At 74.5% G+C, this 226,301-nt stretch carries 215 protein-coding genes, 1 other RNA gene and 1 pseudogene (2 of these 217 cut by a window edge); 130 read left to right on the forward strand and 87 right to left on the reverse strand.

The annotated features are described in order from the left end of the window. From ACVJO7_RS09480 to ACVJO7_RS09570, 19 genes are all read left to right on the forward strand, one after another. Nucleotides 1–1,196 carry the 3' portion of a UDP-N-acetylmuramoyl-tripeptide--D-alanyl-D-alanine ligase gene (locus tag ACVJO7_RS09480; RefSeq protein ID WP_491672539.1) on the forward strand. 253 nt of this gene lie to the left of the window's left edge, so 1,196 of the gene's 1,449 nt are visible here — the last part of the coding sequence; its start codon lies off the left edge, out of view; it ends in the stop codon at nt 1,194–1,196. Further along, nucleotides 1,193–2,263 (forward strand): phospho-N-acetylmuramoyl-pentapeptide-transferase, encoded by a 1,071-nt coding sequence (mraY, locus tag ACVJO7_RS09485; protein WP_344018828.1) that lies wholly within the window; start codon nt 1,193–1,195, stop codon nt 2,261–2,263. Before ACVJO7_RS09480 ends, mraY begins: the two co-directional genes overlap by 4 nt. Continuing rightward, nucleotides 2,260–3,669, forward strand: coding sequence for a UDP-N-acetylmuramoyl-L-alanine--D-glutamate ligase (gene murD / locus ACVJO7_RS09490; RefSeq protein ID WP_491672540.1), 1,410 nt, complete (start codon nt 2,260–2,262; stop codon nt 3,667–3,669). Before mraY ends, murD begins: the two co-directional genes overlap by 4 nt. Beyond that, nucleotides 3,666–4,964 (forward strand): putative lipid II flippase FtsW, encoded by a 1,299-nt coding sequence (ftsW, locus tag ACVJO7_RS09495; protein WP_491672541.1) that lies wholly within the window; start codon nt 3,666–3,668, stop codon nt 4,962–4,964. The genes murD and ftsW overlap by 4 nt, the downstream gene beginning before the upstream one ends. Before the next feature lie 2,580 nt (nt 4,965–7,544). Continuing rightward, on the forward strand, nt 7,545–8,609 hold the full coding sequence (locus ACVJO7_RS09500; RefSeq protein ID WP_344019341.1) for a UDP-N-acetylglucosamine--N-acetylmuramyl-(pentapeptide) pyrophosphoryl-undecaprenol N-acetylglucosamine transferase: 1,065 nt from the start codon (nt 7,545–7,547) through the stop codon (nt 8,607–8,609). A 56-nt stretch (nt 8,610–8,665) separates the two neighbouring features. Then, nucleotides 8,666–10,036 (forward strand): UDP-N-acetylmuramate--L-alanine ligase, encoded by a 1,371-nt coding sequence (murC, locus tag ACVJO7_RS09505; protein WP_425563585.1) that lies wholly within the window; start codon nt 8,666–8,668, stop codon nt 10,034–10,036. A 46-nt stretch (nt 10,037–10,082) separates the two neighbouring features. Beyond that, nucleotides 10,083–11,165 carry a cell division protein FtsQ/DivIB gene (locus tag ACVJO7_RS09510; protein ID WP_491672542.1) on the forward strand — a complete coding sequence of 361 codons (1,083 nt, stop codon included), beginning with the start codon at nt 10,083–10,085 and terminating at the stop codon, nt 11,163–11,165. 317 nt (nt 11,166–11,482) lie between these two features. Further along, a complete protein-coding gene (gene ftsZ, locus ACVJO7_RS09515; RefSeq protein WP_491672543.1) occupies nt 11,483–12,856 on the forward strand; it encodes a cell division protein FtsZ in 1,374 nt (457 codons plus the stop codon). A 3-nt stretch (nt 12,857–12,859) separates the two neighbouring features. After that, complete coding sequence (gene pgeF / locus ACVJO7_RS09520; RefSeq protein ID WP_491672544.1) at nt 12,860–13,654, forward strand: peptidoglycan editing factor PgeF; 795 nt, start codon at nt 12,860–12,862, stop codon at nt 13,652–13,654. Continuing rightward, nucleotides 13,651–14,403, forward strand: coding sequence for a YggS family pyridoxal phosphate-dependent enzyme (locus ACVJO7_RS09525; protein ID WP_491672545.1), 753 nt, complete (start codon nt 13,651–13,653; stop codon nt 14,401–14,403). Before pgeF ends, ACVJO7_RS09525 begins: the two co-directional genes overlap by 4 nt. Nucleotides 14,404–14,512: 109 nt before the next feature. Continuing rightward, on the forward strand, nt 14,513–15,271 hold the full coding sequence (locus ACVJO7_RS09530) for a cell division protein SepF (protein WP_344018846.1): 759 nt from the start codon (nt 14,513–14,515) through the stop codon (nt 15,269–15,271). A 3-nt stretch (nt 15,272–15,274) separates the two neighbouring features. After that, nucleotides 15,275–15,571 (forward strand): YggT family protein, encoded by a 297-nt coding sequence (locus ACVJO7_RS09535; protein WP_085914995.1) that lies wholly within the window; start codon nt 15,275–15,277, stop codon nt 15,569–15,571. A gap of 47 nt (nt 15,572–15,618) precedes the next feature. Then, on the forward strand, nt 15,619–16,479 hold the full coding sequence (gene wag31 / locus ACVJO7_RS09540; protein ID WP_344018852.1) for a DivIVA-like cell division protein Wag31: 861 nt from the start codon (nt 15,619–15,621) through the stop codon (nt 16,477–16,479). An 87-nt stretch (nt 16,480–16,566) separates the two neighbouring features. Then, complete coding sequence (locus ACVJO7_RS09545; RefSeq protein ID WP_491672546.1) at nt 16,567–18,195, forward strand: hypothetical protein; 1,629 nt, start codon at nt 16,567–16,569, stop codon at nt 18,193–18,195. A 298-nt stretch (nt 18,196–18,493) separates the two neighbouring features. Further along, complete coding sequence (gene ileS, locus ACVJO7_RS09550; RefSeq protein WP_491672547.1) at nt 18,494–21,715, forward strand: isoleucine--tRNA ligase; 3,222 nt, start codon at nt 18,494–18,496, stop codon at nt 21,713–21,715. A 54-nt stretch (nt 21,716–21,769) separates the two neighbouring features. Then, the gene (locus tag ACVJO7_RS09555; protein ID WP_491672548.1) at nt 21,770–22,573 is read left to right on the forward strand and encodes a class I SAM-dependent methyltransferase; all 804 of its coding nucleotides are present in this window, start codon (nt 21,770–21,772) and stop codon (nt 22,571–22,573) included. A gap of 62 nt (nt 22,574–22,635) precedes the next feature. After that, nucleotides 22,636–23,181 (forward strand): signal peptidase II, encoded by a 546-nt coding sequence (gene lspA / locus ACVJO7_RS09560; protein WP_344018861.1) that lies wholly within the window; start codon nt 22,636–22,638, stop codon nt 23,179–23,181. 21 nt (nt 23,182–23,202) lie between these two features. Continuing rightward, nucleotides 23,203–24,120, forward strand: coding sequence for an RluA family pseudouridine synthase (locus tag ACVJO7_RS09565; RefSeq protein ID WP_491672549.1), 918 nt, complete (start codon nt 23,203–23,205; stop codon nt 24,118–24,120). Then, nucleotides 24,117–24,845 (forward strand): hypothetical protein, encoded by a 729-nt coding sequence (locus ACVJO7_RS09570; protein WP_491672550.1) that lies wholly within the window; start codon nt 24,117–24,119, stop codon nt 24,843–24,845. Before ACVJO7_RS09565 ends, ACVJO7_RS09570 begins: the two co-directional genes overlap by 4 nt. A 7-nt stretch (nt 24,846–24,852) precedes the next feature. On the opposite strand, the gene ACVJO7_RS09575 is transcribed toward ACVJO7_RS09570, so the two are convergent. After that, the gene (locus ACVJO7_RS09575; protein ID WP_491672551.1) at nt 24,853–25,527 is read right to left on the reverse strand and encodes an HAD-IA family hydrolase; all 675 of its coding nucleotides are present in this window, start codon (nt 25,525–25,527) and stop codon (nt 24,853–24,855) included. A 728-nt stretch (nt 25,528–26,255) separates the two neighbouring features. Between ACVJO7_RS09575 and dnaE the strand changes: the two genes are divergently transcribed. Then, complete coding sequence (gene dnaE / locus ACVJO7_RS09580; protein WP_344018872.1) at nt 26,256–29,816, forward strand: DNA polymerase III subunit alpha; 3,561 nt, start codon at nt 26,256–26,258, stop codon at nt 29,814–29,816. A gap of 154 nt (nt 29,817–29,970) precedes the next feature. On the opposite strand, the gene ACVJO7_RS09585 is transcribed toward dnaE, so the two are convergent. The 8 genes from ACVJO7_RS09585 to ACVJO7_RS09620 all read right to left on the reverse strand — a co-directional run bounded on the left by ACVJO7_RS09585 (nt 29,971) and on the right by ACVJO7_RS09620 (nt 39,872). Beyond that, complete coding sequence (locus ACVJO7_RS09585) at nt 29,971–30,867, reverse strand: PaaX family transcriptional regulator (protein ID WP_491672552.1); 897 nt, start codon at nt 30,865–30,867, stop codon at nt 29,971–29,973. 102 nt (nt 30,868–30,969) lie between these two features. Then, on the reverse strand, nt 30,970–32,595 hold the full coding sequence (locus ACVJO7_RS09590) for a flavin-containing monooxygenase (RefSeq protein WP_491672553.1): 1,626 nt from the start codon (nt 32,593–32,595) through the stop codon (nt 30,970–30,972). A 336-nt stretch (nt 32,596–32,931) separates the two neighbouring features. Then, on the reverse strand, nt 32,932–34,134 hold the full coding sequence (locus tag ACVJO7_RS09595; RefSeq protein WP_344018881.1) for a TetR/AcrR family transcriptional regulator: 1,203 nt from the start codon (nt 34,132–34,134) through the stop codon (nt 32,932–32,934). A 105-nt stretch (nt 34,135–34,239) separates the two neighbouring features. Then, nucleotides 34,240–35,115, reverse strand: coding sequence for an SMP-30/gluconolactonase/LRE family protein (locus ACVJO7_RS09600; protein ID WP_491672554.1), 876 nt, complete (start codon nt 35,113–35,115; stop codon nt 34,240–34,242). 40 nt (nt 35,116–35,155) lie between these two features. Then, complete coding sequence (locus ACVJO7_RS09605; protein WP_491672555.1) at nt 35,156–36,769, reverse strand: AMP-binding protein; 1,614 nt, start codon at nt 36,767–36,769, stop codon at nt 35,156–35,158. Next, nucleotides 36,766–37,923: an acyl-CoA dehydrogenase family protein gene (locus ACVJO7_RS09610; protein ID WP_491672556.1), complete on the reverse strand. Its 1,158-nt coding sequence runs from the start codon at nt 37,921–37,923 to the stop codon at nt 36,766–36,768. Before ACVJO7_RS09610 ends, ACVJO7_RS09605 begins: the two co-directional genes overlap by 4 nt. Beyond that, nucleotides 37,916–39,097, reverse strand: coding sequence for an acyl-CoA dehydrogenase family protein (locus ACVJO7_RS09615; RefSeq protein WP_491672557.1), 1,182 nt, complete (start codon nt 39,095–39,097; stop codon nt 37,916–37,918). The genes ACVJO7_RS09610 and ACVJO7_RS09615 overlap by 8 nt, the downstream gene beginning before the upstream one ends. A 1-nt stretch (nt 39,098) precedes the next feature. After that, a complete protein-coding gene (locus ACVJO7_RS09620) occupies nt 39,099–39,872 on the reverse strand; it encodes an enoyl-CoA hydratase-related protein (RefSeq protein ID WP_344018891.1) in 774 nt (257 codons plus the stop codon). A gap of 201 nt (nt 39,873–40,073) precedes the next feature. Here ACVJO7_RS09620 and ACVJO7_RS09625 point away from each other — a divergent pair, with 201 nt between their 5' ends. The 7 genes from ACVJO7_RS09625 to bsaP all read left to right on the forward strand — a co-directional run bounded on the left by ACVJO7_RS09625 (nt 40,074) and on the right by bsaP (nt 47,634). Next, a complete protein-coding gene (locus ACVJO7_RS09625) occupies nt 40,074–41,399 on the forward strand; it encodes an adenosylmethionine--8-amino-7-oxononanoate transaminase (RefSeq protein WP_491672558.1) in 1,326 nt (441 codons plus the stop codon). Between the two features lie 249 nt (nt 41,400–41,648). Next, on the forward strand, nt 41,649–43,994 hold the full coding sequence (locus ACVJO7_RS09630) for a SulP family inorganic anion transporter (RefSeq protein ID WP_491672559.1): 2,346 nt from the start codon (nt 41,649–41,651) through the stop codon (nt 43,992–43,994). A gap of 79 nt (nt 43,995–44,073) precedes the next feature. Beyond that, nucleotides 44,074–44,466: a thioredoxin gene (trxA, locus tag ACVJO7_RS09635; RefSeq protein ID WP_344018897.1), complete on the forward strand. Its 393-nt coding sequence runs from the start codon at nt 44,074–44,076 to the stop codon at nt 44,464–44,466. An 84-nt stretch (nt 44,467–44,550) separates the two neighbouring features. Further along, nucleotides 44,551–45,714, forward strand: a complete 1,164-nt coding sequence (locus ACVJO7_RS09640) for an 8-amino-7-oxononanoate synthase (RefSeq protein ID WP_425563579.1) — start codon at nt 44,551–44,553, stop codon at nt 45,712–45,714. Continuing rightward, a complete protein-coding gene (gene bioD, locus ACVJO7_RS09645; RefSeq protein ID WP_491672560.1) occupies nt 45,711–46,412 on the forward strand; it encodes a dethiobiotin synthase in 702 nt (233 codons plus the stop codon). Before ACVJO7_RS09640 ends, bioD begins: the two co-directional genes overlap by 4 nt. Next, nucleotides 46,409–47,416 (forward strand): biotin synthase BioB, encoded by a 1,008-nt coding sequence (bioB, locus tag ACVJO7_RS09650; RefSeq protein ID WP_344018901.1) that lies wholly within the window; start codon nt 46,409–46,411, stop codon nt 47,414–47,416. Before bioD ends, bioB begins: the two co-directional genes overlap by 4 nt. Beyond that, the gene (bsaP, locus tag ACVJO7_RS09655; RefSeq protein WP_491672561.1) at nt 47,413–47,634 is read left to right on the forward strand and encodes a biotin synthase auxiliary protein BsaP; all 222 of its coding nucleotides are present in this window, start codon (nt 47,413–47,415) and stop codon (nt 47,632–47,634) included. Before bioB ends, bsaP begins: the two co-directional genes overlap by 4 nt. Here bsaP and ACVJO7_RS09660 read toward each other — a convergent pair. Then, the gene (locus tag ACVJO7_RS09660; protein WP_491672562.1) at nt 47,621–48,655 is read right to left on the reverse strand and encodes a zinc-dependent alcohol dehydrogenase family protein; all 1,035 of its coding nucleotides are present in this window, start codon (nt 48,653–48,655) and stop codon (nt 47,621–47,623) included. The two genes, bsaP and ACVJO7_RS09660, sit on opposite strands and share 14 nt — an antisense overlap. Nucleotides 48,656–48,766: 111 nt before the next feature. On the opposite strand from ACVJO7_RS09660, the gene ACVJO7_RS09665 reads away from it, so the two are divergent. After that, nucleotides 48,767–49,303 carry a type II toxin-antitoxin system PemK/MazF family toxin gene (locus ACVJO7_RS09665; RefSeq protein WP_491672563.1) on the forward strand — a complete coding sequence of 179 codons (537 nt, stop codon included), beginning with the start codon at nt 48,767–48,769 and terminating at the stop codon, nt 49,301–49,303. 103 nt (nt 49,304–49,406) lie between these two features. After that, complete coding sequence (locus tag ACVJO7_RS09670) at nt 49,407–51,047, forward strand: ABC-F family ATP-binding cassette domain-containing protein (protein ID WP_491672564.1); 1,641 nt, start codon at nt 49,407–49,409, stop codon at nt 51,045–51,047. Here the strand turns inward: ACVJO7_RS09670 and ACVJO7_RS09675 are convergent. Together ACVJO7_RS09675 and ACVJO7_RS09680 are read right to left on the reverse strand one after the other, a co-directional pair. Then, nucleotides 51,040–51,723: an LON peptidase substrate-binding domain-containing protein gene (locus ACVJO7_RS09675; protein ID WP_344018910.1), complete on the reverse strand. Its 684-nt coding sequence runs from the start codon at nt 51,721–51,723 to the stop codon at nt 51,040–51,042. The genes ACVJO7_RS09670 and ACVJO7_RS09675 overlap by 8 nt on opposite strands. Before the next feature lie 4 nt (nt 51,724–51,727). Then, a complete protein-coding gene (locus ACVJO7_RS09680; protein ID WP_344018912.1) occupies nt 51,728–52,456 on the reverse strand; it encodes an NUDIX hydrolase in 729 nt (242 codons plus the stop codon). A 165-nt stretch (nt 52,457–52,621) separates the two neighbouring features. Here ACVJO7_RS09680 and nadA point away from each other — a divergent pair, with 165 nt between their 5' ends. The 3 genes from nadA to nadC are packed head-to-tail and all read left to right on the forward strand — an operon-like array spanning nt 52,622 to nt 56,150. Then, nucleotides 52,622–53,620, forward strand: a complete 999-nt coding sequence (gene nadA / locus ACVJO7_RS09685; RefSeq protein ID WP_491672565.1) for a quinolinate synthase NadA — start codon at nt 52,622–52,624, stop codon at nt 53,618–53,620. Next, entirely contained in the window at nt 53,617–55,203 is a 1,587-nt protein-coding gene (locus ACVJO7_RS09690; protein WP_491672566.1) for an L-aspartate oxidase, read from the forward strand. The genes nadA and ACVJO7_RS09690 overlap by 4 nt, the downstream gene beginning before the upstream one ends. Next, a complete protein-coding gene (nadC, locus tag ACVJO7_RS09695) occupies nt 55,200–56,150 on the forward strand; it encodes a carboxylating nicotinate-nucleotide diphosphorylase (RefSeq protein WP_491672567.1) in 951 nt (316 codons plus the stop codon). Before ACVJO7_RS09690 ends, nadC begins: the two co-directional genes overlap by 4 nt. A gap of 69 nt (nt 56,151–56,219) precedes the next feature. On the opposite strand, the gene ACVJO7_RS09700 is transcribed toward nadC, so the two are convergent. Beyond that, the gene (locus tag ACVJO7_RS09700; protein WP_491672568.1) at nt 56,220–57,416 is read right to left on the reverse strand and encodes a winged helix DNA-binding domain-containing protein; all 1,197 of its coding nucleotides are present in this window, start codon (nt 57,414–57,416) and stop codon (nt 56,220–56,222) included. A 108-nt stretch (nt 57,417–57,524) separates the two neighbouring features. Beyond that, the gene (locus ACVJO7_RS09705) at nt 57,525–58,115 is read right to left on the reverse strand and encodes a Uma2 family endonuclease (protein ID WP_491672569.1); all 591 of its coding nucleotides are present in this window, start codon (nt 58,113–58,115) and stop codon (nt 57,525–57,527) included. Nucleotides 58,116–58,247: 132 nt separating this feature from the next. Here ACVJO7_RS09705 and hisD point away from each other — a divergent pair, with 132 nt between their 5' ends. From hisD to hisB, 3 genes are read left to right on the forward strand one after another with little or no spacing between them, the layout of a single operon-like run. After that, on the forward strand, nt 58,248–59,573 hold the full coding sequence (hisD, locus tag ACVJO7_RS09710; RefSeq protein ID WP_491672570.1) for a histidinol dehydrogenase: 1,326 nt from the start codon (nt 58,248–58,250) through the stop codon (nt 59,571–59,573). Next, a complete protein-coding gene (locus ACVJO7_RS09715; RefSeq protein ID WP_491672571.1) occupies nt 59,570–60,694 on the forward strand; it encodes a histidinol-phosphate transaminase in 1,125 nt (374 codons plus the stop codon). Before hisD ends, ACVJO7_RS09715 begins: the two co-directional genes overlap by 4 nt. Next, entirely contained in the window at nt 60,691–61,290 is a 600-nt protein-coding gene (gene hisB, locus ACVJO7_RS09720; protein ID WP_491672572.1) for an imidazoleglycerol-phosphate dehydratase HisB, read from the forward strand. The genes ACVJO7_RS09715 and hisB overlap by 4 nt, the downstream gene beginning before the upstream one ends. Before the next feature lie 18 nt (nt 61,291–61,308). Here the strand turns inward: hisB and ACVJO7_RS09725 are convergent, their stop codons facing one another. Then, nucleotides 61,309–61,962: a response regulator transcription factor gene (locus tag ACVJO7_RS09725; RefSeq protein WP_491672573.1), complete on the reverse strand. Its 654-nt coding sequence runs from the start codon at nt 61,960–61,962 to the stop codon at nt 61,309–61,311. Further along, entirely contained in the window at nt 61,953–63,155 is a 1,203-nt protein-coding gene (locus ACVJO7_RS09730; protein WP_491672574.1) for a sensor histidine kinase, read from the reverse strand. The genes ACVJO7_RS09725 and ACVJO7_RS09730 overlap by 10 nt, the downstream gene beginning before the upstream one ends. Before the next feature lie 109 nt (nt 63,156–63,264). On the opposite strand from ACVJO7_RS09730, the gene ACVJO7_RS09735 reads away from it, so the two are divergent. Together ACVJO7_RS09735 and ACVJO7_RS09740 are read left to right on the forward strand one after the other, a co-directional pair. Continuing rightward, a complete protein-coding gene (locus ACVJO7_RS09735) occupies nt 63,265–64,032 on the forward strand; it encodes an ABC transporter ATP-binding protein (RefSeq protein ID WP_491672575.1) in 768 nt (255 codons plus the stop codon). Further along, nucleotides 64,029–66,389, forward strand: coding sequence for an FtsX-like permease family protein (locus tag ACVJO7_RS09740; protein WP_491672576.1), 2,361 nt, complete (start codon nt 64,029–64,031; stop codon nt 66,387–66,389). Before ACVJO7_RS09735 ends, ACVJO7_RS09740 begins: the two co-directional genes overlap by 4 nt. A 20-nt stretch (nt 66,390–66,409) precedes the next feature. Here ACVJO7_RS09740 and ACVJO7_RS09745 read toward each other — a convergent pair whose 3' ends face one another. Next, nucleotides 66,410–66,769, reverse strand: a complete 360-nt coding sequence (locus tag ACVJO7_RS09745) for a hypothetical protein (protein ID WP_491672577.1) — start codon at nt 66,767–66,769, stop codon at nt 66,410–66,412. Between the two features lie 71 nt (nt 66,770–66,840). Next, entirely contained in the window at nt 66,841–67,716 is an 876-nt protein-coding gene (locus ACVJO7_RS09750) for a sulfurtransferase (RefSeq protein WP_491672578.1), read from the reverse strand. A gap of 77 nt (nt 67,717–67,793) precedes the next feature. On the opposite strand from ACVJO7_RS09750, the gene hisH reads away from it, so the two are divergent. Next, entirely contained in the window at nt 67,794–68,426 is a 633-nt protein-coding gene (gene hisH / locus ACVJO7_RS09755) for an imidazole glycerol phosphate synthase subunit HisH (protein ID WP_491672579.1), read from the forward strand. 12 nt (nt 68,427–68,438) lie between these two features. Here hisH and ACVJO7_RS09760 read toward each other — a convergent pair whose 3' ends face one another. Beyond that, entirely contained in the window at nt 68,439–68,954 is a 516-nt protein-coding gene (locus ACVJO7_RS09760) for an OsmC family protein (protein ID WP_491672580.1), read from the reverse strand. A 60-nt stretch (nt 68,955–69,014) separates the two neighbouring features. Here ACVJO7_RS09760 and ACVJO7_RS09765 point away from each other — a divergent pair, with 60 nt between their 5' ends. From ACVJO7_RS09765 to hisI, 4 genes are read left to right on the forward strand one after another with little or no spacing between them, the layout of a single operon-like run. Beyond that, nucleotides 69,015–69,758, forward strand: a complete 744-nt coding sequence (locus tag ACVJO7_RS09765) for a GntR family transcriptional regulator (protein ID WP_491672581.1) — start codon at nt 69,015–69,017, stop codon at nt 69,756–69,758. 53 nt (nt 69,759–69,811) lie between these two features. Beyond that, nucleotides 69,812–70,558 carry a bifunctional 1-(5-phosphoribosyl)-5-((5-phosphoribosylamino)methylideneamino)imidazole-4-carboxamide isomerase/phosphoribosylanthranilate isomerase PriA gene (gene priA / locus ACVJO7_RS09770; protein ID WP_491672582.1) on the forward strand — a complete coding sequence of 249 codons (747 nt, stop codon included), beginning with the start codon at nt 69,812–69,814 and terminating at the stop codon, nt 70,556–70,558. Then, on the forward strand, nt 70,558–71,331 hold the full coding sequence (hisF, locus tag ACVJO7_RS09775; protein WP_491672583.1) for an imidazole glycerol phosphate synthase subunit HisF: 774 nt from the start codon (nt 70,558–70,560) through the stop codon (nt 71,329–71,331). The genes priA and hisF overlap by 1 nt, the downstream gene beginning before the upstream one ends. Before the next feature lie 8 nt (nt 71,332–71,339). Next, nucleotides 71,340–71,696, forward strand: a complete 357-nt coding sequence (gene hisI, locus ACVJO7_RS09780) for a phosphoribosyl-AMP cyclohydrolase (RefSeq protein WP_491672584.1) — start codon at nt 71,340–71,342, stop codon at nt 71,694–71,696. Nucleotides 71,697–71,805: 109 nt separating this feature from the next. Here hisI and ACVJO7_RS09785 read toward each other — a convergent pair whose 3' ends face one another. The 5 genes from ACVJO7_RS09785 to ACVJO7_RS09805 all read right to left on the reverse strand — a co-directional run bounded on the left by ACVJO7_RS09785 (nt 71,806) and on the right by ACVJO7_RS09805 (nt 76,293). Beyond that, a complete protein-coding gene (locus ACVJO7_RS09785; protein WP_491672585.1) occupies nt 71,806–72,687 on the reverse strand; it encodes an oxygenase MpaB family protein in 882 nt (293 codons plus the stop codon). A gap of 40 nt (nt 72,688–72,727) precedes the next feature. After that, nucleotides 72,728–74,206 carry a sodium:solute symporter family protein gene (locus ACVJO7_RS09790; RefSeq protein WP_491672586.1) on the reverse strand — a complete coding sequence of 493 codons (1,479 nt, stop codon included), beginning with the start codon at nt 74,204–74,206 and terminating at the stop codon, nt 72,728–72,730. Beyond that, nucleotides 74,203–74,487 (reverse strand): hypothetical protein, encoded by a 285-nt coding sequence (locus tag ACVJO7_RS09795; protein WP_491672587.1) that lies wholly within the window; start codon nt 74,485–74,487, stop codon nt 74,203–74,205. The genes ACVJO7_RS09790 and ACVJO7_RS09795 overlap by 4 nt, the downstream gene beginning before the upstream one ends. Nucleotides 74,488–74,634: 147 nt before the next feature. Further along, a complete protein-coding gene (locus ACVJO7_RS09800; RefSeq protein WP_491672588.1) occupies nt 74,635–75,336 on the reverse strand; it encodes a GntR family transcriptional regulator in 702 nt (233 codons plus the stop codon). A gap of 51 nt (nt 75,337–75,387) precedes the next feature. After that, on the reverse strand, nt 75,388–76,293 hold the full coding sequence (locus ACVJO7_RS09805; protein ID WP_491672589.1) for a hypothetical protein: 906 nt from the start codon (nt 76,291–76,293) through the stop codon (nt 75,388–75,390). Between the two features lie 107 nt (nt 76,294–76,400). On the opposite strand from ACVJO7_RS09805, the gene ACVJO7_RS09810 reads away from it, so the two are divergent. The 9 genes from ACVJO7_RS09810 to ACVJO7_RS09850 all read left to right on the forward strand — a co-directional run bounded on the left by ACVJO7_RS09810 (nt 76,401) and on the right by ACVJO7_RS09850 (nt 83,686). Next, nucleotides 76,401–77,639, forward strand: coding sequence for a sensor histidine kinase (locus ACVJO7_RS09810; protein WP_491672590.1), 1,239 nt, complete (start codon nt 76,401–76,403; stop codon nt 77,637–77,639). Beyond that, entirely contained in the window at nt 77,636–78,292 is a 657-nt protein-coding gene (locus ACVJO7_RS09815) for a response regulator (RefSeq protein ID WP_491672591.1), read from the forward strand. The genes ACVJO7_RS09810 and ACVJO7_RS09815 overlap by 4 nt, the downstream gene beginning before the upstream one ends. A 55-nt stretch (nt 78,293–78,347) precedes the next feature. Next, a complete protein-coding gene (locus tag ACVJO7_RS09820) occupies nt 78,348–79,922 on the forward strand; it encodes an anthranilate synthase component I (RefSeq protein WP_491672592.1) in 1,575 nt (524 codons plus the stop codon). Beyond that, complete coding sequence (locus ACVJO7_RS09825; RefSeq protein ID WP_344018964.1) at nt 79,919–80,539, forward strand: Trp biosynthesis-associated membrane protein; 621 nt, start codon at nt 79,919–79,921, stop codon at nt 80,537–80,539. The genes ACVJO7_RS09820 and ACVJO7_RS09825 overlap by 4 nt, the downstream gene beginning before the upstream one ends. A 76-nt stretch (nt 80,540–80,615) precedes the next feature. Next, the gene (gene trpC / locus ACVJO7_RS09830; protein WP_491672706.1) at nt 80,616–81,428 is read left to right on the forward strand and encodes an indole-3-glycerol phosphate synthase TrpC; all 813 of its coding nucleotides are present in this window, start codon (nt 80,616–80,618) and stop codon (nt 81,426–81,428) included. Between the two features lies 1 nt (nt 81,429). After that, nucleotides 81,430–82,326, forward strand: a complete 897-nt coding sequence (gene lgt, locus ACVJO7_RS09835; RefSeq protein WP_344018966.1) for a prolipoprotein diacylglyceryl transferase — start codon at nt 81,430–81,432, stop codon at nt 82,324–82,326. Beyond that, nucleotides 82,323–82,673, forward strand: coding sequence for a hypothetical protein (locus tag ACVJO7_RS09840; protein WP_491672593.1), 351 nt, complete (start codon nt 82,323–82,325; stop codon nt 82,671–82,673). Before lgt ends, ACVJO7_RS09840 begins: the two co-directional genes overlap by 4 nt. Nucleotides 82,674–82,682: 9 nt before the next feature. After that, nucleotides 82,683–83,180: a hypothetical protein gene (locus ACVJO7_RS09845; protein WP_491672594.1), complete on the forward strand. Its 498-nt coding sequence runs from the start codon at nt 82,683–82,685 to the stop codon at nt 83,178–83,180. Then, the gene (locus ACVJO7_RS09850; RefSeq protein WP_491672595.1) at nt 83,129–83,686 is read left to right on the forward strand and encodes an NsdA family TPR-like regulatory protein; all 558 of its coding nucleotides are present in this window, start codon (nt 83,129–83,131) and stop codon (nt 83,684–83,686) included. The genes ACVJO7_RS09845 and ACVJO7_RS09850 overlap by 52 nt, the downstream gene beginning before the upstream one ends. Here the strand turns inward: ACVJO7_RS09850 and ACVJO7_RS09855 are convergent. Next, nucleotides 83,680–84,564 carry a phosphotransferase gene (locus tag ACVJO7_RS09855; protein ID WP_491672596.1) on the reverse strand — a complete coding sequence of 295 codons (885 nt, stop codon included), beginning with the start codon at nt 84,562–84,564 and terminating at the stop codon, nt 83,680–83,682. The genes ACVJO7_RS09850 and ACVJO7_RS09855 overlap by 7 nt on opposite strands. A 562-nt stretch (nt 84,565–85,126) precedes the next feature. On the opposite strand from ACVJO7_RS09855, the gene ACVJO7_RS09860 reads away from it, so the two are divergent. Continuing rightward, nucleotides 85,127–85,774, forward strand: coding sequence for a DUF2461 domain-containing protein (locus tag ACVJO7_RS09860; protein ID WP_491672597.1), 648 nt, complete (start codon nt 85,127–85,129; stop codon nt 85,772–85,774). A 146-nt stretch (nt 85,775–85,920) separates the two neighbouring features. Further along, a complete protein-coding gene (locus ACVJO7_RS09865; protein WP_491672598.1) occupies nt 85,921–86,949 on the forward strand; it encodes a M28 family peptidase in 1,029 nt (342 codons plus the stop codon). Nucleotides 86,950–86,953: 4 nt separating this feature from the next. Here ACVJO7_RS09865 and ACVJO7_RS09870 read toward each other — a convergent pair whose 3' ends face one another. Continuing rightward, nucleotides 86,954–87,289 carry a VanZ family protein gene (locus ACVJO7_RS09870; protein ID WP_491672599.1) on the reverse strand — a complete coding sequence of 112 codons (336 nt, stop codon included), beginning with the start codon at nt 87,287–87,289 and terminating at the stop codon, nt 86,954–86,956. A gap of 156 nt (nt 87,290–87,445) precedes the next feature. On the opposite strand from ACVJO7_RS09870, the gene pyk reads away from it, so the two are divergent. The 5 genes from pyk to ACVJO7_RS09895 are packed head-to-tail and all read left to right on the forward strand — an operon-like array spanning nt 87,446 to nt 92,370. Continuing rightward, nucleotides 87,446–88,870 carry a pyruvate kinase gene (gene pyk, locus ACVJO7_RS09875; RefSeq protein WP_344018973.1) on the forward strand — a complete coding sequence of 475 codons (1,425 nt, stop codon included), beginning with the start codon at nt 87,446–87,448 and terminating at the stop codon, nt 88,868–88,870. A 22-nt stretch (nt 88,871–88,892) separates the two neighbouring features. Beyond that, nucleotides 88,893–89,807: an acyl-CoA thioesterase gene (locus tag ACVJO7_RS09880; RefSeq protein ID WP_344018975.1), complete on the forward strand. Its 915-nt coding sequence runs from the start codon at nt 88,893–88,895 to the stop codon at nt 89,805–89,807. After that, a complete protein-coding gene (locus ACVJO7_RS09885; RefSeq protein WP_491672600.1) occupies nt 89,804–90,517 on the forward strand; it encodes a dienelactone hydrolase family protein in 714 nt (237 codons plus the stop codon). Before ACVJO7_RS09880 ends, ACVJO7_RS09885 begins: the two co-directional genes overlap by 4 nt. Nucleotides 90,518–90,541: 24 nt before the next feature. Next, nucleotides 90,542–91,882: an O-acetylhomoserine aminocarboxypropyltransferase/cysteine synthase family protein gene (locus tag ACVJO7_RS09890; RefSeq protein WP_491672601.1), complete on the forward strand. Its 1,341-nt coding sequence runs from the start codon at nt 90,542–90,544 to the stop codon at nt 91,880–91,882. After that, nucleotides 91,879–92,370, forward strand: a complete 492-nt coding sequence (locus tag ACVJO7_RS09895; RefSeq protein WP_491672602.1) for a CoA-binding protein — start codon at nt 91,879–91,881, stop codon at nt 92,368–92,370. Before ACVJO7_RS09890 ends, ACVJO7_RS09895 begins: the two co-directional genes overlap by 4 nt. Here ACVJO7_RS09895 and ACVJO7_RS09900 read toward each other — a convergent pair. Genes ACVJO7_RS09900 through ACVJO7_RS09910 form a run of 3 tightly spaced genes read right to left on the reverse strand, consistent with a single transcriptional unit; the run spans nt 92,348 to nt 96,526 of the window. Beyond that, nucleotides 92,348–94,462 carry an acetate--CoA ligase family protein gene (locus tag ACVJO7_RS09900; protein ID WP_491672603.1) on the reverse strand — a complete coding sequence of 705 codons (2,115 nt, stop codon included), beginning with the start codon at nt 94,460–94,462 and terminating at the stop codon, nt 92,348–92,350. The genes ACVJO7_RS09895 and ACVJO7_RS09900 overlap by 23 nt on opposite strands. Next, nucleotides 94,455–95,291 (reverse strand): p-hydroxycinnamoyl CoA hydratase/lyase, encoded by an 837-nt coding sequence (locus ACVJO7_RS09905; RefSeq protein ID WP_491672604.1) that lies wholly within the window; start codon nt 95,289–95,291, stop codon nt 94,455–94,457. The genes ACVJO7_RS09900 and ACVJO7_RS09905 overlap by 8 nt, the downstream gene beginning before the upstream one ends. Next, a complete protein-coding gene (locus tag ACVJO7_RS09910; protein ID WP_491672605.1) occupies nt 95,288–96,526 on the reverse strand; it encodes a cytochrome P450 in 1,239 nt (412 codons plus the stop codon). The genes ACVJO7_RS09905 and ACVJO7_RS09910 overlap by 4 nt, the downstream gene beginning before the upstream one ends. A gap of 413 nt (nt 96,527–96,939) precedes the next feature. On the opposite strand from ACVJO7_RS09910, the gene ACVJO7_RS09915 reads away from it, so the two are divergent. The 10 genes from ACVJO7_RS09915 to ACVJO7_RS09960 all read left to right on the forward strand — a co-directional run bounded on the left by ACVJO7_RS09915 (nt 96,940) and on the right by ACVJO7_RS09960 (nt 108,016). Then, complete coding sequence (locus tag ACVJO7_RS09915) at nt 96,940–98,727, forward strand: ABC transporter permease (protein ID WP_491672606.1); 1,788 nt, start codon at nt 96,940–96,942, stop codon at nt 98,725–98,727. Continuing rightward, nucleotides 98,724–99,878 carry an ABC transporter substrate-binding protein gene (locus ACVJO7_RS09920; protein WP_491672607.1) on the forward strand — a complete coding sequence of 385 codons (1,155 nt, stop codon included), beginning with the start codon at nt 98,724–98,726 and terminating at the stop codon, nt 99,876–99,878. Before ACVJO7_RS09915 ends, ACVJO7_RS09920 begins: the two co-directional genes overlap by 4 nt. A gap of 46 nt (nt 99,879–99,924) precedes the next feature. After that, complete coding sequence (locus ACVJO7_RS09925) at nt 99,925–100,923, forward strand: amidohydrolase family protein (protein ID WP_491672608.1); 999 nt, start codon at nt 99,925–99,927, stop codon at nt 100,921–100,923. Between the two features lie 40 nt (nt 100,924–100,963). Then, the gene (locus ACVJO7_RS09930) at nt 100,964–101,986 is read left to right on the forward strand and encodes a DODA-type extradiol aromatic ring-opening family dioxygenase (RefSeq protein ID WP_491672609.1); all 1,023 of its coding nucleotides are present in this window, start codon (nt 100,964–100,966) and stop codon (nt 101,984–101,986) included. Then, nucleotides 101,983–103,140 (forward strand): ABC transporter ATP-binding protein, encoded by a 1,158-nt coding sequence (locus ACVJO7_RS09935; protein WP_491672610.1) that lies wholly within the window; start codon nt 101,983–101,985, stop codon nt 103,138–103,140. Before ACVJO7_RS09930 ends, ACVJO7_RS09935 begins: the two co-directional genes overlap by 4 nt. Further along, complete coding sequence (locus ACVJO7_RS09940) at nt 103,137–103,811, forward strand: RraA family protein (RefSeq protein ID WP_491672611.1); 675 nt, start codon at nt 103,137–103,139, stop codon at nt 103,809–103,811. The genes ACVJO7_RS09935 and ACVJO7_RS09940 overlap by 4 nt, the downstream gene beginning before the upstream one ends. After that, nucleotides 103,808–104,455, forward strand: coding sequence for an RraA family protein (locus tag ACVJO7_RS09945; protein ID WP_491672612.1), 648 nt, complete (start codon nt 103,808–103,810; stop codon nt 104,453–104,455). Before ACVJO7_RS09940 ends, ACVJO7_RS09945 begins: the two co-directional genes overlap by 4 nt. Next, on the forward strand, nt 104,452–105,081 hold the full coding sequence (locus ACVJO7_RS09950; RefSeq protein ID WP_491672613.1) for a 4-carboxy-4-hydroxy-2-oxoadipate aldolase/oxaloacetate decarboxylase: 630 nt from the start codon (nt 104,452–104,454) through the stop codon (nt 105,079–105,081). Before ACVJO7_RS09945 ends, ACVJO7_RS09950 begins: the two co-directional genes overlap by 4 nt. A gap of 2 nt (nt 105,082–105,083) precedes the next feature. After that, on the forward strand, nt 105,084–106,517 hold the full coding sequence (locus ACVJO7_RS09955) for an NAD-dependent succinate-semialdehyde dehydrogenase (RefSeq protein ID WP_491672614.1): 1,434 nt from the start codon (nt 105,084–105,086) through the stop codon (nt 106,515–106,517). A 95-nt stretch (nt 106,518–106,612) separates the two neighbouring features. Then, entirely contained in the window at nt 106,613–108,016 is a 1,404-nt protein-coding gene (locus ACVJO7_RS09960) for an FAD-binding oxidoreductase (RefSeq protein ID WP_491672615.1), read from the forward strand. Between the two features lie 13 nt (nt 108,017–108,029). Here ACVJO7_RS09960 and ACVJO7_RS09965 read toward each other — a convergent pair whose 3' ends face one another. After that, nucleotides 108,030–108,431 carry a hypothetical protein gene (locus tag ACVJO7_RS09965; RefSeq protein ID WP_491672616.1) on the reverse strand — a complete coding sequence of 134 codons (402 nt, stop codon included), beginning with the start codon at nt 108,429–108,431 and terminating at the stop codon, nt 108,030–108,032. Between the two features lie 81 nt (nt 108,432–108,512). Then, on the reverse strand, nt 108,513–109,682 hold the full coding sequence (locus ACVJO7_RS09970) for a DUF418 domain-containing protein (protein ID WP_491672617.1): 1,170 nt from the start codon (nt 109,680–109,682) through the stop codon (nt 108,513–108,515). Nucleotides 109,683–109,778: 96 nt separating this feature from the next. Here ACVJO7_RS09970 and ACVJO7_RS09975 point away from each other — a divergent pair, with 96 nt between their 5' ends. Then, a complete protein-coding gene (locus ACVJO7_RS09975) occupies nt 109,779–110,765 on the forward strand; it encodes a malate dehydrogenase (RefSeq protein WP_491672618.1) in 987 nt (328 codons plus the stop codon). A 129-nt stretch (nt 110,766–110,894) separates the two neighbouring features. Here the strand turns inward: ACVJO7_RS09975 and ACVJO7_RS09980 are convergent, their stop codons facing one another. From ACVJO7_RS09980 to treZ, 7 genes are all read right to left on the reverse strand, one after another. Further along, entirely contained in the window at nt 110,895–111,734 is an 840-nt protein-coding gene (locus tag ACVJO7_RS09980) for a helix-turn-helix domain-containing protein (RefSeq protein WP_491672619.1), read from the reverse strand. 9 nt (nt 111,735–111,743) lie between these two features. After that, the gene (locus tag ACVJO7_RS09985; protein ID WP_491672620.1) at nt 111,744–112,364 is read right to left on the reverse strand and encodes a DUF6879 family protein; all 621 of its coding nucleotides are present in this window, start codon (nt 112,362–112,364) and stop codon (nt 111,744–111,746) included. Between the two features lie 439 nt (nt 112,365–112,803). Next, a complete protein-coding gene (locus ACVJO7_RS09990; protein WP_491672621.1) occupies nt 112,804–113,970 on the reverse strand; it encodes an ABC transporter ATP-binding protein in 1,167 nt (388 codons plus the stop codon). After that, complete coding sequence (locus ACVJO7_RS09995) at nt 113,970–115,304, reverse strand: ABC transporter substrate-binding protein (protein WP_491672622.1); 1,335 nt, start codon at nt 115,302–115,304, stop codon at nt 113,970–113,972. The genes ACVJO7_RS09990 and ACVJO7_RS09995 overlap by 1 nt, the downstream gene beginning before the upstream one ends. Nucleotides 115,305–115,355: 51 nt before the next feature. Beyond that, nucleotides 115,356–116,222 (reverse strand): carbohydrate ABC transporter permease, encoded by an 867-nt coding sequence (locus ACVJO7_RS10000; protein ID WP_491672623.1) that lies wholly within the window; start codon nt 116,220–116,222, stop codon nt 115,356–115,358. Beyond that, nucleotides 116,219–117,163, reverse strand: coding sequence for a carbohydrate ABC transporter permease (locus tag ACVJO7_RS10005; protein ID WP_491672624.1), 945 nt, complete (start codon nt 117,161–117,163; stop codon nt 116,219–116,221). The genes ACVJO7_RS10000 and ACVJO7_RS10005 overlap by 4 nt, the downstream gene beginning before the upstream one ends. A gap of 138 nt (nt 117,164–117,301) precedes the next feature. Continuing rightward, nucleotides 117,302–119,047 carry a malto-oligosyltrehalose trehalohydrolase gene (gene treZ / locus ACVJO7_RS10010; RefSeq protein WP_491672625.1) on the reverse strand — a complete coding sequence of 582 codons (1,746 nt, stop codon included), beginning with the start codon at nt 119,045–119,047 and terminating at the stop codon, nt 117,302–117,304. 95 nt (nt 119,048–119,142) lie between these two features. On the opposite strand from treZ, the gene ACVJO7_RS10015 reads away from it, so the two are divergent. Further along, entirely contained in the window at nt 119,143–119,475 is a 333-nt protein-coding gene (locus tag ACVJO7_RS10015) for a hypothetical protein (RefSeq protein WP_491672713.1), read from the forward strand. Next, a complete protein-coding gene (locus ACVJO7_RS10020; protein WP_491672707.1) occupies nt 119,472–119,609 on the forward strand; it encodes a DUF5709 domain-containing protein in 138 nt (45 codons plus the stop codon). Before ACVJO7_RS10015 ends, ACVJO7_RS10020 begins: the two co-directional genes overlap by 4 nt. A 43-nt stretch (nt 119,610–119,652) precedes the next feature. Here the strand turns inward: ACVJO7_RS10020 and treY are convergent, their stop codons facing one another. The 3 genes from treY to ACVJO7_RS10035 all read right to left on the reverse strand — a co-directional run bounded on the left by treY (nt 119,653) and on the right by ACVJO7_RS10035 (nt 124,850). Then, nucleotides 119,653–122,019 carry a malto-oligosyltrehalose synthase gene (treY, locus tag ACVJO7_RS10025; RefSeq protein ID WP_491672626.1) on the reverse strand — a complete coding sequence of 789 codons (2,367 nt, stop codon included), beginning with the start codon at nt 122,017–122,019 and terminating at the stop codon, nt 119,653–119,655. 10 nt (nt 122,020–122,029) lie between these two features. Continuing rightward, on the reverse strand, nt 122,030–124,198 hold the full coding sequence (glgX, locus tag ACVJO7_RS10030) for a glycogen debranching protein GlgX (RefSeq protein ID WP_344019009.1): 2,169 nt from the start codon (nt 124,196–124,198) through the stop codon (nt 122,030–122,032). 184 nt (nt 124,199–124,382) lie between these two features. Next, nucleotides 124,383–124,850 (reverse strand): PPOX class F420-dependent oxidoreductase, encoded by a 468-nt coding sequence (locus ACVJO7_RS10035; RefSeq protein WP_491672627.1) that lies wholly within the window; start codon nt 124,848–124,850, stop codon nt 124,383–124,385. Between the two features lie 57 nt (nt 124,851–124,907). Between ACVJO7_RS10035 and ACVJO7_RS10040 the strand changes: the two genes are divergently transcribed. From ACVJO7_RS10040 to ACVJO7_RS10055, 4 genes are all read left to right on the forward strand, one after another. After that, nucleotides 124,908–125,333, forward strand: coding sequence for an HIT family protein (locus ACVJO7_RS10040; RefSeq protein WP_344019013.1), 426 nt, complete (start codon nt 124,908–124,910; stop codon nt 125,331–125,333). Nucleotides 125,334–125,340: 7 nt separating this feature from the next. After that, nucleotides 125,341–125,937, forward strand: a complete 597-nt coding sequence (locus ACVJO7_RS10045; RefSeq protein ID WP_491672628.1) for a histidine phosphatase family protein — start codon at nt 125,341–125,343, stop codon at nt 125,935–125,937. A gap of 320 nt (nt 125,938–126,257) precedes the next feature. Next, nucleotides 126,258–127,556, forward strand: coding sequence for an MFS transporter (locus ACVJO7_RS10050; protein ID WP_491672629.1), 1,299 nt, complete (start codon nt 126,258–126,260; stop codon nt 127,554–127,556). A gap of 283 nt (nt 127,557–127,839) precedes the next feature. Beyond that, entirely contained in the window at nt 127,840–129,105 is a 1,266-nt protein-coding gene (locus ACVJO7_RS10055) for a GGDEF domain-containing protein (protein WP_491672630.1), read from the forward strand. Nucleotides 129,106–129,118: 13 nt separating this feature from the next. Here the strand turns inward: ACVJO7_RS10055 and ACVJO7_RS10060 are convergent, their stop codons facing one another. Next, complete coding sequence (locus ACVJO7_RS10060; RefSeq protein WP_491672631.1) at nt 129,119–130,510, reverse strand: GGDEF domain-containing protein; 1,392 nt, start codon at nt 130,508–130,510, stop codon at nt 129,119–129,121. 634 nt (nt 130,511–131,144) lie between these two features. Between ACVJO7_RS10060 and dxs the strand changes: the two genes are divergently transcribed. Genes dxs through ACVJO7_RS10075 form a run of 3 tightly spaced genes read left to right on the forward strand, consistent with a single transcriptional unit; the run spans nt 131,145 to nt 134,998 of the window. Further along, nucleotides 131,145–133,088, forward strand: coding sequence for a 1-deoxy-D-xylulose-5-phosphate synthase (gene dxs / locus ACVJO7_RS10065; RefSeq protein ID WP_491672632.1), 1,944 nt, complete (start codon nt 131,145–131,147; stop codon nt 133,086–133,088). Nucleotide 133,089: 1 nt separating this feature from the next. Then, nucleotides 133,090–133,788 carry a response regulator transcription factor gene (locus ACVJO7_RS10070; protein WP_344019026.1) on the forward strand — a complete coding sequence of 233 codons (699 nt, stop codon included), beginning with the start codon at nt 133,090–133,092 and terminating at the stop codon, nt 133,786–133,788. A 4-nt stretch (nt 133,789–133,792) separates the two neighbouring features. Next, a complete protein-coding gene (locus tag ACVJO7_RS10075; RefSeq protein ID WP_491672633.1) occupies nt 133,793–134,998 on the forward strand; it encodes a sensor histidine kinase in 1,206 nt (401 codons plus the stop codon). A 13-nt stretch (nt 134,999–135,011) separates the two neighbouring features. Here ACVJO7_RS10075 and ACVJO7_RS10080 read toward each other — a convergent pair whose 3' ends face one another. The 3 genes from ACVJO7_RS10080 to ACVJO7_RS10090 all read right to left on the reverse strand — a co-directional run bounded on the left by ACVJO7_RS10080 (nt 135,012) and on the right by ACVJO7_RS10090 (nt 137,855). After that, nucleotides 135,012–136,262, reverse strand: coding sequence for an HRDC domain-containing protein (locus tag ACVJO7_RS10080; protein ID WP_491672634.1), 1,251 nt, complete (start codon nt 136,260–136,262; stop codon nt 135,012–135,014). Between the two features lie 8 nt (nt 136,263–136,270). Further along, entirely contained in the window at nt 136,271–136,939 is a 669-nt protein-coding gene (locus ACVJO7_RS10085; protein ID WP_010233729.1) for a LuxR C-terminal-related transcriptional regulator, read from the reverse strand. Between the two features lie 310 nt (nt 136,940–137,249). Further along, the gene (locus tag ACVJO7_RS10090) at nt 137,250–137,855 is read right to left on the reverse strand and encodes a DUF3000 domain-containing protein (protein WP_344019033.1); all 606 of its coding nucleotides are present in this window, start codon (nt 137,853–137,855) and stop codon (nt 137,250–137,252) included. Nucleotides 137,856–137,951: 96 nt separating this feature from the next. Between ACVJO7_RS10090 and hemE the strand changes: the two genes are divergently transcribed. Genes hemE through hemQ form a run of 3 tightly spaced genes read left to right on the forward strand, consistent with a single transcriptional unit; the run spans nt 137,952 to nt 141,188 of the window. After that, nucleotides 137,952–139,037, forward strand: coding sequence for a uroporphyrinogen decarboxylase (hemE, locus tag ACVJO7_RS10095; protein WP_491672635.1), 1,086 nt, complete (start codon nt 137,952–137,954; stop codon nt 139,035–139,037). A 4-nt stretch (nt 139,038–139,041) separates the two neighbouring features. Continuing rightward, nucleotides 139,042–140,469, forward strand: a complete 1,428-nt coding sequence (gene hemG, locus ACVJO7_RS10100) for a protoporphyrinogen oxidase (RefSeq protein ID WP_491672636.1) — start codon at nt 139,042–139,044, stop codon at nt 140,467–140,469. Between the two features lie 23 nt (nt 140,470–140,492). Continuing rightward, nucleotides 140,493–141,188 carry a hydrogen peroxide-dependent heme synthase gene (hemQ, locus tag ACVJO7_RS10105; RefSeq protein WP_344019039.1) on the forward strand — a complete coding sequence of 232 codons (696 nt, stop codon included), beginning with the start codon at nt 140,493–140,495 and terminating at the stop codon, nt 141,186–141,188. A 7-nt stretch (nt 141,189–141,195) separates the two neighbouring features. On the opposite strand, the gene msrB is transcribed toward hemQ, so the two are convergent. Together msrB and ACVJO7_RS10115 are read right to left on the reverse strand one after the other, a co-directional pair. Next, on the reverse strand, nt 141,196–141,639 hold the full coding sequence (gene msrB / locus ACVJO7_RS10110) for a peptide-methionine (R)-S-oxide reductase MsrB (RefSeq protein WP_344019040.1): 444 nt from the start codon (nt 141,637–141,639) through the stop codon (nt 141,196–141,198). Nucleotides 141,640–141,673: 34 nt separating this feature from the next. Beyond that, entirely contained in the window at nt 141,674–141,955 is a 282-nt protein-coding gene (locus ACVJO7_RS10115; RefSeq protein WP_344019041.1) for a hypothetical protein, read from the reverse strand. Between the two features lie 35 nt (nt 141,956–141,990). Between ACVJO7_RS10115 and ligD the strand changes: the two genes are divergently transcribed. From ligD to ACVJO7_RS10130, 3 genes are all read left to right on the forward strand, one after another. Beyond that, complete coding sequence (gene ligD / locus ACVJO7_RS10120; protein WP_491672637.1) at nt 141,991–143,037, forward strand: non-homologous end-joining DNA ligase; 1,047 nt, start codon at nt 141,991–141,993, stop codon at nt 143,035–143,037. 308 nt (nt 143,038–143,345) lie between these two features. Then, the gene (locus ACVJO7_RS10125) at nt 143,346–144,185 is read left to right on the forward strand and encodes a YceI family protein (RefSeq protein WP_491672638.1); all 840 of its coding nucleotides are present in this window, start codon (nt 143,346–143,348) and stop codon (nt 144,183–144,185) included. After that, nucleotides 144,148–144,327: a hypothetical protein gene (locus tag ACVJO7_RS10130; RefSeq protein ID WP_491672639.1), complete on the forward strand. Its 180-nt coding sequence runs from the start codon at nt 144,148–144,150 to the stop codon at nt 144,325–144,327. Before ACVJO7_RS10125 ends, ACVJO7_RS10130 begins: the two co-directional genes overlap by 38 nt. Nucleotides 144,328–144,329: 2 nt before the next feature. On the opposite strand, the gene ACVJO7_RS10135 is transcribed toward ACVJO7_RS10130, so the two are convergent. The 16 genes from ACVJO7_RS10135 to ACVJO7_RS10210 form a co-directional block, all read right to left on the reverse strand. After that, nucleotides 144,330–145,289 (reverse strand): DNA polymerase domain-containing protein, encoded by a 960-nt coding sequence (locus ACVJO7_RS10135; RefSeq protein ID WP_491672640.1) that lies wholly within the window; start codon nt 145,287–145,289, stop codon nt 144,330–144,332. A 14-nt stretch (nt 145,290–145,303) separates the two neighbouring features. Continuing rightward, the gene (locus ACVJO7_RS10140; protein WP_491672708.1) at nt 145,304–146,278 is read right to left on the reverse strand and encodes a glycine betaine ABC transporter substrate-binding protein; all 975 of its coding nucleotides are present in this window, start codon (nt 146,276–146,278) and stop codon (nt 145,304–145,306) included. 188 nt (nt 146,279–146,466) lie between these two features. Continuing rightward, nucleotides 146,467–147,399, reverse strand: a complete 933-nt coding sequence (locus tag ACVJO7_RS10145) for a glycine betaine ABC transporter substrate-binding protein (RefSeq protein ID WP_344019081.1) — start codon at nt 147,397–147,399, stop codon at nt 146,467–146,469. Nucleotides 147,400–147,504: 105 nt separating this feature from the next. Then, on the reverse strand, nt 147,505–148,299 hold the full coding sequence (locus tag ACVJO7_RS10150) for an ABC transporter permease (protein WP_344019083.1): 795 nt from the start codon (nt 148,297–148,299) through the stop codon (nt 147,505–147,507). Next, nucleotides 148,296–149,348 (reverse strand): ABC transporter ATP-binding protein, encoded by a 1,053-nt coding sequence (locus ACVJO7_RS10155; protein ID WP_344019085.1) that lies wholly within the window; start codon nt 149,346–149,348, stop codon nt 148,296–148,298. The genes ACVJO7_RS10150 and ACVJO7_RS10155 overlap by 4 nt, the downstream gene beginning before the upstream one ends. A gap of 13 nt (nt 149,349–149,361) precedes the next feature. Further along, nucleotides 149,362–150,045 (reverse strand): ABC transporter permease, encoded by a 684-nt coding sequence (locus ACVJO7_RS10160; RefSeq protein ID WP_491672641.1) that lies wholly within the window; start codon nt 150,043–150,045, stop codon nt 149,362–149,364. A 400-nt stretch (nt 150,046–150,445) separates the two neighbouring features. Then, nucleotides 150,446–152,014 carry an alpha/beta hydrolase gene (locus ACVJO7_RS10165; RefSeq protein ID WP_491672642.1) on the reverse strand — a complete coding sequence of 523 codons (1,569 nt, stop codon included), beginning with the start codon at nt 152,012–152,014 and terminating at the stop codon, nt 150,446–150,448. Between the two features lie 118 nt (nt 152,015–152,132). After that, entirely contained in the window at nt 152,133–152,885 is a 753-nt protein-coding gene (locus ACVJO7_RS10170; RefSeq protein ID WP_491672643.1) for an SDR family NAD(P)-dependent oxidoreductase, read from the reverse strand. A 70-nt stretch (nt 152,886–152,955) separates the two neighbouring features. Beyond that, nucleotides 152,956–153,705, reverse strand: coding sequence for an Asp23/Gls24 family envelope stress response protein (locus ACVJO7_RS10175; protein ID WP_344019093.1), 750 nt, complete (start codon nt 153,703–153,705; stop codon nt 152,956–152,958). Continuing rightward, nucleotides 153,705–154,259 (reverse strand): DUF6286 domain-containing protein, encoded by a 555-nt coding sequence (locus tag ACVJO7_RS10180; RefSeq protein WP_344019095.1) that lies wholly within the window; start codon nt 154,257–154,259, stop codon nt 153,705–153,707. The genes ACVJO7_RS10175 and ACVJO7_RS10180 overlap by 1 nt, the downstream gene beginning before the upstream one ends. A gap of 37 nt (nt 154,260–154,296) precedes the next feature. After that, nucleotides 154,297–154,671, reverse strand: coding sequence for an Asp23/Gls24 family envelope stress response protein (locus ACVJO7_RS10185; RefSeq protein WP_358481725.1), 375 nt, complete (start codon nt 154,669–154,671; stop codon nt 154,297–154,299). A 7-nt stretch (nt 154,672–154,678) separates the two neighbouring features. Next, nucleotides 154,679–154,858: a hypothetical protein gene (locus tag ACVJO7_RS10190; protein WP_344019100.1), complete on the reverse strand. Its 180-nt coding sequence runs from the start codon at nt 154,856–154,858 to the stop codon at nt 154,679–154,681. Between the two features lie 55 nt (nt 154,859–154,913). Next, nucleotides 154,914–155,252, reverse strand: a complete 339-nt coding sequence (locus tag ACVJO7_RS10195) for a hypothetical protein (protein ID WP_491672644.1) — start codon at nt 155,250–155,252, stop codon at nt 154,914–154,916. 20 nt (nt 155,253–155,272) lie between these two features. Then, on the reverse strand, nt 155,273–155,692 hold the full coding sequence (locus tag ACVJO7_RS10200) for a hypothetical protein (RefSeq protein ID WP_491672645.1): 420 nt from the start codon (nt 155,690–155,692) through the stop codon (nt 155,273–155,275). A 5-nt stretch (nt 155,693–155,697) separates the two neighbouring features. Then, on the reverse strand, nt 155,698–156,177 hold the full coding sequence (locus ACVJO7_RS10205; protein WP_344019106.1) for an Asp23/Gls24 family envelope stress response protein: 480 nt from the start codon (nt 156,175–156,177) through the stop codon (nt 155,698–155,700). Nucleotides 156,178–156,278: 101 nt separating this feature from the next. Next, nucleotides 156,279–156,965 (reverse strand): dihydrofolate reductase family protein, encoded by a 687-nt coding sequence (locus ACVJO7_RS10210; protein ID WP_344019109.1) that lies wholly within the window; start codon nt 156,963–156,965, stop codon nt 156,279–156,281. A gap of 201 nt (nt 156,966–157,166) precedes the next feature. Between ACVJO7_RS10210 and ACVJO7_RS10215 the strand changes: the two genes are divergently transcribed. The 5 genes from ACVJO7_RS10215 (at nt 157,167) to ACVJO7_RS10235 (ending at nt 162,853) form a co-directional block, all read left to right on the forward strand. After that, nucleotides 157,167–158,162, forward strand: a complete 996-nt coding sequence (locus ACVJO7_RS10215; RefSeq protein ID WP_491672646.1) for a FecCD family ABC transporter permease — start codon at nt 157,167–157,169, stop codon at nt 158,160–158,162. After that, the gene (locus ACVJO7_RS10220; protein ID WP_491672647.1) at nt 158,159–159,256 is read left to right on the forward strand and encodes a FecCD family ABC transporter permease; all 1,098 of its coding nucleotides are present in this window, start codon (nt 158,159–158,161) and stop codon (nt 159,254–159,256) included. The genes ACVJO7_RS10215 and ACVJO7_RS10220 overlap by 4 nt, the downstream gene beginning before the upstream one ends. Further along, nucleotides 159,253–160,125, forward strand: a complete 873-nt coding sequence (locus tag ACVJO7_RS10225) for an ABC transporter ATP-binding protein (RefSeq protein ID WP_491672648.1) — start codon at nt 159,253–159,255, stop codon at nt 160,123–160,125. The genes ACVJO7_RS10220 and ACVJO7_RS10225 overlap by 4 nt, the downstream gene beginning before the upstream one ends. A gap of 75 nt (nt 160,126–160,200) precedes the next feature. Then, nucleotides 160,201–161,595 carry a GntP family permease gene (locus ACVJO7_RS10230; RefSeq protein ID WP_491672649.1) on the forward strand — a complete coding sequence of 465 codons (1,395 nt, stop codon included), beginning with the start codon at nt 160,201–160,203 and terminating at the stop codon, nt 161,593–161,595. 88 nt (nt 161,596–161,683) lie between these two features. Continuing rightward, entirely contained in the window at nt 161,684–162,853 is a 1,170-nt protein-coding gene (locus tag ACVJO7_RS10235; protein WP_491672650.1) for a trans-sulfuration enzyme family protein, read from the forward strand. Here the strand turns inward: ACVJO7_RS10235 and ACVJO7_RS10240 are convergent. Continuing rightward, on the reverse strand, nt 162,843–163,988 hold the full coding sequence (locus ACVJO7_RS10240; RefSeq protein WP_491672709.1) for an acyl-CoA dehydrogenase family protein: 1,146 nt from the start codon (nt 163,986–163,988) through the stop codon (nt 162,843–162,845). The genes ACVJO7_RS10235 and ACVJO7_RS10240 overlap by 11 nt on opposite strands. An 83-nt stretch (nt 163,989–164,071) precedes the next feature. Between ACVJO7_RS10240 and ACVJO7_RS10245 the strand changes: the two genes are divergently transcribed. The 6 genes from ACVJO7_RS10245 (at nt 164,072) to ACVJO7_RS10270 (ending at nt 170,823) form a co-directional block, all read left to right on the forward strand. Then, entirely contained in the window at nt 164,072–165,175 is a 1,104-nt protein-coding gene (locus ACVJO7_RS10245; protein ID WP_491672651.1) for an alpha/beta hydrolase, read from the forward strand. Between the two features lie 56 nt (nt 165,176–165,231). Further along, on the forward strand, nt 165,232–165,906 hold the full coding sequence (locus ACVJO7_RS10250) for a FadR/GntR family transcriptional regulator (protein ID WP_491672652.1): 675 nt from the start codon (nt 165,232–165,234) through the stop codon (nt 165,904–165,906). A gap of 142 nt (nt 165,907–166,048) precedes the next feature. Further along, nucleotides 166,049–167,002 carry a CE1 family esterase gene (locus ACVJO7_RS10255; RefSeq protein WP_491672653.1) on the forward strand — a complete coding sequence of 318 codons (954 nt, stop codon included), beginning with the start codon at nt 166,049–166,051 and terminating at the stop codon, nt 167,000–167,002. A gap of 71 nt (nt 167,003–167,073) precedes the next feature. Further along, entirely contained in the window at nt 167,074–168,081 is a 1,008-nt protein-coding gene (locus ACVJO7_RS10260; RefSeq protein WP_491672654.1) for an aldo/keto reductase, read from the forward strand. 56 nt (nt 168,082–168,137) lie between these two features. Further along, on the forward strand, nt 168,138–169,505 hold the full coding sequence (locus ACVJO7_RS10265; RefSeq protein ID WP_491672655.1) for an FAD-binding oxidoreductase: 1,368 nt from the start codon (nt 168,138–168,140) through the stop codon (nt 169,503–169,505). 40 nt (nt 169,506–169,545) lie between these two features. Continuing rightward, a complete protein-coding gene (locus ACVJO7_RS10270) occupies nt 169,546–170,823 on the forward strand; it encodes a class I SAM-dependent methyltransferase (protein ID WP_491672656.1) in 1,278 nt (425 codons plus the stop codon). Nucleotides 170,824–171,016: 193 nt separating this feature from the next. Here the strand turns inward: ACVJO7_RS10270 and ACVJO7_RS10275 are convergent, their stop codons facing one another. After that, nucleotides 171,017–171,877: a fructosamine kinase family protein gene (locus ACVJO7_RS10275; protein ID WP_491672657.1), complete on the reverse strand. Its 861-nt coding sequence runs from the start codon at nt 171,875–171,877 to the stop codon at nt 171,017–171,019. Continuing rightward, complete coding sequence (locus ACVJO7_RS10280; RefSeq protein WP_491672658.1) at nt 171,874–172,332, reverse strand: low molecular weight protein-tyrosine-phosphatase; 459 nt, start codon at nt 172,330–172,332, stop codon at nt 171,874–171,876. Before ACVJO7_RS10280 ends, ACVJO7_RS10275 begins: the two co-directional genes overlap by 4 nt. A 154-nt stretch (nt 172,333–172,486) precedes the next feature. On the opposite strand from ACVJO7_RS10280, the gene cobC reads away from it, so the two are divergent. The 5 genes from cobC (at nt 172,487) to ACVJO7_RS10305 (ending at nt 177,062) form a co-directional block, all read left to right on the forward strand. Beyond that, nucleotides 172,487–173,584 carry an Rv2231c family histidinol phosphate aminotransferase CobC gene (gene cobC, locus ACVJO7_RS10285; protein WP_491672659.1) on the forward strand — a complete coding sequence of 366 codons (1,098 nt, stop codon included), beginning with the start codon at nt 172,487–172,489 and terminating at the stop codon, nt 173,582–173,584. Nucleotides 173,585–173,643: 59 nt separating this feature from the next. Further along, nucleotides 173,644–174,795 (forward strand): Nif3-like dinuclear metal center hexameric protein, encoded by a 1,152-nt coding sequence (locus ACVJO7_RS10290; RefSeq protein WP_491672710.1) that lies wholly within the window; start codon nt 173,644–173,646, stop codon nt 174,793–174,795. Beyond that, nucleotides 174,792–175,517 carry a zinc ribbon domain-containing protein gene (locus ACVJO7_RS10295; protein ID WP_358481696.1) on the forward strand — a complete coding sequence of 242 codons (726 nt, stop codon included), beginning with the start codon at nt 174,792–174,794 and terminating at the stop codon, nt 175,515–175,517. Before ACVJO7_RS10290 ends, ACVJO7_RS10295 begins: the two co-directional genes overlap by 4 nt. A 2-nt stretch (nt 175,518–175,519) precedes the next feature. After that, a complete protein-coding gene (locus ACVJO7_RS10300) occupies nt 175,520–176,662 on the forward strand; it encodes a bifunctional RNase H/acid phosphatase (protein ID WP_344019359.1) in 1,143 nt (380 codons plus the stop codon). Between the two features lie 214 nt (nt 176,663–176,876). Next, a complete protein-coding gene (locus tag ACVJO7_RS10305) occupies nt 176,877–177,062 on the forward strand; it encodes a hypothetical protein (RefSeq protein WP_344019145.1) in 186 nt (61 codons plus the stop codon). A gap of 102 nt (nt 177,063–177,164) precedes the next feature. Here the strand turns inward: ACVJO7_RS10305 and ACVJO7_RS10310 are convergent, their stop codons facing one another. Together ACVJO7_RS10310 and ACVJO7_RS10315 are read right to left on the reverse strand one after the other, a co-directional pair. After that, the gene (locus ACVJO7_RS10310; protein WP_491672660.1) at nt 177,165–178,550 is read right to left on the reverse strand and encodes an SLC13 family permease; all 1,386 of its coding nucleotides are present in this window, start codon (nt 178,548–178,550) and stop codon (nt 177,165–177,167) included. Further along, the gene (locus ACVJO7_RS10315; protein ID WP_491672661.1) at nt 178,547–178,741 is read right to left on the reverse strand and encodes a hypothetical protein; all 195 of its coding nucleotides are present in this window, start codon (nt 178,739–178,741) and stop codon (nt 178,547–178,549) included. Before ACVJO7_RS10315 ends, ACVJO7_RS10310 begins: the two co-directional genes overlap by 4 nt. Before the next feature lie 59 nt (nt 178,742–178,800). Between ACVJO7_RS10315 and ACVJO7_RS10320 the strand changes: the two genes are divergently transcribed. After that, complete coding sequence (locus ACVJO7_RS10320; protein WP_491672662.1) at nt 178,801–179,748, forward strand: bile acid:sodium symporter family protein; 948 nt, start codon at nt 178,801–178,803, stop codon at nt 179,746–179,748. A 47-nt stretch (nt 179,749–179,795) separates the two neighbouring features. Here ACVJO7_RS10320 and ACVJO7_RS10325 read toward each other — a convergent pair whose 3' ends face one another. Together ACVJO7_RS10325 and ACVJO7_RS10330 are read right to left on the reverse strand one after the other, a co-directional pair. Next, entirely contained in the window at nt 179,796–180,974 is a 1,179-nt protein-coding gene (locus ACVJO7_RS10325) for an LLM class flavin-dependent oxidoreductase (RefSeq protein ID WP_491672663.1), read from the reverse strand. 34 nt (nt 180,975–181,008) lie between these two features. Further along, a complete protein-coding gene (locus ACVJO7_RS10330; protein WP_491672664.1) occupies nt 181,009–182,493 on the reverse strand; it encodes an aldehyde dehydrogenase in 1,485 nt (494 codons plus the stop codon). 247 nt (nt 182,494–182,740) lie between these two features. On the opposite strand from ACVJO7_RS10330, the gene ACVJO7_RS10335 reads away from it, so the two are divergent. From ACVJO7_RS10335 to rnpB, 6 genes are all read left to right on the forward strand, one after another. After that, on the forward strand, nt 182,741–183,718 hold the full coding sequence (locus ACVJO7_RS10335) for an AraC family transcriptional regulator (RefSeq protein WP_344019158.1): 978 nt from the start codon (nt 182,741–182,743) through the stop codon (nt 183,716–183,718). 57 nt (nt 183,719–183,775) lie between these two features. Further along, complete coding sequence (locus ACVJO7_RS10340) at nt 183,776–185,218, forward strand: protein adenylyltransferase SelO (protein ID WP_491672665.1); 1,443 nt, start codon at nt 183,776–183,778, stop codon at nt 185,216–185,218. A 195-nt stretch (nt 185,219–185,413) separates the two neighbouring features. Beyond that, nucleotides 185,414–186,094 carry a hypothetical protein gene (locus tag ACVJO7_RS10345; RefSeq protein WP_491672666.1) on the forward strand — a complete coding sequence of 227 codons (681 nt, stop codon included), beginning with the start codon at nt 185,414–185,416 and terminating at the stop codon, nt 186,092–186,094. A 27-nt stretch (nt 186,095–186,121) separates the two neighbouring features. Next, nucleotides 186,122–188,092: a sensor histidine kinase gene (locus ACVJO7_RS10350; protein ID WP_491672667.1), complete on the forward strand. Its 1,971-nt coding sequence runs from the start codon at nt 186,122–186,124 to the stop codon at nt 188,090–188,092. Next, nucleotides 188,089–188,790, forward strand: a complete 702-nt coding sequence (locus tag ACVJO7_RS10355; protein ID WP_491672668.1) for a response regulator — start codon at nt 188,089–188,091, stop codon at nt 188,788–188,790. Before ACVJO7_RS10350 ends, ACVJO7_RS10355 begins: the two co-directional genes overlap by 4 nt. Nucleotides 188,791–188,805: 15 nt before the next feature. Continuing rightward, an RNA gene (gene rnpB, locus ACVJO7_RS10360) (RNase P RNA component class A) lies at nt 188,806–189,214 on the forward strand. A gap of 71 nt (nt 189,215–189,285) precedes the next feature. Here rnpB and ACVJO7_RS10365 read toward each other — a convergent pair. Further along, the gene (locus tag ACVJO7_RS10365) at nt 189,286–189,786 is read right to left on the reverse strand and encodes a hypothetical protein (protein WP_491672669.1); all 501 of its coding nucleotides are present in this window, start codon (nt 189,784–189,786) and stop codon (nt 189,286–189,288) included. A gap of 357 nt (nt 189,787–190,143) precedes the next feature. Between ACVJO7_RS10365 and ACVJO7_RS10370 the strand changes: the two genes are divergently transcribed. After that, nucleotides 190,144–190,575, forward strand: a complete 432-nt coding sequence (locus tag ACVJO7_RS10370; RefSeq protein WP_344019189.1) for a VOC family protein — start codon at nt 190,144–190,146, stop codon at nt 190,573–190,575. Between the two features lie 36 nt (nt 190,576–190,611). On the opposite strand, the gene ACVJO7_RS10375 is transcribed toward ACVJO7_RS10370, so the two are convergent. Next, the gene (locus ACVJO7_RS10375) at nt 190,612–191,256 is read right to left on the reverse strand and encodes a TetR/AcrR family transcriptional regulator (RefSeq protein ID WP_491672670.1); all 645 of its coding nucleotides are present in this window, start codon (nt 191,254–191,256) and stop codon (nt 190,612–190,614) included. Nucleotides 191,257–191,305: 49 nt separating this feature from the next. Between ACVJO7_RS10375 and ACVJO7_RS10380 the strand changes: the two genes are divergently transcribed. Both ACVJO7_RS10380 and ACVJO7_RS10385 read left to right on the forward strand, forming a co-directional pair. After that, nucleotides 191,306–192,592 (forward strand): FAD-dependent oxidoreductase, encoded by a 1,287-nt coding sequence (locus ACVJO7_RS10380; protein WP_491672671.1) that lies wholly within the window; start codon nt 191,306–191,308, stop codon nt 192,590–192,592. A 655-nt stretch (nt 192,593–193,247) separates the two neighbouring features. Beyond that, the gene (locus ACVJO7_RS10385) at nt 193,248–193,952 is read left to right on the forward strand and encodes a hypothetical protein (RefSeq protein ID WP_491672672.1); all 705 of its coding nucleotides are present in this window, start codon (nt 193,248–193,250) and stop codon (nt 193,950–193,952) included. Here ACVJO7_RS10385 and ACVJO7_RS10390 read toward each other — a convergent pair whose 3' ends face one another. Then, entirely contained in the window at nt 193,953–194,360 is a 408-nt protein-coding gene (locus ACVJO7_RS10390; RefSeq protein WP_491672673.1) for a VOC family protein, read from the reverse strand. Nucleotides 194,361–194,463: 103 nt separating this feature from the next. On the opposite strand from ACVJO7_RS10390, the gene ACVJO7_RS10395 reads away from it, so the two are divergent. Then, a complete protein-coding gene (locus ACVJO7_RS10395; RefSeq protein ID WP_491672674.1) occupies nt 194,464–194,940 on the forward strand; it encodes a hypothetical protein in 477 nt (158 codons plus the stop codon). 44 nt (nt 194,941–194,984) lie between these two features. Here ACVJO7_RS10395 and secD read toward each other — a convergent pair whose 3' ends face one another. The 3 genes from secD to ACVJO7_RS10410 all read right to left on the reverse strand — a co-directional run bounded on the left by secD (nt 194,985) and on the right by ACVJO7_RS10410 (nt 199,457). Continuing rightward, nucleotides 194,985–197,288, reverse strand: coding sequence for a protein translocase subunit SecD (gene secD, locus ACVJO7_RS10400; RefSeq protein WP_491672675.1), 2,304 nt, complete (start codon nt 197,286–197,288; stop codon nt 194,985–194,987). Between the two features lie 130 nt (nt 197,289–197,418). Then, on the reverse strand, nt 197,419–197,790 hold the full coding sequence (locus ACVJO7_RS10405) for a hypothetical protein (protein ID WP_491672676.1): 372 nt from the start codon (nt 197,788–197,790) through the stop codon (nt 197,419–197,421). 65 nt (nt 197,791–197,855) lie between these two features. Further along, nucleotides 197,856–199,457, reverse strand: a complete 1,602-nt coding sequence (locus ACVJO7_RS10410) for an amidase (RefSeq protein ID WP_491672711.1) — start codon at nt 199,455–199,457, stop codon at nt 197,856–197,858. A gap of 161 nt (nt 199,458–199,618) precedes the next feature. On the opposite strand from ACVJO7_RS10410, the gene htpG reads away from it, so the two are divergent. Together htpG and ACVJO7_RS10420 are read left to right on the forward strand one after the other, a co-directional pair. Then, a complete protein-coding gene (gene htpG / locus ACVJO7_RS10415) occupies nt 199,619–201,493 on the forward strand; it encodes a molecular chaperone HtpG (RefSeq protein ID WP_491672677.1) in 1,875 nt (624 codons plus the stop codon). Between the two features lie 61 nt (nt 201,494–201,554). Further along, nucleotides 201,555–202,613, forward strand: a complete 1,059-nt coding sequence (locus tag ACVJO7_RS10420; protein ID WP_491672678.1) for an ABC transporter substrate-binding protein — start codon at nt 201,555–201,557, stop codon at nt 202,611–202,613. Between the two features lie 124 nt (nt 202,614–202,737). On the opposite strand, the gene ACVJO7_RS10425 is transcribed toward ACVJO7_RS10420, so the two are convergent. Continuing rightward, entirely contained in the window at nt 202,738–203,343 is a 606-nt protein-coding gene (locus tag ACVJO7_RS10425) for a TetR/AcrR family transcriptional regulator (protein ID WP_344019214.1), read from the reverse strand. A gap of 86 nt (nt 203,344–203,429) precedes the next feature. On the opposite strand from ACVJO7_RS10425, the gene ACVJO7_RS10430 reads away from it, so the two are divergent. The 5 genes from ACVJO7_RS10430 (at nt 203,430) to ACVJO7_RS10450 (ending at nt 208,003) form a co-directional block, all read left to right on the forward strand. Next, the gene (locus tag ACVJO7_RS10430; RefSeq protein WP_344019216.1) at nt 203,430–203,963 is read left to right on the forward strand and encodes a GNAT family N-acetyltransferase; all 534 of its coding nucleotides are present in this window, start codon (nt 203,430–203,432) and stop codon (nt 203,961–203,963) included. A 101-nt stretch (nt 203,964–204,064) separates the two neighbouring features. Then, nucleotides 204,065–204,739, forward strand: a complete 675-nt coding sequence (locus tag ACVJO7_RS10435) for an HAD family hydrolase (RefSeq protein ID WP_491672679.1) — start codon at nt 204,065–204,067, stop codon at nt 204,737–204,739. Nucleotides 204,740–204,818: 79 nt separating this feature from the next. Next, a complete protein-coding gene (locus tag ACVJO7_RS10440) occupies nt 204,819–206,165 on the forward strand; it encodes an MFS transporter (protein ID WP_491672680.1) in 1,347 nt (448 codons plus the stop codon). Between the two features lie 70 nt (nt 206,166–206,235). Continuing rightward, complete coding sequence (locus ACVJO7_RS10445; protein WP_491672681.1) at nt 206,236–207,132, forward strand: pseudouridine-5'-phosphate glycosidase; 897 nt, start codon at nt 206,236–206,238, stop codon at nt 207,130–207,132. A gap of 4 nt (nt 207,133–207,136) precedes the next feature. Beyond that, the gene (locus ACVJO7_RS10450; protein ID WP_491672682.1) at nt 207,137–208,003 is read left to right on the forward strand and encodes a carbohydrate kinase family protein; all 867 of its coding nucleotides are present in this window, start codon (nt 207,137–207,139) and stop codon (nt 208,001–208,003) included. Nucleotides 208,004–208,082: 79 nt separating this feature from the next. Here the strand turns inward: ACVJO7_RS10450 and ACVJO7_RS10455 are convergent, their stop codons facing one another. The 5 genes and pseudogenes from ACVJO7_RS10455 to ACVJO7_RS10475 form a co-directional block, all read right to left on the reverse strand. Next, nucleotides 208,083–208,625 carry an NAD(P)H-dependent oxidoreductase gene (locus ACVJO7_RS10455; RefSeq protein ID WP_344019228.1) on the reverse strand — a complete coding sequence of 181 codons (543 nt, stop codon included), beginning with the start codon at nt 208,623–208,625 and terminating at the stop codon, nt 208,083–208,085. Continuing rightward, a complete protein-coding gene (locus ACVJO7_RS10460) occupies nt 208,622–208,792 on the reverse strand; it encodes a flavin reductase family protein (protein WP_491672712.1) in 171 nt (56 codons plus the stop codon). The genes ACVJO7_RS10455 and ACVJO7_RS10460 overlap by 4 nt, the downstream gene beginning before the upstream one ends. 76 nt (nt 208,793–208,868) lie before the next feature. Beyond that, nucleotides 208,869–209,144 (reverse strand): annotated as a pseudogene (locus tag ACVJO7_RS10465) (flavin reductase family protein); the annotation flags it as partial. A gap of 203 nt (nt 209,145–209,347) precedes the next feature. Continuing rightward, nucleotides 209,348–210,508 carry a sigma-70 family RNA polymerase sigma factor gene (locus tag ACVJO7_RS10470; protein ID WP_491672683.1) on the reverse strand — a complete coding sequence of 387 codons (1,161 nt, stop codon included), beginning with the start codon at nt 210,506–210,508 and terminating at the stop codon, nt 209,348–209,350. Nucleotides 210,509–210,693: 185 nt separating this feature from the next. Beyond that, complete coding sequence (locus ACVJO7_RS10475) at nt 210,694–212,052, reverse strand: alpha/beta fold hydrolase (protein ID WP_491672684.1); 1,359 nt, start codon at nt 212,050–212,052, stop codon at nt 210,694–210,696. A 269-nt stretch (nt 212,053–212,321) separates the two neighbouring features. Here ACVJO7_RS10475 and ACVJO7_RS10480 point away from each other — a divergent pair, with 269 nt between their 5' ends. From ACVJO7_RS10480 to ACVJO7_RS10495, 4 genes are all read left to right on the forward strand, one after another. Further along, nucleotides 212,322–214,118 (forward strand): PHA/PHB synthase family protein, encoded by a 1,797-nt coding sequence (locus ACVJO7_RS10480; protein WP_491672685.1) that lies wholly within the window; start codon nt 212,322–212,324, stop codon nt 214,116–214,118. Between the two features lie 140 nt (nt 214,119–214,258). Then, nucleotides 214,259–214,774 carry a helix-turn-helix domain-containing protein gene (locus tag ACVJO7_RS10485; RefSeq protein ID WP_344019239.1) on the forward strand — a complete coding sequence of 172 codons (516 nt, stop codon included), beginning with the start codon at nt 214,259–214,261 and terminating at the stop codon, nt 214,772–214,774. A 105-nt stretch (nt 214,775–214,879) separates the two neighbouring features. Then, entirely contained in the window at nt 214,880–215,248 is a 369-nt protein-coding gene (locus ACVJO7_RS10490; RefSeq protein WP_344019241.1) for a hypothetical protein, read from the forward strand. 130 nt (nt 215,249–215,378) lie between these two features. Then, entirely contained in the window at nt 215,379–216,683 is a 1,305-nt protein-coding gene (locus ACVJO7_RS10495) for a patatin-like phospholipase family protein (protein WP_491672686.1), read from the forward strand. 6 nt (nt 216,684–216,689) lie between these two features. On the opposite strand, the gene ACVJO7_RS10500 is transcribed toward ACVJO7_RS10495, so the two are convergent. The 3 genes from ACVJO7_RS10500 to ACVJO7_RS10510 all read right to left on the reverse strand — a co-directional run bounded on the left by ACVJO7_RS10500 (nt 216,690) and on the right by ACVJO7_RS10510 (nt 219,110). Next, a complete protein-coding gene (locus ACVJO7_RS10500) occupies nt 216,690–216,974 on the reverse strand; it encodes a YggT family protein (protein WP_344019245.1) in 285 nt (94 codons plus the stop codon). A gap of 97 nt (nt 216,975–217,071) precedes the next feature. Then, nucleotides 217,072–217,530 carry a D-aminoacyl-tRNA deacylase gene (gene dtd, locus ACVJO7_RS10505; RefSeq protein WP_491672687.1) on the reverse strand — a complete coding sequence of 153 codons (459 nt, stop codon included), beginning with the start codon at nt 217,528–217,530 and terminating at the stop codon, nt 217,072–217,074. Further along, the gene (locus tag ACVJO7_RS10510; protein WP_491672688.1) at nt 217,527–219,110 is read right to left on the reverse strand and encodes a DUF7782 domain-containing protein; all 1,584 of its coding nucleotides are present in this window, start codon (nt 219,108–219,110) and stop codon (nt 217,527–217,529) included. The genes dtd and ACVJO7_RS10510 overlap by 4 nt, the downstream gene beginning before the upstream one ends. 42 nt (nt 219,111–219,152) lie before the next feature. Between ACVJO7_RS10510 and ACVJO7_RS10515 the strand changes: the two genes are divergently transcribed. From ACVJO7_RS10515 to ACVJO7_RS10535, 5 genes are all read left to right on the forward strand, one after another. Then, complete coding sequence (locus tag ACVJO7_RS10515; RefSeq protein WP_344019273.1) at nt 219,153–219,743, forward strand: HhH-GPD-type base excision DNA repair protein; 591 nt, start codon at nt 219,153–219,155, stop codon at nt 219,741–219,743. A 28-nt stretch (nt 219,744–219,771) separates the two neighbouring features. Then, nucleotides 219,772–220,200, forward strand: coding sequence for an ArsR/SmtB family transcription factor (locus ACVJO7_RS10520; RefSeq protein ID WP_344019275.1), 429 nt, complete (start codon nt 219,772–219,774; stop codon nt 220,198–220,200). Further along, nucleotides 220,197–221,387, forward strand: a complete 1,191-nt coding sequence (locus ACVJO7_RS10525) for an AMP nucleosidase (RefSeq protein ID WP_491672689.1) — start codon at nt 220,197–220,199, stop codon at nt 221,385–221,387. The genes ACVJO7_RS10520 and ACVJO7_RS10525 overlap by 4 nt, the downstream gene beginning before the upstream one ends. A 145-nt stretch (nt 221,388–221,532) precedes the next feature. After that, on the forward strand, nt 221,533–222,030 hold the full coding sequence (locus tag ACVJO7_RS10530) for a DUF3099 domain-containing protein (RefSeq protein WP_491672690.1): 498 nt from the start codon (nt 221,533–221,535) through the stop codon (nt 222,028–222,030). Nucleotides 222,031–222,056: 26 nt separating this feature from the next. Further along, nucleotides 222,057–222,308 carry a DUF3039 domain-containing protein gene (locus ACVJO7_RS10535; RefSeq protein ID WP_085916132.1) on the forward strand — a complete coding sequence of 84 codons (252 nt, stop codon included), beginning with the start codon at nt 222,057–222,059 and terminating at the stop codon, nt 222,306–222,308. Between the two features lie 6 nt (nt 222,309–222,314). Here the strand turns inward: ACVJO7_RS10535 and ACVJO7_RS10540 are convergent, their stop codons facing one another. Together ACVJO7_RS10540 and ACVJO7_RS10545 are read right to left on the reverse strand one after the other, a co-directional pair. Next, nucleotides 222,315–222,830: a GNAT family N-acetyltransferase gene (locus ACVJO7_RS10540; protein ID WP_491672691.1), complete on the reverse strand. Its 516-nt coding sequence runs from the start codon at nt 222,828–222,830 to the stop codon at nt 222,315–222,317. Between the two features lie 67 nt (nt 222,831–222,897). Next, the gene (locus ACVJO7_RS10545; RefSeq protein ID WP_491672692.1) at nt 222,898–223,680 is read right to left on the reverse strand and encodes a hypothetical protein; all 783 of its coding nucleotides are present in this window, start codon (nt 223,678–223,680) and stop codon (nt 222,898–222,900) included. 190 nt (nt 223,681–223,870) lie between these two features. On the opposite strand from ACVJO7_RS10545, the gene argC reads away from it, so the two are divergent. The 3 genes in view from argC to argB are tightly spaced (each overlapping or abutting the next) and all read left to right on the forward strand, a layout consistent with a single transcriptional unit that may run on beyond the window. Beyond that, nucleotides 223,871–224,899: an N-acetyl-gamma-glutamyl-phosphate reductase gene (gene argC / locus ACVJO7_RS10550; RefSeq protein ID WP_491672693.1), complete on the forward strand. Its 1,029-nt coding sequence runs from the start codon at nt 223,871–223,873 to the stop codon at nt 224,897–224,899. After that, nucleotides 224,896–226,080, forward strand: coding sequence for a bifunctional glutamate N-acetyltransferase/amino-acid acetyltransferase ArgJ (gene argJ, locus ACVJO7_RS10555; protein ID WP_491672694.1), 1,185 nt, complete (start codon nt 224,896–224,898; stop codon nt 226,078–226,080). The genes argC and argJ overlap by 4 nt, the downstream gene beginning before the upstream one ends. Further along, nucleotides 226,064–226,301 carry the beginning of an acetylglutamate kinase gene (gene argB / locus ACVJO7_RS10560; protein WP_358481604.1) on the forward strand. 698 nt of this gene lie beyond the right edge of the window, so the window shows 238 of its 936 coding nt (coding positions 1–238); it begins with the start codon at nt 226,064–226,066; its stop codon lies beyond the right edge, outside the window. Before argJ ends, argB begins: the two co-directional genes overlap by 17 nt.

A 226,301-nucleotide genomic window follows, 5' to 3' on the forward strand; every position in this document is an offset into this window, starting at 1 on the left:
CCGCCGCCGCCCGCGACGCGCACACCTACCTGGGCGCGGTCGACCCGGACGGGCACGGCGCGGCGGTGCTCGCCGGGCTCGGAAGGCTCGCCCGGCACGTGCTCGGCGCGCTGCCCGGGCTCGCCGTCGTCGGGGTCACCGGCAGCGCCGGGAAGACCTCCACCAAGGACCTCATCGCGGCGGTGCTGGCGCCGCTGGGCCGCACCGTCGCCCCGCCGGAGTCGTTCAACAACGAGCTCGGCACCCCGTGGACCGCGCTGCGCGCCGACGCCGCGACCCGGCACCTGGTTCTGGAGTTCTCGGCCCGCGGCACCGGGCACATCGCCGCGCTCTGCGCGGTCGCCCCGCCCCGGATCGGGGTGGTGCTCAACGTCGGATCCGCGCACCTGGGCGAGTTCGGCTCGCGGGCCGGGATCGCCCGGGCGAAGGGCGAGCTGGTCGAGGCGCTGCCGCCGGGCGACCTGCCGGGTGACCGCGGCGGCGTCGCCGTGCTGAACGCCGACGACGACGCGGTCGCCGCGATGCGCGACCGCACCTCCGCCCGGGTGGTGCTGTTCGGCCGCTCCGCGGCCGCGGACGTGCGGGCCGAGCAGGTCGTCCTGGACGCCGGGCGGGCGTCGTTCCGGCTGGTCACCCCGGCCGGGTCGGCGCAGGTCCGGCTGCAGCTGGTCGGCGGGCACCAGGTCGCCAACGCGCTGGCCGCGGCGGCCGTCGCGCTGGAGCTTGGCGGTACCCCGGAGCAGGCCGCCGCCGCGCTGTCGGCGGCCACCCCGGCGTCGCGCTGGCGGATGGAGGTCACCGACCGGGCCGACGGCGTCACCGTCGTCAACGACGCCTACAACGCCAACCCGGAGGCGATGGCCGCCGCGATCTCCGCGCTGACCTCGATCGCCGGGACCGACCGCCGGGCCTGGGCGGTGCTCGGCCCGATGGCCGAGATCGGCGACGGCGCGGCCGGGGAGCACGCCGCGGCGGCCCGGCGCGCCCGGGACACCGGCGTGCGCCGGGTGGTCGCGGTCGGCGCCCCCGACTACGGCCCGGACGCCGAGCACGTCGACGACGTCGGGGCCGCGCTGGCCCTGCTGCGCGCCGAGATCGAGCCCGGCGACGTGGTGCTGGTGAAGGCGTCCCGCAGCGCCGGGCTGGAGCGGGTCGCCGCCGGGTTGCTGGCGACCGACGGGCTGGTGCGCCGGTGAGGGGCGTCTTCCTGGCCGCGGGCCTCGCGCTCGCGGTGTCCATCCTGCTGACCCCGTACCTGATCCGGTTCTTCGCCAAGCAGGGCTTCGGCCAGGAGATCCGCGAGGACGGCCCGCAGAGCCACCAGTCCAAGCGCGGCACGCCGACGATGGGCGGCGTCGCGATCCTGATCGCCATCTGGGTCGGCTACCTGGGCTCGCACGCCTTCACCCGGGAACCGATCACCGCGTCCGCGCTGCTGGTGCTGTTCCTGACCACCGCGCTGGGCCTGGTCGGGTTCATCGACGACTTCCTCAAGATCCGCCGCCAGCGCAACCTCGGCCTCAACAAGACGTCGAAGATCGTCGGACAGGTCCTCACCGCGACGATCTTCGGCATCCTGGCCGTCCGGTTCGCCAACGAGCGGAACCTGACCCCGGCCTCGGAGAGCCTGTCGTTCGTCCGGGACATCACCGTGCTGAGCTTCGGCGTGGTCGGGTTCGTGCTGCTGTGCAACCTGATCGTCGCAGCCTGGTCGAACGCGGTGAACCTGACCGACGGGCTGGACGGCCTGGCCGCGGGCACCGCCGCGATGGTGCTCGGCACCTACGTGATCATCGCCTTCTGGCAGTTCCGCAACAGCTGCGCGATCGCCGCGTCCGCAGGCTGCTACGAGGTGCGCGACCCGCTCGACGTCGGCCTGGTCGCCGCGGCCGCGATGGGCGGCTGCATCGGCTTCCTCTGGTGGAACGCCGCACCGGCCCGGATCTTCATGGGCGACACCGGCTCGCTGGCGCTGGGCGGGCTGCTCGCCGGGCTGTCCATCGTGACCCGCACCGAGCTGCTGCTGGTCGTCATCGGTGGGGTGTTCGTGGTCGAGGCGCTGTCTGTGTCGCTGCAGATCCTGGTGTTCCGAACCTCGCGCCGGCGGCTGTTCCGGATGGCGCCGTTCCACCACCACTTCGAGCTGGCCGGCTGGGCCGAGACGACCGTCATCATCCGGTTCTGGCTGCTCGCCGCGATCTGCGCGGCGATGGGGCTGGGGATCTTCTACAGCGAGTGGCTCGCCGCATCGGGTTCGGCGTGAGCGAGCCGGCGGCCGGCGGTCCGGTGCTCGTCGCCGGGGCCGGCGTGTCCGGGCTGGCCGCCGCGGTGGCGCTGCGCGACGCCGGTTCCCCGGTGTTCGTCTCCGACGACCGCCCCGCGGCGCTGGCCGGGCTGCCCGACGGCGTGCGCGCCTGGGCCGGGCCCGGCCTGCCGGACGGCGTGCGCATCGTGGTCACCTCACCCGGCCGGCGCCCGGACCACCCGCTGGTCGCCGAGGCCGCCGCGGCCGGCGCCGAGGTGATCGGCGAGCCGGAGCTGGCCTGGCGGCTCGGCGAGCTGACCGGCAAGCCGCCGGCCTGGCTGGTGGTCACCGGCACCAACGGCAAGACGACCACCACCGAGATGCTCGCCGCCGTCCTGCACACCGCCGGGCTGGACGCGGTCGCCTGCGGCAACATCGGCTATCCCGTGGTGAGCGCGGTCGCCGCGGGCCACGAGGTGCTCGCCGTCGAGCTGTCCAGCTTCCAACTGCACTGGTCGCCGTCGGTCCGCCCGCTGGCCGGGGTGGTGCTGAACGTCGCCGAGGACCATCTCGACTGGCACGGCGGGGCGGCCGGCTACGCCGCGGCGAAGGCCGTCGCGCTGGTCGGGGACGTCGCCGTCGCCGGGGTGGACGATCCGGTGGCCGCCCGGCTGCTGGCCGCCGCACCGGCGGCCCGCCGGATCGGGGTGACCCTCGACGAGCCGGGCCCCGACCAGCTGGGCGTGTCCGGCGGGATGCTGGTCGATCGCGCGTTCGGCGGCGGGGAGCTGGTCGCCGCCGACGCCGTCGTGCCGCCCGGCCCGCCCGGGATCACCGACGCGCTCGCCGCGGCCGCGCTGGCCAGGGCCTACGGGGTCGGCACCGGGCCGATCGGGCGGGCGCTCGCGTCGTTCACCCCGGGCCCGCACCGCAGTGCCCCGGTCGGGACGCACGCCGGGGTCGACTACCTCGACGACTCGAAGGCCACCAACCCGCACGCGGCCGCGGCGGCGCTGGCCGCGATCGCCGCCCGCCGCCCGGGCGCGCGCACGGTCTGGGTGGTCGGCGGGCTGCTCAAGGGGGTCGCACCGGACGCGCTCGGCGAGCTCGCCGCGGCGCGGGCGGCGCAGCTGGCCGGGATCGTCGTGATCGGGACGGACCGGGCGCCGATCGTCGAGACCCTTGCGCGACACACCCCTGATCTCCCGGTCGTGGAGGTCGGACAGCGTCACGATGGGGTCATGGTGCCCTCCGACCAGCCGGATCCGATGCCCGAGGCGGTCCGGCGGGCGGCCGCGATCGCCCGTCCGGGCGACGTCGTGCTGCTCGCTCCGGCAGCAGCCTCGATGGACCAGTTCCGCGACTACGCGCACCGCGGTGCGGCGTTCGCGGCGGCCGTCGCCGCGCTGGACGGTGGCCGGTGAGCCCGGCGGTACCGCGCTCCGGGCCGCGCCGGACCGCGGGCGCGGCCCTGGTCAGCGGGATCCGCGGCGGCTCGCGCCGGTTGCGGCGCTGGCTGCGCCGCCCGCTCACCTCGCTGCACCTGATCCTCGGCGTCTTCGGCCTGCTCACGCTGTTCGGCCTGGTCATGGTGCTGTCGGCGTCCGCGGTGTCGGCCGGCGGCTCGTCGTACTCGGTGTTCACCCGGCAGCTCATGTTCTGCGCGGTCGGCCTGGTGCTGTTCTACGTCGGCCTGCGGGTCCGGCCGGCGACGCTGCGCTCGGCCGCGCCGGTGCTGCTGATCGTCGGCATCCTCGCGCTGGTCGCGGTGCTGATCCCGGGGATCGGCGTGGTCCGCGGCGGCGCCCGCTCCTGGTTCGCGATCGGGCCGGTGTCGCTGCAGCCGTCCGAGGCCATCAAGATCGCGCTGACGCTGTGGGGTGCGCACGTGCTGGTCGCCCGGCGGGCGGTGATGCACCGCTGGAAGCACGCGCTGAACCCGGTCGTCCCGGTCACCCTGCTGGTCTTCACGCTGCTCGTGCTGCAGCCCGACCTGGGCATGACCATCTCGATCGGCATCGTGATGCTGGCGCTGCTCTACTTCGGCGGCGCCCCGGTCAAGCTGCTCGCGCTGATCGCCGGCGGCGGGCTGGCCGGCGCGGTGATCCTCGGGCTGACCGCGGGCTACCGGGCGAGCCGGATCACCGCGTTCCTCTCACCGGCCACCGCCGATCCGCTGGGCCCCGCCTACCAGGCGACGCAGGCGCTCTACGCGCTCGCCGACGGCAGGCTGCTCGGGGTCGGCCTCGGCCAGGGCCGGGCCAAGTGGGACTACCTGCCGAACGCGCACAACGACTTCATCTTCGCGATCATCGGCGAGGAGCTCGGCCTGGTCGGCGCGTTCGCGGTGCTGGCACTGTTCGCGACCCTGGCCTACACCGGGATGCGGATCGCGGCCCGCAACACCGACCCGTGGCTGCGGATCGTCGTGGCCACCTCGACCACCGGCCTGGTGGTCCAGGCCGCCATCAACATCGGATACGTCGTGGGGCTGCTCCCGGTGACCGGGCTGCAGCTGCCGCTGATCTCCTCCGGCGGGACCTCGCTGGTGGTGACCATGTTCCTGTTCGGGCTGCTCACCAACGCCGCCCGGCACGAACCGGAGGCCGTCGCGGCCCTCCGCAAGGACGGGCAGGGCCGGGTGGCGAAGCTGCTGCGGCTGCCGTTGCCGGAGCCCTACCGGGCGCCGGGGCCGTCGTCACGGTGGGCGGCACGATGAGAACGCTCCTGCGGGCCGGGAGCAGATGAAGTCGGACGACGCGAGGGGCACGAGAGCGTGACGGGCACGGATCACACCGGCGGTAACCGCGGCACCGGCGGACCCGGCGCGGGCCGGGACGGCCACGGCGCCGACCCGGCCGCCCCGGGCGCCGCCGACGGCCCGCCCCGGCGGCCGACGATGGGACGCCCGGCGCAGACCGGGCCGGTCGAGCCGGACGGAGTGCTGTTCGGACGGCCGGACGACCCGGGCCGTCCCGGTCCGTCCCGGCCGTCGCCGGGGGAGCGGCGGACCGTCCGGCTGGAGGTGTCCGGCCCCGAGCGGCGGACCGGCGCCGGCGCGCCCGGCCCGGAACCCGCCGGTCCGACGGCGGCGTTCGAGATCGTCCCGGACGCACCGGAGGCGACCGGGTCCCGGCCGGACGGGGGCGCGGGGGAGCCCGGTGGCCCGGCCGCGCCGCCCGCCGGTGGACCCGCCCCGATGGGCCCGGGCGCCCGGGAGGGGTTCGCCGCCCCGGGTACCGGCTCCCCGCAGGCGGAGCCCGGGTCCGCGGACCCGGTGGCGCCCGCAGGTGGGCAGGCGGCCGAGGGTTCCGCATCCGGCGCCGCCGAGGGTCCGGCCCACGATTCCGCCGGGAGTGCCGCGTCCGGGGGCGCTGCAGGCGCGGCGCCCGAGCGTGCCGCGGGCTCGGCGTCCGGCGTCGGTTCGGGCAGTGGGTCGGGCACCGTTGGGGACTCCGTCTCGGGCACTGCCGCGGGCGCTGCGTCCGAACCAGCCACAGGCTCCGCTCCGGGTCCTGCGTCCGGCTCCGCCGCGGGCGCTGATCCGGGCGGTGTCGCTGGTTCTGCTGATGGCACTGCCGCGGGCGCTGCTGATGGCACTGCCGCGGGCGCTGCTTCGGGCACCGCGTCCGATGCTGCGGGCACCGCTTCTGGCTCGGCTCCCGGTTCTGCTCCGGGGACTGCGTCCGGCTCCGCTCACGGGTCTGCTCCGGGTACCGCCGCCGGCTCCGGTTCGGGTGCCGCGTCGGGCGGGCCGGGGACGCAGCCGCCGGACACCGGGGGCGTCCGCGGCCCCAGCCGGCTGCCCTCCACCGGATGGGACCCGCACACCCACGGCGGCCGGCCGCCGTTCAGGCCGGGCCAGGGGGAGGCCCCCGGCCCGGGTGGCCGGGCCAACGGGAGCCCGCGCAACGGCGTCCCGCGCAACGGCGCCGCCCGCGCCGACGAGCCGGAGCGGCCGGACGGCGCGCGCCCGCCGCGCGGCGACGCCGGGCAGCGGCCCGGCCCCCACCGGCCCGGGCCGACCCCGCCCGGTGCGATGCCGCCCGGCGGACTGTTCACGCCGGCCGGACCGCGTGCCCGCGGACCGGAGCGTCCCGGCGCCGGCCGCACCGGAGCGCAGGGACCCGGTGCCCCCGGCGGTCCGGGTGCCGCCGGTGCCCCCGGCCGGGCACCGGGGACACCCGGCAACCGGAACCCGGGACAGCACCCTGCCCAGAATCCCGGGAACGGTCCCGCGTCCCGTACCGACGACCCGGTCGCGACCCCGCCGAGCGGTGCGCCGCAGGACGCCGGCACCCCGCCGGCGGGTAACCCGGTTCCCGGCGGCCGCGACGTCGCCGGGTCGTCCGCGGGCGACCAGCACGGCGCGGGACGCCCCGGCAACGGCACCGGCAACGGGCCGTCCCGCCCGGGCCGGCCGAGCGGCGTCTCCGGGACCGGCCCGCAGAGCGGTGCCGCGCTGTCCGCGTCCGGTCCGCGCGGCGCCGTCCCGTCGGCCGGCCCGGGACCCGGGGCCCGCCCGGGCGGGCAGCAGCCGCCGTCCGGTGGCCCGGTGGGGCACCGTCCGGGCGGCCCGGCGCAGCCCGGCCGGTCGGCCGGGATGCCGCAGTCCTTCGACGGTGCGGCACGGCGTGGCGGCCCGCAGCCCCCCGGCGGCCCGCAGCCGCCCGGTGCCCTGCCGTCGCCGGGCGGCCAGCGGCCCGGCGGCGCGCAGCCGCCGTTCGGCGGGCGGCCGGGCGGTGCTCCGAACCGCCCCGATGCCGGCCAGCCCCAGCAGGGCCCGTCCGGCGCCGGGCAGCCGCCGCAGGGCCCGCCCGGTGCCGGGCGGACCGACCCGGGCCGTGCATCGGAGCCGGGCCGTTTCGTCCAGCACCCGGGCCAGGGCGTCGCGCCCGGTCTCCCGGACCAGCCGGTCCACCCTGCCCAGCTCGGCCAGGCCCCGGCGGACGGTGGCCCGGGCCAGCCGGTGTTCCCGACCCGGCCCGACGCCCGCCCGGCGGCGGGACAGCCCGCGGGCCTCGCCGAGCCCGGCACCCCCGGCGCACCGGGCAGCCCGGCCGGTCCGGGTCATCCCGGCGGTCCGGGGAACCCCGCGGCTCCGGGCAACCCCGGCCCCGCAGCCCCCGGCGGCGGTCACCCCGGCAACCCGGGGCACCCCGGCAACCCCGGAAGTCCGGGCAACCCGGGCAACCCGGGCAACCCGGGCAACGCCGGCGGCCCCGAGGGCACCCGTGCCTTCCCGCCCGCCACCACCCGTCCCGCCGGTGAGCAGCTCCCGCCCCCGGCGCCCGGCGCGCTGTCCGTGGTCGTCGCCGGCGGCGGCTCCGCCGGGCACATCGAGCCGGCGCTGGCCGTCGCCGACGCGATCCGCAGGCTCGTCCCCGGCGCCCGGGTCACCGCGCTCGGCACCGAGAAGGGACTGGACACCCAGCTCATCCCGGCCCGCGGCTACCCGCTCGAGCTGATCCCGCCGGTGCCGCTGCCCCGCAAGCCCACCGCCGACCTGCTGAAGCTGCCCGGCAACGTCCGGGGCGCCGTCCGCCGGGTCCGCGAGGTGCTGGACGCGGTGCAGGCCGACGTCGTCGTCGGCTTCGGCGGGTTCGTCTCGCTGCCCGCCTACCTCGGCGCCCGCGGCCGGGTGCCGATCGTCGTGCACGAGGCGAACGCGCGCGCCGGGCTGGCGAACAAGGTCGGTGCCCGGTTCGCCGCCGCCGTCGCCACCGCCGTACCCGGCACCGGGCTGGCACACGAGCAGGTCGTCGGCATGCCGCTGCGCCGTTCGATCACCACGCTCGACCGCGCCGCGCTGCGGCCCGAGGCACGTACCTACTTCAACGTGCCGCCGCACGCCCCGCTGCTGCTGGTCTTCGGCGGCTCACAGGGCGCCCGCACGCTCAACGACGCCATCGCCGAGTCGCTGCCCGCCTTCACCGAACGCGGGATCTCGGTGCTGCACGCCTACGGGCGCAACGGGACCCCGGCCGATCCGCGGCCCGGCTACTTCCCGACGCCCTACATCGAGCGGATGGACCTGGCCTACGCTGCGGCCGACGTCGTCCTCGGCCGGTCCGGGATGACGACGGTCGCCGAGCTGACCGCGGTCGGGCTGCCCGCCGTGTACGTCCCGCTCCCGCACGGCAACGGGGAACAGGCGCTCAACGCCCGCCCGGTCGTCCAGGCCGGCGGCGGCAAGCTGGTGCCCGACGAGGAGATGAACGGCGCGCGCGCCGTCGACGAGCTGATGCCGATGCTCACCGACCCGGACCTGGCGCTCGCCATGGGCCGCCGGGCCAGGGCGGCCGGCCACGGCGAGGCCGACGAGAAGCTCGCCCGGATCGTGATGGAGGTGGCCCGCCGGTGAACACCCCGAGCCCGCTCGGAACGCACGTGCACCTGATCGGCATCGGGGGTGCCGGGATGAGCGGCATCGCCCGCATCCTGCTGGCCCGCGGGACGGCGGTGTCCGGCTCCGACGCCCGCGAGTCCCGCACCGTCACCGCGCTGCGCGCGCTCGGTGCGCGGGTCGAGGTCGGCCACGACGCCGCCCACCTGCGGCACGACGGCGAGGACGCACCGACGGTCGTCGTCTCCACCGCCATCCGGGAGACCAATCCCGAGCTCGCCGCCGCGCGCGAGCAGGGACTGCCCGTCGTGCACCGGGCGGTCGCGCTCGCGGCGCTCACCGAGGGCCGCAGGCTGATCGCGATCGCCGGGACCCACGGCAAGACGTCGACGACGTCGATGGTCACCGTCGCGCTGCAGCACTCCGGCGCCGATCCGTCCTTCGCGATCGGTGGTGACCTGTCGATCTCCGGCAGCGGCGCGCACCACGGGAGCGGCGAGGTGTTCGTCGTCGAGGCCGACGAGAGCGACGGCTCCTTCACCGCGTTCGCACCGTCGGTCGCGGTCGTCACCAACGTCGAGCCGGACCACCTGGACCACCACGGCGACGCGCAGACCTACTACGCGGTGTTCGAGCGGTTCCTCGACCGGCTGGTGCCCGGCGCCGTGCTGGTCACCTGCGCCGACGACCCCGGCGCCGAGACGGTCGCCGCCGCCGCCGAGCGGGCCGGGATCCGGGTGCTGCGCTACGGCCGGTCCGCACCGGGGGCGCTGGACGCCCGGCTGCTCGACTTCACCCCCGACGGCACCGGCTCGCGGTCGCTGTTCCGGCACGCCGGCGCCGAACGGGAGCTGCGGCTGAGCGTGCCCGGCGAGCACATGGCGCTCAACGCGCTCGGCGCCTACCTGGCCGCGGGGGAGACCGGTGCCGACCCGGAGACCCTGCTCGACGGGCTCGCCGGGTTCGGCGGGGTGCAGCGCCGGTACGAGTTCAAGGGCCGGGTCCGCGGCGTCTCCGTCTACGACGACTACGCCCACCACCCCACCGAGGTCGCGGCGACCCTGCGCGCCGCCCGCGAGTCCGCACCGACCGTGCACGGCAGGCGCGGCCGGGTGCTCGTCGCCTTCCAGCCGCACCTCTACTCCCGGACCCGGCTGTTCGCGCGTGAGTTCGGCGAGTCGCTGTCGCTCGCGGACGAGGTCGTGGTGCTCGACGTCTACGGTGCCCGGGAGGACCCCGAACCCGGGGTCGGTCCGGCACTGATCACCGACGAGGTGCGGCTGCCCGCCGAGCGGGTGCACCGCGCCCCGTCGTGGGAGCAGACGCCGGCGGCCGTCGCCGCGCTCGCCGTCGACGGCGACACCGTGATCACGATGGGGGCCGGGGACGTCACGGCGCTCGGCCCGGAGATCCTGCGCGAGCTCGCCGGGGGCGACCGGGAATGACCGGATGCCGGGCGCACCCGGCACCGACGACCGCCGAGGGGGCGCGATGAGCAGGGGCGACGAGACCGGCGCACGCACCGGGCCCGGCGGCACCGCACGTCGCACCCCGGAGCAGGAACGGCAGGCGGCCGAGCGGGCCCGCCGGATCCGGGAACGCCGCGCGGCCGAGCGGTCCGCAGGCTCGGCGGACACCGGGGAGACCGGGCGGCCGCGCCGGGCCGACCGGGCCGGCGAGCGGGACCCGGCGCGCCCGGCCACCGCCGTGCAGACCGACGACGACGCCGCCACCCCGGACGCCGCCGGGACCCGCGACCCGGGCCGCGCCGGCCGGGGGACGGCTGACCGTGCCGCCCCCCGGGACACCGGCGGGACGGCCCGCGAACGGACCGCGGCACGGACCGCGGCACGGACGACCGCGCGGGAGCGCGCCGCCGACCCGCGGCACCGCCGCCGGCGCCTGGTCGCGCTGGCCGCCACCGTGCTGGTGGTGCTGATCGGGCTCTCCGCCGCGGTCTGGTGGGCGCTCGGCAGCTTCGGGCCGCCGGTGTCCGCGGTCGAGGTGACCGGCACCCGGCAGATCCCGGTGCACGACGTCGAGGCCGCCGCCGACGTCGGCACCGGTGTCCCGCTCGCCGCGGTCGACACCGGCGCCGTCGCCGCGCGGGTGTCGGCGATCCCCGGCGTCGCGAGCGTCGACGTCGGCCGGATCTGGCCGGACACCCTGTCGGTGACCGTGACCGAACGCACCCCGGCCGCGCTCGTCGAGACCCCGGACGGGCTGCAGCTCGTCGACGTGACCGGCTTCGTCTACCGGGAGGCACCGCCGGACCTGCGGCTGCCCCGGCTGCAGCTGCCGTCCGTCGGCCCGGAGGACCCGGCGACCCTGGCCGCCGTCGGCGCCCTGCGCGCCCTCCCGGAACCGGTGCGCGATCAGGTGGAGACGCTGTCCCTCGGGGCCGGCGGGAGCACCTTCGAGCTGGGACTGACCGAGGGCAGGCGGGTGCTGTGGGGACCGTGGTCGGACACCGCCGCCACCGCGCAGCGGGCCGAGGTGCTCGGGCCGCTGCTCGAACGGGAGGGCTCGGTCTACGACGTGTCCAGCCCGGCCCTGGTCACGGTCCGCCGGTGAACCGGCCCGCGCACGAACGTGCCGCGATGCCACCCGAACGGCCCTCGCGCCACGCCCGGCCGGACCCCGGCCGCCGGGCCCGTGCGGGCCAACCTCGGCGCGATCCCTTCCGTACCGAGGGCGGGGTCGGCGTAGGGTCACCGGCCGGCGACTGAGCGCGTTTCACGTGACCGGAACGGTGAACCACCCGGGCGGGGTGTTGTCGGCGCGCGGCGCGCCTGCTGGACCCGGGCCGGGGAAGCGACCTAGCGTTTCGCCCGAAGGCCCGGGGCACCCGGAGCTGGACCGGACCCCCGAGCGACTGGAAGGTGCCGCGCATGACGCCCCCGCACAACTACCTGGCCGTGATCAAGGTCGTCGGCATCGGTGGCGGCGGCGTGAACGCCGTCAACCGCATGATCGAGGTCGGCCTCAAGGGGGTCGAGTTCATCGCGGTGAACACCGACGCCCAGGCCCTCCTGATGTCGGACGCCGACGTGAAGCTCGACATCGGCCGCGAGCTCACCCGCGGGCTCGGCGCCGGCGCGAACCCCGACGTCGGCGGCAAGGCCGCCGAGGACCACGCCGAGGAGATCGAGGAGGTCCTCAAGGGGGCCGACATGGTCTTCGTCACCGCGGGCGAGGGCGGCGGCACCGGCACCGGTGGCGCACCGGTCGTCGCCTCGATCGCCCGGAAGCTCGGAGCCCTGACGATCGGCGTCGTCACCCGCCCGTTCACCTTCGAGGGCCGCCGTCGCGCCGGTCAGGCCGAGGACGGCATCCAGGCGCTCCGCAACGAGTGCGACACCCTGATCGTCATCCCGAACGACCGGCTGCTGCAGCTCGGCGACGTCGGCGTCTCGCTGATGGACGCCTTCCGCTCCGCCGACGAGGTGCTGCTCTCCGGCGTGCAGGGGATCACCAACCTGATCACCACCCCGGGGCTGATCAACCTGGACTTCGCCGACGTCAAGTCGGTGATGTCCGGCGCGGGCTCGGCGCTGATGGGAATAGGGTCCGCGCGCGGTGAGGGCCGGGCGGTGCAGGCCGCCGAGAAGGCCATCAACTCCCCGCTGCTCGAGGCGTCGATGGACGGCGCGCAGGGCGTGCTGCTGTCCATCGCGGGCGGCTCCGACCTGGGTCTGTTCGAGATCCACGAGGCCGCGTCGCTGGTCCAGGAGGCGGCGCACCCCGAGGCCAACATCATCTTCGGCACCGTCATCGACGACTCGCTCGGCGACGAGGTGCGGGTCACCGTGATAGCGGCCGGCTTCGAGGGCGGGACCCCGACCCACAAGAAGCTGGAACCGGCCGTGTTCAGCCGCGGCACCCAGAAGGCGTCCGAGCCGGCGGCCGGCACGGGCCGGTCCCAGACCCAGACCCAGGCCCAGCAGGCTCAGCAGGCCCAGCCCGCGCAGCAGGCACCGCAGCAGAACAACCCGACCGGGTACGGCTCGGGTGCCGGCAGCGCGCAGGCCACCACGCCGGACCTGCCGGCCTCGGTGCCGTCGTCGCCGGAGCGGACCGGCGTGCTGCCGCCCGCGCAGCCCACCGCGCCCGCGCCGCGGCAGCCGGACCTGCGTGCGGAGTCCCCGGCCGGCACCGAGCACCACCCGGCGCCGTCCGCCTCCGGCAACGGTTCCGCCCCGGCGGCCCGCCCGGCCGATCCGGTCGAGGACGAGGTGGACGTCCCGCCGTTCATGCGGCGCTGACCGATGACGCAGGCCGACTCGCCGCCGGTCCGCGTCCGCCGGGTCACCACGACGAGGGCGGGCGGCCGGTCGGCCGGCCCGTTCTCCCGGTTCAATCTCTCGCTCGGCGTCGGCGACGACCCGGCGGCGGTGACCGCCAACCGGGCCCGGATCGTCCGTGAGCTGGGCCTGACCGGGCTGGTCTTCCTGCGTCAGGTGCACGGCCGCGACGTCGCCGTCCTCCGGGAGGCGCCGCGGGCCCGCCCGGGCACTGGCGGGGTCGTGCCGGACGTGCCCGATGTGGACGCCGTCGTCACCGACGTCCCGCTGCTCGGCGTCGCGGTCCTGGCCGCGGACTGCGTCCCGGTGCTGCTCGGCGACCCGGTCGCCGGGGTGGTCGGGGCGGCACACGCCGGCCGGGTGGGTGCCGCGTCCGGCGTGCTCGACGCGGTGATCGACCGGATGACCGGGCTCGGGGCCGCCGTCGAGCGGCTCGAGGTGCTGCTCGGGCCCGCGGTGTGCGGCCGGTGCTACGAGGTGCCGCCCGCGATGCGCGACGAGGTGGAGGCCGCGCTGCCCGGCAGCGCGTCGACCACCCGGACCGGCACCGCCGGGCTGGACCTGCGGGCCGGCCTGGCCCGCAGGCTTGCCGATCTCGGCGTGACCCGGGTCGGCACCGACCCGCGCTGCACCATCGAGGATCCCGACCTGTTCAGCCACCGCCGGGAAGGCCGGTGCGGCCGGCAGGCCGCGATCACCTGGCTCGACCCGCGTGACGTGCGCGACCCTCGCAGCACCACCGCCCGCGCGGCACGATGATCGGCGTGGCCGATCCCGACACCCCCGAACGCACCGCCGAGCTGACCGAACGCCTCGCCGCGGTCCGCGGCCGCCTCGCGGCGGCCTGCCGGTCCGCCGGCCGTGATCCGGCCGAGGTCTCCCTGCTCGCGGTGACCAAGACGGTGCCCCCGGCCGACGTCGCGACCCTGATCGACCTCGGGCTCACCGAGTTCGCCGAGAACCGGGCCCAGGAGCTGGCGGCCAAGGTCGCCGACGTCGCGGCCGCCCGGCCCGGCGTGGAGCCGCGATGGCACTTCGTCGGCGGCCTGCAGCGGAACAAGGTGCGCACGGTGCTCCCGTGGGTGACCTGCATCCAGTCCGTCGACTCGCCCCGGCTGGCCCGGGCGATCGACCGCGAGGTCGGCCGGCTGCGCGGGAGCGGGGAGCGGGACGCCCCGCTGCCGGTGCTCGTCCAGTACAGCGTGGACGGTGATCCGGCCCGCGGCGGCGTGTCCGACGACGGGCTCGACGAGCTGGCCGACCTGGTCGCGGAGCTGCCCGGCCTGGAGCTCGCCGGCCTGATGGCGGTCGCGCCGCTCGGCCGGGAGCCCGGTGCGTCGTTCGCCGCGATCGCCGCCGCCGCCGGCCGGGTCCGGGAGCGGCATCCGGCGGCCCGCACCCTGTCCGCCGGGATGAGCGGGGACCTGGAGATCGCGGTCGATCACGGTTCGACAGTGGTGCGTGTCGGTACGGCCCTTGTGGGGGACCGGCGGATAACCTCGGAGTAATCGCTGGTCGGTGCGGGTACGAGGCCATCGGCGAGACCGTCGCCAGAACGCGGGTGCGCGCGCGAGGTGAGTGCGTACGGAGTCGAGCAGTACTGCGAGGGGACAGCGGATGAGCGCGATGTACCGGCTGAAGGCGTACTTCGGCATGGTCCCGGCCGACGAGATGGACTACGTGGACGAGCCGGCCCACTACCGGGCGGCCCACGAGCACTCCTCGAGCGGTCGCGGCGACCGCTGGGCGACCGGTGCGGGTCGGTTCGCCGACCAGGACGGTTACGACGACGAACGATACGACCCCGCCGCGGGCTACGACGACGGCTGGGGGCCCCGCACGGCGCGGGACACCCCCCGTCCGGCGCGCGGTGTGCGGCCGGATCCGCGCGGTGAGCGGGAGCCCGGTGATCACCTCGGGCGGGTCTCACCGATCGGCGGGGCCGCCGGAGCGGCCGTCCGCGGGTCGCTCGCGATGGATCCGGACGCGTTCCGGAGCCCCTCTCGGGAACACCAGCGCGAGGAGCGGCCGACACCCGTCGCGCCGGCGCCCGCGCCCTCGGCGGTGCCCGAGCAGCGCGACCGGACGGCCGTCGCGCCGGCCTCGATCACGACCCTGCACCCGCGCAGCTACAACGAGGCGCGCACGATCGGCGAGCGCTACCGGGACGGTGTGCCGGTCATCATGAACCTCACCGATCTGGACGGCGCGGCCGCGAAACGCCTGGTGGACTTCGCCGCCGGCCTCGCGTTCGCGCTGCGCGGATCGATCGACAAGGTTACCGACCGGGTGTTCCTTCTCACCCCGGCGGACGTCGAGGTGTCCGCCGACGACGCGCGGAGGCTCGCCGAGCGCGGAGCTTTCCGACAGGATTGATGCGTGTCCACCGCCATCGGCTTCCTGATCTATTACGTCCTGTTCTTCTTCTGGCTGCTGCTCGCGGCCCGGATCGTCGTCGAGATGGTCCGGTCCTTCGCGCGTCAGTGGCGACCGGCCGGAGCCCCCGCGGTGGCGCTCGAGGTCGTCTTCACCGCGACCGACCCTCCGGTCAAGTTGCTGCGGAGAGTGATCCCCGTCGTCCGTATCGGAGGCGTGGGACTGGACCTGTCGATTATGGTGCTGTTGCTGGTGGTGTTCATCTCGATGAGCGCCGTCAGATCACAGCTCCTGGGTTGAGCCCCAGTCACCCGGGAGTGCCGCCGAGGACCGCATGAGGTGATCCGATGCCGCTGACGCCCGCCGACGTTCACAACGTCGCGTTCAGCAAACCCCCGATCGGGAAGCGGGGGTACAACGAGGACGAGGTCGACGCCTTCCTCGATCTGGTCGAGGCCGAACTGGCCCGGCTGATCGGGGAGAACGACGACCTCCGAGACCAGGTCGCACAGCTCGAGCAGCGCCTCGGCGATGCCGAGGCCGACCTGGACGAGGCCCGCAACCAGCAGGCCCCGGCACAGACGCAGGCGCTGCAGGCGTCGCCGTCGCCGATGGGACGTGGTGGCGGAGCCCCCGCGCCCCAGCTCGCCGGAGTGGGGGGATCCGCCGACGCCGACGGCGGGGACCACCACGTGCAGGCGGCCAAGGTCCTGGGCCTGGCCCAGGAGATGGCCGACCGGCTGACGGCCGAGGCGAAGAACGAGGCCGACACGATGCTGTCGGACGCGCGGACCAAGTCCGAGCAGCTCCTCTCCGACGCCCGCACCAAGGCCGACGGCCTGGTCAACGACGCGCGCTCGCGTGCCGAGACCATGCTCAACGACGCCCGTACCCGTTCCGAGACGCTCGAGCGTCAGTCGCGTGACAAGGCGTCCGGCCTGGTCAGCGATGCCGAGCGCAAGCAGAACGAGATCATGGGTGCGATCCAGCGGGACAAGTCCGTGCTGGAGAAGAAGATCGACGAGCTGCGCACCTTCGAGCGCGAGTACCGCACCCGGCTCAAGACCTATCTGGAGTCGCAGCTGCGCGACCTGGAGGGCCGCGGGTCGGCGGCGCCGACGGACAACTCCGGCAACGCGAACCGCTCCGGTTCCAACGGTGGCTACGCCGCCTCCGGATACGGCCAGCGGGCCGACACCGGGAGCTGACGCCCGGCGCGCGAGCAATGCGCGCCGGGATGCCCGACGACGATGGGGTAGCGGCCGGGTGCCACTGCCGACCGACGGAGTTCGCCGATGTTGATGCTGGTGCTGGTGCTGGTAGCGATCGCGCTGGCGCTCTGGCTTGCCGGATGGTTCCTGCAGGTCGTGGCGCTGTTCTGGACGTCGGTCGGGGTCTGCCTGATCGCCGGTCTGGTGCTGCTCTACGACTGGTGGCAGACCCGGTCCGCCGTGCGGGCCGGGGACCGGTCGGAGAGCGCCGATGCCGGACCGGCCCCGGAGCGGCCCGGTCCGCCCCGGAACCAGGGCCCGGACATGGAACCCGCCACCCAGATCCTGCCGGTCGTCCGGCCGGAGACGGGTGGCCCCGGCCGAGCCGGTGCCGGCCTGCCGGGGGCCGCGGGTGGAGTTCCGGACGCGGCCAACGCGTCGGATGCGACCATCCAGATCCCGGTGATCCGGCCGTCCGGCTCTGAGGAGGGACCGCCCGCCGTTTCCCGATCGGGTGGCTCTTCGTCACCCTCGGTGACGAATGGGGCGGCTGCGGACGGTGCCGCGTCGTCCGGCGGACACCCGGCCGGGTCGCCGGACGAGTCCGCGGCCGCGGCGACGACCGCGGCCCGGGTGCCGACGACGCCGGACGCTCCGGCTGCTCCGGATGCTCGGGATGTTTCGAAGGCCCCGAACACCCAGGACGGCTCCGGGCCGGCCGATCGGGACGACACGGGTCGTGGCGGCGACCCGGCACGTCCCGACGGCCCGCCCGGGGACGCCCGGGCCCCGGGCACGACGGGGGCGGCGCAGGCCGATCCCCGGGATGCGGTCCCGCCGCACGGTTCCGACCGGTCGCCGGCCGGCTCCGCTGGGGTGAGCCGGCGCGACACGACGACGGCCGCCGGAACCGGCTCCGCCGCCGGCGGCGGAGCCGACGACCCGGGCTTCGGCTCCGGTTCGGCCCCGGCGGGCGCGCCGGGGCGCGGTGACGCCGGCCGGACCGCGGCCACCGGGGTCACCGGATCGGCTCCCGGCGCCGGCGGACCGGGTTCCGGCGACGGCGGACCGGGTTCCGGCGACGGCGGACCGGGTTCCGGCACTGCCGGATCGGCTCCCGGCACTGCCGGTGGACCGGGCGGCACGCCGGACCGGACTGCCGCCGCAGGATCGGTGGAGTCCGCGACCACCGCGGTGCCGCTCGGCGGCACGGCACCGGCGGGATCCGCCGACCGCACCACCGCGGCGCAGGCCGCGGGCGGCGCGGGCCTGGCCGCAGGTGCTGCCGGTGCAGCCGGCGCGGCTGGTGCCGAGAGCGGAGTCGGCGCGGCCGACTCCCGGGCCGGCGGGGCCGATACCCGCTCCGGCGGGACCGATACCCGCGCCGGCGGCGTCGAGAACGGGGTCGCCGGGGCCGACGCCGGGCGGCCGCCGTCCGACGCGGGCGCCGCGTCGGAGCCGCAGCCGATCGCCGGCGAGGCCCCCGAGGAGCCGCGCGACCCGACCCTGGCGGGCCTGGTGGCCCGGCTGCCGGACGAGGTGCTGGTGATCGACGAGCACCCGCGCTACCACGTGCAGACCTGCCGGGCGCTGCCCGGCAGGCCGGTGATCCCGCTCCCGGTCAGCGAGGCCGTCGAGCTCGGGTTCACCCCGTGCGGCTGGTGCTCGCCGAACCGCTCGCTCGGCGAGCGGCACCCGGCCCAGGTCCGCTAGTCGGCCCCCGCTTCGCCGGGCTGTGTGAATGAGCCCGCTTCGCCGGGCTGTGGAATAACCGGGTGCCCGCCCGCGCTACCCTGGTTCCACAGGCACCGATCCGGCCATCACCGGGGAGCCTCCGGAAGAAACGGCCCGCCCTGCGCGGGCCGGAGTAGAACCGGACGGGTGCGGCCCGTCATCGCCGTCGAACGAGAGGCGCACGCGAGCCAGGGTGCGCAAGCGGGGTGGTACCGCGGCACGGCCTCCACGGGCCGTCGTCGTCCCCGTGCGAACCGACATTCGCACGAGGAGCGCCATGAGCGACACCGGATACCCCGAGGTTCCCGCACATCCCACGTTCCCCGCGCTGGAGCGCGACGTCCTGGCGTCCTGGGAGGCCGACGACACGTTCCGCGCGTCCGTCGAGCAGCGCCCGGCCGGGGAGAACGGCTCGTGCGAGTACGTCTTCTACGACGGCCCGCCGTTCGCCAACGGCCTGCCGCACTACGGCCACCTGCTCACCGGCTACGTCAAGGACGTCGTCCCGCGCTACCGCACCATGCGCGGCAACCGGGTCGAGCGCCGCTTCGGCTGGGACACCCACGGCCTGCCCGCCGAGGTCGAGACCGAGAACCAGCTCGGCATCAAGCACAAGTCCGAGATCGAGGAGATGGGCGTCGCCGCCTTCAACGAGGCGTGCCGCACCTCGGTGCTCCGCTACACCGGCGAATGGCGCGACTACGTCACCCGCCAGGCCCGCTGGGTCGACTTCGACAACGACTACAAGACGCTCGACCTGGACTACATGGAGTCCGTCATGTGGGCGTTCAAGTCGTTGTGGGACAAGGGCCTGGTCTACTCGGGCTTCCGGGTGCTCTGGTACTGCTGGCGCTGCGAGACGCCGCTGAGCGCCACCGAGACCAAGATGGACGACGTCTACCTCGACCGGCAGGACCCGGCCGTCACCGTCGGGCTGCGGCTGTCCGACTCCGGCTGCGCGGACCTCGACGGCGCGCTCGCCCTGGTCTGGACGACCACCCCGTGGACGCTGCCGTCGAACCTGGCCGTCGCGGTGCACCCGGACGTCGACTACGCGGTCGTGCAGGCGAACGGGGAGCGCTGGGTGCTCGCGCGGGCCCGCGTCGCCGCCTACGCCCGCGAGCTGGGCGAGGACCCGCACGTCCTCACCGTGCTGAAGGGCTCCGACATCCTCGGTGCCGCCTACACCCCGCCGTTCGACTTCTTCACCGGCCGGGAGAACGCGCACCGGGTGCTGGCCGCCGACTACGTCACCACCGAGGACGGCACCGGGCTCGTGCACATCGCCCCCGCCTTCGGTGAGGAGGACAAGGAGGTCACCGACGCGGCCGGCATCGAGGTCGTCAACCCGGTCGACTCCCGCGGCGAGTTCACCACCGAGGTCCCGCCGTACGCCGGCATGCAGGTGTTCGACGCGAACCCGCAGATCATCCGGGACCTGAAGGAGCGCACGTCCGAGCACGTCAGCGGCGTGCTGCTGCGGCACGAGACCTACGACCACCCGTACCCGCACTGCTGGCGCTGCGGCAACGCGCTGATCCAGCGCGCCGTCGACTCCTGGTTCGTCCGGGTCACCCGGTTCCGGGACCGGATGGTCGAGCTCAACCAGCAGATCGACTGGACGCCGGCGCACGTGCGCGACGGCCAGTTCGGGAAGTGGCTGGAGGGCGCCCGCGACTGGGGCATCTCCCGCAACCGGTACTGGGGCAGCCCGATCCCGGTGTGGCAGTCCGACGACCCGCGCTACCCGCGGACCGACGTCTACGGCTCGCTCGACGAGCTGGAGCGCGACTTCGGCGTGCGCCCGACCGACCTGCACCGCCCGTACGTCGACGAGCTGACCCGGCCCAACCCGGACGACCCGACGGGCGCGAGCACCATGCGCCGGGTCCCGGAGGTGCTGGACTGCTGGTTCGAGTCCGGCTCGATGCCGTTCGCCCAGGTGCACTACCCGTTCGAGAACGCCGACTGGTTCGAGCACCACTACCCGGGCGACTTCATCGTCGAGTACAACGGCCAGACCCGCGGCTGGTTCTACACGCTGCACGTGCTCGCCACCGCCCTGTTCGACCGGCCCGCGTTCCGCAACTGCTCGGCGCACGGCATCGTGCTGGGCGACGACGGCGCGAAGATGTCCAAGTCGCGCAAGAACTACCCGGACGTCAACGAGGTCTTCGACCGGGACGGCTCGGACGCCATGCGGTGGTTCCTCATGGCGTCGCCGATCCTGCGCGGCGGGAACCTGATCGTCACCGAGCAGGGCATCCGGGAGGGCGTCCGGCAGGCGATCCTGCCGCTGTGGAACAGCTGGTACTTCCTGTCGCTCTACGCCGGCGGGCAGCGCGGGACGTTCCGCACCGACAGCCCGCACGTGCTCGACCGGTACGTGCTGGCCAAGACCGCGGACCTGGTCGACGGCGTCACCGCGGCGATGGACGCCTACGACATCGCGGGCGCCTGCGAGCGGATCCGGGAGCACGCCGAGACGCTGACCAACTGGTACGTCCGGCGCTCCCGGGAGCGGTTCTGGGCGACCGGATCGGCCGACGCCGAGGCCGTCCGGCGGGACGCCGTCGACACCCTGCACACCGTGCTGGAGGTGACCTGCCGGGTCGCGGCGCCGCTGCTGCCGCTGACCGCGGAGGCGATCTGGCGCGGCCTCACCGGCGGCCGCTCGGTGCACCTCGCCGACTGGCCGGGCGGGTCCGACCCGGCGCTGCCCGGGACGGCCGCGGCGGGGGCCGGGCTGCCGCACGACGCCGAGCTGGTCGCCGGGATGGACCGGATCCGGCAGGTCGCGTCGGCGGCGCTGTCGCTGCGCAAGTCGGCGAAGGTCCGGGTGCGCCAGCCGCTGCCCGGGCTCACCGTCGCCGCCGCCGACGCCGCGGACCTGGAGCCGTTCACCGCCCTGCTGCGCGACGAGGTGAACGTCCGCACGGTCGAGCTCACCGAGGACGTCGCGGAGCACGGACGCTTCGAGATCGCGGTGAACGCCCGGGTCGCCGGCCCGCGGCTGGGCGCCGACGTGCAGAAGTGCATCCGCGCGGTGAAGGCGGGGGAGTGGAGCCGGGAGACCGACGGCGGCCAGGACACCGTCGTCGCCGCCGGGATCACCCTGCAGGACGGCGAGTTCACCGAGCGGCTGGTCGCCGCCGACCCGGCGCACACCGTCGCGCTGCCGGGGAACAGCGGGCTGGTCGTGCTCGACACGACCGTCACCCCCGAGCTGGCGGCCGAGGGCACCGCGCGCGACGTCGTCCGGGTCGTGCAGCAGGCTCGCCGGGACGCCGGGCTGGCGGTGGCCGACCGGATCGCGCTGACCCTGGACGGGCCGGACGCGGTGCTGGACGCGGTCCGCACGCACGAGTCGTTCGTCGGCGGGGAGGTGCTGGCGACCGCGGTGTCCTTCGGACCGGTTGCCGACGGGGCCTCGGCCGGTCAGGTGGTCGGTCCGGACGGGACCGCCGTCGAGCTGCGCGCGCGGGTCGAGCGCGCCTGAACCCCGGGGCGCCGGGCCGGTCCCCCGGCCCGGCGCCCCCCGTAGGCTCGCCGGGTGGGCGCGGCAGCGGATCGGTGGCGGGAACTCCAGTCCGGACGGGGGATCCCGGAGCACATCCGGCGCGCCGCCCCCGCCGATCCGTGGACGCACCGCGCGGCCGACTTCGCACCGCCCGCCGAGCCCGCCGACACCCCGTCCCGGGCCGCGGCCCGGGCGCTCGCCGAACGTGCCGCGGCCTGGAGCTGCGCCGGCGCGTCGGTGCTCGACGTCGGCTGCGGCGGCGGTGACGCCGCGTTCGCCGTCGCCCGGCCCGATCCGTCGCCGGTGGCGCGGGTGGTCGGCGTCGACCGGCAGGCCGACATGCTCGCCGTGTTCGCCGCGGCGGCCCACGAGCGCGGGATCCCCTACGGCACCGTGCAGGGCGCCTGGCCGGACGTCGCCGCCGACGCCGCCCGGCACGACGTCGTCGTCTGCCATCACGTGCTGCACAACGTCGTCGATCTCCCGCCGTTCCTCGCCGCCCTGCACGCCGCCGCCCGCGGCCCGGCGGGCGGCGTGGTGGTCGAGATGCTGCCCGAGCACCCGATGGCCTGGCTGGACCCGCTGTGGCGGCACTTCCACGACCTGGACCGCCCGCCGAGCGCCACCGCCGACGACGCCGTCGCGGTGCTGCGCGAGGAGCTCTGCGTCGAGCCGGAGGTGCGGCACTGGACCCGGGACCGGCGGCTCCCGCACGACGCGGGCTGGGTGGCCCGCAGGCTGTGCCTGCCCGCGTCCCGGCTCGCGGAGGTCGAGTCCGCGCTGGCGGCCGTGCCGCCGCGGCGCACCGACGCCGTCACGATCGTCTGGTCGCCCTGAGCCGGCGACCGCCGGACCGGACCGCCGGAACGCGCGCCGCCGGCGCTCGTCATACTCGGGGGGTGAGTTCCGATCCCGCCGCCGGCGAGGCACCCGTCGATCCCGCGCTACGGCGGCGCGGGGTGTTCCTGCTGGCCGGGATCGCCGGCGTGGTGCTCGCCCTCGACCTGGCCACCAAGATCGCCGCCGTCGCGACGCTGGAGGACCGCGACCCGGTCACCGTGATCGACGGCTTCTTCTACCTGACGCTGCTGCGCAACCCGGGCGCCGCCTGGTCGATGGCCACCGGGTACACCTGGGTGCTGACGATCGTCGCCGTCGTCGTCGTCGGGGTGATCATCCGGATCGCCCGCAGGCTGGTCTCCATCGGCTGGGCGATCGGGCTCGGGCTGGTCCTGGGCGGCGCGCTGGGCAACCTGGTCGACCGGTTCTTCCGCTCGCCCGGCCCGATGCGCGGGCACGTCGTCGACATGTTCGCCGTGTTCGCGCCGGACGGCAGCGTCTTCCCGGTGTTCAACATCGCCGACTCCGGCATCGTCTGCGGCGGGATCCTGCTGGTGCTGATGGCGCTGCGCGGGGTGGAGATCGACGGACGGGTGGGTGGCTGAGCCGTGGGTGACCAGCGGAGCATGCCCGTCCCCGACGGCCTCGACGGCATGCGCATCGACTCCGGCCTCTCCCGGCTGCTCGGCCTGTCCCGCACGGTCGTCGCCGGGCTGGCCGAGTCCGGCCGGATCCAGGTCGACGGCAGCGTCGCCGGCAAGTCCGATCGGCTGCTCGGCGGGGCGTGGCTGGAGATCGAGCTGCCCGACGTCGAGACCGCCGAGCCGGTCATCGCCGGCCCGGCCGAGGTCGTCGCCGGGCTGACCGTGCTGCACTCCGACGACGACATCGTCGTCGTCGACAAGCCGGTCGGCGTCGCCGCGCACCCGTCGCCGGGCTGGACCGGGCCGACCGTCACCAGCGGCCTCGCGGCGCTCGGGTTCCGGCTGTCCACCTCCGGCGCCGCCGAGCGACAGGGGATCGTGCACCGGCTCGACGTCGGCACCACCGGCGTCATGGTGGTCGCGACCTCCGAGCACGCGTACACGGCGCTGAAGCGGGCGTTCAAGGAGCGCACCGTCGACAAGCGCTACCACGCCGTCGTCCAGGGACATCCCGATCCGTCGTCGGGCACCATCGACGCGCCGATCGACCGGCACCCGCGGCACGACTACCGGTTCGCCGTCATGCAGAGCGGCAAGCCGAGCATCACCCACTACGACACGATCGAGGCGTTCCGCTCGGCCAGCCTGCTCGACGTGCACCTGGAGACCGGGCGCACGCACCAGATCCGGGTGCACTTCTCCGCGCTCCGCCATCCCTGCGTCGGCGACCTCACCTACGGTGCGGACCCGACGCTGGCCAAGCGGGTCGGGCTGAGCCGGCAGTGGCTGCACGCCAGGACGCTCGGCTTCGAGCATCCGGCGGACGGCCGCCACGTCGAGTTCACCAGCCCCTACCCGGACGACCTGGGGGCGGCGCTCGAGGCACTGCGGGACCCGTGACCGGGCTGAGCACGCGCGGCCTGTGGGTGGTCGTCGCGCTGATGGGCGTGGTGCTGCTCGGCACGCTGTGGGTGGCCGGATCCGGCCCGCCCGTCCCGGCGGGCACCTCGACCGGCTCGATCCGGCTCGGCCCCGAACCCGGCCAGGACGTCGGGGAGTACCTCGCCTCGCTGCCCGGGCAGCTGCCCCCCGAGGGGATGCCGGTGCCGGCGCTGGTCCAGCTCGACCGCCCGCTGGACGTGCCGGCCGCGGCGGCGCTCGCCGGGGCGTCGCCGGTCTCGACCGTCGTGTTCCGGGTGCCGCTGGAGCGGGTGCAGACGGCGCTGCGGTTCGAGCACGTGACCGGGACCGGTGACCCCGCGGCGGCGCTCGGCGTCGCCCGGGAGCAGGCGGCGTTCCGAGCCGAGGCCGACCGCGACCGGGCCGAGCGGGCGCGCGACCCGGCGGCCGACCCGGAGACCGGCGCGCTGCTCACCCGGCGGGCCGCGATCGCCGCCGCCGAGCAGCGGATGCTGGCCGCGCCGGACTGCGCCTGCGTCATCGGGCTCGTGGTCACCGCCGACCGGGACGCGCTGGAGGCGCTCGCCGGCACTGCCGGGGTGCGCGCGGTGCACGCGGCGCCGCAGCGCTCCAGCGCGGCACAGCTGGCGCTGTCCCCGCTGCTGCCCGAGCAGACGACGGCGGCGACCCCGCCGCCCGACGACGGCCCGGTGCCCGCCGGGTGAGCCCGGATCAGCCGAGCACGCCGCGGTCGCGCAGCAGGCGGACCGCCGCGGCGGCGCCGCGCCACAGGTGCGCGTCCCAGCCGTGCGCGACCGCCGCCCGGACGTTGTCCACCCGGTCGTCGAAGAACACGACCTGCTCGGGGACCGTGCGGAACTCGACGTCGGCCCGCCGGTAGACGTCCTGCGACGGCTTGACCAGCCCGACGTCGGCGGAGAACAGCATGCGGTCGAACGGGCCGCTCCAGGCCGCGGCCCGGACCGCGGCGGCCAGCCCGCGGGGGGCGTTGGACAGCACCGCCAGCCGCACCTTCGCCCGCGCGAGATCGGCCAGCAGCATCGACGAGGTCGGCGGCAGCGCCGACCAGAACGTCACGTCGAGCCGTTCCGCGGCGTCCATCCGCTCCGGGGCCGGATCGAGACCGAGATCGGCGAACACCGCGCTCCAGTAGCGGTGCGGCGGATCGCCCAGGTCGTGCCGGAGCCGGTGCGCCCAGTACGCGGTCTGCAGATCCGGCTCGGCGACGCCGAGATCGGCCGACAGCCGCCGCAGCAGCCCCTGCGACGGGACGAGCACCTCGCCGAGGTCGAACACGACCGTGCGGCGCGGTTCGTCGGTGGACCCTCCGTCGGTGAGCTCCCGGGTGGTGGACGGGCGGCGGCCGCGCGAGGTGTGATGATCCATCGTCCGGGGAGCGTAACCCGCCGGAGCGGGTGGGCGGGCCATCGAGCGGGCGGGGCCGGCCGCCTCCGTGTGCCCCGGGTGCTCGGGCGGCTCGGTGGTCTGGTGCTCAGCGGCCCGGGGGCTCGGCTGTCGGATGCTCGGCGGTCGGGGTGCTCGGCGGCCCGGAGGCTCGGCGTGCTCGGGTCGGCCGGTTGCTCGGCGCGGAGGGCGCGGTCGTGCCGCACCGCTGCGTCGTTCTCGCACCTCTGCGTCGCCCCCGCACCTGTTGCAGAGGGTGCGGGGAGGTTCCAGGGGTGCGGCGTGGGGCGGGTGCCGTGATGTCGCACCCCGGCGCGGATCCCGCACCCGTCGGAACGGGTGCGCGGTCGCACCCGGGGTGCGAGGCCGGCGCGACCGCGGCCCGACACGCCGTCGGTGGGACGTCGGTGCCGGTGAGCTGGACCGATGCGCCGGGGGCCGCGGGGGACCCCCGCGGTCGCCGGAACTGTCGGACCCCGCGGCTAGTCTGAAGCCCTCACCGATCCGGTCGGTCCGGCCCCGCGCAGGAGCCCCACCGGCACCCTCGTGGCCCCCGCCAGGCGCCGCGACAGGGCGTCGTCCGGCGCGCCGCCGGCCGTCGGGACCGGTGGGTGAGTGGTCACGGCACGGTGCGCCCCGGCAGGTGCGCAGCGTGCGGCACGGGAAGCACCGCGTCACCCCAGGGCGCGGGAGAGGAGCGCGGAAGACACATGGCCGGCGGCACATCCGGAACGGGCTCCTTCGTCCATCTGCACACCCACACCGAGTTCTCGATGCTCGACGGCGCCGCCCGGCTCGACGACCTGTTCTCCGAGGCCGCCAAGTACGAGATGCCGGCGATCGCGATGACCGACCACGGCAACGTCTACGGCGCCTTCGAGTTCTGGCGCAAGGCCAAGGCGCACGACATCAAGCCGATCATCGGCATGGAGGGCTACCTCGCGCCCGGCTCCCGGCACGAGCGCAAGCGCACGGCGCTGGGCGGGAGCAACCCGGCGGCCGCCGACAACAACCCCGACCTCATGTACACCCACATGACGCTGCTCGCCGAGAACACGGAGGGGATGCACAACCTCTTCCGGCTCTCGTCGCTGGCCAGCCTCGAGGGGTACTACTACAAGCCGCGTATGGACCGTGAGCTCCTCGAGCAGTACGGCAAGGGGCTCATCGCGACCACCGGCTGCCCGTCCGGCGAGGTCGCCCGGCTGCTCCAGCAGAACGACTTCGACGGTGCCTGCCAGGCGGCGAGCGACTACCGGGACATCTTCGGGAAGGACAACTTCTTCCTGGAGCTGATGGACCACGGCATCGAGATCGAGAAGCGGGTCCAGGAGGACCTGTTCCGGCTCAAGGACAAGCTCGACCTGCCCGGCCTGGCCACCAACGACCTGCACTACACCTACCCGGACGACACGAAGGCGCACGAGGTGCTGCTGTGCGTCCAGACCGGGAAGACCCTCGCCGACCCGAACCGCTTCAAGTTCGACGCGCAGGACTTCTACCTCAAGCCCGCGCACGAGATGCGCGCGCTGTGGGACCCGATCCACCCGGAGGCCTGCGACAACACGCTGCTCGTCGCCGAGCGCTGCAACATCGACTTCACCACGGGCCAGGACCTGCAGCCCAAGGCCCCGGTGCCCGAGGGGGAGACCGAGGAGTCCTGGCTGATCAAGGAGGTCGAGCGGGGGCTGCACATGCGGTTCCCGAACGGCGTCACCGAGCGGTACCGGCAGCAGGCCAACTACGAGGTCGGCGTCATCATCAAGATGGGCTACCCCGGCTACTTCCTGGTGACCGCGGACCTCATCCAGCACGCCAAGTCGGTCGGCATCCGCTGCGGCCCCGGCCGCGGCTCGGCCGCCGGGTCGCTGGTCGCCTACGTCCTCGGGATCACCGATCTCGACCCGATCCGGCACAAGCTGATCTTCGAGCGGTTCCTGAACCCGGACCGCGTCTCCATGCCCGACATCGACATGGACTTCGACGAGCGCCGGCGCGGCGAGATGATCCGGTACACCACCGAGAAGTACGGCGAGGACCGGATCGCCCAGATCATCACCTACTCCACGATCAAGGCGAAGGCCGCGATCAAGGACTCGGCGCGGGTGCTGTTCGGCCAGCCCGGCTACTCGGTCGCCGACCGGATCTCCAAGGCGATGCCGCCCGCCGTCATGGGCAAGGACATCCCGCTGTCCGGGATCTTCGACCCGTCGCACAAGCGCTACTCCGAGGCCACCGAGGTCCGTGCGCTGTACGAGGCGGACCCGCAGGTCAAGGAGATCATCGACACCGCGCGGGGCCTGGAGGGCCTGAAGCGCCAGTGGGGCGTGCACGCGGCCGGCGTCATCATGTCGTCGACGCCGCTGATCGACGTCATCCCGATCCAGCGCCGGGAGTCCGACGGCGCCATCATCACCCAGTTCGACATGGGTGTCTGCGAGACCATCGGTCTCCTCAAGATGGACTTCCTGGGGCTGCGCAACCTCACGATCCTCGACGACGCCCTGGAGAACATCGAGCTCAACGGCAAGCCCGCGGTCGATCTCGACCATCTCGAGCTCGACGACCCGAAGACCTACGAGCTGCTCTCCCGCGGCGACACCCTCGGCGTCTTCCAGCTGGACGGCGGCCCCATGCGGGACCTGCTGCGCCGGATGGCGCCCAGCGAGTTCGAGCACATCTCCGCGGTCGGCGCGCTGTACCGCCCCGGCCCGATGGGCGCGAACGCGCACAACGACTACGCCGACCGCAAGAACGGGCGGCAGGAGGTCACGCCGATCCACCCGGAGCTGGCGGAGCCGCTCAAGGAGGTCCTCGGCGAGACGTTCGGCCTGATCGTCTACCAGGAACAGGTCATGTCCATCGCCCAGGTGCTCGCCGGGTACTCGCTGGGTCAGGCGGACCTGCTCCGCCGGGCGATGGGCAAGAAGAAGAAGGAGATCCTGGACAAGGAGTACGTCACCTTCGCCGGCGGGATGAAGGAGAACGGCTACTCCGAGAACGCCGTCAAGACGCTCTGGGACATCCTGCTCCCGTTCTCCGACTACGCGTTCAACCGCGCGCACTCCGCCGCGTACGGCGTGGTCTCGTACTGGACGGCGTACCTCAAGGCGAACTACCCGGCCGAGTACATGGCCGCGGTGCTCACCTCGGTCCGCGACGACAAGGACAAGGCCGCCGTCTACCTGGCCGAGTGCCGGCGGATGGGCATCACCGTCCTCCCGCCGGACGTCAACGACTCGGTGCGCAACTTCGCCCCGGTCGGCAACGACATCCGGTTCGGCCTGGGCGGTATCCGCAACGTCGGGCACAACGTGGTCGACGCGATCGTCGCGGCACGCCGGGAGAAGGGGAACTTCGTCGACTTCTCCGACTTCCTCCGCAAGGTCGACGCGGTCGTCTGCAACAAGAAGGTCGTCGAGTCGCTGATCAAGGCCGGCGCGTTCGACTCGCTCGGGCACTCCCGCAAGGGCCTGCTGCTGGTGCACGCCGACGCGATCGACGCGGTGATGAGCACCAAGAAGGCCGCGTCGATGGGCCAGTTCGATCTGTTCGGGTCGATGGACGGCTCCGGTGGCGACGGCGGTGACGAGCTGGGCGGGATCTTCGACGTGAAGGTCCCCGACGAGGAGTGGGACTCCAAGCACAAGCTGGCCGTCGAGCGCGAGATGCTCGGGCTCTACGTGTCCGGCCACCCGCTGCAGGGCCTGGAGCAGGCGCTCGCCGCGAAGGCCGACACCTCGATCGCCGACATCGTCGAGGGCACCGTGCCCGAGGGCGCGCAGGTCACCGTCGGCGGGATCCTCGCGAACGTGAACCGCCGGGTGAACAAGAACGGCGAGCCGTGGGCGTCCGCGCAGATCGAGGACCTCGCCGGCGGCATCGAGGTGCTGTTCTTCCCGCGGGCCTACCAGGTCGTCGGGGTGGACGTCGCGGAGGACGCGATCGTGCTGGTGAAGGCGCGGGTGAACAAGCGCGACGATCGAGTCTCGCTGATCGCCAACGACCTCGCCGTGCCCGAGCTCGCCGCGGCCGGGGAGGCCGGTCTGCCGATCCGGGTGTCGCTGCGCACCGACCAGTGCACTCCCGAGCGGGTCGCGAAGCTCAAGGAGGTGCTGACGCACCACCCGGGAACCTCCGAGGTGCACCTGTCGCTCGTCTACGGCAAGAAGGTCACCGCCCTCAAGCTGGACGACTCGCTGAAGGTGCTCCACACCTCGGCCCTGATGGGCGACCTGAAAGCCCTGCTCGGCCCGGGCTGCCTCGGCTGACGTCGCACCCCTCGGCGCGCCGAGATGCAGCTCAGCGGGGATTGTCGATCTTCGCGGCCCGCTGAGGTGAGTCTCGGCGAGCGACGGTGCGGTGCGCAGGACGGGGTGCGGCGCGGTGCGCATGCACCGGGGTGCGGGTGCGGCGCGCGCGAGATCAGGGCCCGGTGGCAAGGGCGGCCCATGCCGCTCGGGCCTCGGCGTCCCACCGGGCGTGCAGGGTGCTGAACAGCTCGGCGGCCCGGGCGCCCGCCCACCGGTCGGGGAGCAGCTCGGCGGGCAGCTCCGGGTCGAGGAACGGGAACCGGCGCCAGGCGTGCACGAGCTGCACCTGCCGGGCCAGGGTCGCCGGCCCGGGGGCGGGGTCGGTGGTCCGGTCCGGGCTGAACTCGTCGAGGAACTCCTGGTAGGCCTGCTCGACCCGGTCCAGGTCCCAGGCCTGCTCGACGACGTCGGCGGGGCGCCCGATGCCGCCGTAGTGCCCGATGAACGAGCTGCTCATGCCGCGCAGGTCCAGCTCGTCCAGGACGGCGGCGACCTGTGGTTCCTTGCCCGGGTCGGGGGAGACCCACACCCCGGGCGCCGGTGAGCCGAGCCCGGCCCAGGCGAGCCGGGTGCGGAGCCGGTGGCGCAACCTCCGGCGGGACTCCGGGACGCTGGCGAGCAGCACCAGCCAGCGGCCGTCCCACCCGGTGGCGGGCCGGCCGAAGGCGTAGATCCGTGCGGCGCCGTCGGACAGCAGCCGGTGCCCGGACGCGGTCAGCGACCAGCGGACCCGCCGGCCGTCGCGGTCGGAGCTGAGCAGGCCCTCGCCGGCGGTGCGGGCGAGCGCCTGGCGGGCCGACTTCGACTCCACGCCGAGCCCGCCCAGGACCTCGAGCAGCGCCCGCGTCCACACCGGCTCACCGGAGGGCAGGACGAACTCCCCGAGCACGGTCAGCAGTAACGACCGGGCGGAGGTCTGGCCGAGCTCGCGGCGGCGCAGTGCCGGGTCGGCCGCGTCGTCCGGAGGGTCCGGCTCGGTGGAGGCGGGATCGCGGGATGGGGTGGCCATGGTCGGGTCAGCCTAGAACCCCGGTGCCCGGGCACCAGCGGGCGATGCGGCACGTCGCGGGTGCCGCCCGGACGGGCGGCACCCGCGGTGCGGCGGCCGCGGTCAGGACAGGGCGAAGCCCGCGTAGCCGTTCTCCGCCGACTGCCGGCACTTCTCCAGGTAGGTGGGCAGACCACCGGGGTAGGCGAGCAGCTCCCGCTTCTTGCCGGGCACGTTGGCGTTCATGTACCAGGAGTTGGCGAGCGGGAAGGTGGTCGCGCTCGCGAGGGCCTCGAGGTGGTCGTGCCACTCCTTCTCGGCCTCCGGGGTCGCCTCGATCCGGGTCAGGCCGTTGTCGCGCAGGTGCACCAGGCAGTTGACGACCCACTCGCCCTCCAGCTCGGCGCAGGTGGGCCCGTTGCAGAAAGCGGACGGGCTCTGCGGGCCGTACACGTAGAGCATGTTCGGGAAGCCGGAGGTCGCCCTGCCCAGCGCGGTGCGGGCGCCGTCGCGGAACACCTCGGCGATCGACTCCCCGGACGTGGAGCGGACGTCGATGTCGGTGAGGCCGCCGGTGAAGGAGTCGAAGCCGGTCGCGAGGACGATCACGTCGAACTCGTGCTCGCGGCCGTCGGCGGTGACGATGCCGGTCCGGGTGACCTTCTCGATGGGCGTCTCCCAGACGTCGACGAGCTCGACGTTGTCCCGGTTGAAGGCGTCGTAGTAGGTGTACTCGAGCGGGCAGCGCTTGGTCCCGAACGGGTACGGCGGCGTCTCCGGTGCGAGCTTCTCGGCGAGCGCGGGGTCCTTGATCCGGGCGAGGGTCTTCTTCCGCCAGAACGCGTAGATCCGGTGCCCGACCTCGGCGTTGAAGAACATGTCGGCGTAGCCGCCGAGCCAGATCTGCAGGCCGCCCTTCGCCCAGAGCTCCTCGAGGGTGGCCTCGAACTCCTCGTCGGAGACGTCGGCGGTCGGGGTGTAGATGACGTCGTACTCGAGCCCGCCGAAGGTGGTCTCGCGGTACCGGAACAGCTCCGGGTAGCCGCGGCGCAGCTCGTCGTTGGCGGCCGCGTCGAGCTTGCGGGAGATCATCGGCAGCGCGGTCGCCGGGGTCCGCTGGAACACGGTGAGCTGTGCGACCTCGGGCGCGATGGACTGCACGACCTGGACCCCGCTGGCCCCGGTCCCGATGACGGCCACCCGCTTGCCGGTCATGTCGTAGCCCGCCGGCCAGCGGGAGGTGTGGAAGTGGTCGCCGGCGAAGTCGGCCAGCCCGGGGATCTCCGGGACCAGCGCCTTCGAGCCGGTGCCCAGCAGCGGGAGGACGTAGCGGGCCCTGGTCCGGAACGTCTCGCCGGTCCGCTCGTCGCGGGACTCGACCGTCCAGGTGTCGGTCCGGTCGTCGAACCGGGCCGCGACGACCCGGGTGCTGTAGCGGATGTCGCGGGCGAGATCGAGCCGGTCGGTCACGAACCGGAAGTAGGCCTGCAGCTCCTCCTGGCCGGGGAAGATCTCCGACCAGTTCCACTCCCGCCAGATCCGCTCGTCGGAGAACTGGTAGAGGGTCGCCTCGGTGTCGACCCGGGCCCCGGGGTAGCGGTTCCAGTGCCACACCCCGCCCGCGTCGGCCCCGGCCTCGTAGAGCGAGACCGAGAAGCCCAGCGAACGGAGCCGCTCGAGCTGGTAGATCCCGGAGAAACCGCCTCCGATGACGAGGACGTCGAGCTCCTCGACGACAGACGTCTCCATGCGAGTTCCTTCCTGTGGGTGGTGAGTCCCGGGCGTCGGAGGCTCACCTCGGCGCGGACGAAGTGTCAGTCAGGGCTGCCGAAGGGTGACCCTGGTCACCGCCTCATTGAAGCGCCTCTGTCCAATGTTGTCAATGACGGCTAACTAATTTCTGACCCAAGAGCGGAGGCTCGCCGTGGCCGGAAGTCCGCTTCACATGGCGTTTGCGCAGAGCAGCGGACGACGATGGGGTAACGCTGGCTCATTCCGGTGCCGCGCACGGAGAGTCGAGTGCACGAAAAATGTCCATCAGCGCTCATTCGTCTGGCGGGACGGGAGCGGAGGAGTGGGCCGCGCTCAGGCGGTGCCGGACGGCAGGCCGAGGACGGCCCCCGTCAGCCGGGCCAGCTCCGGTGCGAAGCGCCGGTCGGCCCGCAGGTGTGGGATGCGGACGATCCCGTCGACGGTCGTGCGGGCGGCGTTGACCAGGGTCAGCGCCTCGGTCTCCGGGAGATCGGGGCGGGCCGCGCCGAGCCGGCGCAGCCACTCGCCGACGGTGTCACCGGCCATCCGGTTGAGCCGCTCGTCGACGTCCGGCGGGAGGTAGAGCCGTTCGGTGATCGAGACCGACGCCAGGTCGGTCTCCTCGACGCTGAGCCGGACATAGCCGTCGACCAGGGCTGTGACGACCTCGTCGTCGGGCACCGGCAGCCGCAGCGCCCGGGAGGTCTCCAGCGCCGACCACTCGCCGAACCGGGTGGCCACGGCGACCAGCAGATCGGCCTTGGTGTCGAAGTACCGGTACAGCGCAGGCCCCACCACGCCCGCCGCGCCGCCGATCTCGTCGATCGTGACGCCGCCGTAGCCGCGCCTGCGGAAGGTCCGCGCGGCCGCCCGCAGCAGCAGCTCCCGCCGTGAGGTGGGCAGCCGGTCGACCGGCTCGGGTCCGCCGTCCGGGTCCGGCGCCCGCCCGGCCGGGCAGTGCACCAGCCGGGTGGCCGCCTGCACCAGCAGATCGGTGAGCCGGGTCGTGGACAGGCTCGTGTCGTAGTGACCGGGACTGGTCACCAGCCCGATGACCGCCCAGCTGCGGAGCTCGGTCAGGTACGGGTCCAGGTCCGGCCGGGCCGGCGCGACGCACACCGCGTCGATCCGGTCCGCGATCCAGCGGGTGCGGGCCCGCACCGCGGCGTAGTCGTCGGGGCCGAGGTGGCGGGCCTCGCGCTGCCACAGCAGCGACAGGCGCAGGCTCTGCAGGGCGGTCTCGACCAGCCGCCGGAGCCCGGTGTCGAGATCGGCAGGCGGCGTCGCGTCGAACCCGGTGAGCAGCTCGACGAGCCGCGCCTGGTCCTCGTGCACGACGTGCGACAGCAGGGCCTGCTTGTTCGCGTAGTGCCGGTAGAGCGCCCGCGCCGTGATGCCGCTGGCCTGCGCGATGTCGTCCATCCGGACCGAGTGGAACCCGCGCGCGGCGAACAGCGCACCGGCCGAGAGGCCGATGTCGGCGCGCCGGGTCTTGGGGCGCTTGGCGCCACCGCCCGTCGCGCCTGCGCTGCTCATCGCTCCTCCTCGGCTGCCGCGGCCCGTGCGGAATCCTAGGCAGCGGTGCGCAGCGGCCTGATCGCCGGGTGCAGCGGTGCCGCGCGCGGCGACCCGGCCGCGGGCTCACCCGGTCCGCGCCGGATCGACCCCGCGGCGGCCCACCGACGCGGTGCGGACCTCCCCGGCGGAACGGCCCTCGTGGAACTCCTCCAGCGTGGTCGTGTTGCACATGAGGTGGAGGACGTCGAGCTCGGCGCCGCCGAACGCGCAGGCGATCGACCAGGTGCCCGGGGTGGGGATGTGGTCGGTGATCTCGCCGCCCTCCAGCACCCGGTAGAACCCGGACGCCGGACCGGGGTCGAGCGCGTTGCCGAACCACACGCCGCCGTCGGTGTCCAGCGCGATGCCGTCCGGGTGCACGGTGTCCGGCAGCTGCGCCCAGGTGCGCAGGTTCGCCGGCGAGCCGTCCTCGGTGATGTCGAAGGCGCTGATCCGGTGCGCGAAGGTCTCGGCGAGCAGCAGCGTCCGCCCGTCCGCGGTCAGCGCGGCGCCGTTCGGGAAGAACACGTCGCCGAACACCCGGTGCACCTTCCCCTCCGGATCGACGTGCGCGAGGTTGGTGGTGCGCGGGTCCTCGGAGCCGAGCGCGAACCCGAAGTTCCCCACGTAGGCGTGGCCGGACGGGGAGACCAGCATGTCGTTGCCGAGCCCGGTGGCGATGTGGCTGAAGTCGGCGTACGCGGTGACCGCGCCGTCCGGGGCGATCCGCCGGACGGTGGCGGTGGCCTGGGAGACGACGAGGATCGACCCGTCGGCGAGGAAGCCGAGTCCCGACGGTGCCCCCTCGATCTCGGCCACCGGCTGGTGGCTGCCCTCCGCCTCGATGCGGAGCACGTGGCCGGCGAAGAAGTCGCTGGCCCAGAGCCGGCCGTCGTGCCAGCGCGGAGCCTCCAGGAACTGGTGGCCGCTGGAGAACGGGGTGGTCCGGTGGAGCTTCATTGTTCCTCCTGATCCCTGTCGGTACGTGCGGGTTGCCCCGTCACGGGGCGGACCGGCGGAGCCGGTCGCGCAGCTTGAACTTCTGCACCTTGCCGCTGGCGGTGCGGGGCAGCTCGTCCACCAGCAGCAGCCGCTCGGGCAGCTTCTGGACGGCGAGGCGGTGCCGCTCGCGCAGCCAGGTCGTGAGGGCGGGCAGGGTGACGTCCGCGCCGGGCTCGGGCACGACGACGGCGCAGGCGCGCTCGGTCAGGACCGGATCGGGGACCGCCACCACGGCGACGTCGGCGACCGCGGGATGCTCGAACAGGCGGTCCTCGATCTCCTTGGCGCTGAGGTTCTCGCCGCCGCGGATGATGATGTCCTTCTCCCGGCCGGTGATCTCCAGGTAGCCCGCGTCGTCGACGACGGCGAGATCGCCGGTGCGGAACCAGCCGTCCGGGGTGAAGGCGTCCGCGTCGAGCGTCGGGTCCAGGTAGCCGACGAACCGCTCGGGCCCGCGCACCAGCAGGTGCCCGGCGGTTCCGGGCGGGACCGGGCGGTCCCGGTCGTCGACCACCCGCACCTGCGCCCGGCCGATCGGCCGGCCGTCGGTGTGCGCCCGGGTGCGCACCGGATCGGACAGGTTGGTGCTGGTCGCGGTCGGGAACTCGGTGGACCCGTAGATCCGGACGACCAGGCAGTCCAGCTGCTCGCCGGCCCGCCGCACGAGATCGGGCGGCACGTCCGCGCCGCCGCAGGCGAAGACGCGCAGCGTGCGGGTCGACTCCGGGGTGCGGCCCGGGTGGTGCACCAGCCCGTGCAGGAACGGCGTGGCGGCCACGACGAACGTGCAGCCGTGGCGCTCGATCAGGTCCAGGCCGGCGCCGGGCTCCCAGACGTCGAGCAGCACGACCGGCGCCCCGATCATGAATGGGAGCTGCAGGCCGTACAGCACCCCGGTGACGTGGGTGACCGGCGACGGCATGAACACCACGTCGGAGCCGGTGAGCCCGAAGAACTCGATCATGCTGTGGTTCTCGTGCCCGAGCGTCGCGTGGGTGTGCAGGACGCCCTTCGGGTCCGAGGTGGTGCCGGAGGTGTAGAGCAGCAGGGCGAGCGCGTCCGGGTCGTCCGGTACGGCCGGTTCCGGTGGCGTCGGCTCGGTCGCCGGAGCGGACAGGAAGTCCTCCAGCCCGACGACGCCGTCCCCGGGCGGGGCGGTGCCGACGACGACCACGGTGGCCAGGTCCGGCAGCCCGGCGCGGAGGTCGCCGACCATGGCCGGGAAGTCGAAGCCGCGGAACTCCGCCGGGACGACGACGATCTCCGAGCGGGCCTGGCGGAGGATGAACCCGACCTCGGCGTGCCGGTAGATCGGGACGATCGGGTTGCTGATCGCGCCGATCCGCAGCGTCGCCTGGTGCAGGACGACCGCCTCGGCCCGGTTCGGCAGCTGCCAGGACACCACCGCGCCGGGTCGCACGCCGTGCCGCACCAGGGCGGCGGCCCAGCGGTCGGCCTCGCGGTCGAGCTCGCCGTAGGTCCAGGTGCGCCCGCGGTCGACGAGCGCCGGGCGGTCGGGGTGCCGGGCGGCGGCGGCGCGCAGGTGGGCGTCGATCCGGCCCGGCTCAGGTGCGGCGCCGGGCCGGGCCGCGGGACGTGCCGGGCCGGTCACGGCGCGCCCCCGGCCCCGCCGAGCAGGCCGTCGCCGATCTCGTGGGCGAGCTCCTCCGGATCGCCGAACCAGGCCCGCAGCGCGAGCGCGCGCTTGTAGTAGAGGTGCAGGTCGGTCTCGGTGGTGAAGCCGGTCCCGCCGTGCAGCTGGATCGCGCCCTCGGCGACCCGGACCGCGACGTCCGCCGCGTACGCCTTGGCGACGGCAGCCGACCGGGCCTGCCCGGCGGTGGTGTCGGTGCTCCCGGCGGCGGCGTCGGCCAGGGTCACGTCGCAGAGGTTCCGCAGCGAGCTCGCCAGCGTGTGCAGGTCGGCGAGGAGGTGCTTGACCGCCTGGAAGGACCCGATCGGCCGGCCGAACTGCTTGCGGACCAGCACGAACGCGGTGGTGTCCTCGACCAGCCGGGTGGCCATCCCGGACAGCTCGCAGGCGGCCAGGATCCGGGCCCAGGCCCGCAGCTCGGTCGCGAACCGGTCGGCGGCCGGGCCGGTGAGCACCGGCGCGGGCCCGGGCCGCCCGGTCCGGGTGAGGGTGACCCGGGCGAGCCGGGCGGTCGGATCGGCGCTCCGGACCGGCTGCACGGCGATCCCGGGCGCGTCGGCCGGGAGCAGGTGCACGACGGTGCCGTTGCCGTTGCCGTTGCCGTCCGCCGAGCGGGCGACGGTCAGCAGCAGATCGGCCTCGGCGGCGAACCGGACCGGCAGCATGCCGCCGATCGGCCCGTCCGGTCCGGCGCGCAGCCCGGCGTCGTCCGCGGCCCAGCTGCCCAGCGCGGCCGGATCGACGAGCGCGACGAGTGCGCCCGTGAGGTCCGGGCCCGGGTGGGCGCTGCCGAGGTGGCGCAGCAGCAGCGCCGGGAGCAGCAGCCGTTCGGGCAGCGGGCCGGGTACCAGGTGCCTGCCGACGGAGAGCATCGCCGCGCCGGTGGCGGACAGCGGCAGGCCCAGCCCGCCCTGCTCGTCGGGAACGGCGAGCGCGAACCAGCCGAGCTCGTCGAGCTCGCCGAGGAACGCCGGGTCCCAGCCCTGGCGTCCGATGAGGGCGCGCCTGCGGTCCGCGTCGTAGGACCGGGTCAGGTACGCGTCGACCGTCTTCTCGATCTCGGTCACGGTGGCTGCGGGAGCCCCCGTCGCGGTGCGGGAGGTGTCAGTCACGGGGCAGTCCGAGGAGTCGTTCGGCGATGATGGTGCGCTGGATCTGGGAGGTGCCGCCGTAGATCGACGCGGCCCGCGAGTACAGGTGGTCGTGCGCCCACCGGGCCGGGTCGAGACCCAGCGGCCGGCCGGACGGGGTGGCCCGCAGCGGGCCCAGCAGGTCCCCGATGGACCCGTACACCTGCTGCTCGACGTCGTTGAGCAGGAGCTTGTCGACCGAGTCCTCCGGGACCGGCCCGGTGTCGGCGGCCAGCCGGTCGATCGTGCCGCGGGTCCGTGCCTCGAGCACCCGCAGCGCCACGTGCGACCGGCCGACGGCGCTGCGCACCCGGTGCGCGCGGTGCGGGTCGGCGTCGAGCGTGCCGCAGGCGGACAGCTCGGCGATCGCGTCCCGCAGGGCGACCTCGTACTCGACCCGGCGGCGCAGCGTGTAGGCGGCGCGCTCGGTGCCGAGGGTGTGCCGGGCGATCGGCCAGCCCTGGTGGAGCCCGCCGACGAGGTTCTCCCGGGGGACCCGGACCTCGTCCAGGAAGACCTCGCAGAACTCCTGGTCGCCGGTCATCTGGGTGAGCGGCCGGGTCTCGATGCCGGGGGTGGACATATCGACCAGCAGGTAGCTGATGCCGCGGCTGCCCGGCGCGTCCGGATCGGTGCGCACCAGCATCGCGCACCAGGACGCGAGATGCGCCCAGCTGGTCCACACCTTCTGCCCGGTGACGACGAAGTGGTCCCCGTCGGGCTCGGCGCGGGTGCGCAGCGACGCCAGGTCCGAGCCGGCGTCGGGCTCGGAGAAGCCCTGGCACCAGATGTCGGCACCGGACAGCAGCCGCGGCAGCAGCTCGGTGCGCTGGCGGTGGGTGCCGAACCGGTCGATCGAGGGACCGACGACGTCGAGCCCGATCAGCCCGATCGGCTGCGGGGCCCTGGCCCGGGCCAGCTCCTCGGAGAAGACCAGCTGGTGCCGGTGCGACAGGCCCTGGCCGCCGGCCGCCCGGGACCAGGCGATGCCGGTCCAGCCGCCGTCGTGCAGGGTGCGCTGCCAGCCGCGCAGCACCCGGAACCGCTCGGTGAGGTCCAGCGGCACCTCGGGGATCGGCGTGGCCGCCAGCCAGCTGCGGCAGCGCTCCCGGTACCGCCCGAGGTCGGCGGTGTCCGGATCGGCGGGGGTGACCATCTCAGCGCCCCGTGTAGACCGGCTCGCGCCGCTCGAGGAAGGCGTTGACGGCCTCCTTGGCGTCGTCGTACGCGGCGAGCTCGCCGGTGAGTCCCTGTTCGAGCCGGTAGCCCTCCTTGAGCGGCAGGTACTCGATCGCGTTGAGGCTGCGCTTGGCGAAGCGGAGCACGGTGGGGCTGTGCCGGGCGATCGAGCGGGCGAGCCGGCGGGCGGCGGCGTCGAGCTGGTCGGCCGGGACGATCTCGGTGATCCCGCCGTAGCGCAGGAGCTCCTCGGCGGGGACCGGATCGCCCTGCAGGTGCATCCGCCGGACCACGCCCTGCGGGACGAGCCGGGACAGGTGCTTGGCGCCGCCCATCACCCCGACGTTGACCTCGGGGAGCCCGAACCGCGCGCCCTCGGCGGCCACCACGAGATCGCACGACGCGGCGATGGCCAGCCCGGTGCCCACGGCCACCCCGTGCACCGCGGCGATCACCGGCACCGGGCAGTCGTAGACGGCGAAGAACGCCTCGCGGACCAGCCGCATCCGCTCCGCGGCGTTCTCGGCGGTCATGGTCTGGAACTCGGCGAGGTCGTTGCCGCCGCAGAAGTGCCTGCCGCGGCCGGACAGCACGATCACCCGGGCGTCCGGCAGGTGGGTGGTGACGTCGCCGAAGAAGCGGGTGATCTCGCGGTACATCGCCCCGTTCACCGCGTTCACCGGGGGCCGGTCGAGCTGTACCAGGCCGATCGTGCCGTCGGCCGAGAAGTCGATGAAGTCCCGTTCGCTCATGGTCAAGCCTCACAGCCTCAGCAAGTCAGTCAGAGCTAATAGTGAGTGTCGGCCGCTCCTGCCGAGAGAGCCGCGTTCAAGGGCAAGACTAGCGGCCTGCACGGGCATCTTGTCAACGATGACTAACTCAGTTCGACGGGCGGTCAGGAGCGGTGACCGGTCCGGCCGGGGACACCCGTCCGCCGGTACTACGGTGGGTCCGTGACCGCCCCCGGATCCGACAGCACGCCGGGGGAGACCCCGTACGGCACCTCCGGACTGCTCGCGGCCGACCGGGCACACGTCTGGCACCCCTACGCCCCGATGCCGGCGACGGCGACGCCGCTGGTCGTCGAGTCGGCGTCCGGCGTGCGGCTGCGGCTGCCGGACGGCCGGGAGCTGGTCGACGGCATGTCGTCGTGGTGGTCGGCGATCCACGGCTACCGGCACCCGCGGCTGGACCGGGCGGTGCAGGAGCAGCTCGGCCGGATGAGCCACGTGATGTTCGGCGGGATCACCCACGGGCCCGCGGTCGACCTGGCCCGGCTGCTCGTCGAGATCACCCCCGAGGGCCTCGATCACGTCTTCCTCGCCGACTCCGGCTCGGTGTCGGTGGAGGTCGCGATCAAGATGTGCCTGCAGTACTGGCGGTCCCGCGGCCGCCCGGGCAAGCACCGGCTGATGACCTGGCGGCGCGGCTACCACGGGGACACGTTCGGTGCGATGAGCGTCTGCGACCCGGACGGCGGCATGCACTCGCTGTGGGCCGACGTGCTGCCCCGGCAGGTGTTCGCCGACGCGCCGCCGGAGGACTTCTCGCACGCCTACGTCGCGCACCTGGCCGAGCTGGTCGAGACGCACGCCGACGAGCTGGCCGCCGTCGTCGTCGAACCGGTGGTGCAGGGCGCGGGCGGGATGCGCTTCCACGATCCGCGCTACCTGCACGTGCTGCGCGAGCTGTGCCTGGCGCACGACGTGCTGCTGGTCTTCGACGAGATCGCCACCGGCTTCGGGCGGACCGGCGAGCTGTTCGCGGCCGACCACGCCGGGATCGCCCCGGACGTCATGTGTCTGGGCAAGGCGCTCACCGGCGGGTACCTGACGATGGCCGCGGCGCTGTGCAGCTCCCGGGTGGCGGCCGGGATCAGCGAGGGCGAGGCCGGGGTCCTCATGCACGGGCCGACGTTCATGGGCAATCCGCTCGCCGCGTCGGTGGCGCACGCCTCGGTGAGCCTGCTGCTGGAGCGCGACTGGCGGCGGGAGGTGAAGGACATCGCCGCCGGGCTGCGCGCCGGGCTCGCCCCGGCGCGGTCGCTGCCCGGGGTGCGCGAGGTCCGGATCCTCGGCGCGATCGGCGTGATCGAGCTGGACGGCGAGATCGACCTGCCCGCCGCGACGGCCGCCGCGGTGCTCGCCGGCGCCTGGCTGCGGCCGTTCCGGAACCTGGTCTACGCGATGCCGCCGTTCGTCTGCTCGCGTGAGGAGATCGGCCTGATCACCGCCGCCATGCGCGCTGCAGCCCTTGCCGGACAACAGGATCGACGGTGACCTGAACCACCGGACCGGGTGGAAGTCACTATGATCCGAGTCACGTTACGCTCGGGTGAACGGTCCTGACCGGGCGTTTCGTCGTGAGCGACCGAATCGATGAGAACGGCTCTCATCAAGATCCGTTTGCGTGAGGTGGTGCAACGCCGGACCGGGCCACGAACCCGGTCGGCGTCGCCCAGGCACAGCCGTGCAGTGACCGCATCGTCGCGGTCCGGCGCCCCCAACGGACCGATCTCGGAGGATCCGGTGCATCCGCACAATCACTCCAGCAACATCAGCAACACACGTAACACCAGTTCCACCCGCTCGACCCAGGACGAGCACGCGCCCGCCGAGTCCGGCCGGGGCGAGCACTCCCCGCCCGGCGGCCGGTTCGGCCGGATGTTCCCGCACGCCCGCGCCGACCTGTCGGCGTCGGTCGTCGTGTTCCTGGTCGCGGTGCCGCTCTCGCTCGGCATCGCCGTCGCCTCCGGCGCGCCGATCCTCGCCGGGCTGGTCGCCGCCGTCGTCGGCGCCGTGGTGGCCGGGCTGCTCGGCGGCTCCCCGCTGCAGGTCTCCGGCCCCGCGGCCGGCCTCACCGTGATCGTCGCCGAGCTGGTCAACCGCTTCGGCTGGGAGGTCACCTGCCTGATCACCGCGGGCGCCGGCGTCCTGCAGCTGGTCTTCGGGCTCACCCGGCTGGCCCGGTTCGCGCAGGCCATCCCGCCCGCCGTCGTGCACGGGATGCTCGCCGGGATCGGGGTCACCATCGCCGTCTCCCAGCTGAACGTGGTGTTCGGCGGGGAGTCGCGCACCGGCGCGGTCGAGTCGCTGGCCGCACTGCCCGGCTCGGTCGCCGCGCTGTCGCCGGTCGCGCTGCTGCTCGGCGCCCTGGTCATCGCGCTGATGCTCACCTGGCCGCGGCTGCCGCGGCCGGTCACCGCCGTGCCCGGCGCGCTGGTCGCCGTGCTGGCCGCCAGCGCGCTCTCGCTGGTCGTCCCGGGCGCCGCCGACGTGGTCCGGGTCGAGCTGGGGGGCTCGCTGCTGGACGCGCTGTCGACGCCGGTGCTGCCCGAGTCGGACTGGGCCGGCGTGCTCGGCGGGATGCTGACCGTCGCACTGATCGCCAGCGTGGAGTCGCTGCTCTCGGCGGTCGCCGTCGAGCGGATGCGACCTGGCACCCGCACCGACGCCGACCGGGAGCTGCTCGGCCAGGGCGCGGCCAACACCGTCTCCGGCATGATCGGCGGCCTCCCGGTGACCGGCGTGATCGTCCGGTCCTCGGCGAACGTGCGCGCCGGCGCCCGGACCCGCGCGTCGGGCGTGCTGCACGGCATCTGGATCGCGCTGTTCGCGATCGTGCTGATCGACGTCATCGAGCTCATCCCGATGGCCGCACTGGCCGGGCTGCTGGTCGTCGTCGGCCTGCAGCTGGTCAAGCCGGCCGACATCCGCACCGCCCGCTCGCACGGCGAGCTGGCCATCTACCTGGCGACGCTGGCCGGTGTGGTCACGCTGAACCTGCTGGAAGGCGTGCTGATCGGCCTCGCGCTGGCCGGGCTGATGCTGCTGTGGCGGGCCGTCCGGTCGCGCCCGCACCTGGAGCAGCACGCGGACGGGCACTGCGAGCTCGTCGTCGAGGGATCGCTGTGTTTCCTGTCGGTGCCCCGGCTGTCCCGCGAGCTCAACACCGTCCCGCGCGGGGTCGACACCACCGTCCGGCTGGTCACCGACTACCTCGACCACGCCGCCTACGACCACCTTCTGGCCTGGAAGGCCCGGCACGAGGGGACCGGGGCCACCGTCACGGTGATCGAGCCGGACGCCGCCCGGCCCGCCCCGACGCCGTCCTACGCGACCTGGTCGCAGTGGCAGTCGGTGCAGCCGGTGGACCAGGAGCCGCACGAGCCGATGATGGCCGGCGTCGCGGCGTACCACGAGAACACCCGGGACCGGATCCGCCCGACCATGTCGGAGCTGGCCGGCGGCCAGGCGCCGTCCGCGATGATGATCACCTGCGCGGACTCGCGAGTGCTGCCGCACGTGATCACGCACAGCGGTCCCGGCGACGTGTTCACCGTCCAGAACGTCGGCAACCTCGCCGTGGGCCCGGGCACCGCCGCCGCCGTCGAGTTCGCCACCTCGGCGCTCGACGTGCCGCTGGTCGCCGTCTGCGGGCACTCCGGCTGCGGCGCGATGAACGGGCTCCGGGCCGGCCTGGCCGGGTCCGACGGCGCCCTCGGCCGGTGGCTGCTCGAGGCGCGGCCGGTGCTGCGGGCCTTCGAGCAGGGCCATCCGGTCGGCGTCGCCGCCGCCGCGGACGGCTTCGACGAGACCGACCAGCTGGCCATGGTCAACGTCGCCCTGCAGCTGGAGATGCTGCGCGCCAAGCAGTCCGGCCCGGGCTCGGATCCGGGTCCGGCGGACGGTCCGGCGCTGATGGGCCTGTTCTACGACATCGGGACGGCGGCGGTGCTGGTGCTCGACGAGGAGGCCGGGCGGTTCGTCCCGATCCGGCCGGACGACGCCACCCCCGGCTCCGGCCTGGAGCGGATCGCCGCCGGACACGGACACGGGGTGGCCACGACCGCGGCCCGGCTGCTGCGGGTGTGACGCGAGCGGTCCCGGCGCGGACCCGATCGGGTGGTCCGCGCCGGGAACATCCGGCCGCTGCTGCTCGTTGGAGCCGGGCATGGCCACCGTGGAACTGACCACCGACAACTTCAACGACGTCGTGGGCGCGCCGGGGGCGACCGTCCTGATCGACTTCTGGGCGTCCTGGTGCGGTCCGTGCAAGCAGTTCGCACCCGTCTACGACGCCGCGTCCGACAACCACCAGGACGTCACCTTCGGCAAGGTCGACACCGAGGCGCAGCAGGAGCTGGCCGGGGCGTTCGGGATCTCCTCGATCCCGACCGTGATGGCCGTCCGCGACGGTGTCGTCCTCTACTCGGAGCCCGGTGCGCTGCCCGCCGAGGCCCTGGAGGACCTGATCGGCCAGGTGAAGGCCGTCGACATGGACGAGGTCCGCGCCGCCGTCGCCGAGCAGGAGAAGCAGGCCGGCGGGGGTGCCCCGCAGGCCTGATCCGCCCCGCCGCCGTCCCGGCCCCGCACACCACGGTGTGCGGGGCCGGTCGTCGTCGCGACCCGGTTGCCTAGGCTCCGGGGCGTGATCCGCCCCGACGCGCACCCGCTGGCCTGGCTCGACGAGCGCGCCGCCGCCCGCACCGCGGCCGGGCTGCGCCGCAGGCTGCGGCCCCGCCCGCCGGCCGGCGCCGATCCGCCGATCGATCTCGCCGGCAACGACTACCTCGGCCTCGCGGCCGATCCGCGGGTGGTCGCGGGCGGCATCGAGGCGCTGCGGGTGTGGGGCGCGGGCGCCACCGGCTCGCGGCTGGTCACCGGCAGCACCACGCTGCACCGCGACCTGGAGACCGAGCTGGCCGGGTTCTGCGGGTTCGCCGACGCGCTCGTGTTCTCCTCCGGCTACACCGCGAACCTCGGCGTCGTCACCGCGCTGACCGGCCCCGGCGCGCTGATCGTGTCGGACGCGGCGGCGCACGCGTCGCTGGTGGACGCCTGCCGGCTGTCCCGGGCCCGGGTGGTCGTCGTCCCGCACGCCGATCCGGCCGCCGTCGCCGCCGCGCTCGCCGCCCGCACCGAGGAGCGCGCGCTGGTGGTGACCGACACCGTCGGCTCCGCGGACGGCGATCTCGCGCCGCTGCGGGCGCTGCACCGGGCCTGCCGGGAGCACCACGCCGTGCTGCTCGCCGACGAGGCGCACGGCCTCGGGGTGCGCGGGCCGGGCGGGCGCGGCCTGCTCGCCGAGACCGGCCTGGCCGGCCAGGACGACGTCGTCGCCACGGTGACGCTGTCCAAGGCGCTGGGCAGCCAGGGCGGCGCGGTGCTCGGCCCGCCCGCCGTGATCGCGCACCTGGTCGACGCGGCGCGGTCGTTCATCTTCGACACCGGGCTGGCGCCGGCACCGGCCGGTTCCGCGCTCGCCGCGCTGCGGGTGCTGGCCGCGGAGCCGGAGCGGGCGGGCGAGGTGCTGCGGGTGGCCGGGGTGCTGGCGGCGGCCGCCGGGGCGCCGGTCCCGGTCTCGGCGGTCGTGCCGGTGGTGCTCGGCGAGCCCGGTCCGGCCGTCGCCGCGGCCGCGGCCTGCCTGGCCCGCGGGGTGCACGTCGGGTGCTTCCGGCCGCCGTCGGTGCCGCCGGGGACCTCCCGGCTGCGGCTCACCGCGCGGGCCGGGCTGTCCGCCGCCGAGCTGGATCGGGCCGGGTCGGTGCTGGCCGAGGTGCTCGACGGCGTCCGCGCCGGGAGCCCGCGGTGAGCGCGGCCGTCGTCGTCACCGGCACCGGGACCGGGGTCGGCAAGACGATCGTGACGGCCGCGCTGGCCGCGGTCGCGCTGGCCGCCGGGCTGCGGGTGGCGGTGCTCAAACCCGCCCAGACCGGGATCGGGCCGGACGAGCCGGGCGACGCCGACGTGGTCGCCGCCCTGGTGCCCGGGATCACCGTCCGCGAGCTGGCCCGCTACCCGGACCCGCTGGCCCCGGCGACCGCGGCCCGGCGGGCCGGCCGGGCGCCGGTGACCCCGGAGGCCGCGGCCGGCGCCGCCCGGGCGCTGGCCGGCGAGCACGACCTGGTGCTGGTCGAGGGGGCCGGCGGGCTGCTCGTCCGGTTCGACGACGACGGCGGCACCCTCACCGACGTCGCCCGGTCGCTCGGCGCGCCGGTCGTCGTCGTCGCGGCGGCCGGGCTCGGCACGCTCAACCACAGCTGCCTCACCGTGCAGGCGCTGCACGCGCGCGGACTGGCCTGCGCCGGCGTCGTCGTCGGGGAGTGGCCGGACACGCCCGATCTCGCCGCGGAGTGCAATCTCGCCGATCTCCCGGTGACGACCGGGGTGCCGCTGCTCGGCGCGCTGCCGGCCGGCCTCGGCACCGCCCCGCCGGACCGGTTCCGCACCGTTGCGTGTCACACACTGGGCCCGTCGCCGCTGGGGCGCTGGCAGGATGCCGGATCATGACGACCGCCCGGACCGACGTCCTCACCGCTGCGCGCGCCCAGGTCCTCGAGCAGGGGACCGGCCTCACCCCGGCCCAGGTGCGCGAGGTGCTCGACCTGCCCGACGAGAGCCTCGACGACCTGCTCGAGCTCGCCCACGAGGTGCGGATGCGCTGGTGCGGGCCGGACGTCGAGGTCGAGGGCATCATCTCGCTGAAGACCGGCGGCTGCCCGGAGGACTGCCACTTCTGCTCGCAGTCCGGGCTGTTCGCCTCGCCGGTCCGCTCCGCCTGGCTGGACATCCCGATGCTGGTGGAGGCCGCCAAGCAGACCGCGAAGACCGGGGCGACCGAGTTCTGCATCGTCGCCGCCGTCCGCGGGCCGGACGAGCGGCTGATGTCCCAGGTGGCCGCCGGCGTCCAGGCGATCCGCGACGAGCTCGACATCAACATCGCCTGCTCGCTGGGCATGCTCACCCAGGACCAGGTCGACCGGCTCGCCGAGATGGGCGTGCACCGCTACAACCACAACCTGGAGACCGCCCGCTCGCACTTCCCGAACGTCGTCACCACGCACACCTGGGAGGAGCGCTGGGAGACCCTGCGCATGGTGCGCGCGGCCGGGATGGAGGTCTGCTGCGGCGGCATCGTCGGGATGGGCGAGACCCTGGACCAGCGCGCCGAGTTCGCCGGGCAGCTCGCCGAGCTGGAGCCCGACGAGGTGCCGCTGAACTTCCTCAACCCGCGCCCGGGGACGCCGTTCGGTGACCTGGAGCCGATGTCCGGCCCGGACGCGCTGCGCACCGTCGCCGCGTTCCGGCTCGCGCTGCCCCGCACCATCCTGCGGTTCGCCGGCGGCCGGGAGATCACCCTCGGCGACCTCGGCGCGCGCAAGGGCCTGCTCGGCGGGATCAACGCGGTGATCGTCGGCAACTACCTGACGACGCTCGGCAGGCCCGCCGAGGCGGACATCGACCTGCTCGGCGAGCTGGAGATGCCGATCAAGGCTCTGAACGAGTCGCTGTGAGCGCTGCGGCCGCGGCCCACCCGCGGGAGGCGGGTGGGCCGTACTGCGACCAGTGCGGGGAGCCGGCGGCCGCGCCGGCGCACCCGCGCTGCGCCGCCCGCCGCGAGCTGGAGCCGCCCCGGTTCTGCCCGTCCTGTGCGCGGCGGATGGTGGTGCAGGTCGATCCGGTCGGCTGGAGCGCGCGCTGCGCGCGGCACGGCGAGATCAGGGCGCGATGAGGACCTTCAGCGCCTCGCGCTCGTTCATCGCGCGGTAGCCGTCCGGCACCCCGTCCAGGCCGACGGTCCGGTCGAAGACCCGGCCCGGCCGGACCGTCCCGTCCAGCACGTCGGGCAGCAGCTCCTCGATGTAGGCGCGGGCCGGGGCGACGCCGCCGCGGATGCCGACGTTGCGCATGAACGAGCCGATGCCCAGCGGGACGTCGGTGTACTGGGAGACGCCGACCCGCCCGACCAGGCCGCCGTCGCGGGTGGACTCGATGGCGGTACGCAGCGCCTCGACGTAGCCGACGCACTCCAGGGTCGCGTGCGCGCCGTCCCCGCCGGTGAGCTCGCGGACCCGCTCGACGGCCTCGTCGCCGCGCTCGGCGACCACGTCGGTGGCGCCGAACGTGCGGCCCAGGTCGGTGCGGTCGGTGTGCCTGCCGAGCAGGATGATCCGCTCGGCGCCGAGCCGGTGCGCGGCGAGCACCGCGGACAGCCCGACGGCGCCGTCGCCGACGACCGCGACGGTGTCGCCGCGGCGCACGTTCGCCGACACCGCGGCGTGGTGGCCGGTCGGGAACACGTCGGACAGGGTCAGCATCGAGGCGAGCAGGGCGTCGTCCGGCTCGCCCGGCATCCGGACGAGCGTGCCGTCGGCGAACGGGACCCGGACCGCCTCGCCCTGGCCGCCGTCCGTGCCGTCGGAGCCCCAGCCGCCGCCGTGCCGGCACGAGGTGTGCAGCCCCTGTGTGCAGAAGTCGCAGGTGTTGTCGGCCCACACGAAGGGGGCGACGACCAGCTGACCGGGCCGCAGCGTCCGCACCGCGGAGCCGGTGTCCTCGACGACACCGAGGAACTCGTGGCCGATCCGGTTGCCGCCGGGGGAGTCCTCGGCCGAGTTGTACGGCCACAGGTCGCTGCCGCAGATGCAGGAGCGCAGGACGCGCACGATCGCGTCGGTGTCGTCGCGCAGGACCGGGTCCGGGACGTCGGCGACGCGGATGTCGTGCCTGCCGTGGATGAGGGTGGCCTTCATGGCGCCCGGATTCCCGTATGCGTGCCGGGCCATGCGCGCGCCGCGTTGCGGGGTGAGACCGGTGCCACCCCTGGCGCCGGACGGCGGATGCCGATACGGCAGGCTGGCGGCATGGCGATCTCGTGGGGCCCGCTGCTGCGCAAGGCCGCCGACCTGGCGTTGCGGCTGCTGAAGGACTCCCAGAAGCAGCAGGGGCAGCAGAAGCAGCGACCCCGGTCCGCGCGCCCGTCGGCGCCACCGGCGGCGGCGGGCCGGGTGCGCGCCGCGCCGACCGGTGAGCGCGCCCGGCAGGTCGTCTACGCCCCCGAGCCGGACGGCTCCGCCGACCCGGGCGAGATCGTCTGGACCTGGGTGCCCTACGAGGAGGACCCGAACCAGGGCAAGGACCGCCCGCTGCTGGTCGTCGGCCGGTCCGGCGGGGACCTGCTCGCGCTGATGCTGTCCAGCCAGGAGCGGCGGGCCGGCGACCCGGACTGGGTGGGCATCGGCTCCGGGGCCTGGGACCGGGAGGGCCGGGAGTCCTTCATCCGGCTGGACCGGGTGCTGGAGATCGACGAGCACGGCATCCGCCGGGAGGGCGCGGTGCTCGACCGCAGCCGGTTCGACCGGGTCGCCACCGAGCTGAGAAACCGTTACGGCTGGCGCTGAGCACGGTGTATGGTCCCGATCATCATGAGGCTCTGACGACGTCCCCGACCGCGGCCGTGGCTCTCGCCCCCGCCGGTCGTCCTCCGTGTCCCGGAGCGTCGTCGTGTCATCCGCTGTTGATCTCCAGGCCCTCACCGCGCACGGCCTGACCCACTCCTACGCCGCCCGGGCGGGCCGGCCACCGGTGCTCGACGGCATCGATCTCACCGTGGCGCCCGGCACCCGGCTCGGCCTGATCGGGGAGAACGGCACCGGGAAGTCGACGCTGCTGCGGCTGCTCGCCGGCGTCGAGCGGCCGGACGCCGGGCGGGTCCGCGCACCGGCCGATCTGGTGTACCTGCCGCAGGAACCGGCGCTCGACGCCGACGGCACCGTCGGTGACCTGCTCGACGACGCGCTGCGCCCGCTGCACGACGCGGTCGCCGAGCTGGAACGCCTGGCCGCCGAGCTGGCCGACGACCCGTCCGCCGCCGCCGGTTACGACCGGATGCTCGCCTGGGCGGTGGCGCACGACGCCTGGGACGCCGACCGCCGCGCCGAGGTCACCGCGGGCGCGCTCGGCGTCGCCGATCTGGACCGGGACCGCCCGGTCGGGACGCTGTCCGGCGGGCAGCGCACCCGGCTCGCGATGGCCGCCGCGCTGGTCCGCCGCCCGGCCTGCCTGCTGCTCGACGAACCCACCAACCACCTCGACGACGCTGCACTCGACCTGCTGGAACGCTCGCTGACCGAGCTGCCCGGGGTGGTCGTCGCGGCGAGCCACGACCGGACGTTCCTGGACCGGGTCTGCACCGGTCTGTTCGATCTCGACGCGGGTGCGCTCGGCACCGACGGCGACGGCGGCCGCCGGTTCGGCGGGTCGTTCACCGAGTACCTGGGCGCGCAGGCGGCGAGCCGGCGGCGCTGGGCGGAGACGTTCGCCGCCCAGCAGGAGGAGATCGGGCGGCTCCGCGAGCGGGCCCGGACCGCGACGTCCGCGATCGCCCCGGGCCGCGGCCCGCGGGACAACGACAAGTTCATCCACGCCTTCAAGGGCGCGAACGTCGAGCGCACCCGGGCCCGCCGGGTGCACGACGCGCAGCGCCGCCTGGAGGTCGCCGAGCGGGCGGCGCTGCCGAAGCCGCCGCAGCCGCTGCGCTTCGCCGGCCGGCTGACCGGCGACGGCAGCGCCGGTGGGGGCCTCGCGGTGCGGGTCCGCGACCTGGTCGTCGCGGACCGGCTGCGGCTCGACCGGCTGGACCTGCCCGCCGGATCGGGGCTGCTCGTCACCGGCCCGAACGGGTCCGGGAAGTCGACGCTGCTGGCGGTGCTGAACGCCGATCTCGCGCCGTCGTCGGGCACCGTGGACGTCCGGGCCCGGCGGATCGGGCTGCTCGCCCAGGACCCCGACGTCGGGCCGCCGGAGCGCACCGCGGCCGACGCCTACGCCGCGCTCCTGGGCCCGGCCCTCGCCGAGCGGGTGCCGCTGCGCGAGCTCGGCCTGCTGCACCCGCGCGAGCACGGCACCCGGGTCGGCGAGCTGAGCCTGGGCCAGCGGCGCCGGCTGGCGCTGGCGGTGGCGATCGCCGACGCGCCGGACCTGCTGCTGCTCGACGAGCCGACCAACCACGTCTCGCTGCGGCTGGCCGGTGAGCTGGAGGAGGCGCTCGGGTCGGCGCCGGGGACGGTGCTGGTCACCTCGCACGACCGGTGGTTGCGGCGGAGGTGGGAGGGGCCGGTGCTGGAGCTGCGGGCCGCTAGTTGAGGCTCTGCTCGTCCGGGAAGGTCCCCTGTGGTGCCGGCACCGCACGGAGCCGGTCGAGCAGCCCGCGCTCCCGGGCGAGCAGCCGGCGCACCTCGCGCAGCCGCTGCACCGGGTCGGTCTGTTCGAGCAGGTCCTGCCGGTCGGCCAGCGGGAGCAGGCAGTCCTCGGCGAGCAGGTGGGCGAGCTCGGCGGTGGGGGTGTCGTCGCCCGGCTCGGACCAGTCCCCGGCCCGCCAGGCGGTCCCGCAGTAGCTGCGGTGCGCCGCCCGCGCCGCCCCCTCCAGCATCGTGACCAGGCGCGGATCGGTCCCGCCGGTGGGGGTGCGGTCGGGCAGGAACTCGACGGTCCCGCACATGTAGGACCGGCTCTCCCGGTCGACGTCGAGCAGCCGGAACCGGCGTCCCCCGCGGGTGACGATGTCGTAGCGCCCGTCGGGCAGCCGGCGCGCGTCGAGCAGCACCGCGGTGCAGCCGACCCGGTGCATCCCGGCCGCGCCGGACCGGTCGGGGGAGTGCCCCTCGCGCACCGCGACGACGCCGAACTCCTTGTCCGGCACCGTGCCGGTGATGAGATCGACGGTGAGCTGCCGGTAGCGGGGCTCGAAGATGTGCAACGGGAGCGCCGCGCCGGGCATCAGCACCGTCCCCAGCGGGAACAGCGGAATCGTCGCGGCCACCGGTTCACGGTAATACGACGTCGGTCGGCCCGCCCGACCGCCGGTCGGCCGCGCCGCGTGCGGGCGGGCGGAGCACCGCGAAGGCGTCGGTCACCCGGAGCGTGCGGTCGGTGAACCGGAACAGCGCGGCCGGACGCCCGCCGGCCCGGCCGGGCGGCACCGTGCCGCCGGTGGGCTCGAGCAGATCCCGCCGGGTCAGGACGCGTTGCAGGTTGGTCGCCGACACCGGGTGCCCGAGCGCGGCGACGTAGTGCTCGCGCAGCGCCGAGATGGTGAACGCGGCGGGCGCGAGCGCGAACCCGAGGTTGGTGTAGGACAGCTTGGCGCGGAGACGCTCGCGGGCGGACTCGACGATGCCGGCGTGGTCGAACGCGGTCGGCGGCAGCGCCTCGATCTCGTGCCAGGCGGTGTCCGCGGGCAGCTCCGGATCGGCGTCCGAGGGCACCAGGCCGAGGAAGGCGGTCGCGATCGTGCGGGGTCCGGGGGTGCGGTGCGGGTCGGAGAACACCGACAGCTGCTCGACGTGCGCGATCTCCCGGACGTCGACCTTCTCGGCGAGCTGGCGGCGGACCGAGCTCTCGACGTCCTCGTCGGCGGCCAGCCGCCCGCCGGGCAGCGACCAGCGGCCCGCGTCCGGGGCGAGCGCGCGCTGCCACAGCAGCACCCGCAGCCGGCCGTCCCGGATGCCGAGCACGGCGGCGAGTACCTCGTGCTGGGCCGGCGGGTACGTCACGGGGGGAGCCTAGGGGGCGTTTCGGGAAGCACGGGCGGGTGACGGCCGGGTAGCCACAAGGTGAGGTCCCGGTCACGCCGTGGGTGTCCGGGCCCCGGCCCCGGTGCTACGATCTGCCTAGTTTCCGCTCACTAGGCGAAAACCTGATCGGCCCGGGAGGGCGAGATGACCGGAACGCTGACGGCACCGGGGGCGACAGCGGTCGACCCGGCCTGGGCCGACGAGGTCCGCACCCTGGCGCGCAGGCGGGACGCGGTCCTGCTGGCGCACAACTACCAGCTGCCCGAGATCCAGGACGTCGCCGACCACGTGGGGGACTCGCTCGCGCTGTCCCGGATCGCGGCCGCGTCGGAGGCGTCGACGATCGTCTTCTGCGGCGTGCACTTCATGGCCGAGACGGCGAAGATCCTCGCCCCGGACAAGACCGTGCTGATCCCGGACGCCCGGGCCGGCTGCTCGCTCGCCGACTCCATCACCGCCGAGCAGCTGCGGGAGTGGAAGGCCGAGCACCCGGACGCCGTCGTCGTGTCCTACGTGAACACCACCGCGGCGGTGAAGGCCGAGACCGACGTGTGCTGCACCTCGTCGAACGCGGTCGAGGTCGTCGACTCCATCCCGCGCGACCGTGAGGTGCTGTTCCTGCCCGACCAGTTCCTCGGCGCGCACGTCCGCCGGGTGCTCGACCGGGAGAACATGCACGTGTGGGCCGGGGAGTGCCACGTGCACGCCGGCATCAACGGCCGCCAGCTCGCCGACCAGGCGCGATCGCACCCGGAGGCCGACCTGTTCGTGCACCCGGAGTGCGGCTGCGCGACGTCGGCGCTCTACCTGGCGGGCACCGGTGCCGTCCCGGAGAGTCAGGTCAAGATCCTCTCCACCGGCGGCATGATCGACGCCGCCCGCGCCACCGGCGCGAAGGAGGTGCTGGTGGCGACCGAGGTCGGGATGCTGCACCAGCTCCGCCGGGCCGCACCGGAGATCGAGTTCCGCGCGGTCAACGACCGGGCCTCCTGCACCTACATGAAGATGATCACCCCGGAGGCGCTGCTCCGGTCGGTGCGGCACGGCACCGACGAGGTGCACGTCGATCCCGATCTCGCCGCGCGCGGTCGGGCCGCGGTCCAGCGCATGATCGAGATCGGCAACCCGGGGAGCGCGGAGTGACCTGGGAGGCCGGCGCCGATCTGGTCGTCGTCGGGTCCGGGGTCGCCGGACTGACCGCCGCGCTGGACGCGGCCGCCGCCGGGCTGCGCACCGTCGTCGTCACCAAGGACGGGATCGGCGAGGGCTCCACCCGGTGGGCCCAGGGCGGGGTCGCCGTGGTGCTCGGCGACATCGCCGGGGACAGCCTGGAGGCGCACGTCGCGGACACGCTCGCCGCAGGCGGCGGGCTGTGCGACCCGGTCGCGGTGGACACGATCGTCCGCGGCGGGCCGGCCGCGGTCCGCAGGCTCCGCGAGCGCGGCGCCCTGTTCGATGCCCGCGGCACCCGCCTGGAACGGACCCGCGAGGGCGGCCACTCCGCGCTGCGCGTGGTGCACGCCGGCGGCGACGCGACCGGCGCCGAGATCGAGCGCGCCCTGGTCGAGGCCGCCCGCTCCGAGGGGCTGACCGTGCTGGACGGGCACGTCGCGGTGGACGCGCTGCGCGACGCCACCGGCCGGGTGGTCGGGCTGTCCGTGCTCGACGGCGACGGCCGCGCCGGGACGCTGCGCGCCCCCGCGGTGCTGCTGGCCTCCGGCGGCTACGGCCAGCTCTACGCCTCCACCACCAACCCGGCGACCGCCACCGGGGACGGGATCGCGCTCGCCCTGCGGGCCGGGGCGACCGCGTCCGACCTGGAGTTCGTGCAGTTCCACCCGACGGTGCTGTGGTCCGGCCCCGGTTCGGACACCGCGGGCAGGCGTCCGCTGGTCACCGAGGCCGTCCGCGGTGAGGGCGCCGTGCTGCGCGACCGGACCGGGCACGCCTTCATGGCCGCCGTGCACGAGCGCGCCGACCTGGCCCCGCGCGACGTCGTCGCCGCCGCGATCACCCGGCGGATGATCGAGACCGGCTCGGACTGCGTCTACCTGGACGCGACCGGGCTGGACGGGTTCGCCCGCCGGTTCCCGACCGTGCACGCCTCCTGCGCGGCCGTCGGGATCGATCCCGCGACCGACCCGATCCCGGTCACCCCGGCCGCGCACTACGCCTGCGGCGGGGTGGTCGCCGACACCGACGGCCGCACCGGCGTGCCCGGGCTGTACGCGGCAGGCGAGGTGGCCCGCACCGGCCTGCACGGCGCGAACCGGCTGGCGTCGAACTCGCTGCTGGAGGGCCTGGTGGTGGGGGAGCGCGCGGTCCGTGCGGTGCTGGCCGACCGCGGGCTCGCGGCGCTGTCCGCGCCGGTCGAGCCGGCTCCGGCGCTGCCGGTCGCCGACCGGGCGGTGGTGCAGCGGGCGATGACCACCTGCGCCGGCATCGGCCGGGACGCGACCGGGCTGGCGACCGCGTCGGACGCGATCGAGGCCGCCACCGTCACCGCGGTCCCGGTCGCCCGCGCCGGGGTGGAGGACGCCGCGCTGACCCTGCTCGCGCAGGCGGTGCTCACCGCGGCGGGCACCCGCCGGGAGACCCGCGGCTGCCATGTGCGCACCGACTTCACGGACCGCGACGACGTGCACCAGCGGGCCTCGCTGCCGGTCCGGCTGGACGGCTCCGGCCGCCCGGTGGTCGTCGCCGACGCCCTGGTCGGTGCGGCGTGACCGCCCGGATCGCGGCCGGCGTCGGCGGGAACGCGTCGATCGGCGTGCCCGACCCGGACGACCTCGACCGGGTGGTGCGCACCGCGCTCGCCGAGGACCTGCGTTACGGGCCGGACGCGACGACCCGGGCCACCGTCCGCACCGACGCGATGGCGCACGCCGCGTTCACCCCGCGCGCCGACGGCGTCCTGGCCGGGCTCCCCGCCGTGCACGCGGTGCTGCACGCCGTCCTCGGCGACGGGATCGGCCCGGGCACCGGGCAGGCGCAGTACGAGGTCGGCTACTCGGTCGTCTCGACGGCGGCCGACGGGGACCGGCTGCGGGCCGGGGAGCCCGCGCTGGTCGTGTACGGGCCGGTGCAGGGGCTGCTCACCGCGGAGCGGACCGCGCTGAACCTGCTGTGCCACCTGTCCGGGATCGCGACCGCGACCCGGGCCTGGGTGGACGCGGTCGAGGGCACCGGCGCCCGGATCCGGGACACCCGCAAGACGCTGCCCGGGCTGCGGCTGCTGGAGAAGTACGCGGTGCGCTGCGGTGGCGGGGTCAACCATCGGCTCGGGCTGGGCGACGCCGTCCTGATCAAGGACAATCACGTCGCCGCCGCCGGATCGGTGACGGCGGCGCTCGCCGCGGCCCGGGCCGCCGCCCCGGACCTGCCCTGCGAGGTGGAGGTCGACTCGCTGGCGCAGCTCGACGAGGTGCTCGGCCTGGCACCCGAGCTGGTGCTGCTGGACAACTTCTCGGTCGCCGACACCGCGACCGCCGTCCGCCGCCGGGACGCCGCCGCGGCCGCTTCCGGGCACCGCACGCTGCTGGAGTCCTCCGGCGGGCTGGCCCTGGTGAACGCCCGCGGCTACGCGGAGACCGGGGTCGACTTCCTCGCCGTGGGTGCGTTGACGCACTCGGTGACCGCGCTGGACCTCGGACTGGATCTCGTCGCGGGCTGACCGCGCCGGCCGCACCGGCCGCCCGGCCCGTCCGGGCAGCCGGTCCGGCGGGTTGCGTGGGCTCCGGGATCACCGGCCGAGCAGCTCCGGCTGGACCGGCGCCGGATAGCGGACCGAGAACCGCACGTCGCCGAGCAGCTCGCGGATCCGCTGCGCGGCGGCGTCGATCCCGGCGAGCGCCGCGCTGCCGACGTCGGTCCCGGCGCACATCCGGGTGGCGATCGTGCCGTCCGGGCGCTGCACCCAGCTCCCGGCGATCCGCCCGTCCACCCAGATCGCCGGGCCGCCGTTGCCGTTGCGGTCGAACAGCAGTGGCGCCGCCTCGGGGCCGAGATACCAGTCGCGGGCCTTCCAGCCCATCGTCGTCGGGTCGAGGCCGGGCAGCAGCGCCACCGACGGCCCGGGGTCGCCGACCGGGTCGACGTCGTCGGGCAGCAGATGGCCGGTGCTGCCGCCGTCCAGCGACACGGTGACGGCGCCGACGTCGGCCAGCGCTGCCGTCGTGGTCGCCACCGTCCAGCCCGCCCACCAGCGCAGGTCGTCCCGGGTCGCCGGGCCGAACGCCCGCAGGTAGGCGCCGGCCAGACCGGCCGCCGCGGTGCGCCGGTCGAGCGGCTCGCCGAGCCCGCCGGGCAGCCAGTCCCCGGCGGCGGCCCAGCGGTACTGGCCGTTGATCCAGGTCCCGGTCGGGCGGGCGCGCAGCACCCGGCCCTCGAACCCGAGGACCAGCAGCACCCGGGTGTGCGCGGGGTAGCTGCCCGGACCGATCTGCACAGCCGTCCCGGACAGCTCCGGCAGGGCGGTGCCGATCTCGCGGGCGGTGGTCGGGCCACGCTCGGCGAGCAGGTCGAGCACGGTCCGCGCGGTGTCGTCGAACCAGGCCGGCGGATCGGCGATGCCGGCGGCGCCGAGCTGGATCATCAGGGCACGGCGCTGCACGGCGGCGACGTCGACCGTGGCGGCGTGGTGGGCCAGCGCGGCGTGCCGGTGGCCGAACACCCACAGGGTGCGGCGCATCGCGTGGTGACGGAGCAGGGTGCGGTCGTCGTACAGCGCGGCGGAGACGGCCTCGAGGGTGGGGGAGTGCATCCGGGCGGCCGCCGACAGGTAGACGGTGACCGGGTCGGTGGAGTGCAGGGCGACCAGATCGTCGGCGACGGCGACGACGTCGTCGGTCCGGGTGTGCGGTGCCAGCCGGTGCCGGAGGACCAGCCGGGCCCGGCGCTCGGCATCGGCCACGTGCCGGACGGGCTCAGCGGTGCTCATGACCGGAGGGTGCCACGGGGCGCCGACGGTCACGGCTGCGCGGTCAGGGCGCCGACGGACACGGTCCAGGCACGGCTCCGTCGGTCACGGCTCCGACAGGGACGTCCGTCAGTCGGGCAGCCGGCGGGCAGCCAGCAGGGCGGCCAGGTTCGTGGTGAGCGGCACCGGGGTGTCGAGCACCAGCTGCTCGCCGGGACGGGCCCGGGCCGTCTGCACCCAGCGGCCGTCGCGCAGCGTGTAGCCGGTGGCGTCCGGCCCGGCGGCGGTGAGGTCGATCCGCAGCAGGTGCCCGATCCCGGCGGCCGCGTACAGCGCGGGTTTCACCTGGTCCTCGGTGCGCCGCCGGTTGGCCCCGTCGATCTCGACCACGAGCCGGACGTGCCGGGCCTCCCACACCACCGTGTCCGGGTCGATGCCTGGCCCGGCATCGACCACCGCGAGATCCGGGATGAGGATGCGGTCCGGCCCGAGCCGCACGTTCACCGCCTCGAACACGTCGAGATCGTCCGGGCGGGCCCGTTCGAACAGGTACCAGAGCCGCGACGACAGCTTCTGGTGCGGGCTGCCCGGGCTCGGGCTCACGAGGAGCCCCCCGTCGAGCAGCTCGATCCGGCGCCGGTCGGCGGGCAGCTGGAGGAAGCCGTCCTCGGTCCAGTGTTCGGGCGCGTCCGGCTCGGGGTCGTAGGCGGGTGCGGCCATCGGCTGATCACCTCCGGGGCGTCGGTGTCCATGGTGGCAGCATCGACCGGGGGTACGACAGTTCCGGCGGTCGCGGTGTGATCCCCCCGGCGGGTCGAGTTCCTGTCGGACCCCCGCCGTACCCTGGGGGTCATGCTCCGCCGTTTCGACCTGCGATCCGACGCGCTACCCCGGCCGGCCGTCCTGCGCGGGGTGATGCCGCGCGCCGAGCTGGATGTCGACGGCGCGATCGCCGCCGTCCGCCCGCTCGTCGACGCCGTGCGCGAGCGCGGTGCACAGGCGGCGCTGGAGGCCACCGAGCGGTTCGACCGGGTCCGCCCGGAGACGGTGCGGGTCCCGGCGGCCGAGCTGGCCGGTGCGCTGCGCGATCTCGACCCGGCCGTGCGCGCTGCGCTGGAGACCTCGATCGAGCGGGCCCGCCTGGTGCACCTGGAGCAGCGCAGGGCCGACGTGGTCACCGCCGTGGTGCCGGGCGGCACCGTCACCGAGCGGTTCGTCCCGGTCCGCCGGGTCGGGCTGTACGCGCCGGGCGGATTGGCCGTCTACCCGTCGAGCGTGGTCATGAACGTGGTCCCGGCGCAGGCCGCCGGGGTCGAGTCGCTGGTCGTGGCCTCGCCGGCGCAGGCCGAGTTCGGTGGCCTGCCGCACCCGACGATCCTGGCCGCCGCGGCCCTGCTCGGTGTCGACGAGGTGTGGGCGGTCGGAGGCGCGCAGTGCGTCGCGCTGCTGGCCCACGGCGGCACCGACACCGACGGCGGTGAGCTGGAGCCGGTCGACATGGTCACCGGCCCGGGCAACATCTACGTCACCGCCGCGAAGCGGATGCTGCGCGGCGTCGTCGGGATCGACGCCGAGGCCGGCACCACCGAGATCGCGATCCTGGCCGACGACACGGCCGACGCCGGGCACGTCGCCGCCGACCTGATCTCACAGGCCGAGCACGACCCGAACGCGGCATCGGTGCTGGTCACCGCCTCCGAGGAGCTCCTGGCCCAGGTCGAGATCGAGCTGGAGAAGCGGGTCGCGGCGACCAAGCACAGCGAGCGGGTCCGCACCGCACTGACCGGGCCGCAGTCCGGGGTGGTCCTGGTCCGCTCGCTCGACGACGGGCTCGCCGTGGTCGACGCCTATGCCGCCGAGCACCTGGAGATCCAGACCGCCGACGCGGCCGCGGTCGCCGCCCGGGTCCGCAACGCCGGCGCGATCTTCGTCGGTGCCTACTCGCCGGTGTCGCTGGGCGACTACTGCGCCGGATCGAACCACGTGCTGCCGACCGGTGGCTGCGCCCGGCACTCCGGCGGGCTGTCGACATCGACCTTCCTGCGCGGGGTACACGTCGTCGACTACACCGCCGAGGCGCTGCGCGAGGTCGCCGAGCGCGTGGTCACGCTGGCCGACGCTGAGGATCTCCCCGCGCACGGCGAGGCCGTCACCGCCCGCTTCGAGGGGGACTCATGAGCACGCCGGGGGAGGGGGTCCGGCTCGACGATCTGCCGCTGCGCGCCGACCTGCGCGGGAAGAGCCCCTACGGGGCGCCGCAGCTCGACGTCGCCGTCCGGCTCAACACCAACGAGAACCCGTATCCGCCGCCGCCCGAGCTGGTCGCCGATGTCGGCGCGGCCTGCGAGGAGGCGGCCCGGGAGCTGCACCGCTACCCGGACCGGGATGCGGTGGCCCTGCGCGCCGATCTCGCCGCCTACCTGACCCGGCAGACCGGGGTCGCGCTGAGCGAGCGGAACCTGTGGGCGGCGAACGGGTCGAACGAGATCCTGCAGCAGCTCCTGCAGGCGTTCGGCGGGCCGGGGCGCACGGCACTCGGGTTCGTGCCGAGCTACTCGATGCACCCGATCATCTCCTCGGGCACGCAGACCGAGTTCGTGCCGGTCCCACGCCGGGCGGACTTCTCGATCGACATCGACGCCGCGGTCGCCGTGCTGGCCGAGCAGGCGCCGGACATCACGTTCGTGACCAGCCCGAACAACCCGACCGGGCAGTCGATCGATCCCGCCGGCCTGGCCCGCCTGGTCGACGCCGCACCCGGGCTGGTGATCGTCGACGAGGCCTACGCCGAGTTCGCCGAGGCCACCGGGCGGCCCAGCGCGACCACGCTGCTGGCGAGCCACGGGCACAAGCTGGTCGTCTCCCGCACCATGAGCAAGGCGTTCGCCTTCGCCGGTGGGCGGCTCGGCTATCTCGCCGCGGCACCGGCGGTCGTCGACGCGATCGCGCTGGTCCGGCTGCCCTACCACCTGTCGGTGCTGGCGCAGGCGTCCGCGCGGGCCGCGTTGCGGCACGCCGAGGCGACCCTCGGCTCGGTGGCACTGCTGGCCGCCGAGCGGGACCGCGTCTGCGCGGAGCTCGCCGCCGCCGGATACGACGTGATCCGGTCCGACGCCAACTTCGTGCTGTTCGGCCGGTTCGCCGACGCCGGGCGGGCCTGGAAGGGTTTCCTCGAACAGGGCGTGCTGATCCGTGACGTGGGTATCCCGGAGCGGCTGCGGGTCACGATCGGAACCCCCGAGGAGAACGACGTCTTCCTCCAGGTCGCAGGTGACCTCGCCATCAAGGAGCTGTTGTGAGCAGAGTGGGTCGCGTCGAGCGCGTCACCAAGGAGACCCGGATCGTCGTCGAGATCGACCTCGACGGCACCGGCACGACCGACATCGACACCAAGGTCCCGTTCTACGACCACATGCTGGATGCGTTCGGCAAGCACGGCTCCTTCGACCTGTCGGTGCAGGCCACCGGGGACGTCGAGATCGACTCGCACCACACCGTCGAGGACGTCGCGATCGTGCTCGGTCAGGCGATCCGGCAGGCGCTGGGCGACAAGAAGGGCATCCGCCGCTTCGGCGACGCCTGGATCCCGATGGACGAGGCGTTGGCACACGCGGTCGTCGACGTGTCCGGGCGACCGTACACGGTGTGCACCGGCGAGCCGGAGATGATGCGCGGCTTCGTCGTCGGCGGGCACTACCCGACCGTGCTGAACAAGCACGTGTTCGAGTCGCTGGCCTTCCACGGGCACCTCGCGCTGCACGTGCGGGTGCTCGACGGGCGGGATCCGCACCACATCACCGAGGCGGAGTTCAAGGCCGTCGCCCGCGCGCTGCGCGCGGCGACCGAGCCCGACCCGCGGGTCAGCGGGGTGCCCTCGACCAAGGGCGCGCTGTAGCGGCGGTCAGCAGCGGGATCAGCCCGGCCCGCCCGAGCGCAGCCAGGCCAGCACCGCCAGCACCCGGCGGTGCCCGCCGGCCTCGGCGGGCAGGTCCAGCTTGGTGAACAGTGACCGGACGTGCTTGCTCACCGCGGCGCCGGAGAGCACGAGCAGCTCGGCGATCTCGCCGTTCGACCTGCCCTGGGCCATCAGGTCCAGCACCTCCCGCTCGCGGGCGGACAGCCGCGACACCGGATCCCGGCGCCGCCGGACGAGCTGGTGCACCACCTCCGGATCCAGCACCGTCCCGCCGCCGGCCACCTGCGCCGCGGCCGCCGCGAACCCGGTCACATCGGCCACCCGGTCCTTGAGCAGGTAGCCGACCCCGGTTCCGCCGCCGGTGTCGAGCAGCGCCTCCGCCGCGGCCGGCTGCACGTACTGGGAGAGCACCAGGACCGGCAGCGTCGGATCGGCGGTGCGCAGCGTGACCGCCGCACGCAGTCCGCTGTCGGTGTCCGCGGCGGGCATCCGGACGTCGGTCAGCACCAGGTCCGGGCGTTCGTGACGGACCGCGCCGAGCAGCGCGGGCGCATCCCCGACGGCGGCCAGCACGGTGTGCCCGAACCGCTCCAGCAGCGCGACCAGGCCCGCACGCATGAGCACGGCGTCCTCGGCGATCGTCACCCGCACGGCAGCTCCACCCGCAGCAGCGTCGGACCACCCGCTGGACTGGAGAGCCGGAACCGGCCACCGGCCAGCGCCACCCGCTCGGCGAGCCCGTCCAGTCCTGATCCGGCGGCCGGATCGGCACCACCACGGCCGTCGTCGCGGACCTCGAGGATCACCTGGTCGGCGTGCGCACGACCGGAGATCGAGGCGGCGCCGGCGGCGCTGTGCCGGGCGATGTTGCTGAGCGCCTCGGTGAGCACGAAGTATGCGGTGGTGGCGATCTCCGGGGGGAGCCGCGCGGGCAGCGCCAGGTCCGACTCGACCGGTACCGGGCAGCGGCGCGCCTGCTCGGTGACGGCCGCGGCGAGCCCGTGATCGGCGAGCATCCGCGGGTCCAGCCCCCGCACCAGGTCGCGGAGCTCACCGAGCGCGAGGCCGAGCTGGTCGCGGGCGTCGTCCAGCCGGGCCGCGGCGGCGGAGCCGTCGGCGACGTCGAGCCGGGCCAGCCCGAGCGACACCCCCAGCGCGACCAGCCGCTGCTGGGCGCCGTCGTGCAGATCCCGCTCGATCCGGGCCCGCTCGGCCGCGAACGCACCGACCAGCCGGGCCCGGGTGGTCGCGACGTCGGCGAGCCCCTCGCCGAGCTCGGTGCCGCGGGGCCCCAGCACGGTGCGGGTGAGGGCGGCCCGCGCACCGGCCCATGCGGTCACCGTCCACGGTGCGGCCATCAGCAGCAGCACACCGACGATCACCAGCGGCCAGGCGTTGCGGTCGTCGACGGGTGCACCGAACAGCAGCACCGGCACCCCGAAGGACAGGCCGAGCACACAGGCGTCCAGCCCGGCGAGGCCGGTCACGGCGGCCAGCGCGAAACCGACCTCCCGCCAGGTCGACGGCGCGCGCCACCGGGAGCCCCGGGGACGCGCCGGCGTGGGCAGCGGCTCGTCGTCGACCAGCCGGATCCGGTACCGCTCCAGGGTGGCCAGCAGCGGTCCGGCCGCGATCGTCGCCGCGACGAGCAGCAGCGCCGTGCCGACGGCGAGCGGGACGCCGCCGAGCACCAGCCCCGCCGACGGGACGGCGAACGCCCCCACCACGACGATCCCGAGCGCGCCGCCGGTGAGCAGATAGGCCAGCGACCGCCACGGCCACGCGGTGAGCAGGAACCGCAGCGGTACGTGGTCCATCGCCTGCCAGGCCGTCGCGATCCGCACACCGCAGAACGTAGGAGATCCGCGGCGCCCGCGCGGTAGTGCGCGCGCTACCCCGGTCGTCGCGCCGGGGTGACCGCGCGCCCGCCGGTTCCGCGCTCGACTCGTGACCATGCATCCCACCTCCTTCCCGCACCGACCGCCGGCACTGCAGCTCGTGGGTGTCCGGCGGCTGCACCGATCCACCGGTCCGGCCCCGGTCCGTGCCCTCGACGACGTCTCGCTGAGCCTGCGGACGGGTGTCCTGACCGCGCTGATGGGTCCGTCCGGATCGGGCAAGTCGACCCTGCTGCACTGCGCCGCCGGACTGGAGCGGCCGACGGCGGGCCGGGTCCTGCTGGACGGCGACGACATCGGCGTGCTGTCCGAGCGGCGGCGAACCCTGTTGCGCCGCAGCCGGATCGGAGTCGTGTTCCAGGCGTTCAACCTGGTCGCCTCGCTCACCGCGGCACAGAACGTCGCGCTCCCGGCACGGCTCGCCGGCCGCCGGGTGCCGGCGGGCGCCGTCCGGGAGGCGCTGGCGGCGGTCGGGCTCACCGACCGTGCCGGCCACCGGCCCGCGCAGCTCTCCGGCGGTCAGCAGCAACGGATCGCGATCGCCAGGGCGGTGCTGACCCGTCCTGAGGTGCTGGTCGCCGACGAGCCGACCGGTGCGCTCGACTCGGCGTCGGCATCGGTGGTGCTCGGGCTGCTCCGCCGGTGCACCGAGCAGGGCAGCGCGACACTGCTGGTCACCCACGACCCGGTCGCCGCCGCCCGGGCGGACGAGGTCGTGGTGCTCCGCGACGGCCGGGTGGCCGACCGGTTCGGGGTACCCGGCACGCCGGACGCGGCCGCGGTGATCGCGCAGCGGCTCACCGGGCGGGGGACGTCGCGGTGATCGCCCGGGCGAACCTGCGCGTGCGGTGGCGGGAGCTGCTGGCGACGGTGCTGGCCGTCGGCACCGGCGTGGCCCTGCTCGGCGCGGTGCTGCTCGTGGCCTCCGCCGCCCGGCCCGGGGTGCAGGACCGTCTCGCGGCGACCGCGGCGCTGGTGGTGCCGCCGGCGGTCGTCGCCTCGCACACACCGCGGACCGACGGCCGGATCCCGTGGTCGCCGGCGGAGGCGGCCGGGATCGCGGCCCGGCTGGCCGCCGTCCCGGGGGTGAGCGGGGTGGTGCTCGACCGGTCGTTCCCGGCCGTGCCGATGCCCGGTGGTCGCCCGTCCGGTGATCCGGACGACCGCGCGGGCGGTCACCCGGTAGCGAGCCTCGCGCTGGGCGGCCACCGGATCGAGGGGAGCGCCCCGCGCGGCCCGGACGAGATCGTGGCCGGACGCGAGATCGGTGCCGCACCCGGGACGACGCTGCCGGTGCTGTTCGCCGAGGCGATCCGCCCGATGCAGGTCACCGGGGTGACCGACGGGCCGGGGCTGTATCTCCCGGACGAGCAGGCGGCCCGGCTCGCACCGGGGGTCACGACGATCGGGGTGCTCGGTGCCGTCCCGCCGGCGCCACCGGGTGCGACCGTGCTGACCGGTGACGACCGCGGTGCCGTCGAGCCGGTCCAGGACTCCCGGATACGCCACCGGGGCGACCAGCTGCTCGTCGCGCTCGGGCTGCTCACCGGTGTGACGACCGTCGTCGTGGTGTCGGCGGCGCTGTCCACCGCGGTCTCCGGGCGGCGCCGCGAGCTCGGGCTGCTGCGGGCCGTCGGCGCGACCGCGGGACAGGTCCGGCGGACGGTGCTGGGTGAGGCGGCACTGGCCGGTGCCGCCGGGGCACTGCTGGGGACCCTCGGCGCGATGGGCCTGGCACCGGCGCTGTACCGGCTGCTCGTCGTCGCCGAGGCCGCATGCGAGGTCGAGGTGGTCGCGCCGTCGGTGCCGCCGCTGGCGGCTGCCGCAGCGGCCGGGGTGCTGCTGTCGCTGGGTGGCGGTCTCGCCGCGTCCCACCGGGCTGCCCGGGCCGCACCGCTCGACGTCGTCGCCGACCGGGGGACCGGCGCCCCCACCGGCCGGGCGCGCACCGCCGGCGGATGCGTGGCGCTGCTCGCCGGTGCCGGGCTCGCCGTCGGCACCGCGGGCGCCGCCGGCGACGAACGGGTCGGCCTCGCCCTCGGGACCGGTGCGGTGCTGGTGATCGCGGCGGCGCTGCTGTCGCCGGTCCTGCTCGCGGCGCTGCTGCGCGCCCGGCGGCCCACCCGGGCCGGCGCGCCGCTCGCGGGCGAGGTCACCGCGGCCGTCGTCCGGGCGGAGCTGGCGGCGACACCCGTCCGGGCGGCCGCGGCCGCCGCACCCGTGATCGTCGCCGTCGGGTTCGCCGTGCTCATCGGCGGGCTGACCGACACGATGGCCGCCGCGTACCCGGCGGAGCGGGCGGCCGTGCTGTCCGGGACGGTGACCGTGGAGCAGCAGGGGGCACCGGGCCTGCCCGGCGACGCCGCTCGTGCGCTCGACGTGCCCGGCGCCCGCGTCCCGCTCCCCACGGTGCTCGTCGCGACCGGGCCGGACGGACCGGTCGCCGTGGACGCCGTCGGGACCGACGGCGCGACGGTCCCCGGGACGGTGGTGCTGTCCGAGCCGGTGGCAGCCCGGCTCGGGATGGTGGCGGGCGACCGGCTGCCGGTCCGGTTCGCCGACGGGACCGATGCGGACCTGCGGGTCGCGTCGGTGTCGGCGCCGGACGAACGCCGTGGCGACGTCGCCGTGGCCCGGTCGGACGTCCGCGCGCACGATCCGGCGGCGCTCACCGACACCGCGTTCCTGCCCGAGGACGCGGTGCCGGAGCGGTTGCCGCCCGGGACGGTCGTCCGGGACGCCCATGCCTACGCGCTCGCCGAGTACGCGGTCGACGCCCGCCTCACGACGGTCCTCGCGTTGCTGCTGGTCGGTGTCTCTGCCGGGTACGGCGGGCTCGCCGTCGTGAACGGGGTCGCGGCGTCGGTCCGGACCCGCAGCGGGGATCTCGCGCTGCTCGGGGCGGTGGGCGCGACCCGCAGGCAGCTGATCGCGATCGTCGGAGCCGAGACGGGTACGGCGGCGCTGCTCGGTGCGCTGCTGGGCGTGCTGGTCACGGCGCCGCCGCTGGTCGCGGTCGCCTCCGGGCTCACGGTCGCCACCGGCCGGCCGGTGGCGGTGGTCGTCGCCCCCGGCACGGTGCTCCTCGCGGTCGCCGGGTGCGTGCTGGCGGCGATCGGGGCGGCGGTCCTGTGCACGTGGCGTGCGGTGCGCCGGGGCCGGGCCACCGGTACCCGGTAGCCCGGGGCCGCGGGTACCGGCTACCCGGGCCGGCAGGAGAGCAGCTCGGTGTCGGCACCGGTGGCGAGGTGGGAGTTCACGACGTAGGTCTGCCGGATCCGGCAGACGAGCCGGTCCCCGGCCCGGGCGCCGGGGATCAACTCGACGGTGCTCGACCGCAGGAAACCGCTGGGCAGCGCGTCGGGCGGCCCGGGTGGGGCCAGCCGCACGGACATCGTGTTCCGCGCGGTGTCCACCGACCCGACCCGGGCCGGGAACTCACCCTCCCAGTGCTGGACCCGGAACAGGAGATGGGCGAGCAGCAGCAGTCCGGCGGAGACCAGGACGACCGGAACCAGCAGGACGACGACGGTGCGGCGTCGTGGCACTCGGACGGGCATGTCCGTATCGTCCGCTCCGATCCGGCGTCCCGGCTCCGTGGGCCTACCGATCCCCGCCGGTGGGCACCGGATCAGCCGGTCTCGACCGGGAGCGCGGTGTCGGCCGTCCACTCCGACAGCGACCCGTCGTAGACGGCGACCTCCGCCCCGCTGACGACGTAGGCGGCGAACGCGGGCAGCGTCGCGGCGATCCCGCCGCCGCAGTAGGTGACCGCCCGCCCGGCGTCGAGGACGCCGGCCTGCTGCAGCCTCGCGGCGAGCCCGTCGACGTCGAGGAACCGCCCGGTGGCCGGGTCGAGGAGCTCGAACAGCGGCAGGTTCGTGCTGCCGGGGATGCGTCCGCGGCGGCTGTACGGGCTGATCTCCTGCTCGCCCCGGAAGGTCGCCGGGTCGAGGGCGTTGACGACGACGCCGGGGCCCTCGCCGGTGCTGAGCCGGCGTACCTCGTCGGTGGTGGCGATCAGCTCGGGACGCCGGTGCGGGGTGAAGGTCGCCGGTGCCGGCCGGGGCTCGCCGGACCCGGCCGGGTGCCCGGCAGCGGTCCAGGCGGCGAGGCCGCCGTCGAGCACGGACACCGCGTCGTGGCCGAAGGCACGCAGCAACCACCAGAACCTGGTGGCCCAGGCGTTGCCCGCGGTGTCGTAGGCGACGACGTGCGTGCCGTCGCCGATGCCGAGCGCGCCGGCCGCCGCGGCGAATCCCTCGTCGGTCGGCACGGTCAGCGAGAACCTGCCGGCCGGGTCGGAGAACGCACCGGGGATGTCGGCGAACACCGCACCGGGGATGTGCGCCGTGCGGAAGCCGTCGATGTCCGCTGTGACCTGGTAGGGCTGCCCCTCGGAGGTGGTGGCGAGCAGGGTGCTGGCGTCGACGACGAGGACGTCGGGCCGGCCGGTGGCAGCAGCGAGATCGTCGGCGGAGACGAGCGGGGGCAGGATCGGGGACACGGCGGTGCTCCTTCGGTGAGGTCGGCATGTGGCGTGGGCCCGGGGAGGGTGCCGGACGGCAGACTAGGCTGGCGGGCGTGGCACGGATCGTCGTCCTCGACTACGGATCGGGAAACCTGCGCTCGGCCGAGCGTGCACTGGAACGCGTCGGCGCGGACGTCACCGTCACCTCCGACTTCGACACCGCGGCCGAGGCCGACGGGCTGGTCGTCCCCGGTGTCGGGGCGTTCGCGGCCTGCATGCGCGGCCTGCACGAGGTCCGCGGCCCGCAACTGATCGGCCGCCGTCTCGCCGGTGGCCGCCCGGTGCTCGGCATCTGCGTCGGGATGCAGGTGATGTTCGAGCGCGGTGTCGAGTTCGACGAGGACACCGAGGGCTGCGGGCAGTGGCCGGGCACCGTCGAGCGGATCCGGGCGGACGTGCTGCCGCACATGGGCTGGAACACCGTCCGCGCCCCGCAGGGCAGCACCCTGTTCGCCGGCCTGGACGACACCACCCGCTTCTACTTCGTGCACTCGTTCGGGGTCCGGAGCTGGGAGCTCCAGGAGTCGCACGCGATCGCCCCGCCGATGGTCACCTGGACCCACCACGGCGAGGACGTGGTCGCCGCCGTGGAGAACGGCGCGCTCGCGGCCACCCAGTTCCATCCGGAGAAGTCCGGCGACGCCGGCGCGACGGTGCTGGAGAACTGGCTGAAGTCGATCTCCTGACCGGGGACCGGATCAGGCCCGCTCGATCACGCCGGACACCGGCGTCGCGTTGAGGACGTTGTCGAACATCGGCGAGGTCGCCTCGGTTGCGGCCCGGATCTCGTCCAGGACGGACTGGTCGGCGTCGGTGTCGACGTGCACGGTGTAGCTGATCCCGGAGAAGCCGGGCCGCACCTCGTCGTCCAGCGCCAGGTATCCGCGCAGGTCGAAGTCCCCGCTGACCTCGATCCGCAGGTCGCGGTACTCGATGCCGCGCTGCACCGCCTGGGTCACCCAGCCGATGGTCAGGCAGGTGCCGATCGCCGCGAGCACGAGCTCCATCGGGTCGATCGCCGCGTCGGTCCCGCCGAGCGGGGCGGGCTCGTCGGTCTGCAGCACGAACGAGCGGGCGGTGGTCCGCGCCCGGGCGCCGTCCTCCCAGCTGGTGACGGTGGTGAACGACCCGGAGCCGACGGACGGGTCCGCCGCGACGGCCGCCTTGGTGGTTTCGAGCGTGGCCAGGTCCAGCGTCGAGCAGCTCTTGGTCATGTCGGGCTCTCCCACATTCGTCCGGACTAATTCCGCCCACAGTCTGTAGCATCCCCTGCCGTGCCGTCCAGTGAAGTGCCAGGCCGGGATCCGTTGTGGGCCACCGTGCTCGCCGATCTCCGTGATCGGCTCGCGGCGCGCGAGTTCGACGACCGGTTCCCCACCGACCGCGAGCTGATGGACCGGTACCGGGTCAGCCGGCACACCGTGCGGGAGGCGGTGCGCCGGCTCGGGGTGGTCGAGCGCAGGCCGCGGGTCGGTGGCCGGGTCCGCGCGCCCGCCACCGGGGCACTCCCCGGGCTGGGCCGGACCCTGGCCGCGCTGGGCGTCCGGCTGGAGCTGCTCCCTGACCCGCACGCCGCGGACCCGCACGCCGCGGACCCGCACGCCGCGGACCCGCACGCCGGGGACCCGCGCGAGGGCGGCCCGAACGGCCCGGACACCGCGCACGGCCAAAGCACCGCCACCGGCCAGGACACCGCCGCCCGGCACCTGCTGCGCGCCGACGGTCTCCCGCTGGCCGACTCGCACTGCCGGGTCGAGGGCCCCGGCCCCCCGGCCGCCGAGCTGGCCCCGGGACTGCTCGGGCTCGGCGCCCCACCGGTCGCGCTGCATCCCGGTCCGGAGTCGGTGCTGCCCGACGTCCCGCCCGCCGCGGTCCGGGAGGCCCTCGAACTGGGGGAGGGGATCGCCGTGTACCGGGTCGACACCACGCACACGCTGGACGGCGGCGGCATCGTGACGCACCGCGCCTACGTCCGCGCCGACCGCTACCCGTGCATCCTCCGGTTCACCCCCGGCTGAGCCCCCGGGACGCCGCCGGAGGAGAGCGGGACGCCCGCTCGTAGGCTGGACCGGTGAGCTTCACGTTGCTTCCCGCGGTGGACGTGGCCGACGGCGCAGCCGTCCGGCTGGTACAGGGCGAGGCCGGTACCGAGACCGGCTACGGCGAGCCCCTGGAGGCCGCCCTGACCTGGCAGCGCGACGGCGCCGAGTGGATCCACCTGGTCGACCTGGACGCCGCGTTCGGTCGCGGCTCGAACGCCCCGCTGCTGGCCGAGGTGATCGGCAGGCTGGACGTGAAGGTCGAGCTGTCCGGCGGCATCCGCGACGACGAGTCCCTGGAGCGCGCGCTGTCCACCGGCGCCGCCCGGCTCAACCTGGGCACCGCCGCCCTGGAGCAGCCGCAGTGGTGCGCGAAGGTGCTCGCCGAGCACGGCGAGCGGATCGCGATCGGGCTGGACGTCAAGATGATCGACGGCAGGCGGCGGGTCGCGTCCCGCGGCTGGACGGCCGACGGCGGTGACCTGTGGGAGACCCTCGCCCGCCTCGACGGCGACGGAGCCGCCCGCTACGTCGTCACCGACGTGTCCAAGGACGGCACGCTGACCGGCCCGAACGTCGAGCTGCTCACCGAGGTCGCGAACGCCACGAAGGCGCCGGTCGTCGCGTCGGGCGGGATCTCCGAGGTGGCCGACCTGGTCCGCCTCGCCGAGGTCGCCGCGTCCGGGGTGAACATCGAGGGTTCGATCATCGGCAAGGCGCTCTACGCCGGCCGGTTCACCCTGCCCGAGGCCCTCGACGCCGTCCGGAAGGTGGGCTGATGGGCGTCGCGGTCCGCGTCATTCCGTGCCTGGATGTCGACGCCGGGCGGGTGGTGAAGGGCGTCAACTTCAAGGAGCTGCGCGACGCGGGCGATCCGGTCGAGATGGCCAGGGTCTACGACGCCGAGGGTGCCGACGAGCTGACCTTCCTCGACGTCACCGCGTCGTCGGGGGAGCGCGCGACGATGATCGACGTGGTGCGGCGCACCGCGGAGCAGGTGTTCATCCCGCTGACCGTCGGTGGCGGCATCCGCACCCCCGACGACGTCGACCGGATGCTCCGCGCCGGCGCGGACAAGGTCGGGGTCAACACCGCCGCGATCGCCCGCCCGGAGCTGCTGCACGAGATGTCGCGCCGGTTCGGCTCGCAGTGCATCGTGCTCTCGGTCGACGCCCGCCGGGTCCCCGACGGGGAGCGGCCGCAGCCGTCGGGCTACGAGGTCACCACCCACGGCGGGCGGCGCTCCGCAGGTGTGGACGCGGTGGAGTGGGCGGCCCGTGGCCAGGAGCTGGGCGTGGGCGAGATCCTGCTGAACTCGATGGACGCCGACGGCACCCGGGCCGGGTTCGACCTGGAGATGATCGAGGCCGTCCGGAAGGTGGTGGACGTGCCGGTGATCGCCTCCGGCGGCGCCGGGACGGTGGAGCACTTCACGCCGGCGGTCCGCGCCGGGGCGGACGCCGTGCTCGCGGCCAGCGTCTTCCACTTCGGACAGTTGCGGATCGGTGAGGTGAAGGACGCGATGCGTGCCGGGGGAGTGGAGGTCAGGTGAGCCCGCGTGTGCGTGAGTCAGAACTGGACCCGGCGATCGCGGCCCGGCTGAAGCGGGACGCCGACGGCCTGGTGTGCGCGGTCGTCCAGTCCCGCGCCGGCGAGGTCCTGATGGTCGGCTGGATGGACGACGAGGCGTTGCACCGCACGTTGACCACCGGCCGCGGCACCTACTGGTCGCGGTCCCGGCAGGAGTACTGGGTCAAGGGCGGCACCTCGGGGCACGTCCAGCACGTGCACGAGGTCCGGCTGGACTGCGACGGCGACGCGGTCCTCGTCGTCGTCGACCAGGAGGGGCCCGCCTGCCACACCGGCACCCGCACCTGCTTCGACACCGACGTCCTGCTGGCCGCGGACAGCAGCTGAGCACCGACGTCCTGCCAGTCCGGGACAGCGGTAGCGACGGCGCGACGGGCGGTGGAGGGGGCCGTCGGAACGGTGGCCGAGCCGCGAGGTCCCACCGACCGCGCCGTGATCACCCGGTGGTCGCCCAGCGGATCCCGGCGGTGACCAGCGTCCCGCCGGCCCGGACGGCGGTCGCCTCGGTGACCGGCAGCCACGGCAGCCGCAGCGGCAGCCGGGCCCACCACGGCAGCAGCCCGACCGACGCCGCGGCCAGCATCGCGTAGGGAATCCTCGCCGCCGGCGGCAGCGGCGGTCGGAGCAGCAGGTACCGGGCGGTGTCGCGGGCCTCCGGGGTGCCGTGGAGCTCGGGTCGGTAGGCGTCGATCTGGTCGGCGAGCTCGGCGGCGCTCTCCGGCGGGTCCGGGACACCGAGCGCCCGGGCGACCCGCGCGGTGTCGGCGACGTAGCCGTCCCGGCCGGCGGCGTCCAGCGGTTCCCTGCCGTAGCGGTCGTGCGCGGCGAGGAAGCTGTCGATCTCGGCGACGTGCACCCAGCGGAGCAGGTGTGGATCCGATGCCGAGTAGTGCCGCCCGTCCGACGCCGTCCCGTGCACCGGGGCGTGCGCCCGCCGGATCCGGGCGATCACCCGCTCCGCCTCCTCGGCCGGGCCGAACGTGGTGGCGGCGAGGAAGTAGGAGGTGCGCTGAAGGCGTCCCCACGGGTCACCGCGGAACCCGGAGTGCCCGGTGACCCCGGCCATCGCGAGCGGGTGCAGGGACTGGAGCAGCAGCGCACGCAGGCCGCCGACGAACATCGAGGCGTCCCCGTGCACCCGGCGGACCGGCGCGTCCTCGGCGAACCAGCGGGGCCCCTCGGCGCCGAGGATCCGGGCCCGCCGGCCGGCGCCCTCGTCCCCGGCGACCCGGGTGAACACCGCCGAGCCGACTCGCGACCGCAGGGTCGCGAGCCGGTCGGCGACGACGGCGGGCAGCCGGGGGACGATGTCGGTCACCGGCCCAGTGTGCGGCCACCGCGCGGGCACGGCCACCGGGTCACACGGGGACCGGAGCGCCGGTGTCGGTGTCGCGGCGGGTGACCAGCAGCGACCCGATCACGCAGATCGCGACGTTCGCGGCGAGCCCGACGAGGCCGGCCGGGACCCCGTAGAACGGGCCGAGCCCGACCAGCGTGGCGCCACCGGCGACGACGGTCCCGGTGAGCATCCCCCAGAACGTCGGCCCGGCGGCCATCCGCTTCCAGTAAAGCCCGAGGATGAACACCGGCGCGAGCTGGACGATCAGCTCGAACTTCAGCACGAAGATGCTGTACAGGGTCCCGGGAGGGTTCCAGGCTATCGCGAGCAGCACGAACACCATCACGACACCGACGAGCTTGCCGACGAGGACCTTGCGACGGTCGGAGGCCTCGGGCGCGACGTAGCGCCCGTAGAGGTCGTTGGAGACCACCGAGGCGAACGCCAGGACCGCGGAGTCCGCCGTCGACACGATCGCGCAGACGACACCGCCGAACAGCAGGATCATCAGCAGGTAGAAGACGAGATTCGTGGCGGCCACCTCGTTGGCGATCATGCCGACGAGCTGCTCGGAGGCACCGGTGTCGAGTCCGGGGAACAGCTGCAGCCCGGCGAGGCCGACCACGAACACCACACCGGTGGTGGCCAGCGGCATCCACGCCATGATCGCGAGCGAGCGCTTGAGGGTCCGCTCGCTGCGTGCCGAGTACACCCGCTGGATGGCGTGCGGGTAGACGGCCGCCCCGAAACCGATCATCAGAATCATCGCGATCCAGTTGACGGCGTCCACCTTCTCCGGGGCGCCGACCAGTTCCGGTGCGGTCTCGGACAGGTAGGTCGTGAGGGTTCCGAGCCCGCCGGTGAGGTACACCGCGCCGACCAGCAGCGAGCCGGCGCCGATCAGCAAGGCGATGCCCTGCAGGACGTCGGTCATCGCGACCGCGCGCATGCCGCCCGACCACGAGTACGCCAGCATGACGACGATGAACCCGAGCACGCCGATCTCGTACGGGATCGTCTCGCCGGTGAGCCCGGCGATGCCGTGCCCCATGGCGACGAGCTGCTCGAGGACGTAGTTGCCCAGCCCCCACAGCATCAGGGCGATGCTGAGCAGGGTCAGCGGGGTGCTGCCGAACCGGTCGCGGACGAAATCGGTCGGGGTGACGAAGCCCTTCCGCTTCGCGACCACGTAGAGCCGCGGCGCGAAGAGCAGGTACACCGCGATGATGCTGATCATGAACGGCACCGAGTGCCACCACAGGAAGCCCTCGCGGTAGGCCTGCGGTGGGTACCCGACGACGGAGTTGCCGCTGTACTGGGTGGCGTAGAGGGTGAAGAACAGGGTTACCATGCCCAGGCCGCCGCCCGCGGTGAAGTAGCCGCGCGCCGTCCCCGTGTCGCCGGTACGCCCGGCGAACCAGCCGATCACCAGCATGACGACCGCGAAGGTGCACAGGATCGCGACGCCGCTGGGGCCCGCGAAAATGAGCTCGTTCATCGCTCGCCCTCCCGGCTGGCCGCAGCTTCCTCAGCGGGCTCGGCGATGTTCCAGTGGCGCAGGCAGATCCACGACACGAACGCGGAGAACGCCAGCGTGCTGAGCACAGCGACCGCGAACCAGAGCGGCACACCGAACACCAGGGGCTCGATCATGCCGGTGGGGTACCAGAGCGGCGTCCCGACGAGCAGGATCGCCAGCAGCACGGCGAACAGCCACGGCGAGCGGATGGGTTCGCGTTGCTCTGGAGATGCCGGTTCGTCGGTGCGGTGCTGGTCCACGGGTGTGCTCCTCGTCGTCGTCGGCGGGGCTCGGTGACCCGGGCGGGTCGCTCGGTCCGGGGGGCTTGGTCGTGGGCCGGGTGTGTTCGGTGGCCCGGTCGGCTGGTCGGACGTGCTCGGTCGGGTGGTCCGGGTCGGGTGGCCGGGTCAGGTGGTCCGGGCCAGGTGGTCCGGGTCGGAGGGTCCGGTCGCGGCCGCCGCGTCCCGGACGACCTCGCGGGCGGCCCGGAGGTGCGCGGTCATGACGGCGCGGGCCCAGTCGGCGTCGCCCGCCTCGATCGCCGCGACCAGGTCGCGGTGCTGAGCGAAGCTGCGGTCGAGCCGGGCGGGGGTGTAGCGCCTGATGGTGCTCTGCACGAGTGGTGCCTCGACGACGCGTGCGACGAGTTCGGGCAGCACCCGCCGACCGCCCGCGCGGTGCACCTCCCGGTGGAACTCCAGGTTCAGCCGGGTGATCGCGGGATAGTCCGGCGGCGAGCGCAGCGCCTCCATCCGGTCGCACAGCGCGTGCAGCCGGGCGGGATCGGCCCGCCCGGAGACGGCGGCCCGGGCGGCCGCGTGTCCCTCGAGCACGACCCGCAGGTCGAACAACTCGTCGAGGTCGTCGGCGTCCCACGCGACCACGACGGCGCCGCGCCGCGGTGCGATCTCGGCGAGACCGTCGGCGGCGAGCCTGCGGATCGCCTCCCGGACCGGGGTCCGGCTGGTGCCCTGGGCGGCGGCGATCTCCTCCTCGCGCAACCGGGCCCCCGCGGTCCGGACACCGTCGAGGATCTCGGCGCGCAGCGTGGCGTGTACCCGGTCGGCGGCCTGCTCGCCGGCGCCCGGAACGTCGTCGTCCCAGGTCACGCGACCACCTCCTTCTGATTGTGCACAAAGTAAGGTGATCGATGGCGATTTTCAACCGTTGCCGTCTGGATTGCGACGTGCAGTGGTCTTGATTGTGTACGAGACTGCGGTGTTGCTGACGGCGATCAGTGCGGCCACGGCCAACGCGAACCCACCGAGCAGGCCGGCCAGGTCGGCGAGCCCGCGCAGTGCCGGTGCGCTCCCCGGCCCGGCGATGCCCACCGCCGACACGACGGCCCACAACCCGCCGGCGAACGGCACCGCGCTCCCGGTCCACGCGGCGACCACGGCGACCGGGCCCGGCCGCCCGGCGACGAGCGAGAGGACCCCGGCGACACCGGCGGCGACCAGTGCGGCGTGCACCGTGTCCACCACGACACCGCTGACCGAGCCGGCCCCGGCGGCGGCGACCAGGTACAGCGCCACCGACACGACTGCGGTGACCGCGCCGCCGGCCGCGGTCGCCCGGAGCAGCGGGCGCAGCGGCTCCGGGGCCGGCCCGGACCGCAGCACGGCCGTCCACCAGCGGTCCCGGGCGAACAGCGCGAACGCGGCGAGCAGGAAGAATCCCTGCCAGGCGAACCCGCCGTAGACCATGGGCGTGATCCAGCCGGCCACCCCGCCGCCCGGCGAGGTGGGGGTGAACAGGGCGAGTGGGGCGACGAGCGTGGCCGGCACCAGCAGTCCGGTGCCGACCCAGGCGGGCCACAGGACGACCACGGCAGGCGCCCGTAGCGCCCACCGGGAGCCGAGCACGGCTGCCAGCCCGGCCACGCACAGCGCGAGGAGTGCGGTGACCGCGTTGGCGGCGTTCCAGGCGTCGTCCTGCAGCAGGGCCGGGTCGTCGATCCCGACCGGGTTCCCGGTCAGCCAGGCGATCTTCAGGGACAGATAGGGCAGCGTGCCCGCCGTCGCGGCGATCCCGAGGGCGCGGCGGGCGGTGATCGTGTCGGTCATGCCGTCGAGCCTGCGCGGCCGGGGCTCCCGACGGATCCCGCCCGCGAGGGGACCGGGTCCCCCGCGGGAGGGAGCCCGCGGGGCCCCCGATCTGCCACGATCGTCGGGTGAGTGCTGGGAGGGCCGCGCGCCGTGCACTGCACGTGCTGCTGGGCGCCGTGGTCCTGCTGCCCTACGCCGGCTTGGCCTGGCTGCTGTCGGAGATCGTGCGGTCCGGCGCCGGGCCGGCCGCGGCGACGTTGCTGGCGGTGCCCGCGGTGCTGGTCGGCGCCGGGGTGCTGGTGCTGCCCGGGGTCCGGGAGCTGGCGACGGCCGCCGCCCGCACGTTGCTCGATCCGGTGTCCGAGCTGCCCGAGCCGGCCGCCGCGACGCTGCCCGGGCCGGCTGCCGCACCGGGCGCCGCGGGCCGGCTGCGCGCCGCCTGCTGGCTGCTGTTCTGCGTCGCCTGCGGGACCGTCGCCGCCGCGGCGGTGCTGCTGGTGATCCCGCAGGCGGCCGGCCTGCTGCTCGCGCCGTGGGAGCCGCTGCCCGGGCTGCCGACGGGTGCGGCGGCGTGGTGGACCCCGCTCGCCGGCCTGGCGCTGCTGCCGGTCGCCGCCGCCGTCCCGGTGCTGCTGGGTGGGGTGCAGGCCCGGATCGCGCCGCGGCTGCTGGGGCCCACCGCGGCCGAACGGCTGGCCGCCGAGCTGGAGCGCTCCCGGCGGCGCGCCGACCGGCAGGCCGGCCAGGCCCGGCTGGCCCGCGAGCTGCACGACTCGGTCGGGCACGCGCTGACCGTGACCACCCTGCAGGCCGGCGCGGCGGCGACCGTGCTGGAGAGCGATCCGGCGTTCGTCCGGCGGGCGCTGGAGGCGATCGAGCACACCGGCCGGGCCGCGCTCGACGATCTCGACCATGTGCTGGGCCTGCTGCGGGACGGTGACACCGCAGCCGGGGACCCGGCGGCCGGGGACGCGCCGGCCCCCGGCCCCGCCGCGCTGGACGCCCTGCTGACCGGTGCCCGCACCGCGGGGCTGGAGCTGTCCGCCGAGGTGGACGGCGTGGCCGGGCTGCCCGCGACGGTGTCCCGGGAACTGCACCGGCTGGTCCAGGAGGGGCTGACCAACGCGCTGCGGCACAGCGGCCCCGGGCCGTCGACCCTGCGGCTGGGCCGGACCGGGGACGCGGTGCAGCTGCGGATCGCCAATCCGGCGGGCGTCCGGCGCCGGCGCGGCCGGACCGGCACCGGACTGGCCGGCGCGGCGGAGCGGGTCGCGCTGCTCGGGGGCACGTTCGGCGCGGGCCCCGACGACGACGGGTGGTGGGTGCTGCACGCGCACCTGCCCACGGGCGGGGGAGGGACATGACGACCGGGGTGCTGCTGGTCGACGACGAGGAGCTGGTCCGCACCGGCCTGCGGGCCGTGATCGGGGCCGAGCCCGGTCTGGAGGTCGTCGGCGAGGCCGTCGACGGTGCCGAGGTCCCCGGCTTGGTCGGGCGGCTGCGGCCGGACGTCGTCCTGATGGACGTGCGGATGCCCGCGGTGGACGGGATCACCGCCACCCGGGAGCTGCTGCGCCGGCCGGACCCGCCGCGGGTGCTGGTGCTGACCACCTTCGGCCACGACCGCCACGTCTACGACGCGCTGCGCGCCGGGGCGACCGGCTTCCTGCTGAAGCGGACGCCGCCGCGGGACATCGTGCGTGCCGTGCACACCGTCGCGACGGGGGAGTCGCTGCTGTTCCCGGCCGCGGTCCGGGAGCTGGTCGCCGGGTTCGCGACCGGCGACGGCGACCGGCTCGCCGGCGCCCGGCTCACCGCCCGCGAGGGCGACGTGCTGCGGCTGGTGGCGCGCGGCCTGTCCAACGCCGAGATCGCCGCCGAGCTGCACCTCGGCGTCGAGACGGTCAAGACACACGTCGCCGCCGTGCTGGCGAAGACCGGTTCCCGGGACCGCACCCAGGCCGTCGTCGCCGCCTACGAGTCCGGCTTCGTCGACCCGCGGTTCCCGGCCGGATAGCGGCCCGGCTTCACCCCGCCGTCCGCGCCCGGCGGGCTCGGGGACAATGGGTCGCATGACCGCGAGCCCCACCACCACGTCCGTCCCCGTGGCCGCGTTGGGTGCGGTGAGCCCGAGCCGCGAGGAGTTCCGGGAGCTCGCCCGGGAGCACCGGGTCATCCCGGTGAGCTGCCGGCTGCTCGCCGACGACGAGACCCCGGTCGGGGTCTACCGCAAGCTGGCACAGGGGGCCGCCGGCACGTTCCTGCTGGAGTCCGCCGAGAACGGGCGGTCCTGGTCGCGCTGGTCGTTCGTCGGCGCCCGCAGCGCCGCCGCGCTGACCGTCGTCGACGGCGAGCTGCACTGGACCGGCGAGGTCCCGGACGGGCTGCCGACCACCGGCGACCCGCTGGACGCGCTCCGCTCGGTGGTCACCGAGCTGCACTCCGAGCCGCTGCCCGGGCTGCCGCCGTTGACCGGCGGGATGGTCGGCTACCTGGGCTACGACGTCGTCCGCCGGGTCGAGCGGATCGCCGACCCGGACGATCCGGCCGTCGACGACCTGCACCTCCCCGAGCTGGTGATGCTGCTGGCCACCGACCTGGCCGCGCTCGACCACCACGAGGGCACGATCACCCTGATCGCGAACGCGATCAACTGGGACGCCACCGACGCCCGGGTCGACCAGGCCTACGACGACGCGGTCGCCCGGCTGGACCGGATGACCGGCGAGCTGGGCGCCGCCGCGCCGAGCACCGTGGCGGTCTACCGGCCGGGCGAGCCGGAGTTCACCCGCCGCCGCACCCCGGAGCAGCACCAGGACGCGATCGAGGACGCCAAGGAGCAGATCCGGGCCGGCGAGGCGTTCCAGATCGTGCTGTCCCAGCGGTTCGAGATGCCCTGCGCGGCCGACCCGCTCGAGGTGTACCGGGTGCTGCGGACGACCAACCCCAGCCCGTACATGTACCTGCTTCAGCTGGAGGACGCCGCCGGCGGCGAGCCGTTCTCGATCGTCGGCTCCAGCCCGGAGGCGCTGGTCACCGTGCTCGACGGGCGCGCGACGACGCACCCGATCGCGGGCACCCGGTGGCGCGGCGCCACCGAGGAGGAGGACCTGCAGCTCGAGAAGGACCTGCGCGGCGACGAGAAGGAGCGCGCCGAGCACCTGATGCTGGTCGATCTGGGCCGCAACGACCTCGGCCGGGTCTGCGAGCCGGGCACGGTGACGGTCCGGAACTTCTTCGAGATCGAGCGCTACAGCCACGTCATGCACCTGGTGTCGACGGTGACCGGGCTGCTGCGCCGGGACCGGGCCGCCTTCGACGCCGTCCTCGCCTGCTTCCCGGCCGGGACGCTGTCCGGGGCGCCGAAGGTGCGCGCGATGCAGGTGATCGACCGGCTGGAACCGACCCGGCGCGGGCAGTACGGCGGCATCGTCGGCTACCTCGACTTCGCCGGCAACGCCGACACCGCGATCGCCATCCGGACCGCGCTGATCCGCAACGGCACGGCGTACGTGCAGGCCGGCGGCGGGATCGTCGCCGACTCGGACCCGGCCGCCGAGGACACCGAGTGCCTGAACAAGGCCGGGGCGGTGCTGTCGGCCGTCGCGGCCGCGGGTTCGCTGCGGCCGCCCGAGGTCACCGCATGACGGCCGCGCCCGCCGCCCGCGACGACCGCCGCGGCCTGGGTGTCGTGGTGCTCGGTCTGCTCGTCGGCGCCGCCGCCCTGTGGGGGTCGGGCACCGCGCCGTGGTTCACCGTCGACGTGCCGACCGCGACCCGCGGGACGGTCGCGGCCTCGGCGACCGGCGCGCAGCTGCAGCCCGCGGTGACCGCGGTGGCGGCGCTGCTGGTCGCCGCGGTTGCCGCGCTGGTGGCGCTGTCCGGGATCGCGCGCCGGCTGCTCGGGGTGCTCGTCGCGCTCGGGGCGGGCGCCGCCGTCGTGCTGACGCTGCGGCTGGTCGCGGTGCCGCCGTCCCCGGCCGAGCTCGCCTCGGCCCGCGCCGGGCTGAACACCGGCGGTGCGCCGGAGGGGATCGGCGCGGTGCAGGCGACCCCGTGGCCGTGGCTGGCGGTGGCCGGGGGCGCGGTCGCCGTCGTCGTCGCGGTGCTGCTGGTGATCCGGGAGCACCGGCTGCCTCGGCTCGGCGGCCGGTACGCCGCGCCCGGGGCGAAGCCGCCCGAGACCGACCCGGACCGGGCGGCCTGGGAGCGGCTCGACGCGGGCGGCGACCCGACCGTCGGGCCGCGCGAGAGCGACAACTAGCATGGCGCCGACGACCGGGCGGAGCGCCGGTGGAGGAGGAATCGACGCGGTGGGCCAGAACGAGGACGGCGGGCGCGTGCCGAGCGTGCTGGAGTCCATCGTGGACGGAGTCCGCGCGGACCTCGCCGAACGTGAACGTGCCGTCGACCTGGCGGAGATCAAGCGGCGGGCCGCTGCGGCGGTGCCGCCCCGGGACGCGATGGCCGCCATGCGCGAGCCGGGCGTCGGGGTGATCGCGGAGGTCAAGCGGGCCAGCCCGTCCAAGGGTGCACTCGCCGACATCGCGGATCCCGCGGAGCTGGCCGACGCCTACGCGACGAACGGCGCCCGGATGATCAGCGTGCTGACCGAGCAGCGCCGGTTCGGCGGCTCGCTCGCCGATCTCGCCGCGGTGCGCGCCCGGGTGGACGTCCCGGTGCTGCGCAAGGACTTCATCGTGACGCCGTACCAGGTGCACGAGGCCAGGGCGCACGGCGCGGACGTGGTGCTGCTGATCGTCGCCGCGCTGGAGCAGCCGGTGCTCGACTCGCTGCTCGACCGGGTCGAGTCGCTCGGCATGACCCCGCTGGTCGAGGTGCACACCGAGGAGGAGTGCGACCGCGCGCTGGAGGCCGGGGCGAAGCTGATCGGGGTGAACTCGCGCAACCTGCACACGCTCGAGGTGGACCGCTCGGTGTTCGGCCGGATCGCGCCCGGCCTGCCGTCGAACGTGATCAAGGTGGCCGAGTCCGGCGTCCGCGGCCCGGGTGACCTGCTCACCTACGCCGGCTGGGGCGCCGACGCGGTGCTCGTCGGCGAGGGCCTGGTCACCAGCGGTGACCCGGCGGCCGCGGTCCGCGGGCTCGTCGCGGCGGGCTTCCACCCGTCCTGCAGCCGCACCGGGGCCTGAGATGGTCACGACCGTCCTCGCGTCCATCCCCAGCCCGGACCGCGGGGTCTGGCACCTCGGCCCGATCCCGATCCGGGCGTACGCGCTGTGCATCATCGCCGGCATCGCGATCGCGCTGTGGTGGGGCGAGCGGCGGCTGGTCGCCCGCGGCGGGCTGCCCGGCACGGTGCTCGACGTCGCCGTGTGGGCGGTGCCGTTCGGCCTGGTCGGCGGGCGGCTCTACCACGTCGCCACCGACTGGCACGTCTACTTCGGCCCCGGCGGCGACCCCTGGGGTGCGCTGGCGATCTGGAACGGCGGGCTCGGCATCTGGGGCGCGATCGCGCTCGGCGGTGTCGGCGCCTGGATCGGCTGCCGGCGGCACGGCGTGCCGCTGCCGGTGTTCGCCGACGCGGTCGCCCCCGGCATCGTGGTGGCGCAGGCCGTCGGGCGGCTCGGGAACTGGTTCAACCAGGAGCTCTACGGCGCGGCGACCACGCTGCCCTGGGGCCTGGAGATCTACCGCCGGGTCGATCCGGGGACCGGCCTGGAGGACCCGCTCGGCGGCGTCGCGCTGGACCCGACGCCGATCGCGGTCGTGCACCCCACGTTCCTCTACGAGCTGCTGTGGAACCTCGCCGTCGCGGGGCTCGTGGTGTACGCGGACCGGCGCTTCCGGCTCGGCCACGGCCGCGCCTTCGCCGTCTACGTCGCCGGCTACACCTTCGGCCGGTTCTTCATCGAGCTGATGCGCACCGACCCCGCCACCCGGGTCTTCGGTGACCTGCGGATCAACGTGGTGGTGGCCGCGGTGCTGTTCGCCGGGGCGATCGCCTACCTGGTGCTCGCGCCCAAGGGGCGCGAGGAGTTCTCCCAACCGGATCCGGAGGAGAGTCCCGCGACCCGGGAGGACGCGTGAGCTCCTTCGTGGGCTTCGGCGACGGTGCCGTCGAGTTCTACGACGGCCTGCTGGCCGACAGCCGTCAGTGGGCAGTGCCCGCATCGTCACGCGCTCCCGGCGGCGATGCTTCCCAGCTTGCGGCGGTGTTCACCGGACGGCACGGCTTCGTCCCGGGAACGATCGGCATCGGCTCGAACGGCTCGCTCCCGAACGGTGCTACCGGATTGCGTCGTGGCGATAGGCTCGCTGCTCGACGAACGTTGCTGTGCCAAGGCGTCGAAGGGTGGATCCTCCGGGAGCGCCGCCGACCGGGCGCGGTCGGGGCAGGCTGGAGCAACGCCGGGTGCACCCCGGAGGGCGGGTGAACGCTTCTCGTGCCGACGAACGAGCGGCTTGCCACGCTGATGACCGACGCCGGTTTCCTGGATCGCAGCGGTCGGACCGGCCGTAAGCGGTCCACCCGGGCCGTCAACGAGACGACTGCGGCCCGCGCTGCCGGGCGCAGCTACACGCACACCTACGTCAGCCGGTGGCTCAACGGTGTCACCCCGCGCGACGACACGACCCGCGACGCCATCCGTCAAGCGCTCGGGGCACGGCTCGGCCGCGTCGTCGCAGCGGATGAGCTCGGGTTCCCGGTGTCGCACACGGTCTCGCCCGATGTCGGACTGACCTACCCGGAGAACCCGGACCAGGGCGTCAGCACGGTGGCCGAGTTGCTGGAAACCGACCTGTCCGGCGCTGGGCACCTCGGTGAGGCGACGGCGAACGTCGCGGCGTGGAACGACGCGTCCTCGGCCGATATCGGGAAGCGGCCACCATGGCCCGCGCGGCGCGGCTCGGCACGAAGGGCAGCGCCGTTCCGATCCTGACGGCCCACTTCCACATCATGGAGGCCCGTGCCCTGGCCCGGATCGGCGACGCGAGCGCATGCGACCGTGCGATGGAGGACGCCGCCCGGCGCTTCGCGCAGCACACGCCCGGCGAGGCCCCGGAGTGGATCGGCTACTTCGACGGCGCGGAGCTGGCCGCCGAGATGGGCCATTGTCATCGGGACCTCGGCCGCCCCTGGGCGGCGATCGAGCACGCCTCTCGGGCGCTCGACTCGGCGTCCGGCGACTACGCGCGCAGTGACTTCTTCGTCGCGATGGTGCTCGCTCACGCGCACCTGGACCAGGGCGATGTCGACGAGGGATGCCGCGTCGCGGAGCGGGCGATCACGTTCGGCGAGAGCCTCGACTCGGCCCGGTGTCACAGCTACGTCACCGAGTTCCGGGAACGCCTCGCCCGACACCGGACGAGCACTGCCGCACGGGAGTTCGTGGGCCGGGTCGGGACCTCCCGCCTGTGGGCCCGGGCCGTCAGCGCGGATCAGTAGGCGCCCCAGTTCCGTCGGCTCGCGCCGGTCCGGATGGCAGCGATCCGCTTTCCCGCCTCCTCGGCCGTCGCCGCGGACTCGCCGGCCTTGCGGCCGAGCCAGGTCGTCATGGCGATCTCCCGCATGTCGGCGAGAGCGGGGTATCCCTCCCACATCGTGAGGTCGTATCCGTAGACCTCGACGAACCTCCGGTACTCCTCTTCCGTGTGCCAACCGAGCCGGTCGTAGAACAGCGCTGTCTGGATCAGATCCCACTCACGGGGGCCGACCGCGAAACTGTCCAGGTCGATGAGCACCGCTCGGCCGTCGTCTCCGAGCAGCACGTTGCCGACGTTCGCGTCACCGTGGATCACGCCAGGAGCGAGCGCGAACGGAAGCGAGGGGAACGCTGTGCGTGCCCATTCGATCCGTTCCCGGAGGAAGTCCCGATCGACCGGGGACAGGTCCGGCAGGTCGGGCAACTCGTCGCCGGGGTCGCCGAAGGGGCGGAGCTCCGGGAGGTCGATGCCGGACGGAACGTCGAGCCGATGGAGATCTCTGAGCAGGCCTGCGACGTCATGAACGGGCGCGTAGACCTCGTTCCGGCAGACTGATCTCCACAGTGTCACCACTCGGCCGAACACCTCGATCGGTTGCTCGACGGGCAAAGCGCGTGTTGCCGGAAAGTCGATCTGTTCGAGCCAGCGGGCCACCCGGATCTGGCGTTCGGTGTTCATTCGCGAACTCGGGCCCGAAGCGACCCGGCCAATGGTGTCCGCGTCGATACGGAAAACCGCATTCGAGCCGACCCGGATCAGGTCCACGACAGCGGGGGAGGTGCCGGCGTGCTTGTATGCCTCGAGCAATGCAGTTCGAGCCTCGGCCTCCGGGATCGGCACGCCGCCAGCCTACCCCCGGGATCAGTGCACGGAGTGTCGCGCGATGGGGCTGCCCGGCGGTGCGAGCGATGGGCGGTCGTCCCAGTGTGCCCCTCACTGCGCCCTGTCGGGACGCTCACGCTCCACCGACGCTCGACGAGTGGACCAATCCCTGACCTTGCCGGATCGGCAGGACCGATCCGCGCTGTTGTCGCGCCCGGACCGCTACTACCGTCATCGGCCGAAGAACGTCCTGCCCCCGTGGGGAGTCAGGGGCACCGCCCCTCGCCCGACGTGGTCGGGTCGGCTGCGTCGTCGGTTGCGCAGCTGGGCGCGTGGCGCAGCGTCGGGACGACCGCCCGATGATCCGTCTGTGCGGTGTCCCGCCGAATCTGTTCCAGCTCGGCGACGAACAGATCTGATGTGCAAGAAACTGCACGACGCCTGATGTCGACAGCGATACACCGATGTCCGTTCCGCAATCTCGGATGTAGGACGACTCGAGTCCGGCCCGGTCGGCGCCACAGCGTGATGTGCCTGTCCGCATCTCCTTTCACCGGCATCCGGAAGTACGGTGGCAGGCATGGCCGATGCGCAGAGGTTCCGCGGCTTCGGCGACGGCGCCGTCGAGTTCTACGACGGCCTGCTGGCCGACAACTCGAAGGCGTACTGGACCGACCAGCGGGCGATCTACGACGCCGACGTCCGCGGTCCGATGGACGCGCTGCTCGCCGACCTGGAGCCCGAGTTCGGCGCCGGGAAGGTGTTCCGCCCGTACCGCGACGTCCGGTTCTCGGCCGACAGGACGCCCTACAAGACGCACTGCGGCGGCTACACCGCGCCGTTCTACGTGGAGGTCTCGTCGGAGGGACTGCTCGCCGCCGGCGGCTACTACCGGATGGCCCCCGACCAGCTGGCCCGCTTCCGCACCGCGGTCGACGACGAGCGCCGCGGCGAGGACCTCCGGACCCGGCTGGCCGCGGCCGAGCGCGACGGCCTGACCGTCGACGGAGAGACCCTCGCGACCCGCCCGCGTGGCACCGATCCGGCGCACCCGAGACTGGACTTGTTGCGGCACAAGGGTCTGTTCGTGTCCCGCCGCTGGCCGCCGGACGACGTGCTGCACGGACCGCGGGCCCGCGACCGGGTCCAGAAGGTGTGGCGCGCCGCGCGTCCGGTCACCGAGTGGCTGGACGACCACGTGGGGCCCACCGAGCAGCCCCGCCGCTGAGCGGTCCCGGCCGGAACCCCGGCCCGGCCCCGAACCGCGGCGGGCCACGCCGCGAACGCTCTGTGTCCGTGGGTTCCGGTCCGCAACGATCGGGCCGGCCCGGACGAGACCGCGGTGGGGTGTCACGAGCCGGAGCGGAGGTCCCGATGGGGTCGAGGAGCAGCGCGGGGCGTCCCGCGCACGGCCGGGCCGGGGCGGTGACCGCGCTGCTGCTGGGGTTCGTCGTGGCGGCCGCCGGCTGCGGGGCCGCGGAACCGCCGCCGCCGAGCGGCGCGCTCGCCCAGCGGCTCGCCTCGACCGCGTCCGGCGACGCCGCGTCCGCGCACCTGGAGGCGTTGCAGCGGATCGCGGACAGCAACGGCGGCAACCGCGCCTCCGGCGGCCCCGGCTACGAGCGGAGCGTCGAGTACGTCGCCGGGGTGCTGCGCGACGCCGGGTTCGACGTCGACACCCCGTCCTACGACGCCGGCGGCGGCCGCGAGCTGCGCAACGTGGTGGCCCGCACCCGCGGCAGCGATCCGGACTCGGTCGTCCTCGTCGGTGCGCACCTCGACTCGGTCCCGGAGGGTCCCGGGATCAACGACGACGGCACCGGCGTCGCCGCCCTGCTGGAGACCGCGCTGAGGCTCGGCCCCGAACCGGGCACCCGCAACACCGTCGCGTTCGGCTTCTGGGGCTCCGAGGAGGACGACCTGCAGGGCTCCACCGGCTACGTCGACGCGCTGTCCCCCGACGAGCGCAGCGCGCACCTGCTCTATCTCAACGCCGACATGCTCGGCTCGCCGAACGGCGGCTACTTCGTCCAGGGCGGCACCGGCGACGACGAGGAGGAGACCGGCCCGAGCGGGTCCGCCGCGGTCGCCGGGGTGCTCGCCGAGGAGCTCGCCGCGACCGGTGTCACGGTCGAGCGGATCCCGCTCTACGGCGACGACGACGCCCCGTTCGCGGCGGCCGGGATCCCGGTGGCCGGTGCCGTCACCGGTGACGGCGACAGCAAGACCGACGACCAGGCGCGGCAGTGGGGCGGCACGGCGGGCGAGGTGTACGACCGCTGCTACCACGCCGCCTGCGACACCCTCGGCAACGTCGACCCCGACCGGTTCGACCGCTACACCAGGGCGATCGCCGCGACGGTCGCCCGGTTCGCCGACGCCACCGAGCGGCCGTCGGGATGAGGGCTCACCCGGCGCGGGCCCGGAACCGGTCCAGCGCCGCGTAGAGCCCCAGCCCGAGCAGCGCACCCGCGACGTCGGTCAGCCCGTCGAGCAGGTCCTCGCTGCGGCCCAGCGGCAGCAGCGCCTGCAGCACCTCGGACACCGCGGCGTACACCGTGAGACCCGCCAGCAGCGGCCACGGGCGGATCCCGGCCATCCGCCCGGTGACCGCGAGCAGCGCGAACAACGCCAGGTGGATGACCTTGTCGGTGCCGGGCGGGGCGTCCGGTACCCCGGCCGCTGGGGTGAACAGCACCACCAGGCTCAGCAGCAGCGCGAGGACGAACGGCTGGACACGCACCGGCCCAGTCTGCCGGTCGGCCCGGCGGGCCCGGCCGCCCGGTCGGGCCGCGGGCGGGCCCCGGCGGGCGTCCATCGACGGATCGGCCCGAACCGGACACCGACAGGCCGCGCCGCGGGAACCGGATCGTTCCAGAACGGCGCTAGGGTGGGCGCCGTGACACGTCGAACCAAGATCGTTTGCACCATCGGTCCGGCCACCGCGACGCCGGACCGGATCCGGGACCTCGTCGACGCCGGGATGGACGTGGCCCGGCTCAACTTCAGCCACGGCGACCGCGAGGACCACAAGCGCGTCTACGACATGATCCGCTCCGCGGCCGATGCGACCGGGCGCGCCGTGGGCATCCTCGCCGACCTGCAGGGGCCGAAGATCCGGCTCGGCAGGTTCACCGACGGCCCCACCGAGTGGCGCACCGGCGAGGAGATCCGGATCACCGTCGACGACGTCGCCGGCACCCACGACCGCGTCTCCACCACCTACAAGGGCCTCGCGCAGGACGCCAAGGTCGACGACCGGCTGCTGGTCGACGACGGCAAGGTCGGCCTGCGGGTCGTCGCCATCGACGGCAACGACGTCGTCTGCCGGGTCACCGAGGGCGGCCCGGTCTCGGACAACAAGGGCCTCAACCTGCCGGGCATGAACATCACGGTGCCCGCGCTCTCCGAGAAGGACGTCTCCGATCTCGAGTTCGCGCTGTCGCTGCGGGTCGACGTCGTCGCGCTCTCCTTCGTGCGCAGCCCCGCGGACATCGACCTCGTCCACAAGATCATGGACAACACCGGCCGCGGCCGGGTCCCGGTGATCGCCAAGCTGGAGAAGCCGGAGGCCGTCGACAACCTGGAGGCCATCGTCCTGGCCTTCGACGGGATCATGGTCGCCCGCGGCGACCTCGGCGTCGAGCTGCCCCTGCAGAACGTGCCGCTGGTGCAGAAGCGGGCCATCCAGATCGCCCGGGAGAACGCCAAGCCGGTCATCGTCGCCACCCAGATGCTGGACTCGATGATCTCCAACTCGCGCCCGACCCGGGCCGAGACCTCGGACGTCGCGAACGCGGTGCTCGACGGGACCGACGCCGTCATGCTGTCCGGCGAGACCAGCGTCGGCCGGTACCCGATCAAGACCGTCCGCACGATGGCCGAGATCGTCGAGGCCGTCGAGGCCGGCCCGGCGACCGTCCCGCCGCTGAACCACGTGCCGCGCACGAAGCGGGGCGTGCTGTCCTACGCGGCCCGCGACATCGGCGAGCGGCTCTCCGCGCGGGCACTGGTCGCGTTCTCCCAGTCCGGTGACACCGTGCGCCGGCTCGCCCGGCTGCACACCCGGCTGCCGCTGCTGGCCTTCACCCCGGAACCGGCGGTGCGCAGCCAGCTCGCGATGACCTGGGGGGTGGAGACGTTCCTGGTCGACAAGGTCGACTCCACCGACGCGATGGTCCGCCAGGTCGACCACGCCATCCTCTCGATCGGCCGGTTCAAGGCCGGCGACCTGGTGGTGATCGTGGCCGGCTCGCCGCCCGCCACGGTCGGCTCGACCAACCTGATCCGGGTGCACCGCCTCGGCGAGGACGACCACGCCTGACGAACCGGCATACTCCGTCCCCGTGAGTGCCGATCCCGAACCCGCGACCGGACCGACCGCCGTCGACGGCGTGCCGCGCGGCCAGGCCGTGCTCGACGACCTGGTCGCGCTGCTGGACCTGGAACGCCTGGAGGAGAACCTCTTCCGCGGCGTCAGCCCGCCGGTGTCGCTGCCCAGGGTGTTCGGCGGGCAGGTGGCCGGGCAGGCGCTGGTCGCCGCCGGCCGCACCGTCCCCGACGACCGCGGCGTGCACTCGCTGCACGCCTACTTCATCCGGCCGGGGGACCCGAGCATCCCGATCGTCTACGAGACCGAGCGGGTGCGCGACGGCCGGTCGTTCACCACCCGCCGGGTGCTGGCCGTCCAGCGCGGGGAGGCGATCTTCGCGCTCTCCGCGTCGTTCCAGCTGGACCAGCACGGGCTGGTGCACTCCGAGCCGATGCCGGCCGGTCTGCCGCGGCCCGGCGAGCTGGACGACCTGGGGACCCGCGCGCTGCGCGGCGACGGCAGCTGGATGTCCGGCCTGCCCCGGCCGCTGGACATCCGGCTGATCGACGAGCCGCCGGGCTCGCGCACCACCGGGCCGACCGGGGAGCCGACCCGGCTCTGGCTGCGCGCCGACGGCGAGCTGCCCGACGACCGGCTGCTGCACGTCTGCCTGCTCACCTACGCCAGCGACCTGACCCTGCTCGGCTCGGTGCTGGCCCGGCACCCGAAGCCCGCCGGCCCGGTGCAGATGGCCAGCCTGGACCACGCGATGTGGTTCCACGAGCCGTTCCGGGCCGACGAGTGGCTGCTCTACGAGTGCTACTCGCCGGCCGCGTCCGGCGGCCGCGGCCTGGCCAGGGGCCGGTTCTTCACCGAGGACGGCCGGATGGTCGCGACCACCATGCAGGAGGGCCTGGTCCGGGTCCCCGAGTCGAGGGAGCAGTCGTGACGATCGAGGCGGACGTGTCGGTCCCCAGCGTGAACGGCGGGCGGCTGCCCGGGTTCCTGGCCCGGCCGGACGGCGGCGACACCCCCGGGCCGGCGCTGGTGATGATCTACGAGGCGCTCGGGATGACCCCGGAGATGCGCCGGATCGCCCGCGACCTCGCCCGCGAGGGCTACACCGTGCTCATCCCGGACCTGTTCGCCCGCGGCCGGGTGAAGCCGCTGTGCGTCGCGTCCACGATGACCACGATGGCGACCGGCCGGGGCGCCGCCCTGGGCGACTGCGAGTCGGCCCGGCGCTGGCTCGCCGAGCAGCCCACCGTCGACGCCGACCGGATCGGCGTGATCGGGTTCTGCATGGGCGGCGGCTTCGCGCTGCTGCTGTCGGGCACCGGCCTGTACCGGGTGGCGGTCCCGTTCTACGGGCGCACCGCCGCCCGGGTGGAGCCGCTCTGCCCGGTCGTCGCCAGCTTCGGCGGCCGCGACCTGGAGTTCCGCGACGGCTACCCGCAGCGGCTGGAGGCCGATCTCGCCGAGCGCGACATCCCGCACGACGTGAAGGTCTACCCCGACGCGGGCCACTCCTTCATGACCCGCACGCCGGGCGTCACCGGCGCGCTGGCCGCCCGGACGCCGATGCACCTGGAGTACCACGAGCCGTCCGCGACCGACGCGACCGCGCGGGTGCTGGCGTTCCTGGCGGAGCACCTGTGACGCCGTCCCGGGCGTGCGGGCAGGATGGGCCGGGTGAGTGAGCGCCAGCAGCAGGACCGCGCCTGGGGTTTCCGCACCCGGGCCGTGCACGCCGGGACGGTGCCGGACGAGGCGACCGGCTCGCGGGCCGTGCCGATCCACCAGACCACCAGCTACGTCTTCCGGGACACCGGCGACGCCGCGGCGCTGTTCGCGCTGCAGAAGTACGGGCTGATCTACTCCCGGATCGCGAACCCGACGGTCTCCGCGCTGGAGGAGCGCCTGGCCAGCCTGGACGGCGGCATCGGCGCGGTCTGCACCGCCAGCGGCCAGTCCGCCGAGTTCCTGACCTTCGCCGCGCTCGCCGGCGCGGGCGACCACGTCGTCGCCGCGGCCGGGCTCTACGGCGGCACGATCACCCAGCTCGACGTGACGCTGCGCCGGTTCGGGGTGGACACCACGTTCGTCCCCGGCACCGATCCGGCCGACTACGCCGCGGCCATCCGGCCGGAGACCAAGTGCCTGTTCGCCGAGATCGTCTCCAATCCGGGCGGGGAGGTCGCCGACGTCGCCGGGCTGGCCGAGGTCGCGCACGCCGCCGGGCTGCCGCTGGTCGTCGACGCGACCCTGGCGACGCCCTACCTGTGCCGGCCGATCGAGCACGGCGCCGACATCGTCATCCACTCGGTCACCAAGTTCCTCGGCGGGCACGGCACCACGCTCGGCGGCGTCGTCGTCGAGGCGGGGACGTTCGACTGGGGCAACGGGAACTTCCCCGGGATGACCGAGCCGGTGCCGTCGTACGGCGGGCTGACCTGGTGGGGCAATTTCAAGGAGCTGGGCTTCCTGACCAAGCTGCGCGCCGAGCAGCTGCGCGACGTCGGGGCGACGCTGTCGGCGCACTCGGCGTTCCTGCTGATGCAGGGCGTGGAGACGCTGCCGCAGCGGATGGCGGCGCACGTCGCGAACGCGCGCCGGGTCGCCGAGTGGCTCGACGCCGATCCGCGGGTCTCCTACGTCACCTACCCGGGCCTGCCGTCGCACCCGCACCACGAGCGGGCCGCCCGGTACCTGCCGGACGGGCCCGGCGCGGTGTTCGCGTTCGGGGTCGCCGAGCCGGGCGGGCAGCGGTCGGGCGGCCGGGCGGCGGGCGCCCGGTTCATCGAGGCGGTGCAGCTGTGCAGCCACCTGGCGAACGTCGGCGACGCCCGCACCCTGGTGCTGCACCCGGCGTCCACGACGCACCAGCAGCTCACCCCGCAGCAGCTGGAACAGGCGGGCGTGCCGGGGGACATGATCCGCATCTCGGTCGGCCTGGAGGACCCCGAGGACATCCTGTGGGATCTCGACCAGGCCCTGACCGCCGCGACCGAGGAGACCCCGTGAACCCGGAGCAGACCTGGGAGAACCCGCCCGCCGTGCGGCGGCAGCAGATCCTCGGCGAGACCCGCACCGTCGCGATCGTCGGCGCCTCGGCGAACCCGTCGCGGGCCAGCAACTTCGTCGCGACCTACCTGCTCGCGTCGACCGGGTACGAGGTGTACTTCGTGAACCCGAATGCGACCGAGATCCTCGGCAGGCCGGTGTACCGGTCACTGGCCGAGCTGCCGGTCGTGCCGGACCTGGTCGACGTGTTCCGCAGGCCGGCCGACCTGTCCGGCGTGCTGGACGAGGTGCTCGCCCTCGATCCGCTCCCGCGCACCTTCTGGCTGCAGTTCGGGCTGTTCGACGCCGACCTGGCCCGCCGGGCGGAGGCGGCCGGGCTGGAGGTGGTGATGGACCGCTGCCTCAAGGTGGAGCACGCCCGGTTCGCCGGGGGACTGCACCTGGCCGGGTTCAACACCGGGGTGATCAGCTCCCGGCGACGGGGCTGACGGCGGCGGGCGCCGCGAGCTGCAGCAACGCGTCCAGCACCACCGGTGCACCGTCCGCGGTGACGGCGACCGGATTGAGGTCCAGCTCGGTGAGCGCGTCCCCGCAGTCCCAGGCGATCCGGGACACGGCGACGACCAGCTCGGTGAGCGCGGCCGGATCGACCGGGGGGCGGCCCCTGGCCCCGCGCAGCACCGCGGCCGCCCGGAGTTCGTCGACCATCCCGGGGACATCGGCCGGCTCGAGGGGCGCCGCGCGCAGCGCGACGTCGTGCAGGACCTCGGTCCAGGTCCCGCCCAGCCCGAGGGCCAGCACCGGGCCGAGGTCCGGATCGCGGTGCACCCCGACGATCAGCTCCAGCACCGGCTGGACCATCGGCGACACGGTGACCCCGTCCAGCCGTGCGGAGGGGACCGCCCGGGCGGCGGCACCGGTCACCGCGCCGAACGCGGCACGCACGCCGTCGGCGTCCCGCAGGTCGAGCGCGACCCCGCCGACCTCGGTCTTGTGGCCGATGTCCGGAGAGTTGACCTTGAGCGCGACCGGCCCGCCGAACGCGGTCGCGTGCCCGACCGCCTCCTCGGCCGTCCGGGCGATCCGCTGTTCCACCGTGGCGATCCCACGCTCGCGCAGCCAGGCCAGCGTCGCGTGCTCCGACAGCGCACTGTTCGGGAGGTCGTGGGCCGCGGGCCCGGCCCGGACGGGCAGGTCCCGGGGGCGGGCCGTGCGGAACCGGGACAGCCGCTCCAGGGTCGCGACCGCCTCGCCCGGCGACCGGAACACCGGCAATCCGCCGTCGCGCTGCCTGCGGCGCTGGGCCGCCCCCTCCTCGCCACCGAGGATGAACGACAGCACCGGCTTGTCGCCGGCGGCGGCCACCTCGGCGAGCCGGTCGGCCAGCGCGAGGCCGTAGTCGCCCGCGCCGCTCGGGGTCCCGACGAGCACGGCATCGACGTCGTCGCCGTCCTGGGCGACGGCGAGGACGTCGGCGAGCGCGAACCGGTGCCGCATCGCCTGCGCGGTGAGATCCAGCGGGTTGTGCACCGCGGCGAGGTCGGGGAGGTAGGGCCGGATGCGTTCCCGGGCCACCGGGGTGAACGGCGGGAGCTCCAGGCCGAGCTCGTCGGCGCGATCGGCGGCGATGACCGCGGCGCCTCCCGAGCTGGTGACCACGGCGAGCCGCCGTCCCGCCGGGAACCGTCCGGTCAGGGCCGCGGCGACGGTCGGACCGATGTCCTCCAGGTCGTCGACCTCCAGCACCCCGTGCTGACGCAGTACCGACCGCAACACCGGATACGAACCGGCCAGCGCGCCGGTGTGCGACCGGGCGACCGAGCTGCCGGACGCCGTGCGGCCCAGCTTGAGGGCGACCAGCGGCTTGCCGAGCGCGTGCAGCCGCCGGCACGCGGCGAGGAACCGCTCGCCGTCCCGGATCTGCTCGAACACGGTGACGACCACCCGCACGTGCTCCTGCTCGGCGAAGTGTTCGATCAGGTCGGTGACCGAGACGTCCGCCTCGTTGCCGGTCGCGACGCCGTGCCCGAGCGGCAGGTCGTGGTCGAGCAGTCGGTCGCACAGCGACGCCATCCCGGAGCCGCTCTGGGTGACCACGGCGACCGATCCGGTGTCTCGGGCGGGTGTCCGTCCGGTCCACACGAAGCTGAGCGGCAGTCCGCGCCGGTAGTCGTGCAGGCCGATCGTGTTCGGTCCGAGCAGCAGCATGCCGTGTCCGCGGGCCGAGTCGGCGAGCTCCCGCTGCCGATGGGCGCCGTCCCCGCCGGTCTCGGCGAAGCCGGCGCTGATCACCACCGCGGCCCCGGCACCCCGCCGGCCGGCGGCCTCGACAGCGGCCGGGACGGCGGCCGCCGGGGTCAGGATCAGTGCGACGTCCGGCGCGACCGGCAGGTCGGCCACGTCCGGGTAGCAGCGCAGCCCACCGATCTCGGTGCGCCGGGGATTGACCGGGTACACCTCGATCCCGGTGCCGGCGGCCAGCAGGTTGCGGACCGGCCGCCCGGGCAGCGAGTCGATCGTGCCGGACGCGCCGACGACCGCGACGCTGCGTGGTGCCAGCAGCGGGCCCAGCTCACGCATCGGATGCCGAACCGGGCCGGGCGTAGGCGCCCAGCCCCGGGCGGAACGACTTCTCGTCGAGGAACTGGCTCATTCCGCGCGAGCGGCCGTTCTCCGGGTCCCGGCTGCGCAGCTGCACGGCCTTCGCGCCGATGTAGTCCCACGCCTGCTCGTAGTCCATGGTGAGCGAGTGCCGGTACACCTCCTTCGCCGACCGCAGGACGTGCGGGTTGAGCCCGCGCAGCCGGCCGACCAGCGCGGCGACGGCGTCGTCCAGCTCGGCCCGCGGCACCGAGCTGGTGACCAGCCCGATCTCGGCGGCCCGGCGCCCGTCGAACGTCTCGCCGGTCAGGATGTAGTGCATCGCGTGCCGGTAGCCCATCGCCAGCGCGACGTCCTTGGTGACCAGCCCGGCCGGGATGATGCCCCAGTTGACCTCGGACAGCCCGAACCGGGCCTCGTCGGCGGCGATCGCCAGGTCGCAGGAGACCAGTGGCTGGAAGCCGCCGCCGAAGCACCAGCCGTTCACCGCGGCGATCGTCACCTGCGGCAGGTAGCGCAGCAGCTTGTACTGCCACAGCCAGGCGGTGTCCCGCGCGGACTCGAACGCGATCGGGTCGTGCTGGGTCTCCCGGAAGTACTCCTTGAGATCCATGCCCGCGGTGAACGCCTCACCCGCGCCGGTCAGCACGAGCACGTCGATGTCCGGATCCCGCCGGACGGCCTCGAGCGCCGACACCATCTCCTGGTTCAGCCGCGGGCTCATGGCGTTGCGCTTCTCGGGGCGGTCGAGCGTCACCGTCGCCACCCGGTCCTCGACGTCGATCCGGATGCACTCGTAGCTCGTCATCGGGTCGGTCCCCACTCCTGTGCGGCTCGGTCCGGGTCGTCCCGGAAGGTCAGCCGGGCCGGGAGGCTCACCGGCCCGTGGTTGACGAAGCTCGCCCCGTACCGGATCCGGTCGGGGGCCACGGTCAGCTCGAACGCGGTGAGCCGCTGCAGCAGCGTCTCGACGACGACCCGGCCCTCCAGCCGGGCGAGCGAGGCACCGAGGCAGGCGTGTGCCCCCTTCCCGAAGGCGACGTGTGCCGCCGGGTTGGGCCGGTCCAGCTGCAGGTGCGGGCACTGCGGCCAGGTGTCGGCGTCCCGGTTGGCCGACGCGTAGAGCACGAAGACCCGGGAGCCCTCGGGGACGGGTACACCGCCGATCTCGGTGTCGGTGGTGACGAACCGGTAGAACCCCTGGATCGGCGACTCGAGCCGCAGCGACTCCTCGACGAACGGACTGACCAGGCCGGGCTCGCGGCGCAACCGGCCGGCCAGGTCCGGGTCGGTGGCCAGCAGGGCGATGCTGCTCGCCAGGTGGTGGGTGGTGGTGATGTTGCCCGCGATCAGCAGCTCGGCCACGAAGCTCACGCACTGGTGGCGGGTCAGCTCCCCGGCGGCCTCGGCGGCGGCGATCTGGGCGAGCACGCTCGCCTCCGGGTGCCGGTCGCGGCGGTCGAGCAGGGCAGAGACGTACCCGGTGAACTCGGCCTGCACCTGTTCGCGGCGCACCGGATCGACGTCGTGGTTGCCGACCGAGCTGGTGATCTCCTCCGACCAGGCCCGGAATCGGTCCACGTCCTCCTGCGGCACACCCAGCACCAGGGCGATGACCCGCACCGGGAGCAGTGCGGCGAGGTCGCGCACCAGGTCGACGTCGGGAACGTTGTGCAACCGTTCGACGTGTTCCTCGGCGATCTCGCGGACCCGGGGTTCCCAGACCGCGATCCGGGCCGGTGTGAACGCCCGGTTGACGATCTTGCGGCGGTGCGCGTGCACCGGGTCGTCGGACAGCAGGAGCAGCGGCGACAGGGTCGGCCGGTCGGGGTCGGCGGGCGGTGGGATCCGGCCGACGGTGTTGCGTGAGGAGAACACGACCTGGTCGCGGAGCACCCGGACCACGTCGTCGTGCCGGGCGACGACGTAGGCGTCGATCTCGGGTGCGTGGTGCACGCCGCGCCGGCGCAGCTCCTCGTAGGTGTCGGCCGGACAGCGCAGGGTGTCCTGGTCGAGTGCGACGAGCTGGGACAGCGCAGGCACGGGCACCTCCGGTGGTGTCGATCCTGGGAGCCCGCAGGAGCTGCGGGCGGGTAGGGGGTCGGTGCCGCACGCCCGGTCGTCACGACCCGGGGCTGTGGCGCGGCCCACGTCCGGTCTCGACGCTACCGCGCGATCTCCCGTTCAGTGCAACAGGATCGGACATTATTCCGCAGTGACGAATTCCGTGGAATTCGAGATAGAGGAATTTCATCATGGTGAGGTTCCCTGGGGCGAATTGTGCTCTAGCGTCCTGCGTCACACTCCCGGGTCGAACCGGTAGTGGAGGTTTACGGCGAACCAACGGTGAGGAGCCCCATGACCGACGTCCTGCCGTCCGCACCGGGTGGTCGGTCGTGGTGACCGCGCGACGGTCCCGGCGGCCGAGCACCGGTCCGTTCACCACGGCGCGGGGGATGCTCCCGCTGATCCTGGTCTGCGGGTTCCTGTTCGCGGTACCGATCGGGATGCTCGTGATCGGTGCGTTCCGGAACGCACCGCCGGGCCTTCCGGCGCAGTGGTCGCTGGAGGCGTTCCGGACCACCTACACCGACCCCGCGTCGTACTCCACGCTGCAGAACTCGATCCTGCTCGCCGGTGGAGGGACGCTGCTCTCGACCGTCGTCGCGCTGCTGCTCGCATTCCTCGTGACCCGGACCAACACCCCGCTGCGGGGCGTCGTGACGGCGGCGATGGTGCTGGTCGTCGCCCTGCCGCCGCTGTTCTACGCGATCAGCTGGGGGATGCTGGGCAACGCGACGACCGGCCTGCTCAACACGACCTGGCGCAGCCTCGCCGGCACCGACGGCGTGCTGTTCGACGCCAACTCGTGGGCCGGCCTGCTGCTGGTCTCGACGGTGAAGGGCGCGGCGTTCAGCTACCTGCTGCTGCTCGGGCCGTTCCGGGCGATCGACCGCAGCCTGGAGGAGGCCGCGCAGGTCTCGGGAGCCGGCCGGCTCCGCACGCTGCTGGGCATCGACCTGGTCGTGCTGGCCCCGGCCATCACCGGCGTCGTCATCCTCAGCTTCGTGATCGGCCTCGAGTCGTTCGACGTCCCGCTGTTCCTGGGCACGCCGGCCGGGATCGACGTGTTCTCCACCCAGATCTACGGCCAGATCACCAACGTGACGCCCGCGAACTACGGCGGGGCGAGTGCGCTCTCGCTGCTGCTGGTCGTCGTGGTGATGGCGCTGGTCGCCATCCAGTGGAAGGTGCTGGGCAGGCGCAACTACACCACGGTGTCCGGCAAGAGTTACCGCACCGAGGTCTGGAACATCGGCCCGTGGCGCTGGGCCGGCACCGCCTTCATCGCCGTCTACCTGCTGCTGGCGATCCTGCTCCCGCTGCTGCAGCTGGTCCTGGGCAGCCTGCAGCCGTTCTTCGGCGGCACCGTGTACTCGCTGACCAACTACGAGCAGCTGCTCAGCGACCCGAGCACGGTCACCGCACTGCGCACCACGCTGCTGGTGGCGCTGGTCGGCGGCCTGGTCGCGATGGCGCTGGCCCTGCTGGTGGTCTACGCGATCGCGCACAACGAGTCGCGCTGGCGGCGGGTCCTGGACCTGCTGACCTGGCTGCCCTGGGCGGTGCCCGGCGTCGTCCTGGGGCTCGGGATGGCCTGGATGTACGTGAGCATCCCCGGGCTGCGCAACCTCTACGGCTCGGTGGTGGTCGTGATGACCGGTCTGGTCGTCACCGCCATCCCGATCGCGACGAGGGCCGTCCAGCCCGCGGTCGGGCAGATCACCCGTGAGCTGGAGGAGGCGTCGCGGGTCAGCGGTGCCTCGCCGCTGCGGATGTTCGCCGGGATCGTTCTGCCGCTGATCATGCCGAGCTTCCTGGCCGGCTGGTTCGTCGTCGCGATCGTGATCTCCGGGAACCTGGCGATCCCGATCCTGCTGTCCTCGGCGCAGAACCCGACGGTCCCGCTGCTGGTCTACGAGCTCTACACACAGGGCCAGGCGTCCCGGGCCGCGGCGCTGTTCACCATCGTGCTCGCCGCGCTGCTGGTCGGGCTGGTGGTCATGGAGGGCGGGGCCCGGTTGCTGCGCCGCCGGTTCGGGCCGGCCCCGACCGCAGCCGCCGCACCGCCGGACGCCCCTGTCCCCGCTGCACCACCGGCCGGCGCCGCGCCGGCCCCGGAACTGCACGACGTCGCCCCAGGCGATCCCGGCACCACACACACGGAAGGACCCCGGAGATGACGACGCAGTCGAGGAGAAGGCAGCTGAGGGTCGGTGCGCTCGTGTGCGCGGCGGCACTCGCGCTGGCCGCGTGCGGCGGCGGGGGCGGAACCGCACCCGGCGACGGCGCGGTCACCGGCGCGGGCGAGGGGGAGGTGAGCTCCGCCGACACCGAGCTGCTCGGCGGGGAGGCCGCCGTCGCCGAGATGCAGGCGCTCTACGCGGCGGCGACCGAGTCCGGCCGGACGTCGGTCACCATCTACGGTCCGGGGGAGCGGGACAAGGAACCGCTCTACGCGATGTTCGCGCAGCGCTTCCCCGGCATCGACGTCACCGGGGTCTACCTGCTCGGGCCGGAGTTCGACGGCCGCATCCAGGCCGAGTTCGCCAGCGGCCAGCACGTCGCGGACATGGTGCAGGCCGGGGACACCTCGGTGACCTCGCACATCGACCAGGGCCGCTACGCCGAGTTCCGCCCGGTGACGGCCGAGGAGCTCGATCCGGGCTTCGCCGACCCGGGCGGGCACGCCGCCGCGGCGTCGGGCAGCGCGTTCGGCATCGCGTACAACACGAACCTGCTCGCCGCCGAGGACGCCCCGCAGGGCTGGGACGACCTGCTCGATCCCGCGCACACCGGCACGATGACCTCCGACGAGACCACCAAGTTCGGTGGCGCGTTCGGGACGCTGAGCCATCTCATGTGGGACGGCCGCTACGACGACGCCTATCTGGAGGGCCTCGCCGCCCAGCAGATCGCACCGCAGGCGAGCGCCCCGGTGGCGGGCAACGCGGTCGCCGCCGGGCAGCACGCGATCAACCCGTTCTACCCCTACAGCTTCTTCCTGCGCGACGCCGAACAGGGCGCACCGGTGGAGTTCGTGTTCCCGACCGAGGGTGGGGTGCACATCTCGCCGCACTACCTCGCGCTGATCGAGGGTGCGCCCAACCCGGACGCGGCCAAGCTGCTGATCACCTGGCTGTTCACGCCGGAGGCGCAGCAGGCGGCGGGCGAGGTCGGCTACTTCCCGCTGATGCCCGGCAGCCCGGCGCCCGGCGGCTACCCCTCGGTCGACGAGCTGGACCTGCTCAAGCACTTCCCGCTCGCCGACGTCGGCGAGATCACGTCGTCGAACCTCGCCCGGGTCCAGGCGGCCTGGGGAGCGGCCGGCTGAACCCGCCGGCGTCGTCCGCCCCGAACGACCCCTCCCAGGAGGATCCATGAAGATCGACGTACACGGTCACGTCAGCGCGCCCGAGTCGCTCTACGCCTACAAGGCCGGACTGCTCGCGCACCGCGGTGCGCACGGGCGCGGCGGCGCCGGGGTCACCGACCAGACCGTGCGCGCCGCGCTCAGCACCCCGAACAAGAGCTTCGGCAACCGGTCCCATCTCGAGCACCTCGACGAGGCCGGGGTGGACGTGCAGCTGATCTCCCCGCGGCCGTACCAGATGATGCACAGCGAGCAGGGGCGTCTCGTCGAGTGGTTCACCGCGGAGACCAACGACGTCATCGCGGCCACCTGTCGGCTCGAACCCGACCGGTTCCGCGGCGTCGCCGGTCTGCCGCAGAGCCCGGAGCTGGACCCGGCCCGCTGGGCCGCCGAGCTGCACCGGTGCGTGACCGAGCTCGGATTCGTCGGCGGGATGCTCAATCCCGACCCGCACGAGGGCAGCGCGCAGCCGCCCGCGCTGGGGGACCGCTACTGGTACCCGGTCTGGGAGGCGGCCTGCGAGCTCGACGTGCCGTTGCTCCTGCACTCGGCCGGATGCCGGCCGCCGGCCCGGGAGACCTACTCGCTGCACTTCATCCAGGAGGAGACGCTCGCGGTCATCGGGCTGCTGAACTCGCCCGTGTTCGACGACTTCCCGGACCTGAAGATCATCATCTCGCACGGTGGCGGCGCGATCCCGTACCAGCGGGGCCGGTTCCAGCCGGGCGCGCTGCGCAAGGGCACCACGTTCGCCGAGCAGCTCCGCAAGCTGCACTACGACACCTGTCTCTACAGCCGGGACTCCATCGAACTGCTGCTGCGCGCCGTCGGGGTGGACCGGTGCCTGTTCGGCACCGAGAAGCCGGGCACCGGATCGACCGTCGATCCCGAGACGGGGCGCTGGATCGACGACATCCACCTGCTGATCGACGACATCGACTGGCTCGGCGACGGCGACCGCAAGCAGCTGTTCGAGTCGAACGCCCGCGAGCTGTTCCGCATCTGAGACGACATCCGGGACGACCGGGAAGGAGAGGCGACGACAGATGGCACGGATCGCACTGGGCATCGGCACCTCGCACGCACCCCAGCTGACCCTCCCGCCCACCGAGTGGGGCCGCCGGGCGGTGGCGGACCGGCGCAATCCCGCGCTGGTCTACCAGGGGGCCGAGCACGGGTTCGACGATCTCGCGCGGCTGCGGGGCCGCTCGTTCGCCGAGGAGCTCGCTCTCGATCGGCAGACCGAGCGGCACCGCCGGGCCCGGGCCGCGATCGACGAGCTCGGCCGGTTCGTGCGCGAGTCCGGGGTGGACGTCCTGGTGATCGTCTCCAGTGACCACAAGGAGACCTTCACCGACGAGCTCCTGCCGCAGTTCGCCGTCTACTGGGGGGAGACCGTCGCGCACGAACCGTTCAGCCCCGAGGCCCTCGCCGCGATGCCGCCGGGCCTGGCGGAGGCCGAGATCGCGAACGTCCCGGAGCGGAGCACGGTCCGGCGCTGCCACCAGGAGCTCGCGCTGCACCTGATCCGGGAGACCAGTGCCGCCGGGTTCGATCCCGGTGCGTCCGGGACCCTGCCCGCCGGCCGCTACGGCGACCACGGCATCCCGCACGGCTGGGGCTTCGTGCTGCAGCAGGTGCTCGGCGGGGACGCCGACATCCCGTTCGTGCCGGTCTTCGTCAACACCTTCTGGGAGCCGAACCCGCCCGGTCCCCGGCGCTGTCACGACTTCGGCGCCGCCCTCGGGGCGGCGATCCGGTCGTTCCCGCGCGACATCCGGGTCGGGCTGGTCGCCTCCGGGGGACTGAGCCACTTCGTCGTCGACGAGGAGCTCGACCGCCGCGTCCTGGACGCGCTGGTGACCGGCGACGACGACGTCCTGCGTGCGCTGCCGGCGCAGGTGCTCCGGGCGGGCACCTCGGAGCTGCGCAACTGGATCGTCGTCGCCGGCGCGACCGCCGGGGCCGGACTGCGGGCCCGGATCGTCGACTACCAGCCCTGCTACCGGTCGGAGGCCGGCACCGGCTGCGGGATGGGCTTCGTGACCTGGGAAGGAGCACACGCATGAGCAGCGTCAGGATCAGCGGGCTGGTCAAGGAGTTCGACGGCTCGAAGGCCGTCGAGCACCTGGATCTCGACATCGCCGCGGGCGAGTTCGTCACGCTGCTCGGCCCGTCCGGGTGCGGCAAGACGACCACCCTGCGGTGCCTGGCCGGGCTGGAGGTGCCGACCGGTGGCGAGATCACCATCGCCGGGCGGACCGTCTACTCCGAGCGCGGATCGACGTTCGTCCCGCCGGACAAACGGGACATCGGCATGGTCTTCCAGAGCTACGGGCTGTGGCCGCACATGACCGTCGGCGGCAACGTCGGCTACCCGCTCAAGCTGGCGAAGGTGCCGCGGACGCAGGCCAGGACCCAGGTCCTGGAGATGCTCGAGCGGGTCGGCCTGTCCGACCGCGCCGACCAGATGGCCACGTCGCTGTCCGGCGGTCAGCAGCAGCGGGTCGCGCTCGCCAGGGCGATGGTCCGGCGGCCCACCCTGATGCTGTTCGACGAGCCGCTGTCCAACCTGGACGCCAAGCTGCGGCTGTCCATGCGGACCCAGCTGCGCGAGCTGCACGAGTCGATGCGCACCACCTCGGTGTACGTGACCCACGACCAGGAGGAGGCCATCGCGCTCGCCGACCGGGTGGTCGTGATGAACAAGGGACTGATCGAGCAGGTCGGCACCCCACGGGAGCTCTACACCACGCCGGTGAGCGCGTTCGTCGCCGACTTCATGGGGTTCCAGAACATCCTGACCGGCTCGGTCGGCGACGGCGTCGCCGGCGGGTACACCGTGGTCGTCGCCGGGACGACGGCCACGGTGCGGGTCGCCGGCGATCCACCGGGACCGCCCGGGACCGGGGTGGTGGTGGCCTTCCGGGCCGCGCACGTCCGCGTCGAGCGGCCGGCCCGCGACGCGCCCGGCAGGCTGCCCGGACGGGTCCGGTCCTGCACCTATCTGGGCAGCTGCCTGCGGGTGCTGGTCGATCTCGGTGGGGTGCCGGTCCGGGCCCAGGTCGACGAGAGCGACACCGGCCGGTTCGGCCCGGAGGACCTGGCACCGGGCAGCGAGGTGCTGCTCGACGTGCCTCCCGACCGGGTCGTCCCGCTGCCCGCCGAGACGTTCGGCACCGGCGCCGGTCAGTACCGGCCCAGCCCGGTGATCGCCGGATGAGCGGCCCGGGGACCGATCCGCTCGCCCGGCTACGGGCACTCGACAGCTGTGCCGTCTCCGACGCGCTGGACACGCTCGGGCTGCCGGGTGCGACCACCGGGCTCGCACCGCTCTGGCAGGTGCCGGGACCGGTCGCGGGCCGGGTCCGGACCGTGCTGGCCGGGCCGCCGTCGTCGACGGGCCCGGCCCGGCACATCGCGGCCGAGGCGATCGGGGCCGCCGGCACCGGTGACGTACTGGTGATCGCGAACGGCGGTCGGCTCGACGTCTCCTGCTGGGGCGGCATCCTCACCGTCGCCGCCGCGCACCGGGGGATCTCCGGGGTGGTCGTCGACGGCGCGATGCGCGACATCGCCGAGTGCGAGGAGCACGGCTTCCCGGTGTTCGGCCGGGCCGTCGTCCCGGTCAGCGCGCGCGGCCGGATCGTCCAGCTCGCGATGGGCGAGCCGGTCCGGATCGCCGGGGTCGACGTGGCCGAGGGCGACCTGGTCCTCGCCGACCGCAACGGCGTCGTCTTCGTGCCCGTGGCGGACGCCGGCCGGGTGCTCGACCTGGCCGACCGCATCGTCGAGCGGGAGTCCGCGATGGCCGCGGCCGTCGGCGCCGGCCGGCCGGTCACCGACGTCATGCACGACAGCAGGTTCCCCACGGTCGAGGAGGCCGATCGATGATCCACCCGCTCGCCGGGTACTCCGCGGCGACGATCTCCGACGCGCTGGACCGGATCGGCCGGCCCGGCGCACTGCTCGGGCTGGCACCGCTCACCGACGGCGCGCGACTGTGCGGGCGCGCGTTCACCGTCCGCTACGTCCCCGCCGGGTCACCGCCGGGGACGGTCGGCGACTACCTCGACGACGTCCCCCCGGGGGAGGTCGTCGTGCTCGACAACGGCGGCCGCACCGACTGCACGGTGTGGGGCGACATCCTCACCGCGATGGCCGCCGACCGAGGGATCGGCGGCACCGTCATCGACGGGGTCTGCCGGGACGTGCAGCGCGCACTCGGCGTGGGCTACCCGGTGTACAGCCGGGGCCGGTTCCCGCGCACCGGGAAGGACCGGGTCGAGGTCGCCGAGGTGGGCGCTCCGGTCGGCGTCGGCGGGGTGCAGGTACGCCCGGGGGACCTGCTCGTGGGCGACGCCGACGGGATCGTCGCGGTCCCGCGCGAGGCCGAGGACCGGGTCGGCGAGATCTGTGCGGCGATCACGGCGAGCGAGGACGCGATCCTCGCCGACGTGCTCGCCGGCAGCAGCCTGGCCGCCGCCCGCCGCCGGCACGGCTACCACCTGCTGCAGCGGCAGGAGGCGAACCGGTGACCGGCCCGCCGAGCCCGTCCGCCGAGCTGGTCGAGCTGGGCACCGCCACCGTCTCCGAGGCGTCCGGCAGGCAGATCGCGCTGCCCGCGCGGCTGCGACCGGTCTGGCCGGGCGCGGCGGTCGCCGGTACCGCGTTCCCGGTCCGCGCGGTCGCCGGGGACAACCTCCCGCTGCACCTGGCGGTCGAGCTCGCCGGGGAGGGCGACGTGCTCGTCGTCGATGCGGCGGGCGCCGCGCACGGCTACTGGGGTGAGGTGCTCGCGGTCGCCGCCGCCTGCCGCGGGATCCGCGGTCTGGTGATCGACGGCGGGGTGCGCGACACCGCGCGGCTCGAACAGCTCGGGTTCCCGGTCTGGAGCAGCACGGTCGCGCTGGCCGGGACGGCCAAGCGGGATCCGGGTGGCGTCGGTGACCCGATCACCCTCGGCGGGGTCCGGGTCGCCCGTGGCGATCTGGTCCTCGCCGACGGCGACGGCGTCGTGGTGTTGCCCGCCGGGCGACTCCCCGCCGTGCTCGACGCCGCCCGGGAGCGGGTGCGCACCGAGGCCGGATACCTGGAACGGCTGCGGGCCGGCGAGTCGACCGTCGATCTCCTCGATCTCCCCCGACCGACCCGGAAGGCGTGAGCATGGACTACCCGGAGCTGTCCCTGCTGGTGGCGGGGACACCACGCAGTGGTGCTGGGCGGACGGTGCGGCCGGTGCTGAACCCGGCGACCGGGGCCGCGGTGGGTGAGCTGCCGCTCGCCGGCGACGACGACCTGGACGAGGCGTGCGAGGCGGCCGCCGCGGCCTTCCCCGGCTGGGCGGCGACCCCCGCCTACGACCGGTACGCGGTGCTGCGCCGGGCCGCCGAGCTGCTCCGCGAGCGGGCCGCCGAGATCGGCCGGGCCACCACCCTGGAACAGGGCAAGCCGGTCGCCGAGGCGACCGTCGAGGTGCGCGGCGCCGCGGACATCCTGGACTGGTTCGCCGAGGAGGGCAGGCGGGTCTACGGCCGGGTGGTCCCGGCCCGGCTGCCGGGCGTGCGGCAGCTGGTGCTGCGCAAGCCGGTCGGCCCGGTCGCCGCGTTCACACCGTGGAACTTCCCGATCACCATCCCGGCCCGCAAGATCGGTGCGGCGCTCGCCACCGGCTGCACCATGGTGATCAAGCCGGACGAGCAGACCCCGGCCACCGCGCTGGCGCTGGCCGGTGCGCTGGTCGACGCCGGGCTGCCCGCCGGCGTCCTCTCCGTCGTGTTCGGCGATCCGGCGTCGGTGTCGACCCGGCTGATCCGCTCCCCGCACATCCGCAAGGTCACCTTCACCGGATCGACCGCGGTCGGCAGGCAGATCGCGGCGCTCGCGGCCGAGGACGTGAAGCGGGTGACCCTGGAGCTGGGCGGGCACGCCCCCGTGCTGGTGTTCGACGACGCCGACCTGGAGAAGGCCGTCCGGCTGGCGGTCGCGGCGAAGTTCCGCAACGCGGGCCAGATCTGCATCGCGCCGACCCGCTTCCTCGTCCAGTCCGGGGTGTACGACGAGTTCACCGACCGGTTCGCCGCGGCGATCGGGACGGTCCGCCCCGGCGACGGCCTGGATCCGGACACCACGATGGGCCCGCTGGCCCACGAACGACGGCCGCCCGCGATGGCCGCGCTGGTCGCCGACGCGGTGGAGCACGGCGCCGAGATCGTCACCGGTGGCGGACCGCTGCCCGGTGCGGGCGGCCACTTCTGGGAACCGACCCTGCTGACCGGCGTCGCACCGCAGGCCCGGGTGATGCGGGAGGAGCCGTTCGGTCCGCTCGCGGTCGCGGTGTCCTTCGACGACCTCGACGAGGGACTGGCCGCTGCGAACCGGGTGCCGTACGGGCTGGCGTCGTACGCCTTCACCGCGGACCGGTCCACCGCGCACGCCGTCTCGGAGGGCATCGAGGCCGGGATGCTCGCCGTCAACCACTTCATGCTGACCGCCCCGGAGACCCCGTTCGGCGGGATCAAGTCGAGCGGGTACGGCTCGGAGGGCGGTACCGAGGGGGTGGACGACTACCTGTTCAGCAAGCTCGTCAGCGAGGCGTGACTCGTCAACCGTGGCGAAATCCACCCCGCTCCCGTGACAGCGGCGGGGCGTGACGCGACGGTGTCCGGCACACCGCCGACGCCACGGAGGACGCCATGACAGCGACCGTCGACCACCTCGGGGAGCTGCGCTCACGGATGGCCGGTGACGTCGTCACCCCGGCCGATCCCGGCTACGACGAGGCCCGCCGGGTGTGGAACGGCTCGATCGACCACCGGCCGGTGGCGGTCGCCCGCTGCGCCGGGGTCGAGGACGTCGTCGTCGCCCTCGACCACGCCCGGCGCAACGGGTTGCCGCTGTCGGTGCGGGCCGGCGGACACAGCTCGGCCGGGCTGTCGGTGGGCGACGGGACGCTGGTGATCGACCTGGCCGCGCTGAACGAGGTGGTCGTCGATCCGGCGGCCCGGCGTGCCCGGGTCGGCGGCGGGGCGTTGCTGCGCGACATGGACGCGGCCTGCCAGGAGCACGGGCTCGCCGTCCCCGCCGGGGAGGTCGGGCACACCGGGATCGGCGGCCTCGCGCTCGGCGGCGGGATGGGCTGGCTGACCCGCCGGGCCGGGCTGACCGTCGACCACCTGCTCGGTGCGCAGGTCGTGCTGGCCGACGGGCGGGTGGTCCGCACCTCGGCCGACGAGCTCCCGGACCTGTTCTGGGCGCTGCGCGGCGGCGGCGGGAACTTCGGGATCGTCACCGAGTTCGAGTTCTCGGCGGTGCCGGTCGGGCCGCTGGTGTCGTTCGGCATGACCTTCTTCCGGCTCGACGACGGCGCCGCCGTGCTGCGCCTGGCCCGCGACCTGCTCCCCGGGCTCCCGCCCACCCTCGGGTTCCAGATCATCTGCCTGACGGCGCCGCCCGCCCCGTTCGTGCCCGCGGACGTGCAGGGCGGGACCGGCTGGGCGCTCGTCGTCGTGGGGACCAGTGGTGAGCAGCCGGACCCGGACGCCGACGCCGCCCGCGACCGGATCCTGGCCGCCGCACCCGCCCCGCTGTTCGAGTTCCGCACCCCGATGCCGTTCACCGCGCTGCAGCAGATGTTCGATGAGGCCAACGCCTGGGGCGTGCACTGGTACGAGAAGGGCTGCTACCTGCCCGGGCTCCCGGACCGGGCGATCGAGACGCTGGCCGAGCACGCCTGCCGGAAGGTGTCGCCGCTGTCGCTGGTGCACCTCTACACGCTCGACGGCGCCTACTGCGAGGTGCCCGACGACGCGACGGCCTTCGGCGGCGACCGCACCCCGCGGCTCGGCGCGTTCGTCGTCGGCGCGTCCCCGGACGCCGCCGGGCTGCCCACCGAGACGGCCTGGGTGCGCGACCTGCACGCCGGCCTGCTGCCGCACGCGATCGGCGGCGGCGTCTACGTCAACTCGATGATGGCCGACGACGCCCCGCGCACCCGGGCGACCTACGGCGACCGGTACGACCGGCTGGCGGCGATCAAGGCCGTGTACGACCCGGACAACGTCTTCGCCCGGAACGCGAACATCCCGCCGGCCCGCTGACGCCGGGGGGAGGTCACCAGCCGAGCAGGCCCACGGCGAGCGCGTGCAGCAGCCAGAACGGTCCGGACGCGAGCGCCACCAGCAGGCCGGGGCCGGCCCCCCGGCGGGCCGGGAACACCAGCACCGCCGCGGTGGCCAGCCACGGCAGCACGAGCGCGAACCCGCGCAGCGGCCACGAACCCACCCCGGTCACCACGGCCACGAGCAGTGCCACGGCGACCCAGCCGGCCGGCGCGGCGAGGCAGCGGGGGAGTGCCGGGCCGGCACCGGCCGGTGCGGTGGGTGCGGCCGGCTCCGGGGCGATCCCCGGCGGGTACGGCGGCGCCCCCGGCATCGGCTCGTGCGGGGCCAGCCGGTCGGGGTCCACCCCGGACCAGCCCGGTGCGCCCTGCCAGGGGTCGCGCTCCTCGCCCACCCCCGGACGGTAGCGCTCCCACCCACCGCCCGGGATCCCCGTCGGTACGGCCGGTCGGCATCCGGGCCGTCGGGCCCGCGTTCAGGATGCGCGCCCGGCGGCCCGGCCGTAGGTGAGCGCGCGCAGCGCCGTCTCGGCCGGTCCGCGCAGACCGGCCCGGTCCGAGGCGGCGGCCACCAGCACCGTCACCACCCACACCCCGAGCCCGCACAGGGTCGCCGCCCACACCGGCAGCCCGGACCCGAGCCCGAGCGTCCACGCCGGGAACAGCGCGACGAAGGCGATCGACTGGGCGAGATAGGCCGACAGCGACCGCTGCCCGGTGGCCAGCAGCGCCGCCCCCACCGGCCCCGGCCCGCCGCGCCCGGCCCAGCGGGCCGCGACCAGCCCGGCGGCGGCCGCGTACCCGATCCCGGCGGCGTAGCCGGACAGCGCCTGGACCGGCCCCGCGACCAGCCCGGCGGCCGTGCCCGGCACCCATATCCCGGCGGCGATCAGCGCCAGCGGGATGCCGCCCAGGATCCCGGCCGCGATCCCGGCGGCGGCGGTGCGGGCCAGCTGCCCGCGGTACCTGACCGGGTCGTCCAGCCAGCCGGCGCGGGCCAGCAGCACGCCGACCGCGACCGCCCCGGCGAGCGCGAGCGCGTTGATCGGGAGGAACCCGAAGAGCCACTCGCCGAACCGCGCGGTCAGGGCCGCCGTGGCCGAATCGGTCACCGTCGACGGCGTGCCGGACGCGACGTCCACGCTGGTCGTCGCGACCGGCAGGTACAGCAGGCAGCTGACCGCGATCGTCCCGGCGGCGGTCCCGGCCAGCGCGGCGGTGCTCCCGCGCACCAGCAGCCCGGCCAGCAGCATCGCCAGCAGGCCGTAGGCGGCGACGATGTCGCCGGACCACAGCAGGATCGCGTGCACCGCACCGATCCCGAACAGTGCCGCACCGCGGCGGCGGGCCAGCGCGACGACCGCCTCCCCGGCGACCTGCCCCGGCCCGGTCCGGCGCCGGGCGAGCACCGCGATGCCGTAGCCGAACAGCACGCCGAACAACGGATAGGCCCGGCCGTCGACCAGCATCAGCTGCACCGCGGCGACCGCGGCGTCGGCACCGGACAGGTCCTGCGGGTAGCCGCGGACGCCGATCCCGCGGTCGTGCACGAAGGTGTGCGTGTTCGCCACCGCGATCAGCAGCAGTGCGGCCCCGCGGGCCAGGTCCGGGGCCGCGGAACGCCTCGCCACCGGGAGTGCACGCACCGAGTCGACGCTACCGGGTGTGGTTCCGGACACCTGGAGCGATCCCTGTGCTCCCCGTCGCGGCGATCCGCGGCGCACAGGGCTAGGGTCCCGCCCGTGTCTGCTACCCCAGTTACCGTCACCGTCACCGGAGCCGCTGGCCAGATCGGTTACGCGCTGCTCTTCCGGATCGCCTCCGGTCAGCTCCTGGGGTCCGACACCCCGGTGAAGCTGAACCTGCTGGAGATCCCGCAGGCCGTCAAGGCCGCCGAGGGCACCGCGATGGAGCTCGACGACTCCGCCTTCGGCCTGCTGCGCGGCATCGACATCTACGACGACGCGAAGGCCGCCTTCGACGGCGCCAACGTCGCGCTGCTGGTCGGTGCCCGCCCGCGTACCAAGGGCATGGAGCGGGGCGACCTGCTCGAGGCCAACGGCGGGATCTTCGGCCCGCAGGGCAAGGCCATCAACGACGGCGCCGCGAGCGACATCCGCGTCCTCGCCGTCGGCAACCCGGCCAACACCAACGCCCTGATCGCCCAGGCCGCCGCGCCGGACGTCCCGGCCGAGCGGTTCACCGCGATGACCCGCCTGGACCACAACCGCGCGCTGGCCCAGCTCGCCAAGAAGCTCGGCGTCCAGCTGGACGAGATCAAGAAGCTCACCATCTGGGGCAACCACTCGGCGACCCAGTACCCGGACCTGTTCCACGCCGAGGTCGGCGGCAAGATCGCCGCCGAGCAGGTCGAGCGGGAGTGGCTGGAGAACGACTTCATCCCGACCGTCGCCAAGCGCGGTGCGGCGATCATCGAGGCGCGCGGTGCCTCCTCCGCCGCGTCGGCCGCGAACGCCGCCATCGACCACGTCCACGACTGGGTCAACGGCACCCCGGCCGGCGACTGGACCTCCGCCGCGATCCCGTCGGACGGCTCCTACGGTGTGCCCGAGGGCCTCATCTCCTCGTTCCCGGTGACCTCCGAGAGCGGCGAGTGGAAGATCGTCCAGGGCCTGGAGATCGACGACTTCTCGCGGTCGAAGATCGACGCGAGCGTCGCCGAGCTGGGCGAGGAGCGCGACGCCGTGCAGAAGCTCGGCCTGCTCTGACGCAGACCCCACCGGTCCGACCTCGGGCGCGAGCGCCCGGCAACGCCGCACACCCGTCCGCCCCGCCGCACACCCGTTGCAGCAGGTGTGCGGCGAGGTGCAGGGGTGTGGGGCAACCGGGGGCGCGGGTCAGGTGGGGTTGCGTTGTTGCAGGGCCGATCGGATGAGGGTTCGGGCGGCGTCGCCGGTGGTGGCCTGCGCCCAGATCTGTTCGAAGGCGGCGGCGTAGAGCGCGATCTCCCGTGGCTGGGTGATCGTCAACTCGGCCGAGACGGTCTCCACGTTGACCGTGCGGTCGTCGAACAGGATGAACTGATTGGTCGGCACCCGGTACGGCGCCGACGCGGGGACGATCCCGACGACGACCCGCGCCGTCGACATGACGGCGAGCAGCCGATCGAGCTGGCCGGCCATCACGTCGTCGTCGCCGACCGTGGTCCGCAGTGCCTGCTCGGCGAGCACGAACACGAAACGGCGGCCGCCGCGGTAGAGCACCTGCTGGCGTTGCATGCGAGTGGCGACCCCGCCGGCGACGTCGTCGGGCACACCGTAGAACTCGATCACCTGCCGGAGGACCGCCTCGGCGTACTCGGCCGTCTGCAGCAACCCCGGGACGAGAACCGGCTCGTACCAGCGCAGCAGCCGGGCGTCGCCCTCCCGCTTCAGTGAGGCCCGCTGCCGCCGCCGGGTCCCGGTGCCGAGCGTCCGCCGCCACTCGAGATACATGGCGTCGATGGAGCGCAGGCTCGCGACGAGATCGGCGAGCTCCCGGGACGAGCCGGTGTGCCGGCACCAGGCCCGGATGTCGTCCTCGGACGGCGCCTGCCTGCCGTACTCGATCTTCGAGACCTTCGAGCCGTGCCATCCGGACAGCTCGGCGAGCCCCCGGCCGCTGAGACCGGCGTCCGTGCGCAGCTCGCGCAGCCGCCGGCCGAGCGCCTCCCGCGCCTCCCGAACCGAACTGGTCACCGCCGAGGTCTACCCCGTGCGCCGGCCACGCGCGACGTACCGTTCGTGGGGAATCGCCAGATCCCACGCGCGATCACGCGCCCGCCGGCACCGGTCGACGATCACCGGGTCCTCCGTGGTCGCCCCTCCGGCGAAGCGGCCATCCGGTTCGAACACGGTGAACGCCACCCGCTCGTCGTCGAAGAGCCAGAAGTCGTCGGTGGTCAGCTCGTCACCGGCGACGAGCTGCCGGGGCAGCCAGCGCACGTCCTCACCTGCGGCGATGTTGTGCGGGGCGATGGTGAGCCCCCACCGCGTGTAGTCGACGTGCGGAACGGTCACCACCCGTACCCGCGCGACGCTCCGTCCGCCCGACACGACGTCGCGGACCGGATCGAGCCACGCGCGGTGCCAGTGCAGATCGTCGGGCCGGCCCGCGAGGAAGGCCGCGAACGGCCCTGCCTCGTCAGGCGTCCGGTAGGTGTCCTCGACCTCCAGGTGGAAGGCGCTGCGTGCGAACGACCGGAACAGCTGATCGAACGCCTCACCCTGCACCAGCTGCACGGCCCCGGACCTCCAGTTCGTCGGTACCTCGACGACCGCCTCGTGACCCGGGACATCCATCTGCGACAACGTCTCGCGGTCGGTCACCGCCCGGCCGGACAACAGGAAGCTGCCGCGCCCGGTATCGGTGAGGGACGCACCGAGGTACGTGTCGGGCTCGGCATGGCCGAGCAGCCGGTGCGGGATCTCGATGCGGTCCCCGCTCCCGGGCACGCGCCAGCCCTGCACCACGTAGCTGCCCTGGTCGGTCGCGTAGAGCGTCGGAGAACCGCCGCCCTGTGTGGACTTACCGAGGGCACAGCCCCGACCCCGGCCGCGATCACCCGCACCGGCGTGATCGCGGCCGACCGCCGCGCAGCGCCCGGCTGCGCGCTGCACACCCCTCCGCCCCGCCGCACACCCGTTGCAGCAAGTGTGCGGCGAGGTGGAGGGGTGTGCAGCGGCTGGGGCGGCCCTGGTTCGCACCCCTTCGCCCCGGTTCACACCCGTCGCGGCGGGTGCGAACCGGGGCCCGGGTGTGTGGACGTCAGCCGAGTCGCTGCCCGGTGGCGCCGTCGAACAGGTGGGTGTGGGCCGGGTCCGGGACCAGCCGGAGCCGCGCACCCCGGTCGGGCGGGGTGCGCGGGTCCACCCGGACGACGAGCGGGGTGCCGGATCCGGTGAGGCTGCCGTACACGTAGGCGTCCGCGCCCAGCTCCTCGACGACGTCGACGGTCACCTCCAGCGCGTCGGCCCCGGTGGCCGGGACCAGGTGCTCCGGGCGGATCCCGACGGTCACCGTCGCGGCCGCCCGGACCTCGGTCCCGGCGCGGGCCCCGGTCGGGTCGCCATCGGCCCCGGCACCCGGGCGTGCCCCGGCACCCGGGCGAGCCCCGGCACCCCGGCGAGCCCCGGAACCCGGCCGCGGCAGCGCGATCCGCACCCCACCGAGCGACACCGCGTCGCCGTCGACCGGGACCGTCACCAGGTTCATCGCGGGCGACCCGACGAACCCGGCGACGAACGCGTTCGCCGGCCGGGCGTACAGCTCCCGCGGGGACGCGCACTGCTGCAGCACCCCGCGGTCAAGTACGGCGACCCGGTCGCCCATCGTCATCGCCTCCACCTGGTCGTGGGTGACGTAGACGGTGGTGATCCCGAGTCTGCGCTGCAGCCCGGCGATCTGTGTGCGCGTCGATACCCGCAGCTTCGCGTCCAGGTTGGACAGCGGCTCGTCCATGCAGAACACGGCCGGCTCCCGGACGATGGCCCGGCCCATCGCCACCCGCTGCCGCTGCCCGCCGGACAGGGCCCGCGGCTTGCGGTCCAGCAGCGGCAGCAGGTCCAGGATCGCCGCGGCCTCGCGCACCCGCCGGTCGATCTCGGCCCGCGGCCGTCCGGCGTTGGTGAGCGCGAAGCCCATGTTCGCCGCGACCGTCATGTGCGGGTAGAGCGCGTAGTTCTGGAACACCATCGCGATGTCCCGGTCCCGCGGCCGGACGTCGGTGACGTCCTCCCCGCCGATCCGCACGGTGCCGGCGTCGACGTCCTCCAGGCCGGCGAGCATCCGTAGCGACGTCGACTTCCCGCAGCCGGACGGGCCGACCAGCACCAGGAACTCGCCGTCGGCGATCTGCAGGTCGAGCCGGTCGACGGCGGGCGCCGCCGCGCCGGGGTGGATCCGGGTGGCGCCCTCGAAGCTGACCGTCGCCATCAGAGGTTCGGGGCCACGTCGGCGTCGTGGATGCCCTGCAGGGTGCCCTTCAGCGTGCTCAGCTCGGCGGCCACGTCGGCGCGCTGGTTCAGGATGTTCGCGCAGGTCCGGGCGATCTCCTGGTCCGCGCCGGGGAAGAACGCCCGGGCCCGGTCCTGGGTGCGGGTGACCTCCAGCTGATCGATCGCGATCCGCCGCAGCGGCGACTCGGCGAGCAGCGCCGAGGTGTCCGAGGAGGTGCGGATCGGCAGGTAGCCGGTCGCCCGGGAGAGCAGCACCGCGTTCTCCGGCGAGGTCAGGAACTTGACGAAGGTGGCCGCCGCGAGCTGCCGTTCCGGCTCGATCCCGGCCGGGATCCCGAGCCCGGCGCCGCCGGTCGGGCAGACCGGCCCGGCGACCGGCCCGGCGGGCAGGAAGCCGGCGCCGAGCTCGAAGTCGGCGGCGTCGAGGATGGTGACCAGGCTGCCGGTCGAACCGACGGTGGCCGACGCCGCACCCGCCGCGAGATCGGTGGTGGACTCGGTGGCCGCGACACCGGCCCAGCCGCCGGTGTACACCGCGTCGGCGAGGAACCGGATCGCCCGCACCGCCTCCGGGGCGTCGCAGGTGACCTCCCAGTCCCGGCTGAAACCGCCACCCTCACCCCACAGGTTGTTCTGGAAGGTCCAGCCGGCGTAGTCGGCGAGCGCGGGCAGCTGGAACGCCTTCTGCACCCCGGTGCCGGCGGCCTGCAGCCGCGGACCCCACTCGCCCAGCTCGGCCCAGGTCCCGGGGGCCCGGTCGGGCAGTCCGGCGGCCGCCCAGTGCGCCTTGTTGTAGTAGAACAGCGGCGTCGAGCGGGCCCACGGCAGCGCCCACAGCCTGCCGTCGTAGCGGTAGTCCTCGATCAGCTGCTCGCGGTAGTCGGCGGTGTCGATGCCGACCGCGTCGATCAGCGGGTCCATCGGCACGATCGAGCGCTGCATGTAGTAGCGGAACCACCAGACGTCGGACAGCACGACCAGATCGGGCAGCGTGCCGCCGGCCTGCGCGGTCTGGAACCGCTGCGCGATCTCCTCGTAGTTGGTGCCCGCGGTCACCAGGTCGACCCGGATGCCGGGGTGCTCCCGGTGGAACGCCTCGATGATCTGCCGGGAGACGGCCTCCGAGCCGCCCGGGTTGTTCGACCACCAGGTGATCTCGCTCGCCGGCTGCAGCCCCGTGTAGTCGATGTCGGTCGCGGCGGCGTCGTCGCCGCCGGAGGTGGAGGGCCCGCCGCAGGCCGCGAGTGCGGCGGCGGCCCCGGCGATGCCGGCGAACCTCAGGAACGAGCGGCGGTCGACGGACAGGGTCATGTCAGGGTCCTCTTTCCGGGATGACGGGTGGTGGCGGGGGAGCGGTTCCGCTCAGTCCTTGACGGCGCCCTGGGTGAGTCCGGCGATGACGTGCCGTTGCAGGGCGATGAAGACGATCAGCACGGGGACGATCACGGCCACCGACCCGGCCATCAGCTGGCCGTAGGCGGCGGCCCGGTTGTCCACGTTGGACAGCAGGGTGAGCCCGACCGGGAGGGTCATCATCTCCGGCCGGGAGATGATCACCAGCGGCCAGAGGTAGTCGTTCCACTCGGACACGATGGTGATCAGCCCGACGGTCGCGACGGTCGGCGCGGACACCGGCAGCACCACCCGGGTGAGCCGCCGCCAGTGCCCGGCGCCGTCGAGCTCGGCGGCCTCGACCAGGCTCGGCGGGATCGTCCGGAAGTGCTGGCGGAGCAGGAACGTGCCGAACGCGGTGCCGAGACCGGGCAGGACGATCCCCCAGTAGGTGTCCGCCCCGCCCAGCGAGGTGATCAGCGTGTAGTTCGGCAGCAGCGCGACCTGCGGCGGCACCATCAGCGTCACCAGCAGCCCGGCGAAGATCAGGTTCCGGCCGGGGAACCGGACGAACACCAGCCCGTAGGCGGTGCACACGGCCAGCGCCACCTTGATCACCGAGCCGACCGCGGTGACCAGCACCGAGTTCGCGAACACCCGGCTGAACGGGAGCCGCTCGGCCGCCGTCGCGTAGTTCTCCCAGGTCGGGTCGAGCGGCAGCAGCGTCGGGGTCCGGGTGATGATCTCGGGCAGCGGCTTGATCGAGGTCAGCGCCATCCAGACCAGCGGGAACGCCACCACCAGCACCGCGAGCAGCAGCGGCAGGTAGGCGGACAGCGCGGCGTCGAGCAGGCTGCGGGCGGACAGCGCCCCGCGGGGTGCGGCGGGGGTGCTCATGCGTAGTGCACCCGCTTCTCCAGCCAGCGCAGCTGCACCATGGTGAACACCACGAGCAGCACGAACAGGATCGTCGAGACCGCCGCCGAGTACCCGGCCCGGTTGTACCCGCCGAACGCCTGCAGGTACGCCTCGTAGATCAGCGTCGTGGTGCCGTTGCCGAGCGGGGTCATGATCCGGATCAGGTCGAACGCCTGCAGCGAGTTCAGCACGCTGGTGACCAGCAGGAAGAACGTCGTCGGCGACAGCAGCGGCAGCACCACCCGGACGAACGCCCGGACCGGTCCGGCGCCGTCCAGCGCGGCCGCCTCCAGCAGGTCGCGCGGGATCGACTGCAGCCCGGCCAGGTAGATCACGGCGGCGTAGCCCATGTTCTTCCAGACGTAGACCACGCAGATCATGACCAGCGACAGCGTGGGGTCGTTGAAGAAGTCCGGGGCGGTGCCGCCCAGGGCGCGCAGCACCGCGCCGAGCACGCCGATCGTCGGGTCGAACACGAACAGCCACACCAGGCCGACGCCGACGCCGGACAGCACGTACGGCGAGAACACCGCGGCCCGCGCGAGGCCGGTGCCGGGCACCCGCCGGTTCAGCGCCAGCGCGACGAACAGGCCCAGCACCATCGACCCGCCGACGGTGACGACGGTGAACACCAGCGTCGTCCACAGGATCGTCCAGGACGACGGCGAGGTCAGGAACCGGACGTAGTTGTCGAGCCCGGCCCAGCTCGCCGTCGACGACCCGAGTGTCCAGTCGAGCAGCGAGTAGCGGACGTTCTCGATCACCGGCCGGTAGGCGAACACCACGATCAGCGCGACGTTCGGCGCCACCAGCGCCAGGAACACCCAGAAGTCGTGCCGGTCACGCCCGCTGAAGCGGCGCCGGCGCGGCACCGGCCGGTCCCGCGCCGTCACGTCGGAGCGGGTGATGGTGGACGTCATCGGACCTCACGGCGGGTCGGGGGACACGGTCGGCGGACCGCGTCCTTGCGACCCCCGTGACCGTGTCAGCCCGATGTGGACGATCGGTGTCGAACGTCCGGCGCTGTGTGGAACGACGTCCCTCGAACGGGTGACCCGCTACCCCGCGATGCGGCAGATCGCGAACGCCTCCGCGGGCACGGTGAACGAGTCGTCGGCGCTGCGGGTCGGCTCCGAGGCGAGCAGGATCCGGGTGATCGTCGCGCCCAGCGACAGCGTGACCGGCTCCGGGCCGAGGTTCACCACGAGCCGCATCGAGCCCCGGTTCACCACCAGCGTGCGCGCGTGCGCGTGCACGTCGACGCCGACCGAGTCCAGCCACGGATCGGACAGCTCCGGCCAGGCCCGGCGCAGCGCGATCAGCTCGCGGTGCATCCGCAGCAGGGTGGCGTGCGGCTCCTGCTCGGGTTCGGACCAGTCGAGCGTCGAGTCGGCGAAGGTGGACTCGGCGTTCGGGTCCGGCACCTCGTCGGCGTCGGACCAGCCGTGGTCGGCGAACTCCGCGCGCCGCCCGTCGCGGACCGCCTGCTGCAGGCCGGGATCGGGGAACCGGGAGAAGAACTGCCACGGCGTGCGGGCGCCCCACTCCTCGCCCATGAACAGCATCGGGGTGAACGCCGAGGTGAACAGCAGCGCCGCCCCGCAGGCCAGTAGCCCGGGGGAGAGCGTGTGGGTGAGCCGGTCGCCGGTGGCGCGGTTGCCGATCTGGTCGTGGTTCTGCAGGTAGGTGACGAGCCGGCTGCCCGGGATGCGGGCGGTGTCGATCGGGGCGCCGTGGCTGCGCCCGCGGAACGACGACCAGGTGCCCTCGTGCAGGAACCCGCGGGTCAGCACGTGGGCCAGCCCGTCCAGCCCGGCCTCGGCGAAGTCGCCGTAGTAGCCCTGGCCCTCGCCGGTGAGCACGGCGTGCAGGCAGTGGTGCACGTCGTCGGCCCACTGGGCGTCCAGGCCGTACCCGCCGCCCTCCCGCGCGGTGATCATCCGCGGGTCGTTCAGGTCGGACTCGGCGATCAGCGACAGCGGCCGCCCGACGTGCGCCTCCAGCGCGGTGACCTCGATCGCGAGCTGCTCGAGGACGTGCTGGGCGCGGGTGTCGCGCAGCGCGTGCACCGCGTCGATCCGCAGCCCGTCGACGTGGAAGTCGCGCAGCCACATCAGCGCGTTGTCGATCACGAACCGGCGGACCTCGTCGGACCCGGCGCCGTCCAGGTTCAGCGACGGGCCCCAGATGTTCGAGCCGGCGAAGTACGGGCCGAACCGGTCCAGGTAGGCGCCGGACGGGCCGAGGTGGTTGTAGACGACGTCGAGCAGCACGCCGAGCCCGCGGGCGTGGCAGGCGTCGACGAACCGCTTGAACGCCTCCGGGCCGCCGTAGTTCTCGGTGACGGCGTACCAGCCGACGCCGTCGTACCCCCAGTTCACCGGGCCGTCGACGGCGTTCACCGGCAGCACCTCGACCAGGTCGACGCCGAGCGAGACGAGATGGTCCAGCCGCCCGATCGCGGTGTCGAAGGTGCCGCCGTCGGTGAAGGTGCCGATGTGGCACTCGTAGAGCACCGCCCCGGCGAGCGCCCGGCCGGTCCAGCCGTCGTCGGTCCACCAGAAGGTGTCGTGCTCGTACACCCGGGAGCGGCCGTGCACCCCGCCCGGCTGCCAGGCCGAACGCGGGTCGGGCAGCGGGGCCGGGTCGTCGTCGACGACGAAGGCGTAGTCGGTGCCGTGCCCGTGGTCGGGCAGCTCGGTCCGCCACCACCCGCCGGGGGCCGGATCCAGCGCGATCCGGTCCTCGCCGATCACGACGCTGACACGGTTCCTGTCGGGGGCCCACACGGCGAACTCCGTCACGGACGCCGATCCTTCCGCACCGGGCCGGGTTCGCGCCCGCCCGGGCCGGGGTGGGGCCCCTCACGCCGCGCCGCGGATCGTTCTACGCTGCACCGATGACGGACCCGGACTCCGGCGTCGAGGTCGGCGACCTCGACCAGTACGCCCAGCTCCAGCCCGAGGACACGCTCGACGGCAGCGGCCTCACCGACGTCCTGGACGAGGGCTACTCGCCGCCGGAACGCCCGTGGAACGACCGCGACCACGAGACCCTCGACGAGCGCCTCGCCGACGAGGAGCCCGATCCGTGGAACGCCACCGACCCGGCCGCCGAGCCGGACGACCGGCGCGACGTCGACGACGCGACGGGGAGTACCTCGGTGACGCGACCGACACCGACGGCGAGCTGCGTGACGACGAGGTCGGCGACCGCCGGGCGGGCCGGCTGACCGTCGACGATCCGACCTTCGACGGCAGCGAGGGCGGCACCAAGGACCTCACCGCGGGCGATGCGGGCATCGACGGCGCCGGGGCGTCCGCCGAGGAGGCCGCGGTGCACGTGATCGGCGACGACGAGGTCTGAGCCGGCCGGGCGCGGCGGCCCGCCGCGCCCGGCGTCGCGGGACTCAGGCCGGGCGGACCAGCAGCGCGACCGGGTAGCGGTCCAGCAGCTCCCCGAGCCGGGGCGCCGCGCTCCCCACCGGCCGGTTCGCGATCATGTCGTGCCAGTCGTCGAACCCGCCGGGCAGCGGCAGCGTGGTGTCGCCCCACCCGCCGCGCCGGTCGAGCCCCTCCGGCAGCCGGGTCGCGACGGCCACCAGCGCGCCGCCGCCCCGGGAGAACGCGACGGCGTGCTCCGCGGCCGCACCCTGCGCTGGCAGCGGCCCGTAGCCGCTGAACAGCTCCGGCCGGAACCGGCGCAGCCGCGCCGCCGCCGCCGTGACCAGCAGCTTCGCCCCGCCGTCGGCGTCCACCGGCGGCTGCCAGCCGGCGTCGATGCGCTCCAGCAGCCGGTCCCGGGCACCGAAGTCGACCGGCCGCCGGTTGTCCGGGTCGACCAGCGAGTACTCGAACAGCTCGGTGCCCTGGTAGACGTCCGGCACACCCGGTCCGGCCATCTGCAGCAGCTTCTGGCCGAGCGAGTTCGACCGGCCGGGCCCGGCGATCCCGGCGACGAACGCCTCGATCTCCTCGACCAGCTCGGTGTCGGCGAGCACCGCCGAGGGCCAGTCCGCGATCGCGGCGTCCGCGTCGGCGTCCGCGTCGACGTGCGAGGTGACGAGCTTCGCCTCCTTCGCCGCCTTCTTCAGGTAGCCGGCGAGCCGGTCGGCCGGGATCGGCCACGCCCCGACCAGCGACTGCCAGGCCAGCAGCTCCAGCGACCGGTCCGGCAGCGGATGGCGCACCGACCAGCGGCGCACCCGGTCCGCCCAGTCGGCGGGCCGCTCGGCGAGCACGGCGAGCCGGGCGCGGACGTCCTCGGAGCGCTTGGTGTCGTGCGTGGACAGCGTGGTCATGGTGCGCGACCGGCCGGCCTCGCGGTGCGCGAGCCCGGCGTGGAACTCGGGCACGGAGACGCCGAACCGGGCCGGGTCGCCGCCGACCTCGTTCAGCGCGACGAGCCGGTTGTACCGGTAGAACGCGGTGTCCTCGACGCCCTTCGCGGTGACCATCCCGGAGGTCTGCTGCAGCCGGGTCGCGTACTCCGAGCCCGGGTCGTCGACCAGCCCCCGGTACAGCCCGGTGAGCAGCGCCGCGAGATCGGGCCGCCGGGTCCGGGCGACGCCGACCGCGACGTCCGCGGCGGCGCGCCCCTCGGCGATCGCCGGGGTGAGGTAGGACCGATACACCGGGAACCCGCACAGCAGCTCGCCGACGGCGTCGTGCAGGTCCGCGGCGGTGACCGTCGTCAGGTCGACGCCGGTGAGCCCGGCGTCGGCGCCCGGGCCGGCCCGGAACGCGTCGGCGATCCGCTGCACCTCGGCGACCAGGATCTGCCCGACGACCAGGTGGCGCCCGTCGTCCTCGACGGAGTGCGCGGAGCGCTTCTCCCCGGTGTGCTCGGCGGCGAACTGGGTGAGCAGCCCGGCGCCGTCCGGGTCGACGAACACCCCGCACACCTCGCGCAGCGCCTCGTAGCCGGTGGTGCCGTCGACCGGCCAGGAGGCCGGGAGGTCCTCGCCGACGCCGAGGATCTTCTCCACCAGCAGCCACTTCCACGGCCCGATCTCCGACCGGAGCCTGCGCAGGTAGCCGCCGGGATCGGACAGGCCGTCGGGATGGTCGACGCGCAGGCCGATGATCGTGTCGTGCTCGCGCAGCAGCCGCAGCACGGCCGCGTGGGTGTCGGCGAAGACCTGTGGGTCCTCGACCCGGACCGCGGCGAGATCGGAGACGTCGAAGAACCGCCGGTAGGTCAGCTCGGCGGCGCCGCGCCGCCAGGACACCAGCCGGTAGTGCTGCCGCTCGTGCACCTCCTGCGCGGACCCCTCGCCGGTGCCGGGCGCGATCGGGAAGCGGTGCTCGAAGTAGTGCAGCTCGTCCCCGACGACGGTCAGCTTCTGCAGCGCGTCGTCCTCGTCGGCGTCGAGCACCGGGATCAGCAGCGGCCCGGCGCCCCGGTCGATGTCGAAGTGGCCCGCCCAGCGCGACGCGGGCCCGTGCATCAGCACGTCCCACCACCACGGGTTCTCGGCGGGCGTCGCGACCCCGACGTGGTTGGGGACGATGTCGAGCAGCAGCGCGAGGCCGCGCTCGCGCAGCGTCGCGAGCAGCGCGCGCAGCCCGTCCTCGCCGCCGCGCTCGGCGGAGATCCGGGTCGGGTCGACGACGTCGTAGCCGTGGTTCGAGCCGGTCCCCGACGCCAGCAGCGGTGACGCGTACAGCGCGCCGACGCCGAGCCGGTCCAGGTAGCCGGTCAGCGCCCGGGCGTCGGTGAACGTGTGGTCCCGGGAGAACTGCAGCCGGTAGGTGGAACCCGGAAGGCGGTTCATGCGGTGCGCCTCAGACCTTCGATCGCAGGACGAGCAGGGAACGGGCGGGCAGGGTGAGCACCGAGCCCGCGGAGACCGGATCGAGGTCGGCGCCGCCGTGGCCGGCACCGGCCGGCGGGTGCACCTCTCCCGAGTGGGTGTCGACGACGGTCTCCCAGGCCGCACCGAACTCGGCCGGCGGCAGGGTGGCGTCGATGTCCTCCCAGTAGGAGTTGAAGCACAGCAGGAACGAGTCGTCGGTGATCCGCTGCCCGCGCTGGTCGACGTCGGCGATCTGCTCGCCGTTGAGGAACACGACGACGGCGCGGCCGAGCTCGTTGTCCCAGTCCTCCTCGCGCATCTCCCGCCCGGCCGGGGTGAACCAGCCGATGTCGGCGATCGCGTCGTCGGCCGAGGACCGGCCGATCGGCTTGCCGGCGAAGAACCGGCGGCGCCGGAACACCGGGTGCGCGTGCCGCAGCGCGGTCACCCCGGAGACGAAGCCGACCAGGTCGTCGTGCTTGTCGCCGAGCTCCCAGTCCTGCCAGGCGATCTCGTTGTCCTGGCAGTAGACGTTGTTGTTGCCGCCCTGGGTGCGGCCCAGCTCGTCGCCGTGCAGCAGCATCGGGGTGCCCTGCGAGAGCAGCAGGGTGGCGAGGAAGTTGCGCTGCTGCCTGGCGCGCAGCTCGAGCACCTCCTCGTCGTCGGTGGGGCCCTCGACGCCGCAGTTCCAGGAGCGGTTGTGGCTCTCGCCGTCGTTGCCGTCCTCGCCGTTGGCCTCGTTGTGCTTCTCGTTGTAGGAGACGAGATCGGCGAGGGTGAAGCCGTCGTGCGCGGTCACGAAGTTGATCGAGGCGTAGGGCCGCCTGCCGTCGGCCTGGTACAGGTCGGAGCTGCCGGTGATCCGGGAGGCGAACTCGCCGAGCGAGCCGGCCTCACCGCGCCAGAAGTCGCGGACGGTGTCGCGGTACTTGCCGTTCCATTCGGTCCACAGCGGCGGGAAGTTGCCGACCTGGTAGCCGCCGGGCCCGACGTCCCACGGCTCGGCGATCAGCTTGACCTGCGAGATCACCGGGTCCTGCTGGACCAGGTCGAAGAAGGTCGACAGCCGGTCGACGTCGTAGAACTCGCGGGCCAGGGTGGAGGCGAGATCGAAGCGGAACCCGTCGACGTGCATCTCGGTGACCCAGTAGCGCAGCGAGTCCATGATCAGCTGCAGGGTGTGCGGGTTGCGGACGTTGAGCGAGTTACCGGTGCCGGTGTAGTCCATGTAGTAGCGGGGGTCGTCGTCGACCAGCCGGTAGTACGCGTGGTTGTCGATGCCGCGCATGGACAGCGTCGGCCCCATGTCCGAGCCCTCGGCGGTGTGGTTGTAGACGACGTCGAGGATCACCTCGATGCCCGCGTCGTGCAGGTCGCGCACCATCGCCTTGAACTCCGCGACCTGCGACCCGGACCGGACCGAGCCCGCCGAGTAGGCGTGGTGCGGGGCCAGGAAGCCGATCGTGTTGTAGCCCCAGTAGTTCGACAGGCCCTTCTCGGTGAGGTGGTGGTCCTGCACGAACTCGTGCACCGGCATCAGCTCGACGGCGGTGATCCCGAGCCGGCGGTAGTGCTCGATCATCGCCGGGTGCGCGACGCCGGAGTAGGTGCCGCGCAGCTCCTCCTCGACGTCCGGGTGCAGCGTGGTGAGCCCGCGGACGTGCGCCTCGTAGACGACGGTCTCGTTGTACGGGATCTTCGGCGGGCGGTCCGAGCCCCAGTCGAAGTAGGGGTTCACCACGACCGACTTCGGGACGAACGCCGCGGAGTCGGTGTCGTTGCGCGAGTCGGGATCGCCGAAGTTGTAGCCGAAGACGGCCTCGTCCCAGTCCACCGGGCCGTCGAGGGCCTTGGCGTAGGGATCGATGAGCAGCTTGTTGGGATTGCACCGCAGGCCCTGCGCCGGGTCGTACGGGCCGTGCACCCGGTAGCCGTAGCGCCGGCCCGGTTCGACGCCGGGCAGGTAGCCGTGCCAGACGAAGCCGTCCACCTCGGTCAGCTTCACCCGGGTCTCGGTCAGCGCGCCCGGGTCGTCCGGGTCCGGGTCGAACAGGCAGAGCTCGACCGCCTCGGCAACCTCGGAGAACAGGGCGAAGTTCGTGCCGGTGCCGTCGTAGCTGGCGCCCAGCGGGTAGGCGTGCCCGGGCCAGGGCTGCATGCTGCGGTCCTTTCCTCGCGTGCGGCCGACGGCCGTGCGCGCGCTCAAACCTATCGGGGCCGGCACCGTTGCCGCAGGGACGCGTGGGTCACCCGCGACCGCGTGACGTGCACGTCACAGCGCTGGGTGTGCGTTCGGCTCCGCCCAGTGTCCCAGGGGGGACGCGCGGAGCCGGGAGCCGGGCTCAGGTGTCCGCGAGCCGGGCGGGGAACCCGCCGGTCGCGACCGGGCTCCAGCGGGTCGGGGTGATCCGGATGAGGGCCTTGCCCTGGTCGGCCATCGCGCGCCGGTACTCCTCCCAGTCCGGGTGCTCGCCGGAGATCGACCGGAAGTAGTCGACCAGCGGCTCCAGCGCCTCGGGCAGGGTGAGCAGCTCGGCGTCGCCGTCGACCTGGACCCAGGCGTCGCCGAAGTCGTCGGACAGCACGATCACCGAGGCGGTGCCGGTCCGCCCGACGTTGGTGGCCTTCGCCCGCTCCGGGTAGGTGGAGATCACGATCCGGCCCCGGTCGTCGACGCCGCCGGTGACCGGCGACCCCTGCACGCCGCCGTCGGAGCGGGCGGTCAGCAGCACCATGTGGTGGCGCGGCCGGACGAACTCGAGCAGCTCGTCGAGCTCGACGCGGGTGGCGGTGGCGATGGTGCGCGGCATGCGGGTCAGCGTATGGCCGCGGCCCGGCCGTCGCCCGGCGTACTAGGGTCCGGACCCGTGACCAGTGTCTTCTCCAAGATCATCGACGGCGACATCCCCGGCCGGTTCGTCTGGTCCGACGACCGGTGCGTGGCCTTCCTCTCGATCAACCCGCTCGGCCCGGGCCACACGCTCGTCGTGCCGCGCACCGAGGTCGACCGGTGGGTGGACGCCGACGTGGAGCTGAACGCGCACCTCACCCGGGTGGCGCACGCCGTCGGCGGCGCGGTGCGCGACGTCTGGGACCCGCCGCGGGTGGGCCTGCTGGTGGCCGGCTTCGAGGTCCCGCACCTGCACGTGCACGTGTTCCCGGCCTGGGACATGGCGTCCTTCGACTTCGCCAACGCCGCCGCGACGGTGGACGCCGCCGAGCAGGACGGGCACGCCGAGGCGCTGCGCGGCGCGCTGCGCGCCGCCGGCCACGGCGACCACGTCCCGGCCTGACCGGGCCGTGCAGCTCATCCTGGTCCGGCACGCACTCCCGCGACGGGTCGAGCACGGCGACGGCACGTTCGCCGATCCCGGCCTGACACCGGAGGGGCACGCCCAGGCGGAACGGCTGGTCACCGCGCTGGACGGCGAGCCGGTCGACGCGCTCTACACCAGCACGATGCGCCGCGCGGTGCAGACGGCGGCGCCGCTCGCCGCGGCCCGCGGGCTCACCGCCACCACGCGGGCCGACCTGCGCGAGTTCGACGCCGAGCGGACCGAGTACGTCCCGATCGCGCAGATGGCCGAGGCCGATCCGGAGTCCTGGGAACGGATGCGCGCCGGGCACCTGCCCGCGCACGTCGACGTCGACGGGTTCGTCGGCCGGGTGCGGGCCGGGATCGAGGAGATCGTCGCCGCCCATCCGGGCCGGGCGACCGCCGTCGTCGTCGCCCACGCCGGTGTGGTGAACGCCTACCTGGCGACCGTGCTGGGGACCGACCGGATGTTGCCGTTCCCGCTGGACTACGTCGGCGTGACCCGGGTCGTCTGCGCCAGGGACGGAATGCGAAAGGCCCGTACGGTCAACGACATCTCGCACGTCAGGGGCCTGGTGTGAGTCCGAAGTGACCGGTCGGACGGGCCCGCGGGCGGGCGCAGCCCGTCCGCGGGCCCGTCCGGCGACGGCGGGCCGTGCATCCGTCCGGTCGTGCGCCCCATCGGGCAACCGGATGCGACCCGTTGTTGCCGTTCGTCGCCGTCGTGCTGCCGTCCGTCGGTACGCACCCGCGCTGACCTGACGTTTTCGGGTCGTGTACATACGCTCGACCAGAATCCCGGTGGCCGTTTCCGAGCCCGACGGCATCCGAGTCGGATCGACGGGCGGAGAAACCGCCGGACCCTCCCATGGCTCGTCGAAGGGATCCGTACCGGATGGCAGTGACCGGCAGTGGGGGGAGTGCGGCGTCCGGGAGCCCCCGGGGCACCGGGCCGTCCACGACCGGGAGCCCGTTCCGGGTCCCCGACTTCCGCGCGCTGTGGTCGGCCGAGATGCTCTCGGCGGCCGGGGACCAGGTCGCCCGCGTCGCGCTCACCGTACTGGTGCTGGAGCGGACCGGCTCGGTGGCCTGGTCCGCCACATTCTACGCGCTGACCTTCCTGCCGGCGCTCGCCGGGGGCCTGCTGCTGGGTCAGCTGGCCGACCGGTTCCCGCGCCGGCTGGTGATGGTGGCGACCGATCTGGTCCGGGCCGGGCTGGTCGGGGTGATGGCGCTGCCCGGGCTCCCGCTGCCGGTGCTGTGCGCGCTGCTGGTCGTCGTCGTGCTGCTCGGCGGGCCGCACAACGTGGCCCGGTCGGCGGTGCTCCCGGACCTCCTCGGGGGCGCGCTGCTGGCCCGCGGCATCGCGCTGCGCCAGGTCTCGGTGCAGGTGGCGCAGGTCGTCGGCTTCGGCACCGGCGGGGTGCTGGTGGCGCTGCTGACGCCGTCCGGCGCGCTGCTGGTCGACGCGGCCACCTTCGCCCTGTCCGCCGCCGTCGTCGGGTTCGGGATGCGCTCGCGCTGGGCGGTCCGGCGGGCCGGGGACGGCTCCGTGGACCCGGACCCGGACCGGGATCCCGGGCCGGGGAGCTGGCTGGAGGGCGCCCGGTCCGGGCTCTCACTGGTGTTCCGGCACCCGCGCCGCCGCTACCTGGTGCTGGTCGCCTGGCTGATCGGGATCTACGTGCTGCCCGAGGCGCTCGCCGCGGCCTACGCCGTCGCGATCGGCGCCGGGCCGATGGCGACCGGGCTGCTGATGGCCGCCGATCCGGCCGGCAGCGTGATCGGCGCGCTGCTGTTCGCCTTCGTGCTCCCGGCGCGCTTCCGGGAACGGTGGATCGTGCCGCTGGCGGTCGGCGCGGCGGTCCCGCTGGCGCTCACCCCGTTCGCACCGGGGCTCTGGTCCGCGGTGGGGCTGTGGGCCGTGTCCGGCGCCTGCGCGACGGCCTGCCTGGTGCAGGCTCAGGCCGGCTTCGCCCGGGAGACGCCGACCGCGGTGCGCGGCCGGGCCACCGGTGTCGCGGCGTCCGGACTGGTCGGCAGCCAGGGGGCCGCGGTGCTGCTCGGCGGGGTGCTCGCGCAGTGGACCGAGCCGGCCACCGCGCTGGGGATCTTCGGGGTACTCGGGGTGTTCCTGGCGCTCGGGGCGCGCAGGCTCGTCGGGGGCTCGCCGGTCGGCGAACCGGGAGCAGCCGGGTGACCCCGCAGGAACGGGGTCCCGGCTCGCCCGGGAGCCGATGTCGCTCCGTCGGTTCTCACCAGCCACGGTTGCGCATGACGTCACCTCCTGTACGACAGGTGCCGGGGTGGATCACTGTGCGCGATCAACTCGTCACCAGTGTACCCGTTCGGGTGACGCCACCACGAGAAATCGATCGCGCTGTCTCATTTAAGGTGTGTTCGGCGTCACTGTGGGGAGCGGCCCGATGACCGGAGAGCGACGACGGCACCCCCGCTGTCCGACCCTGGAACTGCCCAGGCCGATGCTCCTGGTGCTGCTCACCGTCGAGCTGCTCACCGTCGTGCTGGTCGTCGGCGGACTGGCGGCGCTGCCCGCCGACCGCTCGACCGGCCTGGCCGCGCTCGGAACGCTCGGCCTGATCGCGCTCGGGGTGGTGCACACCGAGCTCGCCACCGGGATCGAACGGGTCCGGCGGCGGGTGGCGCACGCGTCCTACTTCGACCTGTCCAGCGTCTGGACGTTCGCCGGTGCGCTGCTGCTCCCGCCCGGGCTGGCCGGCGTGGTGGTCATCGGCGTCTACAGCCACCTGTGGTGGCGGGTCTGGCGGCCCGCCGGCGCCGGCTTCTACCGGCACGTCTACACCACGTCGACGGTTGTGCTCGCCGCCATCGCCGCGTCGACGCTGGTCGCGCCGCACAGGCTGGAGACGGTCGCCGGGGCGGGCACCGGGCCGGGCGGCATGCTCCCGGCGGCCGGCCTGCTGCTGCTCGCGATGGCCGTCTACGTGGTGGTCAACCAGCTGCTGGTCGCACTGGCGCTGGCCCTGACGACCGGGCGCCGGTTCGCCCTGCGCGGCGTGCTGGGGGAGTGGGACGACCACATCCTCGAGGGCGCCACGCTGTGCCTGGCCGTGCTGGCGGCGCTCGCCGCGCTCCGCCAGCCGCTGCTGATGCTGCTCGTGCTGCCGCCGCTGCTGGTGCTGCACCGCGCGGTGCTGATCCGCCAGCTCGAGGAGCGCGCCAACACCGACGCCAAGACCGGGCTGCTCACCGCCGCGGCCTGGCGGGGCCGCGCGCACCGCGGGATCGCCCGCGGCCGCAGGCACCGGGACGCGGTCGCCGTGCTCATCCTCGATCTCGACCACTTCAAGTCGGTGAACGACGGCTACGGCCACCTGGCCGGTGACGAGGTGCTCACCGCGGTGGCCCGGACGCTGACCGCGCAGGTCCGCGAGGTCGACCCGGTGGGCCGGTTCGGCGGCGAGGAGTTCGTCGTGCTGCTGGCCGGACTGCCGCGCGGGCCGGAGGGCCGCACGCTGGCGCACGCCGCGGCCGAGCGGATCCGGCGCGCCGTGCGTGGGCTCGCCGTGACCGTCGACCTGCCCGGCGGGCCGCTGACCATCACCGACCTGTCGGTCTCGGTCGGTGTGGCGATCACCGGACAGGACGGCGAGTCGCTGGAGGAGCTCATGCAGGTCGCCGACTACGCCCTGTACGCGGCGAAGCGGGCCGGCCGCAACCGGGTCCGGCTGGGCCGCACGGCGGCCGAGCCCGGCTCGGAGGTCTAGCCGCCGGCGCGGATCAGGGCCGCTCCGGGGCCGGGAACTGCTGTCGCCCGATCCGCACCGAGTCCCGCCCGGCCCGCTTCGCCGCGTACAGCGCGGAGTCGGCCACCTCGAGCAGCGCCGTCGTCCCGGTGCCGTCGGCCGGGAACAGCGCGCCGCCGATCGAGACGGTGATGCCCAGCCCGCCGCGGCCCGGGTGCGGCCCGCCGTCGGCAGGCCCGGAGCCGTTGGTGGAGCCGGAGCCGTTGCTGGAGCCGGAGCCGTTGGTCGAGCCGGCGCCGTCGGGGGGACCGGTCTGCCGCCCGGACACCCTGGCGCGCAGCCGCTCCGCGATCTGCCGGACCTCGTCGCGCCCGTCGTGACCGGAGAGCCGGGGGAGCAGCACCACGAACTCCTCGCCGCCGAACCGGCCGACCAGGTCGTGGTCGCGCAGCTCCTCGCGCAGGACCTGCGCGGTCGCGGCGAGCACCTGGTCGCCGTAGAGGTGCCCGTGCGTGTCGTTGATCTCCTTGAAGTGGTCCAGGTCGAGGATCAGCAGCGCGGCCTGCCGCCGCTCACGCTCGGCGACCTGCAGCGCGTGCGCGCTCCGCACGCTCCACGCGGAGTGGTTGAGCAGCCCGGTCTTCGCGTCCAGGTCGGCCTTCTCGCGCAGGTGCCGGACCTGGATCGTGCGGTGCAGCACGATGATCGGCGGGACCGCCAGCACCGCCGCGAGCGGGCCGACGGCGAGCAGCGCGACCGCGGTCAGCGCGCCCAGGCAGAGCGTCGCCAGCTCCAGCACCAGCTCGTCGCCGCCGAAGAGGATCTGCAGGATGCGGGTCTCCGGATTGACGATGGCGACCGCCCCGAGCACCAGGCAGGTGTTCACCACGGTGTACACGAGCAGCGCCAGCACCAGCCCGAGCACCGGCGGCAGGCCCTCGTAGACGCCGCCGGGGCCGGTGGCGCCGACGATCGCCGAGGCGCCGTGCACCGCGACGATCACGGTGCTGGCGTTGTAGACCTCCCGGTAGGCCGGGCGGCGGTCGGGTAGCGGCACCGGGCGCAGCACCCGCCAGTACAGGTGGGTGTAGACGACCACGACCACGACGGCCCCCAGTGCCGGCGGGAGCAGCAGCGCCGCGGCGAGCGTCCAGACCGACGTCAGGTTCACGTGGTGGGTGTCGGCCGTGTAGCGCCGGATCCGCTCGATCCCGACGACGATCTCGGTGTGCAGCACCCCGGCCACCGCCAGGGTGACGAGCAGCCCCAGCGTCGCCGGGTCGAGATCGGGGCGCAGCACCAGGTCGCTGAGCGTCAGCGCGCCGGCCAGCAGCTCCACCGCCAGCATCGCGCCCAGCAGGCTCGACGGGACCCGCCACACCTGCCAGCGGTCGACCCGGAACAACGGGGCGGGCGGCGAGGTCATGCCGCCCCCTCTCGTCGTGCCGCGGGCTGGAGCCGCCGTGGAGGCGGTGGTGCGACCGATCGTAGCGGGCCGCCCGTCGCTCGGAGTGGCCGAAGTCGCCTTTCGCACAGTGCCCCGGCAGCTCACGCCCCGGCCCCGACTACCCTGCGTAATGCCGCGAAGTGGATAGTGCGGAGCGCCTGCGCACAATGGTGCCTGCTGCATTGTTCGCACCGGCGGACCGCGCGATTCTGAACCCGCCGCCTATTCGTCGTCCGGCTCCGCCGGCGGCGACCCGTCCGGGAGAGGGTCGCCAGGTGGGGGCCGGGAAAGCGCGCCACGCAGTAGTTCGATCACGAAAGCGAGGGTGTCGTGCGCAACTGGGGTTTCTGAGTCCGCCCGGCGGATGTGTCGAATGCATTTCGCGGCCGATCGACAAGGCGAGGGGAGCGATCATGCGCAACTGGGGATTCTGATCTTGCGAAACCGGACCCGCCGATGACGGGATGCGGCGCGCCGGGTGGTGACCACCACCCGGCGCGCGCCCGCGGGCCCGTTCGACGACCGCTCCGTAGAGTGTGGGCGTGAGTCGATGCCGGGGCGTCGAGGGCGGTTCCCCGCCTGCGGGAGGTCCCCGGCGGCGAGGAGGCAGCACGTGACGACGAACCGGGGGCTCACCGCGATCCGGCGCCCGGCCGACCTGCGCGGGCTCGGTGCGGACGAGCTCGCCTCGCTGGCGGCCGAGATCCGCGGGTTCCTGATCAAGGCGGTCTCACGGACCGGCGGTCACCTGGGCCCGAACCTGGGTGTGGTCGAGCTGACGATCGCCCTGCACCGGGTCTTCGACTCGCCACGCGACACGGTGATCTGGGACACCGGGCACCAGGCGTACGTGCACAAGCTGCTGACTGGCCGGCACGAGGGCTGGGACCGGCTGAAGAAGACCGGCGGACTGTCCGGGTACCCGAGCCGCGCCGAGTCCGAGCACGACCACGTGGAGTCCAGCCACGCGTCGTCGTCGCTGTCCTGGGCCGACGGCATCGCCAGGGCGAACGAGCTCGCCGGGCGCGACCGGCACGTGGTCGCCGTCATCGGGGACGGCGCGCTCACCGGCGGGATGGCCTGGGAGGCGCTCAACAACATTGCGGCCGGTGACGACCGCAACGTCGTCATCGTCGTCAACGACAACGGCCGGTCCTACTCGCCGACGATCGGCGGGCTGGCCGACCGGCTCGCCTCGCTGCGGCTGCAGCCCGGCTACGAGCGGATGCTCGAGGCCGGGAAGCGGACGGTGCGCGGCACCCCCGTCGTCGGACCGGCGCTCTACGCCGGCCTGCACGCGATCAAGGCGGGCGTCAAGGACGCGGTCAGCCCGCAGGAGCTGTTCGGCGATCTCGGGCTGAAGTACTTCGGCCCGGTCGACGGGCACGACATCGCCCAGGTCGAGTCGGCCATGCGCCGGGCGAAGCGGTTCGGCGGGCCGGTCATCGTGCACGCGGTGACCCGCAAGGGCAACGGCTACCCCCCGGCCGAGAACGACGACGCCGAGCAGATGCACAGCCCGGCCGCCTTCGATCCGGCGACCGGCGAACCCACCGGCACGCCGTGCACCGGCTGGACCGACATCTTCGCCGAGGAGGTCGTCGAGCTGGGCGGCCGCCGCAGCGACGTCGTCGCGATCACCGCCGCGATGCTCGGCCCGACCGGGCTGGCCCCGTTCGCCGCGGCCTACCCGGACCGGCTGATCGACGTCGGCATCGCCGAGCAGCACGCGCTGACCACCGCCGCCGGCCTGTCCCGGGCCGGGATGCACCCGGTCGTCGCGCTGTACTCGACGTTCCTCAACCGCGGGTTCGACCAGCTGCTGATGGACGTCGGCCTGCACGCCGAGCGGCTCACCCTGGTGCTCGACCGGTCCGGCGTCACCGGCAGCGACGGACCGTCGCACAACGGCATGTGGGACCTGTCGCTGCTCGGGATCGTGCCCGGCATGCGGGTCGCCGCCCCGCGCGACGAGGACACCCTGCGCGAGGAGTTCCGGGAGGCGGTCGCCGTCACCGACGGGCCGACCGCGCTGCGCTACCCGAAGGGCGCCGTCGTGTCGTCGGTGCCCGCCGTCCGCCGGCTCGACGGCCCGGCCGGCGTCGACGTGCTGCACGAGCCGTCCGACCGGCGCGCCCAGGTGCTCATGGTCTGCGTCGGCGCGTTCGGCGCGCTGGGCGTGGCGGCCGCCGAGCGGCTCGCCGACCAGGGCGTCGACGTGACCGTGGTGGACCCGCGCTGGGTACTCCCGGTCCCGCGCGAGGTCCTCACCCTCGCCGCGGACCATCAGCTCGTCGTCACGGTGTCCGACTGCGGGACGCACGGCGGCTTCGGCTCGGCGCTGTCCGACGCGCTGCGCGCCGCCGACATCGACGTCCGGCAGCGTGACCTGGCGCTGCCCCAGGAGTACCTGGAGCACGGCAGCCGGGACGACGTGCTGGCCCGGACCGGCCTGACCGTCCAGGACGTCGCGCGGCGGGTCACCGAGTGGGCCGCCGCCTCCGCCCCGGCGGTGCCGGAGCTGGGCGCGCCCGGCCGGGCGGTCCGGGGGGCCTGAGATGCGTGTGATCGTGGTCGAGGACGAGCCCGCCATGGCCGACGCCGTCGCCCGCGGGCTGCGCCGGGACGGGATCGCGGTCGACGTCGCCTACGACGGCGACGAGGGCTCGGAGAAGCTGTCGGTGACCCGGTACGACGTCGCCGTGCTCGACCGGGACCTGCCCGGCCGCAGCGGCGACGAGCTGTGCGACGAGCTGGTCGCCGCCGGGGGCACCACCCGGGTGCTGATGCTCACCGCGTCCGGCACCCTGGCGGACAAGGTCGCGGGCCTGTCCCGCGGCGCCGACGACTACCTGGCCAAGCCGTTCGACTTCCCCGAGCTGGTCGCGCGGGTCCGCGCACTGGGCCGCCGGGCCACCCCGGCGCTGCCGCCGACCCTCGCCGCGGGTGATCTCGTGCTGGACCCGGCCCGGCGGACCGTCGTCCGGTCCGGGCGCCCGGTCGAGCTGACCCGCAAGGAGTTCGGGGTGCTGGAGGTGCTGCTCGCCGCGGGCGGCGCCGTGGTGTCGTCGGAGGAGCTGCTGGAAAGGGTCTGGGACGAGAACGCCGATCCGTTCACCACCACCGTGCGGGTCACCGTGATGACGCTGCGCAAGAAGATCGGCGAGCCGGCCCTGATCGAGACGGTGGTCGGCGCCGGGTACCGGGTGCCGGACGCCGCGTACACCGGCATCCCGCCCGGGTCGGCCGCGGGCTGAGCCGGTGCACCGCCTGCGGCCGCGGCTGACCGCGCTGGCCACCGTGCTGGTGGCGGTGGTCGCAGCCCTGCTGCTGTGGCTGGGCTGGATGCTGGTCGGGGCGGCCGTCGCGGGGACCCCGGCGCTGCCGGGGACGGTCGTCGTCGACGGCGTGCCGGTGCCCGCCGAGACGGCCCGGGACGCGATCGCCGCGTCCGCCAGGGACGAGGTGCTGCGGGCCGGGCTGATCGCGTTCCCGCTGGTCGTGCTGGCCGGGGCGGTGACGGCGTGGGTGCTCGTCGGCCGGCTGCTCGATCCGCTGCGCCGGGTCGTCGACACCGCGTCGCGATTGTCGGCGAACTCGCTGGACGAGCGGGTGGCGCTCGGCCCGGGGCGCGGCGAGGTGGCGGAGCTGGCGATGGCGTTCGACGCGATGCTGGACCGGCTGCAGGCGGCCTTCGACGCGCAGCGCCGGTTCGTCGCGAACGCCGGGCACGAGCTGCGCACGCCGCTCGCGGTGCTGCGCACCGAGGTCGACGTGACCCTGCAGGACCCGGACGCCGACGCGGCCGAGCTGCGCCGGATGGCCGAGGTCGTGCGGGATGCCGGCCGCCGCTGCGACGAGCTCGTGACCGGGCTGCTGCTGCTCGCCCGCACCGAGGCGTCCGGGCCGCTGAGCGGCGCCGACCGCGATCCGGTGGACCTCGCCGAGCTGCTGAGCGGCGAGCTGTCGGTGATCGCGCCGGACGTGACCGCGCGGGCGCTGACCGTGCGGGCCGATCCGCGGGCCGCGCCGGTCGCCGGGAACGAGCCGCTGCTGCGCAGGCTGGTGGCGAACCTGCTGGAGAACGCCGTGCGGCACAACCGGGACGGCGGATGGATCGAGGCGGGCTGCGCGCCGGGGCCGGTGGCGCAGCTGCGGGTGGTGTCGTCGGGCCCGGAGCTGGCGCCGGACCAGGTGGCCGAGCTGTTCGAGCCGTTCCGGCGGGGGCCGGTCGCCCGCACCGCGCACACCCGCGGTTCCGGGCTGGGTCTGTCGATCGTCCGGGCCGTCGCGGAGGCGCACGGCGGCGCGGTGACCGCCGAGGCGGTGCCGGGCGGCGGGCTGGAGGTCCGGGTGACGCTGCCGGGCGTCGACGACCGGGACACCGTGCCCGCCGCCGACGACGGATCGCCGGTCACCGGCCGGCGCTCCGCGGACCGGCGGCTGCCGGCGTTCCCGGACCGCTGAATCCCGGGCCGGCTCAGCCGGTGACGAGCACCGGTCCGAGCAGCGGGGCCAGCAGATCGACCTGCCACGGGCGGGCCCCGCCCGCGGCCAGCGCGCCGCGGACGTCGCCGTCGGCGGGCGGCGCCCAGCACAGCCGGCGCAGCAGATCGGGTTGCAGCAGGTTCTCCACCGGAACGCCGTGCTCCTCGGAGACGGCGGCCAGCGCGGCGCGCGCGGCGGTGAGCCGGGCGGCGGCGTCCGGATCGCGGTCGGCCCACCGGGACACCGGCGGCGGCCCGTCCGAGGGCGCCGATCCGCGGGGCAGCTCCGACTCGGGGAGCTCGGCGGCGCGGCGCAGCGCGTCGAACCAGTAGCGGGCCAGCCGGCGCTGCGAGCGGCCGCGGAACACCGGCAGCTCGGCGAGCGCCTGCGGCGACTCCGGGTTCCGAACGGCCGCGTCGACGATCGCGGCGTCCGGCAGCACCCGGCCGGGGGCGATGTCCCGCTCGGCGGCCAGGGAGTCCCTGGCGTGCCACAGCTCGCGGGCCGCGGCCAGCGGGCGCGGCCGGCGCACCTTGTGGATCCCGGAGGTCCGCCGCCAGGGCTCGGCGCGCGGACCCGGCGGCGGCGCGGTGCGCACCGCCTCGAACTCCTGCCGCGCCCACTCGGTCTTGCCCTGCTCCTCGAGGAGCCCGGCGAGCACGTCGCGCAGCTCGATCAGCACCTCGACGTCGAGCGCGGCGTAGACCAGCCAGTCCTCCGGGAGCGGACGGCGCGACCAGTCGGCCGCGCCGTGCCCCTTCTCCAGGGACAGCCCGAGCAGGTTCTCGACCATCGGGCCGAGACCCACCCGGGGGAGCCCGGCCAGCCGTCCGGCCAGCTCGGTGTCGAACAGGGACGCGGGGAGCAGGTCGATCTCGGCGAGACAGGGGAGGTCCTGGGACGCCGCGTGCAGCACCCATTCCGGACCGTCGAGCGCGGCGGCGAGGGGAGCGAGTGCGCCGCGCAGCGGGATGGGATCGACGAGTGCGGTCCCGGCGCCCGCCCGCCGCAGCTGCACCAGGTAGGCGCGCTGCGAGTAGCGGAAACCGGACGCGCGCTCGGCGTCCACCGCGATCGGGCCGGTGCCCCCGGCGAACCGGTCGGCCACCTCGGCGAGAGCGTCCGGGGACGCCGTCACCTCGGGCAGGCCGTCGGCCGGCCGGAGCAGGGGAACCGGATCGGGTGAACCATCCGGGGACGGACGACCGGGCGACCGGACATCCGTACCGCCTGTCGTCCGCATCCCCTGGTTCAGCGAATGACCCCCGCACGCATCGCCAGCGCCACCATCTGAGCGCGGTCACCGGTGCCGAGCTTGCGCCCGATCCGGGACAGGTGGCTCTTCACGGTGAGCGCGGAGAGGTTGAGCGCCTCGCCGATCTCCTTGTTGGACTGCCCGTCCGCGACGAGCTGGAGCACCTCCACCTCGCGGGCCGACAGCTCCCGCGGGGTGTTGTCGGTGCCCGGCACCCGGGAACCGGTCGCCAGCAGCGGGGCGACCGTCGGGTCGGCGTAGACGCCGCCGTCGAGCACCCGCTTCACGCCGTCGGTCACGACCGACGGCGATGCGGACTTCAGCAGGTACGCCTGCGCGCCGGCCTGGAACGCCGAGCGGACAGCGTACGGGTCGTCCGAGGACGCCAGCACCACGAGCCGGTTCCAGCCGAGCGACCGCAGCTCGCTCACCAGGTCCAGACCGCTGCCGTCCGGCAGGGTCAGGTCCAGGATCGCGAGATCGCACGGCCCTGCCGCGTGGGCGCGGGCCCGTGCCTCGGTGACCGAGGCGGCCTCGTGCACGGTGCCGGCCCCCATCGAGCGGAGCCTGCCGGCGATCGCCTCCCGCAGCAGCGGGTGGTCGTCCACGACGAGAACCGTGAACAGCTCCTCCCGTGGCTGCGGGACGATCCCCGGCGAGAGCACAGCTCCACCGATCGGAGCGCCACCTGCGGTGGTGCTGCCGGAGCTCTGCGCCGGCACTTGCTGGCCAAGTACAGCCACGTCGTCAACCTTCCTGGAGTCGGTCGTCAGCCCCCGACCAACACCGGAACCCGAGGGACGGAGAGTGGCGCTCGGCCGCCCGGGTGGGTGCCATGCGGGAGATGGTATCCCTCCATGCGGCCTAACGTCGCGTGTGCATTCGAACTTCTGCCCCGGAAAGTTACATGGATGTGGGTGCGCTCCCACTCCGACGGGTGACATTTCTCGTCAACACGCCGCTGACCTGCATCTATCAGCCGGGTGACCGACTCAACGGTACGGCGCCCACCGGCGGCAGTCCGGCCGCGGTGGCCACCAGGGAACCGAACGCGACGGCGTGTCGGGACAGGTCGGCGTCGCTCTCCGTAGGCGTCCAGGAGGCCCGCAGCTCGACGTCGTCCTCCCGCGGGGGGTCGTCGCCGGCCCCCTGGAGCCCCCCGAAACGGACCGACGAGGTCTGCGTGACGGTGCCGCCGAGTGCGGTGAACTCCGCGCCGGAGTGCTCGAGCGCGTCGGTCAGCCAGGACCAGCCGATGCTCGGCAGCATGTCGTCGCCGAGCTGCCCGATCTCCAGCCGGGCCTGGACGAAGCAGACCAGCCGGAAGGTGCCCTGCCAGCGGTCCTGGCCGTCCGGGTCGTGCAGCAGGATCAGCCGGCCGGAGGTGTCCGGCTCGTCGAGGTCGTCGGTGCCGTCGCCGCGGTGGCCGATGTCGGCCTCGACGCTCGTCGCCCAGCTGAACGGGGCGAGCCGGGGCGGCGCCTCGAGCGCGCGCACCACGAGCTCCGGGCGCGGCGCCACCGAGGCGAGTGAGGTGACCGCGTGGTGGAACAGCGGTGGTGGGGAGATCGCGTCCGGCACGGCGGGAGACTCTAGGGCGAACCGCCCGTCGTCGCAGGCAGGCGCGCCGGGGTGGGCGGCAGGTCGGTGCCGGGGACGTGGGAGGATAGCGGGGTCATGACAGCAGGTACCGCAGGCACCGTTCCCGCCCCCTCGACCGCCGCCGCCCGGCGGGACCTGGCCGGGTCCCCGTTCCTGGACGCCGTGCGCGGCCGCAGGCCGTCCCGGCTGCCCGTCTGGTTCATGCGCCAGGCCGGGCGCTCGCTGCCCGAGTACCGGGCGCTGCGGGCCGGCAACGGGATGCTCGAGGCCTGCCTGACCCCGGATCTGACCTGCGAGATCACCCTGCAGCCGGTGCGCAGGCACGGCGTCGACGCGGCGATCCTGTTCTCCGACATCGTGGTGCCGCTCTACCTGGCCGGGATCGGGGTCGACATCGTCCCGGGTACCGGCCCGGTGGTCGACTCCCCGGTGCGCACCGCCGCCGACGTCGAGGCCCTGCCGGAGCTGGCCCCCGAGCAGGTGGCCCGGGTGGCCGAGGCCATCGCGCTGCTGCTCCCCGAGCTGGGGGAGACGCCGCTGATCGGTTTCGCCGGCGCCCCGTTCACCCTCGCGTCCTATCTCATCGAGGGCGGTCCCAGCCGCAACCACGAGCGGACCAAGGCGCTGATGCGCTCGCAGCCGCAGGTGTGGCACGCGCTGATGGCCAAGCTGTCCCGGTCGACCGGCACCTTCCTGCAGCAGCAGGCCGCGGCCGGGGTCGACGCCCTGCAGCTGTTCGACTCGTGGGCGGGCGCGCTGTCCGAGCCGGACTACCGCGAGTTCGTCCTGCCGCACTCGGCGGCGGTGCTCGGCGCGCTCGCCGGGACCGGCCTGCCGCGGATCCACTTCGGGGTCGGCACCGCCGAGCTGTACGGCGCGATGACCGAGGCCGGCGCGGACGTGATCGGGGTCGACTGGCGCACCCCGCTGGACGTCGCCGCCCGCCGGGCCGGTGGCGCCGTGCCGGTGCAGGGAAATCTCGACCCGGCGGTGCTGTTCGCCGGGCAGGAGGCGATCGACGCCGACGTCGCCCGGATCGCCGCGGAGGGTGCCCGCTGCCCGGGCCACGTGTTCAACCTCGGGCACGGCGTCCTCCCGCAGACCGATCCGGACGTCATCACCCGCACGATCGAGACCGTCCACGCCCAGCCGACCGGGTGAGCCGGTGACCCGGGTCGCCGTCGTCGGCGGCGGGATCTCCGGGCTGGCCGCGGCGCACCGGCTGCGGACGCTGCTCGGCCCGGACGCCGCGATCACCGTGCTCGAACAGCGGGACCGGCTCGGCGGGGTGCTGCGCACGGTCGACCTGGCCGGTGCACCGTTCGACGTCGGCGCCGAGGCGTTCCTGGTGCGCCGCCCGGAGATGCTCGACCTACTCGGCGAGCTCGGCCTGTCCGGCTCGCTCACCCACCCCACACCGGCGACGGCCACGATCCGGGCCGGCGGGCGGACCGTGCGGCTGCCGCGCGGGACCCTGATGGGCGTCCCCGGCCGCGCCGCCGAGCTCTCCGGGGTGCTGTCGGCGGCCGGACTGGCCGCGGTGGCCGCCGAACCGTCGATGCCGCTGCACTGGGCGCCCGGGGACGACGTCGCGCTCGGCGGGCTGCTGCGGGAGCGGTTCGGGCCCGAGGTGGTCGAGCGGATCGCCGATCCGCTGCTCGGCGGGGTGTACGCGGGGCGGGTGGACACGCTGGGACTGCGGGCGACCGTCCCGGCGCTGGCCGCGGCGCTGGACGCGGGCGCGTCGTCGGTGACCGACGCCGCCACCGCCGGCATGACCTCCGGCGGGCAGCAGCCGGGCGGGACGCTCGCCGCCGGACCCGGCCCGGCGCCGGCCGGACCGGTCTTCGGTGCGGTGCGCGGCGGCTACCGGGAGGTGGTCGCCGCGCTGGTCGCGGCGTCCGCGGCGACCGTCCGCACGGCGACCACGGTGCGCGCCCTGGAACGCCGCCCCGCGGGCTGGCGGCTGGTGCTCGGCCCGGTCCCGGCGCCCGAGGTGCTGGACGTCGACGCGGTCGTCCTCGCCGTCCCGGCGCCCGCCCTGCGCAGGCTCCTCGAGCCGGTCCTGCCGGCCGCGGCCGCCGCGGCCGCCCGGATCGGCCTGGCGTCGTCGGCCGTGGTCGCGCTCGCCTACCGGCGGTCCGACCTGCACCCGCCCGCGACCAGCGGCTGCCTGGTCGCCGCCGACGAGCCGCTGTCGATCAAGGGGGTGACCCACGCGTCGACGAAGTGGGCGCATCTCGGCGACGACGGCCTGGTCCGGCTGCGGGCCTCGCTCGGCCGGTTCGGCGAGGAGGCCACCCTGCAGGTCGACGACGCCGAGCTGGTCGCCCGGGTCCGCGCCGACCTGCGCGAGCTCGACGGGATCGACGCCGACCCGGTGGCGGTGCACGTGCAGCGCTGGGGCGGCGGGCTGCCGCAGTACGGCGTCGGGCACGGCGGCACGGTCGCCGCGCTGGAGTCGGCGGTCGCCGCCGAGCCCGGGCTGGCCGTCGCCGGGGCGATGCTGCACGGGGTCGGCGTGCCCGCCTGCGTCGGCACCGCGCGGGCCGCCGCCGGGCGGATCGCCGACCGGGTGGTGAGGGCGCCCTGACCTCCCGGCGTAGCATGCGCTGCATGGCCCGCGTCGACGTCAAAGCGATCAACGACACCATCCGGTACACCATGTGGTCGGTGTTCCGGGTCGAGCCCGGCCGGCTCGGCGACGAGCGGTCCGAGGCGGCGCGGCAGGCGACCGAGTACCTCGACTCGCTGGCGAACAAGGATGTCGCGGTGCGCGGCGTGTACGACCTCGCGGGTGTCCGGCACGACGCCGACTACATGATCTGGTGGCACGCCGCCGAGATCGAGTCGCTGCAGGCCGCCTACGCCGACCTGCGCCGCACCACCGCGCTCGGCCGCGCCTCGGTCCCGGTCTGGAGCCAGACCGCGCTGCACCGCCCGGCGGAGTTCAACAAGAGCCACGTCCCGGCGTTCATGGCCGGCGAGGACCCGAAGCGCTACGTCTGCGTCTACCCGTTCGTCCGCTCCTACGAGTGGTACCTGCTGCCCGATGCCGAGCGCCGCACGATGCTCGCCGACCACGGCAAGGAGGCCCGCGGCTACGCCGACGTCCGGGCGAACACGGTGCCGGCATTCGCGCTGGGCGACTACGAGTGGATCCTCGCCTTCGAGGCCGACGAGCTGTACCGGATCGTCGACCTCATGCGGCACCTGCGCGGCACCGAGGCCCGCCGGCACGTCCGGGAGGAGATCCCGTTCTACACCGGCCCGCGGGTCGAGGTCGGCGACCTGGTCGCGTCGCTGCCCTGATCCGGGGCTACTCGCCCGGCTCCAGGGTCAGCGACACCGAGTTGATGCAGTACCGCAGGTCGGTCGGGGTGCCGTAGCCCTCGCCGGCGAACACGTGCCCGAGGTGGCTGTGGCAGTTCGCGCACAGCACCTCGGTGCGCGTCATGCCCATGCTGGAGTCGGTGCGCTCGATGACGGCCTCACCGGCCAGCGGGGTGAAGAACGACGGCCACCCGCAGTGCGACTCGAACTTCGTCTCGCTGCGGAACAGCTCCGCCCCGCACGCCCGGCAGCGGTACACGCCGGTGCGCTTCTCGTCGGTGTACTCGCCGGTGAACGGCCGCTCGGTCCCGGCCTCGCGGAGCACGTGGTACTCGGCCGGGCTCAGCTGGGCCCGCCACTCCTCGTCGGACTTGACGACCTTCGGTGCGGGCTCCGTCCCGGAGCCGGTGTTGCTGCTGAACAGACCCATGCACCCACGCTAACCCTTCTCCGGGCGCGCTGCCTCAGAGCCAGGTGGAGACCACGAAGACCACTGCGTTCGCGATCACCCAGGCCGCGAACAGCAGCAGCACCGTGGTGACCGCGACGGCGGCGGTGCGGTGCGGTCCGCGTACCCGGTTCGCCGCGTCGGCGAAGTCCCCGACCCCGCGGATGTAGCCCTCCACCGAGCAGGACGGCACCCGCTGCATCCGGTCCAGGTGGGCGGCGAACGCGCGCGCCTCCGGATCGTCCGGATCGAGGTCGGCGAGGTCGTCGTCGAACCGGGGGGACCGGTCGTCGTTCATGGCACCACGATAGTCGCCGCGGTAGGTTCCCCCGCGTGGCGAGCCGAGACGTGGTGATCCTGCAGGTCGACGGGCCGGACGGGACCCGGGACGTCCGGCTGACCAGCCCGGGCAAGGTCACCTTCCCCAAGCTCGGGATCACCAAGCGGGAGGTGGTCGAGTACTACCTGGCCGTCGGCGGGCCGATGACCCGTGCGCTGCGTGACCGCCCGACCAACCTCAAACGCTTCAACGACGGCGTCGACGGCGATCCGTTCTTCGTCAAGCGGGTGCCGAAGGGCGCCCCGGACTGGGTGCGGACCTGCACCGTGACGTTCCCGAGCGGCCGGACCGCCGAGTCGGTCGCGATCACCGAACCGGCGACGATCGCGTGGGCGGCGAACCTCAACACCCTCGACTTCCACCCCTGGCCGGTCCGCTGCCGGGACACCGACCGGCCCGACGAGCTGCGGATCGACCTCGATCCGCAGCCGGGGACCGGTTTCGCCGACGCCGTCGCCGTCGCCGGGGTGCTGCGCGAGGTGCTCGACGAGGCGGGCCTCACCGGGTGGCCGAAGACGTCCGGCGGGCGCGGCCTGCACGTGTTCGCCCCGATCCGGCCGGAGTGGGACTTCATCGAGGTGCGCCGCGCGGTGATCGCGATCGCCCGCCGCGTCTGCCGGCGCATCCCGGAGCGGGCCACCGTCGACTGGTGGAAGGAGGAACGCGGCGAGCGGGTGTTCCTCGACTTCAACCAGGCCGCGCGGGACCGGACGATCGCCTCGGCCTGGTCGGTGCGCGGGCTGCCGGACGCGACCGTCTCCATGCCGCTGACCTGGGACGCGCTCGCCGACGTCGATCCGGCCGAGTTCACCCTGCGCACCGTCCCCGGGATCCTGGAACGGCACGGCGACCCGCACGCGGCGATGGACGATCATCGCGGGGACTGCGGGACCGCGCTCGGCTGGTACGCCGAGGACGAGAGCGAGCGCGGGCTGGGGGAGATGCCCTACCCGCCGGAGTACCCGAAGATGCCCGGCGAGCCGATGCGAGTGCAGCCGTCCCGGGCGAGGCGTCCGGCCGGCGACGACACCCCGGCGTGAGGTCCCCTGAGGCGTGAGCTCCTGACCGGTCCGGCACCGGCCGCCGGATGTCCGGTGCGGGGCCGTGCCGCCGGATGTCCGGTGCGCGGCCGGGCCTCGCCGCGCTGCGAGCCGGGCGGTGTCCCGCCGCGCCGGGCGGGCGCTCGTTTCCGGTGCCCGGAAGAAGCGCCGCCCCGTTCGGTCCGGCCGGAAACAGCGGCCCGCGGACGTCCGTTCCCCGCCGGATCGTCCCGGGGCGGCCGGGGCCGTGCGCCCCCGCCCGGCCGCGGGTCGATCCGTCCGACCGGACCGACGGAAAGGAACGACACATGCTGAGCCACATCCGGCGGCACTGGATCCGGTGGAGCATCGGCGGGGTCCTGCTCGCCGTCCTCGCGGTGACCGCCGTCCCGTACGTCTACACCACCTACGTCGCCGAGGCCGCCCCGGCCGGGCCGGCCACCGAGCGCCTGCAGCCGGACACCGACGGGCCCGAGGCCCCGCTCGACGGCAGCTGGCGCGCCGCGGACGGATCCGAGGCCGAGTACCGGATCGACGAGATCCTGTTCGGCCAGGAGGTCACCGCGGTCGGCCGGACCGGCGAGGTCGACGGGGAGATCGAGATCTCCGGCACCGCGGTGCGGACCGGCCGGGTCGAGGTGGACATGGCCTCGGTCGCCACCGACAACCCGCGCCGGGACCGCCAGTTCCGGGACGACCTGATGGACGTGGCGGGCAACCCGACGGCCACGTTCGCGCTGACCGGGCCGGTGGAGCTGCCCGGCAGCCCCGCCGTCGGGTCCGAGATCACCGTCCCGGCGCGCGGCGAGCTGACCCTGCGTGGGGTGACCAGACCGGTCACCGTCGATCTGACCGTCGGCCGGGGGGGGGGGGGCCTCCGAGCTCACCGTCTCCGGCGAGGTCCCGGTCGCGCCGGCCGACCACGGGATCCCCCGCCCGTCGGTTGGCGGGATCTCGGTCGCCGACCGGGCCACCGTGGGGTTCGCGCTGCGGTTCGAGCCCGCCTGAACGGCGCAGGACCGTCGAGATGTGGCTCAGCGCGCCGTGGAGATCGACGATTCGCGCTGAGCCGCATCTCGGCGTGCGCGCGCGGTGGCAGAATCACCGCTCGTGTACGCGTTCCTGGACGACGGCCCCTACGCCGGTGAGCTCGTGCGCATCGACCCTTTGCCCTCGGGCCGCCCGCCCCGGACGATCGAGCTGACCGACCCGGGCGGCGAGCCGGCCGACTACGACCTGATCGGCCCGCACCACGACCCGGACCGGTGGATCTACCGGCGGGCGCGATGAGCTCAGCCCTGTTCCCTGGCCCGCTTGCGGCGCTTCCCCTCGTGCATGGCCTGCACCCGGGGCACCGGGATGGCCCGGCCCTCGTCGAGCAGGACCTCGGGCAGCGGCGCGGGCGCCGGGCGCAGTGTCCGCCAGGGATCGGTGTCGCCGAGCAGCCCGGCGGCGGTGCGCACGGTGACGTCGGCGGGGGAGACGTCGTCCAGGGCGTCCCAGGGCACCGGGAAGGAGACCGGGAGCCCGGGCCGGGCGCGCGGGCTGTGGACGGCGACCAGGGTCGCCCAGCCGGCCCGGGTCGGGTCCAGGAACACCCGGCCGCCGCGGTCGTCCCGGATGAACGCGGTCGTCGCGACGTCCGGCCCGAGCGTGGCGGCCCGGGCGCACAGCGCGCGGGTCGCGGCGAACGCGTCGTCGACGCCGAGCGGTGCCGACAGCGGCACGACCAGGTGCAGTCCCTTCGCCCCGCTGGTCTTGACGACGGCGTCGAGCCCGAGCTCGTGCAGTGCCGCCCGGACCAGCCGGGCGGCGGCGGCGACCGCGGCGAACGCGCCGTCCGACGGCGGATCGAGGTCGATCACGAGCTCGTCGGCGCCGGTCGCGCCGGTGCGCAGCAGGGTCGGGTGGAACTCGATCGCCCGCTGGTTGCCGAACCACAGCAGGGTCCGGCGGTCGGCGCACACCGGGTAGTGCACGGTGCGCTGTGAGCTCTCCGCCCACACCGGCAGCGTCGGGATCCAGTCCGGCGCCCCGCGCGGGAGGTTCTTCTGCATGAACGGCCGCTGCCCGGGCCGGGCCCGGACCACCGACAGCGGGCGGTCGGCGAGCGCGGGCAGCATCCGGTCCGCGACCGCGTCGAGATGGTCGAGCAGCTCCCGCTTGGTGACGCCGGCGCCGTCGAACACCGGATCGTCCAGGCTGGTCAGCTCGACCCCGTCGCGGACCTCCTGCACCTGCCGGCGGGCCATCGCGGGATCCTCCCTCAGCCGATGAAGCCGCGCTCGGCGAGCCAGTCCCTGGCGACCTCGCGGGCGTCCCGCCCGTCGGCCGAGACCTGGCCGTTGAGCTCCTGGACGGTCCGCTGGTCCAGCGCCGCGGCGATCGGCGCGAACACCTCGGCCACCTGGGGCGCGCGGTCGAACACGTCCTGTCGGATCGTGGGGACCGCGCTGTAGGTGATGTGGTAGCCGCGGTCGTCCTCCAGCACGGTGAGCCCGAGGCCGGGGATGCGGCCGTCGGTGGCGGCGACCTCGCCGAACAGGCACACCTCGTCGGCGGTCGACTGGAAGATCAGGCCCTGCTCCAGGACGGAGATCCGCTCCCGGGGGACCTCGACGTCGTAGGCCTGCTGCAGGCCGCGCAGCCCGTCGGCCCGGGAGTGGTACTCGGTCTCCACGCAGACCGTGCCGGGCTGGCCGGACCGGACGTAGGCCGCCATGTCGCTGATCGTGCGCAGGCCGAGCCGGGTGGCCTCGGCGCCGTCGACGACGAACGCGTAGGTGTTGTCGAAACCGGCCCGGTCCAGCCAGACCACGCCGTTCTCCGCCAGGTCGCGGGTGCGCAGCTCGCGCAGGACCTCGTCGTCGGGCAGCTTGCGGGTCTCCTGCAGGAACGACGCCCACGCGGTGCCGGTGTACTCCCAGTACAGCGAGATGTCGCCGGAGAGCAGCGCCTGCCGGGTCACGTCGGAACCGCCGACGTTGCAGCGGTCGGTCACGGTCGCGCCGACCGACTCCAGCGCGGCGACGGAGATCTGGCAGAGCACGATCTGCTCGTCGAAGTTCTTCGAGCCGACGACGTAGGTCTGGCCGGTCAGATCGACGGCCTCGGCGAGCGAGCCGGAGGCCGCCCGCGGACCGCTGCCGGCCAGTCCCGCGCATCCGCCCGCCACGAGGGCGACGACGGACAGCATCGCGCCGAGCATCGCGGCCCGCCGGGGGGATCGGTCCGGATGCATCCTCACGCGGCGTCGTCCCAGGTCGCAGGTATGTTGCGGGTCAGCCGATCACGGAACGCCCCGCCGTGCAACACCGCCGCGCCACCGGTTCCGGCACCGGCCGGACGCAAACCCGGCGAACAGGACGCGGCCCCGCACACCACCCGCGGACGGGGATGTGCGGGGCCGCGTTCGGGCCGGTGGACCGGTCAGCCGGTGAAGCCCTCCTCGGTCAGCCAGGTGCGTGCCACCTCGCGGGCGTCACGACCCTCGGACGAGACCTCGCCGTTGAGCCGCAGCATGGTCTCGTAGTCCAGCGCGGTCGAGATCGGCGCCATCACCTGACGGATCGCCTCGTTCTGGGTGTAGGTCTCCTCGCGGACGATCGGCGCCGCGTTGTAGGTGACGTGGTATCGCTCGTTGTCCTCGAGCACGGTCAGGCCGAGGCCCGGGATCCGGCCGTCGGTGGTGAACACCAGGCCGAAGGTGCAGTCGCCGTTCTGGGTGGCCTGGTAGATGGCGCCGGTGGCGAGCACCTGCAGCCGGTCGGCGGGCACCTGGAAGTCGTAGGCCTGCTGCAGCCCGCGCAGACCGTCGTCACGCGAGTTGTACTCGGTCTCGACGCACACCGTGCCGGGCTTGCCCTCCCGGATGTAGGCGGCCATGTCGGAGAGCGTGACCAGGTTCTCCTCGCGGGCCCGGTCGCCGTTGACGGCGAAGGCGTAGGTGTTGTTGAAGTCCGCCTTGTCCAGCCAGACGAGCTGGTTCTCCTGCAGGTCGCGCTCGGCGACCAGGCGGTAGAGCTCGTTGTCGTCCGGGATGCGCTCGGTCTCCTGGAAGAACGACGCCCACGCGGTGCCGGTGTAGTCCCAGTAGATGTTGATGTCACCGGAGAGCAGCGCCTGCCGCGCGACGTCGGTGCCGCCGAGGTTGCAGCGCGGGGTGACGTTGCCGCCCACCGACTCCAGGGCGGCGACCGTGATCTCGCAGAGCACCAGCTGCTCGTCGAAGTTCTTGCCGCCGACGATGTAGTCGACGCCCTCGAGGTTGCCGGCGTCGGCGAGCGAGCCGCCGGAGGCCGAGGGGCCGCTGGCGTCGAGGCCGCCACAGCCGGCGAGCGCCACCGCGGTGACGGCCGCCATGGCCGTCCACGCGATGCGCCGGGATCGTCGTCCGAATCTCAAGGTGTCCTCCAGGAAGTGCGGTACTGCGAACGGCACGGAACGTCGGGGGCGATCAAGGGGGGCTCAGCCGGCGGAGCGGCCGACCAGGTACTCGGCCAGTCCGGCCAGCCAGTCGACGATCAGGGCGAGCGCGGCCACGATCGCGGCCGCGATCAGGGTCCCGGTGGGCCGGCCGAGCTCGAGCATGCCCTTGATCGGCTCGCCGAGACCGCCGGCGCCGATGAAGGTGGCCAGCGCCGCGGTGCCGACGTTGAGCACCAGCGCGACCCGGACACCGGCCACCATCACCGGCGTGGCCAGCGGCAGCTCGACCCGGAGCAGGGTCTGCCGGGCGGACATCCCGATCCCGCGGGCCGCCTCGATCAGCGCCCGGTCGACCTGCTGCAGCCCGACGACGGTGTTGGTCAGCACCGGCAGCAGCGCCGCCAGCGCGAGCGCGACGACGGCGGTGGTCAGGCCGAGCCCGAGCGGGGAGAACGCGAGCAGCACGATCACACCGAAGGCGGGCAGCGCCTGCATGAAGCCGGTGAAGGCGAGCACCGGCCGCTGGATCCGGCGGGCGGCCGGGCGGCTGATCGCGATCCCGGCCGGGATCGCGATCACGATCACGACCAGGGTGGACAGCCCGGTGAGGACCAGGTGCTCCCAGAGCCGGGTGCCCAGCGCCTGCGGGTTGATCACCGAGCGCTCGACCTCGTCGAGGCCGGTCGCCGCCGCGTAGCCGAAGACCAGGGCCAGGCCGAACACCGCGATCAGCGGGTTGACGATCAGCGTCTTGTCGAGCCTGCGGCGTTCCCGGCGGGGGACGTCCTCCGCCTCGACGGAGCCGGTGGCGACCTCGGGGGCCGGGGCGCTCACGACGCCGCCTTCGTCTTGAGGCCCTCGACGAGGTCGCGCCACCACAGCGCGCCCTGCAGCTTCTGCTGGTCGTCGACGACGGCGACCAGCTCGGTCTGCGAGTCCAGCATCACGTCGACGGCGTCGTAGACGGTGCCCGAGTGCGGCACCGTGACCAGCTGCGGGAGCACCTCGGTGCCGGGGAGGTAGGCCCAGCGGACCGGGCGGCCCTCGGCGTCGGCCTCGTAGGTGGGCGAGCCGTTCCGCTCGGCGGTCCCGTCGAGCCCGACGGTCTGCAGCTCCAGCCGGGACAGCTCGAGCAGCGACAGCCGGCGCACCGCGGCGCCCGATCCGACGAACTCGGCGACGAACTCGTTGGCCGGGTGGGTGAGGATCATGTCCGGGGTGTCGTACTGCTGGAGCGTCCCGCCGGGGCCGAAGACGGCGATCCGGTCGCCCAGCTTGACCGCCTCGGTGAGGTCGTGGGTGACGAAGCAGATCGTCTTGGCGATCTGCTGCTGCAGCTCGAGGAACTCGTCCTGGATGCGCTCGCGGGTGATCGGGTCGATCGCGCCGAAGGGCTCGTCCATCAGCATCACCGAGGGATCGGCGGCGAGGCCGCGGGCGACCCCGACCCGTTGCTGCTGGCCGCCGGAGAGCTGGCGCGGGTACCGGTCCCGGTAGTCCTTGGGCTCCATGCCGACCAGGTGCAGCAGCTCGTCCACCCGGGCCGAGATCCGGTTCTTGTCCCAGCCGAGGATCCGCGGCACGACGGCGATGTTGTCGCCGATGGTGAAGTGCGGGAACAGCCCGACCTGCTGGATGACGTAGCCGATCCGGCGGCGCAGCTCGTCGGCGTTGACCTTGGTGACGTCGTCGCCGTCGAGCATGATCCGGCCGGTGGAGGGCTCGATCAGCCGGTTCATCATCTTGAGCGTGGTCGTCTTGCCGCAGCCGGACGGGCCGATGAACATCGAGATGGTGCCCTCGGGCACCTCCAGGTTGAGCTCCTGGACCGCGGGTGCGGTGGCCTTCGGGTAGGTCTTGCTGATGCCTTCGAGGGCGATCATGGTTTTGCCGGAATCAGACACGGATCCCCCTCGGGGTGGTGAAGCGCTGCACGAACCAGAACACGAGCTCGTAGGCGGCAGCCACGACGAGGCAGCCGAGCGTGGCCGCCAGAACCTGGTTGAACGAGTTGACCGATCCGAGCCGCTGCAGGCCCAGCAGGAGCGACGAGCCGAAGCCCGGGCCGTTGATGGCCCCCGCGACGACGGCGATGCCGATGATGATGAGCACGGCCACCCGGATCCCGGACAGGATCACCGGCCAGGCCAGCGGGAGCTGGATGGTCAGCATCCGGCGGACCGGGCCCATCCCCATCCCGCGGGCGGACTCGAGCACCGCGTCGTCGACCGAGGAGAGGCCGGCGACCACGTTGCGCAGGATCGGGTAGGTCGCGTAGATCGTCAGCGCGACCAGCGACGGCGTCGCGCCCAGGCCCAGGATCGGCTGCAGCATGCCGAACAGGGCCAGCGACGGAATGGTGAGTGCCGCCGAGCTGGCGATCAGCAATCCCTCCCGGGTGCCCATCCGCACCGGCTTGCTCCACGAGTCCGGGGTGAGCCGGTTCGTGTGCAGGAGGGTCCCGGCCGCGAGCGAGATGAGGGCGGCGATTCCGACTGCAATGCCGACCAGCAGAAAGTGCTGCTGGCCGTAGAACACCAACTGGTTCAGCTGTGTCGCGACATAGGTGAAGAAATCCACCGTGCTCCTTCCGCCCGGATCCCGTGCCCGCCGAGCGGCTCAGGCTGATCGGTCCTTCTGCGCCACTCGGCGACTGGTGCCACCGGCGTTACACCCTCCCGAACGACGTGCCGGCCTTCGGCCGCGCGCCCCCCGGCGATCCGGTACGACCTGCGGTGACCCTGTCGCCGAGCGGAGCCTAGCGGGACGGGCACGGCCGGGGTAAGTCGAACGGTCCGTTCCGTGACGGCGTGGTGGCGGTTTGGAAAAACGATTCCCCGAACGGTTTCTGCAGGTCGCGCCGCGCGCGGAGGTGGCTCGCGCAACCGGCGCGGAAACAGCCGGATACGGAATCGTGACCTTCGGTGTCGGTTCGGTCGCACCCGGTGGTGACTCCGTGTACACCGTCGGCCGCAAGCGGTTACGGCGGACAGACGACGGGCTCGGCCGGTGCCCGCCCGTCGACGAGTGCCCGATCGACCACGGCGGTCACGCACGGGGTGCGCCCGTAGGCGCCGGTCCCGGCACCCTGCCAGCGGACCACCCGGCCGTCGCCGAGCTGCTCGGCAGTGCGTTCGGCGCCGCTCTGCGCGGACCGCGGGTCGTGCGCGGTCCCGAGCACCAGCACCGGCGGCGGCGCGCCGCCCTGCGGCGCGGACGGCGGCACCGGGCCGCCGGAGGGCCACGGCCCGCAGGACACCAGCTGCTGTGCCGCGGCGCTGCCGAACAGCGGGAAGCGCTCCGACCAGTCCCCGGCCAGGTCGGCCGCCTCGCCGGGGGTGATCCGGACCCGGCTGTCGTTGCACCGGGTCGCCAGCGCCGCGTCGAACCGGCCCTGCGGCCCGCCCAGCGGCGCCAGCAGCCGGACCAGCCCGGCCGCGTCGCCGCCGTCCGCGGCGGCCAGTGCGGCCTGCAGCTCCGGCCAGCGCGCCGGCTGGGCCAGCACCGACCGGACGGCCCGGACAATGGCCCCGGCGGTGACCGCGTCGCCGTCGCCGACCGGGAGCGCGGTGCGCCCCAGCCGGTCCAGCAGCCCGGTCACGGTGGCCCGCGGGTCCGGCCCGAGCGGGCAGTCCGGGCCCGCCGCGCAGGCGGTGGCGAAGGCGTCGAACGCGGCCTCGGCGGCGGCGGTGGCCGCCTCGGTGCGCGCCGGGTCGTCGAGGGTGGGATCGCCGGGGCCGTCCAGCACGACCCGGCCGACCGCGCCGGGATGCCGGGCGACCCAGCCGGCGGCCGCGTCCGCGCCGTCGCCGATGCCGAGCAGGTTCAGCCGGGCCGGGCCGAGCGCGCTGCGCAGCGACTCCAGGTCGTCGGCGGTGGAGGTGGCCCGGTAGCTGGTCAGCGTGCCGGAGAGCAGCAGGTAGCAGTCCTGCACGATCGACCGGGACCGGTCGAGCAACGCCGACATCGCCGGCTCGTCCCAGCGGTCCGGTGCGGCGTCGAGCAGCGCGGCACGGGCGTCGATCGGCGCGCAGTCGAGCAGGTCCTCGCCCGCGCCGCGGCGGTCCATGCCGACCACCTGGTAGGCCGCCAGCACCTCGGCGGGCATCCGGGCGGCGACCGCCGCGGCGGCCCGCGCCGAGCCGTCGGTCCCGGTGTCGCCGAGCACCACGAGTGCGGGCAGGTCGGCCGGCGCGTCCGGCGTGGTGACCCTGGTCAGGCCGAGCCGGGCCGGGCCCAGATCGGGCCGGCTCCGGTCGGCGGGCACGGTGAGCCGGCCGCAGCCGACCGCCAGCTCCCGGTCCGGCGGCACCGGCGTCCCGGCGGCGGCGAGGCCGGCCAGCACGTCGGCGGTGCAGTCGGTGAACGCCGGTCCGCCGCGGACCTCCTCGATCTCGGGCAGCGCGTCCGGATCGGCCGCGGGCCCGGCGGCGGTGGGCGGGGGAGCGGCGGGCAGCAGCTCGCCGCGCACCGCGACCGGCGGCCGCTGCGACGGCCCGACCGCGCAGCCGGCGAGCAGCGCCCCGCACAGGGTCAGGACCAGCAGCACCACCGGCACCCCGACGGGGGTGCCTCCGCACCGCTGCCGCACCGTGATCCCCCGCTCGTCGTCCCGCCGGTGCACCAGTGTGCCCGCGGCCCGGTGAGGACCGGGTGAGACCGGCGGATCAGCGCGCGGTCCAGCCGCCGTCCTGGGTGAGCGAGCCACCGGTGATCGACGCCGAGGCCGGGCCCCACAGCACGGCGGCCAGCTCGGCGGTCTCGGCGGGCTCGATCAGCCGCTTCACCGCGACCGGGGTGAGCATGATCTTCTCGATCACCTCGTCCTCGGAGATGCCGTGGGTGCGGGCCTGGTCGGTGATCTGCGCCTCGACCAGCGGGGTCCGCACGTAGGCCGGGTTGATGCAGTTGCTGGTGACGCCGTGCTCGGCGCCCTCCAGCGCGGTCACCTTGGACAGCCCCTCCAGACCGTGCTTGGCCGACACGTAGGCCGACTTGTACGGCGAGGCGCGCAGCCCGTGCGCACTGGAGATGTTCACGACCCGGCCCCAGCCCCGGGCGTACATGTGCGGCAGCGACCGGCGGATCAGCCGGAACGGCGACTCGAGCATCAGCCGCAGGATCGCCGAGAAGATCTCCGGATCGAACTCCTCGAGCCGGGAGACGTGCTGGCGGCCGGCGTTGTTGACCAGCACGTCGACGTCGGCCGGGAGCTCCTCGACCGCGTCGAGATCGGACAGGTCGCAGGTCAGCGGCGTGATCAGGGGGATGTCGGCGGCCAGCGCGGCGATCCGGTCCGGATCGCGGTCCACCGCGTACACCGACGCGCCGTCGGCCACCAGCCTGCGGGCCACGGCGGCCCCGATCCCGCTCCCGGCGCCGGTGACGAGAGCCTTCTTGCCGTCCAGCAGAGCACCCATGCCGCCGACCGTACGGCGCCCGGCGCACCGGTCCGCCATGAGGCGGATCACACCGGCGCGACGGGGTGTCTCAAGCGACCCGCGGGCCCCGGTCCCGGGGGCCGGAGTCGAGCTCCAGGCGGACCGCCACCGGCAGGTCCGGGAAGCCGAGCGAGTCGCGCACCTGCGGGAGCACCTCGCTGTCGAGCCGGCGGCAGATCTCGGCGACGCCGGTGTCGGCGACGTCCTCCTCCACCCACACGGTGGCCCGCACCGCGGGCGCCGACGCCCGGCCGACCATCCGGGCGCGGGCCCGGGTGACGCCGGGCAGCGCGGCGGCGCCCTCGGCGAGCGCGTCCGCGGCGGCGGCCGAGTCGATCCGGATCTCGGAGCCGGATCCGGCGTCCAGCACCAGGTCGGGCCGCGGCTCCGGGCGCAGCCCGCGGGCCGCCCAGAGCAGGCCGAGCACGAACAGCACGATCCCGGCGACGATCGCGGTCACCCGGGCCGCCGTGCCGTGCGCGACGAGGAACTCGCTGATCAGCGGATCGAGCAGCGGGCGCTGCGGGCGGTTCTGCCCGAACACGCCGGTCACCAGCAGCACGGTGAGCACGCCGGCGGCCAGCAGCACGACGCCGAGCAGGGTCAGCCCCCAGCGGGCGCCGCCGGCCGAGCGGTACTGCGCCCGCCGGGCCGCCCTGGCCGCCCGGCGCGGGTCGGCGGGGGCGACGGTGCGGCCGCCGTCCGAGGGCTGCGGGCCACCGGAGTCGGGGCGACCGGCGTCGGTGCGGCCGTCGTCGGTGCCGCCGGCCGGGGCGGCCGGGGTGGTGTCGGTCGTCATCAGTGCACTCCCGAGCGGGTCGAGCCCGGCGTCTCGGCGGTGGCGCGCACCGTGAGCCGGGGACGGCGGGTGAGCGGCAGCGCGTCGAGCACGCCGGAGGCGGCGGTGCGGGCCTCGTCGCGCAGCGCGCCGGTCTCGCCGCGCCCGCGGGCCCGGACGACGACCGAGCGGGCCGACGCGGTGACCGAGGCGGCGGTGACCGGGTCCAGTGCGCGGACCCGGCTGCCGACCAGGCGGGCCAGCACCCGCGGCGCGGTCGCGACGGTCAGGCCCGGCGACGGCGAGTCGAGCGCGACGTCGTGCCGGCGGGCCAGCAACCCGATGACCAGCAGCAGCACGCCGGCGACGATCGCGGCGACCGCGATCCACAGCACCGGCTGCGCGGTCCAGAGGGTGTTCTCGGCGGTGCCGCGCCAGTCCCGCCACGGGACGAGCAGGCCGGAGCCGGTCCCGGGGCTCACCCAGGCCGCCACGACCTCGGTGACGACCAGCGCGCCGAGCCCGGCGAGCGCCAGGCTGACCAGGGGCGCGAGCACGCGGAGCAGGACACGCACGGTGTGCCACCTGCCTTTCTGGGTCGGGGAGGGCGGGTCAGCGGACCCGGGTGGTCTCGGGCCCGGCGGCCCGGTCGGCCTGCAGCGCGTCCACCTCGACGGTGAACCCGCGCAGCCGGCGTCCGGTCATCCGGCGCAGGTCGGCGGCGACCCGCTCGCGCACCTCGGCGACGGCCGCCCGGACCGGGCCGGGGTAGACCAGCGTCAGCCGCAGCCGGACGTCGATCTCCTCGGCGGAGCGGGTGGTGATCCGGGCGCTCGGCCCGGACTCGCCCATCCCCAGCCCGGCCACGGTGCGGGCGCGGTGCCGGGTCGCCGGTGCGGTGTCGGCGGCGTACTCGACGATCTTCTTCAGGACCGCCGGGTCGATGTCGAGCGAGCCGCGGTCGTCCGGCTCGGGCAGCTCGGTCACGGTGCGGTCACCGGTCGCGGCCGCGGCCGAACACGCCGCTGATGTCGAGCTCGCCGTCGAGCACGCGCCCGGCCAGCAGGCCGATGACGCCGAGCACGAGGGTGATGACGAAGGCCAGGAATCCGGCGGTGGAGCCGGCGACGCCGAGCAGGAGACCTGCCAGCAGGCCGGTCTGGGTGGCGTTCATGTCGTTTCCTCCGAGACGGGCACCCGTGCCGTGTGACCGGCGCCGGTGCCGGGGTTCAGGGCTCGCTTCGGTCGGTCCGGCCGGGCCGGTCGACCCGGGGATGTGTGCGGCGGCGCACGGTGCGGATCAGCGCGACCAGCACCCGGGTCGGCAGCGGCAGGTCGGGGACGATCTCGATCGGCGCGTCGTAGCGCCGGTCGTCGTACCGGTCGTGGGACCGGGTCCCGGCGCCCGCGTCCGGATCGTGCCCGGCGGCCAGTGCCCGGTACCGGGCCAGGCCGGCCCGGAACACCTCGGGATCGCCGCCGCGGTCGGGATGGTGGGTGCGGACGAACGACCGGTACGCCGCGCGCTGCTCGGGCGTGAGCCCGGCCCGGCCGTCCCGAGCGTCCATCCGTACCTCCGTGCCGCGGGTCATCGGGCGCCTGCCGGGTCCCCGGCACCGCCGGCACCGGGGCCGATCGGGCCCAGCGGGACGACGTCGGACACCGTGACGTCGACCGGCGTCGCACCGACCAGCGGCGTGACGGTCCGGCGCAGTGCTGCGACGGTATCCGGGATCGGTCGGTCGAGGTGCAGCACCACGCCGATCTCCACCGGCTCGCCCGGTCCGCCGACGTGCACCCCGACCAGTCGCCGGCCCGGCAGCCAGGTCGCGACGGCGCCGAAGATCCCGCCGTCCAGCCGGACGACCGAGGGATGCGCGGCGACCGCCTCGGCGACCAGCTCGGCCAGCGCGGCCGGTTCCGGGTCGGCAGCGGGCCCGGCCGCACCGGCGGCCGGGGCCGGACGGCCGGTGACCACGGCCGCGGGGGAGGCGGGGGACTCGGGCACCGTCGTCACTCCACGACGCGGCCGGTCGGCGCGGGCGCGCGGTCGGCGGGGGCGTCGGCGTCGTCGTCACCGGCGAGGTGGATGTCGTTCACCGAGATGTTGACCTCGATGACCTCCAGCCCGGTCATCCGCTCGACGGCGCCGATCACGTTGCGGCGCACCGCCTTCGACAGCTCGGAGATGGCGACGCCGTACTCCACGACGAGATCGAGGTCGACCGCCGCCTGCTTCTCGCCGACCTCGACGGCGACCCCGGCGACGTTCGACGCGCCGGTGGCGCTGCCGCCCGGGATGCGCTCGCGCAGGGCGCCGAACGCGCGGGACGCGCCGCTGCCCATCGAGTGCACGCCGGCGACCTCGCGGGCGGCGATCCCGGCGATCTTCTGCACGACCGACGCGGCGATCGAGGTCTTGCCCTGGGTGGTGTCGTCGCCGATCTTCGCCGGGCTCGCGCCGGAGGTGGTGGCGGGGCTGCTGGAGGTCATCGTGGTGCTCCTCTCGCGGCGGCCCCGGGCGTGGCCCGGGCCGCCGGCTCGTCCTGCGGTCCCTCGTGTGATGCCCAACGCGCGGCGGGCCTCACGGGACTTCACTCGTTCGGCGGACGTGTGGCCCTCCGGTAGTGCAGCAGCAGGGTCCCGTCGGGCGCGGCGAGCTGCCCGACCAGCTCCATCCGGCGCAGCGGGACGGCGTCCGGGCCACCGGCGATCCGGCCGGCCGGGCCGCCGGCGAGCACCGGCACCAGGGTGAGCCGCAGCTCGTCGATCGCGTCCGCGGCGACCAGCGCGCCGAGCAGCGTGGGGCCGCCCTCGCACAGCACCTCGCGCAGGCCGCGCCTGCCCAGCTCGGCCAGCAGCGTGCCGGGCGCGAGATCGGCCAGCGCGACCACCTCGGCACCGGCCGCGGCCAGGGCGGCCCGCCGGGCCGCGGGCGCGGCGGCGGTGGTGAGCACGATCGGCGCCGTGGTGGTGTCGGTGAACAGCGGCGCCGCCGGATCGAGCGCGGCCGACCCGGTGACCACGGCGACCGGCGGGGGCGGCCCGGGATCGGCGCCGTCCGGGCCGGGCCGGCGCGGACGCACGCCCCGGTAGTTCTCGTCCCGCGCGGTGCCCGCGCCGACCAGCACGACGTCGGCGGCCCGGCGCACCGAGCGGAACAGCTCGCGATCGGCCGGGGTGCTCAGCCCCTGCGAACCGCGCCCGCCCGCGGCGACCGCGCCGTCCAGCGAGGTGACCATGATCGCGGTGACCCGTCGGCCGTTCCGGTGTCGCTGCACGTCGTGAGCATGCCGGGTGCCCGCGGCGTGATCAGGACGTGGCCCACGGGGTGTTCTGTCGTAGGTCAGGCTCACTTATGGTGAGCGGAGCCGCGCCAGACGGGTGCGCACCGCAACCACGCGCAGGGAGACCGCAGCCAGGTGAACGCGATCCGCGTCCGATCCCGTCCGACGGGGCCTCCGGCGCCACCGAAGCGCTCGTTGCGGCGCAGACGGCTGATCGGCCTCGCCGGCCTGACGGCGGCGGTGCTGGCCGCCGTGCTGGCCAGCATCGCGATCGGCACCAAGGTCATCCCGCTGAACGAGGTGGTCTCGGCGCTGGTCGCCCCCACCGGCACCGAGAACGACGTGGTGGTGCGCGCGCTGCGGATCCCGCGGACCGCGCTCGGGGTGCTGGTCGGGATGGCGCTCGGCCTGGCCGGTGCGCTGGTGCAGGGCTTCACCCGCAACCCGCTCGGCGATCCCGGCCTGCTCGGGGTGAACGCCGGTGCCGCGTTCTTCGTGGTGGTCGGCATCTACGTCTTCGGCGTCACCTCGCTGTTCGGCTACGTCTGGTTCGCCTTCGCCGGGGCGCTGGTCGCCAGCGTGGTGGTGTTCGTGATCGGCACCCGGGCGCCCGGCGGGGCCACCCCGGTCACCCTCGCCCTCTCCGGGGCCGCGGTGACCTTCCTGCTCAGCGCGCTGACGTCGTCGATCGTGCTGCTCGACGAGACCAGCCTGGACGCCTACCGGTTCTGGAGCGTCGGTTCGCTGGCCGGGCGGGACGCGGCCGTCGGCGGCCAGGTGGTGTGGTTCATCGTCGCCGGCGCGATCCTGGCGCTGGCCAGCGCGCCCGCGCTGAACGCGCTCTCGCTGGGCGACGACGTGGCCACCTCGCTGGGGCACTCGGTGCGCCGGACCCGGATCGTCGGCGTCGTCGCGATCACCCTGCTCGCCGGCGCCGCCACCGCGGCCTGCGGGCCGATCGTGTTCCTCGGCCTGATCGTGCCGCACGTGGTGCGCGCCTTCACCGGCCCCGACCACCGCTGGCTGCTGCCCGCGTCCGCGCTGGCCGGTGCGGTGCTGCTGCTGCTCGCCGATGTCGTCGGCCGGGTCGTCGCCCGGCCCGGTGAGCTGCAGGTCGGCATCGTGGTCGCGCTGATCGGCGGGCCGTTCTTCATCGCGCTGGTGCGCCGCCGGAAGCTGGGGGCGGTGTGAGCGTCACGACCGGGTCCCGCCCGGCCCCGCCCGCGGTGCCCGGCCGGCGGCCGATCCGCTACGGCCGGTTCTCCGGCGTGCTGCGGGTCCGCCCGCTCGTCGTGCTGCTGGTGTGCGCGGTGGTGCTGCTGCTCGCGGCCGCGGCGAACATGGGCCGCGGCGACTACCCGATCGCGATCACCGACGTGCTGGCCACCCTGTTCGGCGGCGGCGACGCCGGCCAGCAGCTGGTGGTGCTGGAGCTGCGGCTGCCGCGCACCCTGGTCGGTGCGCTGGTCGGTGGCGCACTCGCGGTGTCCGGCGCGATCCTGCAGTCGATCGCCCGCAACCCGCTGGCCAGCCCGGACATCATCGGCGTGCAGTGGGGGGCCAGCGCGGCCGCGGTGTTCGTGATCGTGCTGGGCGGTGGCGCGGTCGGCGTCGGCGGGATGTTCGCCTCGCTCGGCATCCCGCTGGCCGCGCTGGCCGGCGGGCTGACCAGCTCGCTGGTCGTCTACGTGCTGGCCTGGCGGCGCGGCATCCAGGGCTTCCGGCTGGTGCTGATCGGGATCGGCATCCAGGCCGTGCTGGTCGCCGCGGTGCAGTGGCTGCTCACCGTTGCCCAGATCTACCAGGCCGCGCAGGCCCAGGTCTGGCTCAACGGCAGCCTGAACGCCCGCAGCTGGAACGAGGTGGTGCCGCTGTCGATCGCGATGGCGGTGCTCGTCCCGGCCGCGCTGATCCTGGCGCACCTGCTCGGCGGCCTGCGGTTCGACGACGACACCGCCCGCGGCCTGGGCATCCGGGTCAACGGCGCGCGCACCGGGCTGCTGCTCGTCTCGGTCGGGCTCGCGTCGGTGGCGACCGCGGCCGCCGGGCCGATCGCCTTCGTCGCGCTGGTCTGCCCGCAGATCGCCCGGCGGATCTGCCGGGTCGGGAGCCCGCCGATCGCGGTGTCGATGATGCTCGGCGCCGCGCTCACCGTGCTCGCCGACCTGATCGCCCGCACCGCGCTCGGCTCGATCGAGCTCCCGGTCGGCATCGTGACCGCGGTGCTCGGCGCGCCCTACCTGCTGTACCTGCTCGCCCGCTCCCGTCAGGAGGCCCGCGCATGACCGCGCATCTCGAGGCTCGGACCACCACCGGGGGCGACCCGGTCGATCCCGACGTCGTGCGGCTGCGGGCCGAGGGCGTGGAGCTCGGCTACGGCGACCGCACGATCGTCGAGAACCTCGATCTGGACGTGCTGCCCGGCCGGGTCACGACCGTGATCGGCCCGAACGGCTGCGGGAAGTCCACCGTGCTGCGCGCGCTGGGCAGGCTGCTGCCGACCCGGTCTGGGCAGGTGCTGCTGGACGGCAGGCGGATCGACCGGACCCCCACCAAGGAGGTCGCCCGGGTGCTCGGCGTGCTTCCGCAGTCGCCGCTGGCACCGGAGGGGCTGACCGTCGGCGACCTGGTGGCGCGCGGGCGGCACCCGCACCAGGCCTGGTACCGCCAGTGGTCCGGCGACGACGAGCGCGCCGTCGCGGACTCGCTGGCCTGGACCGGCCTGTCCGATCTCGCCGACCGGCCGGTGGAGGAGCTCTCCGGCGGCCAGCGACAGCGGGCCTGGATCTCGATGGCGCTGGCCCAGGAGACCGACCTGCTGCTGCTCGACGAGCCGACCACCTTCCTCGACCTGGCGCACCAGGTCGACGTGCTGGAGCTGGTCCGCAGGCTGCAGTTGGAAGCGGGCCGCACCGTCGTCATGGTGCTGCACGACCTGAACCTGGCCGCCCGCTACGCCGACCGGCTGATCGCGATGAAGGACGGCCGGATCGTCGCCACCGGCACCCCGGCCGAGGTGGTCACCGAGGAGCTGCTCGCCGAGGTGTTCGGCCTGCGCGCCCGGGTGCTGCCGGACCCGGTCACCGGGACGCCGCTGGTGGTGCCGGACGCCGGCCCGTCGCTGCACGCACCGGGCCCGGTGGCGCAGGGCTGAGGACCACCCCTGCCGTCACCGCGATGATCAAGCAGGTGGACACTGCTCCCGACCGGACCGGGTGAAGGGGCACACGTGGACGAATGGGAACAGACACTGGGTGCGGGGCCGCTGCTCGGCATAGCCGCCGTGGCGATCGCGCTGATCCTGGTGTTGATCATCCAGTTCCGGGTGCACGCCTTCCTCACGCTGGTACTCGTGTCGCTGCTGACCGTGCTGGCCACCGGCGTACCGCTGGGTGAGGTCGTCGACGTCCTGATCGACGGGTTCGGCGGCACGCTCGGCACCGTCGCGCTGCTGATCACGCTCGGGGCGATGCTCGGGAAGCTCATCGAGCACTCCGGCGGGGCGAGGGTGCTGGCCGACTCGTTGGTCGGGCTGGCCGGGGAGAAGCGGGCGGTGCTCGGGCTGAGCCTGGCGTCGCTGATCATGGGTTTCCCGATCTTCTTCGACGCCGGCCTCGTGCTGATGCTGCCGATCATCTTCGCGGTCGCCCGGCGGGTCGACGAGGGCCGCAACGTGCTGCTCTACGGCCTCCCCGCCGCCGCCGCGTTCTCGGTGATGCACGTCTTCCTGCCGCCACACCCCGGCCCGGTCGCGGCGACCGACCAGTTCGACGCGAACCTCGGGCTGGTGCTGCTGATCGGGATGGTCGTGGTGCTGCCGATCTGGTGGCTCTCCGGCTACCTGTGGGGCACCTGGATCGGTCGCCGCATCGAGCACCCGGTACCCGCGCTGTTCGGCACCATCGACGAGGACCAGCCTGCCGACCCGCCGCGACTGGGCACCGTGTTCGGCCTGCTCGCCCTGCCGGTGGTGCTGATCCTGGGCAACACCGGGCTGGATGCGCTGGCCCAGGTCGGGGTGGTCGACGCGGACGCGGGCTGGGTGCAGTTCCTCGGCATCATCGGCTCGTCCGGCGTCGCACTGCTGATCAGTGTGTTCGTGGCGATGGTGGTGCTCGGGCGCCGCCGGGGAGCCGACGGCACCGCGCTGGAGAAGCTGCTCGACTCGGCGCTCGGGCCGATCGCGTCGGTCGTCCTCATCACCGGGGCCGGAGGCATGTTCGGCGGCGTCCTGCGGGCGTCGGGGATCGGTGACGCGCTGGCCGGGGCACTCGAGAGCATCGGGCTCCCGGTGTTCGTCGCGGCCTACGTCATCGCGGTGCTGCTGAGGGTCGCGCAGGGCTCCGCGACGGTGGCGCTGGTCACCTCCGCCGGGCTGGTCGCGCCGGCCGTGCTGGCCGGCGGCTTGAACTCCGTCGAGGTCGCCTGCATCGTGCTCGCCACCGCGGCCGGTTCGGTGTTCGCCAGCCACGTCAACGACTCCGGGTTCTGGCTGGTCGGGCGGCTGATGGGGCTCGACGTGGCGACCACCTTGAAGACCTGGACGGTGCAGCAGACGATCCAGTCGGTGGTCGGTTTCGTCGCCGTGCTGCCGATCTTCCTTCTGGCGGGTGCCTTCGGCTGATCCGCGGTCGGGCAGGATCGGGCGGGTGAACCCGCACGACCCTGCCGACCGTCCTGCCGACCGTCCGCCGTACCTTGCGACCCGCGCCGTGCACGCCGGGAACGACGTCGATCCCGGCACCGGTGCGATCCGCCGGCCGATCGTCGCGGCCAACTCCTACGCGCTGCCCGACGACCCGTCCGAGCTGGACTGGTCGGGCACCGGCACCCGGCTCTACACCCGCAACGGCGGGGCGAACCAGGCGTGGCTGGAGGACAAGCTGGCCGCCCTGGAGGACCCGTCCGGGGTGTCGCCGGGCGGCTGCGCGGCGGTCGCGCTTGCCTCCGGCGTGGCGGCGCTGCACGCGGTGCTGTTCACCTTCCTGCGCACCGGCGACCACGTGGTGAGCTCCGACGTCACCTATGTCGCCACCCACCGGCTGCTCACCGAGCTGCTGCCGGACCGCTACGGCATCACCGCCACGCTGGTCGACTCGTCGGACCCGGAGGCGGTGCGGGCAGCGATCCGGCCGGAGACCCGGCTGGTGCACGTCGAGACCCCGGCCAACCCGACGACCCGGATCACCGACGTCGACGCGGTCGCCACCGTCGCGCACGAGCACGGCGCGCTGCTCGCCGTGGACGCCACGTTCGCCACCCCGGTGCTGCAGCGGCCGCTGGAACGCGGCGCCGATCTCGTCGTGCACTCGCTCACCAAGTACGTCAACGGCCACGGCGACGCGATGGGCGGGGCGGTGCTCGGCCGGCGCGAGCTGGTCGACCGGATCCGGGCCGACGCGATGGTCGACGCCGGCGGGGTGATCAGCCCGTTCAACGCCTGGCTGATCATGCGCGGCTCGGTGACGCTACCGATGCGGATGCGCGCGCACTGCGACGCCGCGCTGCAGGTCGCCCGGTTCCTCGACGGCCGCCCGGAGATCGCCTGGGTGGCCTATCCCGGGCTGTCGTCGCACCCGCAGCACGAACTCGCCGCCCGCACCCTGGACGGCGGCTTCGGCGGGATGCTCGCCTTCGCCCTGGACGGGCCGCCGGAGCTGCAGAACCGGTTCGTCGCGAACCTGCGGATCATCACCTCCGCGGTGTCGCTCGGCCACGACGAGTCGCTGATCGTGCACGTCGGCGCCGGGTCCGAGGGCCGCGCCGCGCACTTCCCGCCCGAGTTCCGCCGCTACGGCCACCTGCGCTTCTCGGTCGGCCTGGAGGACCCGCGCGACCTGGTCGCCGACCTGGACCAGGCGCTGGCCGCGCTCAGCCGATGAGCGACCGGCCCACGATCTCCTTCATGATCTCGTTCGTGCCGCCGTAGATCGCCTGCACCCGGGAGTCGACGAACGCGCGGGCGATCGGGTACTCGAGCATGTAGCCGTAGCCGCCGTGCAGCTGCACGCAGCGGTCGACCACCCGGTTCTGCAGGTCCGAGCACCACCACTTGGCCTTCGCCGCGTCCGGCACGGACAGCTCGGAGGTGACGTGCTCGCGCAGGCAGCGGTCCACGAACACCCGCGCGATCGACACCTCGGTGTCCATCTCCGCCAGCTCGAAGCGGGTGTTCTGGAAGTTCGCCACCGGACGCCCGAACGCCTTGCGCTCCTTGGTGTACTCCAGCGTGAGCCGCAGCGCGGCCTCGGCGCCGGCCACCGAGGCGACGGCGATCGACAGTCGTTCCTGGGCGAGGTTCTGCATCAGGTACACGAAGCCCTGGCCGGCCTCGCCGAGCCGGTTCGCGTCCGGCACCCGGACGTCGGTGAAGCTCAGCTCCGCGGTGTCCTGGGCCTTCATGCCGACCTTCTTGAGCCGCCGTCCGCGCTCGAAGCCGGGCATCCCGCGCTCCACGACGAACAGCGTGAAGCCCAGGTGCTTCGCGTCCGGGTCGGTCTTCGCGACGACGATCACCAGGTCGGCGAGGATGCCGTTGGTGATGAAGGTCTTGGAGCCGTTGAGGATCCAGTCCCCGTCGGCGTCCTGCTTCGCGGAGGTGGCGATGCCCTGCAGGTCGGAGCCGGTACCCGGCTCGGTCATCGCGATCGCGGTGATCAGCTCGCCGGAGCAGAACCCGGGCAGCCAGCGCTGCTTCTGCTCGTCGGTGCACAGCCGCAGCAGGTAGGGCGCGACGACGTCGTTGTGCAGCGGGTAGCCGACCCCGCTGGTGCCGGCGGCGACGATCTCCTCGTCCAGCACGGCGTTGTAGCGGAAGTCGTCGACCCCGCCGCCGCCGTACTCCTCCGGGACGGCCATACCGAGCAGCCCGGCGGCACCGGCCGCGGTCCAGATCGACCGGTCGACCTGACCCTCGTCCTCCCACCGCTCGTGGTGCGGGGTGATCTCCTTCGCGATGAAGGTGCGACACAGGTCGCGGAACGCGTCGTGTTCGTCGTCGAAGATCTCGCGCTGCATGGCGGTGAGTGTCACATACCCGTCGGTAACAACGGGAGTCTCCACGGGCCGTCGGTGACCCCCGAGTGCCGTAGGGTGCGCGCGTGCACCTCGTCGACGCTGTCGCCAACGTCTGGGACCGGACCGTCGTCGGGCATCTCGCCGATCTCGAACGGATGCCGCGCGAGGCCGTCGTCGGCTCCCCGGCGGGCATCCTGTACCGCTACCGGCCGCTGTCCGGGGTGGACGCCCACGACGGCGCACCGGTGCTGCTCGTGCCCCCGCTGGGCGCCCCGGACTTCGCCTACGACCTGCGGCGCGGCTGCTCGCTGGTGGAGCACCTGCTACAGCAGGGGCGCACCGTCTACCTGATCGACTACGGCCCGAAGTCGTTCTCCGACCGGAGCCTGGGCATCGAGCACTGGGTGGACGACCTGCTGCCGTCCGCGGTCCGCGAGGTCGCCGACGCCGAGGGCTCCGACGTGCACCTGGTCGCCTGGTCGCTGGGCGGGATCTTCGCGCTGCTCACGGTCGCCGCCGCCGTGCAGTCCCGGGCGCCGCTGCCGGTGCGCAGCGTGGCCGGGATCGGCACCCCGGTCGACATCTCGCGGGTCCCGCTGGTGGCGCCGCTGCGCCCGCTCGCCGAGGTCGCGGGCGGCCGGATGGTCTCCTCGATCTATCGCGGCATCGGCAGCTTCCCGGCGCCGGTGGTGAGCTGGGCCTTCCACCTGACGGCGGTGGACCGGCTGGTCACCCGTCCGCTCGCGGTGCTGTCCCGGATCGACGACCGGGACTGCCTCGCCCAGATCGAGGCCGTCGACCACCTGATGGCCAACATGCACGGCTACCCGGGCCGGGTGTTCGGCCAGATCTTCCACCTGCTGCTGCGCAACAACGACCTGGCCTCCGGCGGGCTGCGGCTGGCCGGGCGCGACGTCGAGCTGTCCGACGTGGACGTGCCGGTGCTGGTCGTCGCCGGCCGGGACGACGTCATCGCCCCGTTGAAGGCGGTCCGCAGCGCGGTGCCGCTGCTCTCCGGCAGCCCGGAGGTGCGGTTCACGACCGCACCGGGCGGGCACCTCGGCGTGCTGACCGGGCGGCGGGCCCGGACCAGCACCTGGCCGGAGCTGGACCGGGCGCTCGCCGACTGGGACGACGACGCGACCGGCAGCAGTACCGGCTCCGGCGACGCGGTCGTCGGCGGCTGACCCTTCCCGCCCGGCCCGGCCTTGACCACGTCGGAGCGAAGTGATTTAGTCACTTTATGAGTTCGCAGATGGCGGGGCGGCTGTCGCTGTCGGAGCGGCTCGCCGACGACATCATGCGGATCGTCCGGGTCGAGGGCCTCGGCCCCGGCGACCAGCTGGCGTCCTCCCGCGATCTCGCCCGCCGGTTCGAGGTCACCACCCCGACCGTGCGCGAGGCGCTGCGCCGGCTGGAGGCCACCGGTGCCGTCGAGTTCCGGCACGGCTCGGGCACCTACGTCGGCCCCGGCGCCGACCGGCGCCTGCTGGCCAACCCGCACGGTCCCGCCGCCACCCGGGAGAGCGTGCTGGAGCTCGTCGAGGCCCGGCTGGTCCTCGAACCACCGATCGCCGCCGCGGCCGCCCGCACCCGGGACACCGAGGGGCTGCGCCTGATGGAGCTCAGCGTCACCAACGCGCTGCACCCGCCGCAGGGCGATCTCCGCCCCGCCGTGCACTTCCACGTCGCGCTCGCCGCCACCAGCGGCAACGCCGTGCTGCGGGAGACCGTGCAGGCGCTGCTCGACGTCCGCGCCCGGGACCAGATCGAGATCCGGCACCGCTACGACGACCGCGAGCGCGACCACGCCGAACACGTCCGGCTGCTCGACGCCGTCCGCGACGGCGATCCGGAGCTGGCCGCGTCGCTGACCGCCGAGCACCTGGCCGCGATCCGCTCGGCGGTCGGCGGCTGAGCCGCACCGGCCGACGGCCGGAGCACCCGCACCCCGTCCCGCACCAGCGACGGCGCCGACCGGTGCCGCCGCCCCCCGCCCTGCCCGGACCACCCGGGCCGGCCGAACCGGGCGTCGACGACGCCGTCCGAAGGGAGCCGGTATGCCCGGAACGAGGAGAGCACGGTTGCTCGCGCTCGCCGCCTGCCTGTCCGTCGCGGTGGCGGGGGTGATCGGCACCGCCGCGACGGCGTCCGCGGGGGAGCGTCCGCCGCCCCGCGCCCCCGGCTGCGGCACACCCGCGCCGCAGCAGCCCGGTACCAGTGTGGACCGGACCGTCCGCTCCGGCGGGCTGGACCGCGCCGTCCGGCTGCACCTGCCGCCGGGCTACACCGCGGACCGCGCGTGGCCGGTGGTGCTGGTCTTCCACGGCCGCGGCAACAGCGGTCCGACCACCGAGGAGTTCAGCGAGCTGTCCGCGCTGCCCGCGATCCTCGCCTACCCGGACGGCGTGCCCGGCGGCGAGGACCGCCGGGCCTGGCAGGGCGCCCCGTACTCGGCGCCGGGGGTGGACGACGTCGCCTTCACCGGCGACCTGCTCGACGAGCTCGAGTCCACGCTGTGCGTCGACACGAAGCGGGTCTACGCGACCGGGAAGTCCAACGGCGGCGGGTTCACCGAGATCCTGGCCTGCCGGCTCGCCGACCGGATCGCCGCGTTCGCCCCGGTCGCCGGCGCGTACTACCGGGCGGGGGAGCCGCCCTGCGAGCCCGGCCGGGCGGTGCCGGTGCTGTCGTTCCACGGCACCGGCGACGTCACGATCCCCTACGCCGGCGACGCCGCCCGCGGGCTCCCCGCGATCCCGGACTGGGTGGCCGGCTGGTCGGACCGGAACTCCTGCGCGCCGCAGCCGGCGACCCGCCGGATCGAGCCGGACGTCACCGTCTCGACCTGGTCCGGCTGCGACGACCGGGCGCGCGTCGAGCACGTCGCGATCGACGACGCCGGGCACACCTGGCCGGGCGCGACGCTCTACAGCGGCGGCGGCAGCACCACCTACACGGTGCGGGCCACCGACCTGATCTGGGACTTCTTCAGCAGGCACCGCCTGCGCTGAGGCCCCCCGCGCGGTGCTGAGGGGTCACCGCGCGGATGTGCGCCCGGGGACGTCGGGGAACAATCGCGACCATGCGGTATCTCGACGTCCCCGGGCCCACCCGTACGCCGTGGTCGGTGATCGGCCTGGGCACCTGGCAGTTCGGCTCCACCGAATGGGGCTACGGCGCCGGGTTCGACGGCGAGGCGGCGCGGATCGTCGCCCGCGCCCGGGAGCTCGGCGTCACCGTGTTCGACACCGCGGAGGTCTACGGTCTCGGGCGCAGCGAGCGGATCCTCGGCGAGGCGCTGCGCGCCTGCGGCGGCACCGACGACGTCGTGCTCGCCACCAAGTTCCTCCCGCTGCTGCCGCTGGGGCCGGTCCTCGAACAGCGCGCGGTCGCCTCGGCCGCCCGGCTCGGCGTGTCCTCGATCGACCTCTACCAGATCCACAAGCCGCATCCGCTGCTCGGCGACAGCTCCGCGATGCGCGGGATGGCCGCGCTGCAGCGGATCGGGCTGGTCGGCGCGGCCGGCGTCTCGGCCTACCCGATGGCCCGCTGGCGCACCGCCGACGCCGCGCTCGGCGCCCCGGTGCACGCGAACCAGGTGGAGTTCAGCCTGCTGCGCCGCGAGCCGGCCGCCGAGCTGGTGCCGTTCGCGGTCGCGCAGCGCCGGGTCGTGATCGCCTACAGCCCGCTCGCCCAGGGCCTGCTGACCGCCCGCTACGACGAGACGAACCGGCCGTCGAACGCGGTGCGGCGCAACACCGCCTGGCTCCCGGAGAACCTGCGGGCGCTGCGCCCGCTGCACGACGCGCTGCGCGACGTGGCGGCCGGGCACGACGCGACGCCGGCGCAGGTCGCGCTGGCCTGGGTGGTGCACCACCCGAACACGATCGCGATCCCGGGTGCGTCGAGCCTGGCGCAGCTGGAGTCCAACGTGGCGGCCGCCGCGATCACCCTCACCGCCGACGAGCACGACGGCCTCACCGCGGCGGCCGCGGCCGTGCGGCGGACCCTCGGGCCGCGCGCGCTGCCCGCCCTCGCCCGCGACCTGACCAGCAGCGGAAGGGGATCGTTCGGTCGCATGACGGTGTGACGTAGACCGGTGAAAACCGTGCGCGTAACAAACGGGAGAGGTCTATCGTCGTCGTCATGGTGACGCTCGTCCCCTCCGTATCCCGTGCGGCGCACGACACGGCAGTGGCGGAGCTGCGCCGGCGGCGGTCCGGCGCCGGGCGGGTGCAGCTGGGCAAGCCGTCGTCGAACCTGTTCCGGTTCGGCGACCGGGACACCGGCCGCGGCGCCACCCGGCTGGACACCTCCGCGCTGGACGGCGTGCTCGCCGTCGACCCGGTCGCGCGGACCGCCGAGGTCCAGGGCATGGCCACCTACGAGACCATCGTGGACGCCACGCTCGCGCACGGACTGATGCCGCTGGTCGTCCCGCAGCTGAAGACGATCACGCTCGGCGGCGCGGTGACCGGGCTCGGCGTGGAGTCGACGTCGTTCCGCAACGGGCTGCCGCACGAGTCGGTGCTGGAGATGGACGTGCTCACCCCGGCCGGGGAGCTGCTGCACGTCACCCCGGACGGCGAGCACGCCGACCTGTTCGCGGCCTTCCCGAACTCCTACGGCACGCTCGGCTACGCGCTGCGGCTGGTCGTCGAGCTGGCGCCGGTGCGCCCGTTCGTGAAGCTCACCCATCACCGGTACCCGACGGCGGACGCCGTCGCGGCCGGGATCGAGGAGCTGGCGGGCTCCGGGGCGGACTTCCTCGACGGCGTGGTCTTCGGCCCCGGCGAGCACTACCTGAGCGTCGGCGAGTTCGTCGACGCCCCGATGCCCGGCGCCCGGATCTCCGACTACACCGGCCAGGAGGTCTTCTACCGGTCGCTGCAGCGCCGCCCGGTCGATCACCTGACCGCGCACGACTACCTCTGGCGCTGGGACCCGGACTGGTTCTGGTGCTCGCGCGCGTTCGGCGTGCAGCACCCGCTGGTGCGCCGGTTCTGGCCGCGCCGATACCGCCGGTCCGACGTCTACCGCAGGCTGGTCGCGCTCGACCAGCGCTACGGCGCGTCGAACCGGGTCCGTAGCGCGATCGGCGTCCCGACCGAGGAAATGGTCGTGCAGGACGTCGAGATCCCGGTCGAGCGGCTCGCCGAGTTCCTCGCGTTCTTCCACGCCGAGGTGGGGATCGCCCCGGTGTGGCTGTGCCCGCTGCGGCTGCGCGGCGAGCGGTCCTGGCCGCTCTACCCGATGGAGCGGGGCCGGCTCTACGTCAACGTCGGCTTCTGGTCGTCGGTGCCGGAACGCCCCGGTGACCCGTGGGCGCACAACCGGCTCGTCGAGGAGTGCGTCGCGCGGCTGGGCGGGCACAAGTCCCTGTACTCGACCGTGCACTACGGCGAGGACGAGTTCTGGGCGCACTACAACGGCGAGGCGTACCGGGCGGTGAAGCAGCGGTACGACCCGGCCGGGCAGGCGCCCGACCTGTACCGCAAGGTGACCGGCCGCTGAGGGGATGCCGCGGTCGGCGGAGCTGGAAGGTGGATCGGCGATGACGGGAGTTCTGGAGCGACGAGACACGACGACCGAACCGGTCGCCGGGATCCTGTCCCGGGTGATCGGCAGGGCGCCGGAACTGCGCATCGAGGCGTTCGACGGGTCCCGCAGCGGCCCCGACGACGCGCCGGTGACGCTGCAGGTCTGCTCGCCTCGGGCGCTGGCCCGGCTGGTGAGCGCCCCCGGGTCGCTGGGGCTGGCCAGGGCCTACGTGACCGAGGAGATCGACGTCCGGGGTGATCTCTACACCGCGCTGCGCGCGATGGCCGAGGTGACGCTGCACTCGATCCCGCGCCGGGACCAGCTCTGGCTCGCCCGGCGGCTGCTGCCCTACTGGCGGGAGCACCGGATGCCGCCGCCCGACCTGGAGGCCCGGCCGCGCGGGCTGCTGCACTCCAAGCGGCGTGACTCGCAGGCCATCTCGCACCACTACGACGTCTCGAACCGGTTCTACGAGTTCGTGCTCGGCGAGTCGATGACCTACACCTGCGCCGCGTACCCGCACGCCGACGCCACCCTGGAGGAGGCCCAGGCGAACAAGTACGCCCTGGTCGCGGCCAAGCTCGATCTCGAGCCGGGGATGCGGTTGCTCGACGTCGGCTGCGGCTGGGGCGGCATGGTCCGGCACGCCGCCGCCGAGCACGGGGTGAAGGCGCTCGGCGTGACGCTGTCCCGGGAGCAGGCGGCGTGGGCGCAGGCCGAGATCGAGCGCCAGGGGCTCGGGGGGCTGGCCGAGGTCCGGCACCTCGACTACCGCGACCTGCCGGACGGCGCGTTCGACGCGGTGTCCTCCATCGGGCTGACCGAGCACATCGGCAAGGCGAACATCGACGCCTACTTCCGGGCGATGCAGGCCAAGCTGCGGCCCGGCGGCCGGATGCTCAACCACTGCATCACCCAGCCGCACAAGCCCGACCACCGCAACACCGACCCGTTCATCCACCGCTACGTGTTCCCGGACGGCGAGCTCGAACCGGTCGGCACCCTCGTCACCGCGATGAACGAGGCCGGCTTCGAGATCCGGCACGCCGAGAACCTGCGCGAGCACTACGCGCTGACGCTGCGCGACTGGGGCGCGAACCTGGAGCGGAACTGGACCGACGCGGTCGCCGAGGTCGGTATCGGGCGGGCCAGGGTGTGGCGGCTGTACATGGCCGCCTGCCGCCTCGGGTTCGAGCTGAACAACATCCAGCTGCACCAGGTGCTGGGGGTGAAGCTGCACGCCGACGGCACCGCCGGGTTCCCGCTGCGCGGGGAGCACGGGGCGTACTGAGCTGGCCTGGGCTCCGGAGGCCCCCGGGGCGCGGGGCTCCCGGCGCGCGGGGCTACCGGGCGCTCCGCGCGGGGCCCGGCTTCCGTGTCGCACCCCCGGCGTGGTCTCGCACCGGCTCCAGGCGGTGCGGCGCCGGACCAGGGGTGCGGCATCGCGTGGATCGGGCGGGCCGGCGGGCCGCGGCGCCCGACCGTCAGGCCAGCCGGCGGGCCGCGGCGACGGCCCGGCCGGCGTGCCCGCCCCCGAACAGCACGGTGTGCACCAGCAGCGGGAACAGCTGGTGCAGCGGGATCCGGTCGCGCCATCCCTCGGCGAGCGGCGTCCCGGCGTCGGCGGACGCCCCGGCGTAGCCGGCCAGCACCCGGTCGAGACGGGGCAGCCCGAACAGGTCCAGCATCGCCAGGTCGGACTCGCGGTGGCCGCCGTGCGCGGCCGGATCGATCAGCCAGGCGGTGTCTGCGGACCACAGAACGTTGCCGGACCACAGATCGCCGTGCAGCCGGGCGGGCGGCTCTTCCGGTCCGGCGAGCCGGTCGATCCGCGCACAGACCCGGTCGATCGCGGCCGCACCGGCCGGATCGAGATCGCCGCGGTCGCGGGCGGCGCGCAGGTAGGGGAGCACCCGGTCCTGCACGAACCACTCGTGCCACGGCCCGTCGTGCCCGACGTTGCGCATCCGGGCGTGCCCGATCCATGCCTGCGCCGGGCCGCCCGGCGGCGGCGCGCCGAACGCGTCGGCACCGGCGGCGTGCAGGACGGCGAGCCGCCCGCCCAGCTCCCCGGCGGCGTCCTCGGTGGGCCGCCCGGCCGGGACCCAGCTGCTGACCAGCCACTCGTCGTCGTGGCCGAGGACGTCGGGCAGCGGCGGGCCGCCGGGAACGGCGAGCCAGCGCAGCCCGGCGGCCTCGGCGGGGATCGAACCGGGATCCGCGGCGCCGTTCTTGACGACGACGGTGACCGCCGCGGCCCCCTCGCCGAGCCGGAACCGGGGCGGGTGCCCGCCGAGCTCCGCGGTCACCGTCCGCCCGGTCAACCGGTGGACGGGAGCGCTCACGCCTGGCGCTTCACGTACTCGACCAGACCCGGCAGCGCCGCCGCGATCATCTCGTAGACCTCGGTGAACCCGTCCGGGCCGCCGTAGTAGGGGTCCGGGACCTCGGCGCCCTCGGCCGCGTCCGGATCGAACGCGCGCAGCAGCCGGACCCGCTTCGGGTCCGGCACCGAGCGCTGCAGCGACCGCAGGTGCCCGGCGTCGAGCGCGACGAGCAGATCGGCGGACAGGATCTCCGAGTCGACCTGGCGGGCCTGGTGGGCGGCGTCGAAACCGTGCTCGGTCAGCACATCGGCCGCACGCTCGTCCATCGGCTGGCCGATGTGCCAGTGACCGGTCCCGGCACTGGTCACCCGCACCCGGTCGGCCAGGCCGACGGCCTCGACCTCGGCAGCCAGCATCTTCTCGGCGATCGGGGAGCGGCAGATGTTGCCGGTACAGACGAAGACGACGTTCACGGTGAACCCTCCCGGGGAGCACGGGCTCGGACGTCGGCGTTGACGGCGGACAGCGAGAACAGCAGGAACAGGGTGGGCGTGACGGACATGGTCCGCCCATTCTCACCCACCCCGCCGTGCCGGTCCGTGCGGGCGCCCGCCGTAGGGTGTCCGGATGCCGTTCGATCACCCTCGGGCCGGTCACGGACCCGGTGACCCGGGCGCCCACGACCTGCGCCACCACGGCGACGCCGAGGTGGCCGACGGCCTGCTCGACTTCGCCGTCAACGTGGTCGGGGACGGGCCGCCCGCCTGGCTGCGCGACCGCCTGGCCGCGACGCTCGACGGCCTCGGCCGCTACCCGCGGGCCGGCCACGACGCCCGGGCCCGCGAGGTCGCCGCCGCCCGGCACGGCCGCACCCCGGACGAGGTGCTCCCGCTGGCCGGGAGCGCGGAGGGGTTCGCGCTGCTCCCGGCGCTGCGGCCGCGGCTGGCCGCCGTCGTCCACCCGGGGTTCACCGAGCCGGAGGCCGCACTGCGGACCGCCGAGGTGGACGTCGTCCGGGTGCACACCGACGCCGCGGACGGGCACGCGCTGCACCCGGCCGCGGTCCCGGACCGGGCCGATCTGGTCGTCGTCGGGAACCCGACGAACCCGACCGGGGTGCTGCACCCCGCCGGCACCGTGCGCGCGCTGGCCCGGCCGGGGCGGGTGCTCGTGGTCGACGAGGCGTTCGCCGACGCCGTCCCCGGGGAACCGGAGTCGCTCGCCGGCGCCGCCGACGTGCCCGGCCTGCTCGTCCTCCGCTCGCTGACCAAGACCTGGGCGCTGGCCGGCCTGCGCGCCGGCTACGCGCTCGCCGAGCCGGCGCTGCTGGCCCGGCTGGCCCGCCCGCGCCCGCCGTGGCCGGTATCGACGCCCGCCCTGGAGGCGATCCTCGCCTGCTGTGAGCCGGACGCGCTGTCGGCCGCCGACCAGCGGGCCCGCGAGCTGGCCGCGCACCGGGTCTCGATGACGACCGCGCTGGAGGCGATCGAGGGCGTAGCGGTGTCCCACGGTGTGGCGCCGTACCTGCTGCTGCACCTGCCGGACGGCACCGGGGACGACGTCCGGCGGCTGCTGCGCGCGGCCGGGATCAGCGTGCGGCGCGGCGACACCTTCCCCGGGCTGGGCCCGGACCACGTCCGGGTCGCGGTGCGCCCGCCGGAGCTCGCCCGCCGGCTCGTCGAGGAGCTGGAGCTGGCCCTGCGCACGCTGGTGGTGCCGGCATGAGCGCCACCCTGGGCGACGTGACCGACGCGCTGGAGGCGGCCTACCCGCCGGCTCTGGCCATGGAGTGGGACGCGGTCGGGCTGGTCTGCGGCGATCCCGCGCAGCCCGTCGGCTCGGTGCTGTTCGCCGTCGACCCGACCCCGGAGACCGTCCGGGAGGCGATCGACTCGGGCGCCGGGCTGCTCGTCACGCACCATCCGCTGCTGCTGCGCGGGGTGCACGGCGTCGGCGCCGACACCCCCAAGGGCGCGCTGCTGCACACGCTGATCCGGGCCGGCGTCGGGCTGTTCACCGCGCACACCAACGCCGACATCGCCGATCCCGGCGTCTCGGACGCGCTGGCCGCGGCACTGGGCCTCGCCGTGGCGGGCCCGCTGCAACCGGAACCCGCCGAGCCGCTGGACAAGATCGTCACCTTCGTCCCGGTCGGGCCGGCGATCGCGCAGGTGCACACCGCGCTGTCGGACGCGGGCGCCGGTCGCTTCGGCAACTACTCGCACTGCTCGTTCGCCACCGCCGGCACCGGCCAGTTCCTCCCGCTGGACGGGGCGGTGCCCGCGATCGGCGAGGTCGGCCGGCTGGAGCGGGTCGCCGAGACCCGTCTGGAGATGGTGCTGCCGCGGTCCCGGCGGAACCAGGTCGTCGCCGCGCTGCGCGCCGCGCACCCCTACGAGGAGCCCGCCTACGACCTGCTGGAGATGGCCCCGCTGCCGTCGTCGCGGGGGTTGGGCCGGATCGGCTCGCTGCCGGAGCCGGAGCCGTTCGCCGCCTTCACCGAACGGGTGGCGGCGGCGTTGCCGGCCACCGCGTGGGGTGTCCGCGGCGCGGGCGACCCGGACCGGCCGATCCACCGGGTCGCGGTGAGCGGCGGTTCCGGCGACTCCGCGCTGGGCGCCGCCGCCCGGGCCGGGGTCGACGCCTACGTGACCGCCGACCTGCGGCACCATCCGGCGTCCGAGCACCTGCTCGACGGCACCGGGCCGGGCGGCCCGGTGCCCGCGCTGGTCGACGTCGCGCACTGGGCGTCGGAGTGGCCGTGGTGCGAGCAGGCGGCGGGCGTCGTCCGGGCGGCGCTCGGCGGTAGCGTCTCGGTGTCGGTCTCCCGGCTGCGCACCGATCCGTGGACCACGGCGGCCACCGCCGCTCCCGGGGCCGTGTCCTCAGCGGCTGCGCACCAGCCGACCCCCCATCACACGGAGGCGAGATCATGAAGGCCGACCCCACCGCCCAGGCGAAGCTGCTGCAGCTGGCCGAGGTGGATGCCGAGATCGGCCGGCTCGCCCACCAGCGCCGGACGCTGACCGAGCACAAGCAGTTCGACGACGCCGAGCAGCGGCTCCGGGACGCGCGCGACGCCGCCGTCCGGGCCGAGACCCGGGCCGGTGACCTGGACCGGGACATCGCGCGGATCGAGCGGGACGTCGACGGTGTCCGGGCCCGCACCGAGCGCGACCAGAAGATGCTGGCCGGGGCCGGGATCGGGGCGAAGCAGGCCACCGAGCTGCAGCACGAGCTGGACACCCTGGCCCGCCGGCAGGGCGTGCTGGAGGACGAGCAGCTCGGCGTCATGGAGGAGCGCGAGGCGGTCGGGGCGGAGCTGGAGCACGCCCGCGCCGAGCTGGCCGCCGCCGAGGAGCACATCGCGGAGATCCGGGTCCGCCGCGACGCCGCCGAGGGCGACATCGACGTGTCCCGGGCCGGGCGGGACCGCGCGCGGGCCGAGCTGGTCGCCGCGCTGCCGGACGACCTGGTCGCCGACTACGAGCGGATCCGGGCGAAGGGCGGGGTCGCGGCCGGCGCGCTGCGCGAGTCGCGGTGCAGCGCCTGCCGGCTCGAGCTGGACCGCACCTTCATTGCGCAGGTCCGGGGTACCCCGGCCGACGAGATCGTGCACTGCGAGGAGTGCGGCGCGATCCTGGTGCGTGGCAAGTGAAGCTGGTCGTCGAGGCGGACGGCGGGTCGCGCGGCAACCCCGGGCCCGCCGGATACGGCGCGGTCGTGCTCGACGCGACCGGGCGGCAGGTGCTCGCCGAGGTCTACGACGGGCTGGGCACCACCACGAACAACGTCGCCGAGTACCGCGGGCTGATCGCCGGTCTCGCCGCGGCCCGGGAGCTGGGCGCCACCGAGGTCGAGGCCCGGCTGGACTCCAAGCTCGTCGTCGAGCAGATGAGCGGTCGCTGGAAGGTCAAGCACCCGGCGTTGCAGGAGCTCGTCGACGAGGCCCGGGACCTGGTCCGCCACTTCGACGCCGTGACGTTCGGCTGGATCCCGCGTGCCGACAACGCGCGCGCCGACGCGCTCGCGAACCGGGCGATGGACGGCGGATCGAGCCCGACGCCGGAGCCGTCGGCCGGCCCGGAGCCCAAGCCCGGATCGGCGACCGAGTCCTCCGAGATCGGCGCGACCGACTCGTCGGCGGTGGCGGCGGCCTGGACCGGGCAGGTCGGTACCCCGGTCCGGATGATCCTGCTGCGGCACGGGCAGACCGAGCTGTCGGTGGAGCGCCGCTACTCCGGGCACGGCGACCCGGAGCTGACCGGCGTCGGTCAGGAGCAGGCCGCCGCGGCGGCCCGCGCGCTCGCCGCCCGGCTGGCGAAGGAGGGCGTCGCCCCGGCCGCGGTGCTGTCGTCGCCGCTGCGCCGGGCCCGGCAGACCGCCGCCGCGGTCGCCGAGGCGACCGGCGCCGACCTGCTGGTCCGGGACGCGCTGATCGAGACCGACTTCGGCGGCTGGGAGGGCCTCTCGTTCGCCGAGGCGCGGGAGCGGGATCCCGAGCTGCACGGCCGGTGGCTCGGCTCGGCCGACGTCGAACCCCCCGGCGGGGAGAGCTTCCGCTCGGTGGGGGAGCGGATCGAGGCGGAGCGCCGCCGGATCGTCGAGGACTTCCCGGGATCCACGGTGATCGTGGTCAGCCACGTGACGCCGATCAAGATGCTGATCCGGGACGCGCTCGGCGCCGGCGACGAGGTGCTGTTCCGGATGCATCTCGATCTCGCGTGCACCAGCGTCGCCGACTTCTACCCCGACGGCGGGGCCTCCGTCCGCCTGGTGAACGACACGTCCTACCTGGACTGAATCGGCGGGCGGCCGGGCCCGGCCGATACCGCGGAACGGCGCGCCGCGCACGCAGGCGCGCCGCTGGATCGATACAACCATGGCCCGAACGGGCGGAGTCGACTCCGGAGCGTTGTCCCCCCACCCCGCCCGGGCGATGATCTGCGAGCACCGTACGGGGTGGATCTCGTACGGAGCGTGAACGCTGTCTCGGTGTCGGGGAACGGAGAGACAAATGTCGGTGCGGTCTTCTGGAGCGCTGTCCCACGAGCACGACTACGGATACGACCTGGCCCACGAGATGAGCACGATCGCGCGGCTGCCCCAGCAGCGGCGCGGCACGTCCCGGCCGATCGGTGCGCCGGCCCGCGAGCTGGACCCGGACACCGATCTCGGGCACGACATGGCCCACGAGATCTGACCCACCGACCGCGGACCCACCCAACGCAGACCCACCACCGACGGCCCCGCCCGGCACCCGCCGCGCGGGGCCGCCGCACGTCCGCCCCCGCCGCTGCGGCGTTCAGGTCAGCAGCGCCAGCGACGCCCACAGCGCGAGGGTCGACGCGAGCAGTGCCGGTGGCACCGTGACGGCACCCAGGCCGACGAACGTCCCCAGCCGGGGCGGGTCCCCGTACCCGGCCGCGATCCGCCGCCACAGCAGCGTCGCCAGCGATCCCGGGTAGGTCAGGTTCGGCCCGATGTTCACCCCGAGCAGCATCGCGAGGACCAGCCCGGCGTGCGGCGACGGGCCGAGCGCGGCGAGCAGGACGAGGGTCGCGGGCAGGTTGTTCACCAGGTTCGCCAGCACGGCGGCGACGACCGCGGTGAGCAGCAGCCCGGCGAGATCGGGGGTGTCGGGCAGCAGCGCGCCGAGCCCGGCGGCGAGCCCCTGCCCGGCCACCCCGGCCACGACGACGCCCAGCGCGAGCACGAACAGGCAGAACCCGGGGGAGGCGGCCGCGACCAGCCGCACCGGCCCGGTCTCCCCGCGCCGCAGCGCCCGGACCGCGAGCACCGCGGCACCGGCGGCGGCGATCACGCCCGGGCCGACGCCGAGCGCCGAGGACAGCGCGAACCCGGCGAGCGTCGCGGCGAGCACGGACAGCGCGAACACCGGCACCGGTTCCGGTCGGGGCGCCCCGCCGAACCGCTCCCCGGGACCGGTGCCCAGCCGCGCGGTGCCCCCGGCGTCGGCATCCGGCGTCCCGGCCGCCGGATCCCCGGTGCCGACGCGCCGCCCGACCGACCCGCCGTCGCCCCCGCCGGACCCGCCGGACCCGTCGGACCCGCCGGACCCGTCCTGCAGGTCACGGGCGAAGTACCGGCGCAGCACCAGATACTCCACGGCGAGCACCGCCACCCACGGCCCCACCATCAGCCCGGCGAACCCGAGGAAGCTCAGTCCGGTAGCCGGGAACGCCAGCAGGTTCGTCAGGTTCGACACCGGCAGCAGCCCGGAGCCCGAGTTCGACAGGTGCGCGCACGCGTAGGAGTGCGGCCGCGACGGCAGCCGCAGCCGGGCCGCGGTGGCCAGCACCACCGGCGTCAGCAGCACGACCGTCGCGTCCAGGCTCAGCACCGCGGTCGTTCCGGCGGCCGCGCCGAACACCAGCACCAGCAGCCGCCCGGGCCGCCCGCCGGACGCGCTGCCCAGGCGCGCCCCCAGCCACCGGAAGACGCCCTCGGCGTCGGCGAGATGGCCGAGCAGCAGGATCGCGGCCAGGAACCCGACGGTCGGCGCCAGCCCGCCGATCTCGGCCAGGGCGCCGTCGACGGTGACCAGCCCGGCGGCGACGGTGAGCAGTGCGGCGGGCACGGCGACGGCCGCCTCGGGCAGCCCGAACGGCCGCAGCGTCGCGGCGGCGAGCACCGCCACCAACAGCGCGACCGCGAGCAGCAGGCTCACCGCAGGAACAGGGCGACGCCGACCGCCGGCAGCGCCGCGAACACCAGCAGGACGACCGAGGTCCAGTCGAGCACAAGCAGACCGTAGACCGGCCCGCGCCCGCCCGCGTGATCGCCGTGGCGGTGCGCGGCGCCGCGATCCGGGTGGCCGGACGCACCACGACGGCGATCATGCCGCCGTCGTCCCGCCATCCGGACGTTTGGTTTGCATCGATGCGTGGGTGCGGTGCGAGGCTGCACAGGTGAGTGCGATGCAGCGCGTGCAGGCGGTGGGCGACGTGGTCGGCCGATGGTTCCCGGTGATCGTCCTCGCGGCGGGCGCGGTCGCCCTCGCCGTGCCGGGGGTGTTCACGGGGTGGTCGTCGGCCGTGCCGTGGCTGCTGGCGCTGATCATGCTGGGGATGGGCATGACGCTGCGGCCGGTCGACTTCGGCTACATCGTGCGGCGGCCCGCGGCGTTCGCGATCGGCCTGGGTGCCCAGTACGTCGTGATGCCCGTGGTCGGCTGGCTGCTCACCGTGCTGGTCGATCTGCCGCCGGAGATCGCGGTCGGCGTGATCCTGGTGGCCTGCGCACCCGGCGGCACGGCGTCGAACGTGGTGGTCTTCCTGGCCCGCGGCGACGTCGCGCTGTCGGTGGCGATGACGTCGGTGTCGACGCTGGTCGCGCCGATCGTGACGCCGCTGCTGGTGCTGCTGCTGGCCGGGCAGTACCTGCCGGTCTCGGCGAGCAGCCTGTTCCTCTCGATCGTGCAGATCGTGCTGATCCCGGTGGTGCTGGGCTTCCTGCTCCGGCGGTACGCAGGCGGCGTCGTCGACCTGGTGACGCCGGCGCTGCCGCTGGCGTCGGTCGTCGGCATCACGGTGGTGGTGATGATCGTCGTCGCCGGTTCGGCGGACGCGCTGTTCACCGCCGGGCTCGCGATCGTCGGTGTGGTCGTCGTGCACAACCTGGCCGCATTCGCCCTCGGCCACGCGGTGGCCCGGGCGGTCGGGCTCGACGCGACGGCGCGGCGTGCGGTGTCGATCGAGGTCGGGATGCAGAACTCCGGGCTCGCCGCGACCCTGGGCACCGTGCACTTCGGTCCCGCGGCGGCCCTGCCCGGCGCGGTGTTCTCGGTCTGGCACAACGTGTCCGGTGCCGCGCTGGCCAGCTACTGGTCGAAGCGGCCGGTGTCGGTCACCGCCGCGCGGGAGTGACCGGCACCGGGAGAGCGCCCGGTGGCTGCCGAGTGCTCTCAGTGCCTCTAGTGCCGCAGCCCGGCCTCCTTCAGCAGCGGCATGACCCGCTCGCCGAAGTACTTGAGCTCCTCGTTGTAGTCGATCAGGCCGAAGATCATGCCCTCCATGCCGGCCTCGTTGAGCTTGCCCAGCTCCTCGGTGACCTGCTCGGGGGTGCCGACGATCGGGTAGCCGCCCCAGCCGGCGATGAACCGCTCCTGCATCGCCTTGACGGCGTGGTCGAACGACTTGCTCTCGCCCGATCCGGCGATCTTGATGACGTTGCCGGCGGCACCCCAGTCGCCCTCGTCGATCACCTGCTGGAAGGCCCGCTTGGCCTCCTCCTCGGTGTCCCGGCAGACGACCAGGCCGTAGGTCATCACCTGGATGTCGCGCTGGTAGTCCTCGCGCGCCTTGGACCGGACCTTGTCGGTGTAGGCGGCGATGTTCTCCAGGGTGTCCAGCGACGCGAAGTTGATGTCGACGTTGCGCGCGGAGAACTCGATGCCGGCCGGCGAGTTGCCGGCGTTGAGCAGCGCCGGGCGGGGCGCCTGGTGCGGCTTGGGGTACGCCTCGAGCAGGTCGCCCCGGAAGAACTCCGACTCCAGGCTGAACGATCCCTCCTCGGTCCAGAGCCGGGTGGCGAAGTCGATCCAGTCCTGGCCGAAGGCGTAGCGCTCGTCGTGCTCGCGCTGCTCGGTGCCGAACATCTCCATCTCCGGCGGCACCCAGCCCATCACCAGGTTCAGGGCGAACCGGCCGCCCGAGATGTGATCGATGGTCGTCGCGGCCTTGGCGGCGACGATCGGGTGCACGGTCGGCAGGTGCGAGGTGGCGGCGATGGAGATCCGCTCGGTCGCCTCGGCGAGCCCGGCCGCCCAGGCGTAGGTCTCGAAGCAGTTGCCGTTGAAGTTCGTCGACCCGCCGAAACCCTTCCAGCGGGCGACCGGGACGAGCACGTCGAAGCCGAGATCGTCGGCCCGGGTCGCGATCTCCCGGGTGTGCTCCCAGGTGATCCGGTAGTCGCTCGGGGCGTGGCTCATGATCAGGCCGTACGAGCAGTTGGTGCCGAACAGGCCGAGCTTCATCTTCTGGTCGCCGAACAGCGGATTGGTCTGCGTGCGGTCGACCAGCGGCCGGGTCTCCTCCAGCGGACGGGGATCGGTCGGGTGGAGGCCGAGGCGCTCGTTCGCGGTGACGGTCACGTGGGTGTCTCCTTGGATCGGGTGCGGGCGGGCTCTAGCCGAGCTGGAAGGGATCGCGGGTGCCGCCGGTCAGCTCGACGAACACGGACTTGTTCTCGGTGTACTCGTTGATCGCGTCGACGCCGTTCTCCCGGCCGATGCCGCTGGCGCCGAAGCCGCCGAACGGCATGTTCGGGGCGATCACCCGGTACGCGTTGATCCACACCGTGCCGGCGCGCAGCCGCCCGGCGACCCGGTGCGCGCGGTGCACGTCCTTGGTCCAGACCGCGCCGGCCAGGCCGTACGGGGTGTCGTTGGCGAGCTTGAGCGCCTCGTCCTCGTCGGTGAACCGGTAGGCGGAGAGCACCGGCCCGAACACCTCCTCGCGGACGATGGTGTTCTCCGGCGTCACCCCGGTCACGACGGTCGGGCGGACGAACAGCCCGCCCCGCTCGGCGTCCGGTTCGCCACCGCAGGCGAAGGTCGCGCCCTCGGCGGCGGCGCCGCGCAGGTAGCCGAGCACCTTCTCGTACTGCGGCCGGTTCGCGACCGGGCCCATTTCGGTGGCCTGCTCGGTCGGGTCGCCGAGGACGATCGCGTTCGCCCGCGCGACGACCTTCTCCACCAGCGCGTCGTGCACGTCGGCGTGCACGATCAGCCGGGACCCGGCCATGCAGGTCTGCCCGGTCGCCGCGAACACCCCGGCGACCAGCCCGTTCGCCGCCGCGTCCAGGTCGGCGTCCGGGAACACGATCTGCGGGGACTTCCCGCCCAGCTCCAGGGTGACCCGGTTGACGTTCGCCCCGGCGGCCTGCGCGACGGCCGCACCGGTCGCCGTCGAACCGGTGAAGGCGACCTTGTCCACCCCGGTGTGCCCGGCCAGCGCCTCCCCGGTCGCCCGGTCCCAGCCGGTGACGACGTTCAGCACGCCGTCCGGCAGCCCGGCCTCGTGCAGGACCTGGGCGAACGCGACGGTGGAGGCGGGGGAGTGCTCGGACGGCTTGACGACCATCGTGCAGCCCGCCGCCAGCGCCGGCGCCAGCTTGAAGGTCAGCAGCAGCAGCGGCGAGTTCCACGGGGTGATCGCGCCGACCACGCCGACCGGCTCGCGGGTGGTGTAGCCGAAGTAGTTCGGGTTGACCGGCGGGACGGTGCGACCCTCGACCTTGTCGGCCAGCCCGGAGAAGTAGTAGTACCACTGCGGGAGCGCGGTGAGCTGCCCGCGCATCTCGCGCAGCAGCTTGCCGGAGTCGTTCACCTCCAGCCGGGCCAGCCGCTCCGCGTTCGCGGCGATCGCGTCGCCGCAGCGGCGCAGGATCGCGGCCCGCTCAAACCCGGTCCTCGCACCCCACTCGCCGTCGAACGCGCTGCGGGCCGCGGCGACGGCCTCGTCGACGTCGGCGGGGGAGCCGTCGGCCAGCCGGGCCCACGGCTCGCCGGTGTAGGGGTTCTGCGACTCGAACGTCGCGCCCGACCGGGCGGGCACCGTCCGGCCGTTGATGAAGAGCCCGAACTCTTCCAGTGCTGGTGTCTGCGACATCGTGTCCGGCATCTCCCTCGCAGGTCTCCCCGGCCGGCTCCGTCGCCGGTCGGCGGTGGATCCGGACGCTAGGGCGGCCCGCGCGGCACTCGATATCCGCGCGCCGCGCCGGTCCAGCCGTTCCGTGCACCGGCGCGGGTCTGCACCGAGCGGACGGCCGCACGCACGCAACGGCTGGTCGGGGTGCCGCGAACGGACATAGGCTGCGCGGGACGAGTGATCCGCGGCACGAGGAGGTGTCGAGACGATGCGGTCCGGCGGCACGCTCGAGCGTTTTCCGGTACTGGCGACGCACAGCCTGGAGCAGGCCCGCGACGCGGTCACCCGGACCTACCTGCGGCACGACCTCACCGCGCCCGACGAGCAGGTCGCGATGACGCTGAACGCCACCACCGACCGGGTGTTCACCGTCGGGTACCTGACGTACCGGTCGCCGGCGACGCTGGTCATGCCGCCGACCGAGGACAACTACCACGTGAACCTGACGGTCGCGGGCGTCACCAGGGCCGAACGCAGCGACGGCGACCGGGCGCGGACCGGTGCCCGGGCGTCGGGCATCGTGCTGCTGCCGGACCGGACGAACACGGTCCGCTGGTCACCGGACGCCGAGCAGCTCATCCTCAAGATCCCGCGGACCAGCCTGGAGACCCACCTGAGCGAGCAGCTCAACCGGCCCGTGCACGACGTCGTCGACTTCGGGTTCGGTCTGGACCTCACCACCCCGGCCGGCCGGACGCTGCTCGCGTCGGTCGAGTTCCTGGCCCGCGAGCTGGACCGGCCCGGCGGGCTGGCCGAGATGCCGATCGCCCGCGAGCAGCTGGAGGCGTTCGTGATGACGCAGCTGCTGCACGCCGGGCGGCACCGCTACAGCGACGCGCTGGTGGGGCCGCCCGATCCGGTGCGCTCCGGCCGGCTCGGCCCGGTCCTCGACCACATGGAGCAGCACGCCGACGATCCGCTGACCCCGCAGGAGCTGGCGAGGGTGGGCTGCATGAGCGTCCGCACCCTGCACGCCGCGTTCCAGCAGGAGCTGGGCGAGTCGCCGATGGGGCACCTGCGCCGGATCCGGCTCGACCGGGTCCGGGCCGAGCTGCAGCGCTGCGACCCGGCGACGGTGCGGGTCACCGACGTCGCTCTCCGCTGGGGGTTCCTGCACCAGAGCCGGTTCGCCCAGCAGTACCGGCAGCGGTTCGGCGAGCTGCCCAGCCAGACCCTGCGCGGGTGACGCGGGCCGCCCTCACCGGCCCTGCCGGTCCGGCCCGCGGCTCGTAGCCTGGACGGCATGACCGCAGCCACGGAGATCGCGTTCGAGAACACCTTCGTCCGCGACCTGGACGGCCTGTACCTGCCGTGGAACGCCGCACCGGCGCCGGAACCGCGGCTGGTGCTGCTCAACGAGGCGCTGGCCGGCGAGCTGGGCCTCGATCCGGCCGCGCTGCGCGGGCCCGCCGGACTCGGCCTGCTCACCGGGACCGCGGTGCCGGGGTCGGCGACGACGGTCGCGCAGGCCTACGCCGGGCACCAGTTCGGCAACTACTCGCCGCGCCTGGGCGACGGCCGCGCGCTGCTCGTCGGCGAGCTCGTCACGCCGTCCGGGGAGCGCCGCGATCTGCACCTCAAGGGATCCGGGCGGACCCCGTTCGCCCGCGGCGGCGACGGGAAGGCGCCGCTCGGGCCGATGCTGCGCGAGTACCTGGTGTCCGAGGCGATGCACGCGCTCGGCGTCCCGAGCACCCGGTCGCTGGCCGTCGTCGCGACCGGCGGGCACGTCATGCGCGAGCGCGGCCCGGAACCGGGCGCGGTGCTGGCCCGCACGGCGTCGAGCCACCTGCGGGTCGGGACGTTCCAGTTCGCCGCCGCCACCGGCGAGACCGAGCTGCTGCGCAGGCTCGCCGACCACGCGATCGCCCGGCACCATCCCGGCGCCGGCTCCTACCTGGAGCTCTTCCGCCGGGTGGTGGACGCGCAGGCGCGGCTGGTCGCACGCTGGATGCAGGTCGGCTTCGTGCACGGCGTCATGAACACCGACAACATGACGATCTCCGGCGAGACCATCGACTACGGCCCCTGCGCGTTCCTCGACGCGCACGACCCGGCGACCGTGTTCAGCTCGATCGACCACGGCGGCCGCTACGCCTACGGCAACCAGCCCGGCATCGCGCAGTGGAACCTGGCCCGCTTCGGCGAGGCCCTGCTCCCGCTGCTCGACGACGACCCCGACGAGGCGATCCGGCTCGCCACCGGCGTGCTCCAGGAGTTCGCCGACCGCTACCTCGCCGCCCGAGACGAGGGGTACCGCCACAAGCTCGGCCTGCCGGACGGGCTCGACGCCGAGCCGCTGCTGGCCGACCTCGCGACGCTGCTCGCCGAGCGGAAGCCGGACCACACGCTGTTATTCCGGCGCCTCGCCGACGCCGCCCGCGGCGACGCCGGACCGGTCCGCGACCTGTTCGACGACCCGTCCGCGGTGGACGGGTGGCTCGCCTCCTGGCTGGCGACCGGGCCGGACCCGGCGGCGATGGACCGGGTCAACCCGGTCTACGTGCCGCGCAACCACCTCGTCGAGGAGGCGCTCGGCGCGGCCGTCGCCGACGGTGATCTCGAGCCGATCCAGTGGATGTTGCAGGTGCTGGGGCATCCCTACGAGGAGCGGGAGGGCTACGAGCGCTACGCCCGGCCGCCGGGACCGGACGCCCCGCCGTTCATGACCTTCTGCGGCACCTGACCAGCCCCGCCCCGCCTCGCACCGGTTTCCGCGCCGAGATGCAGCTCAGCGGGCCGTGAAGATCGACAATTCCCGCTGAGCTGCATCTCGGTGACCGGGCGGGCCGGGACGCGGTGTCCCTGGAACCCGGGACGCGAGGACGGACACGGTCGTGCTCCGCGACCGTCCCGGTCGTCCCAGGCCGCAGGAGGACCGATGTCCGGAACACGTCCAGCCACCACGGGCACGTCCCGTGACGACGTCGACGTCCCGCGGGTCCGGCGCGGCGCCCGCCTCCTGGTCGGCTCGTTCGCCGTGCTCATCGCGATGATCGTCGTCGATCTGGTCCGCACCGTGCTGGACGGCTCGCTCGCCGCGGAGACGGCGGCGGCCGAGGAACTCGGTGTCGACGTGAACGAGCTCCCGCCGGAGGTCGTCGCACAGATCCACGGCGAGCAGAGCCTGCTGGACCCGATGCCGTACCTGCTGATCGCCGGTGCCGCCGCCTTCGCGTTCGGGATCGCCACCGTCGCGCGCGCCGTGCGGCCGGCCCGGCGGGGCTCCGGCGCCGTTGCGGTGACCGCGGCGGTCGTGTGCGCGGCGGCATGGAGTGCGGCGCAGGTGGTCGCGCTGCTGGTGGGCGTGGGCGGGAAGGCCGTCGAGGGCTGGTTGCCGGTCCTGGTGACGGTGACCTGCGCGGCCGGCGGCGTCGCGCTCGTCGCGCTCGTCCTGGCACTGCGGCCGAGCGGTGTGGCACGCCGGACCGGCACCGTGGTGGCCGGTCTGGCGGGCGCGTCGGTCGTGGCGAGCTTCGCCCTCCCGCCGCTCGTGCCGTTCGTGCTGGGCGCCGTGCTCGGTGCTCCCTTGGCTGTGGCCCGCCGGTCCAGCACACTCTGAGCCGGGGACGAGCCCACGGGGAGCGGGATGGCCGGCGGAGCGGTGCGGCTGCCGGCGACCGCTGCCGCGACGGTCGCGGTGCTCGGCTGGGCGGCGTGGGGGACGCCCGCCTTCGTGGACGCCGTCGCGCAGCCGTGCCCAAACGGGATCTGCCGCCGGTTCGAGCGGCCGTCGCCGCAGGCGGTGGACCTGCTGGCCGCGGCAGGCACGGGACCGGCCGGCTATGCCGTGGTGGTCGCCGTCGTGGCGTGGGCGGAGCTTCTCGTGTTCCTCGCCGTCGCCGTCGCGCTGGTGCTGCGGCGACCGGCCGGCCGGTTGGTAATCCTCACCGCGGTGCTGCTCCCGCTGACCGCACTCGCCCCGTTCGCCGCCGCCGGTCCGGGGTCGATGTGGTGGGCGGACGCCGTCCGTGCCGCGGCGGTGGCCGTCCTCGTCCCGGTGTTCGTCGGCCTGTTCCCGGACGACCGCTGGCATCCGCGCTGGTACCGGTGGGTCTGGCCGCTGCCGGCGCTGGTGCTGGTCAGCGGGACGCCGCCGTTCCCGGACACCCCGCCCGGGCACGAGGTCGCGGAGCTGGCCACCTGGCTGCTGCTGGCCGGGATCCAGGTGCACCGCTACCGGACGGTGTCGGACACCGCTGCCCGGCAGCAGGCGAAGGTGCTGCTGCTCGTGGTGCTGCTGCTGGTGTTCAACGCGGCACTCGTCGCGGTGGCGGGGGTGACCGGTGCCCTCCCGACGGTGCAGCCGGTCGCCGTGCTGCTCGACTACCTGGCGTTCGCCGCGCTGGGTGCCGGGCTGGGGTGGGCCCTGCTGCGGCACCGGCTCTACGACGTCGACGTCGTCCTGCGGCGGACCGTGCTGTACGGCGGCGCGCTGGTCGGGCTGGCGGTCGTCTACGTCGGCCTGGTGGCCGTCGCCGGTTCGGCGCTCAGCGGGCGCGCCGCGCCCGCATCGGCCGGTACCGCGGTCGGTGTCCTCGCGCTCACCGCAGGACTCGCCGGGTACGCCATGCGGGGACGCCTGCGTCGCCGGATCCTCGGCGGCCACGGACTGGCCAGGGCGCTCGCGGCGCACGGCCGGGAGCCCGACGCCGGGACCGGCCGGGACCTCGCCTCGACGCTCGCGGCCGGCCTGCAGCTGCGGTACGTGCAGGTGCTCGACGCCGCCGGGACGCCGCTCTGGAGCCACGGTGAACCGGTGGCGGCCCCGCACCGCGAGTCCGTCGTGGACGCCGCGGGACGGGACCGCGGCGTGCTGCTGCTGGCCCCGGCGCACGGGGACCGCCTGGACCGGCACCACCGGCGGCTGCTCACCGAGGTCCTGCCGTTCGTGGCGCTGGTGCTGCTCGCACGGGACGAGGCGACGCTGCTGCGGCGGGCCCGGGTGGCGGCGGCCGAGGTGCGCGAGTCCGAGCGCCGCCGGCTGCGCCGGGACCTGCACGACGGCGTCGGGACGATCCTGGCGTCCCAGCTGCTGATCCTGGACACGGTCCGGGTGACCGGTGACCGGCCGGAGCTGCTGGCCCGGATGGAGGAGCAGGTGCGGTCCGCCATCGGCGAGGTGCGCCGGGTCGCCCACGACCTCCGCCCGCCGGTGCTGGACCACGCGGGGCTGCCGGGGGCGCTGCAGGCCGAGGCCGACCGGCTGACCTCGGCCGGCCTGACGGTGCAGCTGTGGACCGACCCGGGCGCGACCGCCGCGGTGAGCCCCGCCGCGGAGGTCGCGCTCCTGCGGATCGCCCAGGAGGCGCTGGCCAACGTCGTCCGGCACTCCGGCGCGCGCACCGCGCGGATCGAGCTGACGGTGCAGGAAGCGGACACGGTGCTCGTCGTGGCCGACGACGGCGGCGGGCAGCGGCCGGCCCGCCCGGATCCGGCCCTCGGCGGGATCGGCGGGGCGTCGATGCGCGAGCGCGCCGCGGAACTCGGCGGGACGGTCACGGTCGGCCCCGGACCCGGCGGCACCGGTACCCGCGTCGTGACCAGGATCCCGCGGTGAGCGACGGCACCGCGGGCCCGATCGACGTGCTGGTCGTCGACGACCATCCGGTGTTCCGGCTCGGGGTGCGGACCAGGCTGTCGGCCGAGCCGGACATCGTCGTCGTGGGTGAGGCCGATACCGGTGCAGCGGCCCTGGCGCTGGTGGAGCGGACCGCGCCGGACGTCGTCCTGGTCGACCTGAACCTGCCCGACATCGACGGCGTCGAGCTGATCCGGCAGCTCGGTGCCGTCGCGCCACGGACGGCGCCGCTGGTGCTGACCATGCTCTCCGCCGACGCGGTGACCGCTGCCGTACGGGCCGGGGCACGCGGCTACCTGCTGAAGGACGCCGAGCCCGGCCGGATCGTCGCTGCCGTCCGCGCGGTCGCCGCGGGCGACTCCGTGTTCGGTCCGCAGGTCGCCGCGCGGCTGCTCGGGGGCCTCGACCGGGCGATGCCCGACCGGATGGCGTTCCCGGACCTGACCGGGCGCGAACGCGAGATCCTCGGCCTGCTGGCGGACGGTCTGGGCAACGCCACGATCGGCCGCCGGCTCGGGCTGCGGTCGAAGACGGTGCGCAACTACGTGTCGAACGTGATCGGCAAGCTGCAGGCCGCCGACCGGGCCGAGGCCGTGTTGCGGGCCCGCCGGGCCGGTCTCGGCGAGTCCCGGCCGGGCCTGCCGCCCACCGGGGGCCGGGCCGAACCGGATCGCTAGAATCCGCGGTGCGGACGAGTCGGTCGGGCGACCGCGTCGGGATCCACGGGTCCCGTCGAGGAAAGTCCGGACTCCACAGGGCAGGGTGGTTGTCAACGGCAACCCGGGGCGACCCGCGGGACAGTGCCACAGAGAACAGACCGCCTCCGGGTCCGCCCGGAGGTAAGGGTGAAACGGTGGTGTAAGAGACCACCAGCACCCCGGGTGACCGGGGTGGCTCGGTAAACCCCACCCGGAGCAAGGTCGAGAGACCGCTCCGTCATCCGTGACGGGGCGGTTGCGCAGGCGTTCGAGGGCTGCCCGCCCGAGCCTGCGGGTGGACCGCTGGAGCCTGCCGGCGACGGCAGGCCGAGATGGATGGTCGCCGAACGGTGCACCGTGAGGTGCCCGGGAACAGGATCCGGCTTACAGACCGACTCGTCCGCACCCAAGCCCCTGACCTGCCGGTCGGTCCGGATCGACCGGTCGGGGGCACACACGGGGCACCCGGCCGGCCTACGCCGCTTTGCCCCACGCCCAGAGCGCCCGGTCGAGGGTGCGGAGGTCGGTCCCGCAGCGTCGGGCGATGCCGCGACACGTCGTCAGATAATCGGCGTAGGCCGCCCAGGTCGAGTCCTGTTCGCCGTGCCGCCGGAGAGTCCGCATCGCGAGGACATCGATGACCGTGAACGTGTCAGGCTTCGCGACGGTCAGGAAGGCGCTGGCGACCGGCACACCAACGCCTCGGAGCAGCCCGAGCACCCGGTGCGCGAGGTGTTCCGGCGCCCGAAGGGCCATATCGGTGATCGTCTCGACGTCCGCGGGATCGTTCCGTCGGAGGAAAGTGATCGCACGGTTCGACTTCCACTTGATCACCTCCTCGGCTTCCGGGAACGTGAAGTACCCGCGCTCGCCGACTGCTCGGTGAATCGGTCCGAGCACGTGGTCGTCGGCAGTCGACGGATAGGCGGCTGCCCACTCAGTCACGAACTCCGCATCGATCTTCTTCGTCGTCATCGGTGTATTCCCATGCTCGGAGGATCGGCGAGTGCTGTCCCGTCGTGAAGTGGTCCACCCGCACGTGCGACACCGAGTCGATAAGACAGTTGCCTACTCAGCTTCCGCGGATCGTGTGGAATCCGGTGCAGCGCCGAGGACGGTGTCGATGGCCTCACGTGTCCTGTCGTCGGAGTCGGACCAGATGTGCGCGCAGGTGTCGAGGGTCCCCGCAGCGGTGGCGTGGCCGAGCCTGCTCTGGACCGTCCTCACGATCGGTCCGTCGGAATGGACGAGCGGGTACTGCCGGCGTGACACCGCCGGTCGTCCCACTCCCCGCGTCGTCCGCATCCGGAACTCGAAGTAGCCTGCCGCACCATGGAGCAGCGGGTCAGCCTCATCACGCTCGGCGTCGCCGATCTGCCGCGCGCCCGGGCGTTCTACCTGGCGCTCGGATGGCAGGGGCAGGAGGTGGAGGAGACGGTCTTCTTCCAGGCCGGCGGGCTGGCACTGGTCCTCTGGGACAGGGCGAAGCTCGCCGCGGACTGCGGGGTGCCCGACGAGCGGGGCGGCGGGTTCGGCGGGATGGCGCTCGCCCACAACGTCCGCTCCGACGCGGAGGTCGACGACACGCTCGCCACCGCGGAGCGGGCCGGCGGCACGGTGACGAGGCCGGCGGCCGTCACCCCGCTCGGATTCCGCTCCGGGGTCTTCGCCGACCCGGACGGTCACCTGTGGGAGGTCGCGCACAACCCGGAGTTCCTGCTGGCCGACGACGGCACCCTCACGTTGCCGGACTTCGGCCGGTAGCGGCCGCACGCGCCGAAGCCGGGTGCGCCCCGGTTCTCACGGCGTCCCGCGGGCCCCGAGCAGGCTCGCCGCGGCAACCCGCTCCAGCCAGTCCCGGTAGCCCTCGACCGGCCACCCGCGCAGCCCGACCAGGCGGCGGTAGGACGCGCCGTCGTTCAGCGTCCAGATCAGGTCTGCGGCGTCGTCGACCGACAGCCCGGGGCGCAGCCCGTCCAGCGATGCCAGGTGGGTCGCGAACGCCCGCGCCCCCGCGAGCCGTTCGGTCTCGGCCTTCGTCCGCAGTGCGGCCGCGTCGGCGTCGACGTCGGCCGCCGCGTCGATCACGGCACCGAGTGCCGCCGCGCGCTGCTGCACGCCGACGGTCATCCCGGCCCAGAGGCGCAGCGCCTCGGCGGGGTCGGTGGCGGCGACGATCCGCCGGACCTCGGGCCGGTCCGCCATCGGGACCGGCTCGTCGTCGCCGACCAGGCAGAAGTCCCAGGCCAGCGACAGCAGCGCCGGCTTGCCCCCGGCGGCGTTGACCACGGTCCGGCGGCTCACCCCGGCGGCGGCGGCGACCGCGTCGAGGGTGGTGGCCGCGTACCCGTCGCGTTCGAACAGGCCGGCGGCGGCCGCGACGACGGCTCGCCGGGTGGCCCGCGCGCGCTCGTCACGCAGGTCCGAGCGGTACGGCCTCGACATCGGCCACCTTTCAGTGCACTCTGAGTGCAGTCATAATACGGGAGGCGTCGTGCGGATCTCGATCATCGGTGCCGGTCCGGCCGGCCTGTTCCTCGGGGCCGCGCTGGCGCGTCGCGGGCATGCGGTCGTCGCCGTCGACCGTGACAGCGGCCCGGCCGCCGACGGGCGCTGGGACCGGCGCGGCGTCATGCAGTTCCACCATCCGCACGGGGTCCGCCCGCAGGTCGGTGCGGCGCTGCGGGCTGAGCTCCCCGAGGCGTACGACGCGTGGCTGGCCGCCGGAGCGGAGCCGATCACGTTCACCCTGCCGGACGGGCGCCGCGTGTCCGGCGGCATGCGCTCGCGCCGCGAGACGTTCGAGCGCGCCCTGCGGGCGGTCGCGGTGCGCGAGCCCGGGTTCACCGTCCGGCAGGGGCACGTCGACGCCGTCGCGATCGCCGACGGCCGCGCCCGCGGCCCGGTCGTGGACGGTGCGGTGCTGCCGTCCGACCTGGTGATCGACGCGTCCGGGCGGTCCGGTCGGGCGACCCGCGCCTACGGACCGGCGCCGGCACCGGCGGGCGACACCGGGATCGCCTACGTCAGCAGGCAGTACCGGCTGCACGATCCGGCGGCCCCCGGCCCGATGACGAACCCGCTGGCCTGGCAGGCCGATCCCGACGGGTACCAGGTGGTCGTCTTCCGGCACGAGGCCGGGATCTTCTCGGTGCTGCTGGTCCGGCCGGCGGGGACGCTGCGCGACCTGCGGCACGACGCCGCGTTCGACGCAGCCTGCCGGGCGGTCCCCGGTCTCGACGACTGGACCGACCCGGACCGCGCCGCGCCGATCACACCCGTGCTGCCCGGCGGCCGGCTGCACAACCGGTACCGGCCCCAGCCCGGGATCGACGGCCTCGTCCTGGCCGGGGACGCCGTCTGCACCACCACGCCGATGTTCGGCCGCGGGCTCGCCACCACGATGATGCAGGCCCGGGAGCTGCTCCGGCTCCTCGACCGGGGCACCCCCGGGGACTTCGGGGCGTGGTGCGACGCCGAGATGCGGCCCTGGGTGGACGACCACGTCCGGTCCGACGCGTGCACCCGCCTGCTCTGGACGGGCGCGGACGTCCCGGACGGCCCGCTCCCGTCGAGCCTGGTGCTGGCCGCGGCCGAGGCCGATCCGCGGATCGGCGCGTTCTGCGGGGACTACCTGGCGATGACCGCGGGCCCGTCCGCGCTGGCCGCCGCCGAACCGCTGGCGAGGGAGGTCTACGACTCCGGCTGGCGCCCCGCCCCGTCCGACGGACCGACCCGCGACGAACTGGCGCGCATCATCCGTACCGCCGTCCCCGCCTGACCGCACCGCCGAGATGCGCACCAGCGTTCCGCAGAGCTCGTCGGGGGCGGCGGGGGCGGTGCGCGGCGTGGCTCGCCGGGCGCCGGATCCGCTGCCAGGATCAACGGATGGGCGGCTTCTACCACCTCTGCTTCGCCGTACGGAGCATCGAGGCGACGACCGGGGAACTCGCCGCCGTGCTCGGAGTGGAATGGAACCCGATCCGGGACGGCAGCCTGGGGGACGGTCCTACCGGATCGTGTTCTCGACCGCCGGCCGCCGTTCTTCGAGGTCATCGAGCGCTCCCCCGGGAGTCCCTGGGACGTCACGGAGACCGGGTCCCGGTTCGACCACATCGGTTACTGGTCCTCCGACGTCCGCCGGGACCGGAACCTGCTCGTGCGCAGGGGAGCTCCCGTCGACTTCGACGGCTGCCCTTACGGCAGGTCCTTCGCCTACCACCGCCTGACCGGGGTCGGGCACGGGTGGAGTTGGTCGATCTCGATGCCCAGCAGGGCTTCCTCGACGAGTGGGCGCCGGGCGGAGGGCCGATGCCACCGTTCGAACCCGGACCGCCCGACAGCACCGGCGGCGGGCCACCGGCCCGCCCGTGAACCGCCGGTAACCCCCCGCCGTCCCGCTCGTTGGGCAGGACACGGCGAGTCGAGGGGGACGCATGCGCCGAGGGCGACGGAACGTACTGGCGGCGACCGCGGCGACACTCGCCGCCCTGGTCACGACGGGGGCGCTGCATCCGGCACTGGCGTTCGACCCGTTCGGCCCGTCCGGCACCATGGTGGTCACCCCGGCGTCGTCGAACCAGTTCGCCGGGACCTACGACCGCGGCGCGGGCAGCCGCGGGTTCACCTCCCGGCTCGGCGCCCCGCCCGGTGGCGGCACGGGCGCGCTGGAGCTGCGCACCCCCGGCGACGACGACCGGATCCAGTTCGGCACCGACGAGATCGCCGGCCCGCTCGGCCGGTTCCGGTCCAGCAGCTATTGGGCGGTGCGGGACCCGGCGTCGCCGGGGATGGCGATGCCGTCGTTCCAGATCGCGGTCGACATCGACGGCGGGCACCTGGAGCCGCGCGACCTGCACGTGCTGAGCTACGTCCCGGAACCGGCGCCGGCCGGGGAGTGGACCCGCTACGACGTCGGCTCCGGCACCTTCTGCCTGATCCGGCAGGTCGGCGCGGCGGACGCCTACCGGGAGTGCGTGGCCGGCGGTGAGCGCCGGACCCTGGACCAGATCATCGAGGCGTATCCGCAGGCCACCGGGTACGCGGCCGGGGTGAACCAGGGCGGCGGCACCGCGGGCCTGGTGTCGGCGGTCGACCTGATCCAGGTGGGGAACCGGACCTACGACCTGGAGCCCGGCTGATCAGGACACGCAGAACTCGTTGCCCTCGGGATCGCGCAGTGTGGTGGTGACCGGGCCGCGGTCGGACGTCGTCCACAGCACCGCGGCGCCGAGCGCCACCAGCCGGGCCACCTCGGCGGGCGCGGCGTCCGGGCCGACCTGCAGGTCCAGGTGGACGCGGTTCTTCGCGGTCTTCGGGTCCGGCACGCGGGCGATGAAGATCCGCGGCCCGGGACCCCGGCAGGTGGCGACGTCCCGGAAGGCCCGGCGGTCGCCGTCGGCGACGGTCTCCGCCTCGGTGATCCGCCCCGCGGCCAGCAGCCCGTCGACGACCGCGGTGTGGTCCTCGATCTCGTAGCCGAGGGCGGCCGCCCAGAACCGGGCCAGCGCGTGCGGGTCGGCGGCGTCGAACGCGATCTGCAGCTGCACACCGCCGATCGTGCCGCCGAACCCGGTCAGGCGCTGTCCTGGATCGCGGAACTGTCGGTGGGGCGCGCCATCATCGGCGCACACCGACGACGAGGAGCGCGCGATGCCCGGGAGCGACCCCACGATGGCCGAGATCACCGCCGCGGTGGAGGTGGGCCGAGCCGGCGATCCGGCGGCCGCGCGGGGCCTGCTCGCTGCGCTCTGGGAACGCATCGGTCCGGCGGGCGACCCGCTGTACCGGTGCATCCTGGCGCACTATGCCGCCGACGTGGCGGGCGACCTGCAGGAGGAGCTGCGGTGGGACGAGCGCGCGCTGGCCGCGGCCGGCGAGGTCAGCGACGAGCGGGCCCGCGCCCTCGATCCGTCGCTGCGGATCGCCGGCTTCTACCCGTCGCTGCACCTCAACCTGGCCGACGTGCACCGCAGGCTCGGCGACGACGCGGCGGCGCACCGGCACCTGGGGCAGGCGGCGGAGCGCGTCGACGCGCTCCCCGGGGACGGCTACGGCGCGATGATCCGGTCCGGGATCGAGCGCTGCGGCGAGCGGCTGGCCCGCGGTGACCGATCGGTGTCGGGGTGAGGCGCGGGGATCACGCCCGGTCCGGGCGCGACCCCCGCGCCGGATCACACGACGGCGCCGTCGGAGTTGCGGGTGCGGGCCCGGTCGGCCCGCGACGGGTTCCGCCGGCCCGCCTTGCCGACCGGCTGCTTGGACTTCCCGACCCGCGGCGGCATCCCGCCCCAGCGGCGCTGCAGCAGGATCGAGACCGGGCCGGCGACCACGATCGTCGAGATCGTGCCGACCACGATGCCGACGATCAGCGCCAGCGCGAAGTCGGCGAGCGTCGCCCCGCCGAGCACCAGCAGCATCACCAGGATCGTCAGGGTGGAGATGCCGGTGTTGACCGTCCGGGGCAGGGTCGAGAGCACCGCGGACCCGACGACCCGGTGGAAGGGTTCCTTCGCCCGCTGCGCCCAGTGCTCGCGCACCCGGTCGAACACGACGACGGTGTCGTTCACCGAGTAGCCGATCACGGTGAGCAGCGCGGCCAGGAACACGCCGTCGGCGGTCCGGCCGGTCCAGGCGAACACACCGACGACGACCATCACGTTGGTGAACAGCGCGGCCACCGCGCCGGCGCCGAGCGTCCACCGGAACCGGTAGGCCAGGTAGACGAACTGCGCGGCGAGCGCGACGCCGAGCGCGATGATGCCGCCGCGGGCCAGCTCGGCGCCGAGGCTCGGGCCGATCATCTCGTCGCGCAGCACCTCGGCGCCGCCGCCCGCGCTGCCGACGGCCTCGCGCAGCGCGGCCACACCGGCGTCGTCGAGCTCGCCGGCCCGCAGGCCGATCGCGCCGTCGCCGGTCGCGGTGACCGACAGGTTCGGGAACCCGGCCGCGGTGACGGCGTCGCGCGCCTGCTCGACGGTGATGTCGTCGGTCGTCGTGAACTCGACCAGCCGGCCGCCGGTGAACTCGACGCCGAGCTCGAGGCCGCGCAGGAACAGCCCGCTGACGGCGACCACGAGCACGGCGCCGGCGACGGCCAGGATCTTGCCCGGGTTGCGCAGGAAGCCGGGATCGCGGGCCTCCAGCTTCCGGCGGACCGGGCCGATGGCGGCGATACCGGTGATCTTCGGCCGGCGCCGGACCGCGGGGATCTTCAGCACGGCCAGGGTCAGCAGTCGGGACAGCACCAGCGCCGAGAACAGCGACACCACGACACCGATGACGAGCGTGACGCCGAATCCGCGGACCGGCCCGGAGGCCAGGCCGAACAGCAGCACCGCCGCCAGCATCGAGGTGACGGCGACGTCGCCGACCGCGGACAGCGAGTTCTTGTAGCCGTTCTCCGACGCGCGTTCCAGGCGTGGTTTGACCGCGTACTCCTCGCGCGACCGTTCCGCGATCAGCACGTTCGCGTCCACCGCCATACCGACGGCGAGCACGAACGCGGCGAGGCCGGGCAGGGTCAGTGTCGCGCCGAGCCCGGTCTGCACCGCGTAGGCGGTCAGCGCGTACCCGCCGAGCGCGACGACGGCGACCAGGCCGACGAGCCGGTACACCACGATCAGGAAGGCACCGGCCAGCGCCGAACCGATGATCGCGGCCAGCGCGCTGGCCTCGATGGCGTCGGCGCCGAGCGTCGGGCCGACGGTCCGCTGCTCGATGATCTCGACCGGCACCGGCAGCGCGCCGCCCTCGATCAGCACCGCCAGCTCGGACGCCTGCTCGGGCGAGAAGTTGCCGCTGATCTGGGTCTGGCCGCCGACCATGCCGATGTTGCACTGGATGGTCTCGTGCACCTGCGGCGAGGAGATGACCTGGTCGTCGAGCACGATCGCGACCCGGCGCTGCGGGTCGCCGGGCGGGTTGCACGCCGCCTGCCCGGTGAGCGCCTGCCACCGGGCGGGGCCCTCGCCCTCGAACCGGACATCGACGACGTGCCCGACGCCCTGCGGGTTCGGCGCCGACATCGCCGAGCCGATCAGCTCACCGGCCAGCGCGGGCGGGCCGAGCTGCAGCGGCTGCCCCTCCTCGTCGGTGTTGGCCTGGTCCTCGCCGGGCACGCCGACGCCGAGCACGGGATGCATGGTCAGCTGGGCGGTCCGGCCGAGGGTCTCGGCGGCCTCGGCCGGATCGGTGAGGCCGGGGAGCTCGACGATGATCCGGTTCTCGCCGGAGCGGGCCAGGCTCGGCTCGGCGACGCCGAGACCGTCGATCCGGCCGCGCAGCACCTCGAGCACCCGGTCGGTGGCCTCGGCGTCGGCGGCCACCTCCTCGGTGTCGCGGGTCTCCAGCACGATCTGGGTGCCGCCGCGCAGGTCCAGGCCCAGGGTGGGGGCGGTGGTCAGCGCGATGACGGAGGACAGGACGAGTACGGCGAGCGCGATCAGCGAGCGCCAGAGCACGGGTCGTTGCTGCACGGGGATCCTCGGGGGAGCGTCCGGTGTGGGACGGGGGAGGGGCGGCGGGCGGGTGCGCGTCGCGCCGGCCCGGACCCGGCTCCGGCACGCGGGGTGCGGGCCGGAGGCGATCCGGGAGGGCGGCCGCGGATCAGGCCGTGGGCGGCCCGCGCGGATCGGCCGGGGTCCGGTGCCCCGGTTCGGGCCCGGTGGTGGGGTCCCGGTCCGGCGTCGCGCCGTCCGCGGCGACCTCCGGCAGCGCCAGGACCAGCGCGTCCAGTGCCGGTCCGGGATGACCGTGCACGGTGCTGTCGTCCGGCGCCGAGCCGGGGCCGCCCGGCGCGGCCCGGCCGGGCAGCGCCGACTGCGGCGCCGACGCGCTCGGCGCGAACTCGCTGTGCACCGTCGTCGGCGCCGGTACCGGTTCGGCCACGGCGGACCCCACGACCGGGGCGAGGACCGCGAACAGCGACAGCAGCAGCACGGCGACGACGCGTCGCGCGGGTGTGCGGGTCGGGCTCACGAGCGGTCCGTCCGGTTCGGGAGGGATACGGCGGTTCCGTCCCGACGGTACCGGCGCCCGCGCGGTCAGCCGTCGGCGGGCAGCACCGCCGTCGGCAGCGGCGGCCGGATGCGCTCCGGCAGCGCGGCCTCGACGGCCGCCGCGAGTGCGAGCAGCTCGGCGTCGCCCCAGCGCGGGCCGATCAGCGAGACGCCCAGCGGGAGGGTCCCGCCGTCGCCGTCCGGCGCGCCGCCCGCCGGGACGGTGACGTTCGGGTACCCGGCCATCGCGGCCGCGCCCGAGCTGCCCAGCACGAAGTCGTCGCCCGCGCCCAGCTCGACCGGCCAGGCCGGGCTGTTCGTCGGGGCGATCACGGCGTCCAGGTGGTGCCCGGCGAGCGCGGCGTCGAGGTCGCGGCGGCTCAGCGCCGTCGCGGTGTCGCGCGCCGCCCGGTAGTCCGCGCGGCCGGTGTCGCCGCCGGTCGCCAGTGCCGCCTCGAACAGCTCCTGGCCCCAGTGCGGCATCTCGACGTCGGCGTGCCGGCGGTTGTACTCGACGAGCTCGGCCAGCGAGGCCGGGCCGGTCACGCCGGGCGAGCGCAGGTAGGCGTCGATGTCCCGGGCGAACTCGGTGACCAGCGCGGTCAGCTCCGCCCCGGCGGTGTCGGCGCTGCCGGGCAGCTCCACCGGATCGACGAGCACGGCGCCGCGGTCGCGCAGGGTCCGCAGGGTGGCGGCGAACGCGGCGTCGGTCTCCGGGCTGGCCCCCTCGGCGACCCGCAGGACACCCAGCCGCACGCCGTCGAGGTCCCGGGCCGCGGGTGTGGCCGGCAGCGGAGGGGCCGGTGCCTGCGCCGTCGCCGGGTCGGCGGGATCGGGACCGGCGATCGCGGCGAGCACCCGGGCGGCGTCGGCGACCGAGCGCGCCATCGGGCCCGCGGTGTCCTGCTCCGCCGAGATCGGCACGATGCCGCTGCGCGACACGGTGCCCAGGGTCGGCTTCATCCCGACGATCCCGTTGGTGGCGGCGGGGCACACGATCGAGCCGTCGGTCTCGGTGCCGATCGCGACCGGGGCGAGGGCGGCGGCCACCGCGACGGCCGAGCCGGCGCTCGACCCGCAGGCGGTCCGCCCGGGGGAGTGCGGGTTGCGGGTCAGCCCCCCGACCGCGCTCCAGCCGCTGCTCGAGCGGCCGGACCGGAAGTTCGACCACTCCGACAGGTTAGTCTTCCCGAGCAGGACCGCACCGGCCTCGCGCAGCCGGGTGGCGATCGCGGCCGCCGGCGGGCGGGACCCGGCGAGCGCGGTGGACCCGGCCGTGGTGGGCAGCTGCGGCCCGGTCGAGGTGTTGTCCTTCACCAGCACCGGGATGCCCTCGAGCAGCCGGGGCGGCTCCCCGGCGGCCCGCCTGCGGTCGCTCTCGGCCGCCTGCGCCGCCGCCGTCGGGTCGACGGCGACGACCGCGCGCAGCTGCGGGTCCAGCTCGGCGATCCGGTCGGTGTAGAAGGAGGTCAGCCGGGCGGAGGTCAGCCGGCCGGCCGCCATCGCCGCCTCCAGCCCGGCCAGGTCCGTCCGGTCGAGATCCAGATCCACCGTTCCTCCTCCGCCCGCCGTGCCGCCGGGGGGTGTCCCCGCGCAGCCGGCGACCACGCCGAGTGCCAGGGTGGCGCACAACGCGACCGCTGCCATGCGCACGGTGCCTCCTCGGTCGGGATTCCGGCGAGCAACGATCTTGGCCGGGAGGTCCGGCCGCGACAAGGCGGACGGGACGTCGATCACGCCGGCGGGTTCGGCAGAATCGGGTCACCCGCACCGGGGCACACGGCAGCACCAGGGAAGAGAGGACCGACGTGAGCACGGAGACGATCGAGTTCCAGGCCGAGGCACGCCAGCTGCTGCGCCTGATGATCCACTCGATCTACTCGAACAAGGACGTGTTCCTGCGCGAGCTGATCTCGAACTCCTCGGACGCGCTGGACAAGGTCCGGCTCGCCGCCTACGAGGACAAGGATCTCGGCGCCGACACGTCCGACCTGCACATCGAGCTGGTCCCCGATCCGGAGGCGCGCACCCTGACGGTCCGCGACAACGGCATCGGCATGACCCGGGACGAGGTCGTCGAGCTGATCGGCACGATCGCGAAGTCGGGCACCGCAGAGCTGCTCGCCCGGCTGAAGGAGGCCGAGGGCGACTCGGCGTCCGAGCGCAACCTGATCGGCCAGTTCGGGGTCGGCTTCTACTCGGCGTTCATGGTCGCCGACCGGGTGGTGCTGACCACCCGCAAGGCGGGCACCGGCGAGGGCGTCCGCTGGGAGTCCGACGGCGAGGGCTCCTACACGATCGAACCGGCCGAGGGGCTGCCCCAGGGCACCGCCGTCACGCTGCACCTCAAGGCGTCCGACGCCGAGGACCAGCTGCACGACTTCGCGGACCGCACCGTGCTGCGCCGCACGGTGAAGGCCTACTCGGACTTCATCACCTGGCCGGTCCGGATGCCGGCCGAGGGCGAGGGTGAGGGGGCCGGGCCGGAGACCCTCAACTCGATGAAGGCGCTCTGGGCCCGTCCGCAGCGCGACGTCTCCGAGGAGGAGTACGCCGAGTTCTACCGGCACGTCAGCCACGACTGGCAGGAGCCGCTGGAGACGATCCGGCTCGCCGCCGAGGGCACCTTCGAGTACCAGGCGCTGCTGTTCCTGCCGAAGGTCGCGCCGATGGACCTCTACATGCGCGACGCCCGCCGCGGCGTCCAGCTCTACGTCCGCCGGGTGTTCATCATGGACGACTGCGAGGCGCTCGTCCCCGAGTACCTGCGGTTCGTCAAGGGTGTCGTCGACGCGGCGGACCTGTCGCTGAACGTCTCCCGGGAGATCCTCCAGCAGGACCGGCAGATCTCGGCGATCCGCCGGCGGCTGGTCAAGAAGGTGCTGTCCACCATCGGCACGCTGCGCGACGAGCAGCCGGAGAAGTACGCGACGTTCTGGGAGCAGTTCGGCCGGGCGCTCAAGGAGGGGCTGCTCTCCGACGCCGACAACCGGGAGACGATCCTCGGGGTGTCGTCGTTCCTCAGCACGCACGGCGAGGAGCCCACCGGCCTGGCCGCCTACGTCGAGCGGATGCGCGAGGGCCAGGACGCGATCTACTACATGACCGGCGACTCGCGCAGCGCGATCGAGTCCTCGCCGCACATGGAGGCGTTCCGCGAGAAGGGCTACGAGGTCCTGCTGCTCACCGACCCGGTCGACGAGGTGTGGGTGGACACCGTCGACGGTTTCGGCGGGACCCCGCTTCGTTCCATCGCCAAGGGCCAGGTGGACCTGCAGACCGACGAGGAGAAGGAGCAGGCGCAGCAGCGGCAGGCCGAGTTCGGCGGGCTCTGCGAGTGGATGGCCGGGGTGCTCGCCGACGACGTCAAGGAGGTCCGGCTGTCGTCCCGGCTCACCACCTCGCCGGCGGTCCTGGTCGGCGACGAGTTCGACATGACCCCGACCCTGGAGAAGATGTACCGGGCGATGGGCCAGGAGCCGCCGAAGGTGAAGCGGATCCTGGAGCTGAACCCGTCGCACCCGCTGGTCACCGGACTGCGCGACGCCCAGGCGGCGGGCCGCGACGAGAGCGGGACGGCCGAGCTGCTGCACGGCATGGCGCTGCTCGCCGAGGGCGGCGACCTGCCCGATCCGTCCCGGTTCGTCGGGATCCTCGCGGAGCGGCTGCAGCAGACGCTGTGAATTACGACTGAACGACTGCACAGATGTCGACCCCGGCGGGAGTGCGGGCCAGCGTGTCCCGGTGCCCCGCTCCCGCCGGATCCCGGCCGCGTCGCTGATCGCGGCGCTGGCGCTCGTGCCCGCCCTGCTCGCCGGCTGCGCCGCCGGACCGGAACCGGACGTCCCGGCGGAGCAGCCGGCCGCCGGGACGATCCGCAACTGCGACGTCGACGTCCCGGTCGAGCGCCCGGAGCGGATCGTCGCGATGTTCCACAACGCGGTGGAGGCGGTGCTCGCGCTCGGCGCGGCCGACCGGCTGGCCGGCGCGGCCTACCTCGACAACCCGCTGCTGCCCGAGCTGGCCGGCGAGTTCCACCCGGAGACCGACCGGCCCGTCTACTGGCCGGAGGAGTACCCGTCCCGGGAGGAGGTCCTGCGGGTCGCACCGGACCTGGTGGTCTCCGGGTTCACCGGCGCGTTCACCCGGGAGGGCCTCGGCACCCGCGCCGACCTGGCCGGGACCGGGATGAACACGTTCCTGTTCAGCTCGTTCTGCCCGGCCGCCGACGGCGGCACCCAGGAGGCGCTGGCCGCCAACGACGTCTCGCTCGACGCCGTGCAGCGCGACCTCACCGATCTCGGGCGGCTGCTCGGCGCCGAGGACCGCGCCGCCGAGCTGACCGGCCGGATGCAGGCCACCCTGGCCGACGTCGCCGAGCGGCTCGACGGAGTCACCGCACGACCCCGGGTCGCGATGCTGAACGCCCCGGCGGGCAGCACCGAGCTGCGGGTGTTCGGCACCGGCGACGTCGCGACGACGATCATCGAGGCGGCCGGCGGCACCCAGGCGTTCCCGGACATCGCCGGTCGTCAGCGGACGGTCGGCCCCGAGGGGATCATCGCGGCCCGGCCGGACGTCGTCGTCATCCCGGCCTGCTGCGGGATCGACGCCGGCCCGGAGTCCGCGGAGCCGCTGGCACAGCGGCTGCGCGACGACCCGGCGCTCGCCACGGTGCCCGCCGTCCGGGACGGCAAGGTCTTCACGACGACGTTCGCCGAGGTGAGCCCCGGCATCCGGAACGCCGACGCGGTGCGCACGCTGGCCGGTCGGCTGCATCCGGAGCTGTTCACGGACGGTTGACGCGGGAGCGGTGCGGGGGAGTGGGTGCATCCGCCCGGCGCCGTTGCCGAGCGGACGCCGGTGACCGTAACCCGACACCTGTGGCCGAGTACAGCGGGCGAGATTCGATCGTTGCCGTGGCGCGCTACCCGGCGGCGGGCAGCGGCGGGTGGCCCGGGCGCAGCCCGTCGAGCAGCAGGGCCAGATAGCGGCGCCGGTCCTCGCCGGTGGTGTCCCCGGCGCCCTCCGCGCCCTCGGCGACGGCGAGCGCCATGACCAGCAGCGCCGACAGGTCGCGGGCGGTCAGCTCGGGCCGGACGGCACCGGCGTCGCGGGCCCGGTCGAGCAGCCGGTTCAGCGTCCGGCCGTAGCGCTGCACCGACTCCACATCGAAGGCGCCCGCCTCGCGGGCGAGCCGCAGGATCGTGCGGCGCCCGGCGATCGCCTCGACCGCGCGGGACAGCGACCCGGCCAGGTCGGCCCACGGGTCGTCGGTGCCGGCCGCCGCGGTCGGCTCGATCTCGTCGGCGAAGACCTCCTCCAGCACCGCGCGGATCAGCTGGTCCCGGGTCCGGAAACGGCGGTACAGGGTCGCGACCCCGACGCCCGCCCGGCGCGCGATCTCCTCGAGCGCCACGTCCGGGCCGTCGGACTCGAACGCGGCCGCCGCGGCCTCGACGATCCGACGGTGGTTGCGCGCCGCGTCGGCCCGCAACGGCCGGGCCGGGCCGGGCCCGGTCATGGTGGTCATCGGAGCACGGTAACGGGTGACCGGCCCCGGACGTGGCGGGACGGCGAGGGGCGGCGGCGCGGCGCCGACTGCGGAAGGATCGCGGCGTGCGTGCCGATCTCCGCGTCCTGCCGACCGCCGACCTCGGGAAGGACGGGTTGCGCGGGCTGCGCGGGTTGCTGGACGCGGCGTTCGACGACTTCGACGACGCGTCCTGGGACCACGCGCTCGGCGGCCTGCACGTGCTGGCGGGCCCGCCGGACGCACCGTTCGGGCACGCCGCCGTGGTGCTCCGGCGGGTGCTGCACGGCGGCGTCGCGCTGCGCACCGGCTACGTCGAGGCGGTCGCCGTGCACCCGTCCCGGCAGCGGCAGGGGCTGGGCGGCGAGCTGATGGACGTCGTCGACGGGCTGGTCCGCGGCGGCTACCGGCTCGGCGTGCTCGGCGCCTCCGAACGTGCCGCGCCGCTCTACCGCAGGCGCGGCTGGCAGCTGTGGCGCGGACCGCTGGCCGCGGTCACCCCGGACGGTGTCGTCGCCACCCCGGACGAGGCCGGCAGCGTGCACGTCCTGCCGGTGGACGCGCCGCTGGACCCGGCGGTGCCGCTGATCTGCGACTGGCGCGACGGCGAGCTCTGGTGACCGCGCGCGGTGCGGGCGCCGCCCCGGAGTGACCGAGCCGGTTCACCGCGGCGTCAGGTCGAGGTCGCCCGCCGGACACCCGGGGACGTTGGAGTTCCCCCGTGCAACTCGCGGTCCTCGATCTCGCAGGCACCACGATGGCCGACGACGGGTTGGTCCTCGCGGCGCTGCGGGCCGGACTGCGCGCGGCCCGGGTCCGGGTGGACGGTCCGGGCTACCCGGCGCTGGACCGGCAGGCCCGCTCGACGATGGACCGGTCCGCGATCACCGTCCTGGGCGAGCTGCTCGACGGCGACATGTACCGCGCCCGGCGCGCACACTCGGCGTTCACCGAGTACCTGAGCGCCGCCGCGGACGACGGCCGGGTCCGCCCGGTCCCGGGCGCGCCGCAGGCGCTCGACGCCCTGCACGACGCCGGCCTCAAGATCGCCGTGATCTGCGGCTTCGATCCGGACCTGCGGGACCGGCTGGTCGTCGCCCTGGATTTCGGGGCGCGGGTGGACCTGCTGCTCTCACCCGCCGACGTCGACGGGCGGGGCCTGCCCGAGCCCGACCTGCTGCACGCCGCCATCCGCCGGACCGGCTGCACGGCGTCGCAGGTGGCGGTGGCCGGGGACGCCACCGCCGACATCGACGCAGCGGTCCGGGCCGGGGCCGGACTGGTGATCGGCGTCCGCGGGGGAGCGCACGGCGAGCCCCGGCTGCGGGCGGCCGGCGCGGACGCCGTCATCGACTCGGTGGCCGATCTCCCGGCGCTGCTCGGGCTGCCCGGCTGAGCCCGGCCACCCGGTGAGGTCCCACCGCGCGCGACCGGGCGTACGGTCGGCTCGGCTCATCGGTCGGGGAGGGGAACGCGTGGCGCGACGCACGGTGGCGGTGGCGGCCCTCGGGACGACCCTCGCGCTGATCTCCTACACCGCCCCGCTCGCGACCCTGGAGGCGATCTCGGCCGATCTCGGGACCGGCCCCTCCGGGCGGGCCTGGATCCTCAGCTCGATGAGCCTCGGGCTCACCGCGCTGCTGCTGACCGCAGGCACCCTCGCGGACCGGTTCGGCAGGCGGGCGACCTTCGTGACCGGCGCCGCCGTCCTCGCACTGACCTCCGCCGGCGGTGCGCTCGCCACCGGCACGGCCGGGTTCGTCGCGGGCCGGATCGGGCAGGGCGTCGGCGCGGCCGCGATGATCGCCTGCAGCCTGGCGCTGATCGGGCACGCGCTGCCACCCGGCCCGCAACGCGCCCGGGCGACCGGCCTGTGGGGCGCCGCGCTGGCCGCCGGGATCGCCGCCGGCCCGCTGCTCGCCGGTGTGCTGCCGTGGCGGTGGCTCTACCTGCTGATCGCGGTCGCAGCAGTGCTGCTCGCGGTCGCCGCCCGGTCGCTGCTCGTCGAGTCCTCGGCCGCCCGCCCGCGCCCGGTCGACCTCCCCGGCATGGTCCTGCTGGCCGCCGGGCTCGCCGTGCTGCTGGCCGGCCTGACCGAGGCGCGCCGGCTGCCGGTCGGCGCCGGCACCGTGGCCCTGCTGGTCGCCGGGGTGCTGCTGCTGGCCGGGTTCGTCGTCGTGCAGTTCCGGTCGCCGCACCCGATGGCGGGCCCGGAGCTGTTCCGCAATCCCGGGCTGATCGCGGCGACCGTCGCCAGCCTCGCCACCGGGCTCGGCATCATCTCGCTCAGCTCGTACCTGCCCGCCCTGATGCACGGGGTGCACGGCGACCCGCCCGCCGTCTCCGCGCTGCTGCTGCTCGGCTGGTCCGGCACCGGCATCGTCACCGCGCTGCTCGCCCGGCGGATCAGCGAGCGGATCGGCGACAGCGTCCGGCTCGGTGCCGGGCTGCTCGTGATGGCGGGCGGGCAGGTCGGCCTGCTGGCTGCCGGCGGCGGATCCGGCGTGGTCCTGGCATCGTTGATCGTCACCGGCGCGGCGACCGGCGTGGTGAACGCGAGCCTGGGCCGGGAGGCCGTCGCGTCCGTCCCGGCGGACCGGGCCGGGACCGGCAGCGGGATCAACAACACCAGCCGCTACCTCGGCGCCGCGATCGGGGTGACCGTCACCTCGGTGCTCACGGCGCCCACCGGCGGGGAGACCGCCGCGCAGCTCCTGGCCGGCTGGCACGTCGCGGTGCTGGTCGCGGTCGGTGCGACGATCGTGGGTGCGGTCGTGGCGCTGGTCTGTGCCCGGGTGGCGGCGCGCAGCCCCGTGCCCTGACGGCGGCGGGCCCGCCTCCGGCACCCGGCCTGCGCCCGGCCCCGGCGCCCGATCGCTAGTGTCGATCACGATGAGGATCGCCCACGAGGTCTCCGACGCCCTTGCCGCGGGCCGGCCGGTGCTGGCCTGCGAGTCCACGATCGTCACGCACGGCCTTCCCCGGCCGCGGAACCTGCAGGTCGCGCGGGAGGCCGAGGAACTCGTCCGGTCGCTCGGTGCCGTCCCGGCGACGATCGGCGTCCTGGACGGCGAGGCCGTCGTCGGGTTGTCGGGCGCCGAGCTGGACCGGTTGGCGGGCGACGCCGGTGTCGCCAAGCTCAGCGCGCGGGATCTCCCGGTGGCCGCGGCCACCGGGGTGTCCGGCGGGACGACGGTCGCGGCGACCGCGCACCTCGCCCACCGGGCCGGGATCCGGGTGTTCGCCACCGGCGGCCTCGGCGGGGTGCACCGGGGCGCGTCGACCACCTTCGACGAGTCCGCCGACCTGCCCGCGCTGGCCCGGCTGCCGATCGTCGTGGTCAGCGCCGGGGTGAAGTCGGTGCTCGACGTGCCGGCCACCCTGGAGCGGCTGGAGACCCTCGGCATCCCGGTCGCCGGGTACCGGACGGACGCGTTCCCCGGCTTCTACGTCGCCGACTCCGGCCATCCGGTCACCCAGCGCGTGGAGTCCCCGGAGCAGGCGGCGACCGCCTGGCGGGCGGCCCGCGAGCTCGGCCTGGACGCCGCGCTGCTGGTCGCGAACCCGGTGCCGGTCGAGCACCAGCTGCCGCCCGCCGAGCACGACGCCGCGCTCGCGGACGCGCTGGCCGCCCTCGGCGCGGCCGGGATCACCGGCCAGGACGCGACCCCGTTCCTGCTGCAGCGGGTCCGGGACGCCACCGGTGACCGCAGCCTCGAGGTGAACGTCGCGGTCTACCGGAACAACATGACGCTCGGCGCCCGGATCGCCGCTGCGCTGGCCGGCTGATCCGGTGCCGGGTACCGCGGGGACGCTGGCGGTGCTCGGCGACCTGGTCGAGGACGTCGTCGTCTGGGCGTCCGGCCCGCTCGATCCCGGCACCGACACCCCGGCCCGGATCTTCCGCCGGCGCGGCGGCAGCGCCGCGAACGTCGCCGCGGGCGCCGCGCTGCTCGGCGCGCCGGTGCGGTTCCTGGGCCGGGTCGGCGCGGACCGGGTGGGCGAGGCGCTGGTCGCGGACCTGGCCGGCGGCGGGGTGGACGTCCGGGTGCAGCGGCACGGGACGACCGGCTGCGTGGTCGTGCTGGTCGACGCGGACGGCGAGCGCACGATGCTGCCGGACCGGGGCGCTGCCGCCGGGTACACGCAGCCGGATCCGTCGGTGGTCGACGGGGTGACGCTGCTGCACCTGCCCGTCTACGGGCTGCTGGCCGATCCGTGCGCGACGGCCGCGCGCGGGCTGGCCGCCCGGGTGCGCGACGCCGGGGGAGCGGTCTCGGTGGACGTGTCGTCGACGGGTGTGCTGCGGGCCTACGGGCCCGGGCGGTTCCTTGACGACCTGGCCGCGCTCGCCCCGGCGCACCTGCTCGCGAACCGGGACGAGGCGGACCTGCTGGGGCTGCCGGGGACGGCACCACCCCGGACGGTCGTGGTCGTCAAGGACGGCGGCGCACCCGCCCGGGTGTGGACGTCGGGGACGCCCACCCGGGTCCCGGCGGAACGGGTCGACACCGTCCGGGACACGACGGGGGCCGGTGACGCCTTCGCGGCGGGCTACCTGACCGCGGTGCTCGCCGGCGCCCGGCCGGTCCCGGCGACCGCCGCCGGGCACCGCAGCGCGGCCCGGGTGCTGGCCGACCCCGGCGCCGGCGGCGGCTGAACGAGCCGTCCGCGCCGGACCGGCCTGACCTGCCGGACCGGCCTGACCTGCCGGACCGGCCTGACCTGCCGGACCGCTGTCAGACGACCGGCGTGATCGACCGCAGCGCCTCCGAGGACCGCACCGCGGCGGTCAGGTCGGACAGCGCCCGCCCGTGCGCCGCGGCCAGCTCCGCGGAGTCCCCGGTGAGGGTGTTGCGGTCGACGTAGCCGGAGTGGTCCAGGTACAGGCCGGGGGAGAGCACCTGCACCGCGAAGAACCCGGCGAGTACGGAGCGGAGCCCGTCGACGGCGAGGAAGTGGTGGCCGGTCGCGCCGGTCAGCACGACGGCGGCGGCCTTGCCCTGCAGCGGCGCGGTCTGCTCGCCCCACTTGCCGCGCTCGGTCGCCTCCAGCAGCGCCTTCAGCGACGCCGTGTGCCCGGCCCGGTACACCGGGCTGCCGAACACCACGGCGTCGGCCTCGGCGAACGCCGCGGTGACGTCCTCGGACGAGGTCTGCGACAGCTCGATCAGCCGGGTGCTGTCGCCGGCCTTCTCCGCTCCGGCGAGGATCCCGGCGACCGCGGCGGCGGTGCGCCCGCCCGGCTCCGGACCTGCGACGACACCGACGATGCTGCTCATGAGGACTCCCGCGGGGTGAGGTGGTAGCCGCCGCGGTAGAACAGCAGCGGCAGGCGTTGCGGATCGGCGCCCAGCGCCTCGACCCGGGCGGCGACGATCGTGTGGTCGCCGCCGTCGTACTCGTTCCAGAGGGTGCAGTCGACCCAGGCGCCGACCCCCTCGAGCACCGGCGCACCGGACGGCGCCGGTGTCCAGCTGACCCCGGCGAACTTTGTCCGTGCCGGAGCGGGCGAACCCGGCGCTGTGGTGCTCGTGGTCGGCGGCCAGCACGTTCACGCAGAACCGGCGGACCTCCCGGATCCGCGGCCAGGTGGACGAGCCGCGGGACGGCGAGAAGCTGACCAGCGGCGGGTCCAGCGACAGCGACGAGAACGACTGGCAGGTGAAGCCGATCGGACCGTCCGGTCCCCGTGCCGTCACGACGACGACCCCGGAGGCGAACGCACCGAGCGTGTCGCGCATCGCCTCGGGTGTGACCGGGCCGGGAACGGACGACGTGTGGGTCGTGGATCCGGGCATGCCCCGACCCTAGGCAACCCGCGCCCCGGCGGCCAATGATCACCGGCTCGCCGTCCCACCCAGTGCGACGCGGCCCCCGCGCTGTACGGACCGAGCTGTACCGACCGACAGGCCCCGCACACGACGACGGCCGTGCAGATCGCTCCGCACGGCCGTCGGGTACTGCCGTGGACGTGCCGGGGCGGGGGAGTGCCCGGCCCGGCTCAGCTCGCGTAGGCGCGCAGCTTGTCGGCCCGCTCGCCGACCCGCAGCTTCGCCATGACCTCGCGCTCGATCTGGCGCACCCGCTCCCGGGAGAGCTTGAAGGCGCGACCGATCTGGTCGAGCGTGTGCGGCTGCCCGTCGTCGAGACCGAACCGCATCCGGATGACCTTCTGCTCGCGGTCCTCCAGGGTGGACAGCACCCGGCGGAGGTCGTCGTGCAGCAGGCTGGAGATCACGGTGTTCTCGGCGTCGGTGGCCTCGGCGTCCTCGATGAAGTCCCCGAGCGGGGCCTCCTCCTCGGAGCCGACCGGCATGTCCAGGCTCACCGGGTCGCGGGCGTGGTCGAGCAGGTCCGCGATCTTGTGCTCCGGGATCCCGGACTCCTCGGCCAGCTCGGCCTCGCTGGGCTCGCGGCCCTGCCGCTGGTGCATGTCGCGCTTGATCCGGGCCAGCTTGTTCACCTGCTCCACCAGGTGCACCGGCAGCCGGATGGTGCGGGCCTGGTCGGCCATGCCGCGGGTGATCGCCTGCCGGATCCACCAGGTGGCGTAGGTGGAGAACTTGAAGCCCTTGGTGTAGTCGAACTTCTCTACCGCCCGGATCAGCCCCAGGTTCCCCTCCTGGATCAGGTCCAGCAGCGGCATCCCGCGCCCGGTGTAGCGCTTGGCGAGGCTGACCACCAGGCGGAGGTTGGCCTCCAGCAGGTGGTTCTTCGCCAGCAGCCCGTCCCGGACGATCGCGCGCAGGTCGCGCCGGTATTGCGGGTCCAGCTCGTCGAGCGTGCCGTCGGCCGCGGCGGTGTCCAGCCGGTGCTGGGCGAACACGCCCGCCTCGATCCGGCGGGCCAGCTCGACCTCCTCCGCCGCGGTGAGCAGCGCGGTCTTGCCGATGCCGTTGAGGTAGACGCGCACCAGGTCGGCGGCCGGGCTCTGGGCGTCCAGATCCTCGGCCACGGCGGCGGCCGCACCGGGTACGGTGGACGTGAGAGTGGTGTCGCGGTTCGAGCCGGCCGACCGGGAGCGCCGGGAGACCGGGGCACTGGGCACGGCCTTGGTCACGCTTCCGGGAGCGGGGGCCTCCGTCGTGAGGCGGGGGCCGGGAACGGCCGGGTTCTCGGCCGTCGGCACGGCCGCAGCGGTCGTGGTCGCCGTCATGTGCATTCCTCCCCTGCTCGGGCGCGACGAGGGACGGTGGGTTCTCGTCGCATCGCCCTACACGGGGTCCAACGCGCTGTCGCAGTGGATCGTTCCCGCGACCGGGCCCCGGCGACCAGGAAATCGTCGCCGGGGCCCGTGTCTTCGGTCACATCAGGTTGCGGTTCTCTCAGGGTCCTCTTAGAGAGCCCTCAGGGCGCGGGCACCCGCGGGGTGTTCCGCGGGTCGGCCACCGCCCGGACGCTGCTGCGCCGGCGCGAGGCCTTGCCGCCGCTCCGCTTCGCCGGCTCGGGCACCGAGTGCCCGTAGACCGTCTCCATCAGCACCGGCCAGTCGTGGCGCAGCGCGTCCCGGCCCATGAACAGGCCCAGGTGCCCGGCGGTGGCCGTCCGGTAGGTGATGTCCTCGGCCGGGGTGGAGACCTTGTCCGCCGCGGCGAACAGCTGCGGAGCCGGCGTGATGTGGTCGGTCGAGCCGGCGAGCATCAGCAGCGGGCAGTCGATCGCGGCCATGTCGACCGGCCGTCCGTCGACCGTCAGCGTCCCGTCGATCAGCCGGTTCTTCCAGAACAGGTTCTCCACCAGCCACAGGTAGAACGCGCCGGGGATGTCCTGGGTGTACTTGAACCAGTCCTCGAAGACCCGGTACCGCTCGACGTGCGTGGGGTCGTCGATGTTCTCCAGCAGCTGCAGCTGGCGGGAGATCTCGGACTGCGGCTGGATCGAGATGAAGTTCGACAGCACCGCGGAACCGGGCATGTTCCCGCCGCCCGCCGCGACCAGCGCCTTGTAGGGCGCCATCCCCATCGTCCCGGCCATCAGCTTGGTGGAGGCGGCGATCACCGAGTCGCCCGCGTGGAAGTCGATCGGCGCCCCGGCCAGGGTCAGCGTGTTCACCCGCTCCGGGTGCAGCGCCGCGTAGATCGTGGCCAGCCAGCCGCCCTGGCAGTCGCCGACCAGGTTGGCCCGGCCGCCCATCCGCCGGATCGAGCGGTCGATCATCTCCAGGTAGTCGGTGATGGTGACCTTGCGGGTGGCCGTCGTCGCGGGCCGCCAGTCCAGCGCGTAGAGCCGGGTCAGGCCGGCGGCGCGGATCATCGCGAGCTGGCTCTGCTGCGGCGAGTAGTCGACGACGGTCGAGGAGTGCCCGGCCTGCGGCGGCAGCACCAGGGTGGGGACGACGGCGTCGTCCCGGTGCTCGGCCTCGGTGAAGTTGCGCAGCAGCGCGAACGGGGTCGCCAGGGCGATCTCGTTCGGCAGGTGCCACTGCGGCTCGCGCCGGTCGGCCATCGTCGACAGCCAGAGCAGCGAGCGGCGGGCCGCGTCTCCGGGCTTGGCGATCCGCTGGACGGCGTCGATCCAGTAGGCGCCGGTCGCGCGGCCGACCTCGGTCACCACCTTGGTGACGTTGTGCGCGTTGTAGGAGATCAGGAAGCGCAGCGGGTCGATCCGTCCGCCCTTCTCGGGGGCGGCGTCCGAGGTGGTCTCGGGCAGTGCGTGCGGGCGACGCTCCCCGGTCGGGGAGCTCGCGTGCGAGGTCGCTGTGCTCATGGGCCTCTCCCATCAACTCTGATGACCGGGGCTCACCGGTTACCGAACGGTAAACCGTGTTCGGTATGTCAAGCAAGCACTGGCCTACTCCGGAGTAGTGCTTGCTCTATCAAGCGCAGGTGAGAGGGGTCTCAACGTGACCCGGCGCGCCCCGTGCTGCCTACCGGTGAGTACCCCGTCACGATGGGACATCGCTTTCGCGCCACCCCCTTTCGGGGCCGCGCGGAACGCACGGACACCCACCCGGCCCTCCAGGAGTGAGGCGAACAGTGACGACGCAGCCCCTGACCACGCCCGAGCCCGCGAACGACGCCACCCCGGCGAGTCAGGCCGGTCACGCGGCGGAGGTGCTGCGCCGGCAGGCCGCCGGTCTGGTGCGCGACCTGCGCGAGCTGGCCGATCCCGAGGGGCTGGCCGCGAAGGTCGATCCGGTGGGCTTCGGCGGCGCGCTCGGCGAGGCGGCGAAGTCGCTCGCCACCAGCCCGGGCGCGGTGCTGCGCGCGGGCCTGGGCTTCGGCCTGGACTCGGCGCGGGCGGTTGCCGCCGCGGCGTCCCGGGCGGTCGGCGGGACGACCACCGGCCCGGCGTCGCTGCCGGAGCGCGACAAGCGGTACGCCGACCCGGCCTGGGAGGACAACGCCTGGTACTACCTGGCCCGCCAGGAGCACGCCCTGCTGGCCGACCGGCTCACCGAGCTGTCCGCGGCCGCCCGGGTGTCGCCGGTCGCGCGGCGCAAGCTCGACTGGCTGGTCGCGCAGACGATCGAGGCGCTCGCCCCGCCGAACTCGATCGTCACCAACCCGGCGTGGCCGAAGAAGATCGTCGACACCGGCGGGCTGAACGTGGTGCGCGGCGCCCGGAACCTGCTGCGCGACGCCGTCCAGAACCGGGGGATGCCGCGCCAGGTGACCCCGGGGGAGTACGTGGTGGGCAAGGACCTCGCGGTCACCCCGGGCCAGGTGGTGTACCGGAACCGGCTGATCGAGCTGATCCAGTACGAGCCGCAGACCGACACGGTGCACGAGATCCCGCTGCTGATGAGCCCGCCGTGGATCAACAAGTACTACATCATGGATCTGGCGCCGGGTAAGTCGCTGGTGGAGTGGGCGGTGCAGCACGGGCACACCGTGTTCATGATCAGCTATCGCAACCCGGACTCGGCGCTCGCCGACGTCACGATGAGCGACTACCTGCAGGAGGGTCCGGTCGCCGCGCTCGACGTCGTCCGGGAGATCACCGGGCAGGACCGGGTGAACGTCGCCGGGCTGTGCCTGGGCGGGGCGCTGTCGGCGGCGGCGGTGGCCTGGCTGGAGGCGAAGGGCAGGCAGTCGGTCAACTCGCTGACCCTGATGAACACCCTGCTCGACTACACCGGCCCCGGGCAGCTGGGCGTGTTCACCGACGAGAAGACGGTGAACCGGCTGGAGCGCAGCATGCGCAAGGACGGCTACCTGCCGGCGTCGAGCATGAAGACCACCTTCGACCTGCTGCGGGCCACCGACCTGGTGTGGAACTACGTGGTCAACGACTGGATGCTCGGCGAGGACCCGAAGCCGTTCGACATGCTGAGCTGGAACGCCGACTCCACCCGGATGCCCGCGGCGATGCAGACCGAGTACCTGCGCACGCTCTACCTGGAGAACCGGTTCGCCGAGGGCAAGCTGGAGCTGGCGGGGGAGCGGCTCGACGTCGCCGACGTGCGGCCGGACAGCTACGTGATCTGCGCCGAGTCCGACCACATCGCGCCGTGGCGGTCGGTCTACACGGGAGCCGCGAAGATCGGCGGGACGGTCCGGTTCGTGCTGTCGAACTCCGGGCACATCGCCGGCGTGGTGAACCCGCCGTCGCCGAAGTCGCGGCACTGGTTCGGCGAGTCCGACGATCTCCCCGAGTCCGCCGACGAGTGGCGCGACGACGCGGGTGAGCGCACGGCGTCCTGGTGGGAGGACTGGACCCCGTGGATCGCCGCGCACGCCGGTCCGGAGATCGCGGCCCCGAAGCGGATCGGCAGCGACGCGCACCCGCCGCTGGAGCCCGCGCCGGGCCGGTACGTGCTGCGGGGCTGATCCGGGACACGCCGGGGCCGCCGCGGCGGTGGGTGCGCAACGGGCGTGCAACGGGGACAATGCGCGGCCATGGACCGCGTACGTTTCCCGTCCGCGCGCCGGCGCCCGCCGCGCGGACCGATCCACGCCGGTGCCGGCCGGTGAGCCGCGCGCAGCGGGGCACCGATCCCGCCACCCACGGCAACGGCCACCGCCGGGCCGGGACCGACGGCGCCGATGCCGCGTCGGCCGCGGAGGGGCTGCGGGACGCCGGGCAGCGCGCCGCGGAGGACGCCTGGAGCGCGCAGGTGAACGCGCTCGGCGGTTTCATCCGGGCGCAGCGCCAGATGGCGAAGCTCTCGCTGCGCGAGATGGCGGCGATGACCAAGGTGTCGAACGCCTACCTGAGCCAGGTCGAGCGCGGGCTGCACCAGCCGTCGTTGAAGGTGCTGCGGTCCATCGCGGACGCGCTGCACCTCAACACCGACCAGATGCTGAGCCGGGCCGGGTGGACGGTCCGCGACCCGGCGGAGGCCGAGGCGGAGCCGGCGGCGCCGGTCGCCGAGGAGGTGCCCGGTGTCGAGGCCGCGATCGCGGTCGATCCGCGACTGTCCGACGAGCAGCGGGCGGCCCTGCTCGGGGTGTACCGGAGCTTCGTGGAGCGTGGCCGGAGCTGAGGCGTGCTTGACATACTTAACGCTCGTGCGTAGTTTCCCTGGCGTGGCCGGGGCGCGGAACCGCGTCCGGCATTCCGGAGCAGACCTCCACGAGAGGAGTTCGTCATGAGCGCCCCCACCGAGCAGTTCGCCGACTTCGCCAAGCGCGGGCAGGACCTCGTCACCGAGTCCGTCCGCAGCTGGACCGACACCGTCCAGGGCCTGGCCGGCCAGTTCACCGGCGGCTCCCGCCCGCAGCTGCCGGACGCCGGCGTCACCGTCGACCGGGTCTTCGACTTCTACGAGCAGCTGCTGGGTCACCAGCGCGAGCTCGCCCGCACCGTGGTCGGTGCCGGCACCTCGGTCGTCGACCAGCTCACCGAGCAGGCGAGCCGGGCCGCCGAGGCCGTGACCGAGCACGCCGCGGCCGGCACCGAGAAGGTCGCCGAGACCGCCCAGAAGTCGACCCGCACCGCGCGGCCGTCCTCGAAGTAGTCCCGCCGGGCAGGCGCAGCACACGGGGGCCCCGTCGCGTGCCCGGCCCCGCTGGGCCGGTGTCCGATGTGACCGGCGCGCGGGGCCCCCGCACTGTCCCCGCCGAGCGGGCACCGGTAGACCTGGGCGCATGAGCACCTCCGTGGGGCCCCGCCGGATCGCGATCGCCTGCCAGGGCGGGGGCAGCCACACCGCGTTCACCGCGGGCGTGCTGGCCCGGATGCTGCGCACCGGCGCGTTCGACGGCACCGAGATCGTCGGCCTGTCCGGCACCTCCGGCGGCGCGATCTGCGCGCTCGTCGCCTGGGACCGGCTGCGGCACGGCGACGATCCGGAGCACCGCGCCGCCGCCGCGGACGCGCTGGAGGCGTTCTGGGCGGACAACGCCGCGCGCGGCCCGATCGCCCGCCTGCAGAACGCCGGGATGGTCTGGGCGGGCGCGCTGCAGGGGCTCGGGCTGCTGCCGGCGAGCACGCCGTACGCGATCCCGCGCCCGATCGACGGCACCCGCCAGTTCCGGGAGCTGCTGGGCAGGCACGTCGACTTCGACGCGATCGCCGCCGACCCGGCAGGCCGGGAGCCGCTGCTGCTGCTCGGCGCCGTCGACGTGCTGGACGGCCGGTTCCGCGCGTTCTCCAGCCGGACCGACACGATCAGCGGCGAGATGGTGCTCGCCTCCGCGGCGATCCCGAACCTGTTCCGCGCAGTGCACGCCGACGGCGGCGTCTACTGGGACGGCCTGTTCTCGCAGAACCCGCCGGTGCGCGACCTGCTCGACACCGACCCCGACGAGCTCTGGGTCATCCAGATCAACCCGTCCCGGATCCGGTCCGAGCCGCGGACCCTGGTGGAGATCTCCGAGCGGCGCAACGCGCTGGCCGGGAACCTGTCGCTGAACCAGGAGCTGGGGTTCATCGAGACGATCGACCGGCTGCTCGCCGACGGCGAGCTGCGGCCGGAGGCGGGGTACCGGCACGTCACCGTCCGGATCCTGGAGATGCCGTCCTCGGTGATCGCGTCCCGGATCCTCGGGTCGGCGTCCAAGCTGAACCGGGACGCGGCGTTCCTGGAGCGGCTGCAGCGGCGCGGCGCGGCGCAGGCCGATCGCTTCCTCGGCGCGCTGGCGTTCGAGCGGGCCGTGCGCGAGCGGGACGCCGCCGGTCTCGCCGCGGCGATCGCCCCGGACGCCGGGCTCTGGTCCACCGCCCCGTTCCGCGAGCGCGCCCCCGGCGGCTCGCCGCTGGCCGACGCGGTCGGGGAGATCCTGGCCGGCGAGTTCGCCATCGACACCACCCGCAAGCAGGTCGCCCGGGACGACGCGGTGTGGGCGGTGCGCATCGGCTCGCCGGACGGCGACCGGGCCGAGGGTCGCGCCCGCGCCACACTGGACGCGCAGGGCCGGGTCACCGCACTGCGGCTGGGCCCGGCCGGGTAGCCGCGATCAGAACGGGATCAGCGGGACCACGACGATCCGCAGCACCAGCACCACCAGGAACACGATCAGCACGGACACGTCGAGCCCGATCGACCCGATCTGCACCGTGTTCAGCCGGCGGCGGATCGGCGCCACCACGGGCTCGGTGGCGCCGTGGGTGATCCGGCGTGCGGTGTCCAGCGCGGCACCGCCGCGGCCGGAGCCGAGCACGTCGATCCAGTCGACGATCACCCGCGCGATGAGCACGAACTGGAAGATCAGCAGTATCAGGCCGAGCAGCGACGCGATCATGCCCTCATCGTCCCCTTCACACCTGAGAGTCCGGTGAGAGGGCCCTGCGGATCCGCTGACCTGTCGCGTGACTGGTCCGGAGATCACACCTCGGCGCTCACACCTCGACCAGCACCGTGAACGGGCCGTCGTTGACCGACTCGACGGCCATGTTCGCGCCGAACTCGCCGGTCCCGACGGTCGCGCCGCGCTCCCGCAGCGCGGCGACGACGGCGTCCACCACCGGCTCGGCGTCGGCCGGCCGGGCGGCCGCCGACCAGCTCGGCCTGCGCCCCTTGCGGGTGTCGCCGTAGAGCGTGAACTGGCTGACCACCAGCAGCGGGGCGCCGCTGCCCGCGCAGGACGCCTCGGTCCCGTCGGCGTCGCGCAGCAGCCGCAGCTCGTGCAGCTTCCGGGCCATCGTGACGGGCCGGTCGGTGTCGCCGACGTCGTCGCGGTGCACGCCGAGCAGCACCAGCAGCCCGGGCCCGATCCGGCCGGACACCCGCAGCGGGGTGCCGTCGTCGTCCTCCACGGTCACCGACGCCCGCCGCACCCGGGCGACGACCGCCCTCATCCGACCGGGCCGGCCGGGTCGGCCGCGGTCACCCGCTGCGCGACCGGATGCGGCCAGCCGTCCACCGGCAGCAGCAGCCCGTGCCGGACGAACTCGCGCACCGCGGGCAGGGTCGCCGCGACCAGCGCGTCGGTGGGCAGGTCGTGCGCGTAGGACAGCAGCGCGACCAGCTCGGACAGCGGCAGGTGCCCGCGGCACCCGGCGAGAAGTGCGGCGGCCGGGCCGTCGATCTGGTGCTCCCAGCCCGGCCCGCCCCAGCGGCGCACCGTCGTCGACAGCTCCGACCAGCCGCCGTCGGGATCGACCGCGGAGGTGCTCTCCAGCACCGTCTCCGGGGCGATCAGCAGCGTCGCGCCGAGCAGGTCGTCGTCCCGCTCGTGGGTGCGCAGCCAGTCGATCCGGTCCAGCCAGCCGGTCATCTCCCGGCCCAGGCCCTCGCCGAGCTCGCCGGGCAGGTCCTCGACGACGACGGTGGGCTCGGAGTCGGTGCGCCGCAGCATCAGGAAGCCGAACCCGACGCCCTCGACGCGTTCGGCGGCCATCCAGTCCAGCCAGGCACCGGCCTGCTCCCGGGCGGCCGGCGAGGACGGGACCAGCCCGGCGTCGCGCTGCCAGGTGCCGACGTGCATCGCCGGGTCGACGACCTCGCGCTGCAGCACCCATGCGTCGACGCCGTCGGGCAGCCAGGACCGCACCCGGTCCGGCCAGTCCTCGCCGCGCACGTGCAGCCAGGAGCCCAGCAGCTGCGCGATCCCGCCCGGGTTGAGCCGGTCGGGGAGCCTGCGGAGCAGCCCCGCCAGCGCGGCGTCGCCGGCCTGCCCGGAGTCCCGGTAGACGTAGTCGATCCGCTCCGGGCCGGGCACGAACGGCGGGTTCGACACGATCTGGTCGAACCGCTCGCCCTCGACCGGGGCGAACCACGGCCCCTTCCGCAGGTCCACCTGCACCCCGGACAGGCCGCAGGACAGCCGGGCCAGCGCCAGCGCACGGGTCAGCACGTCGGTGCCGACAACGTGAACCGCGTGCCGGGACCCGTGCAGGGCCTGCACGCCGCAGCCGGTGCCCAGGTCGAGCAGCGAGCCGACCGGGCGGCGGACCGCGGCGGCGGCCAGCGACAGCGACGCCCCGCCCACCCCGGTCACGTGCTCGCGGTCCTGCCGAGAAGCCGGACTGTCCAGGTCCGACACCACCCACCAGTCCGCGCCCGGCTCGCCGTCGTCGCCCGGGCCCTCGCCATAGGGCCGGACGTCGAGCGCCGCCCGGATCCCGTCCGGCGTGCGGCGCAGGATCCGGCCGGCCAGCAGCGGATCGAGATCGCCCAGCGCGGCGGTCACCGCCGGTTCGGGCTCGGTGTCCTCCAGCAGGAACAGCCGGACGAGGGTGCCGAGCTCGTCGCCCTCCCGGCTGGCCCGGGCGGCGGGCTCGGGCTCGCCGCGGGTGAGCGCGTCGTGCGCGGCGCGGCCCAGCAGGGCCCGGACGCCGTCCGGGGTGTAGCCGGCGTCGAGCAGGCAGCCGCGCACGCGCTCGGTCTGCCCCGGATCGAGGCCGGGTTCGGTGCTGGGGTGGGTAGAGCTGGGCACGACCCCATTGTCCCGTGGCCGTCCCGTGCCATCCTGTCCGGCATGACCGGCATCTGCATCGCCCAGGATCCCGAGGCCGACGCGCTGCTCGAGCGCGAGCCGTTGGCGCTGCTGATCGGCATGCTGCTCGACCAGCAGATCCAGATGGAGGTCGCGTTCCGCGGTCCGCTCAAGCTGCACGAACGGCTCGGCGGGCTCGACGTCCGGGTGATCGCCGACCACGACCCGGCCGGGTTCGCCACGCTGGCCACCACGCCGCCCGCCATCCACCGCTACGGCGGGTCGATGGCCCGCCGGGTGCAGGAGATGTGCCGCGCGATCGTCGAGGACTGGGACGGCGACCCGGAGGCGATCTGGACCCGCGGCGAGCCGGACGGCCGGGAGGTGCTGCGCCGGTTGAAGGCCCTCCCGGGCTACGGCGAGCAGAAGGCGAAGATCTTCCTGGCGCTGCTCGGCAAGCAGTACGGCGTCACCCCGGACGGCTGGCGGGAGGCCGCCGGGGACTACGGCGCGGCGGACACCCGGCTCTCCGCCGCCGACGTCGTCGACGCGCAGACACTGACCGAGGTACGGGACACCAAGAAGGCGCTGAAGGCCGCCGCACGGGAGAAGAAGGCCGCAGCGGCGGGGTGAGTGCCGGCGTAGGGCTAGCATCGGTGCCGTGCACAAGGTTCCGGAGGCACTCAGCGGCGCTCGTGTGATCGACCCGGACCAGGTCTGCGACGCCGTCGCGGTGCTGTCCGACGGCGACAAGGTGGCCGAGGCGGCCACCGTCCTGGACGTCCTGGGCGAGGTCAACCGGCTGTCCATCCTGCTCGCGCTGCAGCACGCCGGGGACCTCTGCGTCTCCGACCTGGCGGTGGCGGTCGGGATGAGCGACTCGGCGGTGTCGCACGCGCTGCGGCTGCTGCGCGCGCACGGCATGGTGACCGCGCACCGGCACGGCAGGCTGGTCCGCTACCGGCTGGCCGACGGGCTGCCCCGCAGGCTGCTCGAGGTGGTGTCGTCGGTGGCGGTCGCACCCGGCCACCTGCACGCGCACGGCGGCACCGACGCCGAGCCCGCCGCCGACCGGTCGGACTCCGCATGACCCCGGCCCTGGTGGAGCAGGTGCGTCCGCCGGTCCCCGAGGACAAGCTCGACCTGGAGATCGACCGGCTGCTGGACGCGCTGGACGCGGTGCACCGGGACGGCTGGTACCCCGAGCTCGAGGTGGTGCGCCCCTGGTCGGCGCACAACCCGCGGATCTCCGGCGAGTTCGCGCGGCCCAGCGCGATCCGCCGCTACCTGCACCGCGAGCTGCGCGGCCTGGTCGCCGCCGGCGCCACGGTCACCGCGCGGGGCGCCCGCCCGGCCCGCGCCTTCACCGATCCGGAGTTCTTCGCCGCGCTCGACGAGGACCGCTTCGACCTGCGCGTCAAGAAGCTGTTCCTGTTCGGGCCGGAGCGGATGGCGCTGTCGCTGGACCGGCTGTCGCACTACACCGGGACGCCCGCCGAGTCCTTCCAGCGGCACGTCCTGTTCACCAACTACGCGATGCACGTCGAGTCGTTCCTGGAGCGCTTCCCGGACGCCGAACGGCCGGACCGGGCCGGTGTGCAGATGCCCGCCTACCACCATCCGCGCCCGGACGGCGACGGCGTCTCCCTGGTCAACATCGGGGTCGGGCCGGCCAACGCGAAGACGGTCACCGACCACCTCGCCGTCCTCCGGCCGGACACGATGATCATGATCGGGCACTGCGGCGGCCTCCGGAACCGGCAGGAGCTGGGCGACTTCGTGCTGGCGACGGCCTACCAGCGGGCCGATCACGTGCTCGACGAGGTGCTGCCCGCGGACGTCCCGGTGATCCCCAGCCTGCGGCTCAACGGCTACCTGATGGACGCCCTCGGGCGCGCCGGCACCACCTACCGGCCCGGTGTCGTGCACACCACGGACAACCGGAACTGGGAGTTCAACCAGGCCGCGACGCTGCACCGGATGCGGCTCGCCAGGGCGGTCGCGGTGGACATGGAGTCGGCCACGATCGCCGCCAACGGGTTCCGCTACCGGATTCCGAACGCCACCCTGCTGTGCGTCTCGGACAAGCCGCTGCACGCCGAGCCCAAGCTGGCCGGCGGCGCCCGGGCGTTCTACGAGGCCAGCAAGCGCAAGCACCTGGGGATCGCGCTCGACGCCGTCGAGCGGGTCCGCACCGAGCACCCGGACGGGCTGCCCGGCTCCGAGGTGCGCTCGGCCGACGAGCCGCTGCTCGGCAACGGGCCGGACGGCGCCTGACCGGTCGAACCGCGCGGTGCCGCCGCGCCGAACCACATCGACGGACGCCGGGCCGGCGTCCGTCGCGACACCCCCTCATGATCACGGGTGAGGGCGCTGCGCGAAGTCGCGCCGCAGGTGTCACCATGGAATCGGAGGTGGTCACGTGAGCGACCAGCGACGCGAGGACCCCGTGCTCATCACGGACGCGCAGATGTCCTACGACGAGGAGCTGGAGGTCCGTAAGCGGCGCTACAAGTGGACGATGGGCCTCCGGATCCCGTGCATGATCCTGGCCGGGGTCTTCTACCAGATCCCCTGGCTGGCGGTGACCCTGCTGGCGATCTCGGTGCCGCTGCCGTGGATCGCGGTGCTTGTGGCGAACGACCGGCTGCCGCGCAAGGCGGAGAAGCCGAACCGCTACCGGCACGAGCACCGGGCGATCGAGGAGCGCCCGCACCCGGTCGTCGAGGGCGGTGACGGGGACCGTTACACCGGCGGCGACGAGGGCCGGTACACCGGCGGTGACGAGGGCCGGTACACCGGCGGCGACGAGGGCCGGTACACCGGCGGCGACGAGGGCCGGTACACCGGCGGTGACGAGGGCCGGTACACCGGCCGCGAAGGGGGCCGAGCCGCCGGGCCCCGCGGTGCGACCGGCTGACCGGCGCCGTGGTGCATCATGTGCGCATGACCACGACGACTCTTCCCGAGGTCGACACCCGGCCGGAGGGCACCGAGACCACCGGCGACGACACGCCGGACATGTTCCACTACGTGCAGAAGTCCAAGATCACCGAGAGCGCGGTGCTGGGCAACATGGTGGTGGCCCTGTGCGGCGAGACCTTCCCGGTCACCAAGTCGCCGAAGCCCGGCTCGCCGGTCTGCCCGGACTGCAAGAAGATCTTCGAGGGCCTGCCCAAGGGCGGCGATGACTCCTGATCCCGCTCATCCGCGGGCGAGCACCAGCCGCCGCGCGGGTGACGACGGGTCGCCGGGCACCGACGGCAGCCGGGCCTCGGTGAGCAGTCCCTCGGACCGGTAGAGCCGCACCGCGGCGGTGTTCGCCGGGTGCGCCTCCAGCCACAGCCGGCCCGCCGGCAGCCAGTCCGGGCGGATCCAGGCCGGGTCCGGGTCCAGCCCGGCAGGCGGCTGCGGCACCGCGGCCAGCGCCAGCGCGGTGCGCAGCAGCGCGCGGCCCAGGCCGCGGCCGCGCTGGTCGGCGGCGACGACCAGCCGGTGCAGCTCGATCCCCGGCTCGGGCCCGCGCGGCGCGGCCAGGACCAGGTAGCCGGCCGGCTCCCCGTCGTCGTCGAGTACCAGGTGGGCCCGCCCCGGGTCGGCCGCGACGGTGTCGTGCCAGCGCGGCCCGGACGCCCCGAGGACGTCGGCGAGCTCCGCGTCCAGCCGGGCCAGCGGGGCCGCGTCGGCCGACGGGACGCACGCCCGCAGCAGCTGTCCCACCCCTCACCCCGCTCCCGGCCCGTCGTGGATCGGCCCCCAGGATGACCGACGCCCGCCGGCGGTGCGGTCAGCGGGGGAGCGCGGCGACCGCGCTGCGGACGGCGGTCCGCCACTGCTCGTCCGTCGGGTTCCGGCCGGCCACCGCGATCGTGACCAGGTAGCGCCCGGCGCCGACCTGCACCGTCGGCCCGGCGACCGTCTCCAGCAGCACGGCGACGGTCCCGTCGCCGGTCCCGTCGATCCCGCGCGCGCCGCCCGCCGAGCGGACGTGATCGGCGGGGGTGCCCCGGTTCGTGGTGTAGACGTTCACCGCGGCGGTCGACGAGCCGCCGACCGCGAAGCAGGCCCGGGTCCGGGCGCCGTCCGGCCGGGCGATCTCGGCGTTGGCGGCCGGCACCGCGGGTTCGGCGCCGAGCAGCCCGGCGAGCGCCTCGGCCCCGACCAGGCACTCGTCGGTCAGCACGTCGGCGGTGAGCGGCGCGACGGCGCCCCGGGTGCCGTCGGTGCTGCCACCCGGGGCGGGACCGGCCGGGACCGGGGGCACCGTCCGGGGCGGGACGGCCACCGGGCCGCCGTCGGCTCCCGGGCCCGGGGACGGCCCGGCGGGTGCCGGGAGCCGGTCCGCAGGACCGGTGAACGACGTCGGCGGGCCCGGCCGCGTGCCGGGCGCCCCGGCATCCGGCGCATCCGGCGCATCCAGCGCAACCGGCGCGTCCGGCGCGTCCGGCGCATCCGGCGCGTCCGGTGCGGCTGGCGCGGCGGGTGCGGCCGGACCGGCACCGGCCGGCCACGCGGTCCCGGGCACGGTCGTCGCGCACCCCGGCAGGGCCAGCGCGAGCACCGCGGCCACCAGCGCGTACCCCGCCCGCCGGGCGCGACCGCCCGCGCGGGTCCTGCTCCGTCGACACCGCACCGTCCGCTCCGTCCGCACCGGCGGGAGGCTAGGGTTCGCCCGGCAGCTGCGCGGCCGGCTCCGGCAGCCTGATCGCGATCGCGAACCGCGTTGCATGAACTCTCGCGGGTCTGCATAATCATTCACCGTGGTACGCATCGCAGTGGCGGGAGCCAGTGGATACGCCGGGGGCGAGCTCCTCCGGCTGCTCCTCGCCCATCCGGACGTCGAGATCGGCACGCTGACGGCGGGCGGCAACGCCGGCACCCGTCTCGGCGAGCATCAGCCGCACCTGGCGCCGCTCGCCGACCGGGTCCTCGCCGAGACCACCGCGGAGAGCGTGGCCGGGCACGACGCGGTGTTCCTCGCGCTGCCGCACGGCCGCTCGGCCGAGCTCGCGGCGCAGCTCGGCGGCGACACGCTGGTGATCGACTGCGGGGCCGACCACCGGCTGACCGATCCGGCCGCCTGGGACCGCTGGTACGGCGGCGAGCACGCCGGGCACTGGCCCTACGGGCTGCCCGAGCTGCCCGGCGCCCGGGAGCGCCTGGTCGGCGCGAGCCGGGTCGCCGTGCCCGGCTGCTACCCGACCGGGATCAGCCTCGCGCTGTTCCCGGCGCTGGTCGCCGGCCTGGTCGAGCCGGACGTGGTGGTCACCGCCGTCACCGGCACCTCCGGCGCCGGGAAGTCGCTCAAGCCGCACCTGCTGGGCGCCGAGGTGATGGGCTCGCTGTCCGCGTACGGGGTCGGCGGCGTGCACCGGCACACCCCGGAGATCGCGCAGAACCTCTCGGCCGCGCTCGGCTCGCCGGTCTCGGTGAGCTTCACGCCGGTGCTGGCGCCGCTGCCGCGCGGCATCCTGGCGTCCTGCTCGGCGCCGCTGGCCGATCCGGCCACCGACACCGCGACGGTGCGGCAGGCCTACGAGAAGGCCTACGCCGGCGAGCCGTTCGTGCGGCTGCTCGGCGAGGGGCAGTGGCCGACGACCGCGCAGACCCTGGGCTCCAACCTGGTGGCGCTGCAGCTGACCGTCGATCCGGACGCGCGCCGCCTGGTCGTCGTCTCCGCCATCGACAACCTGACCAAGGGCACCGCGGGCGGGGCCGTGCAGTGCATGAACCTGGCGCTCGGCCTGCCCGAGACGACCGGCCTGCCGACGACGGGAGTGGCACCGTGAGCGAGCCGACCGGCGTGACCGCCGCTCAGGGCTTCCGGGCCGCCGGGATCGCCGCCGGGATCAAGAAGTCCGGCCGGGCGGACCTGGCGCTGGTGGTCAACGACGGCCCGCGCACCGAGGCGGCCGGCGTCGTCACCCGCAACAAGGTGAAGGCCGCGCCGGTGCTGTGGACCCAGCAGGTCCTCACCTACGGTGCGCTGCGCGCGGTCGTCCTGAACTCCGGCGGTGCGAACGCCTGCACCGGCCCGGAGGGCTTCCGGACCGCGCACGCGACGGCCGAGAAGGTCGCCGAGGTGCTCGGCTGCGGGGCCGTCGAGGTCGGCGTCTGCTCGACCGGGCTGATCGGCGATCAGCTGCCCAGGGACACCGTGCTGGCCGGGGTGCAGAAGGCGGCCGGGGAGCTGGCCGCCACCCCCGAGGCAGCGACCGCCGTCGCCACCGCGATCATGACCACCGACACCGTCCCGAAGCAGGCGCACGTCACCGCCCCGGCGGGCTGGACGGTCGGCGGCACCACCAAGGGCGCCGGGATGATCGCCCCGTCGATGGCGACCATGCTCACCGTGCTCACCACCGACGCGGTCGTCGAGCGGCCGCTGCTGGACGCGGCGCTGCGCGATGCGGTCCGCTACAGTTTCGACCGGCTCGACGTCGACGGCTCCATGTCGACCAACGACACCGTGCTGGTGCTCGCCTCCGGCGCGTCCGGCGTGCCGGCCGATCCGGCCGTGTTCACCGCCGCGCTGACCCGGGTCTGCCGGGACCTGGCCGAGCAGATGCAGGCCGACGCCGAGGGCGTCACCAAGCGGATCACCGTGCGGGTCACCGGCGCCGCCTCCGAGGACGATGCGGTGACCGTCGCCCGGACCGTCGCCCGGGACTCCCTGGTCAAGACGGCGATGTTCGGCTCCGACCCGAACTGGGGCCGGATCGCCGCCGCCGTGGGCTGCGCCGACGCGCAGATCGATCCCGAGCGGCTCGACGTGACGATCAACGGGGTGCTGCTCTGCAAGGGCGCCGTCGTCGCGGGGGACCGGGCCGACTGCGACCTGTCCGGCGAGGACGTCACCATCGAGGTCGAGCTGGGCCTGACCGGCGGCGCCGACGGCAACACCGCCGAGATCCGGACCACCGACCTGTCGCACGCCTACGTGGAGGAGAACAGTGCCTACTCCTCCTGAACCGCTCGCCGCCCCGGACCGGCTGAAGCGGGCCGGCGAGAAGGCCGGCGTGCTGGCCGAGGCGCTGCCCTGGCTGCAGCGCTTCCACGGCCGCATCGTCGTCGTCAAGTACGGCGGCAACGCGATGATCGACGACGAGCTCAAGCAGGCGTTCGCGCGGGACATGGTGTTCCTGCGTCTGGCCGGCATCCATCCGGTCGTCGTGCACGGCGGCGGCCCGC

It is taken from the genome of Pseudonocardia sp. DxW (assembly GCF_058448985.1).

What these genes read in the sequence shown, in the direction of transcription:
- ACVJO7_RS09715 (WP_491672571.1), top strand. Translation starts at nt 59,570, where the DNA reads ATGAGCACGCCGGGGGAGGGGGTCCGGCTCGACGATCTGCCGCTGCGC.
- glgX (WP_344019009.1), bottom strand. Translation starts at nt 124,198, where the DNA reads ATGCAGCCCTGGCCCGGGCACGCCTACCCGCTGGGCGCCAGCTACGAC.
- ACVJO7_RS09545 (WP_491672546.1), top strand. Translation starts at nt 16,567, where the DNA reads ATGTTGATGCTGGTGCTGGTGCTGGTAGCGATCGCGCTGGCGCTCTGG.
- ACVJO7_RS10005 (WP_491672624.1), bottom strand. Translation starts at nt 117,163, where the DNA reads ATGACGTCCACCATCACCCGCTCCGACGTGACGGCGCGGGACCGGCCG.
- ACVJO7_RS10255 (WP_491672653.1), top strand. Translation starts at nt 166,049, where the DNA reads ATGCCCGGAACGAGGAGAGCACGGTTGCTCGCGCTCGCCGCCTGCCTG.
- ACVJO7_RS10295 (WP_358481696.1), top strand. Translation starts at nt 174,792, where the DNA reads ATGAAGGCCGACCCCACCGCCCAGGCGAAGCTGCTGCAGCTGGCCGAG.
- ACVJO7_RS09565 (WP_491672549.1), top strand. Translation starts at nt 23,203, where the DNA reads ATGCCCGTCCCCGACGGCCTCGACGGCATGCGCATCGACTCCGGCCTC.
- dnaE (WP_344018872.1), top strand. Translation starts at nt 26,256, where the DNA reads ATGGCCGGCGGCACATCCGGAACGGGCTCCTTCGTCCATCTGCACACC.
- ACVJO7_RS10270 (WP_491672656.1), top strand. Translation starts at nt 169,546, where the DNA reads ATGACGGGAGTTCTGGAGCGACGAGACACGACGACCGAACCGGTCGCC.
- ACVJO7_RS09850 (WP_491672595.1), top strand. Translation starts at nt 83,129, where the DNA reads ATGGCCCGCGCGGCGCGGCTCGGCACGAAGGGCAGCGCCGTTCCGATC.
- ACVJO7_RS09525 (WP_491672545.1), top strand. Translation starts at nt 13,651, where the DNA reads ATGATCGGCGTGGCCGATCCCGACACCCCCGAACGCACCGCCGAGCTG.
- ACVJO7_RS10055 (WP_491672630.1), top strand. Translation starts at nt 127,840, where the DNA reads ATGCTCCTGGTGCTGCTCACCGTCGAGCTGCTCACCGTCGTGCTGGTC.
- bioB (WP_344018901.1), top strand. Translation starts at nt 46,409, where the DNA reads ATGACGACCGCCCGGACCGACGTCCTCACCGCTGCGCGCGCCCAGGTC.
- ACVJO7_RS10515 (WP_344019273.1), top strand. Translation starts at nt 219,153, where the DNA reads ATGACCGGCATCTGCATCGCCCAGGATCCCGAGGCCGACGCGCTGCTC.
- ACVJO7_RS09915 (WP_491672606.1), top strand. Translation starts at nt 96,940, where the DNA reads ATGCTCCCGCTGATCCTGGTCTGCGGGTTCCTGTTCGCGGTACCGATC.
- ACVJO7_RS09600 (WP_491672554.1), bottom strand. Translation starts at nt 35,115, where the DNA reads ATGAAGCTCCACCGGACCACCCCGTTCTCCAGCGGCCACCAGTTCCTG.
- trxA (WP_344018897.1), top strand. Translation starts at nt 44,074, where the DNA reads ATGGCCACCGTGGAACTGACCACCGACAACTTCAACGACGTCGTGGGC.
- ACVJO7_RS10495 (WP_491672686.1), top strand. Translation starts at nt 215,379, where the DNA reads ATGAGCACCTCCGTGGGGCCCCGCCGGATCGCGATCGCCTGCCAGGGC.
- treY (WP_491672626.1), bottom strand. Translation starts at nt 122,019, where the DNA reads ATGAACCGCCTTCCGGGTTCCACCTACCGGCTGCAGTTCTCCCGGGAC.
- ACVJO7_RS10490 (WP_344019241.1), top strand. Translation starts at nt 214,880, where the DNA reads ATGAGCGCCCCCACCGAGCAGTTCGCCGACTTCGCCAAGCGCGGGCAG.
- ACVJO7_RS10345 (WP_491672666.1), top strand. Translation starts at nt 185,414, where the DNA reads ATGTCCGGAACACGTCCAGCCACCACGGGCACGTCCCGTGACGACGTC.
- ACVJO7_RS10070 (WP_344019026.1), top strand. Translation starts at nt 133,090, where the DNA reads ATGCGTGTGATCGTGGTCGAGGACGAGCCCGCCATGGCCGACGCCGTC.
- ACVJO7_RS10115 (WP_344019041.1), bottom strand. Translation starts at nt 141,955, where the DNA reads ATGAACGACGACCGGTCCCCCCGGTTCGACGACGACCTCGCCGACCTC.
- ACVJO7_RS10060 (WP_491672631.1), bottom strand. Translation starts at nt 130,510, where the DNA reads ATGACCTCGCCGCCCGCCCCGTTGTTCCGGGTCGACCGCTGGCAGGTG.
- hemE (WP_491672635.1), top strand. Translation starts at nt 137,952, where the DNA reads ATGACAGCAGGTACCGCAGGCACCGTTCCCGCCCCCTCGACCGCCGCC.
- ACVJO7_RS09865 (WP_491672598.1), top strand. Translation starts at nt 85,921, where the DNA reads ATGGGGTCGAGGAGCAGCGCGGGGCGTCCCGCGCACGGCCGGGCCGGG.
- ACVJO7_RS10350 (WP_491672667.1), top strand. Translation starts at nt 186,122, where the DNA reads ATGGCCGGCGGAGCGGTGCGGCTGCCGGCGACCGCTGCCGCGACGGTC.
- ACVJO7_RS09735 (WP_491672575.1), top strand. Translation starts at nt 63,265, where the DNA reads ATGCATCCCACCTCCTTCCCGCACCGACCGCCGGCACTGCAGCTCGTG.
- ACVJO7_RS09790 (WP_491672586.1), bottom strand. Translation starts at nt 74,206, where the DNA reads ATGAACGAGCTCATTTTCGCGGGCCCCAGCGGCGTCGCGATCCTGTGC.
- ACVJO7_RS09595 (WP_344018881.1), bottom strand. Translation starts at nt 34,134, where the DNA reads ATGAGCAGCGCAGGCGCGACGGGCGGTGGCGCCAAGCGCCCCAAGACC.
- ACVJO7_RS10425 (WP_344019214.1), bottom strand. Translation starts at nt 203,343, where the DNA reads ATGACCACCATGACCGGGCCCGGCCCGGCCCGGCCGTTGCGGGCCGAC.
- ACVJO7_RS09745 (WP_491672577.1), bottom strand. Translation starts at nt 66,769, where the DNA reads ATGCCCGTCCGAGTGCCACGACGCCGCACCGTCGTCGTCCTGCTGGTT.
- ACVJO7_RS10035 (WP_491672627.1), bottom strand. Translation starts at nt 124,850, where the DNA reads ATGCCGCGCACCATCGCCACCGCCACCCGCGTCGAGCTCGACGAGCTG.
- ACVJO7_RS10155 (WP_344019085.1), bottom strand. Translation starts at nt 149,348, where the DNA reads ATGATCGCCCTCGAAGGCATCAGCAAGACCTACCCGAAGGCCACCGCA.
- ACVJO7_RS09620 (WP_344018891.1), bottom strand. Translation starts at nt 39,872, where the DNA reads ATGAGCGAACGGGACTTCATCGACTTCTCGGCCGACGGCACGATCGGC.
- ACVJO7_RS09860 (WP_491672597.1), top strand. Translation starts at nt 85,127, where the DNA reads ATGGCCGATGCGCAGAGGTTCCGCGGCTTCGGCGACGGCGCCGTCGAG.
- ACVJO7_RS09930 (WP_491672609.1), top strand. Translation starts at nt 100,964, where the DNA reads ATGGCACGGATCGCACTGGGCATCGGCACCTCGCACGCACCCCAGCTG.
- ACVJO7_RS09660 (WP_491672562.1), bottom strand. Translation starts at nt 48,655, where the DNA reads ATGAAGGCCACCCTCATCCACGGCAGGCACGACATCCGCGTCGCCGAC.
- ACVJO7_RS10365 (WP_491672669.1), bottom strand. Translation starts at nt 189,786, where the DNA reads ATGACGACGAAGAAGATCGATGCGGAGTTCGTGACTGAGTGGGCAGCC.
- ACVJO7_RS10145 (WP_344019081.1), bottom strand. Translation starts at nt 147,399, where the DNA reads ATGGCGGCCGTCACCGCGGTGGCGCTCGCCGGCTGTGGCGGCCTCGAC.
- ACVJO7_RS09700 (WP_491672568.1), bottom strand. Translation starts at nt 57,416, where the DNA reads ATGAGCACCGCTGAGCCCGTCCGGCACGTGGCCGATGCCGAGCGCCGG.
- ACVJO7_RS09815 (WP_491672591.1), top strand. Translation starts at nt 77,636, where the DNA reads ATGACGACCGGGGTGCTGCTGGTCGACGACGAGGAGCTGGTCCGCACC.
- ACVJO7_RS10330 (WP_491672664.1), bottom strand. Translation starts at nt 182,493, where the DNA reads ATGTCGCAGACACCAGCACTGGAAGAGTTCGGGCTCTTCATCAACGGC.
- ACVJO7_RS09575 (WP_491672551.1), bottom strand. Translation starts at nt 25,527, where the DNA reads ATGGATCATCACACCTCGCGCGGCCGCCGCCCGTCCACCACCCGGGAG.
- ACVJO7_RS10535 (WP_085916132.1), top strand. Translation starts at nt 222,057, where the DNA reads ATGACCACGACGACTCTTCCCGAGGTCGACACCCGGCCGGAGGGCACC.
- ACVJO7_RS09825 (WP_344018964.1), top strand. Translation starts at nt 79,919, where the DNA reads ATGACGGCCGCGCCCGCCGCCCGCGACGACCGCCGCGGCCTGGGTGTC.
- ACVJO7_RS09960 (WP_491672615.1), top strand. Translation starts at nt 106,613, where the DNA reads ATGACAGCGACCGTCGACCACCTCGGGGAGCTGCGCTCACGGATGGCC.
- ACVJO7_RS09935 (WP_491672610.1), top strand. Translation starts at nt 101,983, where the DNA reads ATGAGCAGCGTCAGGATCAGCGGGCTGGTCAAGGAGTTCGACGGCTCG.
- ACVJO7_RS10410 (WP_491672711.1), bottom strand. Translation starts at nt 199,457, where the DNA reads ATGGCAGCGGTCGCGTTGTGCGCCACCCTGGCACTCGGCGTGGTCGCC.
- ACVJO7_RS10205 (WP_344019106.1), bottom strand. Translation starts at nt 156,177, where the DNA reads ATGACCTCCAGCAGCCCCGCCACCACCTCCGGCGCGAGCCCGGCGAAG.
- ftsZ (WP_491672543.1), top strand. Translation starts at nt 11,483, where the DNA reads ATGACGCCCCCGCACAACTACCTGGCCGTGATCAAGGTCGTCGGCATC.
- ACVJO7_RS10175 (WP_344019093.1), bottom strand. Translation starts at nt 153,705, where the DNA reads ATGACGACCGACACCACCCCGGCCGCCCCGGCCGGCGGCACCGACGAC.
- ACVJO7_RS10455 (WP_344019228.1), bottom strand. Translation starts at nt 208,625, where the DNA reads ATGAGCAGCATCGTCGGTGTCGTCGCAGGTCCGGAGCCGGGCGGGCGC.
- ACVJO7_RS09990 (WP_491672621.1), bottom strand. Translation starts at nt 113,970, where the DNA reads ATGGCGACGGTCAGCTTCGAGGGCGCCACCCGGATCCACCCCGGCGCG.
- ACVJO7_RS10395 (WP_491672674.1), top strand. Translation starts at nt 194,464, where the DNA reads ATGCCCGGGAGCGACCCCACGATGGCCGAGATCACCGCCGCGGTGGAG.
- ACVJO7_RS10250 (WP_491672652.1), top strand. Translation starts at nt 165,232, where the DNA reads ATGAGTTCGCAGATGGCGGGGCGGCTGTCGCTGTCGGAGCGGCTCGCC.
- ACVJO7_RS10445 (WP_491672681.1), top strand. Translation starts at nt 206,236, where the DNA reads ATGAGGATCGCCCACGAGGTCTCCGACGCCCTTGCCGCGGGCCGGCCG.
- ACVJO7_RS09705 (WP_491672569.1), bottom strand. Translation starts at nt 58,115, where the DNA reads ATGGCCGCACCCGCCTACGACCCCGAGCCGGACGCGCCCGAACACTGG.
- ACVJO7_RS09900 (WP_491672603.1), bottom strand. Translation starts at nt 94,462, where the DNA reads ATGCGTGAGCTGGGCCCGCTGCTGGCACCACGCAGCGTCGCGGTCGTC.
- pgeF (WP_491672544.1), top strand. Translation starts at nt 12,860, where the DNA reads ATGACGCAGGCCGACTCGCCGCCGGTCCGCGTCCGCCGGGTCACCACG.
- ACVJO7_RS09925 (WP_491672608.1), top strand. Translation starts at nt 99,925, where the DNA reads ATGAAGATCGACGTACACGGTCACGTCAGCGCGCCCGAGTCGCTCTAC.
- ACVJO7_RS09945 (WP_491672612.1), top strand. Translation starts at nt 103,808, where the DNA reads ATGATCCACCCGCTCGCCGGGTACTCCGCGGCGACGATCTCCGACGCG.
- ACVJO7_RS10080 (WP_491672634.1), bottom strand. Translation starts at nt 136,262, where the DNA reads ATGCGGACGACAGGCGGTACGGATGTCCGGTCGCCCGGTCGTCCGTCC.
- ACVJO7_RS10015 (WP_491672713.1), top strand. Translation starts at nt 119,143, where the DNA reads ATGACGGACCCGGACTCCGGCGTCGAGGTCGGCGACCTCGACCAGTAC.
- msrB (WP_344019040.1), bottom strand. Translation starts at nt 141,639, where the DNA reads ATGGGTCTGTTCAGCAGCAACACCGGCTCCGGGACGGAGCCCGCACCG.
- ACVJO7_RS10500 (WP_344019245.1), bottom strand. Translation starts at nt 216,974, where the DNA reads ATGATCGCGTCGCTGCTCGGCCTGATACTGCTGATCTTCCAGTTCGTG.
- ACVJO7_RS10000 (WP_491672623.1), bottom strand. Translation starts at nt 116,222, where the DNA reads ATGAGCACCCCCGCCGCACCCCGCGGGGCGCTGTCCGCCCGCAGCCTG.
- ACVJO7_RS10265 (WP_491672655.1), top strand. Translation starts at nt 168,138, where the DNA reads ATGGTGACGCTCGTCCCCTCCGTATCCCGTGCGGCGCACGACACGGCA.
- ACVJO7_RS09820 (WP_491672592.1), top strand. Translation starts at nt 78,348, where the DNA reads ATGACCGCGAGCCCCACCACCACGTCCGTCCCCGTGGCCGCGTTGGGT.
- ACVJO7_RS10225 (WP_491672648.1), top strand. Translation starts at nt 159,253, where the DNA reads ATGACCGCGCATCTCGAGGCTCGGACCACCACCGGGGGCGACCCGGTC.
- ACVJO7_RS09760 (WP_491672580.1), bottom strand. Translation starts at nt 68,954, where the DNA reads ATGACCAAGAGCTGCTCGACGCTGGACCTGGCCACGCTCGAAACCACC.
- ACVJO7_RS10195 (WP_491672644.1), bottom strand. Translation starts at nt 155,252, where the DNA reads ATGGACGCTCGGGACGGCCGGGCCGGGCTCACGCCCGAGCAGCGCGCG.
- murC (WP_425563585.1), top strand. Translation starts at nt 8,666, where the DNA reads ATGAGCGGCATCGCCCGCATCCTGCTGGCCCGCGGGACGGCGGTGTCC.
- ACVJO7_RS09890 (WP_491672601.1), top strand. Translation starts at nt 90,542, where the DNA reads ATGGGCCGGGTGAGTGAGCGCCAGCAGCAGGACCGCGCCTGGGGTTTC.
- ACVJO7_RS09665 (WP_491672563.1), top strand. Translation starts at nt 48,767, where the DNA reads ATGGCGATCTCGTGGGGCCCGCTGCTGCGCAAGGCCGCCGACCTGGCG.
- ACVJO7_RS09805 (WP_491672589.1), bottom strand. Translation starts at nt 76,293, where the DNA reads ATGACCGACACGATCACCGCCCGCCGCGCCCTCGGGATCGCCGCGACG.
- ACVJO7_RS10475 (WP_491672684.1), bottom strand. Translation starts at nt 212,052, where the DNA reads ATGAGCACAGCGACCTCGCACGCGAGCTCCCCGACCGGGGAGCGTCGC.
- ACVJO7_RS10140 (WP_491672708.1), bottom strand. Translation starts at nt 146,278, where the DNA reads ATGCATCCGGACCGATCCCCCCGGCGGGCCGCGATGCTCGGCGCGATG.
- ACVJO7_RS10375 (WP_491672670.1), bottom strand. Translation starts at nt 191,256, where the DNA reads ATGTCGAGGCCGTACCGCTCGGACCTGCGTGACGAGCGCGCGCGGGCC.
- ACVJO7_RS10260 (WP_491672654.1), top strand. Translation starts at nt 167,074, where the DNA reads ATGCGGTATCTCGACGTCCCCGGGCCCACCCGTACGCCGTGGTCGGTG.
- ACVJO7_RS10290 (WP_491672710.1), top strand. Translation starts at nt 173,644, where the DNA reads ATGGAGTGGGACGCGGTCGGGCTGGTCTGCGGCGATCCCGCGCAGCCC.
- wag31 (WP_344018852.1), top strand. Translation starts at nt 15,619, where the DNA reads ATGCCGCTGACGCCCGCCGACGTTCACAACGTCGCGTTCAGCAAACCC.
- ACVJO7_RS10385 (WP_491672672.1), top strand. Translation starts at nt 193,248, where the DNA reads ATGCGCCGAGGGCGACGGAACGTACTGGCGGCGACCGCGGCGACACTC.
- dtd (WP_491672687.1), bottom strand. Translation starts at nt 217,530, where the DNA reads ATGAGGGCGGTCGTCGCCCGGGTGCGGCGGGCGTCGGTGACCGTGGAG.
- hisF (WP_491672583.1), top strand. Translation starts at nt 70,558, where the DNA reads ATGGGCGTCGCGGTCCGCGTCATTCCGTGCCTGGATGTCGACGCCGGG.
- hisD (WP_491672570.1), top strand. Translation starts at nt 58,248, where the DNA reads ATGCTCCGCCGTTTCGACCTGCGATCCGACGCGCTACCCCGGCCGGCC.
- ACVJO7_RS09510 (WP_491672542.1), top strand. Translation starts at nt 10,083, where the DNA reads ATGAGCAGGGGCGACGAGACCGGCGCACGCACCGGGCCCGGCGGCACC.
- ACVJO7_RS09905 (WP_491672604.1), bottom strand. Translation starts at nt 95,291, where the DNA reads ATGACGAGCTACGAGTGCATCCGGATCGACGTCGAGGACCGGGTGGCG.
- ileS (WP_491672547.1), top strand. Translation starts at nt 18,494, where the DNA reads ATGAGCGACACCGGATACCCCGAGGTTCCCGCACATCCCACGTTCCCC.
- ACVJO7_RS10125 (WP_491672638.1), top strand. Translation starts at nt 143,346, where the DNA reads ATGCTGAGCCACATCCGGCGGCACTGGATCCGGTGGAGCATCGGCGGG.
- ACVJO7_RS10335 (WP_344019158.1), top strand. Translation starts at nt 182,741, where the DNA reads ATGCGGTCCGGCGGCACGCTCGAGCGTTTTCCGGTACTGGCGACGCAC.
- ACVJO7_RS10340 (WP_491672665.1), top strand. Translation starts at nt 183,776, where the DNA reads ATGACCGCAGCCACGGAGATCGCGTTCGAGAACACCTTCGTCCGCGAC.
- ACVJO7_RS09590 (WP_491672553.1), bottom strand. Translation starts at nt 32,595, where the DNA reads ATGGAGACGTCTGTCGTCGAGGAGCTCGACGTCCTCGTCATCGGAGGC.
- ACVJO7_RS09530 (WP_344018846.1), top strand. Translation starts at nt 14,513, where the DNA reads ATGAGCGCGATGTACCGGCTGAAGGCGTACTTCGGCATGGTCCCGGCC.
- ACVJO7_RS10525 (WP_491672689.1), top strand. Translation starts at nt 220,197, where the DNA reads ATGACCCCGGCCCTGGTGGAGCAGGTGCGTCCGCCGGTCCCCGAGGAC.
- ACVJO7_RS09940 (WP_491672611.1), top strand. Translation starts at nt 103,137, where the DNA reads ATGAGCGGCCCGGGGACCGATCCGCTCGCCCGGCTACGGGCACTCGAC.
- ACVJO7_RS10135 (WP_491672640.1), bottom strand. Translation starts at nt 145,289, where the DNA reads ATGGCCCGCCGGCAGGTGCAGGAGGTCCGCGACGGGGTCGAGCTGACC.
- ACVJO7_RS10315 (WP_491672661.1), bottom strand. Translation starts at nt 178,741, where the DNA reads ATGGCGGGACGACGGCGGCATGATCGCCGTCGTGGTGCGTCCGGCCAC.
- lgt (WP_344018966.1), top strand. Translation starts at nt 81,430, where the DNA reads ATGGTCACGACCGTCCTCGCGTCCATCCCCAGCCCGGACCGCGGGGTC.
- ACVJO7_RS09585 (WP_491672552.1), bottom strand. Translation starts at nt 30,867, where the DNA reads ATGGCCACCCCATCCCGCGATCCCGCCTCCACCGAGCCGGACCCTCCG.
- ACVJO7_RS09995 (WP_491672622.1), bottom strand. Translation starts at nt 115,304, where the DNA reads ATGACCCTGTCCGTCGACCGCCGCTCGTTCCTGAGGTTCGCCGGCATC.
- ACVJO7_RS09955 (WP_491672614.1), top strand. Translation starts at nt 105,084, where the DNA reads ATGGACTACCCGGAGCTGTCCCTGCTGGTGGCGGGGACACCACGCAGT.
- ACVJO7_RS10470 (WP_491672683.1), bottom strand. Translation starts at nt 210,508, where the DNA reads ATGCACATGACGGCGACCACGACCGCTGCGGCCGTGCCGACGGCCGAG.
- ACVJO7_RS10305 (WP_344019145.1), top strand. Translation starts at nt 176,877, where the DNA reads ATGTCGGTGCGGTCTTCTGGAGCGCTGTCCCACGAGCACGACTACGGA.
- nadA (WP_491672565.1), top strand. Translation starts at nt 52,622, where the DNA reads ATGACCGGAACGCTGACGGCACCGGGGGCGACAGCGGTCGACCCGGCC.
- ACVJO7_RS09615 (WP_491672557.1), bottom strand. Translation starts at nt 39,097, where the DNA reads ATGGTCACCCCCGCCGATCCGGACACCGCCGACCTCGGGCGGTACCGG.
- ACVJO7_RS10320 (WP_491672662.1), top strand. Translation starts at nt 178,801, where the DNA reads ATGCAGCGCGTGCAGGCGGTGGGCGACGTGGTCGGCCGATGGTTCCCG.
- ACVJO7_RS10190 (WP_344019100.1), bottom strand. Translation starts at nt 154,858, where the DNA reads ATGAACGCCACCCAGACCGGCCTGCTGGCAGGTCTCCTGCTCGGCGTC.
- hemQ (WP_344019039.1), top strand. Translation starts at nt 140,493, where the DNA reads ATGGCCCGCGTCGACGTCAAAGCGATCAACGACACCATCCGGTACACC.
- ACVJO7_RS10170 (WP_491672643.1), bottom strand. Translation starts at nt 152,885, where the DNA reads ATGGGTGCTCTGCTGGACGGCAAGAAGGCTCTCGTCACCGGCGCCGGG.
- ACVJO7_RS09920 (WP_491672607.1), top strand. Translation starts at nt 98,724, where the DNA reads ATGACGACGCAGTCGAGGAGAAGGCAGCTGAGGGTCGGTGCGCTCGTG.
- ACVJO7_RS10370 (WP_344019189.1), top strand. Translation starts at nt 190,144, where the DNA reads ATGGAGCAGCGGGTCAGCCTCATCACGCTCGGCGTCGCCGATCTGCCG.
- cobC (WP_491672659.1), top strand. Translation starts at nt 172,487, where the DNA reads ATGCCGTTCGATCACCCTCGGGCCGGTCACGGACCCGGTGACCCGGGC.
- ACVJO7_RS10240 (WP_491672709.1), bottom strand. Translation starts at nt 163,988, where the DNA reads ATGCAGCGCGAGATCTTCGACGACGAACACGACGCGTTCCGCGACCTG.